The following is a 230,686-nucleotide window of genomic DNA, read 5'->3' on the forward strand; positions in this document are numbered from 1 at the left end:
CTTGCTTACGGTATTACGGGAGATCCCCAACTGGGAACTGATCCGGCGCTTACTGACCCCGGCACTGTATAACTTGAATATCTTTTTTACTTTTCGCATTTCTATTTGTTTGTTGGCCATAATCTTTTTAACAAAAAAAGACTATTGCGCACACTTCAAATAGAATCGATTTTTAGTGGTTCACTTTCATCCGTTTTAGGTGGTTCACTTTCACCCGCTGTGCTATGCTCACTTTCACCCGTTTTTAGTGGTATACTATATCCGTTTTTTGCAGAATATATACGGAATGATGAAAGTCAATTGCTTTGTTATTAAATGAAGTATGTTTCCTTTCCACCTCTTTTTGTTCGTGATTTAAGAAATAGTAATAATACTTATCTCCGATATTCTTATTCCATCTTATATAGCTAATATGAAATGTTTGACCATTTATAGTTTCTTTAAATTCTCTAAAATCTCCAATGATGCTCCAATAGTCAATTTCCTGACCATTAATCTTGATTTTATAATCGCTTTCTTTGTTTAAAAACAAAAACCATCCAAATTCACTCGCTAAAAAGTTTATAAACTCTTCACTTTCCAGTAAGTCTCCACTTAATGAATGGAATGATTCAAAATGTACTTTAGTACCAGTCTTTTTATTAATTGAAACTATTTTATCAGAAGTTTGAAAATCTTGTAATTTTCCTTTTTCGATTGTGATATTGTATTTTAAAAAGTCTGATTCTTTACTTTCAAAAGTTGTTTCCCAAACTGCTTTGTTACAAAAGGTTGTAAATGAAAAACGTCCCTTTCCAGCTTTTCCTTTAACAAATTTATTTTGGTCAAAAGTTTTTGTTTTGTGAGAATCCATAAACTGGCCAAATGTTTCATCTATTCTTCCAAGGTTTATTCCAAAGCCATTATCGGAAATAGAAAAAGAATTAATGTAGCCAACAGCATTAGCATCAAAGTCCAATTCTACAACTGAAGCATTTGCATCAAATCCATTCCAAATATATTCAGCAATCGCTTTTTTGAAATCAGATGGCAATCCACTTTGTTCAATACTCTTTGATGTTATTTTTGCTGTATGTTTTTTCATAAGCTGTTTGTTTGTTTGTTTAGCTTGTTGCCAACGTATTAGGCTATGAGTGGTTGCGTTTTTAGGTTCGTGATTTATCCGCTTGTGGTAAAGATTAAAAGTAAGAATAATTCTTCATGTTAACCATCACAAGCAATTACTTATAGCCATTGTTGTGCGACGTAAATTATTTATATTCATTTAATATGTACTTAAGAAAGTCAATAGTTTTTGTATCTAAAGTATTTAGCTTTTCAACATTATTAATTAATTCTTCAAAACTATTTAATCTATATCCATTCATTCTTATTGGGTGCGTATCTTCAACTTTTTTATTAATGTGAATGAATTTTTTTATGCTTTCTAAAACTTCTGGCTCAGATTCATTCAAACTTGTAAGTAGTTTAGAATACATAGAATCTGAAAGTCTAAATTCCATATTTTTATCAACGAATAGACCAACATAAAATCCTGTTTTTAGCTTCTGATTAAATCTAAAGTTAATGTTTAGCATTACATCTTTTGCTTCAAAACATCCATATTCAGCTGCTTTAGTGATTCTTCTACCGATGTCTATACATTTTATAGGGTTAAGTGATTCTTGAAATTCCTGTCCAAAATCACTTTTTAATACTCTGATTGCATCTTGTTGTCTATAAAAATCACCTGAATCGAATTCCTCTATTATTCGATTTGCGAGGACAGACTCATTTTTATAAAATTCGCTAGATTCGAGAATGTTTATTTCAGATATTAAACTTTCAAATTTTGCTTCGTTTTTCTTAGTAAAAAGGTTTTTCTTATAAATTCTACTTAGAATTCTTAAGGCGATAAATTGTTCTCTTGTAGTTTGGTCTTGAATAACGTACTCTAAAATTAAACTACGAACTCTAGTAGGTAATTTTTTCCAAACTCTAGAGTCACAAGTGCCTAAAACAAATTCGAATGTATGATTAAGAGCTAAGTCTTCCATTCTCCATTTATTGTCTGACAGTTTTTGGTTTGTATGCTTTAATAAATGAACAGTAAAAAACCTTAATCGTTTTAAAAATACTTTTTTGGTTTCTTCATCTTTTAATTCTCCAATTTTGGCAATAAGCACTTTGAAAAAATATGAATGTAAATTTTTTGAAATTCTTGGTAGTATTTTTTTTGCATAAGATTCAATAGCATTATTGTCATTAGGCAAGAAGTGAGATTTATTAATTAAATTATTAACCAATTCATCAATATAGTTCTTCTTGAATTCTAGCTTTCTGCTAAGTGTGATATCAACTGATTGCCTTATAATAAATATTAGTTCGTCTTCTGATGGTGCTTTTTCGTAAGGATGAGCAAATAAGCAACGTTGTCCCCAAAAGAATTGTAATTTTTTGTGGTCATCAATTTCAATTAGACTTACGTTTAAGGCTTCAGTGATAATTTGAATATCTGCTGACTTTTCATTTTTTTCAAGATTTTCAATCTTTTTGAGAGATTCTTGAGTTTGTTTATCTCCAGTGTTTGCGAGGTCAGTGATTTTTCTTTTAAGTGATTCTACAATTGATATCCAAGCAAGTATATATCCAGCTCTGTATGTTTTAGATTCAAGACATTTTACTGATTCATAGAATAAAATCTTATCAGTATCGTTCAGTATTTTGCTTTCTAATTCTTTAATTTCTATCATTCAGTTTTTATGACGCACAACGGTCTCGTATAACCGTCAGTTATGGTTTGGTTGGACGTATTGTCGGTTGGTTTGCAATGTTCCGTAATCGGACGCAGTCGAATCCGCCGTAATTGCGGTTATACATTGTGCCTGTTGCACAAGTTAGCAAAAAATTGACATAGAGTTGATATTTTCCTCTCATTAGATGCTTACCTTGTAGTTATGCAAGGCAAAAAACAATATCAGGAAAAGCTATTCAATCAGTTTCAGTTAAGTGATCGTGTACCCAAAGACAATTTCTACCGCCGTTTAAAAGAGGTGTTGGATTTAGATTACTTATACCCACTTACCAAACAATATTACGGTAGTAGCGGACAAAAGAGTATCGATCCGGTGGTGTTCTTTAAACTTTGTCTGGTTGGTTATTTAGAAAACATCACCAGCGACCGTCAGCTCATAACGCATTGCAGCATGCGATTGGATATCCTGTTCTTTTTGGGTTATGATATCGATGAAGAACTCCCCTGGCATTCTACCATTAGTCGTACACGTCAGTTGTTCCCTGAAGCCGTATTTGAAGAAGTCTTTACCAAGGTGTTTGAACTATGTGTATCGGCCGGGATGGTCAGCGGGCATACCCAGGCTATTGATAGTGCCCCGGTAAAGGCCAATGCCTCCATGGATAGTCTGGAGCTCAAAGTACCCGAGGAGGATTTAGAATCCCACCTTCGTAAGGTTCGTCATATGAGCAAGCGCGACAAAGACAAACCATTACGCCAAGCAAAAGAAAACAAAGCCGGGAAAAAACAACAAACCTTATCGGCCAGTAAAAAGGAGTTACAGGATATCACCAGCAGGAATATCAAGTGGGCAAAGGAACAAGATGGGCGTCCCGGAGCAGGCAATAAAGGCTCGAGATATACCAGCAACAAAACCCATTACAGTCCTACCGATCCCGATGCTCGTATTAGTGTAAAACCGGGCAAGGCCAGGAAACTCAATTACCTATCTCAATTAACAGTAGATACCTCCAATCATGTGATAACCGATATTAAAGCCTATCATGCCGATGGTAAAGACAACCAACAACTGCCAGACATAGTGAAAAGGGTACAACGACGGTTGTGGCACTCAGGATTGCTATGGGAGAACTGCGTTGCCGATACGGGATATAGCAGTGGCGAGAACTATGCTTTTTTAGAAGATAGAAGTTTAAAAAGTTTTATCCCTCCCCATGGTACTTACAAAGGAGGGCCAGCAGGATTTACATATATCGAAGCAGGCAACTATTGGTTATGCCCTCAGGGCAAGAAAGTAACCTTCCGCAAACAAAAGTTAGAGAAAGGGACTCTAAAAGATCAGTACTTTACCAAACGGAGTGATTGTAAAGGCTGCCCGATAAAACAACAATGTATTGGTAAAAGTTATGAGAAACGCATAAACATTACTGCTTATCGCAAAGAATACGAACGCAATATAGCAAGAGTGAACAGTCCGCAGGGTCGTTACATGAAAGCCAAGCGGCAAAGTACGGTAGAACCGGTGTTAGGAACATTAACACAGTTTATGGGACTTAGAAAAGTGAATACCCTAGGCATTAAACAGGCAAACAAATGTATGCAGCTCTCTGCCATTGCTTACAACCTTAAAAAATACCTGAAGTTTATAGAAAAACACACCATCCCGATAGCTATCGGGAGTGGGGTAGCAAGTATACAGGGTGATTTTAAAATTGCCTTGAAAAAATTCTATAATGTCAGTATGAAAGATAAAGAGATTGGATTTAGCTCTTTTGATTTTAAGAACTATTTAAAGGAACTTGAAAATAGCTTTATAAAAATTAATGTAACCGATAAGAAAAATCACTATGTTGATTTTTTAAATCCTTCAATAAAAGACTTTCTTCTTTCAATAGTAAAAAATGACAAAGAAATCATTTTATTATTAATAAATGCCAGTCATTTCTTCGACCAGTTTATTTATACTATAAGATACCTTTCAGAAAATTTTATTGAAGATTCAGACATTATTAAACTTATCGATACTAAAATTCTTTCTGACTTTAAAACTTTTTCAAACCCATTAAAAATAAACTATAAACAAAAAGAGCAAAAAGCAGGTATTAGTCCGATTCATAAAATACACAGCCTTAAATTCTATTTTAAAAAGTCAAAGAATACAAGATTATGTAACCTAATAATTAACGAATTCAAAAAAATAGAACTGAATAATTTATATTTTTTAGATGAGAGAAATTACATAGAGTTTTATATTGACTTTAAAGAGCAACTAGATATTGAATATATTTCAATAATAGAACAAATCGTTGATAATATCAGCTGGTATGATAGTGTAAAAAACCTAACCTTGTTGAGAGAAGCAGATTCAGATGTTTTTGACCACTACTTAACAGAAAATAAAAATTTAATAGGTAAAAAAATTAAAAATTCAATTTTAAAGGAGATTGAGTTTCACGAAGATGAAAGCTCATTGGATTACTTTAAAAACTCTTTAATTGTCGATAATGACTTATCAATATATAGTATTTCAACAGCAGAATTTGATTCTTATTTTGAAGACAAATTTCAACAAATTGAAGAAGAAAAGGAGGATGACGATAAAGAACCTGTAGAGGTTAATGTTGAAAATATAATTGAAACGGAAGATTTTAACGAAGATGAATTATTCAAAATTGAAATGTTTTAAATAAAGTGTATATATTTGTAAATCAATGTTTTGTGTAAAACCGTTAACTTAGTTAGTCTTAATAATTTTCATATCTTTATGACATTAAAGGAGTTCAAATGATATCTCCAAAGTTCTTTGTTTGGTTTTAGTGTGCAAATAGGTGTGCATAAATAAATGAAAATCATAGAATAGCAGTAATAATAGGGAATAAGACAGGTTCAATTTAAGCCTGTCACCCCGACTCATAAAAAAGCATCATTAATCTATGGATTTCTGATGCTTTTTTTAGTTTTAGTATTTAAAATATTCGTATTCATGATTAATAAAATCAGATAGTCAACTATTAAACTTACAATTAAATATATCCATTGATAATTGAAATCATATTTTTTCAGCCTTTTTTAAAATCCGTTTATTGAAAATAAGGAGTAGAAAAAATAAAATTCTACAACCATACGTCAATACTGTAGTCTTCCCTGAAAATGTATGCACGAGTTATTAAAAGAAAAGTGAGTGAGGATATATTAACTCTAAAAAATGTATTACACCTGTAGGGACTTAAGCTGTTTTTTATAGGTAATTACAAACGCTCTTAACCCGTTGTGCATGATGAATGAAAATCGTTGTTTACGTCATGTTGAGCGTAGTCGCAACATCTCCTTCTGTCAGTAAAGATCCTTCGAATACGCTCAGGATGACGCCTTTCAAACTATAATGCACACCGGGTTATAAAATATAATGTTTATCATCTTAATTAACCGGATAAACCCAATAACAATCTGGCCCATATTTTAGATTTTGTATAACGGTGTTAATTCAAATATAAATAAAAGCCCAAATGGGATCAGGTTAATTCTTATAAAGATTAGTTTTTAGAATATTCAGGAACAGCATGTTTTAGTTTTTCCACCCTAAACCGCCCAGGGTTTTTGCCCTTTTTTAAGGGGCATACAGGAGATATACCGTCCGGGGATCGGTTCGTAGGCCCTGGCTTCTGTCATTCCGATTTCGGAGCTGAAATAGCCATTGAGGGTAAGGCCTTTGAGAATATCAAAATAGTGCTTCTCCCCGGAGTTCAGGGCTTCTTCCTGCAATCCCCGTAATAGTTCGTTTTTTTGATCCGGATTTAGTTCTATGAAAGGGGTGTGGTATTGGGCCGCGCATTTCCGGTTCAGGTTGTTGAGCCCTTCAATACATAGTTTTTGCTGTTCTTCCCGGAAACAATCTTTGAGCATGGTTATCATATATGCTCCGATCCCGGTGGCTTTAGCCCCCGGTACACCGGGGGTAGCCGGAATAATGGTTTCTCCTATTTCATCGAGAAGCGCAGGGTCAATATCTTCGATGTTCTTCAGGGGTTCTGGTTTGTAGGTACACGAATTCAGCAGGCCCGAAGGGATAAGTACTATAGCTCCGCCGATCATTGCCAGGCGTTGTAAAAAAGTCTTTCGTAGCATCTTTATAGGTTTCTTTTGTTTAGTTCTTTTACGGCAAAATCCGCTGCACGGGCGGTCAGGGCCATGTATGTCAAAGACGGGTTCTGGCATCCGCTGGAGGTCATACAGGCCCCATCGGTAACAAATACGTTCTCAGCCCCCCAGACCTGGTTGTTTTTGTTCAGTACGGAAGTTTTGCTGTCCCTTCCCATCCGGGCAGTCCCCATTTCGTGAATGTTGAGGCCGAAATTTCTTTTCTCCTTCAGGTCCCGGATGTTCTTAAAGTTGGCCTTTTCCAGCATTTCCATAGCGGTCCGGACCATATCTTTTTCCATGGCTTTTTCATTTTCCTTGTATTCGGCATCCACCACGAGCTGTGGAATTCCCCAGGCATCCTTTTTGTCGGGGTGCAGGGTAACATGATTTTCATGATAGGGGAGGCATTCTCCCATTCCGAGCAGGGAAAACATCCATGGACCCACGGTGGTCATGTCTTTTTTCAATTCGATTCCTATCAACGACTCTTGTCCGCTGCCCGCGGAAGGACGAAAGCCCCCGCAGGAATAGGCATATCCCCGTTTAAACCCGGCTTGTTTATCTTCGTTAAAATTCCTGAATCGTGGCATATATGTACTGGTGGGCCTTCTGCCTGCGTAATACTTGTCTTTAAGTCCGTCGAATTCCCCCACTACCCGGGCATTATAATTATGGTCCATGAGGTTGTGCCCTAATTCCCCGCTTTCATTACCCATTCCGTCGGGGAAACGGTCGGACTTCGAATTCATGAGGATAAGTGTAGAGTTTAGTGTAGAAGCATTTACAAATATTACGTTGGCAAAGTATTCGGTAGCTTCTCCGGTGTTGGCATCTATGACTCTTACCCCGGTTGCTTTCCTTTTTTCCTTATCGTAAATTATGGAATCTACCACGGTGTGAGGTCTTATGGTGAGGTTCCCGGTTTTCTCTGCTGCCGGCAGGGTAGAGGAATTACTACTGAAATAACCGCCGAAAGGGCAACCTCTCCTGCACAGGTTACGGTATTGGCAGGGACCTCTTTCATTGTGGCGTGTGGTGAGGTTTGCGGTTCGCGAAACTACCAGGTGCCTGTCCTTATAATTGGCAGACAGCGCTTCTTTCATGTACGTTTCCATACAGTTCATTTCCATCGGGGGCAGAAATTCCCCGTCCGGGATTTGAGGCAGGCCATCCCTGTTGCCACTGATCCCGGCAAATTTTTCGACATAGCTGTACCAGGGAGCTATATCCCTGTATCGTATAGGCCAGTCCGTACCTATCCCTTCTTTGGCGTTGGCTTCGAAGTCCAGGTCGCTCCAGCGCTGGGTGTGGCGTGCCCATAACAGGGATTTTCCACCCACCTGGTATCCGCGTATCCAGTCGAAAGGTTTGGACTGTTCATAAGGATGTTCCTGGTCTTTGACAAAAAAGTGTTCGGTATCTTCCGAGAATGCATAGCACCGGCTTGCTATCGGGTTTTCTTCGATCACTTTCAGAGGTAGCCTGTTTCGATGCGGAAATTCCCATAAATGCATGTGGGCGGTCGGATAATCTTTGATGTGTTCTACCATTCTGCCGCGTTCGAGAACCAGGGTCTTCAATCCCTTTTCGCATAATTCCTTGGCTGCCCAGCCCCCGCTGATACCGGAGCCTATGACGATGGCGTCGTAAGTGTTCTTCTCTTTACCTTTTTTATTGATGTACATTGCTGTTGGTGGTTAATCTTTGTGTTTGTATGGTATTATAATATGTTCAGTCTTTTTTCTTTATCAGGTCTGCCAGAACTTTTCCGAACCGATGTCCCAGTTCAATCAGTCCTTCGGAGGAATAGTGCAGTTCATCCTGTTTTTTGTCGAGCCCTTCCGTAGGAACCATATACGTGTATGCTACGTCTTTTTCTGTTTTTTCCTGAGCCTTCCGTACCAGTTCGGCTCCCGGGTATCGTTCGGTTACCGGGTTAATCCTGCCGTATATGACCGGTAAGTCCTGTTGATCCGTATCCTTACGGATCTTGTCGATGAGCTTTCGGAAACTGGTATAATAATCTTTTCCGGCCACAGGGAATCTCGCGTCCGTTTCGCCCTGCATCCAGACCATGGCTATAGGTCTGACTCTTTTCGAGCTGTTGATTTGATGGGTGTACTCTACTAAAGAATCATAGAGTTTTCCAAATTTAGGGCTTCCCATTTCGGCAACCTTTTCGGGATCATAATCCACACCCCAGTCATAGAGGGAAGAGCCACCGATGGCATATTTGAGGATTATGAATTCCCTGTCCGGAAAATTGGCCGATAACTCGTCACAGATACCCAGTTCCGGTCCGAATGAACTGTCGGAAGCCGGTGTGAGCCTGGACGTTTTTCCGAAATTGTAATAGGTAATGTGTTTGCTTATTCCTTTGTAATTGATCTCTTTTTTTTGCCCGGAACCCACCATATTGGATTGCCCGGCAAGGATGATGAGGTCAACCGGTCTTTCTTTGTTTTTACCGGCGGCCTCCTGCTGGTTATTCTTCCTGTTCATCGTATGACAGCCCATCGCCAGAACGGTGAGTATTAAACATGTAAACAGGATTTTGGTTTTTAGGATCATCTTATAGTTTTTGCACTTAATTAGCAATCAGTTGTTGTAAAAAAGCAGGGTAGGTCTCTCCCCGGGAAGTCCCTTCTCCCTCTACGTGTAGCCCATAGGTGATGGAATCACCGAGACAAAGGATCTTGCTGTTGTTTTGTATAAGGTTATTCTCTTTGAGATATTCGTAGATCCGCTCTGCTATGAAATAATAGCCTTTGGCCGTAGGATGGACCCCGTCTTTTTCACCGCTGTTCGACTCATTCTTTATAAAGCTGTCCCGGTTATGTACGGGTATTTGCTTTCGGGTAAAAGCATGATACAGATCTATCATCCCGAAACCATAGCGGTCTTTCAGTTTGTTTAGCACCGAGGTCATACGGTACAGTTTGCTGTTGGGATCCTGATCGAATACTCCCGGATCGTGCCTTTGATATAGATAAACCGTGTCTACGGGCGGCGGGCTGATCAGGATACACCTTATTTTCTGTTCTTTGATCTTTGCCGATAGGGTTTTCAGGTTATTTTCATATTCTTCGAAGGAGATCATCTTGGACGTATTGAGCATATCATTGGTACCTATCATCATGAGAACCAGGTCCGGATGTTGTTCCAGAACATCGGTATCCAGGCGTGCCAGGAGATCCCCGGTGGTATTTCCGGGTACCCCGGCGTTGATCACGGAGCACTGTTGTCCGGAAACCCCGATATGGGACAGGATACTTACAATGGCCAGGAGGAATACCTGTCTTTTTCCGTTCAAAAGATTATACATAATTGATGTCGAATGTGGTTTTCTTTCTGCGTACATACATCCGGAACACGATGGTAATGCACAACGTGGTTATGGCACCACCTGCATAAGCAATGCTGTGATCCAGTTCAAAACCTTCGGGGGCTATGAGGATATACGTCGTACAAACCATGGTCATAAACACGGCAGGCACCAGGCTTATCCAATAGCATTTCCCGGCGTAATACAAGTACGCGGTTATAGTCCATAATACGACGACGGCAAGGGACTGGTTGCTCCAGGCAAAATATCTCCAGATGATGCCAAAATCTACTAAGGTAAGCAAAAACGCAATGATAAACAGCGGACTACTTATGTATAACCGTTTTCGGATGCTGTCCTGTTTCAGGGAAAAGGTATCTGCTATAACCAGGCGTGCCGACCGGAAAGCGGTATCTCCGGAGGTGATCGGTGCTGCGACAATTCCGATCAGGGCCAGGATTCCTCCTGTACTTCCGAGCATGGCAGTGACAATTTCATTGGCAGCCCATGCCGCATTGTTATGATTTGCTGCCATGGCTGTATTGAGTCCTTCTACGTTATCCATAAAGACCATGGCGGCGGCCGCCCAGATAAGAGCGACGATACCTTCGGTGATCATGGCCCCGAAAAAGATCGGTTTTCCCTGAGATTCGTTGGCAACACACCTGGAAATCATCGGGGACTGGGTGGCGTGAAATCCGGAAACGGCCCCGCATGCAATAGTGACAAACAGTATGGGAAACAACGGGGTTTTTTCGGGGTTTTCCGTCATATTATGAAGGTTGGAAAAAGTGACTTCCGGAATGGCATACTGTCCCGACAATAAGGCGATCAACAATCCCAGGGCCATAATCAGCATGGCCAGCCCGAAGATGGGATAGAGCTTTCCTATCAACCGGTCTATAGGGAGCAGGGTAGAAAGTACATAGTAGATGAGGATGATGGTTACCCACATCCATTGATCTGCGAAATTTCCCGTGAGTTCGTCTATAATTTTGGCGGGTCCCACCAGAAAAACGGTTCCTACAAAGACCAGGAGGACTACTGTAAACAACCGGATGGCCTGTTTGGTGTGATCCCCCAGGTAAATCCCTACAACTTCACTGATACTTAATCCGTTGTGCCTGACCGATAGCATTCCGGAAAAATAGTCGTGTACTGCTCCGCCGAAAATACATCCCAGGACAATCCATAAAAATGCGGAAGGGCCGAACATGGCCCCGGAAATAGCTCCGAAAATAGGGCCCAGCCCGGCAATATTCAAAAACTGTATCAAAAAGGCTTTCCAGGCCGGCAGGGGAACAAAATCGACATGATCCCTCAACCTGTAGGCAGGAGTGGAACGATCAGGGTCTGCTTTAAAAACCCTTTCGATAAAATTCCCATAGAGAAAATAACCGGCGATCAGTATACCTATGGATACTATAAATGAGATCATAACGGGGCTTAATGATTTTGAGATGATGCCGATTCCAGGACCTGTCCGTCCGCCTCGAGTTGCTTTCTCAGAGAGGCGTACTCCAGGTCCTGGACTACGGATTTATGTTGTTCAATTGCCATAACGGCTACGGTAGCGGCACTTTGTGCCAGTATCATAAAAACAGGTTCCATCCGTATCGATCCGAAAGCTATATGCGAACTCGACACGGCTACGGGGACAACAAGGTTATCGCATTCTTTCTGTTCAGGGAGAATGGAGCCGAGTGAAATCCGGTACGGGTTATCCGGATGTACACCGATATCTCCTTCGTTCTGCACATACCCTTCGCTGGTGATATACCTCTGTACATTGTGGGAGTCCAGGGTGTACGATCCCATGCCTACCGGGTCCGGTACTGTTTTCTCACCGAGGATTTCGTGTTCGGTCATTACGTATTTTCCGATCATTCTTCTCGCTTCCCTGACATAGATCTGATAAGGCCAGTGACCGTTGTCGGCAAATTCGTCTTTGGCAAGTCCCCACTGGTTATAGGCATTCCGGACTTTCTCCGGGATCCGCGGATCATTGGCCATAAAATAAAACAGTCCTTTCTGATATGTTTCGTGTGCTTTGACGATCTCTCTCCGCTTTTGATAATCAGCCTCGGGATATTCGTAATTCATTCCGATGTAATCCGTGCTGAAAGGGCCGTGATTATTGGTATCTGTTTTTAGGTTTGGGATAGGGTCGAATTTGTTAAAGGTTTCGTCCCAGCCTTTGCCGTACAGCCGGACCAGTAATTCGTACTGTTCCGGGTCATAGCCCTCGGGTTTCTCAAAAGGGATACGGTTCTCTTTGACCCGGGTCATACATACCCGGAAACAGTAGGCCTGTATCCTGTGATCTCCATCGCATTTTGCTCCCGGAGCTTCCGTAGAGATCCCTTTGAGCAGTCCGCTTTCCGGATCTCCCGGGGTGTTATACGGACTGATCCTTAGATTACCGAAATGATGGGAATGGTGAAAAACTTCGGGCTGAACACCGTTCCATTGTTCTTTGTAGGTATCACAGGACTCTCTTCCTATGGTATACGAGACCCCTGCAGAGGCCATGAGATCTCCCTCGTACGTAGCATCGATAAAAACCTTTGCTTTAAAGGAGAGGCCGGACTCCGTGGTTATAGAACTAATCCGGTTGCCGGTCTTTTTAACCCCGGTTTCCCTGTTGAGGTATTCGTCCCGGTAAACGGTGATTTGATTTTCGGAGACGAAGTCTTCGAACACCTTTTCTGCGATGTGTGGTTCGAATATCCACATGGTTCTTTGGGTCCCGTCAATGGCAGGGGTTCCCTGTCCTATATTGCCATAGGAATCCTGGTCCTGCCATTTCCAGGTGGAAGGTTCCTGGTAGTAATTATAGATCTTTTGATAAAACGTTCGGGCCAGGCCGCCTATTACACTTTTGTTTCCGGTATCGGTATAGCCCAGGCCCGAGGAGGAAAGCCCGCCAAGATGTTTGTCGGGAGACACTACAACAACCGATTTCCCCATTTTCTTCACCTGGACCGCAGCAATTACAGCTGCCGAAGTGCCGCCGTAGATCACTACATCCGCTTCTACTGCCGGAGCATTTTTATCGATTTGTCCCTGCGATACTATACAGAAAAAGAGGAACAGGAATGATGGTATAGCCTTTTTCGGATTCATTTTAAATGGTTTTAAGTTAAAAAATAAGCCTGAGATCGTGCGTTGTATGTTCTTAATATCCCGGATTCTGGTCATCCGGACTCAGGGCGGGGTTATTGTTGATCTCATTTATCGGAAGAGGCAGGAGCAGGCTTACGTCGTCCCATGCTTTTCCCGTGGCCTCTATAGCTTGTTGTGCCTTACCGGTTCTTAGAAGGTCATTCCATCTTTTCATTTCCAGAACAAACTCGAATGCTCTTTCATCCAAAACCTTGTCCTTAAAGTCCTGACCCGTCATCCCCGAAGGATAATCTATGGCGGAAGGACTGTTCAGGTCCAGCCCGTATGCTCTTCTGCGAACAATATTCAACCTTTCCAGTGCCACATCATCCGGCTGACCTTTTAGTTCACTGGCCGCTTCGGCATAGATAAGATAAGCTTCTGCCAGTCTGAAAACGGGGACATTGTTTCTGCTGTTATCCGTATTCGGGGCATCGGGATCCCTGAATTTCCGGAACAGAACGGGAGTTTCCCGGTTGACCCAGACCGTATCTCCGTCGATAATCCGGTAAGAGAAGAGGTTAAATTCTTTTCGCAAATCATTTTCGTCCCATCTTTCAAAAACAGAATTCATTACGGGGACCCATCCTCTGAAGCCTCCTACGGAATAGCCCATATTGGGATCTCCTATATAAGTAGGGATGCGCTGTCCGTTTGTTCCGCTGTGATGAATAGACCAGATGTCTTCTGTATATGTGTTGACCTCAGGACCGTATATCTGCAGGAAATCGTCTGCTTCGTCCACTTCAATCAGTGAAAAGGCTCCGCTGGTAATGACTTCATCGGCAAGGTCGCTGGCTTCCTGCCACTTTCTGGTATTCAGATAGGCATCGGCCATTAGCATTTTTGCAGCCCACTGGGTGGCGCGGCCACTTTCGGAATCCGAAAATGAAGTGGCCAGGTCCGGTAAGGCATCCATCAGATCCGTGATAATAAAGTCCCATGTTTCCTGAGCGGAAGCCCTGGGTGTGGCTATATCTTTAAGATCGACAAACTCATGATCCCGTAGAGGAACACCGCCCCAATACTTTACCAGGTTGCTGTAAAAATAAGCTCTCAGAAACCGGGCTTCGGCGAGATACCGCTTCTTCAGCGATTCGTCCATATCTATTCCGGGAACATTGTCAAGCACGGCATTGGCGCGGTTGATGCCCCTGTAAATATCGGCATAGGCGTCGAACATCCTGCTTTGGTTGCTGTTGTCGAGCGGAAGATCATAGACACTCATGGGAGACTGACTGCCCCTGCCGTTGGAATAATCGGCCCTGTTCTCCAGCATGGCCATATACCAGATTGTCGGAAACCCGCCATCCTGCCCGAGGGTGCTGTACACAGCCGTCAGCGCTGAAAAAGCATCGGACTCGTTTCTGTAGAAATTTTCTTTGACCAGAAAGTGTTTGGGGTCTTCGGTTAGCTCATCCCCGCAATTGACCAGTGTCAGGGACAGGATTAAAACTATGATGATTTGTAGTCTTTTCATTTTTTACAAGTTTATGGCGGTTAGTTACAGCTGTATGTTCATACCAAGGGTAAAGATCTTGGACGAGGGGTAACCGGTCTGATCGATGCCTATCCTCAGGTCTCCCTGGGCTGCCCGGGTATTTACTTCCGGGTCCAGTCCGGGATAGCTGGTTAGCGTAATAAGGTTTTGTCCGCTGACATATAGCTGAAGGGATTTGATGGGAAGCCCCGTATCCCGGACTGGCAGGTTGTATGCTAACCTGATGTTCTTTAGCCGCAGGTACGATCCGTCTTTGATAAACCGATCGGAAACCCGGAATTGAGAGCGGTTGGCGGTTGGTGCCGGGTAGCGGGCATCCGTGTTTTGCGGATTCCAGTAATTGTCGGAGAGATCGGAGAGCTGATTTCCTCCTTCACTCAGAGAGTTTGCCACTACGGCACCGGTAGCCCAGAAGAGATCATTTCCCTGGGACCCTTCTACAAAAATATTCAGCTCAAAATTTTTGTAGTTCAGCGTGTTGTTCAGGCCGTAGATAAAATCAGGGTACGGATTTCCGATGATCTGCTGATCTTCATTGGAAATTTTTCCGTCTCCGTTGAGATCCCTGTAACGGATTACACCCTGGTCGTCGTACCCGTCTTCGACAAATCCGTAAAACATGCCGAGGGGTTCCCCCTCCCTGGCAATGTTTATGGGAGCAGCAAAGGGAATATCCAGGGGGCCTCCCAATATATCTTCTCCAATAGTGATGACCTTATTCCTGTTAAAGGACAATTGCCCGAAAACGTCCCAGCTAAACTCGCCGTCAAAAACCAATGCCCCGAGACTGAACTCCATTCCGTAATTTCGTACCTCTCCGAGGTTGGTGATTAAAGAACTGTATCCGACAGATTCCGGCAGGGGGATGATCGCAAGGAGATCTGTGGTCTTTTTATGGTAGTAATCTATAGTAAACCTGAAACGATCATTGATAAATCCTGCATCCAGACCAATACCGAGCTGGGTGGTGGTTTCCCATTTCAGATCGGGATTAGGAGCGGAGAGGTTTGCAAATCCTATGACATCGGAATTACCGAACGTAGCCCGGGTCTGCCCCAGGGAATTCAGAGACCTGTACGGATCGATTGCTGTACTTCCCGTCTCTCCGTATCCGACTCTCAGTTTCAAATCGGATAAAGGGTCCCAGTCCTTCAGAAATTCTTCATTCTTTATTTTCCAGGCAAAAGCACCTGAAGAAAAGATCCCCCATTTGTTGTTTTTTCCAAACCGCGACGACCCATCTGCTCTGATACTTGCCGTAAACAGGTATTTATCGTTTAGGTGGTAGTTTGCTCTTCCCAGCCAGGACAACAAGGTCCATTCCGTAATAGAAGAACTGTTGGGGAGGGTATTGCTTCCGGAGCCCAACGCATTGTTCAGCAACTCATCTGTGGCAAAACCGGTGGCACTGGATCCGTTGTATTTGCTTTGAAAAGTCTGCACGGTAAAACCTCCGACCACATTCAGCCTGTCATCGTCCCCGATCTGCCTGTCATAGGTGAGGATATTCTCGTTCAGGTAAGAAATGCTCCGGGTGATGCCGGTGACTCCATATCCTGTAGGGGTACGATTTGTGATGAGGGAAGGGGAGTAATAATTACTCTCGGTAAATGCCTGTTGTGTGCCTCCAAGCACCTTTAATTTCAGATGATTGCTCAGTCTGAATTCGGCAGAGATATTGGCCAGTACCCTGGTAAAATACTGGCGGTCCAGGATTTTTGCATAAGCCAGGGGATTATTAATAACCACAGGACTAAAGGGGTATATTCCCACTTCGTTCAGATTTCCCTCGGCGTCATAAGGGGCGATGGTTGGCGGTGCGGCAAGTGCGGCAGCAAAAATATTGTTTCCCCCGCCGGAGCCGTTATTGACGTTGGCATCATTGTTTTCCCAGCGTGTTATAACCGCATCGGTACTCAGCCGGAGCCAGTTGTTGACATCCTGGTTGAGTGCCAGTCGCAGCGATCCTCTTTTGAGGCTGGAATTTAGAATGACCCCATCCTGGTCGAAGTAGTTGGCGGAAACGGAATAGGAAGATTTTTCATTACCTCCGGAGAATGTGAGCGTATGGCTCTGTATGGCTGCCGATCTGAAAATTTCATCCTGCCAGTCCGTATCGGCCGCAGGAAGGTTATCCGGGTCAAAGGGTGCTGCAACGCCTTCATTAACAGCACGCAGGTTGGCAAACCTGGTAAACTGGTCAGTGTTCATCATCCTGTATTTTTTGATGACTTCCTGTACCCCGTAATAACTCTGGTAGTCGATTCTGCCCTGTTGTCCCTTTGTCCCTTTTTTCGTGGTGATCATTACGACACCGTTTGCTCCCCGAGAGCCATAGATAGCAGTAGCCGAGGCATCTTTAAGAATGTCTATGGACTGTATGTCGGAGGGGTTCAGGAAGGATATACTTCCCACGATGGGAAAACCATCAACCACATACAGCGGGTTATTGTCGCCGAGATAGGAGTTCCCTCCCCGTATCTGGATCTGTACATTAGCCCCGGGCTGTCCGGAATTCTGAACGACCCTGACCCCGGAAGCCCTTCCCTTCAAGGCCTGTTGGACATCGGATGTAGGCAGGGCAGTGAGCTCTTCTGAGTTGACCGTAGAAACAGCTCCCGTGACATCTGTCCGCTTTACGGAACCATAGCCCACAACGACTACTTCTTCCAGTCCTTCTGCACTTTCTATCAGGGTAATGTTAACGGAGGTGCGATCGCCCACCTTGATCTCCCGTGACTGAAACCCGACATAACTGAAAACAAGTACGGATTCGGGTCCGGATACATTGATGGAATAATTACCGTCAAAATCGGTTTGTGTTCCGTTGGTAGTCCCTTTTTCAAGGATATTGGCCCCGGCCAGAACCGTACCCGTGCTATCGATAACCTTGCCGCTTATGGTAAATTGTACATTGTTGTTGTCTGTTTGGCCGGACCTCCTTACCAGTGAAATTTGCTTGTCTTCAATGGAATAGGTTGTGTCTGATCCGGAAAAGATCTTATCGAGAATAACATTGATCTTTTCATTTCTGACGGTAATGGTGACTTCTCTGTGCAGATTGATATCGTCGATCAGATACAGAAATCTGTATTCTGTCTTCTCTTCGATGTAATCGATGAATTTCTCTACAGTTACATTCTTCAGGTCAACGGATACTTTCGTATTCTGTGAATATGAAGTTCGGGCGTTTATGGCAAACATACCCGTAAACAATAAAAGTAAACTGATTTTCATTCTTAAATCAAATTTGACCAACGCAGGTTCTTTCCTGCCACGGTTCAGAGGAATTTTCATAATTTTGTAATGTTGATGTGGTTGTACTTCAAGTCCGGCCATTTTTTCTGAATCGGGAAATGCTCCAACATTTTCCGATTTTTTTATGGATCAAATGAACAGACTCCGTTTTTGAGATCGGTAGTTTTCTGGTGTATTTCTATTTGTGCATAATGGAAAAATTTTGGTTTATTTAACGGTTATATGTCGGTCATCAATTTTATAATCGATGTCATAGGTGTTTTTAAAATACTTTAATACTTCTTCTATAGGCTCATTGCCCAGGTTGGCATTAAACTTTTTATCCCTGTACTCGAGGTTTTCGTTGGTGATCGTTACGTTATAATGTCGCTCCAGTTTTTTTAAGATATTCCCGAATGTCATATTTCTAAAGATCAGTTCTCCTTTCAGCCAGGAAGTATAGGTTTCCGTAATGACTGCCTTGGTGGTTATGTGGTTCTCCCTTTTGTTAAAACTCCCTTTAAACCCCGGTTTCAGAAGTACGGGTGCATCTGCGGTAGGGTCGGCGTTCTCTATATGTAAAGAAACAGAGCCCTCGATCAGAACCACATCGGTCGTCTGATCTTCCGGGTAGGTCGAAATATTGAACTGTGTGCCCAAAACCTTTATGTTTAACGTGTTGGCATTAACGATAAAAGGTCTGCTGCTATCTTTGGCGACATCCAGATAGGCTTCCCCGGATAAGTAAACCAGTCTTTCCCGATCCTTCGGAAAGTTTACGGGATATTTCAGGGAAGATCCGGAATTCAGATAGACTATGGTCCCGTCCGAAAGTTCCAGCTCAAATCTTTTTCCGTAAGGTACGGTCAGTTGATTATATGAAAACAGCTCCGGATTATCTGTTTTTTTAGTGTAAGTGATCCTGTTTCCTTTTTGATTTCCGATAAAAGTTCCTTTTTCATTGACTAATCTGGAATCTCCGGATTCTGAAATAACTTCCACATTGCCGTTGCTCAATTCCAGAGTGATCTCCCCATCGGATGGCATTGAAATTTTATCCGCAGGTTTTTCCGTTGGACCCGGAGGGATGAAAAAATAGCCCAGGGAGAACAAAATCATCCCCACTGCCGCATACCGGAGATATTTGTTTCTGCGGAGTCTTTTAGCCCTTTCTCCGTCTTTTTTTATTTCCCTCCTTAGGGTATCCTTTATCTTGTCGGGGTCTGGTTTATTCATAGCAATTTGGGTGATGAACAGTACGTTGAGCAATGCTTTAAGTACTGATTTCTGTTCCGGATCACGGATTTGTTTATCCAGCATATCCAGTTCGGCCTCGGTAGCCGAACTATGCAGGTATTTTACTAAAAAGTGCTCTGATTTTTTGTTTTTCATGATTTCATGACTTCAATAGTATTATGCTTAAAATTTTCAATACCCTGATATTTTTAATAATTTTTTTTAATATTGACATATTTTATGTCTAAAAAAATAGTTTTATGTATTCCGGGGGTCAAGAAGATTTTGTTCAGCGTCTGAAGGACGGAGATGAAAGAGCGTTTATGTATCTGGTGGACAAGTACCATCAAAGATTGTATTCTTATTGTCTGGCCCTTGGAAATGACCACTCCACTTCCGAGGATATCGTACAGAATGTTTTTATTAAAACCTGGCACTTCAGAAAAAAGCTGAATCCTGAGTTTTCTTTCCAGGGATTCTTATACAAGACAGCATATAACGAGTTTCTGATGGAATACCGCAGGAACAAAAAAGTAATTCTGCTGGAACATACCCACTACAGCCTGTTGAACGAAGTCGCCGGATCACTGGATGAAGAAGCACTGGAACGGATGATTGAACAGGTTACTGCAGAGATCCAGAAACTACCGAAAAAATGTCGTGAAATTTTTACGCTCAGCAAAAGGGAAGGACTAACCAACATGGAAATTTCTGATTATCTGAATATTTCCATCAAAACCGTGGAAGCCCATATTACCCAGGCTTTTTCCATTCTGAGACAGAAGCTCGGGGACAAGTATGAGTCATTTTTGTTTATATTCTTCAGTCGTACGATGCCCGAATGAGCTTCTCCTGTAATAAATGTGCCATATACGGAGTGGTAAAACAATATGGGAACAGCGTTGTTTTATTTCAGGAATTTTACTTTTTGCCGAGGTTATTCCTGCCCGGCATAGCCTTCTTAGGGGCTGGCACAGGAGGTATTTGTCTTACTCTTGCTTTGCATATTCAACGGCTTTATCATCAACTCATAAGGCGGGTTGCGGCCCTGTTAAAAAGAGCTAATGTTTATATTGAAAATTAAACATTTTGTATCTTTACGAGAAACAAGGGGCATGGCAAAAAAGAAAAATATTACGGGGCAGCAGATCGTCTCATGGTTTATGGATTATACGCTGGAACACGATCGCGAACCGGCTTCGGTTTATAAATTCTGTAAGGAATACAACATGGAAGAAAGCAGCTTTTATGAACATTTTGGTTCGTTTGACGCTGTTAAATCTTCGATATTCTCCACGTTTTTCGACCATACGCTGGAATTACTCCATAAAGACGAAATGTATAATGACGCTAACGCCAGAAACCAGCTGCTGAGTTTCTATTATACTTTTTTTGAGGTTTTAACTGCAAACAGAAGTTACGTCATGCTGGTTCTGCAAAACAAAAAGCGGATACCCGACCATCTGAAAATGCTGCATAAACTCCGCGAAAGCTTTATCAGCTATGTGAACGGTCTGGATATAAAAACGCTGGACATCGACCAGGAACAGGTGCAGAAGTTACAGCGAAAGGCTATTTCCGAAGGGGCATGGGGACAATTGCTTTTTACACTGAAGTTTTGGCTCGATGACCGTTCTTCCGGCTTTGAAAAAACAGATATTCTGATAGAGAAATCCGTCAATAGTTCTTTTGACGTTCTGGAAGCTACCCCGTTACAAAGCTTAGTAGATCTGGGAAAGTTTATTTTCAAGGAAAAAATGGCCATGTCGTAAATGAAAACAATAGATAATATACCCACTTCCAAAATTCAGCGGGCTACAAAACTGGTACAGACCGGGGCCAAAGTCGGAGTCAATTACCTCAGGTATTACGGAAACAGGATGGCCACCTCGGAAGAAGAGGCCAAGGAAAAACTCAACCTGGATAATGCAGCGGATATTTACGGCAGTCTCAGGGAGTTAAAGGGCAGTGCACTTAAAGTTGCTCAAATGCTGAGTATGGAAAAGAATATACTGCCGAGAGCCTATGTCGAAAAGTTTTCCCTGTCCCAGTTTTCCGTACCGCCATTGTCCGCACCGCTGGTGAACAAGACTTTCAAAAAATATTTCGGAAAAGTGCCGTCCGAAGTGTATGATTCCTTTAATCCCGAGGCGGTTCATGGTGCCAGTATCGGACAGGTGCACCTGGCTGAAAAAGACGGAAAGAAACTGGCTGTAAAGATTCAGTATCCGGGGGTGTCGGACAGCATAAATACCGATCTGGCGCTCGTAAAACCCATCGCCCTGAAAATGTTCAATATCAAGGGGAAGGATGGCGATAAATATTTTAAGGAAGTCAGGGATAAACTGATAGAAGAGACCGATTATCTGCTGGAAGTTAAACAGAGCCAAAGCATAGCGAATGCCTGTCGACATCTGCCTAATCTCAGGTTTCCGGAATATTATGAGAATCTTTCTTCGGAAAAAATCATAACTATGGATTGGATGGATGGGGAACACCTTTCCGAATTCACGGCACACAATACGGATGCCGCGGCCTCCAATATCCTCGGGCAGGCACTATGGGACTTTTACATGTACCAGATCCATCAATTGAAGAAAGTACATGCAGATCCACATCCGGGAAATTTTCTGGTATCGCAGGATAATCAGTTGATCGTGTTGGATTTTGGTTGTATCAAAGCGATCCCCGATTCGTTTTACACACCCTATTTTGAACTGGCTGAAAAGGAAAATATTTCCAATCCCGAGTTTTTTCAGAAGAAACTCTTCGAACTGGAAATCCTCCGTCCCGATGATTCTCCCGAAGAAATCAGGTTCTTTACCAATATGTTTCAGGAAATGCTGAGCCTTTTTACACAGCCTTTCCACCAGGAGGTATTTGATTTTTCCGATAGTGTCTTTTTTGGTAAGATCGCCGAACTGGGCAAAAAATATGCGCAGAATACGGAATTGCGTAAGATGGATGGCAGCAGAGGGTCCAGGCATTTTATTTATATCAACAGAACATTTTTCGGGCTCTATAATCTGATGCATGACCTCAAAGCCGGTCGGGTCAGGGTGAATCATTTCAAACTTTTCGTTTGAGATGCTTTGCGTCATAGGACCTCAGTGTTTCAGACAGGTTGTGCAGGGTAAACCTGGTCCCGGATCAATCCGGATCGTTATCTGGCCGGGAGGCAACCTCTAAGGACCGTATTCCGGGATGAACACCAATACCTTATCGTATGCGGATATTAATTACAGGAACCACAGGATACATCGCTAAACGGCTGGTTATTAAATTACTGGATGGTGATCACCAGGTCATTTGTTGTGTTCGTGATCTGCAACGGATTCCGGATGAAATCGCTTCCAAAGGCGGAATTGAGTTTATTAAGGTAGATTTTCTGGATACGGAAGATGTTCTTTTTCCCGAAGACATCGATGTGGCTTATTATCTTATTCATTCTATGGCGGCTGCCGGGGATGACTTCGCGGACCTGGAGCAACGATGTGCACAAAACTTCAAGGCACTGATCGCTAAAACGACATGCCGGCAGGTCATTTATCTGGGGGGTATCGTAAATGACAAATCGCTTTCCAAACACCTTAAATCCCGTCTGGCAGTTGAAAAGGCCTTAAAATGCGACACCTATGCGTCGACTATATTCAGGGCCGGAATCATTGTGGGAAGCGGTAGTGCTTCTTTTGAGATTATCCGTGATATCGTGGAGAAACTACCTGTTATGATCGCTCCTAAATGGCTGAACACCCGTACACAACCTATTGCTATCCGCGATGTACTTCATATATTGGAACGGGCCGCGGGGAGAGAGGAGGTCATGGGCAGGTCTTTTGATATTTGCGGACCGGATATACTCACCTATAAACAAATGTTGTATCAGTTCGGGGAGGTAAGAGGCCTGAAACGATATATATTCACCGTACCCGTGCTTACGCCGAGGCTGTCTTCGTACTGGCTCTATTTTGTAACGTCCACATCTTTTAGTCTGGCAAGAGCCCTGGTAGACAGCATGAAAGTGGAGGTGATCGCCAGCCCCAGCCAGATCAATGAAATATTAGAGGTTCTGCCGATTTCCTATAAAGAGGCAGTCCGGCTTGCATTTCAGAAGATCGAGCAAAACGCTGTTATTTCCAGTTGGAAAGATGCTATCAGCAGCGGGGTTTTTCACGATCAGTTATCAGATCATATCCAGGTGCCCAGTCATGGTTGTTTTAAAGATGTACGGTCCAGCGCTGTAATCGATGAAACGTATACGCTCGAGAGAATCTGGTCTATCGGCGGGAAAAACGGCTGGTACAAGTTTAATCTCCTCTGGCGTATTCGGGGGTATCTGGACAAGGCATTCGGCGGAGTCGGATTGCGTCGGGGCCGCAGACATGACACGAAGCTGGAAGCAGGGGATCCCCTGGACTTCTGGCGGGTTTTACTGGCCGATAAAAAACAAAAACGATTGCTGTTGTTTGCGGAGATGAAATTGCCGGGAGAGGCCTGGCTGGAGTTCAGGATTGTGAAAAGCACATTGTTTCAACGTGCTGTTTTCAGGCCCAAAGGGCTTTGGGGACGCCTCTACTGGTATATGGTACTGCCTTTTCACGCTTTTGTCTTCCGGGGAATGATCAATGCTTTGGTACGCAAATGAAAAAGACAAGTATCCGTTTTCCGCATCAGCTTTTTAAAAATTTGGATTTACTCCCGAAAGACGCTCCTGTTTTTGTCGTAGAAGAAACTTTGTTTTTTAACCCATATAGTTTTCACAAACAGAAACTCCTGTTCCACCGGGCTTCCATGAAATACTATGCAGATTATCTTTCCGACCATGGTAAGGTAGAAACCGAAATAGGCCTTGTAGCTATGGCTCGCAATTTTAAAAGGGCAGGGTTCAGAGCATAATCTCAAATACCTATACTCATTAACTTGATAACCTATGAACTCTTGCCTAAACTAAGGGATCATTTGCTAAAGGACCTAAATACAAAAGAGGCTGTCTAAAAAGTCAAGGCAGCCTCTTTTTTATTCGGGTAGGTGTATCCGAGAAAAATCTCAAATACGCAAATCTCAGGGGTTGAAAAAACTTTTTAGACGCCCTCCGTCTTTTTTATCCGGATCGGCCTAAAAGTTGGAATTCACAATATTTCCGGCGAGTTCGGCGTTGACAAAATCTAAAGGAATCACGCCGTATATTCCTTGGTCTGCCGTGGAAAAATAGCTGTTTAGCATAGGGTTTATCTCATTTGAGACTCCCGGTATATTAGGAATGGCCCATAAGATTTGTTTGTAACCACTGGCAAAACTCACAAAAAGAGTATTACCGGTTCCTTCGGCTTCAAAAGCTTCTTCCATGACCTGTACCACCTTATCAAATTTGGCAGTGTTGCTGCTTACTACGTATTCGTCCTGTATACGCAGCGAATAGCTACCATTATCAATGGTGAATGTAGTCTTGTCCCCCCAGCTGTGACTCGCATTTATCCCTATGTTTTCACTGGTACCGAACCTTCGGAATAGTACTATTTTTCCCCGGGCTTCTCCCAGTTCGGGAATACCGGGGGCCAGGTACCAGAGTGTGGGGTCCTGCTGTACATAGGCATTAAACGCTTCCGGGAAAGACATCGTATTACCTTCGGCGTTGTACTCCTGCTTAACGCTCATGATAATCGTTTCGTCAGGATGCTGCTGCAAAAACTGTTTGCACGCATTCAGAACATCATCAAAATTCAGGTGTTGGTATATCGATCCGTGATGAATAACAAAGGCGTCCTGGTAATGCCGGCATCGGATATCCAGAAAGCGCACTCCTATTTCCAACTGTTGGGAAATAGATAGTTCCTGGGTTTTGGCGGTTCCGCTGACCGGTTCGTGCCGCGCTCCGCTGTCGTGTGTTCCGGGAATCGTGAGGTTGTTCAAAGAAACAGCGTCCGGTAAATAAGACATCCAGTTAGCCACATCTTCCGTATTGAACGTTACGAGCGAAACTTCCTCGGCATGCAGTACTCCGTTTACAGTACCCGGAAGTAGTTCTTCTTCCTGACTACAGGAAAAAAGTGTCATTGCGGCTGCGACAGCCATCCATAGATTTTGTTTTAAGTAGGTCATTTTTTGTTTTTTTTAATTGTAATACACTGTTTGTTAAATGATCATATTTTTCAACAAGATAATCGTTTACGGGAAAAGTTTTGTTATGTAGCTATTACTTAAGTATTAGGATACGGTATGGTATGGCCCGGCGTTTCGATATAAAAATCTCGGGAAACCGGGCCTTACGGTGTTCCGAATAGGACCTTTACATGATAATTTCATCCTTTTTAGCACTTCCGGGAAGGTGAGCTTATAGGGGTTGAATCTGAAAGTAAAGACTTCGGAGGCGGAAGACACATGAAATTGTCGTTGTTCTTATCATTTTTCATTGAATCCCAACAGGGTTATGATTTTATGAAATATTTCAGTGTTTTCGTATACGCCGGTAAAAGTTCCGGAATGCGGGCCATAGGCAAATACGGGAACCATAACCCCGGTATGGTCGTGCGTGGTAAAACTTCCCTCGATAAACGATGTGTGAATATTTCCCTGAGGGATACTAAAACCGGAGGTCTCATGGTCTGCGGTGATGATGACCAGGGTATTTTTATGGGTGTCTGCAAATCGTATGGCTTCGGTAACAGCTTTGTCAAAATCGATAGCTTCGGTAATGATCATCCCGGTATTGTTGGCATGTCCGCCCCAGTCTATCTGTGCGCCCTCTATCATGAGAAAAAAGGGTTTTTGCTTGTTATCCAGGTATTCCAGTCCGTATCCGGTAGCTTGTGCCAGGTCATTTTTTCTTCCTTTCAAAACAGAGGGAACCTCGTTGGGAGCCATAAACCAGCAAACCTTTTCCCCGGTAGAGGCTGTGATATCCTTTACCTGGTCCGCTACGGTAAATCCGGATTGTTTTACCACAGCTTCAAAATCGTTCTTACCGCCACCGATGAGCAGTGAAATTTTACTCCGGAGCAGGTCACGGGCTATACGCGCAGATTCCGAACGTTCTTTTTGATGCGCGTAGAATGCCGAAGGTGTGGCCCCTGTAATCCGGTCGGTCGTGATAATCCCCGAAACAAAACCGTGTTTATCCAGAAATTCGGTGATATTCTCCAGGGGCTGACCTTCCGTACCGGTTCCTATGGCGCGGTTATTGGTTTTTTCTCCGGTAGCAAGGGCTGTTCCGGCAGCAGCGGAATCCGTAGTAAAGTCATCTGCCGATTGGGTTTTCATCAAACCGATGCTCTTCAACTGGGTAATGGTAGCGGTGTTGTTGTTGGCAAATACGGCTGCGGAGAGTTGTGTTAGCCCAAAGCCATCACCGATGAGCAGTATTACATTCCGGATTTCTTGGTCCTTTCCGTCGTGTTCAAAATCAGGTATATAGGGTGTCGAATACCCGTTATTGGTAAAAGTGCGTTCTTTTAGGCTTCGGAGATACGCTGAGGAAGCCGCAGGCTGGTCGGTATTGATATAATCTACACCCAGTTCGGTAAAAGCTTTCCAGGCAGACTTGGTATCCGGGGCTCCCCAGAAACGAAAGGGCTTACCTGTGCTATGGGCTTTTTCTATGACCGATACGACACTTTTTTTATCTTCTGCAGTAAGCCTTCCGAGGCCGTTCCACACGGAATAATCTGCAAAATTGACACTGACCAGGGCTACTTTGTCCCAGTTGGAGCCCGGCCGATGGTCTGGGTCCTGCCAGTCGAACATAATATACTCGGGGTAATTATTGTAGTTTTCCGGGGCCGGGCGGTTTCCGGATATGACAAAACGAATATTGGGGCTGGAAGTGAGTTCCGGGTATTTCTTTAACACGTTTACGATCTCCTTTAAAGTACTTTCCGCCTCAGATTTAAGGTCGATGAGCAGTTGAATATCATCTGTGATCTTTCCTGCTTTTACTTCCCTTGACAGCGGATCAAGGTAAAGTGATCGTATGGTGTTGTTCGGTATGATCTCACTTTCTGCGTGAGTGGCATAAAGAGTCTTGTCTTTCAGGAAGACATCCACTTCGATAGATGTCAGGCCATTGGCATAGGCATTCCAGAAAGGAGATTTCTGTTCGTAGTCGTTATGTGAGTGAATTTTAAAGGAATCGTAATGCTGTGCGTCTATGGTTTGTACCGAAGACAAACAGATGGCCGCAATGGCCCATACATGTGTTAATTTGAACATATAAAGTGATTTAAATAAAGGGTGTAATATATAAAAACACCCTTTACCGGATTAAAATTTATTACCAGCCCTTATTTGGTGCAATTCCTGACGACCGGATTACGGTGTTGGGGATAGCCCACACGTTCATATAGGAAGGATCGAAATTTCGGGCAGGCCATACTTCTTCCAGTGTATAATCGGAAAAGGGATCGGAACGGTCTGTGTGAATTCGCCCGTACAGCGGTTGGCTGTAGACTTCCCTGGCATCTCCCCAGCGTACGAGATCGAAATGGCGATTGGCAAATTCTCCGGCCAGTTCCACGCGGCGTTCGTGCTTTAGATCTTCCATAGTCGCTCCGGAAACAGGGGGCAGCCCGGCCCGGTCTCTTACCTGGTTCAGGGGAGCATCTCCGTTGCTGCCCTGCATGATCAACGCTTCCGATTTCATCAGCAGGACCTCTGCATAACGCATCAGGGGAACGTTGTACATCGTAGAAGGAAAGTCGCCATTGGTATTGATGTAGGTGCCTACCGGGTTGGAATAACCGTATTCCACCATGTATTTGTTGAACTGGAATCCGGAAAGAGAGTTTTCGGATTGAAAATAGCGGGTTTCACCAAAGTACTCAAATTCATCACCGTACTTTAAGATGGTCACCTCACGCCTGGGGTCTCCTTCCTCGAATTCGCGGTACAGGTTTTCGGTGGGTTGGTAATATCCCCAGCCGTTATAACTGCCCCAGCCTTTGTTTTCCAGCATACAGCCCGGAAGTATACTTCCAGCATTGTTGGTCACACTGGAGTTTACCGACCAGATATATTCCGTGGCCCAGTTGCTTTCGGCACTGTGCAGGGTGCGGAAATCCCGGTCCGGATCGTTCGTATCGATAAGCGCTCTTCCGGAACCTGAATTGGTTACGGCATCGCAGGCGGTTACGACATCGGCGTATTTGGAATTGTCGTACTGTGCCCAATACAAATAGGTTTTTGCCATATAGGCATAGGCAGCATCTTTGTGGGGACGGCCGTAATTTTCGCTTTCCAGATCAGTAAACAGCGGAAGGAGGGAAGCAGCACTTTCCAGGTCGGCTATGATCTGCCGGTAATTTTCAATAACGCTTTCCGGTCTGGTAAAGGTGCCCGCTTCCTGGGTCATATTTTCTTCGGTAACGATGGGAATACCACCGTTGGGGCCGTTGTCGCCATACGTATGTGCCAGCCAGAAATAATAGAATGCCCTCATAAAGTGAGCTTCTCCCAATAAACGGTTTTTCAGGGTTTCGTCCATGTCAATGTCCGGTACATTAGTGAGTACTTCATTGGCACGCCGGATGGTGCTATATCCGTTGGGGTATAAGCTGTTCATGTAACTCTCGTCCCCGCTGAGATTAAAATTTTTGATATTGTCCGGTCCGGCATTCACACGTCCCGTAATCATATCGTCCGAAGCATTGATGTACCAGAAATATCCTCTTCCGAAGTCGTCGGGCAGGTATTGGTACATGCTGTTTACCGCTTCTGTAGCATCTTGTTCATTACTCCAGAAAGTTTCGTAAGAGGCACTTCCCTTGGGTGTCAGGTCCGTAAAGTCGTCGGAACAGCTGTAGGAAGCCAAACCGATAACCCCGGCAGTTAGTATATGTATGATTGATCTTTTCATTTTTTTTGTTTATTAGTTTGTAGTTTTTCGTTGTTTGTAAACTACCGGTGAAATCAGAATTGGAAGTTTAAACCTAAGGTGTAAACACCGGATAAGGGGTACCTGCCTATATCGAGTCCGTTATTACCTACCTCGGGGTCCAGCCCGGAATAATTGGTCATGGTAAAGACGTTGTCTGCCGAAAAGAAAACCCTCAGCGAGGCCTGGTCTCCCATAAATGCGAGCGCTTTTTCCGGTAGATTATAACCTAAGGTGATGTTTTTCATGCGCAGATAAGAGGCATCTTCCAGGTACCAGCTCGATGAATTGCCATAGGTATGGTTGTTGTCGCTGGTAGATAATCTCGGAATGCCGGTATGGGTGTTTTCCGGACTCCAGGCATTGAGTACACGGTTGTCCAGGTTGTACCCCTGAAGGGAGGCGTTGTAGGTAGACAGCTTATACCCGTTAAAGGCCTTGGCGCCGCCGACCCCCTGGAAGAACATGCTGAGATCGAAGTTCTTGTAATTGAGATTCAAGGTAAAGTTATACGTTACGTCAGGCTGGTAATTACCCATAAACACCCGGTCGTTATCATCGATCTTTCCGTCACCGTTGGTATCTGCAAATTTAAAGTCTCCCGGAACGGCATTGGGTTGTATTAATTGCCCGTCAGGGCCTGTATAGGCATTGATCTCTTCCTGGGTCTGGAAAATACCCTGTTGCGGAATAAGATGATAGGAATACAAGGGTTGTCCTACTTTAGAGCGAAAAGGCGTGAGGATGCTCCGTACATTATCGCTATGGGCGATATAGTCTATACCACCGTTACTGTATCCGTGGAGATTAACGAGTTTATTGTCGAGAAGGGAAGCTCCGGCGGTAATCCCGTATTGCAGATCCCCGATGGTATTGTTGTAATTCAATGCGAATTCCCATCCGGTATTTTTCACTTCACCGCCGTTTACATCCGGTGCCAGGGTTCCCTGGTGTGCATCTTCGAGTCCCGGAATGATCATTTGCTTGGTCCTCTTCTCAAAATAATCTACGGTGAGCCCGAGCGTATTGTTAAACAGGCTGGCATCGAGACCGATATCGATAGACTCGGAGGTTTCCCATTTCAGGTTCGGATTGGATTGGCGTCCGAGATAAGTGCCTTTGTCGTCCAGGCCGCTGCCTTCCCCGGTAGCTACCATAGTGTTGTACATGGGGACGTCGTAAGAATAGTACCCCACAGAATTGATATTCCCGATCTGTCCCCAGGAAGCCCGTAGTTTAAGATCGCTTACGGCATGTATATTCTCAAAGAAGGCCTCATTTCCTATTCTCCAGGCAGCAGAAGCCGAGGGGAAGTAGTCCGATTGGTTGCTTCTGGCCAGGCGGGAGGAAGCATCTCTCCGTAAACTGGCAGTGAGGTAATACCGGTTGTCATAGTTATACATTACCCTTCCGATGGCAGAGGTTAGCGCGTCTTCGTAAACATCGGTTTCCGGCATGAGTACCGAGGTGGCGTTGCCCATGTACTGGTTGTACGGTTCTTCACTGCTGAAACCCTGTCCTTCCTGGTAGTAATATTCGTAATCCGTATGCTGGGAAGAATAGATTGCTGTGGCGTTCAGATGGTGCTTCCCGAAAGTTTTGTCGTAACTGATCTGGTTGTCCCATATCCATTTATTGGTGGTCGCATTGCTCTGGTACAGGTAGTTGTTGAGATTGGTCCTGCCCAATTCCGGGATACGGGGCTGGAATTTCTTATACCGTTGTCCGGTGTAGTTATAGGAATATGTAGATTTGAATTTCAACCCGTCGAGGATATCGTATTTAAAATAAACATTGGCGTTTATAAAGTCAGTCGGGTTGGTGGTTGTGGGGCGGAGTAAGAGGGCAACGGGATTGTATACATCTCCGTAGGCGCCGGCAAACTGGGCAAGCTCTTCCGGAACCACGCCCTGGTAAGTACCGTCGTCATTGTAGACAGAAGCTGCGGCAGGCATATATATGGCATTGATAATAGACCCGCTGTATGCACTGGAGGTATTGGTGCCCACAGCATCGGTCCTGGAATAATACACATTTTCTCCTATGGTGATCTTCTCGGTAAGGTCAAAATCTGTCTTTACCCTGAAGTTGTAGCGCTCTCTTTGAGTGCCGATGAGTACACCTTCTTTTTTCTGATAGCCAAAAGAGGTCATATACCTCACGTTTTCAGCTCCTCCCGAAACATTGGCATTGACATTGTATAAGGTTGCCGTCCTGAAAATTTCGTCCATCCAGTTGGTACGCGTAGTCTGTCCCCATGGGTTTTGCTCCGCATTATGTGCTGATAACCTTGATGCCCCTGCATTATCTGCCGCGGTGTTATATGCCCAGGCCTGTTGTTCTGCATTCAGTGCCGTAGGAAGGTTGTTGGCTTTCTGGAACCCGGTGTACACATCAAGGGACACTTTGGGTTTTCCGCTTTTTCCGCTTTTGGTCTCAATCACGATGACCCCGGATGAAGCCTGGGCACCGTATATGGCTGCTGCCGCAGCATCTTTTAATACCGAAATGGAAGCGATGTCGTTAGGGTTTATGGGTGGACCGTAATAAGGAACACCGTCGACAACAGTTAAAGGAGATTCCGTGGCAAAAGATCCGTAACCGCGAATTACGATTTGCCCGTTCTGGGTAGGGTCACCCCCCTGTTGCAGTACGGTAACACCGGGAAGGTTGCCCTGTAAAAAATCGTTGACGTTACTTACGGGCCTGCTTGCTATCGACTCCACGTTTTCCACGGTAGCGACGGCAGCGGTAAGGTCCCCTTTTTTGGCCGAACCGTAACCGATAAGAACAACTTCGTCGAGCTGGTTGATTTCATCTTCGAGTTCTATATACAGTTTTTCACCGGCTTTGTAGCGAACTTCCCGGGGGGTATATCCCATAGAGGAGACTTTAAGTATTCCTTCCTCCTGGTTGACGGACAGGGTAAAATTACCGTCAAAATCGGTAGAAGTCCCTTTTCCGCTACCGTTGTCCGCAACGACCGTTGCGGCAGGAATAGGGGCATTGTCTTTTTTGGAAACTACTGTTCCTTCAAGGATCTGCTGTGCCATAAGTCCTGTAATACAGAACAGGTTCAGCAAGATCGATAATACAGTACTTTTTCTCATGTGAATTACAGTTTGATTTACCTCCGAAAGGTAATATGCCATCGCTTGTAGAGGGTGTAAAATGGGGTCATAAAGGTGCTTTCAGCGCTCGTTTATGGTGCTTCTGTGGTAGGGAAAGGAGTATATTTGTTGCATTAACAAAGGCGTAACAATGGCATAATCCGGCCTTAATTTGCCTGGCTTTCTTTTTGATTTCGGTATTGTCTCGGGTTGTGACCATACCTTTTTTTAAAGGCTTTGCTAAAGTATTTCGGATCGTTAAAGCCACATTCGAAACTGATTTCGGAAATGTTCAGACTCTTCTTCTGCAGGAGATAACTGCTTTTTTGCAACCGCAGTTCGTGTATCACTTCGGAAGGTGCCTGGTTAAAGACTTCCTTGAAGACCCGGTAACATTTGGCTCTCGATATTTCCAGGTCTGCGATGAGTTGTTCCACGTTAAAAGAAGGGTTGCCCAGCTGTTGCTGAATGAGATCAAGACCTTTTTGTGCAAGTTTTTCATGGGGTGTCATCATCTCCTCACCTTCGTGGCTTGCCAGCATAGGGAAACGGTTTTTTTCGCGCTGATAAGCTTCCCCCTTCCGGAGTAGGGAGTGTAAGGTTTTGATAATAAAGTGCTTTCGGGTAGGAAGGTTAATCACACTGTCGATGCCCAGCTCGATAAGGTGCTCCCGGAAATTTACATTCAGACGTTCCGAAATGTAAATACCGGGAAGGTATTTATCTTTTTGCCGTAAGCTTCGGATGAGGTCATGGGAAAAAGGAAGGTCGTAAATAACAAATCCGTGGATATCCAGTTGCTTCAGGGCAGTTTGAAGGTTTGCGGCATCGTCTTCAAAAATGAGGTTGATGTTTTTGTCATCCAGCAATTGCTGTGCGATAGCCATATCGTATGCCGCGCAATGTACCAGTACATTTTTTTTATCTTTCGGGAGATGCTTTTTGGTGTTGAGGTGCTTCCATAAAATACGGGTGTCTTCTCCCTGTTCCGCATCGGCATAGGTCACCGGTAATTGTATGGTAATCTGTAATGTGGTATTTTTTGGGTTGAGGTGTAGCTCTCCCTCCATGTCGCGGATCAAGGATTGAAAGGCCCGGTAATACGGACTAAACAGTGAAATGTTTTCCCAGTTCGTTGTAACCATATTGCTCTGTGTACTCAGGGAGACCAGGATTTGCCTGGTTTGCAATGAGACTTCAACAAAAAGGCGGTGTTCTTTTTCGATGTATTTCAGAAGGTCTGTGGTGATATACCGGATTAGGAGCTTAAACCGAAGACTGTCCATCAGTATCATTTTCTCTTTTTCTTGCCCTGAAAATCTGATCTCCAACCGGGTTTTCGAACCGGATAACTGCGGAGTGAGCCCTTCCGCAAAATCTTTGAGCTTTACCGGAACTTTCCGGATATCTCCCAGTTCTTCTACCTGGTCGAGATATTTCCATTCCTCCAATGCCCGAAGCAGGATATCGACCTGTTCCGAAAGTTGGTCTTTGACCGAAGGGGACAGCTTAATAGTTTCGAGCTGGTTCAGGATGTGGTGTATGGGAGGCTTAAATTCCGAGAGGATAAAGGTCTTGAATTTTTCGATCTCAAAATCCTTGTCTTTTAATTGTTGATAATAGCGGAGCAATTGATCTTTCTGGTCCGATACTTCCCTGTTTTTCCGGTCCAGATCTTCATTGATACGGATAAGTGTGTCTTTTTGATCTTCTATGGTTCTGGTCCGTTGCTGTATTTTTTCTTCGAGTTTTCTCTGGTTCCCGATAGAAATCCTGTGTTTACGATAGCTGTATATGAGCACTATGCTAAGCACAACAACGATTAACAGAATGAAAAACCATGGAGTTTTATAGAAAGGAGGAGCTATTGTTAAGGTGATTACCGAAGAAATTGATGCATTGGCATCGTCTCCTTTCCTGACGAGCAGCCGATACGATCCCGGTTGAAGATGATCGTAGTGAATCGCAGTATCATTCAGTGGAATCCAGTTTTTGTCATATCCTTCCAGTTGATAAAATACTGTAGTTTTTCTCTTGGAAAAAGAAACGGGAATCAATTCCGCATGTAAACTGTTATCGGAATATGTCTTGGTATACGACTCGGTATAATTCTCTTTATGGTCTATTTTTATCTTTAGTTTCGGCTCGGGTAGTTGCAGGGTCATAGCTTCGGGCTGGAAGTAGTTAAGTCCGTGGATTCCTCCGAAATACAGCATTCCCTTATTGTCCTGGTAATAGGAGCCTTCGGAAAACTCGGCGCCCTGCCATCCTTCTTCCGGAGGAAAGGTGTTGATACTAAAGTCTCTTTTATCTATGGAAGCAATGCCTTTGGTGGTACTTACCCACAGGGCATCCCTGTTGGGTAAAAGGCTGTATACCATGTGGCTGGGCAAGCCGTTTTCTTCGGTGATCCTGCGAATTACAATACGGTTACTGAGGTCGTAAACGGTAATTCCTCCGAGCGTTGCAATCCAGTAGTAACCGGTTTCGGGATCTGTGTAAATATAATATACGCTATTGCCCGTAAGTCCGGCATTGAGGTTTATTTCTTCTGTTTCGCCGGTACGGATATTCAATAGCACCATACCATGGTTTTCCGAAGCCAGAGCAATACTGTTTCCGTCTTTGACCAGCTGACGAAAGTGATATTTGTCCAGTTTTTCCCGGCCGGGAAAATATGCGAAAGAACTTTTGCTTTTGTTGTAAAGAGCAAGACCACCCCAACAGGCTATCCAGAGTGAATCTTCTGTTTCCAGGAAGGCGTAATTGCGGTTATTGGGGAAATCCTTATGATCTTCGGCACTTAAGAGTTCGTAGGTTTTTCCCGTGATGTGGATCAGGCCGGCATAGGTGCCCGCCCAAAGGGAACCGTCCGATGCGGTATGCAGGCTCCGGATGCGTCCCCAATCCGGTGTTGTCCGGGTTTCTTCGATGGGGTAATGCAGATAACAACCGGCTTCCTCACTGTAATAGTACAGCCCCCGGGTATAGTATCCCAGCCATATACTGCTGTTGTGGTCTTTGGTGATGGCACGGATGGTTTCATTGGGCAGGTGTGGAAAACGTTGTGGATGCGGAAATATGGTGTTTATATTTTGTGACTCTTTGTACACCATGCTGATGCCTCCGTCTTTATGGGCAAGCCAGATGTTGTTAAAACGGTCTTCATACAGTTTTTCTATATCGTTACTCTTAAAGCTGTACTCCGAATACGGATCGTAAGTGTAATTGACAAACTGGTTATTATAAATATTCTCACTGGTATTGGGGAGGATAAAAAGACCTTTTTCGCGTGTGGCATACCAGATATTCCCATTTTCGTCTTTAAGGATATCCTTGATGGTCACACCGGGAAATTGTGCCCACAGCATATTCTTCAGGTTAGTGGTCTGGTAGTCTTCACCGGGAGAATAAAACGGTATTTCTACAAATTTGCCGTCCTTTAATTTAAAACAGGAACTGTCGGAACATACCCGGATGGTATTGTTGTCGTCTGTGATAAGTTCCCGGATATTGTGGTCGAAATAATAATTTTGAAACCGGCCGTCGCCCAGATATCTGCTCACGGCCTTGTTGTCGGTAAGCATCCAGATGTTTTGGTGTTCATCTTTAACGAATGCGGAAATGACATTACCGGCAATGGAGGAATTGTCTTCCAGATCGTGTTTATAAACGGTAAATGTATGCCCGTCGAAGCTGTTGAGCCCATCCCAGGTACCGATCCACAACATACCGTCTTTGTCACTGATTATATCGTAGACCGAATTGTTGGACAATCCGTCCCGGGTTGTAAAAGTGTTGAACTTTAATTGCTGGGCATATCCCGGCATAGTCAGGAAAAAAAACAGGCAGGAACCAAGTAGATATCTCAAGTGTATTTTTGGGCGCAGTATAATACCGGAGTATTACTGCAAGAAGAATAAATGTTTATGTTTTTGTTATATTTATTTTTCAGGGTGTGTAGATCTATATAGATTCAGATCCGTAGTTTCGGATTGTGAGTGCCACCGATAGTTTTATTGATTTAAATCCGACTTTAGTTGTACCAGGTCGCCCAGTAATTTGGTCTGTTGTACCTGAGCATCCAATCCCATGTGTTTTGCTATTCGAAAGACTTCCAGGTTTAGGGTGTCTATTTCCGTTCTTCGTTTGTTCCTGATGTCCTGCAGGGTGGAAATAAACTGGCCGTCGGACATTTTACTGATGGAAATAACCTGTTCCTCGATCTCTTCGGCTTTTAAGTCAATTCCTTTTTTTGAGGATATTAAAACGCACTCGCCTATGATACTTTTTGCAAGTGAAAAGGCTCTGGTATTCCGGTGAAAGATCCCGTTATCCACGTCTAACAGCGGACATATAGAATTGAATACACAATTTGCAATAGCCTTTTTCCAGATAATTTTATCGATATGTTTTTCGGTGACAAACCTGAAATCAGGGGAGTCCAGTTCCCTGACAACAGTTTCCGTAAGGATGGTGCTTTGTCGGATTGTACCGATGGGGGAGGGAGCTACAGGTTTGTAACGTACTTCATTTTCTGAAATAATCTGGCTGGTCGCAAAAAGGACACCCCGGTATATGTGCTTAAAATCGCGATTTGTAAAAGGCTGTTCAATACCCAGACCGTTCTGCAAAAGGATTATGGGAGTATGGCCGGCCTTGTGCTTCAGTTTTTCGGCGAGTTCTTCGTTGCCGAAAGATTTGTTGGTAAGGACAACGATACCGTCCAGGCCGGAAAAGTTAGACAGTGTATTGAATGTGATAGCTGCGGTCAGTTCCTGTCCGGTCCCGGTCTTTACCGTTAATTTTTCGGTATATTGTTTTCCGTGATCCACACTGCCCCGGATCAACCGGACAGTCTTTCCGTTTCGGCTCAGACAAACTGCCAGGGCCTTACCGATAGCTCCGGCGCCGATGATATATATGTTCATAGAAGTGTCTTTAAATGTCAGCGGGCTGATGTTTTTATGAAATATAATGAAAAAACCATAACATATCCGATTAATGCAGGTAAAGTGTTTCCCCGTCTTCCGGGATATGGCATCGGTCATAAAAATTCCGGCCTGCGATCTTACGCCTTATACATTTCCGGTTTTCGGTACAGGTACTGATCGCTTCGAGGTGGGTGACCAAAACGTGTATTTCGGGAAAAGCAGTGCAAAGCATACCGATGTGTCCGGTGGTCATGGTAACGGGATCTCCTGTGTCAAAAGTTGCTGCTCCACCGGCTACGGCTATGTATTGCGGCCGATACTTTTCGATAGTGGCCCTGACGTCATCGCACCAGATCGTATCGCCTGCCACATAGATGCTTTCACTGCCGGATGACAAAACAAAACCGTTGACCATACCCATTTTTTCTCCTATTTCTCCGGTGCCATGTTTGCCGGGAGTAAGCGATAATTGCACTCCTTTGAAATTTAAGGAGCTATCTATGGCACGGACATTGGTAAAACCGTAAGCTGTAACTGTTGCTGCAATATGCGCAGGGCAAATTACGGGAAGGTTTTTATCAAGAAGAGCAATGGCGTCGGCATCCCAGTGATCCGGATGGAGGTGAGTGATGATCACGGCATCGGTTTCTTTAGATAGCGTATTACTTGCCGGGGGGAAAAGGGCAAATCGACCAGTGGGTTTAACCGGGTATCCGCTGTCCAGGGAAAAACCCCGAAGGATGCTTTTTTACCCAGCATCGGATCGATTAAAAACGTAGTCGTGTTCACGGTCAATAAAACGGTAGCATTCCGCCATAACTGAAATTCCATATTGCTTGTTCTTTTTATGTAAAACCTTCCGGAAAGCCTTGATCTGTGTTTTCCGCTGAAAAAAAGCTAAATTAGTAAGCCGGTAGTACTCCGCAAAGAAGTTCACTTCCGGGTAACCCGCTTAACCATTGATGATGAATTACACAGCGTTTGAAGATTGCGGTTTAAAACGTAGTCTGGACATACTTTCCGGCAAATGGAAACCCCTGATTTTGTATCACCTTTTTCATGAAAAGGAAATACGGTTTATCAGGTTATGGCGTAAAATGCCCAGGGTATCAAAAAAAGTGCTGCTGGAACAATTGCAGCAAATGCAGGAACACCGTGTTATAGAGCGCATAGAACGTAAAGGCTTTCCGCCGGAGGTGTACTACCGGTTACACCGGGACACCGAATGGTTGGGCCCGGCTTTGCAAATGCTGGAACACTGGGGGAAAGGCAGGTAACCGTATCGATACCGGTATCATGTTTTATATACGACAGGAATGGTTTTTCCGATGCTCCGTATCACCATCGATATGACATGTTACCGGCAAGCCGATAAATGTTTCATCATCAGGTTCCGTAATCAGGAAAAAAAGTTCCTAAGTTTTACTGCGATTCAGCGAACGTATCGCAAAATATATAACAACTCCCAGGCCTCCTAAAACGGCGAGGGACACTATGACAAACAAGCTAAATAATAGTACTGCGGGAAGACCGGATAAAGAACTTGTCTCGGATACCGAATAATTTTTAGGGATATAGAGCAGATACGCCATATTATTATCCAACTCTTTGAGGTTTTTTACATACTCAGGAAATTCATCGGAAGTAACATATTTTTTCTGGCTTTTAAAATAATGATGAATCTTTAAAAGATCTTCGGAAGGCAAATAATTTATGTTTGCGTTATAATAAAAGGCATCGCAACTGATGTTTTTTTCCATATCGGAGATTCCCCATTTGTTGGGGAGTTTAATCCTGATATCGTGTATTCTGGTAGCGGGGTAATACAGGCTATATTCGTTTTTTCTCTGGCTTTCGCCCGGCAGTGTCAGGATATCGAGAAGGCTCAAAGGCAGAAAACGGGTGCTCAGCGTATTTTCATTCCCTTCCATAGGAGACCATATACTGTCCAGCTTATAGGATTCGTGTACGGTGAACCGGTTTTTAATACTGTCGTCGACAAAGGTAGGATTGTCAAGCGCAGTAACATGGTCGAAATAATTTTTGTAATAGTTGGAGAATTGTTTTTTAATAGACGAAATACCATTGGTTTTGAACAGGCTCCGCATATTATCGGCCTCGCCTTCATGATATACCGTTGTAACCCGAAGCGTAGCACCCTTACCGATCTCTTCCAGTTCGTATTCGTCCCGGACTTTGATGAGGTTACTGGAAAAAGAATGTATGGAATCCAAAGTTTTATTCCCTTTTTTCAATACAAGTCCGTATTCATAATCCGGGAAATAAATACGGTCAAAAGTACCTCCCTGGTACGTCATGGTAGGATCGTACCACAAGTCGTTTCCGGCACCGTCGATGACCTTAACGACACAGTGATCAAAGGTTGTTGGTGTGGGAAGTACGGCATTGATATTGTGTTTTAAGGCCGTATTGACAAGTACGGGATAGGCTTCTATTCCCATTTTTCGAAGCATGGTGACCATGAGCAGGCTTTTGTCCTTACAGTCTCCGTAGCGTTGTTCGAAGACCTGGTTGGGGGCGAAAGGTTTGTAGCTTCCCAGCCCCGATTCGAACCCGAGATAACGCACTTCTTCCTGTACGAAGTTCAGGACTGCGGCTATTTTTTCACCTTGTGTGCTGTAACCGGTTTCGATAGCTTTTATCCTGGCCAGCATTTCCGTACTGACGGGTTCTTTGACCCTGAAGACCTCCTCGCCCCAGTCGACGACATCCTGCCAGTTTCTGTATTCGGATATGAAAAGGTTCTGAAACGTAAATTTCCAGAAAGGGGTATTGTCTTCAAATTCTATTTTATCCGTATTCAGCATGTTCCAGCTATACCTGCTGAAATGTCTTTCTTTAGTAATCTTCGGTTTTACATCGGTATTGGTGGTTTTATATACCAGATCCCTGTTACTGAAAATGTCTATAGCTATTTTCCCGATGGGCTCCGCGTTATTCAGGGGATAAGTACCCGAAAAAATACCCTTATGTATAGGGTTAAAGCCCGTTATGGTCAAGCTGTAATCTATAATATCACCGACTCTGATATCGGAGAGATTGATGGTCGCGGAAAGTGTGCCGTCGTACAGGTAATTCTCCGCATTGGTTTCTCTTCGGATAACCTGAAAATGGTCGGGATTCAGTTTGTTTATAACCTTTCCTTTCCTGATGACGGAGATCTCATGGAATTCGAGGGTCTGGTATGTAGGGTCGTAATTGGCTGTGATATCCGATGCCGATTGTACACCCGCATTCTCAAATATTTTATAGACCCTCCTGTAGTAATTTTTTTGTTCAGGAATATGTGTCTGCTGATTAAACATGAGAATAGCATACCCCTCGGAAACCTCTTCGAGATCGATGTCGGGATCTGTTTCATAAGACTGCTGTTTTACCCAATGTGGTTTTTCGGAAGTGTGTACCTGGGAAAACAAATGAAAAACAAAGAAAAATGTAAGGGAACAGGTTAGGAATAAAGATTTCACGTGTGTGGTTAAAAGTTATTTACAGTCGTGCAAGATAGAAAAAACTCTGATACATCTTCCGGTTTACCATACATAAAGAAGAACTGTTTCTGATCGGAGCATCAATGGTCTTGGCCGGTGGCAGGAAGTTAATACCATAGTTTTAGTGCAGGTTGTCCCGGAGTTTCCGATACCTGAAACAAGGGTTTCCTCGCCGGATTTTATGCTGTTTACCCTCAAATATTAGATTTTGATCATTTTTCAAAAAATAATGGTTAGCCCTCAGGAGAGCTGTGGCAGTACATTTGCCATGTAAAAATAACGTAATATAATTTTAAGATGATGAAATTTAATTGGAGTACAAGAAAGATTGGCCTTTTTGCCATGACAGGAATAGTCATCATTTTGGTAATCGTAGCATTTGCCCCTACACATGATGATCAGAGCAAAAACAACGGGCAGGAAGCATCGTCTGTGATGCAGGTGGAGACGGCCCTTCCGGTATTTGACAAAATTACCGAATGGGACGAATATACCGGCAGGTTCGAAGCCAGTAATAGGGTGGAAGTACGTGCCCGTGTCAGTGGTTTTCTGGAAAAGGTGAACTTTACCGATGGGCAGATCGTAGAAAAAGGTCAGGTATTGTTTATCATCGACCAAAGACCTTTTCAAATTGAACTGAACCAGGCCACGGCGAATTATAACCAAGCTATGGCCACGCTCAAAACCACGGAAGACAACTATAACCGGGTGGAATCTCTGAGAGAAACAGGGGCGGTGTCCACGGAAGAATACGATCGCAGAAAGCAGGCACTGGCCCATGCAAGAGCGAGTCTGGAACTGGCACAGGCCAAAGTAGACCACGCCAGACTCAACCTGGAATTTACGGAGGTCAAAGCTCCGATTTCCGGTTTGGTGAGCCGGGACAAAATCAACGAAGGCAACCTTATTGACGGTGGAAGTGCCAATTCTACGCTATTGACAACCATCGTGGCTACCAGCCCCATACACTTTTACTTTACGGGGAGTGAATCCGATCATCTCAAATACGCCAGGCTTGCCAAAAACGGGAAGCGGGGAGAGACACGTACCGAAGATTTCCCTGTGTATATCCGTCTGGCCGATGAAGATGGTTTTGTACACGAAGCTACACTCGATTTTGTAGATAACGAAATAGACAGTCGTTCCGGTACCATCGAAAGCCGCGCCGTGCTGCAGAACGAAGACCACCTGCTGGAACCCGGGATGTTCGGAAAAGCCAGGATTGCCGGTAGTGATGAGCACGAGGCCCTGATGATCCCCGACGAAATTATAGGAACCAACCAGTCCCTGCGTTATGTGTATGTCCTCAATACAGCTAATGAAGTAGCCATTAAAAATGTGACACTCGGGCCTCTGCATGCCAACGGACTCCGTATTGTCCGCGAAGGTCTCGCTCCCGAAGATCGGCTTATTATGAACAACCTGCAGAAAATAAGACCGGGGATCGTGGTAAATCCTCAGAAAACAACAATCACCATGAAGTCGTCCGATCTGGCTTCGGCACAATAGGACACCATAGATTTTTCAGACCGAATACAGTTGTCAGCTTCCTTTTGCCATACCCGGTATAAAGGAAGCGGGGGCTTCTGTTGTCCAAACTTAAAAACAGATTTTAATAATGAAATTTAGCCATCTATTTATCAAAAGACCGATTTTCGCGGCAGTATTGAGTGTGTTGATACTCATTGTCGGAGGATTGGCTTATGTTTCCCTTCCGACATCGCAGTTTCCCGATGTCGCTCCGCCTACCATAGAAGTTGTCGCTACTTATCCCGGCGCCAATGCCAAAACCTTGTCCGAAACAGTAGCCGCACCTATCGAAAAAGAAGTCAATGGTGTGGAAGATATGATCTATATGACGTCACAGTCATCGGCGGACGGCCGGGTTATCCTTCAGATCGCTTTTGAGCTCGGGACCGATCTGGACAAAGCCCAGGTGCAGGTACAGAACAGGGTGGCTATTGCAGAACCCCGGCTGCCCGAATCGGTACGCAGATTGGGGATCACTACCAAAAAAGTATCGCCAGATATCCTGATGGTCGTCAACCTGTATTCCCCTGATAATACCTATGATCAAACCTATATGGGGAATTATGCCGTACTTCAGTTGAAAGACGAGCTGGCCCGTATAAAGGGTATCGGAGACATACAGCTTTTCGGAGCGGCGGAATACGCCATGCGGATCTGGCTGGACCCGGATAAAATTGCGAACCTGGATATCACCGCAGCCGAAGTAGTGACCGCATTAAGGGCACAGAATGTGCAGATTGCCAGCGGTACCCTGAATACCCTGCCTTCCGGAAGTCAGACTGCTTTTGAAGTAAACATACAAACCCAGGGAAAACTGGTAACGACGGAGCAGTTTGAAAATGTCATCGTCAAGGCGGAAGACAATGGCCGTATCGTACGGTTAAAAGATGTCGGAAGAGCGGAACTCGGTGCGCAGAATTATACCACAAGGGGCTACCTGGGGAAGAAGCCGGCTGTAGCTATGCCTATTTTCCAGCAGCCCGGGGGAAATGCCCTGGAAACGGCGGGAGAAATTCAGGCCAGGATGAAAGAACTTTCCAAGAATTTTCCGGAGGACCTGAAATATGAGATCGCCTACAACCCGACCAGTTTTATTCAGAAATCCATAGATGAGGTCTATCATACTATTTTTGAAGCGGTCATCCTGGTGATCTTTGTTATCCTGTTGTTCCTGCAATCCTGGAGAGCGGCAATCATCCCTATCCTGGCTATTCCCGTATCCCTCATAGGTACGTTTGCGGTTATGCAGGCCATAGGGTTCTCCCTGAATAACCTGACCCTGTTCGGGCTGGTACTGGCTATCGGAATTGTTGTGGACGATGCCATTGTGGTTGTAGAGAACATGGAGCGATACCTTCGCCAGGGCTTTTCGCCCCGGGAAGCAGCTTTTAAAACCATGGATGAAGTAGGGGGAGCCCTGGTCGCGATAGGCCTGGTACTGATAGCGGTTTTTATCCCGACGGCATTTCTCGAAGGAATTTCCGGGCAGTTTTACAAACAATTCGGGATGACTATTGCAGTGGCTACCGCAATTTCCGTATTCGTGTCCCTGACCCTAAGTCCGGCTATGGCAGCCTTGTTGATGCGGCATGAAGAGCGTGCACACGATAAGAAAACATTCCTGTTGCTCAGGCCCTTTGTTTTTGTCGGTAATGCTTTTAATACCTTTATGGAACGCTTATCCGACAGGTACGGAAAAGCCGTTCAGAAACTGGTGAGGACGGCCGCAATGGTCATGGTAGTGTACCTGGGGCTGATCCTGTTTACCGGGATCGAGTTCAACAAGGTTCCCAAAGGGTTTATCCCGGCCATGGACCAGCAGTATTTTATTACGGTCGTGCAGCTACCGCCGGGATCTTCCTTGTCGCGGACCGATGATGTGGTCAAAGAGGTACTGGATATTTCCATGGATACCGATGGTATAGCCAATGCCATTTCCTTTACGGGCTTTGACCCTACGTCTTTCACTAACGCCTCCAATGCCGCGGTGATCTTCCAGGTACTCGACGATTTTGACGTCAGAAATGACAAGGGAATAGCGTATAACGACCTTATGGCCACGGTCCGCGGAAAAATGGCTGCGATAGATCATGCCATGGTGCTGGTAATACCTCCCCCGTCGGTAAGTGGGATCGGAAATGCAGGAGGGTTCAAAATGATGGTGCAGGACAGGGCCAACCTGGGTACGGAAAAACTGCTGGAGGCTACACATGCCCTGGCCATGGCAGCCAATGAAGATCCGGTGCTGAGTAATGTATTTACCTTTTTCAATAACCAGACCCCGCAATTGTTTCTGGATATAGATCGTGTTAAGGCTGAGAAACTCGGAATTGATGTACAGGATATTTTTCAGTCCCTGGAAATCTATATGGGATCCGCTTTTGTCAACGAATTCAATTACCTCGGGAGAACATTCCAGGTTACGGCACAGGCCGATTCTCCCAACCGCCTGACACCCGATGACCTGTCGAAGATCAGGGTACGGAACCAGGAAGGCGGAATGGTCCCTTTGGGAACAATTTCCCGTCAGGAAGATATTTCGGGCGCTTCCAGAATACCGAGGTTCAACCTGTATCCGTCCGCTTCGTTAAACGGTGATTTTGCCCCGGGATACAGTTCGGGGCAGGCCCTGGAAAGGATGGAAGAACTGGCAGCGGAAATTTTACCGCAGGGTGTTTCGTTTCAATGGACGGAAATTGCCTACCAGGAAAAACAAGCCGGGAACACAGCGGGTATAGCATTTTTGCTGGCTGTAGTCTTCGTCTTCCTGCTTCTGGCGGCCCAGTTTGAAAGTCTGATCTTACCGCTTGCAGTGATCTTTATCGTACCGATGGTGTTGCTGTTTGCGATTTTGGGGATCGATCTTGCCGGACTCGATAATAACATCATGGTACAGATCGGACTGGTGGTCCTGGTAGGACTGGCCAGTAAGAATGCTATCCTGATCGTCGAATTTGCCAAACAGCTGGAAGAACAGGGAATGCCATTGAAAAAAGCGGTTATCGAAGCATCAAAACTCAGGTTGCGGCCTATTCTTATGACAGCTATGGCATTTATCCTGGGGGTAGTGCCTCTTGCACTGGCTACAGGTGCAGGAGCAGAACTCAGGGTTTCTCTCGGGATAGCCGTATTCAGCGGAATGCTCGGTGTGACGATTTTCGGGATATTTCTTACTCCGGTATTCTATTACCTCGGAAGAAAATGGAGTTTACGAAAAAAAGAAACCCGCACAGCCGAAGCGAAACAGTAAAACGAACAAAAGACAGAGTGATGAAACAGATAAAAAATTGGATAGCAGTTGGCCTGGTGTTACTTGTGGTTTCCTGTACCGTACAAAAGAGAGACTTCAACACGAAAAGCAGGATTTCCGTGAAGGAGGATTTTCTGAAAAAGGAACTGGCGGATTCCGCGTTTAAAAATGCAGCGATAGTGACTGCGTGGTGGTCGGAGTTTAATGATCCCGTTATGGATACGCTGATCGAGAGGGCGAGACGGCATAACCTGGATATCAATTCGGCAGTAGCCAATTTCAGGGCGGCACGTGCCGTACTCCGGGAAACAAAATGGGACCGTCTTCCCACCATAACGTCGCGCGGAGAATTCTCCAGGACCCGTATGGGAGAGAATATCTTTGTGCCCGGTATGAACCCGACATACAGCACCTATAGTGCCGGGTTCGATGCTTTCTGGGAGGCCGATCTCTTCGGAAGGGTGTCTAACCGGATCAAAGGAGCTTATGCCGGTCAAAAACTGGCCCTGGCAGATATGCATGGTGTATATGTACGTATTTTTGCGGAAGTAGCCACATATTACCTCGAACTCCGGGGGACCCAGTACCTGCTCGATATCGCCCGCAGAAACCTGAAGGGACAACAGGAGACCTACGACCTTACCGTGAAATTATCGGAGGCCGGAACCAGTAACAGCCTGGACGAGTCGAGGGCCCTTGCCCAACTGGAAACTACTCGGGCGAGCATCCCCCCGTTACAAGCGAGAATCGAAGCCCTGAAGAACAGCCTGAGTGTCCTTACCGGTGAAGTGCCGGGTAACCTCGATGATGCTGTGGTCAACAAACAGCCTTTGCCGAGTTTACCCGCATCAGTAGCTCTGGGGGATATCAGCGATATGTTGCGGAGAAGACCCGACGTTCGACAAGCTGAGGCTGTATTACAGCAACATATTGCACAATATAATATTTCCGTGGCTGAGCTCTATCCCCAAATCCGTTTTGGAGGCTCCATAGGGTTCTCTGCTGTAGATTTTTCTAATTTCGGGAGCAAGGAATCCTTTACCTGGAATATTTTTCCGAGTATCAGCTGGGCAGCTTTCAATCTCGGGCGGGTAAGACAGCAGATCAAAAGGGATGACGCTAAAGCACTGGCCGCTTTAAGTCAATACGAAAAAGTGGTCCTGGAAGGGTTAGGGGAAATAAAAACCTCCCTGAGTAACTATACAAACGAACTCCGGAGACGGGAAATATTACGAACCTCTTCCCGGGCCAGCGCCGAAGCGGCACGATTTGCCCAGCAGCGGTTCAATGCCGGACTGGATAATTTTATCGATTACCTGAGTGCCGACAATGCCCTGTTGCAGGCAGAAAATTCCCTGGCCATAAGCGAAATATCCTCGGCAACTTCGCTGATTGCCATCTACAAAGCTTTAGGCGGGGGATGGGAAATTATTACCGAAGAAGAACTGAATACAAAATTTGAGACGATGAAACTTTCTGAAAATCATAAGAATGATTCCTCTTTAAATAAATAACTTTGTAAAGCAGCACCCGGAAACCGGTTTTTTCGGGCTGCAAGGCAGATTATTTTCCGAGGTTCGGTGGATTCGTCTTCAAAAGACAAATTAAAGCAGATATAGATAGTGTTAATGAATAAGGCTGATATTCCGGTTTTTGAAACGTTTGATGCTTTTTATGAAGCAATAGGCTCCCCGAGAAGGAGCCATATCCCCGGTTTTGATGTGTTTACGGCCGAAAGTCTGGAGCCCGCTGCAAGACGATGCATGGCTCCCTACCGGCAGGGATTCTATCAGATAGGGTTGTTGTGCGATTTCGGAAACACCGAGTTTAATCTGAATACCGATATGCTGGACCTGCGGGAAAATCCGCTGTTGTTCGTCGTTCCGGGACAGGTATTTTCCTGGGTCAGGGATAAGAATATGAAAGGATTTTTCATCGTGTTTAAAAAAGAATTTCTCGGAAGCTCTTTTTCGAACCTGGTGAATGACTTCCCGTTTTTAAAAATTTCCGAAAAAAGCACGCTCGCCCTGACAAAAGAGGAACATCAGTCCCTGTTGTTCGATATGCAACGGATCCATTCCGTAGCTGAAAACCCGCACCCGTACCAGGAAAAGATGCTGGAGGGGATGCTGGGAACCTTGCTGTATTTCTGCAAGGCCATTTTCGAAAGGAACAAAACGACGGAAAACCATTTGTCCCGCTCCCAGGTCATTGCCAATAAGTTTGAAGTGCTCGTCGATAAAATGTATGTAGATACCAAAAATGTGAGTGATTATGCCGACCAGCTTCATATTACGCCCAATTACCTGACCACTACGATAAAAAAGCTCACCGGGAAAAGTGCCAAAGATATTATCAACGAGCGATTGCTGGTAGAGAGCAAAACCCTCCTGAAATATTCCGGGCTGGATATTGCAGAAATTGCACACCGTCTCAATTTTCAGGAACCTACGCATTTTACCAGGTTTTTTAAAAAACTAAGCGGGACGACACCCAACCAATTCAGGAAATCATAGCACCGCAAAACTAAAACACAATATATGTTGAAGAACATTACACCAATTAATTCACAACAACCGGAATGTTTCTCTTTTTGGAAAGACATTTGGTAAATTTGTATCATTAAATAAGGAGTAGGTTATGGAAGAAAATAAAGTAGCATTGGTGACTGAAGCAGGAAATGGTTTGGGGAAAGCATTGGCTAATCTTCTGTTGAATTATAATTATAAAGTGGTTCTTGCCGCTTCGGGCAAAAGCTATGACCGGCTATCGGAAGAAGGGAGTAGTATACGCGGATACGAGCTCGTGGAGACCGATTTTACTTCCGGGGAGCGTTTGTCCGCATTGAAACATCAATTGAAGTCGTCTTTCGGAAAGCTCGACCTGCTCGTCAATAACGCCGAGATTGTCAATGGTTTCGGGCACAAGATAGATCATCTGAAGATAGAAGAGATCAAAGAACTGTACGAGGTGAATTTCTTTGCCGTGATAAAAATCATACAGTTGATGAAACCCCTGCTGGAGCAAAGCGAAGACCCGAGAATTATTAACGTCACCAGTGCATTGGGGGATATCAATAAGATGAAAGACAAAGAATTCTGCTACTACGATTATTCCCTTACTGCTTATGCCACTTCCAAGGCAGCGCTAAATATGTACACGCATTTACAATGCAAAGAATTTATTCCTTCCAAAATATCCATTCACAGTTTCGATCCCGTAGCGCTGAAAAACTGTACACATAATTCGGTTATGATCTGCGATGAAATCAAAGACGAATTCATTGCACTGATCAGGTAAAGATAGGTATTGCACTTGGGAGGATACTTTTGCCCGGGAGGTATCGGGGTGTTTCCCTGATGTCTGAAGGCAAGGATGCCTGCATCGTGACTCCTTGATGATCAATGTCATTAGGAAACATGGAGCGAATGCTTTCCGAAAAGCTATAATATAGCCGGTTTTTTCGGTCCCTGTTTTTTATAATCGGTAATGCTGAAACCGGTTTTGCTCTTGAAGAAACGGCTGAAATGCTCCGGGTTCGCAAATCCCAGTTCGAATGCTGCTTCCTTGGCACTTTTATCCGTGTATAAAAACAGGCGTTTGGCTTCCAGTATAATACGGTTATGTATTATTTCAGAAGGTGTCGGTTGTTTGTATAAAGCAAACAGGTTGGACAAAGTCTTCGGGGATTTATGCAACGCCTCCGCGTAGAATTTAACTTCGTGCTGTTGCCGGAAATGAATTTCTACGGATAGTGCAAACCGGCGAATCAGATCGAGTTTATGATCCGGAAAATGATGATAGGTATCGGTCTGGGTTTTTCCCAGTCTCGTAGTTTTTATAATAAGCCGTTTCAACAGACTGCGCAACATCTCCCCCTTAAAATTATCAGATTCTTCAAACTCGTCAATGAGAATGTTTTCCAGCGTATTGAAGTTTTCCTCTTCTTTAGCTGTAAGTGAAATAAAAAGAGGGCTGCGGACACCGTAAAATAAAAAACCGACACAGCCCACCTCCTGGTCGTGGTCGAGAATACAATAAAAATCCCGGTTAAAGGCCCAGCCAACAAGCGATTCCGGATGCTCAAACCGGAAATGCTGGTTGCCCATCAACGGCAACACGGTCTGCGCCGGGAAGTGATATGGGGTCTCGTCGAGCCACACGGTTTGTGCCTTGCCTTTGTTCCTGACAAAGGTGTTGTAGGTATGGATACTATCCCGGATACCGTTGCCTTTCAATTTTTCCGAATGACAATACATGACGAACCGTCCGTCCGTTTTTTGTTCTCTGTATTCCAATTGCATGCGTTCTGATGAGGATTTATGTGGTCGGATCAGTTTGTTTATGAATTTCACATGTCAAAACCGGTACCTGCTTCTGCTTGCACCGGTTTTGGTAAAAATATCTTATATATGCACATTACATTTGCGATGTTTGCCGTAGGGCCTGTGCAACAGAAATCAGCATATCGGAACTGATCCTTTGTTTGAAATCGGGATTGATGTGTTCAAACAGGATAATTCCGTTCCTGTCGAGGATAAAGACGGAGGGAACGGGCAGTAGCAGCGCGGTATTTTTTCCACCGGAACTCTGAGGTAGAAAATTATGATATCCTCCGGGGGCCTGAAAGGCGATTCCGAAAGCCCGTGTTACGTTGAGATCCGCATCGGACAATAGGGTGTAATCGAGAGTTTGTTTTCCCATGGTCTCCGACAGTTTCTCGGGGCTGTCCGTGCTGATAGCCAGTAGTTTATACCCCATTTTTTCCAGGCTTTCCCTGGCTTCCTGCAAACCGGATAATTGTTTGGTGCAATACGGACACCAGCCCCCCCGGTAAAAAACAAGTATGGTGGGTTTGGCCTTGATAAGCGCATTGACATTTTGCATCGTACCGTTGGCATCGGGCAATTGCATGGCAGGGACTTTTTCGCCTACCAGTAACGGACTGATGTCCTCCGGCATGGCAGGAGCCATGACCATTCGGGTTGAAGATCCATTCCCTTCGGAGGGTTTGTTTTGTGCCTGCAGGCTCAGTCCGCCCAGGCAAAGGGATAATCCCAGTAAGGTCATTTTGATAGTATTCATTTTTTATCGTTTGAATTAAGAGGCCTCCGGGGGATACCGGAACACTCAGGTGATTGTTTTTTCTGTTATTGAATAGTAGCCTTAATAATCAGCTCAGTTGCAGGCAGGGTCGTAAAAGGATTGGGGTTGGGGACTTCGGATATGGGTTTGTTTTCCGGACTGATCACTCCGCCCAGGTTTACCTGGTTATGGCCGGCCCCGGGGAACTGATCGACAGCAGTACCATTATCAAACAAGCCGAAACGAGAGGAAATATCTCCTGTTTGTGCAGCATCAATATCGCCTTTTATAGCAAAGAACCAATCGTTTGAAAATCCGTACATCGTTGCCATGGCAATTTTGTCTCTGTCGGATACGCGGAGTTGTTGAGACACTTTACCGCCCGGCTGTTCGTCATTACCAGGAAGGAGAATATCGGAACCTTCGGCGGACAGTATGTAAACCGATTTTACCCCCTGCAGCCCTTGGAGATAATCGGACAGGGTGCCGGCATCACCTGTCTGGGCCAGTTGGCTCAGACCGTGTTCTGCATCATACGCGCCGATCTCGTAAACCGGATTGGATATACCATTGTATATCACCACCAGTATAGGGGAAAGCGGGGTGAATATTCCGGTCCTGTTCCCGGTATAGCCGGATAGGGCAGAAGGATCTCCGTTTTCCGCCACATCGGTAATTCCGTTTGCCGCAGGAATACCGTTTTGATAAAGCGGTGCCGGATCCAGTAACTCCCCGCCGGCGATATAGGATACGGCCCAGACTCCCGGGCTGAACGGCGTAGGGTTTGCCGTGTCTCCGGAAGTATTGGTAACGGTTACCGTAAAAACAGAATTCCCTTCATAGTGCAGTTCCACGTTCATCAGTTCCGATGCGGAAACATAGGTGTTTCCCTGTGTATCCGTACCCGTGATTTCCGTAACGGGCTGTGGTGAGGACTCCGCAGTTCCCGGATGTATCACTTCGGCGCCCGGATGCTGATTGATCCGGGTGCCGTTATCCCAGAGTCTGATCTGTCCGGAAACATCACCTTCTATGGGCATTCCGTCGTTGTCGTACAGGGATATCCCCGGATTTTCAGGAGCAAAGAACAGGTCGTTGGACCAGCCGTACATGGTTACAAAACTCAAAGTTTGTCCTTTTCCGGCAGAAAACCGTAAACTGAAAGATTCTCCGGGAAGGTAGACCGGAAGGTCTCCGGTATTCGCAAATGTTCCGGATTGTACAAGGGGTTTTGCATCCAGTACGTTTTCTATGGTCAGCGTACGATCTGCCGTGAGAGGGGCTCCGTCATCATCGCTATCGCAGGCGGTAAGGAAGATCATACCAAAGGCGCACAGGGCGGGAAATAATGTCGCATGTTTTTTCATCTTTTTCAGGTATTGAGAATTAATAGGATCTTTATATAACATTTGTGTTCGGCAAAGATGCTGTAGTCCGCTCTTCGGGACAATGACAAAAGCACCCTGTTCCATGAACATATTTCCCGGATTGTGATTCTCCATCAAATCCTGACTGATTTGTAAAGCTGTATTTCAAAGAACAATTTCTACAAATATATCATAAAACATTCTTTTAGAAATGTTTTGTAATTTTACAGCGGTAATCACAGTATTTTGCAGGCTGTATATCCCACGACAAATTGCACCAACCTATACGATATGAAGCCATGAAACAGGATGAAAAATCGAAACTGACCCAAAAGACTATTGCAGAGCGTGCTTTCCGGGTGATTTACAGGCAGGGATATTACCGTACGACCCCTTCGGCTATTATGGAAGAGACCGGATTGTCCAAAGGAGCTTTTTATCATCATTTTGAGAATAAGCAGGTATTGACTGAAAAGATGATCTCAGAGGTATTGCACGAAAGGATCTATATGAATATGATCAGGCCTTTGTACGGTGAGGGAGAAGCGCTTGAACTTCTGGAAAATACCTTTTCCGCCAGATTACTTCATTTTTCGGCAGAAGAAAAACGATTGGGTTGCCCGCTGAATAACCTCATTAATGAAGTGGCGGGCGAAAACGAACCTTTGCAGAGCGCATTAAAGGAAATTATCACGGAGTGGCGTGCAGCTATTATTCATGTTTTGCAACGGGGGCTCCGCGAAGGCTCGGTAAGGCCCGATATTCATGCGGAATCTGTCGCGACTTTCCTGGTGAGTTCTTTTGAAGGGGTCCGCGGTCTCCGAAAGCTGGATACGGATGATCAGCTGTTTGGACAATACACGGACAGCCTACGTTTTTTTATTCGGTCATTAAGAAAACATTCTGATTATAATATTTTTTAAACATACTGTATTTAATGATTTCCGATCGCAGGACATTTATCGGAAATACAATACCGGCATGGGCATGTTCGGTAGCCCTTATCAAAACCGCTTCCGAAGCATCATCCAGATCTGTTCCGATGAACAAACGTCCTGAACTATTATTTTTTGATGTCAATAAGACTTTGCCGGAATATAGGTCAATACAGGTCGTGCCGTCCGAAAACCAAATGTTTCCCGCGAACATGAGTATGCCGGTCGTTACAGACGGATAGGGTATTACCGTTGTCCCGGGTTCGGGATGGTTGGCTGCTTTTCTGTAAAGACCCGGAAAATGGTACGTGCCGCCACCGTTCCCGGAACTCATCGAGCCCGAACTCCTCTCTGTTACGGCACAATTTATGGTTACGGAATGGCGATACATGTAGATCTCCCAAACACTTTTATGCATAACAAGCATGTTTTTCGGCTATATTTTTGTGCAAACAATGGCTGTAATAACCTTATCCTGTGTTCCGGTGGCAAAAGCTGTGTTTTCTCTTCATAAGCTTCGGCAGTGCTTACTTTTCAAATGCGTATTTTTATGTATCTTGTACGCAATACCACCTGTTGTGTTTAGGGCAGGGTAGCGAAACAGAATATTAAACACATTAAACTCAAACTAATAACTATCCGAAATGAAGATTAAACCGTACAAGGGCATGAAACAGCTTGCACTGCTGGCCGTTGCTGTCGTTGCTTTTTCCTGTAAAACCGATGCCAAAAAAGAAACGGCCAAAGAAGAAAAAATAACCGGGAGCAAATCCGTAGATTCCGAATGGATATACTTATTTGACGGCACCGGCACCGAAGGGTGGCGTGGTTATAATATGGACTCATTGCCGCCGGGATGGACGGTAAAAGACAGTACCCTGACCTTTGATACCGAACTCGGACTGGAGCAGAATTATACCGGTGGAAAAGATATTATTTACGGAGCGGAAGAATTTGATAATTTCGAATTATACCTGGAATGGAAGATCCCGGAAGGAGGTAACAGCGGTATTTTCTACCACGTAAAAGAAGGCTATGACGGCCCACCGGTAGTCGCTCCCGAATATCAGCTTATAGACGATGAAAACTATGCCCGTATCCACGACCTTACCGCATATAACACCAGTCTTGGTTATACGGATAAACCGGAGGAATTAAAACCTTTGCAACAGACCGGGGCCGATTATGCCATGCACCCTCCGAATCCCGATAAGATATTATATCCTGTAGGGGAGTGGAACAGCTCCAGGATCGTTTTTACGCCGGAGAAGGTAGAACACTGGCTGAACGGAAAACTGCTGTTGTCTTTTGTCCCCTGGGATGAAGCCTGGTATGAAAAGAAAAATTCCGACAAATGGAAAAACAGTCCGGATTACGGAAAGTATAAAACCGGATTTATCGCCCTGCAGGATCATTCCAGTCCTATCTGGTTCCGCAACATAAAGATCAAAAAATTATAACCCGCCACTACTGATGATGAACAAACGCGAATTTCTGAAAACAACCGGTGCCGGTGCCCTGGGTATCATGCTGGCACCTTCCTTATTACATGCTGTCCGGGACGGCAAACGTCTTAGAACTGCCCATATCGGGGTGGGAAATATGGGAAATGAAGATCTTAAAGCTATTGCTTCCCATCCGTCCGTAGATGTCGTGGCGTTATGCGATGTGGATGCCGTTTACCTGGCAGAAGCTCATAAGAGCCATCCTGCCGCACGTACATTCTCCGATTATCGCACCATGCTCGAAGAAATGGGTAATGAGATCGATGCCGTTATCGTATCCACACCCGATCATACCCACGCCCCGGCATCGATGCTGGCTATGGAGATGGACAAGCCTGTGTATTGCCAGAAGCCACTTACCCATTACGTTTCCGAGTCACGTGCCATGAAAAAGATGGCTGCCGACAAAGGACTGGTTACTCAAATGGGGATTCAGGTACATTCTTTTTACGATTACAAACTGGCTACATTGCTCATACAATCGGGAATTATAGGAAAAGTTCATACCGTACATGCCTGGTCCCCCAAAAATTGGGGATATGACGGACCTTTGCCCGAGGGTAAAGACCCGGTGCCGGAACGGCTCGACTGGAATTTATGGTTGGGAACCTCTCCGATGCGACCTTACAAAGAAGGAATGTACCATCCGGGTAACTGGAGAAAACTCATGGATTACGGGTGCGGAACACTCGGTGACATGGGCGTTCATATTTTCGATACACCTTATAATGCCCTGCAGTTGGGGGTGCCCCGTACTATCATGACGGAGTGCAGGCCTACCAACGGATTTGGTTATCCCGAGCGCAATAAGGTAACCTATGAGTTTCCCGGGACCGATTATACTGCAGAGTCATTGAAATGGATATGGTACGACGGAGAAGGAGCACCGGCCATGAATGAAGACCTGGTATTGCCGGGTATGGAAAGCGGGGACAGTGCCGAGAAAAAAGGTAAGGAAACGGGAAAGAAAGACAAGATATCTCTGGATGCCGGAGTAGCCGGGGAGAACGAATTACCCGAGCAGGGTGCCATGTTCATCGGGGAGAAGGGACGCTTGCTGTTGCCTCATTTTATGCAGTTGCCCAGAAAGATCGTCAACGGAAAATATGTAGATATTTCCGGAGAAATCGCAAAAGTATCCAAAAAGCACAAGCTCGGTGAGCCTGTCCGCAATTATGGTACCGAAGGCCCGAAGCACTACCACCAGTTTGTAGATGCCTGCCTGGGTAAGGGAGAATGCACAGCGCCGTTCGATTATGCCGCAAGGTTGACCGAAACCATACTGTTGGGAACTATAGCCGGGCGTTTTCCGGGGGAAACACTGCATTGGGATGCCGAAAAAGCAAGGTTCAGAGAAGATAAAGCCAATGTATATCTCGCCGGTGATTACAGGAGTTTTTAATAGTATTGATTAGAAGAAGTCATTATTGGAGTGGCTGAATAACCTTGTAAAAAAGGCTGAAAAATATACCTTCCGGGTATTAATATAGTGAACTCGTTTAAACTTTCCTTAATTGGCTGCAAAATGCCCTTTTTGCCCCACAGATTGTCTTTTTCTCGCAACGTAGCGCTGCTATGTTACTCAAAAAAGCCTGCCTGTGGGGCAAAAATTGCTATTTTTCGCTTCTGTTAAAAAAGTTTAAATGAGTTCAGTTTTATAAATAGAATGAAATTAAAAAAAGCACTAAAACTCACCTCTATTGCCGGGGTGATGTGTCTGGCAGGACTGCTGTTCATTTCCTGCAACGAAGATGTGAAACCTCCCGGGGCTTACGGCCCGGTACCGAATGAAAACCAGTTACGGTGGCAGGAAATGGAATATTATGCTTTTATCCATTTTTCCCTGAATACCTATACCGATCAATCGTGGGGATTTGGGGATGAAGATATCAACCTTTTCAATCCGGAGAAACTCGATTGCCGTCAGTGGGCGCGTATCTGTAAAGGAGCCGGAATGAAAGGGGTGATCCTTACGGCCAAGCACCATAGCGGATTTTGCCTCTGGCCTTCGGAATATACGGAATACTCGGTGAAAAACGCACCCTGGAAGAACGGAAAGGGCGATATAGTCAGGGAAATGGCTGATGCCTGTAAAGAATACGGACTGAAATTCGGGGTCTACCTTTCTCCCTGGGACCGCAATTATGCCGAATATGGAAGGCCGGAATATATCACTTATTTTCGTAACCAGTTGACCGAACTGCTCACCAATTACGGAGATATATTCGAAGTCTGGTTTGACGGGGCCAACGGAGGATCCGGATATTACGGGGGAGCAAACGAAACACGAAAGATCGATCGCAAAACCTATTACGACTGGCCAAACACTTATAAACTGGTTCGTGAACTGCAACCGGATATCGTGATCTGGAACGATAACGGAGATCGTGCCGATCTGCGCTGGGTAGGAACCGAGGGCGGATATGTAGGGAAAACGAACTGGAGCCTGCTCAATGCTACCGGCGATGTACCCGAAGATATGCTGATGCACGGGCTGGAGGACGGCGATTCATGGGTGCCGGGTGAAGTGAATACCTCCATCCGTCCCGAATGGTTCTATCATCCTGCAGAGGACAGTAAGGTAAAGACCCTGCCACAGCTCATGGATACCTATTATCATTCCATAGGACGTAATGCTACATTATTACTTAATTTCCCGATTATGCCCAATGGCCTGATCCACGAAAAAGACGAAAAAGCCGTACTGGATTTTGCAGCAGCCGTAAAAGAAGCTTTTGCCGTAAACCTGGCCGAAAATGTCCAAAGTGAAGCTACCAATATTCGTGGTAACAGCAAGGCTTACGGTCCGGAGAAGGCCCTTGATGATGATGGGGAAACGTATTGGGCTACGGATGATGGGGTCGATACGGCATCACTGACCATAGATTTCGGGAAACCGACAAGATTCAACCGCTTTATGGCACAGGAATACATCCGTCTGGGGCAGAGGGTTAAATCTTTTACTATCGAAGCCCTGATCGATGATCAATGGCAGCAACTGGCGGAAGAAACCACCATAGGCTATAAAAGGATACTTCGCTTCCCTACCGTAGAAGCTACTAAACTGCGTTTTAATATTACAGGGGCTAAGAGTAACCCGGTAATTTCCAACATTGCGGTCTATGACGCCCCGCAGCTATTGACACCTCCTTCGGTGATCCGCGGGAAATCGGGGAAGGTAACGATTATTCCGGGGGATAAGGAGTCCGAAATATATTATACCCTCGATGGCAGTACGCCGACACCGGATTCCGAAAAATATACCGGTCCCATTACTACCGGAGACGGAAAAATAGAAGTAAGGGCAATGGCCTATGCCCGGGCTTCCGGCAAAAGCAGTCCGGTAACAGAAGAAAAATTCGGAATCTCACGTAAGTCATGGAAGATAGTAGGGGTAGACGATGAAAAAGCACAGGTAGTTCTCGACGGAGATCCGCAAACGGCGTGGAACCATGGAAAAGACGGTAAATTACCCGTTGATCTCGTTGTCGATCTTGGCGAAGTACAGGAAATAAACGGTTTCCGTTACCTGCCCAACCAAAGTATCTGGAGCCCGGGAATCATTACCGATTACGTGTTTTACACTTCGGTAGATAACAAAAACTGGAGAAAAACGGATCAGGGAGAATTTTCCAATATCAGGAACAATCCCTTGTGGCAAACCAAAAACTTTCCGGTTGTCAAAGCGCGTTATATCAAGCTACGTGCAGAAAAAAATACGGAAGGAGACCGTAATATGGGGTATGCCGAGATCGATGTGATTACCCCTTAGAGGTTATGCTGAATACAAAAATAAAAAAAGAGGGCGTCTAAAAAGTTTTTTCAACCCCCTGAGATTTGCGTATTTGAGATTTTTCTCGGATACCTACCCGAATAAAAATGAGGCTGCCTTGACTTTTTAGACAGCCTCTTTTTTTGTTAAGGTTTTGTTGTTGTGTAGTTTACGATGGTTCAGGATTAAAGTAACGTTAAATGCATGTAATTTTATGTAAGTGCTTACGTTTTTTTATACATTTGCGTAAGTGCTTACGTAAATGGTCCGACCGGGTAATGAACCGGAAATAGTTGTTTATGAAACTTTAAAATATTGGAATGATGATCATGGAGCGACAAAAAATCTCAGGAATTACGATCAGGGAGCTTTGTGCACCCGATATAGAAACCGCTACCGCTTTGTTTTTTTCGGAATGCGATGAAAGAGAACAGCAAACAGGACGTGCTATGGCCGAAATGTTTTGTGATATGGATAGGCCTGTACTGCCGCATAAGGCGGTCAATGATATGGTTTATCAGTTGCTATGGCAGTATGATGACCGGTCTGTCGGCTTCATAAGGGTCACCGGTATCCGTGAAGGTTCGGAGGCCTGTGTATCGCTTCACTTGTCCGGGTCTTTAACCACAGAGCGAGAGGTTATTGCAGAAGGTTTCAGACATTCGGTGGCAAAAATATTTGAGAAATTTGACCTGAAGCGTATTATTTTGGTTGGCAAAGGCAGGGATCGGGGTATTCCGGAAGAACTCCTGATACGCGAATACGGCGCTTTTCGTATAGGTTTTGTACATCTCGATACCGAGCCCTTGATGTATGCCTTGTATCGCGCTCCTTACGGAGGAGAAAAGCATCCTTTCGCAGTATGGTGGAGAAAGCTGAAAGACATGTACAGAAAACGGAAAAAAAGCCCGTTGCACCGTGGCGATCGCGGAGAACGGTTGTATCAGTTTTAATACTCAAATATATAAAATATGGATGAAGATTTTTTGATAGCCATGGGCTATTCGGGGCTTACCGGCCGTTTGAAAAGGCTTAGTGACTCGTTCATCTACACCACCAAACAATATTATCGGGATCACGGCCTGGAGATAGAACCCAACTGGCATATGATTTTTTTGTTATTGAAAAAGCATGAAAAACTGACCGTGATGGAAATGGCCGATGCCTTGCGTTTATCACATCCTGCTATCGTACAACTGGTCAATAAAATGAAGAAGAAGGGGTATGTCGATTCCGTCAGGGATAAGGACGACCACCGGAAGTTTCAACTGACATTGTCGCGTAAAGCCTTGGAAAAGTTGCCGGAACTCGAATTGTACTGGGAGGCTGGAAACGATGCCCTGAAAGAAATTATGGAGCAGCAGACAATCATCCTCGATCAGTTGGAAATTCTGGAAAAAAATATCGGAGAAGCCGATTTCCGGGAGCGATCGGAGCGAAACCTAAAGAAATATATGCCGTAGAACTGTTCAAACGAAAAGAGAAAATGAACAGAAAATTTCAGGGACACCTGGCAATTATTGCTGCGGAGATTACTTTCGGATTGAGTATTCCGGTTACCAAGGCGCTGATACCGGAGTGGATTACGCCGTCCGGCTATACGCTGATGCGGATGTTGTTCGGAGCTATAGTCTTCTGGGCAGTGGGTTCTTTTATGCCAAAAGAAAAAGTAATACCCAAAGATTTGCTTATTCTTGTAGTAGGTGGCTTTTTCGGATTTATAGCCACACAGTTACTGTTTGCCCTGGCCCTGTAATATACCACTCCTGTATATTATTCGTTATTGATGTCCCTGACGCCTATAGCCGTACTTTTTTATCGCTTTTCTTTAACCTATCCGAATAAAAAGAGGCTGCCTCAATTAGAATTCAGCCTCTTATTATATAGCGAGAGGTTTTCGGGTGGCTACTTCATATCCAGGCTAAATGCTTTAGGCCGTATCATTTCTTCGGTATAGGTATTTCCGAAGCGGTCGGTAACCCTGATTTCCAGGGTGGTGTCCGGCGCCGATGCTTTTGCTTTGAACAGATGAGCAGTTTTTGTAGTTACAAAAGCCCCTGTAGGTGTGGCTCCTGCATTCAGGCGGAAAGCTTCATAAGAAACGATGTGCAGGGGATCGAGAGCCTCCACACGTTTGACTTCGAGATGTTTTCCGCTCTCCCGGATTTCCACCTTCCACTTGCTGTCATATCCCCAGACGTTGATCAATACCTCGTTGTTTATGTTGGGCTGTGCATAAGTCCCTGCATAAACAGCCATGGCATCTTCTGTAGCTTTTGGTGCAAACTCGGCGGCGGTGATCTGTACACTGTTCAGGTCATAAGCCCGGAACTGGTAATTTTCGGGATATCCGGCACTTTTATACGACCATTGTATATCGTTTCCGTTGATCTTCCAGATACCATATCCTCCAGGGCTGCCGTCTTTGCAGATATGGTTGCCTGCATATCCGTTTCTGCCGGTCCACCACCAGGTAGCACAAATTGCTGCCGTATTATGCTCCATAACCGATACCTGGTCTTCGACAGTATAGTTGATATGTGTATGTCCGGTAAGGACATGAACTGTGGAGAAACCGGAGAGACAGTTGATCAGTTCCTGTCCGTTTTCAAGTGCCAGCCGGTTGACCTGGTTTCCGCTTTCGTCAAGCGTAGGGTTCCGGTACACCGGTGTATGCGTGGCCAATACGATCGGCGTATTTTTGTCGGTAATCGTCGCGAGGTCCTTTTTTAGCCATTCGATCTGGTCGCGGATCACTTTTTCATTATAATTACGGCTTCCTACGGTTCCTTCGGTTCCTCCGCTGTTCAGGTATTCCACATCGTCGAGTACGATATAATGCACCTTTCCGAGGTTAAACGAATAGTAGGTCGGGCCTATGATATCGCGGTATTTGTTTTCGGCCTGCCAGTCGTCAGCATAGTAAGGGTCGTTGTCGTGGTTCCCCATCAGGTTAAAAACAGGGGCATTAAGCCTGTTCATATACGGGATATAATCGTTAAGACCGAAGTTGTTCTCATACCAGTACAGTTCCCAGGTGAGATCACCGAGGGTCAGCACATATACCCGGGTACCGTCGGCTGCATACTGGTCTATGGTGGCATTTACGTCCGGTAGTATGGTGCCGGTAAATTGTTCGAGATCGTTATTGCGGTTGGCCAGGTGCCAGTCGGCCATGGAGATCACTACATGTTTTTCATTGTCCGTCCGGATCAGGGAAAAGTCTTTTTGTTCTACCGTATTTACACGGCCTCCGAGGCGTTTAAAAAACTGAGGGGCATTTCCGGTAGTGGCTACTTCATAATTTCCCGGAACAGAAATAAAGACAAATCCTGTTTCTTTCTGTGAAGGCAGGTAGTAACGTCCCTTCTCGTCGGTAAGGGTAACTTCAAAGCCATCGGAAACAACCACACCAGGAATTCCTTTTCCATCACTGTAAACCAGGCCTTTGACGGTCATCCCTTCGATATCCGGCAGGTCGGTAACCGGGACGACGTTGAGAAGGACAGCACCAAGTAAAAGGCTTTTGGTACCCCGGATCACCGTCAAGCGGTATCCGCCGGAGTTTATGGTCTCCGGAACCGGAAAGGTAACGGACTGTTCTGTAATGGTCGCTACGGGTATTTGAAAGACGGTAGTATCGTCCGAAAGTGCCGCAAGTTCTATCTGGTCCCCTTCCTCAAATCCTTTTCCGCTGAGTGTAAAATCTCCTCCTGCCATGATATTGAGGCTGGAAGGAAGGGAGACTTTGGTAATTCGAAGTTCATTGATGATCTCCTGTGAATCATCGTCCTGACACCCGGTAAGCCCGAAACTTACACCGCTAAGGCCTGCAAGGGTGGTTAAACTTCCTATTCGTATAAAATTTCTTCTGGATTGTTTCATCTGTTTTTTTTCAGTTGTTTAATTATCGGGTTAACGGGTATTTGCTTATCTTATCTGTAATACCCTATTAACCCGATACCTTTTTTTAATATTATTTCTCCAAGCTGACTTCCGTTTATTTGCTGTCAGTCATCGAATCCGGTCATACACCAGGTAACCTATTAATCGCATATCCATGAACTCAGTAACTCAATAACCCATCACCAATAAACTACGAACGGATCAACTACCCGACTCGCTAACGATCAGTCTATAATTTTAACTTTAATATCATCCAGAAATATCCTGTTCTTGCCTTGTCCGACTCCCCGGAGATCGAAATCGCCTCCCAGAAAACGGATTTGTGTATCGGAGGTAGCTCCTGTGATAATAAAGGTATAAGCCCTGTCTTTTGCCCAGATATCGTTTTCTGTTCCGGCATCGTCTTCTGCTCTGGCATTGGGGATATTGTCGATTACCAGTTGTTCGGTATCGGTATCTCCGGCTCCCAGGACGGATATTTTCAGGATGCGGTCATCGACATTACCTCCTGCAGAAATATAGGCTGCTGCTTTGAAAGTAACCTCGAGATTAACGGTCCCTTCGATGTTGAGTTTCGGTGATATGAGGTCGCCACCATAGTTTGTTTTTCCGAGTTTGACAAACCCCTGGCGGGCATAGACGAGCTGTTGGTTTCCTGCGGCTTCGTTTGGTGTGCTGTACCATCCGCGTTCCCGCTCTTCTTGTGTCCATCCGCTGTCGTAACGGGATTCCCCCGAAGTTTCATAGGGAATAGCACTTCCGTAAGCGAGCCAGTTAAAGTTTTCTTCGAGTATAATGGCGTTGGACGATTGCGATATGACGATCTGTTGTCGGAGTTCGGGGTAGGCCTCCGAACTTACCGTAACTATGGCGGAACGGCTTTCGTCTTTGTTTTCGAGGGCCTGTAATCGAATTTCTCCCGCACTGCCCTCGATTTCCGTGAGCCAGCTATCATCATCAATGCTGTATGTCCATGCCACAGTAGATTTTATACGGAGACTTACTTCTCCGCCTGCAGCCGGTACGGAAATGCCCTCTTCGGCCCCTTCGATGGTTAAAAAGGGAACATTTTCTTCCTGCTCTACCCGGAAAAGTACCGGTTGCTCTTCTCCGTTGACCATAAATGCGAAGTTGGCTATTCGCATGGAAGTTGTCAGGTTTTCCGAAACGGTCATTTTAAAGATACCGTCGTCTTTTCCCTCGGTGGGAAAGACCTTTATCCAGTCAATTTCCTCCTGAGGTACAATCTGCCAGGGGCGGTTGGAACGGACCGTATAACTACCGGTATATGCTGTCGTTCCCGTGTTCAGTCCTGTCGGGTTCCCTTCGATAAGGAAATACGGATCTCCTGAAAGGCCATCATCATCGTTATGGCACGATATCAGGATAAGGGGGAAAAACAGGATAGCCGGGAGATGTTTTATCCCTGTTTTAACTATATTGAAAAGATGAAATGTATTCATGCTGTTTTGTTTTGTCTGCGTTATTTTCCTTCTTCGATAGCTTGTTTACTCCACCATACCGGGGTTCTCATATTGTTTTCTCCTCCCATGCGTTCCAGGGCTATTTTGGCATTTTCACCGTTGGTAGCCATGGTCGTGGTAGGATATGCAAACCGGGTGGGCAGGATATAATTGTTATAAACCGTACCTCTGCCTATGGTCAATACCGGATATCCGGTACGCCGGTATTCGTGATAAGCTTCCATACCTACCCAGAACAGGGCCAGGTATTTCTGGTTGGCAATGAGTTCTTCCTTATTCTCCGAAAGGTCCCATGAAGCTAATGGAGAATCGAGAAAAACGGTGATGTCGTTCGGGGAAATCTGTACGGGCGTTTCACTGTACTGGCCGAAAGGCGCCCATTTTTCGAGGGAAGCGGTCACAGCATTGGTATAATATGATCTTGCAGCAGTTTCTCCTCCTGAAATGTATCCTTTTAAAGCGGCCTCTGCCAGGATAAACTGTACCTCTGCATAGTCCATAAACCATCCGGGAGCATTTGCACGGCAGAATACCGCAGCATTCAGAAATGCGGCGCCGCGATCTACGGAACTTTGTTCTTCTTCGGTACATCCGGCCACGGTACCTTTCCACAGACCATCCGGATTGGCTTCTTTATTGAGGTTCTTCTTTCCTATCACAGCCAGGCGCGGATCTTCGTAAAGCTGTTGCCCGCTTGCAGCGGAGACCACCGTCATACCTATCAGTTGCCTGGTGAGTTTACGGCCGGAGGTCGTAAAATCCGATTCCGGTGTAATGGCAAACTGGTTCAGGTACGGATCACTTCCGGAAAATAGTACCGTAGCATTATCGTCATTGGAGGTGAATATGGGATAACGGGACGGTGAACTGAGTATCTCGCTCATTTTGGCACCACTACCCATTTCACTTCTACCGCTTACCCTGCACAGTAAACGGAGGTATACCGAATTGTTAAATTTCCGCCATTTTTCCATGGACCCGTTATACATACCATCGAGTTCCGGTTTCAGGAACTGCGGATCGGTGGCATAGATATCGTTGGCAGCCTCCAGGTCGGCAAACATTTGTTCATAGACTTCTTTCTGGGAGTCGAATTTCGGTTTGGTGGTTCCGCCGGCTTCTCTTGCCGTAAATGCCTCCGAATAGGGGATATCTCCGTACATATCCGTAAGATTGGACAGGTAGAGTACCTTGAGGGTAAGGGCAATAGCGTGGAGCGCATGGTCTTCCTGGGAAATACTCAGGTCTTTCATGTGCACGGCGTTATTGGCATAACGGGCGTACATGTTCCAGACGCTTTGCCAGTTTCCGTCACTGATAAAATAACGGTGTTCCTGTCGGGTAGTTCCCCCGGTAAAGGCGGTAAACTGGATGAGCTCGTCATTCCAGAACCATGTATAATTCAACCACGCATTGGCACCGTTGTACAACAGCGGTTCGAACATCCCACTGGCTTTGATATCGCCTACGGAGGTATTGTTCGGGTTGGTATTGGTTTCTTCGAAATCGGAAGTACAGCCCAGGGTGAGCATGGCCGTGAGTCCGAAAATCCATATTTTGTTTATACTGTTCATATCCCTAATGATTAGAAAGAAAGTTTTACATTAAGCCCGTATGACCTGGTGAGCGGAAAGGACATGGATTCTATTCCCATGTGAATATTAGATCCGTTGAGCATTCCCGTTTCGGGGTCATACTGTGGAAATTTGCTGAGCACAAAGAGGTTGGTAGCATACATTCCTACACTGGCCCTTTGCAGAAAGCCCAGTTTTCGACAGACGGACTGCGGAATATCGTAATCCAGGCGTATTTCCCGAAGTTTCAGGAAAGAGGTGTCGAATGTATTCATTTCGGTATTATTACGGTTCCAGATATAGGTGTTGTAATATGTTTGTATACTGCTGGTTACTGTTTTGTTTTCCTGGTAGCTCACGGTACCGTCCGTGTTCTGTACAATATTGACACCCTGGTGTACAAGTCCGTCGTACCGTCCCTCGAGAGAATTTTTGAGTTTTCCCTGGTAGGAAAGGGCAAAGTTGGTCACAGAAAATGCATTACCTCCCCATTGTCCGGCAAATGTGGCGGCCAGTGAAAAGTTTTTGTAACGGAAACGCTGGGTCATACCCGCGCGCCAGTCGGGATTGACATTTCCTATTTTTCTGTCCGGGGATTCATCCAACAACGGATATCCGTCGGCATTGACAATATGCATGCCGGAAGCATCTACCTGGTTTCCATTATCATCGATATAGAAAGCTCCTTCCGGAGCCCGCTGAAACCCTCTTCCGTAGATTACATTCATTTCTTCTCCTACATAAGAGTAGATATACGTACGGTTTCCGATAGTCGTACCGAGGTCGGCCTGGTAAGGCTCATCCGGGTCCCAGCCATCCTGCAGGCTTACCAGTTTGTTTATATTTTTGGACCAGGCGAGGTCAAAAGACCATTCGAAATTCGGACTGCGTACCGGAACGAATGTAGCTGCTATCTCGATACCTTTATTGGATATTTCTCCGGCGTTTATTTTTCTTCCCGTCGCCCCGGTAATCTGGTCTACATTGACCGATACGATCTGGTTGGTGGTAGCGGAACGGTAGACGGCGAGGTCGAGTGACACACGGTTCTTAAAGAGTTTGGCGACCAGACCGGCCTCCCAGCTTTCGGTATTTTCGGGCTTTATCAACGGATCGGGAATGGTACCGGGCAGGGTATATCCTCCCGGGAACGAGCTGTTTCCATAGGTGGCATCAAGGGCATACGGGGACGTATCGTTACCGACATTGGCCCAGGATAGCCGGAGCTTCAGCATATCTACCCAGGTCGCAGCAGAATGTATGTCCAGTACGTTGTCCAGCAGTACACTTCCTGCGACCGAAGGGTAAAAGTAAGACCAGTTGCCTCGGGATAATGTACTCGACCAGTCATTCCGTCCTGTAATGTCGAGGAAATAGCTGTCGTCCCAGCTCAGGGAAAGCAGACCGTATAAGCTGTTAACTTCCTTTTTGCTGTGATAGTTATACGGGTCCGGATTGATCCCCGACGGGAGGTTGTTGGTGTGGTATATCCCTTCTTCGCCGAGCTGACTCAGGGTGATCTTACTGTTACGGTATTTGTCTACCCTGTTATTACCCCCGGCCATGGCGGAGAATCCCAGTCGTCCGTCTGCCCAGGTGGTATTGTTATAGCGGAGCATAAAATCACTGTTGATCTCGTATTGGTTAACCGTTTGCTCCCGGTAAAAACCATTCTGGTAGCCAGCGGTGTAAAACGGTTTTCGCTGTGTACGGAAATCACCGGACCAGTCGAGTCCCGATCTGAGATCGAGTGTCAGGTTCTTTAACAGGTCGATGGACATGGTAATATTTCCGAAAACGCGGTTTTTGTCCTGAGTGTTGGTCGCTTCGTACAGGGTACGGTATGGGTTGTAGGTTCCGGCGGAGGGAAATACCAGCCCTTGTCCGTTCTGTCCCTGTGCCGCCCAGTTGGCATAATTGAAGCGTTTTTGAAAATATTCGTTTTTCCAGTCGTTAATACTGTTCACATTAAATCCCCATACCAGGGCATACATGGGGTTGGTCTCGTCATAGCCACCACCGGGCATGTTATCGCTCTGTTTGTTGTAGTAATTGATTTTGGAACTCAGTCGTATTTTATCGTGAACTTTCGTATTGAAAGTTAGCGATACCGTTTGCTTGTCAAAACCGGTATTGGGCAGGATCCATTCGTTGCGGTAATCCGTAAAAGAGAAACGTGTGGAGGTCCCTTCGCCGTTACTACCGTCGATCGTTACCGTGTTATTGGTGGTTATACCGGTCTGGAAAAGTCCGGTATACCAGTCGTTCTGGTAGGTCCAGGGGAGTCTGGTGAAATCGCCTGTATCCCAGTTTTTGGAGGCATAGCGATAGCGCATTTTACTGGCGTCGAACTTTTCCCCGAAAGTATACCGGGAATAGTTGCGGGGTACGGCAATACCGTCGGGAGCCATATCTGAGGTGATTTCCCAGAGCGAATATTCGGATTGTCCCATATCCGATCCGTTTCCGTATTGTGTCTGGAAGTCGGGGAAATATCCTGCCCGGTCGAATGTGATGGAAGAGTTTACCGTGACTCCGAGGCCCTTGGTTTTTCTTCCGGATTTGGTGGTGATAATAATGGCTCCTCCTGCTGCTCTCGAACCGTAGAGTGCGGCAGCGGCAGGGCCTTTCAGGACAGATACCGATTCGATATCTTCGGGGTTGAGGTCACTGGCTCCGTCACCATAATCTACCGGCGCATCTTCCTGGGCATAATTACTTACACTCCGGGTAGCGGTCATTCCGGAAGATATCGGGATACCATCGACTACGAAAAGTGCGGTGTTTTGCCCGTAATTGAGGGATTGATCGCCTCTCAGGGTAGCCCGGATGGAAGCGCTGGGTCCGGTACCGGCCTGAGCGAAGAAGAGCCCGGGTACTTTCCCGGACATATTGTTGAGCCAGTTCCCGGTAACCGATTTGGTGAGTTCTTCACCTTCTACCTTACCCACCGCATAACCCAGGGATTTTTCCTCCCGGGTGATATTGAGCGCGGTGACGACAACTTCATCCATGGCTACATTCTCTTCCTCGAGGGTAACCTGCATATCGGTTTGTCCGGCAACGGGAACTTCGAGAGTCTTCATTCCCATAAAGGAAAAGAGGAGTGTTCCGTTGGAGGGGATAGCGTTGAGCCGGAAATTTCCGTCAAAATCTACCGTAGTACCTGTGGAAGTCCCTTGAAGAATAACAGTGGCTCCTATAAGCGGTACCCCGTCTTTGTCGGTGACGGTTCCGCGGATGTTTTTCCGCTCTACCGTTTTCAGGGTTATCGAGGTATTGCCGGCCACATAAGTAAGTCCGGCATCTTTACTGATCCGGTCGAGAATATCGGTAAGTCCCGTGTCTGTAAATTCATAGGAAAACGATCTCCTGTCTTTCAGGATATCATCCGAGTACCGGAACTGGTAGCCTGATTTTTGTTCCAGTTGTTTAAAAAGCTGGTCCAGGGTTACATGCTGTACCTTGATGGTTAACTTTTTGTCCATGCCGCCCTGGGCGTAAACACGGCTTGCAGAGAAGCTCAGAAAAAGCATCCCCAGCAAAAGTATGTGGGAAAACCTGAGGAGATAAGATTTCTCTTTCTCGCGTAAACTTAATTTCATAATTTAGTTGTTTAATTATTTTTAGTAAACTGAATTTTCGAAAATTCAAACTTCTCAAAACCGGAACTGTCGTCACCAGTTCCGGTTTTTTCAGTCTTTATTTTTAGCTTCTGATTTTTACATACACAATTTATTTGATGGTTATGGTATCGTTGTTCTGCCGGTATTCGAAACCTGTCATGAACTGCAAACTCTGCAGGACATTTTCCAGGGATTCGTTGTGATAGGATGCTCTTATTTTTTGAGTCAGAATAGCTTCGGATGTACAGTTTATTTTTATGCCGTACCATTTTTCTATCAGGGCAAAAGCTTGTTTCACCGTAATCTCGTCAAAGTGTAAAATGTTCCGGTGCCAGTCGGTCAGATGTTCCGCATGGACTTCCGAAGTGGTGAATTTTTGCTTTGCGGCGTCAAATGCGGCATGGTCGTTCCGGGTAAGGATCACACGTTCGCCGGTAGTGCGGTGTGCTACCCGGACTTTTCCGGTGGCCACAGTGACATTGATATGGGTAGTATCTTTGTAACACACCTCAAAGGTGGTACCGAGCACCGTAGTTTCGAAATCCCCGCTATACACGACAAAAGGTTGTTCCGGATTTCTCCGGACCTCGAAAAATGCTTTCCCGTGAAGTTCCACCCGGCGTTTATCACGGTCAAATGTTTCCGGATAGCGTAGCGTGGCCTGTGCATTGAGATAGGCTACGGAGCCATCTGGCAGCGTGATCTGTTTTCTTTCGCCGGCAGTACTGCTTATGGCCAGATATTCGGATGGCGGAATATTTTTGTTTTGTCCGGTATGGTAAATTGCGTAGCTTATTCCGAGAAAAAGGATCACGGCAGCGGCGATACGCAGCAGGGTTATATGATGGAGGCGCGGGGCTTTTCGGATTGTCTGTTCTGATGTCTTTATCTTTTTCCGGAGTAGATAAAGACCCCGGTCCAGACTGAATTCATCAGAGTGTTGCCGGAATTCTTTCTGCCACTCCTGTTGCAGCCATTGATAGGTTTTGCGATATTCGGTATGTTCGAGGTATTTTTGAAGCCTCCTGTTTTCGGTTTCCGATGCCTCCCCGGTAAGCACCTTGGCAGCGAGTTCATAAAAAATATGGTTGTCCATAGATACGGCCTTTATTTCTAAGACCATAAAAAAGGACCGGACCTGCCATCCGGGTTCGTTAACAAATGGTTAAGGGATTATTAAGTGTAGTCGGGTCAGAACAGAGGAGAGCGTAAAAGCACCGAAAACAAGAGATACAAAGAATTGCGATTCGTATTGCGAGATATACCGGATCGCTTCGATCATCTGTTTTTGAACGGTATTGACGGAAATCTGAAGAATATCGGCAATTTCTTTGTATTTGAAGCCTTCGAGACGGTTGAGTTTAAAGATGATCCTGCGTTGCGGGGGAAGTTCTTCGATAATGGTCTCTATACGTTTTTCCACTTCGGCATAGTCGAGAGCGGATTCTGCAGTTAAACCCGAAACCTTTTGTTGGGATTCGGATATTTCCATGTCGAAGAACGAGATCCTGTTTTTCTTCAGTACATTGAGCGATTGATTCTTGATTGCAATGAAGAGGTAAGACTTCAGGTTGTTACGGATATCGAGTACATTCCGGTTCTGCCATATATTAAAAAACACGTCAGAGACAACTTCTTCGGCGATATCCGGACTTTTTACAAACGACCCGGCAAACTGGCAAAGCGGATAATAGTATTTCCGGAACAGTTGTTCAAGAGCATGCTGATCGTTGTTCCGTATACGCTCTACTAACAATTTATCTTGCTCCATCCTCGTAGTTTGAACTTCAGTGAGACTGAAAAGCTTTGGTTCTTAGAAGGGAGCAAGTTACTTTTTAGGAAATATCCCGTTGTTACCGGACGGTTAAATTACCGTAATAGAAATGTTGTTTATACAGGTTTACAGGAATGTTCTTACCGGATACAGCTAAATGAAGATTACCGGAGCGGATGAAACTCAGGAGACCGGGTACGGGGGGCAAAACGCATGGTCCGGCACAAGGGGTAACCCGGAGGCAGATTTCAGGGCATATCATATAGTTTGGCAACTTTCTGCACAATACGCAACCTTACTTCCGAAGTGTTTCTTCGTCCGTAGGCCGCTTTTGTCTTAAAGGCGAGAACGGTTTCTATGGCAGGGTAAACGGTGATGTTCTGCCCCATAGCCCCTTTGGCGGAATAAGCACCTTCATATCTTTTGTCTCTTACATCCTGCCACAACCACCACATATAGCCGTAACCGAAATTGATGCCCGAATTGCGGAAATTGGGTACGTTATGGTTGAGTTCCGTATAAGCGGTCCGTTCGGCGAGCATTTCATCCACCCAGGATTCGCTGATGACCCTGGTGTCTTTCCATGTTCCTTTATTCAGCATGAGCAGTCCGAGGCGGGCCATGTCTCGTGTAGAAAACCACATAGGATAGGCGAGGTACCTGGAAATCGCCGTATTCCCTTCTTTGTGTTGCAGGGAACGGTCCCAGTCCTGCATGTGTAAGGGATCGGCGAGCTGCCGCTCTACTTCGTCATAAATGTTTGTGCCGGTTTCTTTTTCGAAGATATAGCCGGCTACATTAAAATCCCAGTTACTGTAGAGCCAGTAGGTACCCGGTTTTACACTACCTCGTTCCGGGGCGTATTCCTGCATGCCTCCCGGGTAGCCTTCGGGATGGAATATACCGGATCTTGCCGAGATGATATCCTTTACGGTGGCTGTCTGCTCTATGGGGAGAATGCCTTCGACATCGTCGATCTCCAGTTCCTTTACTGTTTTATCGAGCCGGATGGTGCCGTTCTCCACATAGCGGCCATAGAGCATGGATAGCACGCTTTTCCGGCACGAGGCAATGTAACTTACTTCTTCCACATCGCCGAATTCGAAAACGACTTTCCCCCGGTGTACGATCATCAGTCCGGTTATTTTGGTACTGTCCGTCAGATATTCCCGGAAGGCATCTGTTTTTTTACGTTCCCATCTTTTGCTTTCTTCTTCAGATGCCCGGTGCCATATCCTGTCCGGGAATACCTGGGCCCGGAGACGTGTTATGGGACATCCGGTCAGGAGCAAAAGAAATATACCTAACATATATGGTGTCAGCACATCAGTCCGTTTTTTCAAACCAGACGTTTCTCGCCCTGCCATTACTGGCATATAGTCCTGTAATTTCATTGTTTTGGTTTCGTTTGAATTTAATATTCCGCATCGGGTAATCTCCCTGTAGTCTGTCTTCCTTTACCGGGGTCAATACTATTTTTCCGTGCCGGATATGGTAGGCAAAGAGTTTCCCGTCTTTGTAATGCAGGGTATAGAGCGTTTCCAGTTCGGGACTGTAATAGGTCCCCGTATAACTGTTCAGGAGGGCCGGAGTAGGCGGGGTTTTTACAAATTTTTCAAATTGTACGGGGGGGCTCCCGGCAGTGGGGTAGAGGGTCAAGGTATGGCCCTTAAAAGACAGTTTTTCTGCTGTAGCCGGTTGGACAGGGACAAAAGAATCTTTGGCTGCCGGAAGATATCCGGATATTTTTCTGCCGTTATGGAGCAGCAGGGTATCGCCCCGCGCACTTACCCGGCGTTGCTCGTAGGTTTTGTCATCCCAGTAATCCCCGATAAGGTTCTGTATATAGCGTTCCGGTAGTTTGATGGTACGGACAGGAGGTTCCTGGTCGTTTTTTCCGAATATAACCGTTGCGATCTCATCCGATAGGGAGGCGGGAGAAGATGAGGAGAAATTGGTCAGTACGACGATCGATGTTTTTTTTAGGGGAAAGACGGCGGCGTGAGAACGAAACCCACCGATAGAACCTCCGTGCGAAATACGCTGCTGTCCGTAGAGCGTATCGATATTAACACCAAAGGCATAGCGGTTAAAACTGCCGTCTGTCAACGGGTCCAGAGTCCGCATCATATCAAAGGCTTTTTCCCACCCGGGCCGAGGATCATAATAGTTTTTCAGGTATTTCAGCATGTCAGCCGTTGTGGTATGGATATTCCCCGAACCCACATAGCCCCAGTATTCCACAGCCCTGACAAAACCGTTGTCCGTAGCATCATAGGAGGTGGCGTTATCCGGGACCACGCGGTTGTACCGAGCTTCTACATAAGTTGCTGTCATCCCCAATGGTTCAAAGATTTCATTTTGCATAAAAGTGGTAAAATCCTGTCCGGTGACGTTCTCAATAATATTGGCCAGGAACATATAACCGGTATTACAATACAGGTATTCCGATCCGGGCTGGAAATTGAGATCCTGTTGTGCGGTCATGATCCGGTCCAGGTCGGCATTGGTACGAAGGTCATCATCCCGCCATCCGGCCAGAGCAAAAAGGGCATGCAGGCTCCGGAGTCCGCTGGTATGATGAAGCATCTGCCGGATGGTAATCCTGTTACCAAACCCGGGCAAATCGTCGATATAACGGGATATGGGGGCATCCAAGGATAATTTGTGCTGCAGGTGAAGCACTACGATACCCAGACCACTGAACTGTTTGGAAACGGAAGCTATATTATAGCGCATCTCCGGGTTGTTGGGCACAGGATATTCGAGGCTGGCCAGGCCATAGGCCCCGGAGAATACCGTTTTGTCTCCCTGCATCACGGCTATACTGCCACCGGGATGCCCGGGAGCATTCCAGGAGCGGAAAAGGCTGTCTATTTTCGCGTATTGTGTTTCGCTGAGTTGTGCCTGTACTGCTGAGGTGAAAAGCAGTAAAAAAATCATATACAGCAGGGCTCGAAAGTTGTACATCCTATTATTTTTTGAGACCGGCCTGGGCCAGGGTGATCAGTAAGGCGAGTTTTATGGCTTCCGGACCGTTCTCGTTAAGGTACCATTCGTCGAGGGAATGGGCCCCACCGCCTTTTCCGCCACGACCGATGCAAACGGCCGGAATACCGAGAGCGACAGGGATATTGATATTGGTAGATCCCCGTCCGGGTTGTGGTGTTTTACCAAAAAAGGAAGTAGCTGCAAGGGCACGTTGTATCAATGGCAATTCGGGGGAGAGTTCTCCCGAAGGTCTGTCCCCGATGCGGATAAGCTCATACGTAACCTGGTCTCGAATGCCACTCCGGTTATATGCGGTGATCGCCTTTTCTACCGATGTTTTGAATATGTCTTCGATTTCCTGAAGGTTACGGGGGTCCAGTGCACGCATGTCTACTTCCATCCAGGATTCGAAAGGGATGGAGTTTATCGATGTTCCGCCGCCTATGCGGCCTATGTTAAAGCTGGTTTTGGAAATATCCCCCGAAGTATAGGATTGGGCATCGGTAGCAAAAACATCAATAACTTTTCCGAGGGCATGGTGCGGATTGGCCAGCCCGAAACTCCCCCACGAATGCCCTCCTTTACCGGATATAACAAGTTTGTAGCGTCTGGAGCCGAGTCCGGCATAGCTAATTCGCCCGAGATCCCCGCCATCGATAGCAATCCAGGAGTCAACGTTCAGTCCGGATTCGTTGAAGATATATTTCATGCCCCGCAGATCTCCGAGTCCTTCTTCACCCACAGAACCTACGAAAAGGACGTCTTTTTCTGTTCTGATACCGGTTTTGTTCATGGCTTTCAGGACGCTGATCACCATGGAGAGCCCACGGGTATCATCACCTATGCCCGGTGCTTTGAGTGTATCTCCCGATTTTTTCACGGTGACATCGGTACCTTCGGGGAAGACCACGTCGAGATGAGCTTCAAGTCCGACATACCCCGGGATTCCCGCCGTGCCTTTACGAAGTCCGAGAACATTCCCCGCTTTATCGGTCCAGATACTGTCTATACCTGCCTCTTCGAGCATGGAAGCAAAGCGTTTTCCTCTTTCGGTTTCTTTAAAGGGAGGTGCGAGTATCTCCGTGAGTTCCACCAGATCTTCCATGGTTTCGTCATCCTGTTCATCGATGACGGTAAAAGCCTTTTTCAAAGCCTTGTCCTTACCGAGTTTGGTAATCTCCCGGGTATATTTTTTTTGTATGTCCGGGGTATGCTGGGCATGGATATTTAAAGAAAAAGCGATAAAAAAAGCACCCAGATACAGTGTCATAGTCTTCATGTTTAAAATTTTAGTGTTAGTGTAAGCGGATCGGACCATTTAAATATAGCCATAATTTAAGGAAAGGGAAGATTTTACTTCCCTCATCCTATAGTGTTCATTAGTAGTAATCCGGATTCTGATCTATGTTGTCATTCGCGTTGGTTTCTCCGTCGGGTATAGGCAGGATAAACCGGTCGTTGGGATAGGTGACTTCACATATGGTGGAGGTACAATCTTCGCGTACCATATCCTGTTTGTTCCTGGTAATGTCAAAGATACGGTGCCCTTCGAAACAGAGTTCTCTTCGTCTTTCCTTCAGGATCTCTTCGGTAAGAGCATCTCCGGTAAGGGTGAGGGGTACTGCATCGGGATTGGCACGTTGTCTGATGAGCTGCAGATCGGATCGTGCACCGATAAAATCGTTCATTCTGGCCCGCGCCTCGGCACGGTTGAGGTACACTTCGGAAAGGCGGATAACAGGAATGTTATCCGTACCTATCTGTGAACCCGAACTCGGATATTTGTTAACCCGCAAACAGCAATATACCCCGCTAAGTTTGGGATCGGACATAAACATGGTTTTGCGGACATCATTGTCATCCATCATATCCAGCAGATCTTTTGCAGGCAGGTAATCTCCGTACCCGGTGGCTTTATACATACCTCCGAGATGATCGGAGCCGGGATTGTCCGTAATGCTGTACACCATTTCTACGATGGCTTCCGAAGAATTTCCTTCGAGAAACATGGAGGGATAAGCTGCTGCGGTAGCCAGTTCGTATTTCTGGCTGTCGATGACATCCGTGGCTTTGGCTTCTGCATTTTCATAGTCTTCCATATAGAGATAAACCCTGGATAACATGGCCTGTGCTGCTTCTTTGGAGAAATAGCCGGCATTGGAAGGATCTATGGTCATGAGGTCTTCCGCAGTAATGAGATCGGACAATACCTGGGTATAGACTTCCGCTACCGTATTTCTCGAGGGCAGGGCCATAGGATCGTAGGCAGTAACTACAGGCACCCCGAGATGGGAAGCATCGGCAGTATATGTATAGTGTTGTGCATACAGGCGTACGAGATCGAAATGCCCTACGGCGCGTAACATGTACGCCTGTCCGAGGATATTGTTAAATTCGGTTTTGTTGCTTTCCAGGGGTTCGTATTCCGCATTGATCATAGTATTGGCAATATTGATGCCCTCGTAAATGGTTTTCCAGACGTCTTCCGGAATAAAATTGGTGAATGTACCGTTGTATTCGGCCCATTCCTTGGCCCGGTTGGCGCTGGCATTCTGCTTTACGTCCTCACCCATGACATCGGGTACCAGCAGAAAATATCTTCCATACCAGTTGGAGCTCTGCATCTGGTCGTACCCACCGAAAATAGCTGACTGAAAGTCCTTAAGGGATTTCAGGTATTCCGTATCCGTAATGTTTTGCTGAGGTTCGCGATCTAAAAAATCACTGCCGCATGACAGGGACAACATCAATCCCGCACCTATCAATATTTGTTTAGTTAGCTTCATAATATTTTTTTAGAATCGTTAGTTGTTTAAAATCCTATGTTTAGTCCCACACTGACGGTTTTGTTGATGGGTGTAATGGTGTTGTACACGCCGTTAATGGTCTGTTCCGGATCGAAGTAAAGGGACTTGTCTTTTACCCAGGTCCAGAAATTGGCCATGTCGATATAGACCCTAAGGCTGCTCAACTGCATCTTTTCGAGTATTTCGGAAGTAAAGTCATAGTTCAGGGTCAGCGATTTCAGCCGGATATAATCTCCTTCAAAGAGGTAGCGATCGGAATATTGGGTGTTGGACGACTGATTGCCACCCCATCGGAACTGCGGGAATAATGCTTCCTGCCCGGGAGTGGTCCACCTGTTCTCGAAGGCATAGGCAGAAGTACTTCTCGGGTTATACCTGCCATCGCTGTGGATAACCCAGCCGGGAGCGTCATAGAGATAATTCCCGAATTGGTAATTGAACATGGCGTTCAGGGAGATGTTCTTATAGTGCGCACTGAGGTTAAACCCTCCGTAGAAATCAGGGGTGGCCGATTTTCCATCGTAATACCGTATGGCATCGTTTACATTGTTGGTCGTGGTAGTTTTTGTACCATCGGTGTACCATAGCGGATCTCCGTTGGCAGGATCTACTCCTGCCCAGCCATAGAGGAAATATTCCTGAATGTCACGGCCTTCTTCGAGCCTTTTGGTGCCATCGGTAATCGGGGAAGGGAGGTATGTGATCTCATTGTTCAAGAAGGTAATATTTCCTCCGAGGGAAAGTCCGAAATTTTCTGTGTTTACGATATTGGCATGCAGTGCAATTTCCCATCCGCTGTTTTTCATGTCGCCTATATTTTCCGTAACCGATTCGAAACCTGTGGTCAGCGAAAGTGGTCTGTCGAGCAGAAGGTCAGATGATACCTTATTGAAGTACTCTACGGAACCGGAGAGGACATAATCAAACAAAGTGAAGTCTATACCTGCATTGAAAGTGTTCTGGGATTCCCAGGTCAGTAATGCATTTGCCACCTGCGAAGGGGCTGCTGCGGCCTGACCGTCATAAGCTCTGTTAAAGCCCCATAGCCCGGCCCAGTTGTAATTTCCTATTCCGGCATTCCCGGAAGTACCGTAACTGGTCCTCAATTTCAGGTTGTTGACAAATTTAGCGTCACTCATGAAGTTTTCCTTGGATATGGTGTACCCGCCTCCTACAGACCAGAAGGTACCCCATCTGCGGTCCGGTCCGAACCGGGAAGAGCCATCCCGGCGTATGGAGCCGGAGAGAAAATATTTTTTGTCATAATCATAGTTGATCCGTCCGAAATAGGAGTTAAAAGAGTATTCTATCCTGCTGCTGCCTACCGAAGTCGGATTGGCTGCATTGTCCAGGTATTTGAGTTCCGGATGCGAAAAGCCTTCGCCCTCGGCACTTACGATCGAGGTTTCCACGGCCTGTGCTTCGTAAGCAGCAAACACGTTGAGGCTATGTACCTCGTTGAAGGTAGTGTGATAGTTAAGCGATTGTGTTCCGAGCCAGTTGTACTCGGTTGTCCGTGCTTCTTCGGCAATACCACCTACATTTCTTCCGTCCCCGTACCTTGCATTTGAAAAGATATATTCGCTGATATTCAGGATATCAAAACTCCATGCGGATTTAAAGGTGAGGTTATCCAGGATCTTATAGCTGATGGTGAGGTTGTCGAGAATACGTGACTGATCCAGTTCCCTGCGATCTTCCCTGAGGTGTCCCATAGGGTTGTTTCCTGCCATAATATCGGTATGTTCGCCATAGAAATCACCGTTCTCGTCATACACAGGTATGGTAGGAGGTAATAACAGGGCAAGATAAAAAGGGGCCTGCCAACGGGTACCGTCCGTAATGCCGCGCTGGTGGAATTTGGATAACGACATATTGTTGGTGAGCTGTAGTCTTTCCGTGAGTTTTACGTCTATATTCGCACGGAGTGAGTACCTCCGGAACATATTCTCTTCTACGATACCATCCTGGTTAAAATAATTCCCGGAAACAAAGTATGTAATGTTTTCACTACCGCCGTTTGCACTCAGATCGTATTCCTGGGTAATGCCCGTGCGGGTGATCTCGTCATACCAGTTGACATCATAATAATCGCCGGTATCAGGGTTTACGGGAAAAAGCGTGGCAAACTGTGCTGCGGCCTCATCGGTAGTCAGGGTTCCGGCATTGGCATATCCTTCCATAAAAAGTTGCCTGTATTGTGTGGTATTCAGGGGTTTCAGGAGGTTGTTATAGGCTTCGGAAGAAAAGCCGAGTTTGGATTTTAAGCTGATCTTTGCTTTTCCGGCCTTACCGCTTTTAGTGGTGATCAGCACAACCCCGTTAGCTCCCCTGGAACCGTAAATGGCAGTGGAAGCCGCATCTTTAAGAACGACAAGACTTTCGATATCATTCGGGTTTATGGAAGCCAGAACATTGGAGCTGCTTCCGTCATTGCCGAAATCGGTTTGTGAAACACTTCCGGAAGTTACCGGAATACCGTCTATGACATACAGCGGATCGTTGGAGGCATTGATAGATCCGATACCTCTGACCCTTACCGATATCGCTGCTCCGGGTGCCCCGTCGCTGGTAACGACCTGCAGACCGGGAGAAGCTCCCTGCATGGCATTCTGAAAGCTGGAGGAGGGCAGCATTTCAAGAGCTTCACTTTTTATCGTGGCGACAGACCCCGTGAGTTCTTCTTCACTCTGCGAACCGTATCCGACTACGATGACTTCACTGAGCTGGGAAGCATCTGCCTCGAGTTCGACATGCAGTGTGGTACGGTTACCTACCGTTACTTCCGAAGATTTCATACCCATATAGGAAAAAACGAGAATATCATCGGGAGAGGCGATGATGGTGTATTTTCCGTCAAAATCAGTGGTTGTACCTTTTGAAGAACCCTTTACCTGTACAGAGACTCCGAGTAATGGCCCGGAATCGTCCGATACCGTCCCGGTAATGGAGTTTTGCGAGTACATAATTCCGCAAAGGAAAAATGTCATCACCTGTAATAGTTTGTTTTGAATCATAATGTTAGAGAGTTTAGGAAGCTTTTATTTTCATCAGGTTAAGGATGTATAAATCCGGCCCGGGGAAGTCACACCTGTATCAGGAGTTTCCTTTTCCGGAAGGAAAATCATCATTAATCTGTCATAAATCAGTTTGTGTCGCGTGTACTTTCGGGTTCTGTCCGAACTTTATTTTACGCGAATCACAGGAATGTATATGGAGAGCCCTTTCATAAACATATGGGGAAGATAGAAAAAATGACAGGAGACGTGGCATACCAATTTCCTGTCCTTTGGCAGTCCAATATAAAATGAGAAGACTTTGTCAGTAAAACTTTAAAAAATAAAGATAAACGTTTTAATTTTGTTGTAGTTTATTGTTTAACAGTTTTTTACGTGTTTTTAGGAGGTTTTTGATTTCATAATTATAAAGGGGTAAATTTGATTTGTTTTGAATTTTGGATATTTCAAATTAAGAATTTGGTAATGTCTATGCGCAGACCAATTATTGGTCATTTCCGAGAAGCTTCAAAAAAAAATACCTCCAAAAAAATGAAGGTATTGTGAGCAGGAGTAAAAACGGTTACTAATTCAGCTTCTTTTCAAGACAACTCCTGCCTTTTTATGATTAAATATTCCGTTATCTACGGTTATGGTACCATTAACCAGGACGTATATCACCCCTTCCGGGTATTGGTGAGGATTGGCAAAGGTTCCTTTGTCTGAAATAGTTTCGGGATGGAAAACAACGATATCCGGTTTCATCCCTTCTTTGAGTGTACCCCTGTCCTTCAGTTGCATGGTCTGGGCGGGTAGTTGTGTCATTTTCCGGATGGCTTCCTGTAGTGAGAGTGTTTTTTCTTCTCTTACATAGTGGCCCAGAACACGGGGGAAGGTACCATACCATCTGGGGTGGGGATGCCCCATTCCCGGACGGACCAATCTTCCGTCGGAAGCAATCATGGTTTGCGGATGCCGCATGATACGTTTCACGTCTTTTTCATCCATTGCATGAAAAACACAGGAAGCTCCCCCGTTTTTCTGAGCCTGGATCACCAGCTCCGCACCATTTTCCGGGGTGGGAGGGAGATCGCTTTCAACACACCAGTATTTTAATGTTTTTCCTTCCAGTTCGGGACGCCAGGCGACTTTGGCAAACTGTATCCGGTCCAGGTCATCGCCTCCGCGATCGTTTTGTATATTGAATACGATCTCTTTTTTGATACGGTCTCTCCATACGGGATCTTCAATTCTTTTTTCAAAGGCCTGCTGTCCCCCTGCCCGTGCCCATCCCGGGATAAGCACGGATATACCTGTGTAGCTGGCCGTGTAGGGGTACTGGTCGATCTTGATATCCAGTCCGGCTGCCCTGGCAGAATCCACCATGGCAAGGGTACGTTCGCTTTTGCCCCACATGGGTTTACCTATGACCTTGTGATGGGTAAGAATAACCGGAATATCAGCCTGCTCCGAAATTTCAATGGCTTCCCGGACAGCCCCGAAGAGTCCGAGACCTTCCTCGCGCAGGTGAGAGGTGTAGATACCTCCGTAAGCAGAAGCTACTTCGGATAGCGCGATGACTTCATCGATTTCCGAGAACGTTCCGGGCAGGTATTTGAGTCCTGTGGATATTCCGAAGGCCCCGTCTTTCATCGCAGCGTCTACCTGGATCTTCATGGCTTCGAGTTCTTCGGGAGTGGGGCTCCTATTATCGAGTTGCATAATGTTTTTCCTGATGGTATTGTGGCCTACGAGGTAACCCACATTCATTCCGATTCCGATGGTTTGAAGACTGTCCATGTAAGCAGCAAGAGGATAAGGAGAGTTGCCGTCCGGACCTCCGAGGGCGGTGGTTACTCCCTGTCTGACATGGCTTTCGCATTCCGATAGTTCCATAATAGGCTCAATATGAGCATGAAGGTCGATAAATCCCGGTGCAACGGCAAGCCCGCGGGCATCGATAACCCTGCCGGCCTTGGCATGCTTCAGATCGCCTATTTTTACGATGAGGTTCCCTTTTACAGCAATGTCCGCTGCCATCGGATCGGAACCCGTACCGTCATATACCATACCGTTGAGGATGAGGATATCATAGGCCTCGGAAGTACTGCATGATGTTATGCATATCAGGACTACTATTGCAGTAAGTTTTTGTAAACTGGTTTTCATCGTAGCTGTATTTAAAGTTTTTGTTGTGTAGTGTCGGTCTTTTTGAGGTCGGCAAAGGCTTGCTGCAGGGTCCGGGTCACCGGGCCGCAGTTGTCGCCTTCGTAGTAGGTGTGTTCCCCGAGCCGGGCGATAGATGCGATCTGTACCGTAGTTCCGCTCAGGAAAGCTTCGTCCGCCTGTTCCAGTGCTATGGCTTCCCATGCCGTTTCCTTTACGGGGATCCGGTGTTGCCGGCAGAGGGCGATCACGATTTTTCGGGTGATACCATTGAGAATATGAGTGTCGGCAGGGTGGGTGTAGACCATACCGTCCCTTACAAAAAATATATTGCAGTGTGATCCTTCCGTAATCCGTCCGTCCCTTACAAAAACAGCTTCATCCGCATTCCGGAGATGCGCGGCTTCATTGGCCATAGTGTTCCCCATGAGAGATGTGGTCTTGATATCGCAACGCTGCCATCGGTAATCGGGGACTACCACAGCAGTTATATTGCTTGTATTTACCGGTGTAATAGTATATGGTACGGCATACATAAAAAGGGTGGGGGAAGGATTGTCCGGATAGGCGTGTTTTCGTGGTGCCACACCTCGGGTCACCTGAATGTAGATCAGTGCGGTTTCCGATTGAAGGTCGTTCCGGAGCAGCAGTTCGGGAATTTGTTTCTCTATTTTAGAGATGTTATATTGCAAACCAATTTTGTGTAGGTTTTCCTGTAACCGATCCAGGTGAGCAGACTGAAAAAACACACCGTGCTTTTCTCTGACCATAACTTCGTAAATGCCGTCTCCAAAAAGGAACCCCCTGTCAAAAACAGGGATGTATGCCGATTCGTATGGTATGATGTGGTCATTTAATAGTATATTTTTGGGGTAGTGTATTTTTTTTGTAGACATATCCTGTTGGTGTTGCTTTTTGTGAGAAAAGGTTTCGTATTCGAAAAAATTCTCGATATGGATCCAAATTCCCGATGAAAGTAAATGTTATTTTTCTACTTTTAGCATACCAATTTTCCATTTCTCAACAGATCAATTATGAGTAATAAGCTCAACGGTATTCTCATGGCTCATGGTTTTGGTTCGGGTCAGGCTGGCGAAAGTCTGTACCTGGAGCTGTATAACGCCATCAAAAAAGCTATCATTAAAAAAAAGCTGGAATACAATACCCGGTTGCCACCCACCCGGTTGCTGTCCCAAGACCTCGGGGTGTCCAGAAGCACGGTGGTCAAGGCTTATGACATTCTGTGCCTGGAAAATTATATAACATCGGTCCAGGGATCGGGATATTTTGTCAATGACTTCCAGCAGAAAAAGATCAAATACAGCCTGAAGACTTACGATAAGCCTACGGAATACCCGTCGGTTTCGGAAAAGGCCCGTCGTTTCCGGAAGCATCTGAACCTGATGAATCGTATGCATCAGCCTGGCCTTGCATTTCGTCCGGGATTACCTCCGCTCGATATCTTCCCGGTGGGGCAGTGGCAGCAGCTTACCAATAATTACTGGAAAGGGGTGAAATATTCGGACCTCTCCTATAAGTCGAGTCTCGGACTGGATTCGTTACGAAAGAGTATTGTCAATTACCTCAAGATATACCGCAATATACAGTGCCATTACGAACAGGTGGTTATTGTTACGGGCTCGTTACATTCCCTATCCATACTCGGGGAACTCCTCATTGATCCCGGGGATGAAGTTATCGTAGAAAACCCTACCTATGCCAATGCCATAGCAATTTTCAGGAGCCTGAAATCGCGAATGACCGCTCTGGAAATCGACGAGCAGGGACTGGATATTTCGGATGCCCGGAAAAAGGTCAAAAATCCGAAACTGATCTATACGACCCCGTCCAACCAATACCCTTCGGGAGTGCAGATGAGCCTGCAGCGCCGGCTCGAACTCCTGGAGTATGCCAATGCCCGGAACTGCCTGATTATCGAAGACGACTACGATCATGAATTCAGTAACTGGGACAACCCCATTACGTCTATCTTCGGCCTGGATAAAAACGAAAGGGTAATTTACCAGGGAACTTTCAACAAGCTCCTGCATCCTTCTATACGTCTCGGGTATATTATTGTGCCTTCTTATCTCATCGAAGATATCAAGGCGTTATACGAACAGTCTCTTCGTTTTGTTTCACCGGAGGTACAGAAAGTGATGTCCGATTTCATAGAACGCAATTACTTCAGCAGGCATCTTCGGAGTGTTTTGCAGATCTCCAGGGAACGGAGGGAGTTTTTTACGACCGCTTTTGATAAGCTCTTCGGTGGTGTTCTTAAAATTCTTCCGGTCAGTGGTGGCTTGCACCTGATTGTACAATTACCGGAAACGATCGATGATGTATTATTTTCCGATTACCTCGCAGATAACGGGATCATTACTTTTCCGTATAGCAAGTATTTTTCCAGGGAACCTAAAAAAAACGGACTGATCATGGGGTTTTCCTCGGTGAGTACTCCGGTTATCAAACAAAAGCTGGAATTGATGTACCAGTTATATACTGCATATCCTGCCGTTGTAAAAGCGGAATGACTGCTATGTAGTACCGGGTGTTCCGGCAGATATACGTATCTTTGCAGTATTGATAACATCAACCGGATCTTATGGTACGACTTTATGCTCTTCCGGAATTTTTGCCGTAAAGGAGTACGCGGGGGAGGTGTAATCGTTACCCATTCCGGAATTTTGACCAACCTTTTCTTTGCAAACAGAAAAATGCATGTCTTCTCGTTTTCGGAGTACTACATTCAGGGCTTTCCGCAATCGTAATTATGCGCTGTTCTTTACCGGGCAGTCGATTTCCCGGATGGGAATGTGGATGCAACGGACCGCTGTGATCTGGGTGGTTTACAGTATAACACATTCTCCGTTTATGTTGGGGCTGACCTTATTTGCAGAGCAGTTTCCTTCTTTTCTCTTTTCGGCACTGGGCGGGATCGTGTCGGACCGTTATGACCGTTACCAACTGATATTACTTACCCAGTTGCTTTCCATGATACAGGCCGTAGTACTTACTGTCGTTACCTATACGGGGCATGATACGGTATGGGCATTGCTTGTATTGAGTGCCGTACTGGGTACGATCAATGCTTTTGATGTACCTGCGCGGCAACCGTTGGTACACGAAATGGTCAACGAACCCGAAGATCTGCCGAATGCGCTTTCCCTGAATTCGTCATTGACCAACCTGGCCAAAATGCTGGGCCCCGCCCTGGCGGGTATCGTTCTTTCCGAATGGGGAGCAGGAACCTGTTTTCTGATCAACGCGGTGAGTTTTATCGCAATCATTATCTGCCTCCTGCTGATGAAGCTTCCCCCGAGACCGACACCTCCTCCCCGGCAGAAAGTAGGTAAAGAACTCAGAGACGGATTCCGTTACCTTTATGAAACCCCCGAAATAGGGCTACCCTTGCTGATGCTCACCCTGGTTAGTCTTTTCGTGTTGCCTTACCGCACGCTTCTCCCGGTATTTGCCAAGGTTATTTTTCAGGGTGATGCCACGACGTACGGATATATTATGGGGTTTATAGGTCTGGGAGCCATTTCCGGAGCTATTTTTCTCGCTTCCCTGAAAGAAGGAAGCCGGCTGAAGAGGATTCTGGCCATAAATACCATCATTCTGGGGAGCTCTCTGTTGTTGTTCTCCCAGGTGAAAAACCTGTATGCATTGCTGTTTTTCGGGGTGCTTATCGGCTTTGGAGCTATGGCACAAACGACGGTCTGCAACATCCTGGTGCAAACCAAATCCAAAACCGAAATGCGTGGTCGGGCAATGAGTTACCAGGCGATGGCCGCTTTTGGCATGATGCCGCTGGGGGGACTGCTTATCGGTACCGTATCCGAACATATCGGTGCCCCGATGAGCCTGTTGCTACAAGGAGTAGTCGCATTGGTGATCGCATTGGCCTTTTCACGCTTTTTATGGAAAGGCAGGGATGAGCCCGAACCCGGTTCCGGACGATAGCTTTTCTGCCGATCTTTACCCGTAATAGTTATCTTTGTAACCGTATCCCCGGCTTTCCGGAGGAAAATTCAATTATAAAAACCGATAGATGAAACCATCCTTACTTACCGTATTATTTTTTAGCCTTTGCTCAGGCCTGTTTTTCAGAGCGTATGCCCGCGATTTCTACCAGCTAACGGTCTATGAGTACACGTCGGATGAGCAGGAAAAGCAATTGGACAGCTACCTGGAGAATGCTTATCTGCCTGCATTGCACCGGGCAGGAATAGCCGATGTTGGCGTATTTAAGCCCTTTCCGAAACAGGAGGAAAAAATATTGCGGAGCATATATGTGTTTATTCCTTTTAAAAACCGTAAATCTTTTTTTAATCTGGAACACCGTCTGTCGAAAGACAAGGAGTACCAGGAAACAGGTGCAGCCTATATCAATGCCGCATACGACAGTCCGCCTTTCGACCGTAAAGAGGTGATCCTGATGGATGCTTTTACAGGGCACGGACACTACCGGTTGCCCGCACTGAAATCTTCTATGCAGGACCGTGTCTATGAGCTGAGAAGCTATGAAAGCGCTACGGAAAAACTATACCGGAACAAAGTGAGAATGTTTAATAAGGGGGATGAAATAGGTCTGTTCCGCAAACTGGGTTTTAATGCCGTTTTTTATGCGGAGGTAGTTTCCGGGAGCCAAATGCCCAATCTTATGTATCTCACCACTTTCGAAAATATGCAATCGCGGGAGGAACACTGGAAAACTTTTGGTGATGATCCGTACTGGAAGTCGCTCTCCGGTAAGGCCGAGTACCGGAACAATGTTTCCCGGGCCGAGATCATGCTGCTTTATCCCGTGGCGTATTCGGATATTTGATGTAAACGCAAAGCTGATATAACCGGCCTGGTAATACTCCCCGGAAAGCGCTATTCGGATAAAAGACGAACTTTAAAAATCAAATCAATATTCAATGAGAATTATCCCCGGAATTACTTTTGCGGTATGTAGTATACTGATGCTGGGAGGGTGTAATATGCCCGACCGGCCGGAAACTGAAATATTACCTTCCGATACACCTGTAGATCACGTCAACCCTTATATGGGAAATATCAGCCACCTGTTGGTCCCTACCTTTCCTACAATCCATTTGCCCAACAGCATGCTGCGGGTATATCCGGAAAGAAATGACTATACGGGCGATTTGCTTCATGGTCTTCCGCTTGTGGTGACCAGCCACCGCGGGAGTTCGGCATTTAACCTGAGCCCTGTAAACCGTTTGGACAGCGGGAAAATAAGAACCGTAACAGACTACAGCTACGACAGGGAGAAGATCAATCCGTACTCCTATAGTGTTTACCTGGACGATGAAGCCATAGAAGTGCATTATGGCCTTTCACACCAGGCCGGGATGTACGAGCTGGATTTTGAAAAAGAAGGAACGGAACGCCACCTTGTGCTGGCTTCCCGAAACGGACTGATGGAGTGGGACGGAACGGCTTTTTCCGGCTATCAGCAGTTGGCCAATACTACCAGGGTATATATCTACGCTGTTCCGGGGGAACAACCCTCGGGAGTACAAATAATCACCTCAGGGACTGCGGAAGAAGGAAACAAGGCAGAAGGAGAACATGCGGCACTGGCAGCTACCTTTCCGGCAAAGCAAGAAAAACTTGTCTTACGGTACGGGATCTCGTTTATAGACGCTGCACAGGCCCAAGCCAATATGGAGCGCGAAGTAGCCGGGAAAGCCCTTGGCGAGCTCTGGCAATCGGGTAAGGAAGCCTGGAACAAAGCATTGGGTAAGATCGAAGTACAGGGAGATTCCGATGAGGACAAAACAGTGTTTTATACCTCGCTTTACCGTACCTATGAACGTCCCGTCTGTATTTCCGAAGACGGCCGTTATTTCAGTGCTTTTGACGGGAAGGTCCACGAAGACGGGGGGCGTCCTTTTTATACGGACGACTGGATCTGGGATTCCTACAGGGCGCATCATCCGTTACGCATTCTGGTAGACCCGAAAACAGAAGAAGATATTCTGCATTCCTTCCTGCTTATGGCAGAACAAATGGATGATTTCTGGATGCCTACCTTCCCGGAAATAACAGGTGACAGCCGAAGGATGAATTCCAATCATGCCGTGGCTTCTTTTATCGATGCTTACAGGAAAGGCCTTCGTCGCTTCAACCTGGAGGAGGCATACCGGGCGGCCAAAGGTGCCATTACCGAAAAAACACTTGCTCCGTGGTCCGGTAAACCCGCAGGATGGCTCGACGCATTCTATAAAGAACACGGATATATCCCCGCACTTTACCCGGATGAGAAAGAAACCGTTCCGGAAGTCAACACTTTCGAGAAGCGACAGCCTGTAGCAGTGTCCCTGGGGACAGCATACGATCAGTGGTGTCTGGCGGAAATAGCGAAGGAACTCGACCTGAAAGAGGATTACCGCCATTTTCTGGGACAATCCTATAATTACAGGAAACTCTTTAACCCGGAGACCTCGTTTTTTCACCCCAAAGATAAAAACGGGAAGTTTATCGAACCTTTCGATTATGTTTTTTCCGGCGGACTCGGGGCACGGAATTATTATGGCGAAAACAATGCATGGACCTATCGCTGGGATGTACAACACAATATTGCCGATCTTATCGCATTGATGGGCGGAAGAGAGCAGTTTGTACAGAATCTCGACTCCATGTTCGCACAACCGCTGGGTACGGGAAAGTTCCGGTTTTATGCACAACTTCCCGATCAGACCGGGAATGTAGGGCAGTTTACCATGGCTAATGAGCCCTCCCTGCATATTCCTTACCTCTACAATTATGCGGGTCAACCGTGGAAAACGCAGAAGCGTATCCGTAAACTGGTCAAAACCTGGTTCAGGAATGACCTCATGGGAGTTCCGGGAGACGAAGACGGTGGCGGGATGTCGTCTTTTGTTGTTTTTTCGCAGCTTGGGTTTTATCCTGTTACTCCGGGCATGCCGGTATATGCTATAGGCAGCCCCTTCTTTAAAAGTGCCGTGATCCACCTGGACAACGGAAAGAAGTTTGAAGTCATTACCGAAAATTATGCGGAAGAAAACAACTATATACAATCTGCCGAACTCCATGGAAAACCGTTGGATAAACCGTGGTTTTCTCACGAAGATATCCGCAATGGAGGAATACTGAAACTGGTGATGGGCAACCGTCCCCGGAAAACATGGGGAAGCGATGAGGCCGCTACACCCCCTTCCGGGGAAAAGTTACCGTAAAAACTAAAAAACGGTCGATAACCGGTTTTGACACAGGTAAAATAGGAGTCCCGGAAAGGGCTGTACATGATTGCGATATGGCGGTAGTTATAACGTAAAAGGCTTATGGTATTCGAATAACCATAAGCCCTTTTTTTGTTGGTGGTGACTGAGACTTAATAATAGGTACTGTAGTAGTCAAAATATTTACAGTTAGACTTTACCTCCTTGTAAAACGAAGTATGGTCAAGGGCCTTGAGCGCTTTGAAATATTTCCGGTACCTGGAGGTCTTGATCGCGAGAAGTTGATTTTTACGCTCCCTGTAGTCAAGATTTTCTACATTATTGAGTTCTTCATCATCCTGGATGCTGTAAAAAATCCCCTGTTCGCATTTGGAAGCCGCGAAAAGTATCCTGGCTTTCAGCTCATCTTCACGGGTCTGGTCGAGCGCCTTATCCAGGAAATCCAGCGGACGGTGGAAATTGTCCTGATACCAGGGTTTCCAGGTATAGTCCTTGAAATAGAGGATATGGTGCGGGGGCGTGGGGATAAAGTGGCTGCCCCAGTAGAAATAATTGTGAAATTTAGAATTTTTACCGTTACCACTACTAAATGTCAGCATTTGTCTGTAGTATCCTATGAGAGAGGTGTTGAAATAAAAGTTCCCTAAAAGATAATTGGCTTTGGCTGCTTTTTCACCGTTTCCTTCTCCTGTTTTTTGTAATCGTATAATAGCATCGGAGAGTTCTTTTTTGTTCATGGATGATTTTACAAACGGAAATTCGTCGAGATAGTCGGTCTGTATGACACCGGCTTCGGGACATTCGAAGCATTCGATACGGTTAAAGCCGAATATCTCAGAAGTAATGCCCTCAAAATTAAGTAAAGAAGCGGAGATTTTACGAACATTTTCAAAGGCAGCCGATGCTTTTTTCGGTTCTCCGTTCCAAAGATAGATGTTCCCCTTCATATTGGCCACATAGCTTTCAAAGTCGAATTCGGGATTTTGCTGATATTTTCTGACCTGGTAATCGTAGGTCACGGTCGGAATATTTTCTGCCAGCATTTTTTCCCAATCATTTTTACCTTTTTTGTTATGAAGTTCTACAATAGCATCGAGTATTTCCATATCGGGATTATATTCGAGAGCATCAATATGATTCTGCAGGAGAAAAGCCTTGGCATAATCTTTTTGCAACAGGTAGCGATTGGCAAGAACATCGGTAATAAATCCGCGTGTACTGCCGCTACGACCGGAATACGGATCATAATCCGAAGGAGAAACAAGGAGGACATCCTTATATTTTGTCATCAAGACGTCTTCAAAGTCTTTGGTAATCTCTTGTTGCTGTGTTATGGTGATCAACATGTCGAGCCTGTCTTTCTGGGCAGATAATCCGGCACTTTCGGAGCTGAACTGTTTGAGGTAATCCTGTGCGGTTTCATAATCGCCCCGGATAAAATACAACCAGGCAGTCGTGAGTTGCCAGAATTCTTTTTCCCTTACGTTATCGTCGCGTACCTGTTGCAGGGCGGTTTCGAGGGTCAGTTCCAGGAAAGGTACCGCACTTCGATCGAGGCTTAGCGGAAGGTGGTGTTCGGTAATTTTTTCCATACAGTCCGGATCCTTGTATGGACAGCTGTAATAGACCGGAAAGAAATTCCTTTCGAGCTGATTTACGGCCCGGGCCATAAGTACTTTGGCCTGTGGGGCATTGGGGTCGTTTTTTATAATTTGATGTAATGCAGACAGCGGATTGTTGAAATCCCGGTATCCCAGCAGGAGGTAGAGATCATTTTTTTCATTCGGGGTTTTTGCTTCGGAAAGTAATTTTTCGAAGTCCAGGTCCCTGGTGACGCGCATAGAGGTATAGGCTTCTTCTTTCCGGTTCCTGGTGTGTGTGAAAAAACGGAAAAAATCGTCATTGGCCTGCATAAAATTCCCCAATCCGCGTTCCGCACCTCCCTTCTGGTCCAGGGCGTAATAATACATGATGGGCTTATGATCCAGGGATTCTACATGCGTATTGAAATAAGCTACGGCTTCCCGGTAATTTCTGTTGTAATGCGCAAACCGGACCAACTGATACCCGTAACGGAGTTTGAGCTCTTTGTCGGTTTCGGCCTGCCAGCTTTTTTCGAGGACTCCGATTACTTTATCGTAATCCAGTTCGTCTACGGTATGTCGGGGCTTGTCTCCCCAGTAATACCTCTGATCTCCTTTAACGGCCATGTAGGGAGCCAGGTACTTGGCATAAGCCAGGTACAGCAAAGCCTGTTTGTGTTTGCTTACAAAGCCTTTGTCTGCAAAACCGAGCTTGCTGTCCGCTGTCGGCTTACCCTGAGCCAGGGCCCTGAGATCTTCCCGTTTTGACCCAAAGACGAGGTACTGTGCCTGATCGTAGGTAGTACCGAGGTATTGCTGCCATTCTTCGATATTTTCGTTTTTCAGCGTAGGATCCGGTTGGTCCGGGGTATAGAAGATGTTCTCATACGTAAGCAGGAATGCCTGGTATTGTGGCTCTTCGATATTTTCCTGGGCAAAGAGGTTGTAATACGAATAATCTTCGCCCCAACCGCCTGCGCAAAAATAGGGCGAATGGTCTGCCGGAGTATGGGCGTAACCCACCCCGATGAATAAAAGCGCAGGGAAGAAAAGCAGGTATAGAAACTTATTTTTCATCGTGTTATCAGTAATTAATATGTTTTGCCATCCGGATTGTACCGGATAGTTAAAGGTAATACATCAGGAGTAAAACAGGAAATCATGGGATTCCGGTATTTTTTCTTCACCGCGAAAAAAGTTTTATATGGTTTGATCGACCCGGCTATTTCAGCATGTCGGGAGAAAACCTGGAAATAAAAAGACTGTCCAGGTGGTAATAGACATAGCCGAAAGGCTTGTTGATCTTTGTTTCGAGAAATGTTCTGGTCTCGCTTAGCAATTCGGGTGAAACCGATTCTATGCGCAAGTGAAACCCTTTATTCAGGTAGATACCTCTCAGAAAAGTGTCTTCCAGTATTTCATATCGCCGTTCCCCTGTTTTTTGATATACTGCGGAGGGCAGTTCTTCTTCGGTAACCCCGTTGATCAGTTTGGATTTTCCGAGATGATTGGTTGCGATAGCCCAGGAATAGAGGGGGAGAGCGACATCGGTGTCGAGGGGATAGTCTCCGATGTTTTTGAGATAATCTTTCAGAAGCGGAATATCGAGGATAGAATTTTTTCCGTCATCTTTTATGGGGTCCGAAGTGGCATAGGCCATGAGATATACTTTATCTGCCGGAGGAATACCGGTACGATCCCGGTATTTTACCTGGTGCATACGAAGGGTACAACTTATCTTACGTCCCGATATGTTCCGGAGTTCTCCCAGAAAGCTGAAAAAGCGTTCTCTGGTGGTAGCAGTCCAGTCACAGTCGATCTGGATCTCTGCCGGTACGCCCATCCGTTGATCTGCCATGATTTTCAGGATAAGCTCATGAACATGTTCCGCCAGTGTGGCCACCCCGGAACCGGAAGTATGTGCCATGGTCCGGTTGGTGATAAAAACAACGGGGATATAATCGGCGGCAAGAGACTCGGGGTCAAATGCGTGAATGGCAGCCTGGGGCTGGGGAATATTACCCTGTATATCCACGTCGAACAGGCGGACATATAATTTATCGGCTCCGGTACGTTCAAAAAAATGTTTTTCGGTATCGCCGATACCGGCATTACTTTTCCAGTAGTAAAAAGCTACGGGATGTGTGTTATGCTGTCTGCACGATTGCAGGATCGGCATACTGACCAGGATAAAGAGAAATGCAAAACGCATCATATAATAGCTGTACGATAGGTTGAACGGTATGGCTACTCTATACAATGCATACCTGCATACAAAGGTAAGGCGATATCTCCGTGTCGGGACTCCTTGTAAACAGGTATTTTACAGGTAGCCGAAAATAGTATTGAGGATAATACCACAGATATAGGCGCCATAAGTGCCTACTGCATATCCGAGTACGGCGAGCAGCACACCTACGGGAGCGAGGTAGGGGCTGAAAGCTGCCGCTACAATGGGAGCGGAAGCTGCTCCGCCGATATTGGCCTGGCTGCCTACGGCAATAAAAAAGAAGGGAGCGCGGATAAGACGCGCCACGATAAGCATTACTGTTATATGGACCAATATCCAGACGATTCCTATGAGAAAAAACTTGGGGTTGTCCAGTACTGCGCCGAGATCCATGTGCATACCTATGGTGGCTACCAGGATGTAAAGAAATACGCTTCCTGTTTTGGAGGCCCCGTATGTTTCTATCTTTCTCGCCCTGGTAAAAGAAAGGATCAGTCCAAAAGATGTGGCGAGAATAATAAGCCAGAAAAAACTGCTGGTCAGGGAATACTTTTCGAGTTGCGGGTAATTTTTACTGAAAAACGGGGCAATGTTATCGGCAAGGAGATGGGAAAGCCCGGTAATCCCGAACCCGGTAGCCATCAGGATCATCAGCCTGTCCGCCGTAACGGGAAGCCATTGTCCGGCCTGTTGTTTCTCCAGCCTGCTTTCCAGCTCATAAATAGGAGTGCTGTCGGCTTTTAACCATTTGTCGATAACCCCGGGGCGTTGCGACCAGTACAGTAGAAAGCCCATCCACAGATTGGCTACGAGGACGTCTACGGCAATCATTTGTGCAAACAGGTCCGAGCTGGCCCCGAATACTTCATACATGGCGGTTTGGTTTGCGCCACCGCCGATCCAGCTACCGGCAATGGTAGTCAGTCCTCTCCATACTTCTTCTCCTCCGGGATGCAGTACGTCGGTGAAAACAGAACCTACGAGATACAAGGCTATGGGAGCACCGAGGATAATACCGGCAGTTCCGGCAAGGAACATGATAATAGCTTTGCTTCCCAGCTTTCTGAGTTCCCTGAAATTAATGCTTATAGTCAGTAGCACGAGACTTGCGGGGAGCAGGTACCGGGAAGCTACGAAATAAAGCTGTGATGCCCCGCCATTGATAATGTGAAAGGTATTGAGGAGCGCCGGAATAAAGTAACAGAGCAACACGGAGGGCACGATCCTGTAAAAACGTTTCAGGAAGGTATTGTTGCTGGAAGCTGTGGTAAAAATAATACCGAGGGTTACGGTGAGTATCCCTAATACTACGGCATCGTTGGTTATCCACGGAGTGGGTGATTCTGACATGGGTGATAGCTGCTTGTTTGTTATTAATGATGGAACGTGAACCTGCCGGTCATGACAGAAAAATTATATACCTGTTCTGCCGGGCCGGGCGAGAAGCTCTGTGATGAGCCCCGCTTTTGCTGTGTCCCCGTTTTCCCGGTAAAAAGCCCTTAACTTTTCCAGTTTTTTCCTGTCCCATAGCACATCACGGTGATTGTTTTCCCATTTACGGATGTCTTGTGTATGGAGATCACAACTCTCTTTTCGAAAAAGGTCACTGGCCTCCGGTTGGGGCAGTATGAGTGGTTTTCCCAGAAGGTAAGCATCCACAGCAGCCCTGATGGCTTTCATGTATGCCGATTCGAAAGTATTGTTCAGGATAATCACAAGGCTCTTATCTTTCGTAAATCTTTTGATGTAGGAGAGGTTTCCGGCCCAGCTCCCGGTATGATATACGATTTTTCCGGTACTGTCGCTCTCCTGTATATGCCATCCGTAACCGTAATCGGAATCGTCTCCGGAAGGAGGATGTGGCCGGAAGACAACAGCTTTACTTCGGGCATTCAGGATCGTATTGGTATACAGTATACTATCCCACCGGATGAGGTCATCTACGCTCGAAGAGAGCCTCCCCGGACCGAATCGTCCACTGAGAAAACGGTAATAGTTTTTTCCGGGAAGTGTTTCCGGTCGCACATACGTACAGGTGGCCGGGTTGAGCCGGTATCCGGGAGCATAATTATCGAGGTCCCAGATACTGTCGCGCTCGTAGAATCCGCTGTTTGTCATCCCGGCTTTATCGAAAATATTTTGCTTAAGAAAACGATCCAGCGATTTACCGCTTACTACCCGGACCATTTCCGCCAGTACTACAAAGCCCGAATTGGAATAATGATATTTAACCCCGGGTGTGCTTAGGAGTTCCGGTTTTTCCGTTTCGAAATAAGCGAGGATATCCCGGTTGTAAGCTATACGTGTGGTATCCCAGTGCTTCCGGAAATAATCTTCGTAATCCGGGAGACCGGAGGTATGGGTAAGCAGGTGTTTAACCGTGATATCTGCGTAGGGGAAATCTTTACCGAGATAATGCTGTGCCGGCAGATCTACGTCGATTTTATCCTGTTGCCGGAGTATCTGTATGGCAGCTGCCGTAAACTGCTTGGAAACAGAAGCGATCTCCATAGCGGTGTGTGTGGTAAACGGGGTGTGCTTTTCCATATTGGCCGTACCATAACCTTTTTTGAAAATCAGCTCCCCGTTTTTTTTAACGGCGACGGCACCGTTAAACATTTTCCGGGCATACAACGTATCGAAAAATGCTTCAAGTACCGGATCGTTAACTTTATTTATTTCCGGATTTACTTCTTTTTTTCCGGAAGTACATGAGCTCAACAGGAAAAGGGAGATGAGGTATAGTCCGAATGCTATATATAGTTTGATTTTCATAAGTTTTTGATATGGTTCCAGTCCGGTGTGCTCAACCCGATTCCGGGGAGCCCGTTCGGTTTAATAATTCCTTTTTCCACGACGTGCCCGGTAAAAGGATCGTTGGTAACAGCGAGGTTTCCGTCGAGGTCTGTCCAGTCGGCCAATGCCCCCAGTTGTGATGCGGCGGCTATGGCACATGAGGTTTCTGACATACATCCGAGCATGACTTTCAGTCCGGTTTTACGGGCGACAACAGCCATTTCGAATGCTTCTCTGAGACCTGTAGATTTCATCAGCTTGATGTTTATGGCATGGTAAAAACGCCCTGCCGTAAGTACATCTGAAAGTCTTTGTATGCCTTCGTCTCCTACAATGGGTAAAGGGGAGCGGGCTGCGAGCCACTCCATATCGTCATAGGCGGTTTTGGGCATGGGCTGTTCTATGAATACCACGTTCTTTTCTTGCAGCCATGCTATCTTTTCGAGTGCTTCTTCTTTGTGTTTCCACCCCTGGTTGGCATCGATATACAAAGGCTTTGCAGTTTCTTCACGGACCGTATCGATAATTTCGCGGTCATTACTGCCGCCCAGTTTTATTTTCAGATAGCTGAAATCTGTAGCTTCCCGTACCCGTTGCCGTATAATTTCGGCAGTATCGATACCTATGGTCTTACTGGTAGCGAGTTCTTTTCGGGCTAATCCGAAACAGGAATGAACCGGGATACCGAGCAACTTGCCGACAAGATCGTGCAGGGCGATATCCACGGCAGCCTTTACTGCAGGATTTCCCGGAGCAACACGATCTGTATACTCCAGGATATCTTCGGTGTTAAACGGGTCCTGAAAAGGGGAGAGATCTAACCGTGACAGGAAATCGGTAGCGGTTGCGATGCTCTCCCCATACAACGGAGGCATAGAGGCTTCCCCGAAGCCTTCCACACCTTCATAGCGGAGGCGGACCAGGACGAGGGGGGTATTGGTCCTGGCGCCCCCTGCAATTCTGAAAATGTGCTTTTTATGTAAGGTATAGGGGATATACGATAAGGAAATCATATTAATAACCGGGGTTTTGAGGTAAAATATCCGGATTGGCATTAATCTCGTTCAACGGAATTGGGAGAATAAACCTGTCGTTGGGATATGAAGCTTCGATACTATTTTCGCTTTGTATGATCCTGACATCTCTTTTATTCCGATTGAGATCGAACAGCCGATGCCCTTCGAAAGCGAGTTCTTTTCTCCGTTCTTCTATAATACGGTCGGTGAGTTCCGTACCGCTTTCGTCAATTTCCGATATTCCGGGAGTTGCCCTGTTGACGACTTTCAGCAGATCGGCGCGGGCTTCGGCATCTTTCCCTGTTTTTGCATAGGCTTCCGCGCGGATCAGGAACTGTTCCGCAAGACGAAGGATACGGACATTGTCATCGCGGGAGGTCCCCTTCGGAAATTTATAAACGAACAATGCCTCTTCTTCGGCTCCTGTTTTTGCGCCCAGTCGGATAGCTTCGAGCCGGACATCATTACCGGAATAACTGTTGTAAAGATCGGTTGTGACCAGTGCATCAGCATAACCATCCGGATCAAAATAGTGCCCGAGTCCGTTGGTACCTGCATTGTCGGCAATGGTATTTACGATCTCAAAAATAGATTCCGTATTGAATTCTTGTGCCCACAACTCCGGATAATCGGTATTTGAGATCAGGCTGAACCCGCCGTCGTCTATAACTTCAGTACTCCATACAATGGCGTTATCATAGTCTTCCTGATACAGGTATGCCCTTGCTGCAAGGGCCTTGACGGCATAGGACGTAAACCTGCCGTCTTTTCTGTCAGCAGCTATTTTCTCCATAGCTACAGACAGGTCGCTGTTGATCTGGTCATAAACCTCTTTTACCGTATTTCTTGCCGGTGATATTTCATTGTCTTCCGAACGGTTGATTACGGGAACGCCGAGATGGCTTGCATCGGCCGTAAAATTGTAGGGTTGCGCAAAAAGACGGACGAGATCAAAATGGGCCAGGGCCCGGATCGCATAAGCTTCACCCGTAAGCTGGTCGATCTGTTCCTGTTGTTCCGGAGAAATAGCCTCGAGTTTCTCGGCACCGTCAATAGCCTTGGAAGCATTGACAATCACCTCGTATAGGATATTCCAGAGCCCGTCGGCAAAGGTGTCTTCTTCACTGACCACAAAGCCGTCATAATCGAGGTATCTCCCCGTATTGCGTGTACTCAAGGCGAGATTGTCGGCCATAAGCTCAGGAATGACATACATGCTACGTCCGTAATAGTCCGGGCTTTGCAGCTTACTGTAAACCCCGTTTATGGCAGTTTGCAGGGTGTTGACGTCGGTAATGGCTTTTTCTGACGAAACGTTTTGTTCCGGATCGATATCAAGAAAATCACTGCTGCATGAAAACATACAGGAAAGCAGGAGCAGTGAGGCTATGGTATGTGTTATATTTCGAATCATAGATGTAAAGTTTTAGAATGAAAGATCAACGCCGAATAAAAACTGTTTGGAAATAGGGATCCTGAGATCGGATTGTCCGTCTATACCCACTTCGGGATCGATTTCTATTTTATCATCTTTTACCCAGGTGAGGATATTGGTGGTTTTTACGTAAAAACGAAGGTTATTGATGGCCAGTGTTTCCGTTACGCTTTTGGGCAGGGAATATGCGAGTGTAACATCGCGTAATCTCAGGTAAGTCCCGTCATAAAGAAAGCGTGAGGAGTGCTGGGTGGAACGGCCCGATTGGGTATTTCCCCATACGACTTTCGGTACATCGGTGATATCACCCGGTTGCTGCCACCTGTTATCGTATATGTTTTGTGTCATATTGCCGCGATCGTTAAGTCCGGCACTTCCGTCACTGTTGGTGTACCTGCCCCAGTAATCGTATACTTTATTCCCGTAATTGAGATAGAAAAGGAAAGACAGGTTAAAGTTCTTATAGCTCAGGTTATTGGTGAGCCCTGCATAGAACTTAGGTAATGCACTTCCCTGTTTAAAGGGCTGAGCTTCGGAATACTGATTGGTAGTTTCGACCTTGCTGCCATCGGTATACCAAAGGGCATCGCCATTGGCAGGATCTACCCCGGCATATCCGGGCATGTAGAAGGTATAAAAATCATCCCCGATCTCACGGATATACTGCCCGTCTACTATGGGTGCATCGTCCTGTAGTTTGGTGATTTCATTGGTGTTGGAAGTGAAATTAAGCCCGGTGGTCCATCCGAAACCTTCCGGATTTTCGATATTGACGGAATTCAGTGAGACCTCCCATCCGGAATTTTTCATTTCCCCGATATTGGCCAGGTAACTCGTGAGTCCGTTTGTTGCGGATATAGGCACCTGAAAAAGAAGGTCGGTCGTGGTACGGGTGTAATATTCGACAGTACCGTCTATCCTGTTGAACAGGCTGAAATCGATCCCGACGTTAAAGGGTTTGTTCTTTTCCCAGGTAAGCAGCGGATTGGATTGCTGGCTGTATGCGTAACCGGGCTGTCCGTCATAGTCTTCTCCGGTTGCGTAAAGCCCTCTGGAAGCAAAATCTCCTATTTCCTGGTTTCCGTTTATACCGTAGCTGCTGCGCAGTTTCAGGCGGTCGACAAATGTTGCTTTTTCCATGAAATCTTCCGAGCTGATATTCCACGCAAAGCCTACCGAACCGAAATTGGCATAGCGGACATCGGAGCCAAACCTGGACGAGCCGTCCCTTCGTGCCGTAACGTTAAAAATATATGTGTTCCGGTAGGTATAATTGACGTTGAAAAAATATGAAGCTATGGAAGAGGCGGTTTTACTACTGGATGCTTCCCTGTATACCGAGGCATTTTCGAGGGTCTTCAGACCGGGAGCTCCGTAGTTGCTGGCAAAAGCATAGACCGAACTCCGGGTAATCTTTTGTGCTTCCTGTCCCAGGATAAAATTGAGGTTGTGATCCTCATTGATATTCCAGCGGTATTTGAGCAGGTTGGTAATATTGTAATTGAGTATTTTATTGTCATAGGCGCGTCCGAGCCCCCCGTCATTTCTTCCTTCACCGAAATAAGGATTGTCATAACGGAATTCGTCGGCAAGGTTGAAATCCACATTTCCCTTGGTTTCGAAGCTCAGGTTATCGGTGAAATCATACGTAAGCCCCAGATTTCCAAGGATACCGTATAGTTTGGTCTCCCGGATATTTTCCTTTACGAGTCCTACGGGGTTATAGGTGAGCAGAATATCGGTGTTGTACGAACCATCCTGGTTGTACACGGGTTCCCAGGGGACTACCCGGAACAGTGCCCTTACCGGGTTGGCGGCATTTCCCGCATCGCTGTTGGTATGCAGTTTCTGGTTGCTGGCCGAAACCCCGAAATCTATGGTTAGTTTATCTGTTGCCTTATGGCTGACGTTGAGTTTCGCGTTTAATTTTTTATAATCGATCCCTATAATAACTCCCTGCTGATCGAACATACCTAATGAGGCATAAAAATTTGTTTTTTCACTGCCGCCACTCGCACTCAGGTTGTATTGCTGGTATTGTCCGTTGCGGGTGATGACATCTACCCAGTCGGTATTGACATTGCTGTCGATACGACTGAATATATAATCTTCGGCCTGCTCGCGGGTTTCCCCGTTATTCATACGTCCTTCCACGAGGAGCTCGGAAAGCTGGCTGGTATTAAGAGGCTTGAGCCGGTCGGGGAGTATCATGCTGCTTACACCGTACTGGGTACTGAAATCGAATTTGGTCTTTCCGGATTTTCCCTTTTTGGTGGTGATAAGGATCACCCCGTTGGCTCCCCTGGAACCGTAGATAGCGGTAGCCGATGCATCCTTGAGTACGGTAACCGAGGCGATATCTTTCGGATTGATGCCTGCAATCGTATTGGTACTTGTTGCGATCTGGCCGATGTTCCCGGAAACTACAGGTATTCCGTCTACCACATAGAGCGGATCGGAACCTGCGTTTATAGAACCGATACCCCGGATACGGATATTGGGTGCGGCACCCGGTTGCCCGCTTTGCGTGGACATCTGTACTCCGGCAACATTTCCCTGAAGGCTTTCCTGGAAGGAGGCCAGCGGTGTTTCTTCGATCTTCTTGATGTCGACATTCACGGCAGCACCGGTATATGAAGCCTTACTCTGTTTGTCATACGCTACGACGATAACTTCATTGAGCTGATCGGCTTCCGATTGAAGGGTAATGTTGAATGATGTTTTACTTCCGTCAATTTTTATACTCTCTTTCTTAAAGCCTATATAAGTCAGTTCGAGAATATCTCCCTTACCTGCGCGGATCGTAAACTTACCATCGAAATCCGTTTGTGTACCGGAAGTTGTCCCCATCACAACAATATTGACTCCGGGAAGCGGAACCCCGGTATCGTCCAGAACAGTTCCTGTAATATCCGTTTGGTCCTGGAGGATACTGCTTTCGGAAGTGTCTCCGACAAATGCAGGGATCTCCGATTCGTGTTCAGGAGGTTCGGTAACGGTTGGTGTATCTTCGCGATACAGTACGATACTTTCGCTGAGTATACGGAATTTTATGCCGGTATCTGCCAGTACCGCCTGTAATACTTCGGCGATATTGTCACTGTTTAGCCGAATATCGATTTTCAGTTTTTCATTGATGATACTGGTGTTATAGAAAAAAATATAGTCGGTCTGTTTTTCTATATTCCGGAGGATCTCCCGGAGTTCTGTATTCCGGTAATTGAGTTCTACGTGCTGCCCGTAGGAAGCGGTGCTCCAGGCAGATATTTTAAAGATGGTCAGACAAAGGAGTAACGAGTAGATCTTCATAATGCGGAAGAGTTTACCAGGGCCAAGACATCGTAATGATGCCTGCCCGGTAACTTGTGGCTTTTTTTTCATAACTTTAAACGGTTTTGATTGTTAAGATGTCCTTTTAGCAATATCGAATCCGAAACAGAAGGGAGGTGCTGCAACACTTCCCTTTTTTACAGGATCAGCGGCGCTTTTTTAGGGATACCTGGTTTTTGTTTTTATCATAATCATAATGTATTGGTGATGAGGTCTGTAATATGTCCATAACCTGTATAATGTCGTATTGCTTCCTGAATTTCCCGGAAAAAGTATAGTCTTCGAGGTCCGGATCTTCTATATGTACCGTAATCCCGTACCACCTTTCAATATCCTTGATCACACTGTTCAACGGGGTGTTGTCGAAAGTGAGAATACCTTCTTTCCATGAGGTAATGACATCCGTGACTACTTTTTCGACCCGGATATCTTTTTGTTTTTTCCGGAAAACGGCTTTTTGTTTGGGAGCGAGGATGGCGGCAGGGTCGGGATTGTCGTAATCGTATATTTCTACTTTACCACTGACGAGTGTGGTTTCTATGGTTTCGGTTTCCGGATAGGAGCGGACATTAAAGCTGGTTCCGAGAACGCGGACCTGTACTCCGTTCGCGGTTTCCACGATAAAGGGTACGGCTTCGTTACGGGCCACGTCAAAGAATGCTTCTCCGTGTAATTTTACAGTTCTCGTGTCTTTATTGAATTGCGGGGATATTTCCAGGCTGCTCTCGGAGTTCAGAAAAATGGTGCTTCCGTCCGCGAGCTTAAACTCTTTTTGTTCGGACGATTTGGCCACATAAAGCATTGGTTTTTCCGTGCCGGGCCATACTATAAAAAGGGCGGAGACCAGGACTGCGATGATTGCAATAGCCGCAGCAGGTACCATTTTCGTATAAAATTGCCTGCTTCGACGTGTTCTCGATAAGAATTTCCGGAATTCTCCGGCAACATCCGTTTCATGTTCATGTCTGAAAGAAGCAACCTGCTCCGCTTTGATCCGGTTAAAAACAGCCCGGTTTTCCGGTGATGCTCCGATCCAGTCCATGACCTCTTTACGGAAGTCTGCATCGCCCTGCTTAGCTATAAATTGTAAAAGTTCTTTTCTGTTCATATATATTAAGAACGATTTACATTAAAGTTACCCCTATGTTAAAAGTGTAATTTTTTTTCAGGAAAAGTGTTAAAGGAACAGTGTGAGGTATTCGCCCAGTTCATTTCGGAGGTGACGAAGTGCTTTTGATATCTGGTTTTCAACGGTTTTGACAGAGATATTCAGTTCATCGGCTATTTCCTTGTACTTGAGCCCTTCGAACCTGCTTTTTATGAAGATTTCTTTACATCCCGGAGGAAGTTCGTCAATAAGACGATTTACTTTAAGGAGTAATTCGTTTTCTATAAGTTGCAGACTGGGATCGTCCTGAAGAGAAGCTTCGAGAATTCCCGAACGGTTTTTCTCCAGGTCTTCACGGTACCTGTACCGTATTTTCTGGTGCTTGAAGTAATCCAGACAATCATTTTTAACCGTAGCGAAGAGGTATGCATTGAGATTCAGATCTGCAGGGAGGGTACCCCGTTTTTTCCAGATCTTATAAAAGGTGTTCTGTACGATCTCTTTGGCATCTTCTGAATTTTCGATATAGGCGTTGGCAAAGTGATACAGCTTTTCGAAGTAAAGGTGAAAAAGAGCTTCGAAGGCTGTTTCCTCTCCTTTTTTCAGCCGATGAATAAAAAAAGAATTATTTACGCCGTTTGTATTCAAATTCAAAGGGATTATCGCACGACAAGGTAAACATTTTTGACAAATAATTATAAATGAGAAACCACTGGCAAATCAGTATGGGAGAGGACTGATGCTACAACAATAAGATGAGGATATGGATGCAGGATAAAAGTTACATCAATAAAAAACCCCCTTACGGGGGTCGTGCTAAATAAAACCAAAACTAACCTTGTAACACTACACAAATATATAAATAAATTCTTACAATGAGTGTAAATTATGTTTTAAAATTTATAATTTATTATCACCTTAATGTTAATAAAGCAGTTTAGGGTGTTCTTTAAGCATTCAGATCGGTTTTCAAAGCCTTTTTGTACTGTAAAGGATTTTTGATTTTCTGAGAGCTATCATTTACATGCAGAAGCAAAAAGCCCGGCCTGTTTGGATGATGACATCATAGGTGTAGTATGACGCTAAGGTTTTTTGATCACGTCTTTGTGAATTTCAGGACTACAAACACGAAAATTATTTCGGATAAATATCACTCAAAAAGCATTTTTATCCTAAAAAGTATAACCAAATCTGTTTTTATAATTTAACATACTTTTTATCTTTGTGTTATCGTAAACATTGTTGTATATATGATTTGTGTAATGTGTTTATGAATATTCGTTAAATAATTTAGATTTTTATTTTTAAATATTAATTTGCATATTAGTGTTTTATTAACACTTATGTCCCAAGAATTACTGTATGTGCAAGTTTAACCCTTATTTTTTCTGTCTTAATTTCTCTTGATTTGTAGGTTTTTACTACAGTATTAGAAGGAATGATTTAACAACCAATCAAAAATTTTAATTTTATGAAAAAAACCGGATTTAGTGCCTTCACGGCACTATGGCAGAATACGATTTGTATTTTGCTGCTCAGTAGTGTGACCGGATTATTGTATGCCGGCAATGTAACCTCTTCGGAAGGTGGGGAAGTAGGTGATGTTCTGTTTTTTCTTTCGGTAACCGGACAGGTTACGGCAGATACCGATGGAATGCCTCTTGCGGGAGCCAGTATTATGGAAAAGGGAACGTCCAATGGTGTTGTTGCCGATTTTGACGGGAACTATAGTATAGAAGTTTCCGGGCCCGATGCCGTACTGGTAGTGTCTTATGTAGGGTTCAAAAAGAAAGAAGTACCGGTTAACGGTCAGGATGTGGTAAATATCCAGTTACAGGAAGATCTTGCACAACTCGATGAAGTTGTGGTGGTAGGATATGGAGAACAGAAGCGGGAAACGATAACAGGATCTGTCGCGACCGTTCAGAGTAAAGACCTGGCAAAATCACCTACGGTAAACGTATCGAATGCCATTGCAGGAAGAATGCCCGGTGTTATCGCCACACAGAACAGTGGAGAGCCCGGGAATGACGACTCCAATATTCGGATCAGGGGGGCAAATTCTTTCGGAGATACCAGTCCCTTGGTGGTTGTAGATGGTATTCCTGCGAGGCAAGGGGGATTTTCCCGTATTAATCCGGCAGATATCGAAAGCATATCCGTATTGAAGGATGCTTCTGCGGCTATATACGGAGCCCGCGCAGCCAACGGGGTAATTCTGGTAACGACCAAAAGGGGAAGTGACGGAAAGCCGAAACTCAGTTACAACTATAATCTCGGATTTTCACAGCCCACGGTAATTCCCGATCTGGCCAATGCTTCGCAATATGCCGAAATGCGAAACGACCTGGAGATTTATAAACTTCCGGCATCGGAGTGGGGTGCTGCAACCACAGCTTTTCAACAAACCGGAAGTTATACCCGCGCCAACGGAAATACCGTTACCGCACCCTTTTTACCGGATGATTTCCAGAAGTTCAGGGATGGTTCCGATCCCTGGGGACATCCCGATACCGATTGGTTCGGTGCTACTTTCAAGGACTGGTCCAAACAGGAGCGGCACAATGTACAGCTTACGGGAGGGAATGAGAATATGAGATTCCTGACATCCCTGGGATATCAGAAACAGGATGCCTATTACAAAAACTCGGCAACGAATTACGAGCAGTTTGATATCCGTATCAATCTCGATGCTAAGATCAACGATTATATTTCTACACAGATCGGGGTCTTGGGAAGGCAGGAAGACCGGAACTATCCGACCAAATCTGCAAGTGCCATCTTTCGTATGCTTATGCGGGGTAACCCGACCCAGCCGGCTTACTGGCCCAACGGTATGCCCGGACCTGATATAGAATACGGAGAAAACCCCGTAGTGATTACGACCGATCAGACCGGTTACGACCGCGACCGGAGGTATTACTTCCAGACCAACGGAAAACTTGAGATCAAGATCCCGGGAGTGGAAGGACTGAAACTCACCGGAACCGCAGCCGTAGATAAATATATCCAGCAAAAGAAACGATGGGAAACTCCCTGGTATCTTTATACCTGGCAGGGCGACTATGAAGCAGACGGAGAAACCCCGCTGCTGGTAGCCGGGAAACGAGGTCCGGCAGAACCCAATCTTCGCCAGGAAAACCAGGACCAGTTGAACATATTGCTGGGTGGTATAATTACATACGATCGTAAGTTCGGAGATCACCAGCTTAACCTCCTCGCCGGGGTGAACCGTGAAACGATACGAAACGATAACTTTTTTGCATTCCGCCGGTATTTTATTTCTACCGTGATCGACCAGATGTTTGCCGGGGGCGATGCCGAAAAAGATAATGGTGGTGATGCCTGGGAACGTGCGCGACTCAACTATTTCGGGAGAGTAGGTTATAATTATAAAGAAAAATACCTGGCCGAATTCCTGTGGCGTTATGACGGTTCCTATATGTTTCCTGATGATAGTCGCTATGGCTTCTTTCCTGGAGTTATGCTGGGTTGGCGCATATCCGAAGAGGAATTCTGGAAGAACAATGTAGAAGTGGTCAATTATCTGAAACTCCGTGCTTCGTGGGGACAGATGGGGAACGACAATATTTATTTCGATGCGAACGGAGACGGGACTAAAACACTACAGGAATACCAGTACTATTCCACGTACGGTTTCGGTTCTTACATCGTAGACGGAAATGTGATGAAAAGCCTGTTCGAAAGCCGGGTGCCCAATACCATGATTACCTGGGAAGAAGCCAATAATTACAACATAGGTCTGGACGGGCAATTGTTTAACGGAAAACTGAACTTCGAACTGGACATGTTCCTCAATAAGCGAAACAGTATTCTCTGGAGAAGAAATGCTTCCGTACCACAAACGACAGGGATGACCCTGCCTGCGGAAAACATAGGTAAAGTAGAAAACCGGGGATGGGAATTTAATGTCGGATATAACGGTACGGCCGGGGAGGTACAGTATAATGTGAGTGTGAACGGAGGGTACGCCAAAAACAAGATCAAGTTCTGGGACGAAGCTCCGGGAGCGCCGGCCTGGCAGCGATCTACCGGAAGTGCCATAGATGCCGGGCTTTATTACCTCTACGATGGTGTCTTTAAGGATGAACAGGATATCGCTAATAATACGCTCGATTACAGTGATATAACCAATACGCTTAGACCTGGCGATATGAAATACAAGGATTATGACGGGGATGGGAAAATTACGCCGGACGATCGCGTTCGAAGAGACCGTAATAATCAACCTACTTTCCAGGGAGGTCTTAACCTCGGTGCCCAATACAAAGATTTTGATATTTCCATTCTGTTCCAGGGTGCCGCCGGCGGAGAACTTCGTGTAGGTACCGATGAGTCCGGAGCTATCGGGAACTACCTTCTCGATTTCTACAAGGACCGCTGGACCGTGGATAACCCCAGCAGTGTTCACCCGAGGATAACCGACAGAAGCGATCAGTATTATTCTTTCGATAATACCTATTGGCTGAGAAGTACAAACTACATCCGTTTGAAGAACGTAGAACTCGGTTATAATCTTCCTGCTGAGGTCGGAGACAAAATAGGCGTAAGCAGTCTCCGCGTGTACCTCAGCGGAATGAACCTGGTTACCTGGAGCAAGATTAAAGTATTGGATCCGGAATCCGTAAATTCTATCGGACATTATTATCCGCAGTCCCGTATCGTAAACATGGGAGTATCCGTAACCTTTTAAAAATCTTTTGCAATGAACACTCTAAAAATAAAACATATATATATGTACATGTTTGTCGCTCTTTTTGCGGCAGCATCGTGTAGCGATGATTTTGTGGACACCAAACCACTTAACGAGGTGCCTGATTCGGACGTATGGGCCGATCCTGCTTTGTCCGAAGCATTTGTAGTAGGCATCTATAACGGGTTCGGACAAGGAGGTTTTGATGAACAGATGCAGGCCTCCCTGACTGATGAAGCCCTGTTTACCCACCCGGGAAGAGGGATAAATACCATTAATGAATCCCGCTCTAATCCTTCGGACCAGGGTTGGATCAACGGAAGTTACAGTTGGTCCGAAATGTATAAGCGTATCCGTGCAACAAACTTAGTGCTTAAAAATCTCGAAGAGCCGATGTTTGACGAACCGGAACTGGTAGACCGGCTTAAAGGGGAAGCTTATTTTCTCCGGGCATTCTTCTATCAGCAATTACTGCGTTATTACGGTGCCGTTCCCCTGGTGGACAGAGTGTATGAGCTTGGAGAAGAAGATTATACTGTTTCGCGTAACACTTATGAAGAATGCGTCAATTTTATCGTAAGCGATTGTGATACGGCAGCAGGATTACTGGAAGGCCAGCCTACTTCGCTCGGAAGAGCAACCGATATTTCGGCTATGGCGCTCAAAGCAAGGATATTGTTATATGCGGCAAGTGATTTGCACGATATTTCCACAGCGTCCTCCAATGCTTCGGTTATTGCGGGCTATGATCATCCGGAATATCTCGGATATACTTCCGGAAGCAGGACTGAACGATGGGAAAAAGCCAAAGTAGCTGCCAAAGCGGTTGTGGATATGAATATGGGCTATAAACTGGACCTTTCGGAACCCGTTACCCCGCAAGAAGGTAAGGAAAATTACATCGCCTTATCGCTCGGCGGAGGAAGTGCCGTAGCGGATGCAGCAGCAGGAACAGAACTTATTCTCGGAAGGTTTTTTGTAGACGAAAAAGATGAAGGAGGGGCTTATGTCGGAAGAAATAACGGGCCCAACGGGTATCATAACTGGTCGGGGAACACCCCTACGCAGAATCTCGTGGATGATTATGAAATGATCGACGGAACCCGTTTCGACTGGGATAATCCTGTGCATGCTGCAGCTCCTTACAAAGACCGCGACCCGAGACTATATGCCAGTATATTGCATGACGGAGCGGACTGGAAACCGCGAACATCAGATGTGGAAGACGGAGAGCCTTTTAACCAGATACAAACCGGGCGCTATGAGGTTATCAATGACTCGGGGCAGAAAGAAATATTCTACGGATACGATACCCGAAACAGTTCCATAGAGGACTGGAACGGTAGCTATACCGGGTATACTATGCGGAAATTTATAGATCCCGATCCGGCTATTGTAGACCAGAACACAAGGCAGCAGATCCCTTGGCCGGTATTCAAGTACACCGAAGCTGTACTCAACTACGCAGAGGCCTGTATCGCACTCGGGGAAGATGAGGAGGCCAGGAGCTGGCTCAATAAAATCCGTTACCGTGTGGGGATGCCTGCTATTCCCGATACGGAATCGGGTGATGTCCTTATGGACCGGTATCGTAACGAACGCCGGGTGGAACTCGCTTATGAAGAACACCGTTTTCACGATGCACGTCGTTGGATGATCGCCCCGGAAACACTGGGGCAACAAGTGCGTACCATCAATATATTCGGGGCTCTTAAAGCAGGAGCGGATATAGAAGTGTACAGGTACGATCCGGAGAGTTATGACTACACGTATACTCCCCAGGAACTCGATCCGGGAATTGAAAACCGGAACTGGCTGGATAAAATGTACTTTATATCCATACACCGGGACGAAATAAACCGGAATGATAAACTGGTACAGAATCCCGGGTATTAATCCGGTATAACCATTGAAATTTACGGGCCCTTTTCCTGTTATGTTACAAAAGGGCCCGTATTTTTTTGTTAAAAACATGGAGATGTCATTGTTTTTTCGGAGGTAGAAGTTCCGTAAAGAAACGGATGGCCGGGGTGTTTTATCTATTTGATTATCTTTGAAGGTACAGCAAAACAAAATTTTAACCTAAAAAATGAAATTATGAAAAAATGGACTACGGGAATCGTGGTACTGGGAGTGTTGGCCGGTTGCGGAAAATCCTCTCCTGTGCTCGAATTCTCCGTGACAAACCCGTTGGATACCGATCGTTTTTCGGAAACAGTCAGTATTAGCCCCGATGAATTTTCCACACTGCCGGGAGCATCAGATCCGGAGCGGTTGTTTATTACAGATAAGGCTTCCGGCGATACATTGGTTACACAACTTATAGATAACGATGCAAACGGAACTCAGGATATGCTCCTGTTCCAGGTTGATCTGAAAGGCGGAGAGCATAAGAAACTGGTAGCTGCGGTTGCGGAAAAGGATTTTGAGATGCCGGAAACCGAACAATCGGTGTTTTCCCGTTTTGTTCCGGAGCGTACGGACGATTATGCCTGGGAAAACGATCGTGTGGCGTTTCGTACTTTTGGTCCCGATGCCCAGCGCCGAATTGAGGAAAATCTGCCGGATGGTACCTTATCCAGCGGCATCGATGCCTGGCTGAAAAGGGTATCCTATCCCATCATCAACAAATGGTACAAGAATAACGATGAGAAAAAAGGAGCCTATCATATCGACTCGGGAGAAGGATACGATCCGTATCATGTAGGGTCCAGTCGGGGTGTCGGAGGCATCGGAATATGGATAAAGGACTCACTCTATGCATCGAAAAATTTTACGACATATAAAACTATTGCTACCGGTCCGCTGCGTACCGTATTCGAATTGGAGTATGCGGCATGGAATGCGGATAGTATACGGGTAAAAGAAACAAAACGGATAAGTCTTGACCTGGGGTCGAACCTGAGCAGGTTTGAGTCATCTTTCGAAAGTAGTGAATCCCTGCCTAATATCACCATAGGATTGATGCTCCATGAAAAGGAAGGAAAGGTTACTGCAAACAAAGAAGAAGGCTGGTTCGGTTACTGGGAACCTATGGACGGATCGGAACTCGGCGTAGGTGTAGTGATAGCCCCGGATGATATCCTCGAGTTTAAAGATCACCGTGTGGATTATAAAGACGGGAGTCAGTTGTTGATCATGGCAGATGCCGAAGCCGGAAAAATAGTGTATTACGCAGGTTTCGGATGGAAGAAGAGCAAGCAGTTTACCGATGCGGAAGCATGGAACACTTACCTGAAAGATTTTGCGGCCAGACTTGCTCATCCCGTTGAAGTAAAATTTACAGAAGCTAAAAAATAAGCGTGGTATGAAGCTGCTGTAATGTCCGAAGGCATTTTTTTTACGTATGTATTACAATCGATTGTATTTCTGAAAATATATTCGATACCTTATTATAAAGTACACCCGATGATGTATCATAAACTCCGCATTTTTTTTCTGTTGTTGTTACTTTCCCCCCTACGGAGTACAGCGCAGGACGGTATTCAAAGCCGTGAATATTTTGTAAACAGTCTGGTGAAAATTTCCGGGCCCGTTTTAGAGGCACTGGCCCGGAACGAACTGAAAAAGACGATGCCCGTAGAAGTTACTTCTCATCCCTGGGGCGATCGCAAACAGGTAGCTTATCTCGAAGCCTTCGGGCGTACCTTGTCCGGTATAGCGCCCTGGCTGGAACTGGGTCCGGACGAAACGGAAGAAGGCAAACTCCGGGAAATGTATATCAGGCTGGCACTCCTGGGAATACAAAATGCCACCGACCCGGAATCTCCGGATTATATGAACTTTACGGAAGGGGGGCAGCCCCTGGTGGATGCTGCTTTTTTTGCCCAGGGATTACTTCGTGCTCCTACGCAGCTTTGGGAGAGGCTCGACGATCAAACCCGGCAAAATGTACTGCATGCATTGAAGTCGACCCGGGAAATTTCACCGGCTTACAGTAACTGGTTGTTATTTACCGCTATGGTAGAAGCAGCGTTGCTGAAGTTTGGCGATAAAGCCGACCTGGTCCGTATCGAATACGGTTGGAACAAACATAAAGAATGGTACCTGGGCGATGGCGTATACGGTGACGGTCCGGACTTCCACTGGGACTATTACAACAGCTACGTCATACAACCCATGCTGCTCGATATAGGGGCTGTGCTCCGGGAGCAATACAATAATACAGGTGCCGAAAAATACAAACGTTTTTTGCGCGATTACGGAGACTTCAGGGAACGGGCAAAACGTTATGCCGCCATACAGGAACGACTGATATCTCCGGAGGGGACATATCCGCCGATAGGACGTTCTATCCCATACAGGTTCGGCGCATTCCAGGTATTGTCTCAGATGGCTCTTCTGGGAAATCTGCCGGATGAGGTAAGTCCCGGACAGGTGCGGTCTGCATTGCACGCCATTATAAGCAGGCATCAGCAGGCCCCGGATATGTTTGATGAAAACGGTTGGCTGACCCTCGGTTTTTACGGTCGAGACCCGGAGATTGCAGAGGGCTACCTCTCCACAGGTAGCCTATACCTGTGTACCGAAGTGTTCCTGGCTCTCGGATTGCCTCCTGAAGCTGCATTCTGGACAGATAACCCTGCCGACTGGACCCAGAGAAAGTTATGGAACGGCAAGCCGGTTAAGAGGGATCATGCCTATTATCCGCAACGGAATAAAGAACCTGATTGGGAAACGGTGATCGATGGCAGGTCTTTTGACAATTATGCGGTTTTCGAACAGTATTGGGAATATAATTATCCATGGGGAACCGATCATAACGGTTCTGCACGGATGTATGCGGATAACCAAGATCACGAACAACTTTCGCTGGAAGGTGGTATGTTGCATATAAAAGCCATACCGGTTGTAAAAGACGAAGGAAAAAGCAGTAGTCCGCCACACGCAAAAATACGATACCGGTCGGCAGCCATACATGCAAAGCACCAGATAAACGTAACCCGGGAATACCCGGTGTATAAAATATCAGGAGAATTTCGTGCGCCCACAACACCCGGAACCTGGCCGGCATTCTGGCTGACTGCGGTAAACGGCTGGCCTCCTGAAAGTGATATTCTCGAATTCAAGGGAGATGCCTACAACTGGCAGAATACGTTTATTACACCCGAAGAAGTCTCTACGGTAAAGAAAAATATACCGTCGGCCGCAGACCGGTGGCATACCTATACAGTAATACTCAAACGAACAGACGACACGAATCTCTCTGTCGAATATTTTGTTGATGGTGAACGGACAGGTAGTCATATCGCAAATTTCACCGGGAAACCGATGTGGCTGATTATCAACCTGCAGATGGAAGGTTCGTCCGGAAGTCCTGGGCCGGATACTCCAACATCATACTTCGCAAGAAACGTAAGTGTACAACGATCCGTTTCTCTTTAAGCCTATAAAAATACAGGAAGTAAATGAAAAGAACCTCACATGTGAATTCCGGAACGAGCTATGGAAAAAATATCCCGGTCACAGTTTTGGCTTTATGGTGTGCCATGATCTCTTTTTCCCAGGAGGTTGTCCGGGAAACTATGGTAGGAAAGGGGTGGGCGGGTAATTCGGTCAATGCTGTAATATTCAGAAAAAATTCGGTGGTTAGCTATAAAAACATGCAATTTACCGGTTATTACGATGAAGGCGGAGTACTAACCCTCGCTATGCGGAAGCTTAAGGATACGGTCTGGACCGTGAGAAAAACGGTTTATAAAGGTAAAGTGTCGGATGCGCACAATACCATCAGCATGGCAATCGATGGAGATGGTTATTTGCATGTGTCCTGGGATCACCACAATACTCCTTTGCGATATGCCAGAAGTCTGCGACCGCTCGACCTGGAACTGGGAGCCGAACAGCCGATGACGGGTGCCGAAGAAGCAAAAGTAACCTACCCGGAGTTTTATAACCTGCCTGGCGGCGACCTGTTGTTTTTCTACAGGTCAGGTAGTTCCGGCAGAGGCAATATGGTAGTAAACAGGTACGATACGAAACATAAAGTGTGGAAACCGCTTCATCGTAACCTCATAGACGGGGAAGAAGAGCGGAGTGCATACTGGCAGGCCTGCGTGGACGATGAGGGAGTCATACACCTCTCCTGGGTATGGCGGGAAACCTGGGATGTAGCGTCCAATCACGATCTCTGCTATGCCCGGTCGTACGACGGAGGGAAGAGCTGGGAAAAATCCACCGGAGAAAAATACGGTCTGCCTATCCGTGAAGCGACAGCCGAATATGCCTGGAGGGTACCGGAGAACAGCGGGTTGATCAATCAGACTTCCATGACTTCGGATAGCCGGGGTAATCCCTATATCGCTACGTACTGGAATTCCGGAGCTGTGACGCAGTACCAGGTGGTATATCTCCAAAACGGGACCTGGAAAAAACAAGCCACCGGCTTCCGGAAGGTCCCGTTTCGGCTCGGAGGTGGAGGGACCAAAAAAATCCCCTTATCACGTCCGCAATTATTGCTTGCCGAGAAAAAGGGAGATACGGATCTTTACCTGATTTTCCGGGATGAGGAACGAGGAAATAAGGTGTCCCTCGCAGGCATAAAAGCTGGAAGCAGGGAAACCTGGAGTGTTTCCGACCTGTCTTCGTCGTCTGTCGGGCAATGGGAGCCCTCCTATGATACCCAATTGTGGAGAGACCGGGGAGAACTCCATCTCTTTGTACAGGACGTATCGCAGGAAGACGGGGAAGGACTCACCGAAAAGGCCGCCACCGATATCCGGGTTCTTGAAATCTCCGGTTTTTGAGAGAGCCATATTACATGGGGAATTAAAAATAAATCTTTCGGAGCGGGGTTCGGTACTGTTTTAAGTCGCAATTAGTAAAATCAATACACAAAATAATAATAAGCATGAAAAAAATACTTTTACTCCTGATGTTTATATCGGCTTTACCGACCATGGCCCAGGAAAAAAACGAAGAATTGTATATAACGGCAGACCAGGTGCTTCAAAGGGCATCTCAACAATACAAATATATGATGACATTGCTATCCGATGACCGCTTTCCGAAAACATATCACTCCGAAAACGATACGTTCGAAACCAGTGATTCCGGATGGTGGTGCAGTGGATTTTATCCCGGAGTATTACTTTACCTGAATGAGGACCACCCGGATGATGAACTAAAAAAAGAGGCCGACCGTGTGATGACATTACTTTCGAAGGAGCAGTTCAATAAAGGAACACATGATCTCGGGTTTATGATGTATTGCAGTTTCGGGAATGCCGAACGGCTGAACCCTTCGGAAGAGTACGAGGAGATATTGATGAACAGTGCCAGGTCTCTTGCCTCCCGGTTTAATGAAACTGTGGGATGCATACGGTCCTGGGATTCCCGTAATGATGACTTTCTTGTTATTATAGACAATATGATGAATCTCGAATCGCTCTTCTGGGCCACCGAACACAGCGGGGATTCGACATATTATGACATAGCCGTACGACATGCTGATGTGACTATGGAAAATCATTTCCGCGCAGATAACAGTTCGTATCACGTACTTAATTATGACGTCAACACGGGAAAGGTTCGGGAGAAAAAAACAGCTCAGGGATTCGCCGATGCTTCGGCCTGGGCCAGAGGGCAGGCCTGGGGATTATACGGTTATACGGTGATGTACCGGGCTACAGGGCAGCAAAAGTACCTGGATCAGGCTGTGAAAATAGCGGATTTTATACTCAATCATCCTGATTTACCGGCCGATAAAGTTCCGTATTGGGATTTTGATGCTCCGGATATCCCGGATGCATTGCGCGATTCTTCGGCAGGGGCCATCATGGCATCGGCATTGCTCGAACTCAAAGACTATGTAAAAAAGCGCAAGGCAAAAAAGTATGCGGCAACGGCAGCTGAAATACTGGTTACACTGACGACCGGCGAATATATCGCTTCCCCGCGAACCAACGGGGGGTTCCTGTTGAAACACGGGGTAGGGCATATCCCTCAGAATTCTGAAGTTGATGTGCCGTTGACGTACGGAGACTACTACCTGGTAGAAGCATTGTTGCGTTATAAGAGCGATCGTGCAAAAACACAAAGCGATAGGTAAAGGAAAAAGCTTTCAGGGTTCGCATAACAATCCGGATCCTGTAGCTTTTACGATCGGGATTGTCTTAGATCATTCTTATTTGTTGTGGACTACGCAAAAAATCTGGATAGTCTGTATAGAAAGCTTTCGCTGAAGTATTGGTGCTTCTGTTTGCAAAGTAGTTTAGGTTGGATCGATAATTAAAGCTGATGTATTTTGCTATTGTTTGGAAACCTTTAAATCCGGGCTCTTCCACTTGCTTATGCTAATTTGGTATAGGCTATTTTTATATCTGTATTCTGGTTAAATATATTTCTTAATCCTTGAACCAGCTTATACGCTTTCTTTACTAATGGATATTCCTTAAATAGAACCTTTCCACGTTCCTTTTGGCCGGGAGTTCATTTTTTTTCCGGAGATTTATATAGCAGATACCGGCTTCCAGTCAGGAGTTGTTTTGCTGCATCTCCACGGAGAAGGATAACCGGCTTATATTCCTTTGCACTGTTTAATAGCTTCATTTTCCTGGTCCATCGCTTCCTGTCGGTATCTGATCCGGAACTCTTCAAGTATCTCCATGGCCGGTTTTTGAATGTGGAACCGGTCAGTGACCCGTGTTGCTTTAGAAATCAGGTTTTTACAATATACTTGATGGAGTGTGTTATGTTCAATGTAATTTCCTGCGCTTTATTACGTACAGAAAAAGTAAGTTTTGGCAGGTGTTTGATGATGGGATCGCCCTGAGAAAGTGCAGTTTCATCTATAGAGAGATAAAGCTCCATATTCTCAGGGTACAAAAGGTATGTTCGGGCATGTGATTTCTGATTCCAGGACTTAAAATCACTCATATAATCCTTATACTGACGTTGGAGTTTTTTTCCATTTACGGCATAGTCCTGGTGCTTTGGAAACGCTTCTCATTAGGGAAGCTATTAGGATTTTTATTCCGGGATAAGCCCGGGTAATGCCATTTAAGGGATTGTGTTGACACCGAACCGGGATAGGTTAGCGGCTAAAGCAACCCGGTTAGCGGCGAACTTCATCGAGTCCGCCGCTTTTGTGTTTGCGTATGCATTCATAAGCAACCGGGTTAACCGCTAACCCAATTGCTTACGCATTCTTTCCCTTTCCCTTTTACGGCTAAAGGGGTTTATGGCACCGTCAACCCATTCCCTTAGGCGGTTAACGTAACCCGGTTTGCCGTCAAAGCAGTTGGGGATGACATCAGAAGTAAACCCGTTAGCGGTTGACGTAACCCGGTTTACCGTTAAAGCAGTTGGGTATGACGTCAGAAGTAAACCCGTTAGCGGTTAACGTAACCCGGTTTACCGTCAAAGTAGTTGGGTATGACATCGGAAGCAACCCGGTTAGCGGTTGACGCAACCCGGTTTGTCGTCAACGTAGTTGGGTATGATATCATAAGTAAACGGGTTAGCGGTTAACGTAACCCGGTTTACCGTTAAAGTATTTGTGTATAACATCGCAAGCAACCCGGTTAGCGGCTAACCCATTCCCTTTAGCCGCTAACCGGGCCCCTTCCGGCGTCAAAGCGATTGCTTTAATGGTCGTTTTAGTAGTTTGTGGTTAGGTTATTAAGTTATTGGGTTATTGAGTTGGTAGCATGCAGCTTGGCTATTGATATATTATGCCGATAGCCAGGTTTTTTGGTTGTATCAGTATCTGAATAACTTAATAACTCCATTTTTTAGTTCGTAATTAAAGAGTCTCAGGTTTGCGTAGGACTAACCCGCTTTAACATCCAAAAAAAGTTAGGATCCGAATGGGGTGGGGGTATAGGGTTCATACGTTAGTATCTGAATAACCTAATACCGAGTAACCAAAGAAGGATAAAGGATATCAGAGACTTAGTTAAGTGCAAAAGGAGCGCACAACTTGAACGTTGGAATATACACCCGGAATTTTCGGGTAGATGTAAAATTTACCATATTGTAGTGCCCTCGCATGGCGCCTATGGGAGAAGTAAGAAGACAGCCCGAACTGTAGGAATGCGACTCGCCGGGTTTCAGTACCGGTTTCTTACCGATAACCCCTTCACCGTCTACGAATTCCGGATGATTCAGGGAATCGTATACCTGCCAGTGCCGTGACGTGAGCTGGACGGAATCTTTACTCTGGTTTTCTATGGTGATCTTGTAGCCGAAGGCAAAATGCATTCTGTAGTTCTTGAAGAAAGTACCTTCAAAACTGGTGATTACCGATATTTTTATGCCTTTGGTAACTTGTGTGATCATATGAAAAGCTTAAAATGGTATAACCACAATTTCTGTGTTTTTCAAGAACGAACTTAGCATCCCTCCAAACAAAAATACAAAATTTAGTTGTATCTGATCCAAATTGCGAATAAAATTTTCGGTCACCTGTCCTGCTGTCCCGAAAAGCCGTGGGATAACGGTAATATTTTGTAAATCTATCAGTTGGATATATTCACCGAAGTTCCGCTTCCGATACCGATAAGGCTGTCATACATATCCCCGAAATTTCGGTAATACACCAGCACGAGGTAGTTGTTTTCCGTTTCGAAATGATTTCCGCTAATCGTAGTATGATCTATACCCTCGGGACCGGCCATGACAAATTTATAATTGTAAAAACCTTGTTTGAGCCTTATTTTGGCTTTGAGTTTATTTCCGCTGTTGTCCAGTGTCATTTTGTTGCGGGAGTCGAGCTGGTAGTTGTTGAATTTCCCGTAAACATAAACCTCATTCAGCCCCAGCTCCGGACTGTATTCCAGACTGAAGTGGACATCTGCATAATCGGCTTCCGTATCGTTGTCGCGGTCGTTGCCGTCGAGGGTCCTGATTTCGAAATCCCCGTTGATATCCGGATAGTAGGTGTAAGGTTTGTCTGTGTCTACCGTGTTGGTAAACAAGTAGGTATTGTACAGGTCCAGTAATTCGGTGCCGGCAATGGTATTGGTCAGGGCCCTGATCTCTTTGTTGTCGAAATAGAGGTACTCGTTGCCACCGTCAAAGGCTGTTTCTTCGTCATATTTGTAGATCAGCTGGTTTCCCGAAAAAAACTGAGGTTTGATTCCGGTTATGGCCGTATTCCAGTTGTGGTTCTGAAGGATGACCACTTTGACCTCCTGTTGCGGGTTTACAAGCGTTTGCCCGTTGGTATTGATCGTAAAATGGACCACCTGCTTCTGATCGATAACATCCAGCTTCCTGGCTCTTTTGAGAACCACACCTACGGATACCATGTCCTTGTATATGACAAATCGACGTGAGAAGACCAGCTCATCATTACTATTGAATATCTTGAGCATATAGTTCCCTGAAAGTTTAAACCTGGTCCTCGAATTGGGGAGCGTGAGATCGTAATGTGAATAGGGCTGTAGCGTGGTTACCGAATTCCGGTAATCCATAATTCTCTGATTATCCACACCTTCCAGGAATTGTGATTTGAGCAGATCGGAAGGAGTCCAGTCGGCATTACAATGAATGATTCGGTAATAATAATCCGATTCCCTGGCCCGAAGATCGTCGAAGGAAAGTGTAAATGCTTCGCCCGGTTTCAGGATGGGGAACTGGTCGTCCCGGTTTTCGCCATCGGTCTTAAAGACGATGGAACGGATGTATTCGGGTGGTTCCGTTTCGTATTCGGCCTGTCCGCTAAGTCCCGAAGACAGCAATAGCAACAGAAGGAAAAGGAGGTATGGCAAATGTCTTTTGAGGTGCATCATGTGGTAAATATACGCAAAAAATGAAATGGCAAAGCGTGTGTCGTATAAGGTGTTTTTTCTTACCTGCTACGGTAGGTAATCCGCAAATGATGGTTTTTTGGACTATATACCTATTTATGCGGTTGTTTTTTTATAACATTACTTCCGGCAATGCTTTTGGGGCTTTTCTGACGGGGAGATTTAGAGGTTTATAATCAAAAACAAAGCAATTGTTTAGAATGGATATAAATAATGAAAACTGTGCTCAGCCTTGGATAATAAATACCCCATAAATTTATAAATTTGCGTGAATTTTTGAATAACCTATTTTTCAAAACAATCCAATTGTAACATGTCCAATGACATTCGTATCAGAAAAGGTTTGAACATCAATTTGAAAGGGGCGGCGGAAAAAGTAGTTTCAGAGGCCCCTCGAGTTAAGACCTTCGCATTAAAACCCACAGATTTTCACAGCGTTACTCCTAAGATGGTTGTGAAAGAGGGAGAAAAAGTAAAAGCAGGTGATGTTATTTTCTATTCCAAGTACAGCGAAAAGATAAAATTCGTGACTCCGGTCAGCGGTACACTCTCGGAAGTGAGGAGAGGTGCAAAGCGTAAAATACTGGAGGTGGTTATAGAAGCTGATAGCCAGGATGTTTACCGGGAGTTCGGAGTTAAGAACCCGGCGCAGATGTCTGCCGAAGAGGTAAAAGCATTTTTGCTGGAAAGCGGGTGCTGGCCTTTTATCCGTCAACGTCCTTATGATATCATTGCCGATCCGGAAGATACTCCTAAGTCCATTTTTATCTCGGCTTATGCCAGCGCACCGTTGGCTGCCGATATAGAGTTTACACTTCAGGGCAGAGAAGAGGATTTTCAGGCGGGTATAGATGCTATCAGTAAACTTACTACAGGAAAGACGCACTTGTCCGTAGCCAAGGGGTCGTCTTCTTTTCTTACGGGTGTAAAAGGAGTAGAGCTGCACAAGGTTTCCGGACCGCATCCGGCAGGGAACGTGGGCGTACAGATTCATCACATCGACCCGGTTAATGCCGGAGAACATGTGTGGGTAATCAGTCCGGAAGATGTAGCTATTATCGGTACGTTATTACGAACCGGTAAATTCGATGCCACACGTACCGTAGCTCTTGCGGGTACGGAAGTGGATAAACCGCAGTACTACAGGGTGAAGATAGGTTCTTCCGTCAGGGCTTTGGTGGACAGAAGCGACAGCATCGATATACGTATTATCAGTGGAGATGTGCTTACGGGAGATAAAATTACCGTAGATGGCTTTATCGGATTCTACGATAATACGGTTACCGTCATCCCGGAAGGAAATGATTACAGAATGTTCGGATGGCTGCCTTTTAAGGACAACAACATTCCGAGTATGCACCATACTTCTTTATCGTGGTTATTCCCGAATAAGAAATACACGGTAAATACCAATTTGAACGGCGAAGAGCGGGCTTTGGTAGTTACCGGGGAAATGGAGAAAGTGATGCCTATGGATATTTATCCGATGCAGCTTTTAAAAGCCTGTATGGCAAGCAATATTGAAAAAATGGAAAATCTGGGGATCTATGAAGTAGCCCCCGAAGACTTTGCGCTGGTAGACTATGCCTGTACTTCAAAGATAGAAGCTCAGGATATCATCAGACAGGGACTGGATTTAATGATTAAAGAAGTTGGCTAATCTCTAAGATATGAAGTTTTTAAGAAATAAAATAGATCAACTGAAAAAGCCCTTTGGAAAAGGGGAGAAGTGGGAGAAACTGGCACCCGCGATCAATGCTTTGGATACGTTTCTTTACGTACCCAACCACACCACCAAAAAAGGTGCGCATATCCGTGATGCCGTGGATCTGAAACGAACTATGATCACCGTAGTGATTGCACTTATACCGGCTTTGATCTTCGGTATATATAATACGGGATACCAGTACCTGCATCAGCTCAACGGCGGAGATGTGGCTTTTATGGATGCTTTCATGCACGGGCTGTGGAAAGTACTTCCTATTATCGTTGTTTCTTACGGCGTAGGTCTGGCTATCGAATTTATCTTTGCCATATACAGGGGGCACGAGGTTAACGAAGGGTTCCTCGTGACGGGGCTGCTCGTTCCTATGATCATGCCTGTCGATATTCCGTTGTGGATGGTGGGACTTTCCGTAGCTTTTGCTGTATTGATAGGGAAAGAGGCTTTTGGAGGAACGGGGATGAACATTCTGAATCCGGCGTTGGTTGCCAGGGCTTTTGCCTTTTTTGCCTATCCGACGTATATGTCCGGAAACAAGGTCTGGGTTTCGGAAGCTTCTAAAGTAGATGCAATTTCCGGGGAAACTATTCTCGGAAGCCTTGCTGCGGGACATGATGTACATTTCAGTATGTTTGACATGTTCAGCGGGGCAATTCCCGGTTCTATAGGAGAGACCTCCACACTGCTTATCCTTGTCGGAGCAGCTATTCTTATCCTTACCGGGGTGGGAAGCTGGAGAATTATGTTCGGTGCCGTAATCGGAGGAGCTGTTATGGGGCTGTTGTTTAACCTTTGGGGAGCCAATGCCCTGATGAGTTTTCCGTGGTATGAGCACCTGATTGTCGGTGGATTTGCTTTCGGTGTGGTATTTATGGCCACAGACCCGGTTTCTGCCGCGCAGACAACGAAAGGGAAGTGGATTTACGGTATTCTCGTCGGGTTCTTCTGTATTATGATCCGGGTATTCAACCCTGCATATCCCGAAGGTGTAATGCTCGGAATATTGCTTATGAATGTTTTTGCGCCTACTATCGATCACTATGTTATAGAGGCAAACATAAAAAGAAGAAAGAAAAGACTGGCTGCATCTAAACAACTTAAAACTGCTTAGTAATGAACCGAGAGAGTAATACATATACATTTATCTTTGCCATAGGGATGGTAGTTGTCGTAGCATTTCTGCTTGCATTTGCCGCGACGTCCCTGAAACCTAAGCAGGATGAGAATGTGCGAAAAGAAAAAATGCAGAATATCCTCAAGACCATTGGTGTCGAAGTCGAAAGAGAGGCTGCAGAAGGAAAATATAAGGATTATATTAAGGAAGAATTGTCGCTGGAGTCAGACGGGTCGGTTGATGAGGGTACGGATGCTTTTGACGTAGATCTGAACAAAGAACTGAAATTGCCCGTAGAAGAGCAGCACTTCCCGATCTATATTGCCGATGTAGACGGAACCAAATATTATATAGTTCCTCTTCGCGGTGCCGGATTATGGGATGCGATCTGGGGATATGTGGCCCTTAAAGATGACCTGAATACCATAGAAGGAGTAACGTTTGACCATAAAGGGGAGACTCCCGGACTTGGAGCGGAGATTACACAACCCTGGTTCCAGGCACAGTTTGAAGGTAAAAAGATCTTTGATGACAATGATGAGCTTGTTGGTGTGAAAGTGTCAAAAGGCAGCGGCACCAAAGGAGATAATGAGGTAGATGCGATTTCCGGAGCGACGATTACCGGGAATGGTGTTACAGCGATGATCAAGGAGCGTCTGTCGCATTACCTGCCTTACTTTAAGAAACAGAAAACTCAATTAGCACTAAATTAATTGCCATGAGTAAAAAAGAGAAAAAGTCACCTATAGTCCTGTTCGTATCGGAAGAGAAAGAACCTCTTTTTTCCAAGAAAAACAGGAAGCTGATGTCAGACCCGTTAGGCGATGACAACCCGATTACCGTACAGGTACTGGGAATATGTTCTGCACTTGCGATCACAGTGCAGTTAAAGCCTGCACTTGTAATGAGTCTTGCGGTACTGGCCGTACTCGCATGTAGTAACGTCATCGTGTCGCTTCTCCGAAACCTGATCCCGAGCCGTATCCGTATTATCGTACAGCTTGTTATCGTAGCTTCGTTGGTTATCCTGGTAGACCAGGTCTTAAAAGCTTATGCTTATGATGTTAGTAAACAGCTTTCCGTATTTGTGGGGCTCATTATTACTAACTGTATTCTTATGGGACGTCTCGAGGCATTTGCTCTTGGTAACGGTCCGTGGAAGTCTTTCCTGGATGGTATCGGTAACGCTGCAGGGTACGGACTTATCCTTATTATGGTAGCCTTCTTCCGTGAATTGCTCGGGTCCGGTAAACTTTTCGGGTATGAAGTTCTCGGTCACAAAGGAGTAACTCTGGCAGAATCTACCGGATTGTATGCGATGGGATATGAAAATAACGGTTTTATGTTATTCCCCCCTATGGCTCTGGTTACTGTTGGTATCATCATTTGGGTACAGCGTTCCAAAAACAGAAAATTAATCGAAAAAGAATAGAGGTAACAACAGCCTTGTAAAAATCAGAAATATGGATTACGTAAATCTTTTTGTAAAGAGTATCTTCATAGAGAACATGATTTTTGCCTACTTTCTGGGCATGTGTTCTTACCTTGCGGTATCTAAAACCGTAAAAACTGCTGTTGGTCTTGGAGCTGCCGTTATTTTCGTACTGGCAATCACCGTTCCGATCAACTACCTGATGGATAATTACCTGCTGAAGCCCGGCGCTTTGTCATGGCTTGGTGCAGAATATAAGAATGTAGACCTGAGCTTCCTCAGCTTTATCATGTTTATCGCGGTTATTGCCTCCATGGTACAGCTCGTGGAAATGGTTGTAGAGAAATTTGCTCCGGCACTATACGGAGCATTGGGAATCTTCCTTCCGCTGATTGCGGTAAACTGTGCCATCCTCGGGGGGTCACTGTTTATGCAACAGAAAGATTTCGGAAGTGTAGGAGAGTCCGCTATTTACGGTGTAGGTTCCGGTATCGGCTGGTTCCTTGCAATCCTCGCGATCGCAGCTATCCGTGAAAAGATCACATATTCCAATGTACCTGCTCCCCTTCGTGGTCTCGGGATTACATTCATCATTACCGGACTCATGGCCATCGGCTTTATGAGTTTTATGGGAATTTCATTATAAATCGTTTTATATATAAGATATGGATTATTCAGTAATCTTAGCGAGTATAGTTGTTTTTTTGTTGTTGATCCTGGTGCTTGTCGCTATCCTTTTGGGTGCTAAATCCAAGCTGGTACCTTCAGGGCCCGTTTCACTGCATATCAACGGAGAAAAGGATGTGGAAGTTTCTTCGGGAGGGACATTGTTGTCCACTCTGGGAAACAATAAAATATTTTTGCCTTCTGCCTGTGGTGGAGGAGGTACCTGTATCCAGTGTAAATGTCGTGTACTCGAAGGTGGTGGGAATATCCTGCCTACCGAAGAGCCGCATTTCACCAGAAAAGAGATCGCCGAAGGATGGCGTCTCGGTTGCCAGGTTAAGGTAAAACAGGATATGACCATTGAGGTGCCCGAAGAAGTATTCGGTGTGAAAAAATGGGAAGCTGTTGTAGTACGTAATTATAACGTAGCATCTTTTATCAAGGAATTCGTTGTGGAAATCCCGGAAGATATGGATTATCAGCCCGGAGGTTACATACAGATTGAGATTCCGAAATGTGTAGTGGAGTATAAAGATATCGATATTACCGCACACCCTAAAGAGCATCCCGGAGATCCCGAGAAGTTCAAGATGGAGTGGGATAAATTCAACCTGTGGCCACTTACGATGAAGAATGATGAGACCGTAGAACGGGCTTATTCCATGGCTTCCTATCCTGCAGAAGGGCGGGAGATCATGCTTAACGTAAGGATTGCCACTCCGCCCTGGGACCGTGCAAAGAATGGATGGATGGATGTGAATCCCGGTATAGCCTCTTCTTATATCTTCTCCAGGAAAGAAGGTGATAAAGTAACTATTTCCGGACCTTACGGAGAATTCTTTATCAATCCTTCCGAGTCCGAAATGCTGTATGTCGGTGGTGGAGCCGGAATGGCGCCTATGCGCTCTCACCTGTACCACCTCTTCAAAACATTGAAGACAGGACGGAAAGTGAGTTACTGGTACGGTGGACGGTCCAAGAGAGAACTTTTCTACCTGGATCATTTTAAAGAACTCGAACAGGAATTCCCTAACTTCAAGTTCTACATCGTATTGTCCGAGCCGCTGCCGGAAGATAACTGGACCGAAAAGAAAAATGTTGACGATGCGGAAGGCGACGGGTTCTTAGGCTTTGTACACCAGGCTGTGATCGATCAATACCTTAATCATCACGAAGCACCTGAGGATATAGAATTCTATTTCTGCGGACCTCCGTTGATGAACAAAGCGGTGGAGAAAATGTGCGATGACTTCGGAGTACCACCGGAGAACGTCAGATTTGACGATTTCGGAGGATAGTAATCCCGATAATAACATACCAAAAAGCCGGTGCAGTTTCTGTATCGGCTTTTTCTTTTTATCAATCTCCGTAGTTGCTACGCCCGTTTTAGTGTCGTGTAAAAAACAGCAGGCGTATATCTTTATAACATACCACCCGGTTATAGTTAGATATTCGTTATTTTTGTGCTGATCTATTAAAAAATACACAAAAATATGAATCTAAAAACGTGGATTAGCTTTTCATTGGCTTGCGGACTATTCTTCTCCTGTGCCGATGAGAAAAAAGAGAGCCAGGAAAAAAAACCGGAAGTAGCTGAAAAAAAAACCGACCATGTCGTAGAACAGTTCGCCGACCTTCGTGTGCTCCGTTATCAGATACCCGGTTGGGAAAACCTGACACTCAAAGAACAGAAACTGGTATACTACCTCACCCAGGCCGGGCTCTCCGGAAGGGATATGATGTGGGATCAGAACTACAGGCATAATCTCGCCATACGGGAAGCGCTGGAACATATATATACTACGTACCAGGGAGATAAGAGTTCCAAAGACTGGAAAGCATTCGAAGTGTACCTCAAGAGAGTATGGTTTTCCAACGGTATTCACCATCACTATTCGAACGATAAGATCATGCCTGGTTTTGAAAAAGCGTATTTCGACAAACTTCTGGACGAAACCGGAACCGTACTCGACCGCACTATCGCCGAAGTACTGTTTAACGATGCCGACGCTAAAAAAGTGAATCTCGATGCGTCTAAAGGATTGATAAAGGGATCGGCTGTTAATTTCTACGGACCGGGTATCAGTGATGATGAGGTGGATGCTTTCTATGCTAAAATGAAATCTCCGGATCCCGCCAAACCGCTTTCTTTCGGACTGAATTCAAAACTGGTCAGGGAGGATGGCAAACTGGTTGAAAAAGTATGGAAGAGCGGTGGCATGTATGGTGCAGCTATAGACGAGATCATTGGCTGGCTTGAAAAGGCGCAGGAGGTAGCTGAAAACGAAAAGCAGGGAAAAGCACTCGGATTGCTTATCGATTATTACAGAAGTGGTGACCTGCAGAAGTGGGATGATTATAATGTAGCCTGGACCGAGGCTACAGAAGGCAATATAGATTATATCAACAGCTTTATTGAGGTGTATAACGATCCCAAGGGATACCGGGGATCTTATGAGTCTATAGTGCAGATCAAAGATTTTGAGATGTCTGCAAAAATGGAAGTACTGGCACATCACGCACAATGGTTTGAAGATCATGCCCCGCTGATGCCGGAGCACAAAAAAGAGAATGTAGTCGGAGTGTCATATAAAACTGTGATCGTGGCCGGAGAAGCCGGAGATGCTTCGCCGAGTACACCGATCGGGGTAAATCTTCCCAATGCAAACTGGATCCGGACCGCTCATGGCTCCAAATCTGTTTCGCTGGGTAATATTATAGAGGCCTATAACAATGCGGGAAGCGGAGACCGCCTGAAGGAATTTGTAAATGACAAAGAAGAACTGGAACTGGCCCGTGCATACGGACAACTGGGCGGGAAGCTCCATACCGCACTTCACGAAGTTATAGGCCATGCTTCGGGTAAACTGAACCCGGGCGTCGGTGAAACCAAAGAGACGTTGAAAAATTATGCTTCGACACTCGAAGAAGGAAGAGCGGACCTCGTGGGGCTATACTTCATTATGGACCCGAAAATTCAGGAACTGGGACTTGTGGATGACTATCGTAAAGTGGCTATGGCCGAATACGATGGCTATATCCGTAACGGACTGCTTACCCAGTTGATACGTCTCGAACCGGGTAAAGATGTGGAAGAAGCTCATATGCGTAACCGTCAATGGGTATCTGCATGGGTGTATGAAAAAGGAAAGAAGGACAATGTTATTGAGCAGGTAAAAAGAAACGGTAAGACCTATTACAATATAAACGATTACGATAAACTGCGGGAGTTGTTCGGGCAGTTGCTGCGTGAAACACAACGAATAAAATCGGAAGGTGATTACGAAGCAGCCAAGGCACTTGTAGAAGGATATGGTGTAAAAGTGGATCAGGACATTCACAGAGAAGTCCTGGAGCGAAATAAGGCATTTAAATCAGCCTCCTACAGCGGGTTTGTAAACCCGGTACTCGTACCGGAAACCGATGAAGCAGGGGAGATCACAGCCATCAGAGTAACGCAACCGGAAAGCTTCGAACAGCAGATGCTTTGGTATTCCGATAAATATGGTTTTCTGCCGGTCGAAAACTAATGTCTGCCCACTACAGATAAAAAAAGGCACTCCGGAAGATTCGGGAGTGCCTTTTTTTAATTTTTTCTCCTAATGCGGTAGTCTTTTCTGTAGAAGACCATAGACAAAAGTACCGGCCAATGCGCCGAGAATAACGAGTCCCATGCTCCAGAACCCTGCTCCGAAGAGGATGTACATAGGTCCGGGACATGCACCGGCAAGCGCCCATCCGAGTCCGAACAGAATTCCGCCTGCAAGATAGCGGGTAATCCCCTTTTCCTTATCCGGGATACTGATGGTTTCCCCATCGGTATTTTTTATTTTTCTGCGTTTAAAAAACTGTATACCTATAATTCCCGTACCGATCGCTACCATAATGATTCCGTACATGTGGAAAGACTGGAAGAAGAACATCTCGTATATCCTGTACCAGGATACAGCCTCGGATTTGGTGAGTACAATACCAAAGAAAATGCCGACCAGTAAAAACTTTATATATTTCATAACTGTTGATTTTTAAACAAAACCTCTCTTTAAAAGATCAGAGGAAGAATATAATGAGACATGATCAAACCCCCGATAAAGAAACCGATAACTGCGATCAGAGAGGGGAGCTGGAGGTTACTGATACCGCTTATGGCATGTCCCGAAGTACACCCGCCCGCATATCGTGCTCCGAACCCTACGAGAAATCCACCCCCGAGAAGAATGAGAAGGCCTTTTGGAGTCCATGCATTCTCCATCCCGAAGATGGCATCCGGAAGCAGTTTGCCTTCCGGGGCGTCAATATTCAAACGGGCGAGTTGTTCGATCGTATCCGGATTGATATTTACCCCACTGCCGTCCGAAAGAAAGTGGACTGTAATATAACCGCCTATCATAGCTCCGGCTACGACCATCAGGTTCCATCGTTGCGTTTTCCAGTCGAAACGGAAAAAACCGGCATACTTTCCGCCACCCATCACGGAACACAGCGTTCGCAGGTTGGAAGACATGCCAAAATTTTTCCCCATATAAATGAGCAGGAGCATAACGGCTCCGATAAGTACCCCGGATACATACCAGGGAAAAGGCTTGAAAATAAAATCCATAATAAATTGCTCTGTGTAATTGTCGTGCAAAAATACATACAACTTTCCGGAATTGTGTAACTGTAGTTACAGAGACAGCGGGAAAATGCAGCATTGGTTTTGCATTCCGAATCCTTTTAAAATAAGTATCTTTGCCTTATGGAAGTTTTGAGTGAACAGGAGTTGCACAATCTCGCCATGAATGTGGTGGGAAAAGATCTCGAAAGTCAGGGTTTTGAGTTTGTAGCGGTAAACAGCAAGCTTAAAAAAGATCCGCAGTTTGTCTGTCTGAAAGACAGGAAATTACATTTTGTAGTCGTCAAAGCGATATTGTACCCCGATAATCCCAAAAATTTTGATGTTATTTATATGGAGATCGTAAGGGAGCATGCGCTGAAGTTCAAGGCACGTACTTTTTTTGCAGGTGTAGGAATTGCCAATGCGGAAGATTATGAAAAACCGGTTGTCAAAGGCCATAATTATATAGTGAATTATGATGGTATTCAGGAAATTGTTTAGTGTATTAACTATTGTTTTATTGCTGAGTTCGTGCTTTACGGGCTGTCAGCCTGTAAAGAAGGCGGAAGCTGTAGTAATACACGGGGAAGCACAGGGGAGTACCTACACGATTCGTTATATAACGGACCATCCCGAAGAAGACCTGAAACTGGCCATAGACTCGATACTGCTTTCCATTGACATGTCGATGTCGGCATATCGTCCCGACTCCGATATATCCAGGATCAATGAAGGGGATAGTACGATAGTAGTCGACGAGAATTTCAGGAATGTGTTCCTGGCTTCGCAGCGTATCTGGGAGGAATCTTCCGGGAGTTTTGACCCGACGGTAGGAAAACTGGTCAGAGCTTGGGGATTTGGTCCGGATCATCATCGCATACCGTTGGACAGCACTAAAGTAGACAGTTTATTACAATACAGTGGTTTTGATAAAGTGGCTCTGGCACCGGACCATACCATACGCAAAAAGAACAGGAATATCTATTTCGATTTTAACGCTATTGCGCAGGGCTATACGGTAGATGTTATTGTCGATTTTTTTCTCGACCGGGGGATAGAGAATTTCATAGCCGAAGTCGGTGGTGAACTGGCAGCTCACGGAAGAAATACGGAAAAGGACCGGGACTGGATCGTCGGGATCGACGATCCGTTACAGGGAGATGAAGAGCGCTCGTTCGTAGCCAAGATAAAACTCAACGACATGGGGATGGCGACTTCGGGTAACTATCGCAAAACAGTAACCGATTCGGTTACCGGCGAAAAATACGTTCATACCATAGATCCCATAAGTGGATATACCAGGAGAGGAAATGTGCTTAGCACGACTATTCTTGCGAAAGATTGTATGGATGCCGACGCCTACGCAACTACCTTTATGGTTATGGGACTGGAAAGGGCAAAGGAATTCCTGAAAGGAAAACCGGATGTCCACGCTTTTATTCTCTACCTGGATGATAATAATGAAATGCAAAAGTATATGACAGCGGGCTTCAGGTCACTGATCGTAGACTGAATAACCGGAGTACTACAGGCCGGGAACGGTGAGGGATCCTTATCAGGATTTGAAACACACGGGGATAATCTCTCCTTTGGCCAGGGCATATCGTGCTACCAGTTCCGGGGATAGTTGCTGCGTATAATGGATCTCTTTTACCGTAAAACCTATACTGCGGAGCTTATCGAAATAATCTCTTCCGTAGACTCTGACATGGTCGTACTGTCCGAATATCGCTGCACGTTCCCTCGGGTCTGTGATGGTGTCGTCTTCAAAAGTATGCTCACGATCCAGTTCCTGCGGAATCTGGAAAATTCCCATACCGCCCGGTTTGAGGACGCGGTAAAGTTCCTGCATGGCCCTGGTATCGTCCGGAATATGTTCGAGGACGTGATTGCAAAGGATCACATCAAAGCTATCCGTTTCAAAAGGAAGGTTACAGATGTCGGCCTTTACATCGGCCAGGGGCGATTCGAGGTCGGTGGTGGTGTAATCGAGGTTTTTCTGCCTGCGAAACCGCTTGTAAAAAGCCTGTTCCGGAGCAAAGTGCAATACTTTTTTGGGTGTGGTAAAAAAATCTGTTTCCTGTTTCAGGTAAAGCCATAGCAAACGGTGTCGTTCCAGGGAGAGGGTTCCCGGAGCGAGGACATTTTCCCGCTGATTTTCATACCCATAAGGGAGAAAAGCCCTGTAATGCTTACCGTCGATAGGATCGGTAAAGCGGTTTCCCCGCATGAAAAATACAAGTACGGGCCGTACCCAGTAACTCATCCTGATCAGCAGGGGCCTGGGTATAAAACGCAATATGGCCTTGAATAACCTTTTCATCGGAAATAGCGGCTAAATACAAAAGTCAGAGGTATGGGCATGCTGAAACGGGCTGTTAAAGACTAAGAGCCTCTTTTCTGAATTCATCCTCTTCATTACTCTGTATCCCCAATGCTTCGTAGATATAGGCAAAAGTAGACAGTAGTTCGGGCTTACCGTCTACGATGGCGACGTCATGCTCGAAATGAGCGCTTGGCTTACCATCGGCAGTAAGGATTGTCCAGCCGTCACGCAATTGTTTGATACGCTGGGTCCCCATGTTTATCATGGGTTCGATAGCCACAACCATACCTTCCGTAAATTTTTTACCGCGTCCCCTTTTGCCGTAATTCGGCATTTCGGGATCTTCGTGCATCTTGGTTCCCAATCCGTGTCCGACCAGTTCGCGGACCACGCCATAACCCCGGTCTTCACAATATTGCTGTATGGCAAAACCAACATCTCCCACCCGGTTTCCGGCGCGGAAATGCCTGATACCTTCATAAAGAGACTCTTTGGTGACCTGGAGCAGTTTTTTAACCTCCTGGCTTACCTCGCCCACTTCGAAGGTGTAGGCGTGATCTCCGTAGAACCCGTTTTTTTTAGCTCCGCAATCAATAGAGATAATATCGCCTTCGGCAAGGGGAGTATCATTGGGAATACCGTGAACCACTTGGGCATTGGGACTCATACAAAGAGTATTCGGGAAATCGTATAAACCGAGAAAGCCCGGTTCCGCACCGTGGTCCCTGATGAATTCTTCGGCAAGTTTATCCAGTTGCAGTGTAGTAACACCGGGTTTTACTTCCTTGGCCAGCACTCCGAGTGTCCTGGAAACAATCAAGGCACTTTCCCGCATCAGTTCTATTTGTTCCGGTGTTTTTATCTGTATCATTCGTTTCTGTTTTTTTTAGTATTCTTCCCCATTTAAGGCGGAGAATGGTATTGTGGCGCAAAAATAGGAATTAATATGCAAAAGTTCCCGTTTCGGGCGATACATTACCGACGTAGCTCCATAAGGTATCATTTTTGTCGTGCGCTGCCGGGGGCTTCCGTAAACTTGTCCGGCAAAGATCTTTCGGGAGGAATTTAATGAAAATCTTACTATATTTAACCTAAACGATAATTTATGGAAAAAATAAAATCCTCGGATTACAGGGTGGACGCTCCTGTGCTTCTGAAAGAAATATCGACGGAGAATACACTCGGTGCGGAGAAAAAGGAGTTGAAAAAGGCCTTGTCTCAGGAGCGTAAAAAACTGTCGGAATTTCAGAACCGGATGTATGCTCATGGCAAATACGGTGTATTGATCTGTATTCAGGGCATGGATACAGCAGGCAAAGACAGTCTGATCCGGGAAGTTTTTAAAGATCTCAATGCCCGGGGAGTCGTGGTGTACAGTTTCAAGACCCCTTCGGCACTCGAATTGCGACACGATTATTTGTGGCGACATTACATTGCTCTACCCGAAAGAGGGAAATTCAGTGTCTTTAACCGTACACATTACGAGAACGTACTGGTCACACGCGTTCATCCGGAGTATGTGCTGAACGAAAATATTCCGGGAATAAATACCGTAGAAGATATCGGTCCGGAATTCTGGGATAAACGCTTTGAGCAAATAAATAATTTCGAGAAAAATGCTTCGGAAAACGGAACTCTTGTTTTTAAGTTTTTTCTCCATCTCTCCAGGGAAGAACAACGGCAACGCCTGCTACGTCGTCTGAACAAGAAAAACAAGAACTGGAAATTCTCTCCCGGTGACCTCAAAGAGCGCAAACTCTGGGATCAGTACCAGGAATATTATGAAGAGGCCATCAACAGAACGTCTACACGGCATGCGCCTTGGTATGTACTGCCTGCGGACGACAAAGCAGCATGCCGCCTGATCCTGGCCGGTATCCTTTATGATGAGCTGAACGCATATAAAAATGTCAGGGAACCGGAACTCGATGAAGAAATGCTCGCCAACCTTGAAGATTACAAAAAACAGTTGGAAGAGGAATAGGATAGTGGGGTAATAGTTCTTATTTTTGGGTCGGCGGGATATATGGCACAGTGAATGACACCGTATTTGCTGCGATGTTCATATCCCGCTGTGAATATTACTAAACGACCTGTCATCTATGAGAAGATCAGTGCTTTTTGTCCTTTTAATAACTTCTGTCCTGTCTTTTGCCCAGCAAGAAGACGAAAAACAACTCAGGGCTATTTATGATATGGCTTTACTGAATGGTAAAGGATATCATTGGCTGGATTACCTTTCCAACCAGATCGGGGGGCGCCTTTCCGGCTCATTGAATGCCGAAAGGGCCGTAAAATATACCAGGGAGCAACTCGATTCCCTTGGGCTGGATAAAGTCTGGCTACAACCGGTCATGGTACCGAAATGGGTACGGGGAACCCCTGAAATAGCTTATATAGAAACGTCCCCGGGTTTGACGACAAATGTTCCCGTATGTGCTCTTGGCGGTTCCGTACCTACGGTAGCCAGTGGTATAAAGGCACAGGTTGTAGAAGTACAGGGACTTGAAGAGCTCAGTAAACTCGGAAGGGAAAAAATAGAAGGGAAGATCGTGTTTTACAATCGCCCTATGCAGGCCGACCTGATACAGACTTTTGAGGCTTACGGAGGATGTGTGGACCAGCGCTACGCCGGTGCCATGGAAGCCGGGAAGTACGGTGCCGTAGGAGTTATTGTCCGCTCTATGAACCTGCGTCTGGATGATTATCCGCATGCCGGAGCCATGAGTTACGGCGATATTCCCGTAACACAGCGTATTCCTGCCGCAGCGATCAGTACAAACGGAGCCGAACTCCTGAGTGGTATGCTCACCCTGAACCCGGATCTTCGGTTCTACCTCAGGCAAACCTGCAGACAGTTTGACGATGTGAAATCGTATAATGTTATCGGTGAAATTACCGGTAGCGAACGCCCCGAAGAAGTTATTGTGGTCGGCGGACACCTCGACTCCTGGGACCTCGGCGACGGGGCACATGATGACGGAGCGGGTTGTGTACAGAGTATGGAAGTCCTGAGACTGCTGAAAGAAACCGGTTACAAGCCGAAAAGAACCCTTCGTGTGGTCTTGTTTATGAATGAAGAGAATGGTTTGCGTGGAGGAAATAAATACGCCGAAGAAGCCAAAGCCAGAAAAGAGAAGCACATTTTTGCGCTCGAAAGCGATGCCGGAGGTTTTACCCCGAGAGGTTTCAGTCTCGACGGGACCGATCAGCAGCTGGAACTGGTCAGAAGCTGGAAGCCTCTGTTTGAGCCATACCTGATCCACCTTTTTCAGAAAGGGTACAGCGGAGCCGATATCAGTCCGCTTGCCGGAGACGAGATCTTGCTGGCCGGATTGCTCCCGGATTCGCAGCGGTATTTTGACCATCACCATGCGGCCAATGATACTTTCGAACATGTCAATAAACGCGAGCTGCAACTCGGAGCCGCAACTATGGCCTCCCTGGTGTACCTGATCGACAAATACATGAAGTAATAGTTGTTGAATACCAACTTTTCCAATCGTAAAAAAGTGCAAGCCGGGAATTTTTCCCGGCTTGTTTATTTTAGAACCGGAAAATTTCTCTACGGAGGTTTGGGGTAGCTTGTTTTTCACGAAAACCTACATATTTATCAATAATAACCGCGTATTGCTGATTGATTTCACAAACTTTACCAAATCTTTTAGAAAACCCCTATTGGCAGGACCAAAATATTTGATAGATTTGTGAATTAACGGTACAGCTTGTGATTTTTACTAAAAAAAGGTTTATTTTTTTGAAAAAAACAGAAAAAAATTAGCACAGGCAATTTTTTGTTTTATATTTTTGTAATCGATTGCATTAACCAAAACACATTTGTCAATGACTACATCAGAATTCAGGTATGCAGCTAACCCTGCAGACGCAAAGACGTATGACACGCAAAAGCTGCGTGATGAATTTCTAATAGAACCGGTATTCAGGGAGGATGAAATCAAACTCACTTACTCCATGTACGACAGGTATATTGTCGGGGGAGCTATGCCCGTAAAGAAAGATCTTGTTCTGGAAACCATACCCTACCTGAAATCGGAGCATTTTCTGGACCGCCGGGAAATGGGAGTTATTAACGTAGGTGCTACGGGAACTGTAACAGTAGATGGAGTGGCGTATACCCTGGATAAAAAAGAGGCGCTGTATATCAGTAAGGAGAGTAAGGAAGTGATTTTTTCCGCATCCGGTGAAGGACAACCGCTTTTTTACATCAACTCCGCTCCGGCACACCAAAAATTTCAGACCAAAAAAATAGGCAAGAACGAGGCCGAGGTCATTCATCTCGGAGACAATAAATCTGCCAATAAAAGAATACTCAACAAGCTGATTGTTAACAGTATCGTAGAAACCTGCCAGTTACAAATGGGACTGACAGAACTTGTGGAAGGTAATATATGGAATACGATGCCGGCACATACCCATGAGCGCAGGATGGAAGCTTATTTCTATTTCGACCTCGACGAAGGCCATTCCGTATGTCATTTTATGGGACAACCGCAGGAAACGAGGCATATATTCATGCAAAACCATCAGGCGGTTTTATCACCGGAATGGTCTATACATTCCGGGGCGGGGACTTCCAATTATTCCTTTATATGGGGCATGGCCGGTGAAAACCTGGATTATGGAGATATGGACGTATGTCCTCCGAATGAAATGAGATAAAAATACTAAATAAGTCGTCAGGCATGTGCTTTACCTGTTGAAGCATTTTGTGACGATTGTAATATTCCAAATGAAATACCTTATGGATTTATTCAGTTTAAAAAATAAGAGAGCTGTGATCACCGGAGGTACTCATGGCCTCGGAATGGCCATGGCCGAAGGGCTTGGCCGGGCAGGCGCGGAGCTTGTGATAACGAGTACTACCCCGTCCAAATTAGAAGAGGCGCTGAAGCATTACCGGTCCGAAGGTTACCAGGCTTCCGGGTATATTTTTGACGTTACGGATGAAAAGGCTGCCGTGCTGAATGTAAATAAGATAGAAAAGGAGGTCGGCCCCATAGATATCCTGGTGAATAATGCGGGGATTATAAAGCGTGAACTTGCCCTTGATATGGAAGTAGACGATTTTCGCCGGGTGATAGACGTGGATCTCGTGGGACCTTTTATCATGAGTAAACTCGTGGCAAAAGGAATGGTAGAACGCAAAGGTGGAAAGATCATCAACATCTGTTCGATGATGAGCGAGCTGGGCCGTAATAATGTCAGTGCCTATGCTGCTGCCAAAGGTGGCTTGAAAATGCTTACCCGCAACCTGGCCACCGAATGGGCCAGATACAATATCCAGGTCAATGGTATAGGTCCCGGGTATTTTGCGACTTCGCAGACGGCGCCGATACGGGTGGATGGTAACCCGTTCAACGAATTTATCATCAACCGCACACCTACGGGACGTTGGGGAAACCCCGAAGACCTTGCCGGTACGGTAGTATTCCTGGCTTCCGGGGCCAGTGATTTTGTCAATGGCCAGATTGTATATGTAGATGGCGGAATCCTGGCTACGATAGGTAAGCCTGCCAATGAAAAATAAAGATCAGGGCATTTTCATGTGCCCTGAAAGTGATAAAAAATTCAGATAATAACAGATTATGAGTTTTATTAAGGATGAAAGCTTTTTGCTGAACAATGATTACGCAAGAGCACTGTATTTTGATTATGCCGAAAAACAGCCTATCATAGATTATCATTGCCATTTGTCGCCGGGTGACATTGCTTCGGATCGGATTTTTGATAACCTTACGCAATTGTGGATCGACGGAGATCATTACAAATGGCGGGGGATGCGGGCTTTGGGGATCGATGAAAAATATATAACGGGGAATGCACCGGACCGGGAAAAATTCCGGGCCTGGGCCAAAACGGTACCTTACACCCTGCGTAATCCGTTATACCATTGGACACATCTCGAATTGAAAAGGTATTTCGGGATCGGAGAGTTGCTCCATGAGAAGAATGCCGATGCGATCTATGACCAGGTAAACGAAAAACTGAAAACCAGGGAATACAGCTGCCGTAATCTGCTGGCACAGATGAATGTCGAAGTGGTATGTACTACCGAAGATCCCACGGATACGCTCGAACATCACCGGAAACTTGCCGGGGAAGGACAACATCTGAAAATGACGACTTCTTTTCGCCCGGACAAGGCCATCATGATCTCCAATGCGGGATTTAACGATTATATGGATAAACTCGGTGACGCAGCCGGTATATCCATCACTACATACAATGACCTTTTGGATGCCCTGAAAAAAAGGATACAGTATTTTCACGATAACGGGAGCAGGGTCTCCGACCACGGACTGGAGCATATATACAGTGAGGAGTATACCGAAGCAGAAGTCAGGACCATTTTTGATAGGAAAAGAAAGGGAGAACCAGTAAGTGATAAGGAAGCCCTGAAGTTTCAGAGTGCCGTACTGTTTTTCCTTTCCGAAACCTATGCAGAACTCGGGTGGGTGCAACAGTTTCACCTCGGGGCATTGCGAAATAACAACAGCCGGATGAACGACCTTCTCGGTCCCGATACCGGGTGGGATTCTATCGGTGATTTTACGCAATCGGTAGCGTTGTCCAGATTTCTCAACAGACTCGATAGTCAGGACAAGCTGGCCAGGACAATTTTGTATAACCTGAATCCTGCTTTTAACGAGGTTATGGCCAGTATGATCGGTAATTTCAACGATGGAAGTGTCAAAGGTAAAATACAGTTCGGTTCGGCCTGGTGGTTCCTGGATCAGAAAGACGGGATGACCAAGCAGATGAATGCACTCTCCAATATGGGACTTATCAGTTGTTTCGTGGGCATGCTGACCGATTCGAGAAGTTTTCTTTCTTTTCCGAGACACGAGTATTTCCGGAGATTGCTTTGCAACCTTTTCGGTGAAGAAATACAGCGGGGAGAATTACCTGAGGACATGGAATGGATAGGAAAGATTATTTCGGATATCTGCTATAATAATGCCAAAGAATATTTCGAGTTTTAACAAACCGTAAAAGATTTGTTTTCAGGAAGGAAAATCAGGGGAAACGGACGGTAAAAATCGTTACATTGCCAATCAAACACGGTATTTTATGAGTAAGACAATTACTTTCGGAGAGGTACTCATGCGCCTTTCCCCCGAAGGGTATAAAAAAATAAGCCAGAGCAGTACGCTGGAGTTTTATTTCGGTGGGACCGAAATGAACGTAGGGGCTTCACTGGCCAACTTCGGAAACGAGGTAAAGCATGTGACCTGTGTGTCTGACGACATCGTCGGACAGGCAGCGACCAGTACGATGAAACGCTATGGTATAGATACTTCGGCGGTGATCAGGCACCAGGCACCACTGGGGCTTTATTTCCTGGAGGTAGGGGCCGTTATGAGGTCAAGCACCATTGCTTACAACAGGGCACACTCCGCTTTTGCGGGAATAGAACCCGGAATGGTAAATTGGGAAGAGGTTCTCGAAGATGCGGATTGGTTCCACTGGACGGGAATCACCCCGGCAATTTCCGAAGGTGCCTGGAAAACCCTTGAAGAAGGCCTGAAAAAAGCTTTTGAGAAAGGTGTGCACATTACGGCCGATCCTACGTATCGGAAAGACCTGTGGAATTACGGACAGGATGCCCGCAGCATATTGTCGGGATTATTAAGGTATTCTACGGTATTCATCGGAGGAGTTAACGAGATCAACGAAATACTCGGTACCTCTTATACCGGAGACCGGGAAGGCTTTATCGAAGCTGCGAAAACACTTTTAAAGGAATATCCTAATCTGGCCAAGGTTTTCGATAAGGTTCGTAACGGGGGCAATGCTTCGGCCCAGAAAATCAGTGCCCGTGCCTGGAACGGTAAAGACTATCTTGAGACCGAAGCGCTTGAAGTGGCTCACGTTGTAGATCGTATAGGCACAGGAGACGCGTATGCAGCGGGGCTTATCTACGGGCTTCAGCATTATGACGATCAGAAAACCATTGCCTTTGCCAATGCCGCATGTGCATTGAAACACACTATAGAAGGGGATGTAAACCTGGTTTCCGTAGCCGAAGTTATCGACGTGGTAGAGGGGAATATCTCCGGACGTATTAAGCGATAGTTCTCCGGCAGGAGCAAGATGAACAACAAACATAAGAAAAGATAACACCTAAACGAATTAACTGATGTCCCGATTTACAAGAATATCCGTAGCGTTAAAGATGAAGGAAACCGGTATGGTACCGGTATTCTATCACCGGGATACGGAAGTATGCAAAGCCATTTTAAAGTCCTGTTATGATGGTGGCGCCAGAGTTTTCGAATTTACAAACAGGGGAGATTATGCCCATGAGGTTTTTGCCGAGCTCAACAGGTATGCCGAAAAAGAACTTCCGGAGATGATACTCGGGGTAGGCTCCGTAGTGGATCCCGGAACTACATCGCTGTACCTGCAATTGGGAGCGGCATTTATAGTTTCTCCGGTACTTCACCCGGAAATGGCCAAAGTGTGCAACCGGAGAAAAGTATTATGGTCGCCCGGATGCGGTTCGCTTACCGAGATCTCCTATGCGGAGGAGCTAGGTGCGGAAGTCGTAAAGATATTTCCCGGAACCCAGGTCGGAGGGCCTGAATTTGTAAAGGCCGTCAAAGGACCATTTCCCTGGACGAGCATTATGCCTACGGGCGGAGTGGAACCTACCGAAGACAACCTCTCTTCCTGGTTCAAAGCCGGTGTACATTGCGTAGGTATAGGATCGAAACTGTTTGTTAAAAAAGCAGATGGCAGTTTCGATTACGAAGGCGTAACCCATACTGTTAAAAAGGTTCTGGATACGATAAGTAATCTCCGAAAGTAACCGGAACAGCAATAAAATCAATCAATCTCACCCAAACCAATGACACAAAAAACGAAGTTCTTCACATATACGGTCCTGCTTCTTGTTTTTACCGTATTTGTTTCCTGCGGAGAAGCGAGTAAGGTAAAAGTAATAAAGCTCGGGCACGGGCTTGATGCCTCCCATCCCGTACATGAGGCTATGACTTTTATGGCCGAACGACTCGCCGAAAAATCCGGCGGAAGCATGCAGATAAAAATATACCCCAGTCAGCAACTCGGTACCGAGCGGGAATGTCTGGAGTTATTACAAATAGGGAGTCTCGGGATGACCAAAGTTTCGGTAGGCGTACTCGAAAATTTTGTACCGGATCTGAGACTTTTCGGTTTACCCTTCTTGTTCCGTGATAAGGCCCATGCCAATAAAGTACTGGATGGAGAGATCGGGCAAGAGTTGTTGGATGCAAGCCTTGGTGTACGGTTGAAAGGAATGGCATTTTACGATGCCGGGAGCCGAAGCTTTTATACCAAAAAGCCCGTGCATAAACCGGAAGACCTGGCAGGACAGAAACTTCGTGTTATGGAAAGCCAGACAGCTATAGATATGGTCCGGGAACTCGGCGGATCACCAACCCCGATTTCCTGGGGAGAACTTTATACGGCACTACAGCAGGGCATCGTAGACGGGGCAGAAAATAACCTTCCCAGCTTTTACCTGTCTCACCACTACGAGGTCTGTAAATTCTATATCGTAGATGAGCATACCAACCTTCCGGACATGCTGCTTATCAGTACCACGATCTGGGACGGGCTCAACGACCAGGAAAAGACATGGTTGGAAGAAGCTGCCAGAGAGTCGGTGGTCTACGAAAGAAAGATATGGGAAGAAGCCGAAAACCATGCCCTCGAAGAGATTAAAAAAGCCGGTGTGGAAGTTATATACCCTGATAAGGAACCCTTCAGGGAAAAGGTGTCCGGGATGTATGAAGACTTTAAAAAAGATAAACACCTTAAGGAACTCATAGAAGCTATCCAGGCCGAATAACCCTGTAAAATCATCAGTTCTTAAAAAACCAACGAAACAGATTATGAAGAAAAAAATAGATAAGCTATTGGGAGGCTTTCTTGTATTGCTCCTGGTTATTCTGGTTCTGGCTGTCCTTTGGCAGGTCTTCTCCAGGTATATATTAAATGCACCGAGCTCCGTAACGGAAGAAATAGCCCGTTTTTTACTGATATGGGTAGGGATACTCGGGGCGGCGTACTGCTCCGGACAGCAGGATCACCTGGCTATAGAAATTCTGCCCCCGCGGCTGAATGAAACCAACCGCGTTAAACTCCGCATATTTATCAACGGGCTCATCATGCTCTTTAGTGTACTTGTATTTATTATCGGAGGGTCAAGGCTGGTATACCTCAATCATATTCTCGGGCAGAGTTCCGCAGCCCTTCACTTGCCGTTGTCATACGTATATACCGTTATCCCGGTAAGCGGAGTAGTCATCCTTATTTACAAATGGATTGAAATCAGAAATCCCAAAAACTACCTGACATGATTACCGAGATACTTATATTATTGATATCGTTTATAATACTTTTGGGTATTGGTGTACCTGTAGCGTGGAGCATCGGTATTTCGAGTCTGCTTACCATGCTTGTCACCATAGAATCGCTTCCGGCATTTACTACCGTAGCCCAGCGGATGGCTACCGGACTGGATAGTTTTGCATTGCTGGCCATTCCGTTTTTTGTACTTGCCGGTCAGATCATGAACCAGGGAGGAATTGCCGAAAGGCTGATCACATTTGCCAAATCCCTTATCGGGGCCTTGCCCGGCGGATTGTCTTATGTGAATGTAATTTCCGCCATGTTGTTCGGGGCTATTTCGGGCTCTGCCCTTGCTGCTACTTCCGCTATCGGAGGAATTCTCGGCCCGCATATGGAGAAGGAAGGGTATTCCAAAGAGTTCGGGGCTGCGCTGAATGTAACTTCATCGACAACCGGGCTGGTTATTCCGCCGTCCAATATTCTTATCGTATATTCCCTGGCCAGCGGAGGGGTGTCCATTGCGGCATTGTTCCTGGCCGGTTATGTACCGGGAATCCTCATGGGGCTCGCATTGATGGGAGTGGCTGCCGTATGGATAAAACGCAAGAAATATCCTGCCGGGGAAAGATCGTCGGTAAAACAGATATTTACGTCCTTTCTGCATGCATTTCCGAGCCTCTTTCTCCTGGTCGTTGTCATAGGAGGTATTGTCGCGGGTATATTTACGGCTACCGAAGCTTCCGGAATTGCCGTTTTGTACAGCCTTATCCTGTCTTTTGTATACAGGGAAATGGATATGAAAAAGCTGTACAGCGTATTTTTGGGCTCAGTACGCACCAATTCCATTGTCATGCTGCTCATTGCAACATCAATGGCGATGTCGTGGGTGATGTCTTATGAAGATATACCCCAATCGGTGAGTTCGGCCCTTCTGGGACTGAGTGATAATAAGTATGTGATATTACTCATGATCAACCTTATTCTGCTGTTTGTAGGGATGTTTATGGACATGACCCCTGCAGTACTCATTTTTACCCCGATATTTCTCCCAGTAGTAAAGGACCTCGGTGTAGACCCGGTACATTTCGGTATTATGATGGTGATGAATCTCTGTGTAGGGCTATGTACTCCTCCGGTAGGATCGGTACTTTTTGTCGGTGTGGGGATCGCAAAGACCACGATACAAAAAGTTATAAAACCACTGATCCCCCTGTTTATAGCCATGCTCATCGTATTGTTACTCGTTACCTATATTCCGGAGATTTCGACCTGGTTGCCCGGGCTTATGGATGATTGATCGGAAAGGGTGAAATATGAAGAGGGAAAATCGAAGAATATTATATAAAACAATGCTGAAAAAGAATACAAACGAACCAAATAAATGAAAAAACTGGACAGGAAAAGCCAGGGACTGGAATCCCAGTTACCGGTAAAGGTGGTACAATTCGGGGAAGGCAATTTTCTGAGGGCCTTCGTAGATTATGTGATTGATAAACTCAATGAAGAGGCTGGTTTTGAGGCCGGAGTAGTTGTAGTACAACCGCTGCAGGGTGGGTTGATCGATATGATTAATGCGCAGGATGGTTTATACACCCTTTTTATGAAAGGGGTACAAAAAGGAAAAGAAATACAGGAAGACCGGCTGATATCCTGTATCCAGAAAGGAATAAATCCGTATACGGATTATACACAATACCTCGACCTGGCGACAGAAGAGCACCTGGAGTTTGTAATCTCCAACACCACCGAAGCCGGAATAGCTTTTGATGAAAAAGATACTCCCGGTATGCAGCCACCTGCTTCGTTCCCTGCAAAACTGACGGTATTATTGTATGAAAGGTTCCGCTATTTCGATGGTGACCCGGCCAAAGGATTAACCATTATTCCGTGCGAGCTCATCAATGACAATGCCGGTGCCCTGAAAGCGGTGATCCTGCAATACGTCGCTTTATGGAAGCTCGGAGATGCTTTTAAAAACTGGATCGAGAAGCATAACAGTTTTCACAACACACTGGTGGACCGTATTGTCCCGGGATATCCAAAAGATCAGCTCCCGGAATACGAAAGCGGTTTGTCTTACAAAGATAATCTCATCGTATCCGCTGAGACCTTTTTGCTTTGGGTTATCGAAGGAGATGAAAGTCTGACAAGGAAAATACCGTTGCACAAAGCCGGTCTCGATATAAAGATCGTAGACAGTATCCAGCCTTACCGTACCCGGAAGGTTCGTATACTCAACGGGGCTCACACCGCTATGGTACCGTTCTCGCTGCTTTACGGAAACGATACGGTCAAGGAAACGGTAGACGGGGAATTTACGGGGGATTTTGTGAAGAAGATCGTATTTAACGAGATTATCCCCACACTTGATATGAACGAGGAAGAACTGAAAGAATTTGCCGAACAGGTGATGGACCGTTTCCGGAACCCGTTTATAAAACACCGGCTGGCGAGTATTGCGCTCAATTCCATATCCAAGTTCAAAGTAAGGGTATTACCAAGCCTTACCGGGTATTACAACATTAAAGGAAAGCTTCCTTCGCATCTCGTATTTGCCATGGCTTGTCTGATTCGTTTTTATAAAAAGACATGGCAGGGCGAGGAGCTTCCGGTGCAGGATAGTAAAGATATCGTGGCGTTTTTTGAGGCAGCCTGGGCATCCGGAGATTACAGGGAAACCGCCCGTAAAATACTGGGTAATGCCGGTTTCTGGGATGAAGATCTTACCAAAACCATTCCCGGGCTCGAAGAGGCCATAGCCTTAGCCCTGGAGACCATAGATAAATATGGCGTAGAAGCGGGACTTAAGCATTTTGAACAGGCCCCTGTGTAGTACTTTGCGCCGGGGACCAGAATTTAAGGGCACATCAACAGGTCTTTCTGCAAAAAAGTAAAAGGTGAAAAAGAATAAAAATCGAAGATGAAGACGAAATTAATCAAGGTACATCCCGAGGATAACGTAGCTGTGGCCCTGTCCGATCTTAAAGCCGGGGAAACAGTCACTTTTGAAGGGAACGATATACGTATCGTATCGGATACCAAAGCAAAACATAAAATAGCGCTGACCGGGCTCAAAACCGGCGATCAGATCCTGATGTACGGCGTCCTCGTAGGAAAAGCCAATGAAACCATTCCCGAAGGAGGTTTGCTGACGACGGAAAATGTAAAGCACCAGAGTGGAAAAGTGTCCGGAAAAACGGAGACCACGTCCTGGAAAGCTCCGGATGTAAGTAAGTGGAAAGACCGGACATTTATGGGCTATCAGCGCGAAGACGGACAGGTGGGGACAGCCAACGTTTGGCTCTTTTTTCCGCTGGTCTTCTGCGAGAACCGTAATATCGAATTACTGAAAGACGTTTTCGACAAAGAACTGTCTTATTATAAAACCAATAATCAGCGACGGCTTTTGCGAAGTCTCATCAGCGGTCAAACCGAATCTCCGGTAACAGAGGAAGAAGACCATAGACCGGGAATTTTTGAGAATATAGACGTTCGCTTTATTACACATCAGGGCGGATGCGGAGGTATCCGGCAGGATTCCGTGACGCTGGCCAGGCTACTCGCCGGATATGTAAACAATCCTAATGTAGCCGGGGCTACGGTACTCAGCCTTGGATGTCAGAACCTGCAGATCGATATTTTCCGTGACGCGGTAAACACTATTAATCCCGATCTCAAAAAACCGATCCTGATCTACGAGCAGCAGAAAATGGGAACCGTAGAGGAAATGCTCAATACCATTATCCGCGAATCCTTTGAGGCGATCAGGGAAGCTGATAAGATAAAAAGAGTACCTGCACCATTGTCCAAACTGAAAGTGGGACTCGAATGCGGTGGTTCTGACGGTTTTTCGGGAATTTCCGCAAATCCGGCACTGGGCTATGCTTCCGATTTGCTTGCTGCACTTGGAGGATCCCCGATACTTTCGGAGTTTCCCGAATTGTGCGGGGTAGAGCAGGAGCTTGTAAATCGCTGTACGGACCCTTCAGATGCCGATAAATTCCTTAGCCTGATGAAGGCCTATGAAAAATCTGCAATAGATGCCGGTTCCGGATTTGATATGAATCCCTCACCGGGGAATATCCGTGATGGACTTATTACGGATGCGATGAAATCGGCAGGAGCGGCAAAGAAAGGAGGAACCTCTCCCGTTAATGCAGTACTGGATTATACCGAGTATGTGACCAAACCGGGGTTGAACCTCTTGTGTACGCCCGGGAACGACGTGGAAAGCACGACAGGACTTGCAGGTTCCGGAGCAAATGTTATCGTGTTTACTACCGGACTGGGTACACCTACCGGAAATCCTGTAACTCCTGTGGTTAAAGTATCTTCCAACACCGAACTGGTACAAAAGATGCCCGATATTATCGATGTGGATACCGGCGCCGTAATCCGTGGAGAAAAATCGATCGAAGAAATGGGAGAAGAAATACTGGAATATATTATTCGTGTGGCCGGGGGAGAAGAAAAGACCAAAGCCATGCAACTGGATCAGAACGATTTTATTCCGTGGAAAAGGGGAGTTTCTCTCTGAAACGTAGTGAAATCAGTAAAAGATAAAAATGTCGGAGAAAACTTCCGGCATTTTTTGTTTTATACGATCAATAACAGGAGCGAAGGCTTTATTTTTTTGAACGATCGGAGGAGTCACGAACGATCAGTTGCGGTGATAATACTACTTTTTTCTCAATAGTTACCGAAACTTCTCCTTCCATTTGCTCCAGGAATACCCTCGCGGACATTTTTCCCATTTTTATAGGGGTCTGATCTACCGTGGTCATCGTAGGTTCCGTATATTGGGTAAACGATTCGTTACTAAATCCGGAAACACACATATCTTCCGGAATACTGACCCCGATTTTCTTTAATTCCTGTATGGCGCCCAATGCCGTAAAATCACTCGAGGAAAATATGGCATCCGGCGGTTCTGCAAGTTTCATCAGCTTTTTTACGGCGGCTGTTCCCGATTCTACTTTACTGTTTGTCTGTATGATATACTCCTTGTTGTAAGGAAGGTTGTAATCGGTCAGGGCCTTCAGGTACCCATTATAACGATCTTTGTAAATTTCCAGATTTATATTACCCATAAAGTGGGCTATACGCTTGCATCCCTGCCGGATGAGGTGCTCTACGGACATGTATGCACCGTTAAAATCATCTATGGTAACGGAACTTACACCTGGGAGATTTTTCTTCCGGTCGAAAAATACCAGGGGAATACCTTTTCTCAGTACACGGTCGATATGTAGGGTATCTTTGGTTGTTTTGGACACCGACATAAAAATACCATCGACCTGAGCGTTGAGGAGTGTATTGATATTCTGTACCTCGCTCTTGGCATCATCCCGGGTCTGGCATATAATAACGTGATATCCGTGCGGATACAGTTCTTCTTCGATTCCACGGATTACAGAAGAAAAAAAACTTCGGTCCATATAAGGAACAAGAATACCCACGGTATTGCTCTTTCCGCTCTTCAGGGCAAGGGCAAGGGTGTTTTGTTCGTAATTCATTTCCGCAGCGGTCTTCAGAACCAGCTCCCGTGTTTTGATACTGATCTTGGGATTGTTGTTCAGTGCCCTGGACACCGTGGCCGCACTGATATTCAATTTTTTGGAAATATCGTATATGGTAACCTTACTCATAGGTTTAGTTCTCTTTGTGGATATGTATGTTCCGGCCCGTCAGGAAATTGGCGGGCAGACAGCAAAGCACTCAAAATAAAATTAATATGCCCGTGAAGGCTTCTCCGAATGAAGCATGTATATCTTCCGGATGTCGTACATGGTAATTTTTTGGAATAGCAACAAAAAAAGTTTGCGTATCTTGCGCAAAGATATAATTAAGCGTAATCGATTACAAAAATTTCATAAATATAATGAATTCTTTCCATATGAAGTACAGGGTAACTGCTATTTTATTATTGTTAGGTTTTTACTGCGCATTGGGTACGCCGGACGAAAAAAAATATGATTTTGTAGTGGATAAAAACGGTGGCGGGGATTTCAAAACGGTCCAGGAGGCCATTAATGCCGTACCGGATTATCGGAAAAAAGAAACGAGAATATTTATAAAGAACGGTAAGTATAAAGAAAAGCTTATTCTTCCCCAGTCCAAAAATAACGTGACCATGATCGGAGAGAGTATGACGTACACTATTATCACTTATGACGACTACGATACCAAGAAGAATGTTTTCGGCGAGGAAATGGGAACTACCGGATCGTCCTCTTTCTTTATTTTCGGCGAAGATTTTAAAGCCCGTAATATCACCTTCCAGAATAGTGCCGGGCATGTGGGGAAAGCGGTGGCGGTGCGTGTAGAGAGTGACCGGGTGATTTTTGAGAACTGTAAATTTCTCGGCAATCAGAATACCTTATACCTGCATGGCAAGCAGAGCCGGCAATATTACAAAAACTGTTACATAGAAGGTACGGTCGACTTTATATTCGGGTGGTCTACGGCCGTTTTCGAGAGCTGTGTGATCAATTGTAAGGGGAAGGGTTTTGTAACGGCAGCTTCAACCCCGGAAGAATCTCCGTATGGTTTTGTATTTACCAATAGCAGAATAACAGGAAGAGGAAGTAGTACGTTTTTCCTCGGAAGACCGTGGCGCCCCTATGCCAAAACGGTTTATATCAATTGTTATATGAGTAAACATGTGGAGCCAAAAGGCTGGGATGACTGGGGCAAACCCGAGGTGGAACTGACTGCGTTTTATGCGGAGTACAATTCTTCGGGGCCGGGTGCGGATACGGAAGAACGGGTATCGTGGTCGTGTCAGTTGTCCGACGGGGATGCGGAAAAATACACGACGGAGCATATCCTGAAGGGAGAAGACGATTGGAACCCCGAAAAAATACGATTCTAAACAGATCGGAACACTGGAGGAAACATACTGTTATATATAACAAAAATCCTTTTTTTTATACCCGGTGACTTCGCTCCATATTTACTAAATTTGCACTTTTGAAATTACGCAGTAATGTCCGATATAAAGATTAAGATCAAAGACAGGGAAGGCGTTGTTCACGAACTGGACGCTCCTACCGATATGGCCATGAATATCATGGAATTGTGTAAAGCCTATGAATTGCCGGTAGAAGGTACCTGCGGAGGAATGGCCATGTGTGCTTCCTGCCAGTGTTATGTGCTTTCGGAACATCAACTTCCGGAGATGGGACCCGATGAGGAAGCTATGCTTTTTGAGGCGTTTCACGTTAAGGATAACAGTCGTCTGGGATGCCAGCTTCCTATTACGGAAGATTTGGACGGACTGGAACTCGAACTTGCACCGGAATCATAGATATCACAATAAATTCATTAACAAAAAACCGGATGTGTTACTTTATACATCCGGTTTTTTGTTGGTATCGGTAAAGATCAGGCGATGGAGCTTTCGCGGGCCTTGATGATTTCTTCCTCAATGGTGTCCCACAAAGCCATACGCATCTGCAGTGCTACGGTGGCAGCCTCTCCGGCCTCTTTCCATTTCTGTTCATGATCTCCGCACAGTTCTTCGACCATTTGCAGGGCCATGGGGCCATGCTCGTCCTGGTCGAGCTCGATGTGACGCTCAAAATAATATACGAGTTTATCGATCTGGAATTCCGGGAAATTGCGTTGCATTTCCCTCAATATGGCAGTAAACATGTCCGGAATCAGGTCTTCTCTTCCAAAGGTGAACGCAGCAGCTATTTTGTGAGGTTTTCCTTCTTCGATAAGAAAAAAAGTAAAATTCAGGAAATCTTTGACTGCCTGTGGAAGTGCACTTAGTTTTATATCTACGAGGATGTTTTTCAGCGATAAGAGATCGGCGATAAAGTTTTCGATCTTGGAGGTATCCGCATGGCATTCCTCCATAGCTTCCAGGTACATTTCATAGTGGCTCTGGTGTTTTCCCTCCTTGTTGATATCAGTCTCCTCCGCCAGTACGATCTCATTGATGAGATAACGGAGTTCCGGCGATCCCGTAGGTATCCAGGGAGTTTTGGTACAGGTTAGTTTTTGTTGCAATGCTTTCAGCAGGGACATAAAATCCCAAACGGCAAATACGTGATATTCCAGAAAAAGCCGGAGGTCATCCGGTTGATTTATATTGTTATAAAGCGAGTGCCGGAGCAGTTGATCGCGTAGAGGGGCTATCTCGGCTTTTATAGTGTCTGTCATAATATTTTTTTACAAAGTTAATAAACTCTTTGGCATACCTGTTTGTCGTGTAAGGATTTAACTAAATAATTTAACATGCCGTTAGCCCGTTGGCAGAAAGCGGTGAAAAATATAATAATACCCTGGTAATGAATAATGTTGGTGAAATCAGAGAAATGTCATTGTTGTTGCGATCTGTCCGTCGAAATAATAAATTTAGTAAATTTGCGTTATGAAGTGCTTAGATAAAGATTCGCCGTTTTCCGTCATGATAAGTTTCCATCGTTTGCTGGAATTTTATGAGGAACAGGCTCGTAGTGATGATGAGTTTATTGCTATGAAAGCAAGGAGGGTACTGGAGGTACAACGACCTTATCCGGAATTACGCGAAGGATTTACGGATGAACAACTCCTGGACACACATGCGGATGTCATAGAGGTTATACTTCGCGATACGTTCTCCCCGGCGCTTACCCATAACGAGATCAAGATTGCCTCCATCCCTTTTGAGGATGTGATTATATATGCCACCGAACGTTTCAAGAACATCGTCAGTCAGGCAGGAGAAGGGTTCGACCTGAAAATGCGGAAGCTGGGTGAGGATAACAAATACATTATGGCTTGTGCCGTTATCCTCAAGGCTTATTATAATGTAAATGTAAATTTTCAGCGTCCCGTATTCTATGATATCCCGGATGCCAGTACGATATTAAGACACTATCGGGTGCTTTATAATGCGGACTATCTGGATATTTATCCGACAGACCGAGCTGTAGAGCTCTCTGCGGAAGATATCGAAGAGTTGCTCAACAATTTTGATAATCCCGATCTCTGGAAAGAGAAATTTCCACCACAGAGCTGGGTCCTGAAGGGGTTTGGTATATGTAATATGTACGATGCTACCATGGATAACGTTATTTCCGACCTGAAAACGACACTTATCGGGATCAATTCGGATAGCGAAATCAACTTTGTGGAGAATTTTAGGAAAATTTTCAGTTCGTTATATGCCATTCCTGATCTTACGGTAGGTTTTTGTACCTATAATCCGGACGAAGAGAAATTCGAACGTCGTCCGGGTAAGGAACTTCCGAGTTTTATCATGGGGGAAGAAACCGAATTGCCGGGAGATGTGGCTTTGTGTAAACACTCATGTAAAAAACTGCTCAGTGAAAGGAAGTACTTTGCTATTGCTGATGTCGACAAGTTTTTCGAGAAAAACGAAAAGGATACGTCCTACATCAACCTGAAGAAACAGGGTGTACGAAGTGTAATATTTGCCCCGATAGTTGCCGACGATATGTCGCTTTACGGTATTATGGAACTGGGATCGCCCCGGCCCCTGGAGCTCAACAGCGTAAATGCCCAAAAGCTGGAAGATATCATGCCTTACATGATTACGGCGATTTCGCGTGCAAAAATAGAAGAAGCTAACCAGGTAGAGGCTCTGATACAACAGGAATACACCTCTATTCATCCCAGCGTTAAATGGAAATTCGAAAGAGAAGTTCACACTTACCTCAAAAGGCAGTTCCAGGGAATTACGGCTTCTTTACGTGAAATAGTCTTTAATCATGTATATCCTCTCTACGGACAAATTGATATTAAGGATTCTTCAAAAGCAAGAAATGAAGCTATCCGGAAAGACCTTATCATTCAGTTGTCCCATGTGAGTAAGATTCTCGAAAAGGCCAAAGCGGCCGAGCCTCTTCCTATTTATGAAGAGATTATTTTTCGGTTGAACCACCACATGAAGGATATCATAAATATTCTGAGTGCGGGAAGTGAACAGACGATACTGGATTTTCTCAAGGAAGAGATTCACCCGTTTTTTGATCATTTTAAAAGTCTTAACTCAGATATAGCCCATAGTATAGACGAATACATTAACAGTCTGGACCCACTGCACGAAGCTATATACGATCACCGGAAGAATTATGATGAGTCGGTGAATCTCATCAATAAAAAACTGGCATCCGTCCTGGACCGCAAACAGGAAAAGGCACAGAAGATGTTTCCGCACTACTTCGAAAGGTATAAGACCGATGGCGTGGAACACAATATGTATATAGGGGCATCTATAGCCTATAAAAAGACCTACAACGATATCTACCTCTATAATCTCCGGTTGTGGCAATTGCAGATTATGTGGGAGATGGAAAACGAATACTATGCCCTGAAAAAGGAATTGCCTGTAAAACTCGATGTAGCTTCTTTGGTACTGGTCTACAATTCACCGCTCTCCATCCGTTTCCGGATGGATGAAAAACAATTTGATGTAGACGGTACGTACAACGCCCGTTACGAGATTATAAAGAAAAGGCTGGATAAAGCGCTGGTTAAAGGTTCCGAAGACCGGGTGACACAAAAGGGGAAGATTGCGATTGTGTATTCCGGTAGCAAAGACGAAGAGGAGTATCTCCGTTACATCCGTTTTCTGCAGGAGAAAAAGTATTTCGGGAAAAAAATAGAGCTTCTTGAGCTGGAAGAACTTCAGGGAGTAACCGGGTTAAAAGCCCTTCGTGTGGAAGTACTCTATAAAAAGGGAGAAGATACCCGGGTGTACACCTATGAAGACCTGATGAAGGAGATCAATTCATAATATCTTACCGGTTACTAAGCCGGTAACATATCCTGCTTAGTAACCGTAATTCACATAATAGGTCGCGATACCGAAAGCCATTACGGATATGATGATCCCTACCAGGAAAATCGTATAGGTAATACGGAGCAGACGGTATTTTTTATCCAGCACTTTACCGAGATAGTAAAGGTCTTTAGTCAGTGAATCGTACAGGTATTCCTTGTCTTCCCGGATATCCTTCATCGCTTCTTCATATTGCTCCAGGCTCATTTTGTGGAAATTCCCGAAAAAGAGGAGATTTACCTTTTTATTTCTGACATCTTCCCTGGAAAATTTCCCGCTGGTAATATTGGGCCTTGTTGCCAATACGGAAAAAACGATAGAAGCGACACTGAATCCTACGAAAAGGACTGTAGGGATCAACAGATAGGAATTACTGGCTTTATCCAGTTTGGGGATCAATGTGGACAATGCCAGGGATATGATAATCGCGTTTACGGACAGCAGGATATTAGCTTTGCTGTCTGCAATATTACTCAGGTTGGTATGGTTTCTCAGGGTAACTCTAAACAGCGTTTCGACACCTCTTTCCGGGGTTTCGGCTTTTTTCTTTTTTCTTTTGTAGTCTGCTTTTTTCAGTTTATCCCGATCCTTTTTCTCCAGTATTTTGGTCAGGTTCTTTTTGAGCTTCAACAGGTTTTTACTCTTCTGTGGCTGCCATGTAGCTATGGCATGGGAGGTATAGAATTTATGGTGTTCTTCGAACATACGGATATTGGTCTCTACCCATTCGGCATCCGTAAATGTAATACCCTGCACCAATCGCAGTTCTTCCCGTAACAGATCGGAGATTTCCGTATAATTTTTAGAGGCAAAATGGGAGAAGTCGGCATCACAGATAATTTTTTGCAGGATACCGGATGGTTTGCTGTATTTTTTGGTAACGAGGATACATGCTTTGACTTTGAGGATACGGTCTTCCGGGTAATTTTTATTTTTGAGGAATTCTTCTGCAAGCCCGGCACTCTCCACTTCGTGGTTTTCCGGGCTTACCATATATCCGGCATCGTGGAACCAGCCTGCGATCTGTAGGACCTCACTGTCTGTTTCGTCCAGTCTTTCGGCAGTTACAAGCTCTTTGATATGTTTTACAACTCTTTGCGTATGAGTATAGTTATGATAAAAATAATGGTTCGGGAGTTGTTCGCCCATTATTTTAAGTATGTAATCCTCTACCTGCAGGAGAATTGTATCCATAATTTACTTAAATTAGTTTAAAATTAAAATTAGTGTTTTTATTCTTATGATAAAAATTAAAAAGTTGAGTTTATTACTGATGGCCGGGGTTTGGCTGAATTCCTGTACATCCTACAAGGCTCAATATAGCATAAAACCAGAAGCTGACCTGAAACCTGAACCCCGGGATATTTCTCATACCTTTTACTTTATAGGCGATGCAGGAAATTCTCCGATAGGAGAAAAATCCAAAGCTTTACAGGCTTTGGAAAAAGAAATAGGTCATGCTTCGAAGCACAGTACGATCGTCTTTCTCGGTGATAACATTTATCCTTCGGGCATGCCTGCAAAAGATGATGAGGGCAGGAAACTGGCCGAATACCGTATGGATATACAGGCTGATATAGGAAAGAAATTCAAAGGGAAAACCATATTTATCCCAGGGAATCACGATTGGTATTCCGGTGGTCTGGAGGGATTAAAGCGACAGGAAAAAAGAGTGGAAGATATCCTGGGAAAAAATTCATTCCTTCCCGAAGACGGCTGCCCCCTGAAACGGGAAAAGATCAACGATGATGTCGATCTTTTACTGGTAGACAGCCAGTGGTATCTCGAAGATTGGGATAAACACCCGAAGATCAATACGGAGTGTGACATCCGCACCCGTGCACAGTTTTTTGAAGAAATTGAGGGATATATCAATAAATCTCAGGGAAAAGTACTGCTTATAGCCATACATCACCCTTTACTCAGCAACGGAGGGCACGGCGGTATGTTTTCGCTGCGCGGCCAGTTGTACCCGGTAGGTCATGGCGTGCCGTTGCCTGTGTTAGGGTCTTTGGTAAATTTTGTGCGCAAAACCAGCGGGATATCCCCGCAGGATATACAGAGTAAGCCTTATCGCGAGTTAAAGGACCGGTTGTTTACCCTGGCGCAGCAGGCGGATAATGTCATTTTTGTCTCTGGTCATGAACATAATCTGCAATACGCCATAAGCAGGAAAGTCCCGGTGATTATTAGTGGTTCCGGGTCCAAGACCGCTCCGGCCGGATTGGGAAGAGACGGTCTTTTTTCATACGGCAAACAGGGATATGTAAAGCTTGTTACAGGTAAGGACGGCAGTGCCATAGCCAGTTTTTTCGGAGAAGAAAATGATTTCCCTGCCCCTTTGTTCCGTACGGAGGTATTGCATATTCCTACGGATACGGTACACAGGGAACTTCCGCAAAATTTCCCTGCATCCATGAAAGCCCGGGTGTATGAAGAGGATGAAGTACACAAAGGAAAGTTGTATTCGGCGATCTGGGGAAAACACTATAGGAAGGAATACGGAAAACTTATAGAAGCCAGGACGGTTTCTTTAGACACGCTGTATGGAGGTCTTAAACCTTTGCGTGCAGGAGGGGGACACCAGACCAACTCCCTTCGTCTCGAAGATAAGGATGGCCGGCAGTTTATGATGCGTGAAGTACGCAAGGGAGCCATACGTTTTTTGCAGGCGGTAGCTTTTAAGGATCAGTATATCCAGGATGATCTCGAAGATTCCTATACCGAATCGCTGGTGATGGATTTTTATACCACAGCTTTTCCCTTTGCAGCATTGGCAGTCGGAAAACTCTCCGATGCTATCGGGGTGCTACATGCCAATCCGGAACTTTTTTATGTGCCCCGGCAACCGGCGCTCGGACGTTATAACGACACCTACGGAGATGCGCTTTATCTCATAGAAGAACGCGTTACGGACGATCATGGAAAAGTGGCCAGTTTCGATTATTCCGATAACATTATAAGTACTACGGATGTGTTGAAAAAGTTACGGCGTAAGGACAAAAATACTATAGACGAACGGCTCTATATCCGTTCCCGCTTGTTCGATATGTTGCTGGGCGACTGGGACAGGCACGGGGATCAATGGCGATGGGCCAAATCCGGAGAATCGGAAGGGAAAGACCTGTACAAGCCTGTTCCCCGTGACAGGGATCAGGTTTTCTCCGATTTTGACGGTCCTTTTCTCGGACTGGTGACACGGATGATCCCGGGAGTACGTATGATGCAGAACTATACTCCGGAAATACGTAGTCTTAAGTGGTTTAATGTAGAGCCCTTTCCGCTTGATATGGCAGTACTCAACAGTCATACGCTCGAAGACTGGAAGGAGGAAGCGGAGTATATACGTACCCGGATCAGCCCTGAGATTGTAGACGAGGCCTTCTCTTATCTCCCGGAAGAACTGGACCCCGGGATAATACGGCGTGTGCGTTCTGTATTGTTGCAGCGTAAGGAAAATTTGCCCGGGATCGCAGCGACCTATTATCGTATGCTCAAAAAGAACCCGGTGATATACGGTACGGACAAAGACGACTATTTTGATATTACCAGGGAAGCGGACGGAAAGACCAGAATAGAAGCTTATCGCATCATTAAAGGAGAAAAAGAGCAAAAATTCATAGACCTGACATTCCGCCGGGAAGAAACCCGGGAAATATGGTTGTACGGCCTGGATGACAAAGATGTTTTTGACATCAACGGGGAAGGAGATAACCTCATCCCGATAAAGATTATCGGCGGACAGCGCAATGATAGTTACAAGGTAAACAATCGTAAAAAGATTACGGTATATGATTACAAGTCAAAAAAAATCACGCTGAAGAGCCCGGTGGCTACAAGACTTTCGGATAATTATGACTTGAATACCTACGATCCGAAAAAGGTGAGGACCAGTACCGGGCAATTATTTCCGGATGTCGGATTCAATCCGGACGACGGCGTCAAGCTGGGATTGAATTATACTTTTATCGGGAAAGGTTTGCGACAGGATCCGTATACACAAAAACACAATATAAGGGGAGGATATTATTTCGCCACCAAAGGATTCGACCTGCGTTATTCCGGGGAAATAATTAACCTTACCAACAACTGGCGTTTTGCGGGCGATGCCTTTTTTACCAGCCCGCTGTTTTCCGTGAACTATTTCGGTTACGGTAATGAAAGCAAAAACCTGCAGAGCGATCGCAGCATGGACTATAACCGCGTCCGAATTAGTAGTTTCGGAATTTCTCCGAAAATGGCCTGGAAAGGATATCTCGGAGGGTATTTTAAGATAGGGCCGGTGTTCGAAGCTATGGAGATCGAGGAAACCTCGGACCGTTTTATCAATGAGACTGCGGTTAATCCCGATATTTTCGAGTGGCAGAAATTTCTCGGTGCGGAAATGACTTACGGGTATTCTAATTTCGACAGTAACTCCCTGCCAACCCTGGGGATGCAGTTTGAGCTGACCGCGGGGTATAAATCCAATATAGACAATAACCGGGATTTCCTTTATTTCATTCCGCAGCTACGGTTTACAACCCATGTAGACCACCGTGGCAGGATTGTGTACGCGACAAAATTCAAAGCTCATTTCAATACGGGAGATGAGTTCGAATTCTACCAGGGAGCAAGTATAGGAGGCATAGACGGTTTGCGTGGTTTCAGAAATCAGCGTTTTATCGGACGTACCTCTTTTTACAATAACAATGACCTGAGGTTTACCCTGGCACAGTTCCGTACCGGGCTGTTCCCGATGACGCTCGGAACATACGGAGGGTTCGATTACGGAAGGGTATGGACGGCAGATGATGATTCCGGCAAATGGCACAATTCGGTCGGAGGCGGTGTCTACCTGAATGCCATCAATATGTTTACGGCCAATTTTTCATATTTCAATTCCAAAGACAGCAATCGTTTCGCATTTGGTTTGGGCTTTAATTTTTAACCGTATCAAGCCGTAGTTCGTAGAGGTTTCTTCCGGAGCTGCCTTTGCCTTCATCGCTGAGGAGAAGTGTATTATTATCCGTAAAACACAGCCCTTCTTTTTGTGAATGGTGCCCGAGGCTCAGGATTTCTGTGGTATCGGCTCCGAAGAAACGGTCGTCCCGGAAACCGGAAAACAACCAGACCCTGTCATGGCCCAGCAAGGCTACCGTTTTCTCGTCCGGTGAAATTGCGGCAGCGGTGATCCTGCAACTATCTTCATCGGTACAGAAGGCATATTGGCCGATACGCTCTGCTTTGTGATGCCCTTTCCGTGCAGGGATCTTGTAGAGAAAAGAAATGCCGTCGAAGGGTTTGGAGCGGTTTTTCGTAAAAATATAGAGAGATCCCCGGTAGTAGAAAAAAGCTTCGGCATCGTAATACCGCTCTTTTTTTTTCGGGGGGAATTTTTTCTGTTCCGGGTATTCGAAAGTCATTTTTTCGGCTTTTATATCTTCTCCTTTTATGGTTTCCGGGTTAGGGACCTTATATATGGTAAGGTCTTTCCGTGTGTTGTCATTGTTTCCGAAATCTCCGATATAAAGATTGTTGTCCTGGTCTTTGGTCAGTTCTTCCCAATCTTTATTTCCGGCCTGTTTTACGCGGAGCTCCCGTCGCATTTTTCCGTCAAAACCCACCTGGTAGAGATGTGCTTTATTGCCGGAGTCGTTAATTACCCAGACCGTACTGTCTTTTTGTATGGTTTCTATTCCCGAGTTTTCTTTGAGTACTTTCGGTAGTCTGCTCAGGTGTTTCAGTTGTCCGTAATTGGGCGTACAACCGATAATGAAAATATATAACAGGATAATACTAAATGTTCTCATAGCCATAAAAATACAAAATAAACAGACTGTTTTCTGATGTGCCACATCCCCTTATGATGCGATTGTTTCTTAATAATGCTCCCTGATGTACCTCAGAAGGGTATCCATGTGTTGTTTCACCGCTGTTGTCTCATGCATGTAATGATTATTCATATAGCTGAAGATCAATATTTTTCCCGATTTAGTCCGAATGTATCCGCTGAGATTATAGTTGTTGCTCAACGATCCCGATTTGGCAAAAATGTAGGGAACATCCCCGTCTCCTTTGTAATAATGCTTTAGCGTACCCGATACCCCACCGGCGGGAAAAAGCTGAAACAACCTTTCCTGAGGATATTCGTGGTACATTCTGTTGAGCACATACACCATAGATTCCGGGGTAAAGAGATTGTATCTGGAAAGCCCGGAACCATCGACCCATCTTGGCTTTTGCGGGATATCGGGCAAAAACCGCTGTAGTGTATGGTCGATAATTTTCCGGGTGTTGAGGCTGTCCGAAAGCGTACCAGCAGCCATCAGCAGGATCTGCTCTGCGAGGAAGTTGTCACTCTCCAGCATCATTCTTCGGAAAAGCGAATCTACGGGTGTATGACTGTATAAGGTCTTTTTGTTCAAAGGTAATTTCCGGGTAGTATGGAAAACTTTCTTTCCAAGGGTATCGGACAGCAGCCTCGTTGTTAGTTCGGTTGTCTGTATAAAAGGAATTTCAAGGGTATCCCCCGTTTTTATATATTCCGGTATATAAAAAGTATTATGGCGCAGGTCGCGGGGATAGGGTGCTTTACTATCGTGGTTAACAACATCCCGGAAATATCCCGGGGAGCATTCGGTTTTCTCCCGGTTACCTGTTATGGTCAGTACATTTCCGTACATCGGCAAAGCACTCCGCTCCGCAGCGTAGTAATAGGCATAATCGTCCCAGGCCCATCCCGGACCGGATCGTTCCTCGGTGAAATTGTCCGGATACCAGGCAATAGGCAGCTCTTGGTTTTTTAGAAATCCGAGGGCATTGCGATCTTTAAAATAGGGGTGTAGGAAAACAGGATTCCCCGTACCTTCTATGTATAACGTATCTCTTTCGGAAGCATAGTGTAATGCAGGAATGGAATCTCCCAGTACATGAAGGCCCGTATACAACGTAAAGATCTTGGTGTTGGATGCCGGCGTAAAATATTTGTCCGACTGGTAGCTATACAGCAAAGCTTCCTCTTCCGGATCGTAGAGTGCAAATCCTGTAAACTGTGTTCTGAAGAAATCGGAATCGAAGTGTTTTTTAACACGGATTTTTCCGGAAGTACCACAGGCGGTACATACGAACAACGAGAGTAACAGGTACGGATATAGCTTTCGGAGCATAGCGGGCAGAAGATTTTTTAAGGTTAGCGAAGGAAAGTTAGGGATTTTTTCTTTTTCCCGGAGTACTTTACGGAATTCCGGCATAAAAATGTCTCCGGACATATCATTAATAAGCAATTTTACAAACAGGTGGTACATGTTGTTATGGTCTGTCATCGGTGTCTTTTTGTTCCGAAACCAGGGATTCTCCTCCCATTTTGGTAGCGATGATACTGACCAGCAGGATCTGGAGTCCGTGATACAGCATCAGGGGAAGAAGAATAATACCTCCCGAACTCATACCGGAAAACAATACTTTGGACATTACAGTACCGTGGACAAGTGATTTTTTGGATCCGCAGAAAAGCGCGGTAATCCGGTCTTCCCTGTTGAAGCGCAATAGTGCGGAGATCAAATAAATGATGCCGTAAGCAACAAAAAACAGGCTGAGTGCAATAATGATCAGCAGGAGAATGTCTGTCCATCGGATGCTGGAGAATACTCCGGAATGAAAAGATTCCGAGAAGCTTTTATACACAATAAATAGTATAATACTCTTGTCGAAAAAACTGAGCTGCTTGCTGTATCGCCCGGCAAATTTTCCTCCGAGAGGCTGAAGTATGATCCCCAGGATTACGGGGGCAATCACCTCGATGACCAGTTGCAGATAAATGCTTCCGAAATCCATATCCGTTTGTGCCTGTTCCAGAAAGGGAGTAATCCACAATGGGGTGATAAGTATGCCGATCATCCCGGAAAGACTGGCATTGAATATGGCCGCGGGAATATTTCCCCTGGCTATGGATACCATAACCACCGAGGAGGATACGGTGGAGGGAAGGGAAGCCAGGAAAAAAACAGCCAGCCACAGCGTATGTTGTTCCGTGGTTTTCAGCAGCGGATAGAAAGGTAGGACCAGTAAAGGGAAAAGTACAAAAGTAGCAAGCTGGACGACCAGGTGTAATTTCCAGTTGTTCAGTCCTTTTTTTATCTTGTCCGGACTGAGTTTAAGGCCATAAAAAAAGAATAGGAGTGCGATGCCTGCGCTGCTGATGGTTTTTGTCGGAAAAGGACTGCCTTCTACTCCCCATTGCGGGAAGAGATAGGCCGTAATAACGCTGAGCAAAAGCGCGAGAACAAAGGGATCGGATCGGAATCGCATAATATCTGTTTGAAGGTGTAAATATAGATAAATACGGATGTCGGTGACAAGTGTAGCTCACAGTTTTACACCTAAAAACAAAAGTCTTATCTTCGCGGAAGATTAAAAAAACGCTATGGATATTGTATTTATAATTATAGGTCTGGTGCTGCTTGTAGCTGGAGGTGACTGGCTCCTCCGCGCTGCCGTAGGAATGTCGTTGCGGTTACATATTCCGCGAATGGTCATCGGAATGACCGTGGTGTCTTTTGCAACTTCAGCTCCCGAACTCATAGTAAGTATTAAATCGGCCCTGGACGGATTTCCGGATATAGCACTCGGTAATGTCGTCGGGTCTAACATAGCCAACCTGGGGCTGGTCCTCGGACTCACGGTAATCCTCTCATCCATAACCGTACAGAAAAATTTTTATAAACTGGACTGGCCTTCCATGATGCTTGCATCGCTGGTGCTTTTCGGTTTTATTTATTTCGACGGAACCATACAACGCTGGGAAGGGGGCGTGCTGTTTGGCCTGTTGGTCCTTTTTATCATTATTATGTTCCGGAATAAAGGTAATGCCGAAGTTCCGGATGAGGTGTCCGATATGGAGGGGCATGTACCCGGAGGATGGAAGATATTCTTTTTTTTACTGATAGGAGGAGGGGCCTTATGGGGAGGTTCCGAATTACTCATCCGTGGTGCTGTGGGGATGGCGCAGTTATATGGGGTCAGCGAACGCGTTATTGCTGTAACAGTGGTCTCGGTGGGCACAAGTATACCGGAACTGGCAGCATCCGTTATGGCGGTTCTTCGCAAAGAAAAAGCGATCTCGCTTGGAAACCTCATAGGCTCCAATGTATTTAACGTACTGGCTGTTCTCGGTATTACGGGGATGATAACCCCTATACAGGCTAAAGACGAACGCCTTATAAGTAATGATATCTACTGGATGCTCGGCTATGCCGTGCTGGTGTTTCTTCTCGTTCTGGTCCCGAAAAGGATGAGGCTGGGGTGGCCGGAAGGGATCGTATTGCTCGGTTTGTACATCGCTTTTGTCTATGTCACATTATAGAGATCGAAAAAACGTATAGTTGTATCCCGGAGTACCGTAAAGAGAAAAAATGCTATCCGATACGGAGGTGTGTGGGGAGGATACGGGTTAAAGAAAAATAGAGGTATAAAAAACGCCGGCGAGGAAAGAAAACTGCCGGCGTTTTAATTATACACAAAAAACAGAATTGTTCACACTATTGCATGTTTATACTGCAACGGCGGTATCTACTTCAACGGATTTTACCGTTTTGATAATTCTTGCTGCGATTTTATAAGGGTCTCCGTTAGATGCAGGCCTGCGGTCTTCCAACCATCCTTTCCATCCGCGTTCTACAGTTCCTATCGGAATACGGATAGAAGCACCACGGTCGGATACGCCATAACTGAAATCGGTAATAGAAGCTGTTTCGTGCTTTCCTGTCAGACGCTGATCGTTGTGCGCACCATATACTTCGATATGTTCGGTAACTACAGGTCGGAAAGCTTCGCATATACTTTCGTAAGTTCCTTTGTCTCCGCAGGATCTCAATATGGAGTTGGAGAAGTTTGCGTGCATACCGCTTCCGTTCCAGTCCAGTTGTCCGAGAGGTTTCGGGTGCCAGTTTACGGAGATACCGTATTTTTCACAAATTCTTTCAAGGAAATAACGGGCTACCCAGATCTGATCGCCGGCCTCTGCGGCACCTTTGGCAAAAATCTGGAATTCCCACTGTCCGGCAGCAACTTCAGCATTGATCCCTTCTACATTAAGGCCTGCTTCGAGACATACATCGAGGTGTTCTTCTACGATTTCTCTCCCGTAGGCATTATTGGCACCTACAGAACAATAGTATTGCCCTTGTGGTGCAGGGTAACCATTTGCAGGGAATCCAAGAGGCTTGTTTGTTTCGGGGTTCCACAGGAAATACTCCTGCTCAAAACCAAACCAGAAGTCATTGTCATCATCATCGATAATCGCTCTTCCGTTAGAGACATGGGGAGTTCCGTCAGGATTCATTACTTCACACATAACCAGGTAGGCGTTCTTTCGCTGCGGATCGGGACAAATAAACACAGGCTTCAATAGACAGTCGGAAGAATTTCCTTCTGCCTGTTGTGTAGAAGAACCGTCAAAAGACCATATTTCACAATCTTCCAGCTTACCGGAAAAATCGGTTACGATTTTAGTCTTACTCCTCAAGCTCTGCGTCGGTACATATCCATCTAACCAAATGTACTCAAGTTTAGCTCTGCTCATATCATTTCATAATTTAAATTGAACACTAATAAATGTCGGTATTGTGGTGTAAAAGTAATATTTTTTTTGAAATGTCATACAAAATAAGGGGGTATGTAGTTTTTTATATATGTATTTTTAGTTATGCCCTATTTTTTAAAGGGGGTATTTGTGTATTATGTATTTTATGTGTGGTCTTTTTGATTATTGTGTAATGGTTTGTGATTTTAAAACAAAAAACCTATTGAATGTTTAATCTGGGGGGTGAAATATAACGGATTGTATTTTTTTTGTTCAAACGGGTAAAAACAATAGGGGGTGTGTAAAAAAAGCATCTGTTTCTTGTGGTATTTTTATATATTTGAATGCAGCTATGCCAATAGCCCATAATGTATACCGGGGTTTTAAAATGATGAAACAGGAGTTGTATGCTGTAGTATATATTATGGTGTAGGTCGAAGTTGAGGAAGAAGTTGCGCAGCCATGATAAGTAAGATTTAAGAACAGAAGCAAATAACAGATATAGAAATAATAACCAACAAAGTAATATGGCAACAATAAGATTTAGAGCTATACAGGAAACTTTCGGAAGAACACCAGTCCCGGTACAGGAAACGGTAAGACGTTCGGAATTGTTCGGAGAAAACGTTTTCAACGAATCGGCAATGCGGCAATTTATGACGAAAGAAGCTTTTGTCAGTGTAATGAACGCCATTGAATTTGGAGAAAAGATCAACCGGAAGATAGCCAACCAGGTCGCTGCAGGAATGAGAGACTGGGCTATTTCTAAAGGAGCTTCGCACTATACACACTGGTTTCAGCCGCTAACCGGTGCCACAGCAGAAAAGCATGATGCTTTCTTCGAAACCATAGGTAACGGAATGGCTATGGAAAAATTCGATGGCAGCCAGCTGGTACAGCAGGAGCCGGATGCATCCAGTTTCCCCAACGGAGGTATTCGTAATACTTTCGAAGCACGCGGATATACTGCATGGGACCCGACATCTCCCGCATTTATATACGGAGGTACGTTATGTATCCCTACGGTATTTGTTTCATATACCGGGGAAGCTCTTGACAATAAAGCGCCGTTACTGAGAGCATTGCAGGCGGTTGATAATGCCGCGACCGATGTTGCAAAATATTTCGATAAGAACGTCACCAAGGTAACTGCTACGCTCGGGTGGGAACAGGAGTATTTCCTTGTAGACAAGGCCCTGGCTTACAGCAGACCCGATCTTATTCTTGCGGGAAGAATGCTTTTGGGACATTCCGCGGCAAAAGGACAGCAGTTGGATGACCATTATTTCGGTTCTATTCCGGATCGTGTCGTAAACTTTATGAGAGATCTGGAGATCGAATGTATGAAACTGGGAATTCCGGTAAAAACCCGTCATAACGAGGTAGCACCAAACCAGTTTGAGCTGGCACCGATCTTTGAAGAAGCCAGTATGGCCGTAGACCACAATTCGCTGTTGATGGACGTTATGGATAAAACCGCGGACCGTCATAATTATAAGGTACTGTTTCACGAAAAACCGTTTTCGGGAATCAACGGTTCCGGAAAACACAATAACTGGTCTTTGGCGACCAACACAGGAGTTAACCTGTTGAGCCCGGGATCTACCCCGATGAAAAACCTTCAGTTCCTTACCTTCTTTATCAATACGATCAAAGCGGTAAACGAATACGAAGAGCTTATCCGGGCTTCCATTGCTTCTGCAACCAACGACCACAGGCTCGGGGCCAACGAGGCGCCGCCTGCGATCATTTCCGTATTTATCGGAGAGCAACTTACCCGTGTGCTCGACGAACTCGAGGATGTATCCACAGGAAAACTCTCTCCACAGGAGAAAACCGACCTCAAACTTAACGTTGTGGGTAAGATACCGGAGATACTGCTCGATAATACCGATAGAAACCGTACATCTCCCTTTGCTTTTACAGGAAACAAATTCGAGCTTCGCGCCGTAGGTTCCAAGGCCAACTGCGGAAAGCCGATGACTGTACTCAATACGATCGTGGCCAAGCAACTGGTAGAGTTTAAAAAAGAGGTGGATGCACTGGTGTCCAAGAAAAAACTCAAAAAAGACGAAGCGATCTTCAATGTATTGCGGGAGTATATCAAGTCGTCCAGAAGAATACGTTTCGAAGGAGACGGATATAGTGCAGCCTGGGAAAAAGAAGCGGCACGAAGAGGACTCAGTAATAACAAGACCACGCCTTCCGCATTGAAGTCGATGGTGTCCAAGAAAGCCATCTCCCTTTATGAAGAAATGAAGGTGATGAGCAAGATCGAAGTAAAAGCCCGTCACGAAATAGAGCTGGAAGAATACACCATGAAAGTACAGATCGAAGGACGTGTACTGGGAGATATCGCGAGAAACCACGTGATTCCGACAGCAATCCGTTACCAGAATATTCTTATTGATAACGTAAAGGGACTTAAAGATGTTTTTGGTACGGACTTTAAAAAAGTAGCTTCGGAGCAATTGGATCTTATCGAGGAAATCTCCGAACATATCGCAGAGATCAATTCGAAAGTAACAGCGATGACCGAAGAGCGCAAAAAAGCCAACGTCATTACAAGTGCCGAGCTGAAAGCAGAAGCTTATTGTGAGAAGGTGAAGCCGTATTTCGATGATATCAGGTATCATTGCGATAAACTGGAGCTGCTCGTGGATGATGAGCTCTGGACGCTGACCAAATACAGGGAGCTGTTGTTCCTCAAGTAAGAAGAACTAAACTTTGCCCAACGGGGAGATCTTGCGAAAGCGGGGTCTCCCCGTTTTTTTTGCGGGGATGCACCGGTGAAATACGTAATAAATCCGTTCTGTTCAGCCCGAAATTATGTATTTTTGCGCCAAACGATATTATTTATGAGTTCTTCGGTAAGTAAGAGATATTCTCAAAGAGGTGTTTCCGCCTCCAAGGAAGATGTGCACAATGCAATAAAAAATATTGACAAGGGCCTTTTTCCAAAGGCCTTTTGTAAAATAGTTCCGGATTATCTCACCAATGATCAGGACAGTTGTCTCATCATGCATGCGGACGGAGCAGGGACCAAGTCATCACTGGCTTACCTCTACTGGAAAGAGACCGGAGATCTTTCGGTCTGGAAAGGAATTGCACAGGATGCCCTGATTATGAATATCGATGACCTGCTCTGTGTGGGAGCTACGGATAATATCATGCTTTCCTCTACGATAGGAAGAAATAAAAACCTCGTTCCCGGCGAAGTCATTTCAGCCATCATCAACGGTACGGAAGAACTTATAGCCGAACTCAAAGAATTCGGGGTGAAGATACATGCTACGGGTGGCGAAACCGCCGATGTAGGAGATCTTGTACGGACTATCATAGTAGACTCGACTGTCACGGCTCGTATGCCGCGAAACAAGGTGATAGATAATGCAAATATAAAAGCAGGACATGTTATCGTAGGGCTGGCATCGTACGGACAGGCGAGTTATGAAAAATCGTATAATGGCGGTATGGGAAGCAACGGGCTTACTTCTGCAAGGCATGACGTTTTTGCACGTTATCTCGCCGAGAAATACCCGGAGAGTTTCGATCCTTCCGTTCCGAAAGATCTGGTGTATTCCGGTCGTGTAAAACTGACGGATGCCGTAGAAGGGGCTCCGCTGGATGCAGGTAAACTCGTATTATCACCGACAAGGACCTATGCTCCTGTGATCAAAAAAATACTCGAAAAGTACGGTCCGGAAGATATTCACGGTATGGTACATTGCAGTGGTGGCGCCCAGACCAAAATCCTCCATTTTGTGGAAAACCTTCATGTTATTAAGGATAACCTGTTTGAAGTTCCGCCGTTATTCCGCCTTATACAGGAACAATCCGGGACAGACTGGAAAGAAATGTACCAGGTATTCAACTGCGGACACCGGATGGAGCTTTATGTGGATGAGTCCCTGGCCGAAGATATTATTGCAATATCCGAAGGTTTCGGCATAGAAGCCAGGATCGTAGGAAGGGTAGAAGCGTCCGATCATAAAAAACTTACCATAAAAAGCGAATTCGGAACGTTCGAATATTAGTCTGATAAAAATATCGTAATTTCGCAAACCGAACAGCCACAGACTCATGGAAGACAGGAATTTTGCAGGCTGATGCTTTCGGGGAATACCCGCAAGCGCGTACGGATTATCAGTTTTTAAATCGTAAATCTAAATGTTAGACAGATTAAATATAGTAAAACAGCGTTTCGATGAGATTTCGGACCTTATCATACAGCCCGATATCATTGCCGATCAGAAGCGTTATGTACAGCTGAACAAAGAGTATAAAGATCTGAAGCAGATCGTGGACAAACGTGAAGAGTACAAGACGGTTGTCGATAATATAGCGGAAGCAGAAGAGATTATAGCCGACGGAAGTGATGCGGAGATGGTAGAAATGGCCAAGATGCAGCTGGAAGAGGCTAAAGAACAATTACCCGGACTTGAAGAGGAGATCAAGTACATGCTCATACCCAAGGACCCGGAAGACGTCAAGAATGCTATGGTGGAGATCCGTGCCGGTACCGGCGGTGATGAAGCCTCTATTTTTGCCGGAGACCTTTACCGGATGTACACCAAGTACTGTGAGAGCCGGGGCTGGAGAGTCAATGTGGTAGATTTTAACGAAGGTACTTCTGGTGGTTTCAAGGAAGTTATTTTTGAAGTCAACGGCGAAGATGTTTACGGAAACCTGAAGTTCGAGGCCGGAGTGCACCGGGTGCAACGGGTACCGCAGACCGAAACCCAGGGACGTGTACATACCTCGGCGGCTACCGTGATGGTACTTCCGGAGGCCGAAGAGTTTGACGTGGAGCTCGATATGGGAGATGTGAAAATTATCCGGACGACATCTACAGGCCCCGGAGGGCAGTCGGTAAACACCACGTATTCGGCTATTCAGTTACAACACATTCCTACGGGGATCGAGGTACGGTGCCAGGATGAGAAATCACAGCACAAAAACCTCGAAAAAGCCCTAAAGGTATTACGGTCACGACTCTATGAGCGCGAACTTGCCAAGAAACAGGAAGCCGATGCCGCCAAGCGTAAGAGTATGGTGTCCAGCGGAGACCGGAGCGCGAAGATCCGTACCTACAACTATCCCCAGGGAAGGGTAACCGATCACAGGATAGGACTGACACTGTACGATCTGCAAAACATTATTAACGGGGATATCGGGAAGATCATGGAAGAATTAAAGCTTGCCGAAAATACCGAAAAGCTGAAAGAAGGAGACGTATTTTAACTCTTGAGCATCCGTTGAGATACCCAAAAGACATATAAAACTGTAATGCCGCACCAGGTCATCCTGAGTGCGGCATTTTAATAACAATACACTACGGCATGACAACACAAGAACTGATAGCACAAATACACAAGAAGAAATCTTTTCTGTGCGTAGGACTGGATGTGGATACGGACAAGATCCCGGCGCATCTCCTTAAAGAAGAAGATCCTGTTTTTGCCTTTAACAAGGCCATTATCGATGCGACTGCGGAGGTGACGGTTGCTTACAAGCCCAATATCGCTTTTTATGAAGCTTATGGTATTCCGGGTTGGAAAGCATTGCGCAAAACTATAGATTATATCAACGAAAATTACCCGGAAATCTTTACGATAGCCGATGCCAAAAGAGGAGATATCGGGAATACCGCGGCTATGTATGCCAGGGCATTCTTTGAGGACCTCGGGTTCGATTCCGTTACCGTGGCGCCTTATATGGGCAGAGATTCCGTAGAACCGTTCCTGGATTTTGAAAACAAACATACGATACTGCTGGCCCTGACTTCCAATCCGGGTGCTTTTGATTTTCAGACCCGGGATCTCGATGGAAAAGCACTGTACAAGCGGGTACTGGAAACCTCGGCTACCTGGAAAAACAGCAGTAACCTGATGTATGTGGTCGGGGCGACCAAAGCCGAATACCTCCGGGAAATCCGCCGAATCGTACCGGATAGCTTTTTACTGGTTCCGGGTATAGGAGCACAGGGCGGAAGCCTGGAAGAAGTATGCCGCTATGGTATGAATGAAAATATAGGCCTGCTGGTCAATTCGGCACGGGGTATTATATATGCTTCCGGAGGGACCGATTTTGCAGAAGCGGCCAGAACGGAGGCCCTGAAATTGCAGGCGGCTATGACTGCGTTTATAACCGAATAATTTAAAGTTTTTTCATTGATCTTCAAAGACCAGTTACAGCGCGAAATAACACTGGGTAAAACCCCTGAACGTATCGTGTCGCTTGTGCCTTCCCAAACCGAATTACTATTCGATCTGGGATTGGAAAATGCGGTGGTCGGCATTACGAAATTCTGTGTACATCCTTATCATTTCAAATCTCTCAAGACTGTCGTTGGCGGAACCAAAAAAGTGAAGTTTGACCGTATCCGTGAGTTACAGCCCGATATTATTTTATGTAATAAAGAGGAGAATACCCGCGAAATGGTGGAAGAACTGGAAAAAATAGCCCCGGTACATATCTCCGATATATACACCATAACCGATGCGCTGGAACTGATAGCGCAGTACGGGAAGATTTTCTCCTGCCGGACGGAAGCTTCGCGCATATCGGACAAGATCAAATACAGGCTCCGGGATTTTGAACATTATATTGCGGACCAACCGCTATTGAAAGTAGCCTATTTTATCTGGAGAGCCCCCTGGATGGTAGCCGGGAGGGATACGTTTATCAATCACTTGCTGGAGCTCAACCGGTTTGAAAATATTTACCGGGACAAGGCGCGCTATCCCGAGATCGAACTGAAAAAAATACGCCTCGAAGGCGATCCGGACCTGGTTTTTCTCTCTTCCGAGCCCTATCCTTTCAAAGAAGAACATGCCTTTGAGGTTGGACGCTTTACCCATCATGCCAAGACAGTTTTTGTCGACGGGGAAATGTTCAGCTGGTACGGTTCCCGCCTGGTCAAAGCATTTGCTTACTTCAGGGCGCTCCGAGAAAGGCTTTAGATCATGATCTTATCCGTTCATACGGAAACAAAAAAAGAGGCCTCTCCAAGCCTCTTTTTCTCTAAACTAACTAACTCAAATAATCATTAATAAAGTTCACACGAACACTACAAAATTCAGGATTTAAATTTCCGTTCGCGTTAATTTTATATTAGCAATTTATTAAATAATAATGACAGAAAGTGGGTAATTAGTATTTAATTAACGTTTTATCTTGTGTTAAATTAAAAATTGTTATGTTTTTAAAGGTTTTGATGCTATTAAAGTGTTTTTTATAACACCTGTTTATCAATTAATCATTTTCAGGCCTTTTTGAGTGAGGCTTTGTCAAAAACAAGGGGTATCTTTGTCCGTATTGCTGTTGAATACATAAAAGCACCCCTTTTTTTAGCAGGTTCTGGTAGCATTATCTATCCTGTAAGGCAAAAACTCGACGAAGTAATTCGGTACTTCTTGACGTTACACTATTTCGTATTTCTTTCTCCTCCACCGATATCATCGTAAAAACGCCTTGAAGAGCTTCTTCGGTGACGTAATCCGTAAGGTCCGGATTGACCTTTCCGGTGAGTGGGAGTGTATTGTATTTGTTAATGATGTTGCCCCATACTTCAGTGGCGCCCACCCGGGAAAGCGAATTGTTGATGACCGGGGAAAACTTGTCGTAAAGTTGTTTTTCCGTATGGGTCCGAAGGTAGGTTGTAGCGGCATTATCCGCCCCGAGAAGAATATTCTTCGCGTCGTTGAAGGTGATGTTTTTTACGGCATTGACAAAGATGGGGGTGGCTTCTTTAACGGCATCTTCCGCAGCCCGGTTGAGTACTTTCAGGCCTTCATCGGCCAGGTTTCCCAGTCCTATATCTCTTAAAGTCTTGTCTACTTTCTGTAATTCTGCCGGGAGCAATATTTTTACCATATCGTTCTTGAAGAACCCGTCGGTTTGTGTGAGTTTGCTTACTTGTTTTTCAATACCCATATTCAGGGCTTCACGAAGCCCGGAGGCAATCTCCGAATTGCCGGGAACGGAAGATGAAGGTAGTTGATTGACGACCTGTTGCAATTCTGCACAGGAAAAAAGTAAAAATACACTCAGTAAATAAACTGTTTTTTTCATTTCATCATTGTTTTTGCAAAGAATAATACGGACAAAAGTACTATGAAAAAACAATAGTCTTATTGTTGTGGGCCATTACTTTTCGCGAAATATGGAGCTTGACGGCACGGGCCAGTACTATTTTTTCCAGGTCCCTTCCTTTCATGACGAGATCTTCAATGGCGTGGGCGTGTGTTACCCGGGTAATATCCTGTTCTATGATGGGCCCGGCATCGAGTTCTTCCGTGACGTAGTGGCTGGTAGCTCCTATGATCTTTACGCCGCGTTTAAAAGCGGAATGATAAGGTTTTGCTCCCGGAAAAGCAGGAAGGAAAGAATGATGAATATTAATGATCTTATGCGGATACTGACTGATAAGCTCTCCGGAGACAATCTGCATATAGCGGGCCAGTACGATAAAATCTATTTTGGCTTCCCGCAACAGGCGAAGCTGTTCCTGCTCCGCTTCTGCCTTATTGCTCGCAGTAACGGGAATATGGTAAAACGGGATACCAAAACTTGCTGCAACGGGTTCCAGGTCTTTGTGATTGCTTATGATAAACGGAATGGTAACCTTGAGCTCACCGGAGTTGTATCTGCCCAGCAGGTCGTAAAGACAGTGGTCGTATCTGGATACGAAGATGGCCATTTTTGGTTTGGGATCTTCCGTATGGATCTCCCAGGACATACCGTATTCCTGAGCGATCTGTCTCCCGAATTCGTTCTTAAAATCTTTGAAAGAACCTGCGGTGCCGGAAAACTGACTTTCGAGGCGCATAAAAAATACGCCGTGTTCCATATCCACATGCTGGTCGATATATATGATGTTACCGCTCTTTTTATAGATAAAGCGGGTCACCGAAGCGATTATGCCTTCGGTGTCCTTACAGGAAATCAGCAATGTTATTTTGTTCATTATTCAGGAGGTATCTATTATCTGTAGTCTAAAATAAGTCAAAAAGAGAAAGAATTTTTAACGAACGTTTTTAATTACAAATTTTCTTTAAAATCGTATTTTTTTTAATAAATCCGTAAATTGCATCGCAATATGCGTGCTTTTGTTGCAAATGAAACATTCTGGTGGTTTGTTTTTGCCGTGATGACGGATTGTGGATATAACAACCTGTTGAAATCGTAACAAGAGCTTTAAAAAAACCGTAGTAAAGTGAACACAGAGACATACAAACCTAAGCACAAAGTAAGAATAGTAACTGCTGCCTCCCTGTTTGACGGGCATGATGCGGCGATAAATATTATGCGGCGTATTATACAGGCCACGGGGGTGGAGGTTATACATCTCGGGCACGACCGCAGTGTGGAAGAGGTCGTCAACACGGCCATACAGGAAGATGCCAATGCCATAGCCATGACATCCTATCAGGGAGGTCACAACGAATATTTTAAATATATGTACGATCTGCTTCAGGAAAAAGGGGCCGGGCATATACGGATTTTCGGGGGCGGCGGCGGCGTGATTCTTCCCGAAGAGATACGCGAACTTCACGAGTATGGTATAACGCGGATTTATGCCCCCGATGATGGCCGGGAAATGGGGTTGCAGGGAATGATCAATGATCTGGTAGAACGGTCGGACTTTCGCCTTCCGGCCTTTAAGGAGGACCGGGATATCGATACGGACCTCGCAGAAAAGAATGTGAATACCATAGCAAGGCTCATTACGCTGGCAGAAAATGACCACGAAGCTTTTAAAGCCAGTTTTAGTATTAAAAAATCGAAAAGAGCGGTACCGGTTCTCGGAATAACCGGTACCGGCGGATCGGGTAAATCGAGTCTTGTAGATGAGCTGGTCCGTCGTTTTCTTGCCGATTTTCCCGATAAGACCATCGGCATACTGTCTGTTGATCCGTCCAAGAGAAAGACCGGCGGAGCGTTGCTCGGAGACCGGATCCGGATGAATGCCATAAATAACAGCAGGGTTTATATGCGTTCCCTGGCCACCAGGCAGTCCAATCTGGCTTTGTCCCGTCATATTGCAGAAGCGGTGGATGTGCTGCGGGCGGCGGCTTATGACCTGGTTGTTCTGGAAACTTCGGGTATCGGGCAGTCCGACACGGAGATACTCGATCATTCCGATGTTTCGCTTTATGTGATGACTCCGGAATTCGGTGCCGCAACGCAGCTCGAAAAAATAGACATGCTCGATTTTGCCGATCTTGTCGCTATCAATAAATTCGACAAACGAGGTGCGCCGGATGCCTTACGTGATGTAAAGAAGCAATATCAGCGCAATTACCAGCTATGGGATGCTGACCCGGAACGTTTGCCGGTGTATGGTACCATAGCCTCCCAGTTTAACGATCCGGGAATGAATATGCTCTATAAAAATGTCATGGATAAAGTGGCGGAAAAGACCGGGGCCGACCTGAAATCTTCTTTTGAGCGGCATGATGAAATGAGCGAAAAGATCTTTGTCATTCCCCCCAAACGGGTGCGGTATCTCTCGGAAATAGCGGATAACAACAGGAGTTACGACCAGACTGCCAGAAAGCAGGTCGGTGTAGCCCAGCAATTATACGGCATTTGTCTGACGATGTGTGGCATTTCCGGGATCAAAGAACCTTTCGGATTGATCGGTAAATCCGGGGTGAGAAACGAGGAACTCATGGCGCAGACCGAAGAGGCGAAACGTCCCTTTATGAAACTTTTGCTGGCGGAATTCGACCGGGTGAAAATGGAACTTGACCCGCATCATTGGGAAACAATATGCGCGTGGGAGCAGAAGAAGGACCGCTATAAAAAGCCGGAATACATTTTTAAAGTGCGCGACCGGGAGATCCGGATCAAAACCCATACACCATCACTGTCGCATACGGAGATCCCCAAAGTAGTCCTGCCGGGGTACAAGGCATGGGGAGATATACTGCGTTGGACCTTACAGGAAAATGTGCCGGGGGAATTTCCCTATACCTCCGGGTTGTATCCTTTTAAGAGGGAAGGAGAAGACCCTACGAGGATGTTTGCCGGTGAAGGCGGACCGGAGCGTACGAACCGCCGGTTTCATTATGTGAGTCTCGGAATGGATGCCAAAAGGCTTTCTACGGCCTTTGATTCGGTGACCCTTTATGGTAACGATCCCGGACAGCGACCGGATATCTACGGAAAGATAGGTAATGCAGGCGTTTCGGTCTGTTGCCTGGATGATGCCAAGAAACTCTATTCCGGATTTAACCTGGCCGATCCGAAAACATCGGTGAGTATGACCATTAACGGTCCGGCCCCGATGTTGCTCGGGTTTTTTATGAATGCGGCTATAGATCAGCAATGCGAAATATATATCCGGGAAAACGGGCTGGAGGACGATGTGGAAAAGAAACTGAAAGCATGGTATGACGACCGGGGATTACCCCGACCGGAGTACCGTTCTGCCGGGGGGACGAATAAATTGCCCGAAGGTAATGACGGTCTGGGATTGCTGCTTCTGGGGTTGACGGGTGACCAGGTGTTGCCGGCGGAGATATACGAAGCGATAAAAAAACGTACGCTTTCGCAGGTGAGGGGTACCGTACAGGCCGATATCCTTAAAGAAGATCAGGCACAGAATACCTGTATTTTTTCTACCGAGTTTGCATTGCGGCTTATGGGAGATGTCCAGGAATATTTTATCAATCATAATGTTCGTAATTTCTATTCCGTTTCCATCTCAGGCTATCATATTGCCGAAGCCGGGGCCAATCCCGTAACGCAACTGGCCTTTACGCTGGCCAATGGCTTTACCTATGTGGAGTATTACCTGAGCCGGGGGATGGACATCAATAAATTCGGGCCCAACCTGTCGTTTTTCTTTTCCAATGGCATTGATCCCGAATATGCCGTGATAGGTCGTGTGGCACGAAGGATATGGTCCAAGGCCCTTAAGTATAAATACGAGGCCAACGAAAGAGCACAGATGCTCAAATACCACATTCAGACATCCGGGCGTTCCCTTCATGCCCAGGAAATTGATTTTAATGATATCCGGACTACATTACAGGCGTTATACGCTATTTATGACAACTGTAATTCCCTGCATACGAATGCGTATGATGAAGCGATTACCACACCTACCGAAGAGAGCGTACGCCGGGCTATGGCCATACAGCTTATTATCAATAAGGAGCTCGGGCTCGCTAAAAACGAAAACCCGGTACAGGGCGCTTTTATTATCGAGGAGCTTACCGATCTCGTCGAAGAAGCGGTACTTATGGAATTCGATCGTATAACGGAACGGGGCGGGGTACTCGGAGCCATGGAAACGATGTACCAACGCAGCAAAATTCAGGAAGAGAGCCTCTATTACGAAAACCTGAAACATACCGGGGAATTCCCGATTATAGGGGTGAATACCTTTTTGAGCTCCAAAGGATCACCTACCGTAACCCCGGGAGAAGTAATCAGGGCTACCGAAGAAGAAAAGCAATTCCAGATACATACCGTGGAAAACCTCAGGAAAGCAGGAGAGAAAAGGGTGTATACCGAATTGAAAAAGGTACAGCAAAAAGCGGTGGAAAACGAAAATATTTTCGAACAGCTCATGGAAGCAACCAAAGTATGCTCCCTCGGACAGATCACCGAAGCCCTTTTTGAAGTAGGGGGGCAGTACCGCAGGAATATGTAGCCTTTGAGCCCGTCATTCGTCCCGCAGTACCCGTATAAACGGTAAATGCTGCGGGGCAAAAAACTGGAATAGAAACAGTTTCCGACCGGATTAAAAAAAAGTAATAAATGTTTTGAAAATAGTCTTTGCAGATTCCCGAAGTTTATGTAGTTTTGCCTACCTTTTTAAAGGATGACATATTGAATGCGCTCGTGGTGAAATTGGTAGACACGCTGTCTTCAGGCGGCAGTGCCGTAAGGTGTGGAGGTTCGAATCCTCTCGAGCGCACTAAAAAACGGAACAAAAAAGAAACATTCTTTTTTGTTCCGTTTTTTATTGGGGTTATCTCCTTTTTAAAGAAATAATTATTTTGTCGCGGATCTATTGGTATATTACAACTTAAGTTATAAAGGTTAGTGTCTTTTTGAACCGCCATATACCTGACCCGCTTGGTTTATCCTGAGCGACAGCCGAGGCGTATGTGCTTTCTGTCGGTCATTCTTTGATTTTTATTGTTCCTTTCCTGTATAAGTCTAACGCTTTTTGTAAAATGCTCTCCATTGTCCTTATGGGGATATCTTTGTTTGGATTAACCCTGAAAATCTTCATTCGGGAACGGTCGCCTTCTTCCAATTCGGGGTGGTCAAGGTATTTTCCTTCCACCATAAGAATATAAGGTTCGTTCGTTTTTTTATCTGTCCACAAATAGCAAAATATTTTTTTCTTATAACAAAAGCAAGGCATTCCCCACTTCTGTGTTTCAATAATGTTTGTGTCTTGGTCAAGGATAATACTCCGCAACGCAAGCAGACAGCTCTTGTTTGGCTCTTCTTTATTCAGATAATAGTTATGAAGTTCTTCTAACATTCGTTTGCTATTTTATGGCAATTAAGAAGTCAATCTCTGCATCTGCCGGATTTTGAGCTTTTACTCCAAAAACTTCAAAGTCTGTCGTAAATGCTCTGTCTAAATCCATTTCCCAAATTTCTGTCCATTTGTTTACTATCAATCCTTTCATCAAATCCCCTTTGGCAGATAGTTTTACATAGTTTCCACCGTCAAACGACTTGCCAATCATTCCGTTGGGAATGTCGTTCAGGTTTTCTACCTTGCAACCCAAAATTGCCGTGTAGGGTTTTGTATGGTCACTTTCATAGTCAGTGTATATGGAATATACCGTGTTGTCGGTTTTGTTTGGGATTGCGTCTAAAACTTTTTTATTCATAAACGTACCCCACAAGTCCGAAATTTCTTTTGCAGCTTGTCCATTTTCGTTTGTGGTTCTTACCGAAATGCCGATTACCCTAAAAGGTTCAATTTTTACTTTGTCCATTTTGATTTATTTTTTGTTGAGCCACAAAGCTAAAATTGGGTTGCGACAACGGTATGTCAGGGGTTTGGAAAATATTTTTCTCGACACATTTCAAAATATTCTTCCAATGTAATTTTGTACGGATTGAAAGTGTCGTTGAGTATTCTCAACTGTTTTATTCTATCCAGTCTAAAGGCACGATATTCCTTTCGTAATTGGCAAAATGCAATAAGCAACCAATTTTCCTGCGTGCTATACAAAGCAAAAGGCTCAATCGTTCTGCTTGTGTTTTCTTGGGCTTCGTTTGTGTATTTTATTTCTGTCAGGCGGAAGTTGGTCAGAGCAAACTGTAAATCAGATAAATAATTACTTGTTTTTTCATTATTGTTATTTTGTCTGAACTGAAGCCGTTCGGAAAGTAAGTTAGCTTTATCCTTTACATTGTATTTTAAAACAGCTTTGATTTTATCAATGGCTTCTTTGTAGTCTTTAATGAATGAAGTGTCTTTGTTTTTAAGCACCAACTGTTCTGCGGTAATCAAAGCGTTGGCTTGTGCTTCGGTAAACATTACAGGCGGAACTCTGTATCCTTCCATTAATGTATAACCCTTTCCGTCTTCTGCCACAATCGGAACTCCTGCTTGCTCCAATGCTCTGATGTCCCTGTAAATTGTCCTGATACTAACCGAAAATTTGTCCGCAAGTTCCGTAGCTGTCAAAAGTCTTTTCGTTTGTAGTTGTATCAGAATTGCAGTCAGTCTTGAAAGTCGTTTTGTATCATTTTCGTTCATTTGTTGTCTGTCTACTGATGTTTGGAACGGTCACTGGTAGTATTACGCCTAACACACAAATATACATAATTAACATCCATTGCGCATTGTGAATAAAAATCGTTGTTTACGTCATGTTGCGCGTCGTCGAAACATCTCCTGCCGTCAGTAAAGATCCTTCGACAGGGCTATTAGGATCTATTTGGCCGAATTCGGACATGTACTCAAATTGATCGGTGAATATCCTGTGGATAGTCTTTTACCTCAACGCCTCAGGGATTATTTTCTCTATTGTGTGCAAAATGAAAAAATGAGTGAACTTAAGATCAATGGAAAAATCAATGCTGTAAAATACTACTTTGAACAGGTTTTGCACCGCTCCAAAATGTTTTTTGATATCCCTCGTCCCAAAAAACTACAGCTTTACCCAAAAGGCTTAACAAAATGAAATAAAACGACTTTTTGAGCAGGTAAAAAAAGCGAAACACCTGCCTGTTTTAAAACTGTGTTACGGTATGGGGCTTCGGGTAAGTGAGGTGGTTAAGCTCAAGGTAGGAGATATAGACAGCCATGACCGATATATCCTCATTGCCTCGGCCAAGGGCAAAAAAGACCGATACATCCCTCTTCCTGAATCGGTATTGGGACTACTTAGACAATATTATCGCATTTATAAACCAAAGGGGTTTTTGTTTGAAGGGGCCTGTGGAGGCGCATTTTCCAAAAGCAGTGTACAGGCTGTTTTCCGAAACGCTATGAAGCCAGCAAGTATTCGCAAAAAGGCAGGGGTGCATGGCCTACGCCATTCTTATGCTACACCTTTGCTGGAATCGGGGGGCGATATTCGGTTTATTCAGGAACTTTTAGAGCATAACTCTATAAAACCACCCAAATTTACACACAGGACAGGTATCAAATAGTGCTAAAATAAAACTCCAAAGCCCTTTAGATAACGTACAGAGCATAGAGCCGTCCTGCAATTTCGTTTAAGAACCTTTTAGAGACACGGGCTATCCGTTTTTATTTGTTACCTCGATGTAATGTGAAGAATAACGGGAATGTCTTCGTTTATTTTTTGGGTTCTCTTCTGAACAGCGTAGATCAGTTTTTTACTAAAAAACCTCCAAGAATATATCCCTTTTTCCCCTCTTCCAACTGAATATACACCCAATCTCCCGGAACAACAGCAGATAATAGTGTAACCAGGGTTCCGCTGGAAATAGTTTCTACAATACGGGAAGTACCGCTGGGAAATACCCGCATATTGATATTTTCAGGGGCAGCAATGATGCCATCCGGTAATGATAAATCGCCCAATGCCCTTCGGATGATCTTTAGGATACGGTCTGCATTGGCTACGTCGGATTCGTTATAATTGACCCTGCTCACCCCATCTTCGTCTGGTATTAAATCCCTGTAATAGCTTTCTCTTATTGCTGCTATTTTTCCGAAATGTCTTTTGTTTACCGGATATCCCTTTTCTATGAGAAACTGTATTATGGTCGGTTCTATATAAAAGGAATCCAGCGCTATTTCCATAAGGTCTTTTTTTTCCGGTTCTTCTATAGGCAAAGGGTACGCTATAATATCAGATACACTTATTTTACTCTGCTCCCAAAAGTAACGTACTTCTTCCCCGATAAATCTGGCATCTTCAGCATGGTCTGCCGAAAGTATTTTTATTATAAACCGTTTGTGAATAACAATGTCATAGCGATCAAGGGCATCCAGCATATCCTTGCATTTTTGAATAATCGCAGCCTGTTTTTCATAATTCCTGAAAGCACGCTGTTTATCAGTTTCCAATTGTTTGAGGTGATTTTTCCCGAAATCGCTCCGGTATGCTTCCGTTGCCTGTGGGGTATCGAAATATGAAATGGCTTCCCTACCGTAATGTCCCCCTCCGTTCTGGTTGGCTTCGTACCACTTTTCGCAGATCATATCTATGTATCCCTGCCTTATCTCCACACCATTGTCGGCCAGTTCCTTTACTTTGTCTGAATTTCCACTGTTTATGGCAAAACGCCAGAGATGTTCCCTGCTATCCGGCTTTTCCCCTTTGACCGGGCCGTCCTTTCCTTCCAGGAGCACAATACGTTCCATAAGCTTACCGAGAGTAGGCATGGGTATCTCCTGGCCATCGGAAGAAAACATTTTACCTTCAGCCAGCTGACTTTTGGCAAAACGGGCTTCCCCATACAGCTTACCATCCGGGTAATACCCTTTCCACAGGCCTTCTTTAAAGCCATTTTTATAGGTGCGTTCAAATCGTTTCCAGCCTTTTTCGTCATACCAAACCCATGATCCATCAGGTAAATTGAACCGGAACTGTCCTTCTACAAGGAGCCTTTTTTCCGTATCATACATTTTCCATATACCTTCTTTTTTCCCGTCCTGGTATATACCTTCCGCCCTTAATTTCCCATTCTTGTAAAAAGCATGCCAAAGGCCGTGACGTGTACCGTCTTCCCAGGCATAACCGGTTTCCATAACGATGTTGGAATTCGGGAAGTATATAGTATCCTCCAGGGAGGCATTTTCGTAATCCATATATCTCCTTATTTCAATAACCCTTGAAAGGGTGATTTTTATTTGAGACCCTTAAAGATATCTGTAATTTCCGGATTGTCGGATGCTATACCCAGGTCATAGGCGCTTTGGCCAACCGCAAAAAAATCCGGGTCGAAAATCCCGTCTTTATTACAAGGTAAAAAGGCTTCTTTCTTCCGGACTTCCAGTTCGCCCTGGATATGATCTATGTCTTTTTCGGAACCACCAAAAAATTGCCGTTCCTGTAATATCCACCAGAGGAGAGTGACATTGCATTCCTTGTAAAGATCAAAATGTAACCGTTCTACCAGGACCTTCAATGTTTGATAAGAGGGATAATAATCTGGGGAAGTCCCCTGTATGACCTCAGTAATTTTTTCCGGATCCGGATTTGCTCCTTTATCTATTAATAGTTCTATAATCTCCGAATCCACATTCAGGATAGATTCCAGTAACAAATTATCCAATAATTCCTGCTTAGCATTTCCTTTATAATTTTCAAGCAAAAATTCCAATATTGGTTTTGAGGTTATATAGCCATCGCCACTCCCATCTCTTTGTACCAGCATTAAAATGTCTTCCCCATTGATCTCTGCCCCGTCACGAAATACATTTTTTATTTGTTGTAAAAGCTTTTTTTCTTTAACCGGATCAATGGCAAACTGATCGCCTTGATATTCTCCCAAATGCAACGAAGCCTGAATTAAACCGGATAAGGAGTCCTGTTCTATAATATTCCCGGATTTTACAGGTTCCATTGTCTGAATTTCCCTGCTATTTGTCCTCCCGGGTTTTCCGTGGCAGCCTGTGGCCCATAAAAACAATACAAACAACAATCCTATATTATATATCCTCATATCCGCTAATTTTGTTCTTCTGTTACTGCTTCTTCAGCCACTTCTCCTTCGGTTTCCGAAGAAATCCCGAGTATATGGTCCACATCGGGCAGGGGGTCAAGTTTTATCCAGGCTTTGTATTCCACTTCGATATCTGTGGGCTCTTCCATTTTTATTTTGGCATCCGAGCTGTCCGTATTATCACTAAACCCTCTCCTTTCATATATTCCCTTTAACTCAGGAATCTTTTCTTCTACCCAGGTATTTACCGCGTGATATTTGTTCTTATAAACGGAATATCCCGTAGCATTATTGACATAGCCTCCACTTTCTGTTTTTACACCGTGGCAGCCTCTCATATCCTTGGATTTCCAGGGATCAAACGAGGAAGCATCACGTTTGTTTGTAGTAATGGTGTTTTCCCCTACTTCTATATCCCTCTGCGTTAAGAATATCATATCACCATTCTTGTGTTCATTTGCTTCGGAAATATCCTGGGCATTATCCCCGCTTCCGGTTGTCCTGGGAAGATTGGAGCTGTAATCTGCTTCGGGAAGAACAATACGATATCGGTAGGATAGCCTGTTCCCGGAACCACCTGTCTTAAACATTAACTGGTAGTAATCCGGTTGTCCGTGCTTTCCTGTTGGGGGCAGGCAGGAACCGGTCCTGAAATATGTCCTGTTTGCATGGGTAGCCCCACCGGAATGACGGGCAAAATAGAGGTACTCGCTCTCCGCCTGGCTTTTATTGTTATTAGCCAGATCTTCTTCCAGTTTTTCTTTGGCCTTACCTATACCGTCCCCTTTATATATATAGGCTTTATAGATCGGAAAAGTAGTTTTGTCTTTATTGGCTCCTGAACTGTTTTTCTTAGCGTAAAAGGTACCGTCTTCATCATACCCTTCAATATCATTATAATACCCCACATCCGGCTGCATTTTAGCTGTTCCTTTGTGAGTGGCACCTTCCGTTGCACTTTCATAACGGGGTTCGTCCAATTTTTTATGGGTTGCCCCTTCTGTAGCAGGAACATAGCTATCTCCCTGCAACTTATATGTAGCTTCTTCAGAAGAAGCAAGTTCATATTCAATTTTGATATGGGTAGCATCCTGGGAAGTTGCCTGCCAGTCGATCTCAATATCAGTGGCAATTTCATCGGTGATCCAGATAACCACTTCCTTAACAACAACTTCTTCCGTAGCTACCTCTTCCTGATCGTCATAGACAAAAGAGTTGTAATTAATACTATTTGCCGGCGCATCGATAAAATCCGATGCTGATTCCTGGCCGCGCATGGCGTTAGACATTTCTTCTTCTTCCATCGGCTTACAGGTTTACAAATAATACATTGAACAACACTATTGTCCTGTTAAAACTTGAAACACGACACATATATTACTGATTATAAATACAATATACATATTTTAAAAATAAACGGACTTAAATTTTTCTTTGATGATTATTTGCCAAAATTCAAAATTCCTATTTTGTAAACCACTTAAAATCAAATACATTTATAAGTCCAATCGACCTGAATATTAATTATCTGATTTTTATGGGACACTAGTGATTGAACAAAATGAATAAAAGAAAAACAGCGGTGTATACAATAAAATACTTATCTTGAATTCTCTTCCGCAGGGAATTTATCCCAAACCATAGCCCCACTACAATCCATAAACACATAATGCTCACACTCATAATATATAATTCCTGGGTTCTATAATAAACAGGCATGGCTTCGCTTCCAAAATGGTACTTTTCCGGGGTATTTAATGCTTCTATAATATCTAATATCACGATCAATAAAAACAAGATCAATATACTGCTTGTCATAATATAGATTATTTTCCTTACCATGTTCATATATTAATTCCGTTAATTTGGACAGTCAATTTCTACGGGATATTCTTTCCACTCATCTGGGTTATTGTGTGTTTTTATTTTAAATTCCCAGTAATATTCTTCACTATTCCCTGTTTTTTGAAAGACAGCAATAATATCATCCAAGTGGTCGGCTACTACATAATCACCAAAATAGCTATGATTCTCTTTATAATTTTTTGACATATTCCAAGACTCTTTGTAGAAAATTCTCATTAACCAAACAGAGTCTTTTTTAATTTGGCAAAGATTAATGGTAGTATCATTATATTGTGATATTAAATTGGCCAATGAATCTATATTTTTGGGAGGGTTTGATATTACAATATATTCATTAATACTTTTATTATGACTATATTCTTTTCCTATTTCAGTCAATGGAAAAAATTCAGCCTTTTTATTGCAACTAGCACAGATTAAAAATAAAATTAAATAAAGATGATTTTTGTTCATGTCTAATAAAATCCGTTAAACGTTTTTTCAAATTCCATTTTAGTGATAAAGGGTTTGTAATTCCTCAAATGTTGTAATACAAACCAAGCTCTAAAACCTACCATATAATAATATTTCTTTTCTAAATCAGGCTCATCCAAACCAAAATGATCGTATAAGGTAACTTTATAAGTTGCCTTAAAGTTTTTTCCTTTCTCTTCAAATTTGGTTAAGGAAACCTCATAAGCCCAGGTATCATTGACTAAAATGGTCAATCCTTTTTTACCACTCCAACCATCCTCATTATATTTAAAACGAGGGTGTCCATAATTCATGTCGTATGTTCTGGGTCTATCTCCATCGTTGCCATTATAAAACTTATGTTGAATTTGTCCTATTACTCCATTATCTTTTTTTAGCCTTTCTACAATCAGTTTTTCCATCTCTTTACAAAAACGTTTAGTAGAAGGGTGTTCCTCGGCGTATTTGGTTAAAATGGGATTGCTAAACTCCGTTCCTGTATTTCCTTCAAAATGTGCTATCATTTTTAAAGCTACACCCTTTAATTCTCCCCAGGCAAAGATGTCTTTTATCATGTTTTCAAAAGCAATCCAAAGCCTTTCATCACTAAAATTCATAGTGTTTCTCATCATCCACCCATAATTCTCAATTCGTTCTTTAGAGTAGATAGAATGACCGGTATTGAGATTTATACCGTCGCCATAACACATATCATCCGCTATTATAAATGTGTCATTTTTATATTGTCTTCCCTTGAGTTTGTATTTATCTATAAAAATGGGAAAATCAATGATTTTGGTACGTACGCTTACCGACCCATCAGGGTTTTCAATATAAGGAATCACATCAACTTCCTTACCTATGTGATTCTCTACATTAAATTTTAGTCGCAGGTTATCTCCCGTGCTTTTCAGATGCCATATTTTTCCGTCAACGCGAAACGCCCATTTAATACTTGTTTTATCTACTTCTCCTTCATCTACATTATATCCCGTCACTTTATATTCACCCGAAGAATTAAAGGGCACTTGGGAAGGACCTCCTACGGAAACAACCTTATGCTCATCATTTTCTTCAATTTCACTTTCGGTTGCCGTTTGCCCGCTATCTGTTATTTCTATTTTTTGATTGCTATGGGGCACACAATAATTCCGGGACTCCATCACTATTGCGGGAGCATCCTGTACGGTGATAGATGCTGGTTTGTCCCATCCTTTCAGCTGGATGACACTTTTACAGGGGGGCTTTTTATCTCCGTATTTACTGTGATTACAGACCCCGTCAAAGACCAGGTTTTGGGCCCCGTTAGTATCGTTGATATTAGCCCAAAGCATGTCCTGCAATTTCAGGTTATTGGAAGTGACCCTGAGCTTGCCTTCCGGTTTGCTGCATAAATCGCATTTTATACGGGCGCCGTTCATAACGAACTTTTTACCTTCGGGCGGGGTCTTCTTATTTTTCTTTTCTTCACCAGCCATAGTATTCATTTTACTGTGCTTGGATAAATTTCCGGTGACGTATCCCTATCCTTTGCTTACTTTGACATCACTGCCTCCCTGGAAGGTGGCCAACCCTGCACCTTTGATGTTCATGTCACCACTCAGGGTGACCATAGTGGCTTCGGATGAGCTTTGCTCAAAGGTCTCGGACACCTGAACCGTTTTATTCCCGGAAATGATCTCCAGGGTATTGGTCGTGGTAACCGAATAGTCTTTTGAAATGCTCTCCGTCTTGTTGTTTCCAACCTGAACATTCATGTCTTCCTGAATATTGAGGAGCAGGTTCCTGGCATTCAGGGTCATGGTCTCATTGGCCGTAATATCTATGTTATTACCAGCCGTATCTATAAAAATAGTATTTTTATTCTTATCGGTTATTGTGATACTTTCCGCCCCATTAGTATCATCCAGCTTAATGACATGCCCGCTACGGGTATGGATGACTTTCAGGTCATTGTCTGCCGTGGCATAGCCGCTTATTTGATTGCCATTGTACATCGTCCCAGTCACATAGGGTTTTTCGGCATTGCCGCCTTCAAAGGCCACTAGAACTTCTTCTCCTACTTCCGGAATAAAATAGAAGCCTTTACTACTTCCTCCATAGGACTGTACCATCCGTATCCAGGTGCTTTCATAATCCCAGTGGAATTTCACCTTTACCCGCCCCAAACCTTTAGGGTCGTTGTTGTCAGTGACCACGGCAGGTTGGGTTTCTGCAGTTCTTACTGTATGGAAAGGATCGGTATAGTGAGGCACGGCCATATCTGCCGGGATGGCATCAAAATGGCAACGGTAATCCCCTACGGCTTGGGAGTTGTGGGTGGCCCTGATGACCAAAAATTCGCTTTGGACACCATTCTTTATAATGGTCACAGTCCCTCCGATCTGTAATGGAGTGTCACTTGCCCCGGAATAGATCACCGTATTGGCTTCACTGGATTTCTGAAGGAGTTTTTGCATTTCCTGTAATTCCCGGTCATTATTGATATGGGCTGCATATTGATAATTCCGGTTTTGACGGTTATGTACATTTTTGGAAGACTTGTCCAGGGCATTTTGGGCAAACAAGCTGCGGCTGTTTTGTTCGGGGCTGTATTTTTGTTCGGTCAGTGCTTGTGCGTTTTCATAATCATACCCTTTTAAACTCACCTTATGGGACAGGATATTACTACCTGGGATAAAATGATGTAGGTTTACCTTGTCTACCAATTTGGTAGTATAGGATTGCAGCTTTCCGAATTGCAGCCGCTCTCCGTTATAGTAGAACCATTCGCCATAACGCCGGGCCATACGCCGCATAAATGCAAAATCCGTTTCGTTGTATTGCACTACATACGCCGGGGTATCCGGGTATTTGGAGCTGATATTTTCCGGTTGTAGTTCCTGTGGAACATCTCGTATGGCATCATAGATAATATCTGATAGCGGCTTTTCTATAAAGGTCTGGCTTTGGGGAATATCATCCAGCATCACGGTAAGGCTTTTGCCCTGGATGATATACCCGGTAGATTCAGAAGGGTGCATTTGGGTGATGACCCCCAGGAATTTAATCTCCTCACCTTTCAGGTTTTTTAGTTTTATAATAACCCTGCTCCCGTGATATTCCTGGATAACTCCGGCCTGTTCCCGGAAATCCTCGATTGGCGCTTCACTATACCGCCAGAAAAAGCTGAAATCATGGTGAGCAGCCAGGCTTTGGGATAGGGAAAGGTTTTTGTATTCTGCACGGCGCTCAAAGCCTTCGATCTGTATGGTTACCTTTTCGATAAGGCTTTTGGTCATTTGGTTGAGTGTTGAGTTCATCATTGCCGTTGTTTTTAGTTTTTACATCTTTTGCGGGTCGTTAAGCATTTTCTTAAGTTCTTTTCGCAAATCTGCAAGTTTATCTTCGATCTCTTCTGGTGTCAACTTGCTTTTTACTTCTTCACAGGCTGCCAGGAAATCCATAACATTCTTTTTATTCTTGCCCCAATCCAAAAACTGGCTTCCGGCACATTCACTTTTAATGGTTGCTGTTCCATCGTTGATCTCCAGGTTTACTTCTTCAATCCACGAGCGCCAGGAAAATTTGGTACGGGCGATAAATCCTGTTTCATCAATGAAAAGCACTTTCCAACCGAGGTCAAATACTGTTTCGATGGCTACGATCAAAAAGTATTCGTCTTTCATGTCGCCGATTTGAATCTCCTGAATGTGTTTTGGAGGGAATCCGAATGCCATGTGTTATTGTTTTTGTCGTTTATACGTAATTAGGGTTGCTAATCGTTACAAACCAAACGCCCAAAGCAAATAACCCTATACTTCCTAAAAAATACACTAATAAATACAGAAACCCTCTTTTACCTTGTTTTTTGCTTTCCCCTTCAAATTCGGCAACAATCCGTTTCCATTTCTTTTTATAGATAAAAAGCAGGTATGTTATGATCATAAAGAGTATTGCAAATAGACCTACCTCTATTTTACTGCTTCCGGTTATATATTCTCCCCATATATCTATTCCTGAAACTATACTTGTTAACCCTATAAGGAAGCCAAATTGAAACAGCACCGTAATAAACATTATATATTCCGCTGCTAAATGAGGGATGTCACTTACCTTTGAAAAAAGGTTGTATGACTTAAAGTACATATACCTGTAAAACCAGGGGGGGTGTATCCTTTCTAACCAGTTCATAATTAATGACGTATTATATCTTTTATAGGGGTTGGCATACGGAGTTGGGTATTGTCCTGTACCTGTTGCAATGCGTTTTCCAATAGTTCCTGCCGGGAGGTTTTTTCTAATTCAATCATAAATTCCCGGTCATGTGACATTTCTATCAAATATTGATTGTACCGCTGCTGTTGTCTCAGAGTTTCCATTTCGGCCTGTTGCTGGGTGGCTGACTTACCCCAGTCGCCCCACCAGCCAAGTGCATCTCCTAAAAAGTAGGTTCCGGAAATAATCAAGCCCGGCACGCCCAGGAAACCGACAATCCCCATAGTGATATCTAAAGTTGCCTTCCCGGTAACTCCCCATTTGTTGGCATCCATGTTTCTATGAGCATCAAATATTTCATATGCTGAAAACCCTACACTCACGTAAAAAAACTTTGTACTTGCAACCCTGTATATTTTAGCCCTTTGAGAAGCCTTCAGTGCCCCCATCTGGTGGCCCCCGGCACCTCTTCCAAAACCCCGTTGGTGGCTTAATGGATTGCGCTTGCCTTCCAGGGTCCTGTACCAGCCTGATTTATCCTTTAGGGCCGTCCGCCACGGCGTAAGGTCCCCAACCTCTCGAAATTCCAATGCTCCTGCAACTATCCCAGCAGTCCCTATTCCCGTTTTTGCTGTCCGGTAATACGGGTCCTCCCAATACGCGAACCGGTTTTCCGGTTCCATGGAGTTAAAATCATTCCTATAGGGAGCACCCCCCAAACCTCCCATTTCGTCGGGGAACATCCCATAAGTGCTTTCGGCCAGTTCTATACCGGGAGTAGAAGGATCGTCAAAAATGCGTAATCGGTAGCCCGTGGTGGGGTCCTGAACATAGACCTGTATTTCCTGGCTAAAGGAATCATCCATTTGTATCGTGGAAAATTCAGAAATTTCTACCCATTGTGCGCCGTCAAAAACCCTATATCCCTCTTTTCCGAAATCAGCCGAACGTACATAACTTTTAAAAGGATTACCCGGATCATGGGTGTTTAAATCCATAATTAGTGTATCCAGTTCATCCAGGGTCATTCCCGTGCTCTGGCAATCTATTGACTCTACGATGTTAGATAGCTCATATTTACGCAATTCCACCTGTTCCTGGAAAATGGCACTTAATGCCGGGAAAGGGTCAAACGTACCGGGAGTACAAGACCTGAACATAGGGCCTGCCTGGCATTTGGCCTGTTCCAGGCTGGGTTGGATCACCTGGTAATGTAGTTTTTCCAGTTCGTCTCTGATCATAGGAAGGGCTATTTTTCCGGGCTAATCCCAGCTATTCTCAAAATCTACATCTTCGATCTTCATCTTTTTTACCGACAGTATCATATGAGTCTGTAGAGGAGCCGTGTTATGGGCATTAAAATGTTCCTTAAACTGAATACAATAAGCCTTTTTAAAATCGATCTTATACAATCGGCTCATCGCATCCCTTTTATAAAAAGTGATGCTCCCGTCCTTGGTCTGGGTGGGTGAGATCATCCAATGCAGAAAATTTGTCTTACCATCGGCTTCCAGCAAAAGATGGATCAATCCTCCTCGTGCGGTCCCTACAGGTTTCCGGTTGTGGTCGGTCTCCTGGTGGAAGGAGTAGGAACAATCTAAAATATTGTATTCCTTCCCGTCCACTGTCATTCGTGCCAAAAAACTCATAACCTAAATGTATTAATTTATAAATAAAAATGCTTAAATACAGTGCTATACTTTATTCTTTACGACCCGTTTTATTCAAAAAAGTCGTACATCCTTGTCTAAAAATAAAAAAGGATGGCATTCAAAATTGGTTTAGCTTGGGGGGGGAAATAAAGGGGAGGTTTTACGCTCCCCTTGTAATATTTGATTTGATCACTTATTATTACAATAGTGAAACAATGGGAAGGTTTATACCCATTCGTTAATATGTTCTCCGCCACCGCTGGAAAGCATACGGCAGGAAATAGTGAAAGTCTCTGTTAAAGGATTGTCTCCTCTATGGTCGAAGTTCTCTTTATACTTCACCAGGTAACCTTCGGTGAAGTTTACTTCCCGAAGTTTAGCATCGGTGTCACGCTTAATATAGGTGATGGTTCCGTTCTTACGTTCGAAGTTGTTAGTCATCCACTCAAAAAAGAAAGAGTCTCCGGTAGATTCTACGGTAAGGTAAATTCGTCCTCCACGTGTAACTGAAGAGGGACGTCCTGTGGCATCTACTTCCTGTGCCAGGTCGTAGTTAGCGCTCAAGATATTTACTTTCTTGCCGCCAACAGATAATGTTGCTTTAAATGACATAATACTAAAATTTAAGAATTAAGGTTAACAAATAAAAAATACCAAAGCAAATATTGAATATATATGTCTACAAGATATTAAATGTGAATGTATTATACAAGTACAAAAATTTAAAAAAAGAAGATTTCCCTTCAGGGTCGTAGGAATTTACCTTTTAAAAATTTAATTTATATCGTACCATTCGACTATATACCGGGAGGGCATTAATTCTTTAAGCCCTTCTTTAGCACTAAGATTTTCCATTCCCATAAAGGCACTTATTTCGGTTGTGGTCTGTCCATCTTCGCGATAATCTTTGGAGCTTTCGGAAAAGGAAACACATCGGGCTTTTTTAGCTGTGATTTCAGTGTCTTTTGGAGGATATGCAGTAAAACGTATTTCTTTCCGCTCCTGGGTATCCGACCATTGCCACAATACAGGAGTGTCTTCAATGGGTAAGTCAACAACAAGATGGAGAAATACATCCATATTGGTGACATGAGTCCGGAAACAGTGTTCCCGGTTCATAGCGATATTATATTTTACGATGCTATAAAATTGGTTATTTACTTCCAGTATTCCCTCGATTTTCATAAATGATGTAGAAAATATGGTTATTTTCAGGAGGGTAGGTAGTATGAGTATAAAAATAATTTCTGTCAAAAACAGGATGGCGATTAACAAACTATCCTGTTTTACCAAAAGCTAACTTCTTCAAATCCTGCATAAAATGGTTCGAAAATTGTTCTGTGAAGCGCACTAATGGATATTCCTTCGATACTGACCCCGTACCGGTGATGTTGACCCCTTAGCAGATTTTGGCCATTACAGATACGCTACTGACAAAACTACAGTTTTTTTCTCATACTTTCTCCTTTGAGTTCAATGCGGTGTGAAGTATGCACCAGGCGGTCCAAAATGGCATCTGCAATGGTGGCTTCCCCGATGATCTCATACCAACTTCTCACCGGTAATTGACTAGCGATAATGGTAGCGACCCTTTCGTGGTGGTCCTCTATAATTTTCAAGAGGTCTATCTGTGCGTTTTTCTCCAAGTCGGTCAGGCCGAAGTCGTCGAGGATCAGCAGCTGTGTTTTGGCCATTTTCTCGAAGCACTTGAGATAGCTGCCGTCAAGCCTGGAAGTTACTACAACCATTTTAAATGGGATTCTGTCTTTAAGCCGGTTTATAAGTTGGTTAGCTTAGAAAATAAGAATGAACAAGTCGTTGCCACTGTCTCTGTCAGTTCTTTAAGATTTGAATTCTTCGAGAACAACCCTTTGACTTGCAGACATAAATTTCATTTTGAATCAGGAAAAATAACCCGAATTGAAAACATGGATTGTGATGCAAATTGGGAAATATGGCAAAATGAAAAGGACACTCTGGTTAATTGGGTGAAATTAAACCATCCTGAACTGGACGGATTTATTAATGATTTGAGTATGGAAGTGTAAGCTTCCCCTAATTAGAACTGTTAGTTAGTATAATATTATCATCTTTTGACCTCCTCCCAAATTTACACACAGGACAGGTATCAAATAGTGCTAAAATAAAACTCAAAAGCTCTTTAGATAACTTACAGAGCATAGAGCCGTCCTGCAATTTCGTTTAAGAACCTTTTAGAGACACGGACTATCCGTTTTTATTTGTTACCTCGATGTAATGTGAAGAATAACGGGAATGGCTTCGTTTATTCTTTGGGTTCTCTTCTGAACAGCGTAGATCAGATTTTTACTAAAAAATCTCCAAGAATATATCCCTTTTTCCAACCGAACAGACACCCAATCCCGGAGATGCCAGGAGACAGTAGCCTTACCAAGGTGCTACAGGAAACGTTTTCATACTACGAAGTGTACCACTGGGAATATTAGTTTGAGACTATCGTGTATACGACCTGTGGTTGATCGTTACGTATAACCGTTTCGGAACCGTTGTATTGTATACGTATATTTTTAGCAACAGCACCTGTTTTACTGGAAATAATTACCTGATCGGAACCGCTAAGCGATTGCCGGTTATAGACGGTTGCCGGGGTTAGGGGGGCGGAGCCTTCGGAAGGAGATATAAGCAGGGTTGCCGTATCCTCTTCGGTGCCCTGTACCTGTACTTCGAAGCCGTTGGTACTGTCTACGATGAGATGATCGTTTGGTTGGTTAAAATGTACCCTTTCTACATTATCGATCACCAGGGTCTGTATGGGAATAAGTGTAACATGAAGTGATATCTGGTCTCCGTTTTGTCCCAGAAAATATAACGGAGAGAGTAAAAATAACAGAAGTAGTGATTTGGAGCACATGATCTTCCCGTTTTTGTTGAACATAAAGGTTTTTCGATCCTTATAAAGATACGAAATATAGCTTTAGGGGCTTCAAAAAAACGGGAGATTTTTCAGGTCGACAGGAAAAAATAAAGATTATATTTTGAGGGTTTTGGAACGGTCTTCCGCTTTACCCCGGATTTTTTTTGGAGTTTTCCCGGTGTGTTTCTTTATGAAGTTGCTAAAGTACCCCTCATCGTTAAAGCCGAGCTCATAAGTGATCTCGGAAATATTCATTTCCGAATTTTCAAGAAGGTTGATTGCCTCTTTGACGACTTTTTCCGTGATAATTTTTTTAGCATTTTTACCCAGAACGTGTTCACAGATTTCCGTGAGTTTCCTCGGATAGGTTTCCAGAAGACCGGAATAGAATTCTACCCTCCGGTCTTTTTTGTAATGTCGTTCCAGTAATACTTTGAAATTATTGATGATGTTGAGTTCCGACAGGTTCTTTTTCTTATCACCGGAGATGTCCATATTCAATAAGCCATCAAGGAGGAGGGCTTCAATACAGTTATGTCCGACAGTAGTGTAAAAATCCTTGTTTTTAGATTCGTAGATGGCAAGGCGATTTACAAAGAGTTTTTTAAAATCGCTTTCCGAGCTAAAGGAAGGTACGATATGCAGGGTTTCCGAGAAGAAAAGGTCCGAATGAAGTATATAGATATCTATGGCGGATCTTTCGTAGAAAGCGGACGTGAATGTTATAGCATAGATATCCTGTTTATGAGGCTCTACAAACCGGAGACTTTGTCCGGGGGGAATGTAGACCAGGTAGTCTTTTTGTACCTGGTAGAATTTGGAATTTACGAACATCTGGAAATCCCCGGATGCCCTGAGTATTACAAAATATTCGGATGTGTTACCGGGAAGCACGCCGCCGGATTTTTTTAACACGGCTTTTACGGTACGGATACTGAACCCCGTTTCTTTTAATTCTTGTGAGATTGTTACTAATGTCATACAATGAAATTTTCAAGCCAGGCCAAGATCTGAAAAGGGAGGTGATATACAAACATAATATGTTTTAGTTGCAAAAGGAGATTTTTTTTGCATAAAAAAGGTGACAACAGGAAATATAATTCGAAATCAATGACTTTGGTCATATATATTCTTACCGAATGTTGGTTTATTTGTACCCAGTTTGAGAATAAAAGTATAAGAAGAGAAATAATTAAATACCGGAAAAATCTCAGCCCCCGATCGTGCCACTCTATGAGTTTTATACTATTGAAAATTTAAGACCCGTCATTTAGTCTGCTGATAAACAATGTTTTTGTGATTGTTTTATTGATGTGGTAATCTTTCCCCCTAAGTCTGTTTATATTGTGTTGTTGAGTAAAAAACTACAAGGAATTTGTAGAAAATAGCAATTTTTCCAGAGCAGAAATCCTGAAATTTGTCACGTTTTCGCAACGTTAAAATGACAATTTACGAATTTAGATATTTATGTTCGGAAAACCAAAAAAAATATTAAAAAAATATTAATAATGGAGAATTAGGGTTCTCCGCGTGTAATGTAATCAGATTAAAATCAGAAAAATGAGAAAATTAGTTTTGGCCTTTTCGGCAATGTTAGTGACAATCGCTTTAAAAGCTCAGGAAAATTATGATGAGGTAACGCTCAATGTAAAATTGAGTCCCATTCAAACTTTGGTTGTGAACCAGAACCAGAAAACCGTAAACCTCGAATACGACAGTAAAGAAGATTATGAAAACGGGGTATCAGAGACCAAACAGGATCACCTTACCGTTTACAGCACAGGAGGGTATCAGGTAAAAGTAAAGAGCAGCGGGTCTCAACTTATAGGGACTTCTAAAAATCTGGATGCAAGTACCGTTAAGATTGTAGCCTCTGCAGGTTCCAATCCGGCAAATGAAGCACAATATGCGTCTTCTCAATCCCTGTCGGCAGATGATAAGGTTATCGTATCATCAAGTACAGGTGGTGTGGACAAGAACTTTAATGTAACCTATGTAGGAGCCGGAGCAGATGCCTATCTTAATTATTATGTGGCAGGACAAACACCTACGGTGTACACGACTTCCGTTACATATACTATTGTAGCCCAGTAACAAAAATCAGGACTAAAAACAGAGTTTCAGGGACGCAGTGAGGCGCTGAGCGCCTTATCTGTGGCCTGTAAGAAGAGGTAGTTTCTATGAAAATGAAAATAGGCATACGATGTGTATTGCTGCTTTTAGCCGTATCGCTCCGGGCGCAGACCGGTATTTCTGTTTCTCCTCCCAGAATATACTTTCAAGGTAGCCCGGGAGAAAGCAAGACCGAAACTGTCGTTATCACGAATGCGAGTACCAAAAACAGACTCGATCTGTCCGTAGGTCTCGGGGACTGGGGGTACAGTTTCACCGGAGAAAATATGATGTATCCGGCCGATAGTCTTTCGACATCATGTGCGGGGTGGGTAAGTATAGGTAAGGATGATGCTTATTTTTCTCTGAATCCCGGGGAGAAACGGGAAATCGATATCAGTATTAATCCTCCGGAAACGGCATCCGATAGTATTCCTGTTCGTACGGCTATGCTTTATGTAACCCAGATGAATCCTGTAGATGATGTCGACGATAAAGGAGGGCGGATCAAAGTCAGTGTGCGTTCCGGTATAAAACTGTATTACAGAAACGAGGGACCAAAACAAAAAAGGCTGGAGATCTACGATATGAAATATGTAAAAGAGGAGAAAATGATCCACCTGTTTTTTGAGAATACCGGGAACATCTGGACTGATGGTATTGCATACACCGATCTCGTCAATACTTCAAACGGGCAGAAGAGAACACTTGATCATCTGGTGTTTTACACCCTTCCCGGTAACAGGCGCGAATTGTTGATTTCCCTTCCGGACATGCTGGAAAACGGAAAATATGTAGCCTCCGTGATTGTAGATTACGGGGATGATAATGCACTTGAAATGGCAGAACTTACTTTTACTTATGAATAGATGGATATGGATTACTGCTATAGGAATGCTGTTGATAAACAGCCGGGCCGGTTATGCCCAGAATTTACGGTTTTCCTCCTGGAGTAATAATTATCTGCAACTCACTTCATATAGTGGAAATACTGCGGCTGATGCATTTACGCTGCGTTTCGAAGCCAATGGCGATATTGATGTGCCGCTCTGGAAGATATCGGTGAGGCTCAAGCAGGCCATCGTAAGTGATTCTTATGTTTTTCCCGAAACCAAAATAGGTTTTCAGCCTTCCGCAACCACAGGGCAAATGGAACCCGGACCTGTGCCGACGGTAACTCAGATAGGAATTCCGGGCGATAGCAGGCTCAGCCAAGGGCAGGAAGTTTTTATAGTACCGCAATCGGCCGTATCCCTACACCATAGTCCCTCTGCTCCAAACGGCTATTATGATCTGCAAATCAGGTATAACCTTGTTGTAGAAGGAGGACGCTATCTCTCGCAGTTCAGGAGCTGGATGAATTTTTATATTCCTTTGGAATTCAAAGCTTATGATGAGCATAATAATGTTATAGGTATTACCGAACATACATATCAATTGCAGATCGGACAGCTTTCCGGAAACTTCCCTTCTGAAGAGCAATTTGCTATAAAAGTATCTGCCAATGCCGTAAACGGAACACTCAACCTGTCTTCCCTGTCCGATTATGTAAACGGCACCCGGGTGGAATACGAGAACGGGCTGTCCGTCAAAGCCAATACCGGTTACCAGGTTGTGGTCAGGTCACTTCAGCCTTCGTTCTCGTCGGCTTCAGGTAATACCCTGCCACTACAGACCGTTAGTTTGCTTTTACAGCCCGTAACCGGGCATGCGGTATCCGTGTTCAGGATCTATCTCAACGCGGTTAGCCAGATGGTGGTGCGGGGAGAGGATACCCAGGGAAATTATGAGTATTTCAATATTATTTATGCAACCGAACCCAACGATGAGACGCTGGTCAAAGCAACTCCCGATCTCTATATAACCACGCTTCAATACGAAATAATCCCGTTATAATCCAAAAAAGAACCACCAGCAAGCACCACATGTCTTTAGCTGTTCCCGGAAATATCATACTTTTTTTTGGGGTACTTTGTTTTGCATGGCATAGCCAGGCACAAAATACTCCTGTTCCCACGGTATCTATGCAGGTAAAAAGCATGCCTAATGCCGGAAAGAATACTATTTCGGATATTCTTGTAGCCGTGGAGAATATGCAGACATCGGATTTTTCAGGTTCATTAAAAGTAAGGGTGCCCGCAGGATTTCGCAATATTTCCGGTGACCTGCCCGATATTACTGTTCCGGCAGGAGAGAAGCGCTTTTTTCCGTTGAAAATACTCTCGGGAGGAGGAGCACGTGCAGGAGATGCGAAAATAGAGTTTTTGCTCCTGGATCAGGAAAGCAAGATTGTGAGTGTCGAAAACCTGTATCAGACCGTTCCTGAAAATAATGTACTGAGGTTGTCTTCACACCTCCCGATATTGTATTATAACACTCCCGGAGACTCCATCGCAGTTGAGGTTATGGTGAGTAATCTCGGAAACACCAGGCAGCAGGTACATGTCGTTTTCGGGATTCCCGCCGCGGTAGGAGGAAATAATTTTTTTGAACGCCAGGGGATGGTTGCGCCACAGCAGGATTCTGTTTTTGTTTTTCGTTTTCTTCCGGGAAAGGCTTTGTTGTCCGATCCCGAATTTACCGTTAATATATCCGGAATGCGCGGGCAGGAAAAGGAATTGTTCGGACACACTGCCGTGATCGTCAGGAATACATCGTCAAGCCAGCAGTACAATGCTGCCGAAACAGGGTACTTCGAGTCCTTTTCGGGATATAATCACCTCGCTGTAAGTTACAGGAATTCAGGAATGAATACCGATCTGTACCAGGTCGTTGGTTCGGGAACCGTAGATCTTCCTGCCGGATTTCTTTCCCTGAGGGGAAATATTTACAAGACTACAGGACAGTCTTCTCCTGTAGTAAGCGGAACTTATGCCGGTTATCGCCTCAACGGTACGGAGCTGAGAGTAGGCAATATAAGCCAGCCCCTGGAACTATCGCTTTTCGGGAGGGGTGCAACCTTATCAATGACCGATGCGGAACGCAACAAAAGTCTTGAGGTGGGGTTTATAGACCAGAATTTTAACCTGATCGAACCCAATGCTTTTTTGCGTGAAGGCTATGGTGTGTACGCCAGGGGAATACTGGGTCGTTCCACACCCGGTAAACAATGGACTACTACATACATTTTTAAAGAAGACCGGCTGGAACAGGCCAGACATCATGTATTGGGTACCGAAGCCGTAAAGATGTTCGGGAAAGGATGGTATGCTATGGCAAAACTGTTCGGAGCTACCAGTCAGTATTATGAAACCGATACCGACCAATCTTCCTTTGCGATGGAAGGAAATTATACGGGGGCGCTTTCCGGGCTGAAACTTTCGGGAAATTACTTTTACAGTACGCCCTATTTCCCGGGAAATCGCCGGGGAATGTTACAGCTGAGACAGAGCTTTTCGACCCGACTAAACAAAGAGCGGGAGCTTTCTGGAAACGTATTTGTGTCCAATTATTTTCCGAAATCCCACACCTATAATATGAATGTCTTTTCGCGGAATACCAGGGCGGATATAGGGATTCGTTTCCCGCTTTCCCGGTCGGGGACCAATTTTGGTGTAGGCTATCAATACCAGGCAGAATCCAGCAACAGTTATAATATCCTGTTTGGGGTGAACGATGCCGATCAGGCACTCCGTATGGATGTACACCGACTGGTGGAAAGCCTGATGTGGGTAAGTCCCGATCAAAAACACTCCATGATTATGGGCGTAGAAAATGGTTTGGTACATTATCCGGACAGGAAAAAGCCCGAACTGCAGTTTAAAATTTCAAATATATACAATTACAAATGGATGAGCCTGAGCGCTACCTACCAGTACGGCGGATATTTTCTTTCTGAGCACGCTTCTACGATCCGGTATGAAAATGAACGTGATTTTCGTCGCTTCGTGCTTTCCTGGAGTATGGGTCACCGGTTTTTTTCGGAGAAGCTCGCAGTGAATTCCGGATTGGGATATATAGATGATTTTCGCACGGGAAAAACGCCTTCGGCATTTTTAAACCTGAAATATACCCCGGCCCAGTCTTATAGCCTTTATCTCAATGCTTCCTGGTTTCATTACGATACCGATATGATGCCTTCACTGATGTACAACAATACTATGATGATCGTTGAGGGTGGGATTGTTTTTAACCTGGAAGGACGTAAACCTTCTCCCAAAAAGAAAAGCAAGGTTACCGTAATGGTGTATTACGACAAAAACGCCAATAATATTTTTGACGGAGAAGATGAGGTAGCCCAGGATTATCTTATCGTTATGGGAAATGCTTCGTTTATGACCGACAGGGAAGGTAAAATATATTATAACAAAGTACCTTTCGGTGACATCAAAATAGCCCCGGTGATCCAGCAGGGATGGTTCGCGTCCGAGCAGAATGTCATTGTCGGGGGGTATCATACGTACGCGGAAGTACCGTTACATCGTAACGGAACAGTTTCGGGAAAGATCAGGTATGATTTTGATGCCCATAAATCTGTAGATATAAAGTGGAAAGGAGCAGGGATTACTTTCGATATATATCAGGACGGGCAATGGATACAACGGGTAACAACGGACGATTCCGGAAGTTTCATGGCTTTTTTACCTACCGGGAAGTACAGTGTGCGCCTCCGTACCGATTCATTGCCCGAAGACTCGTCCTGTGCCGATCCGACGCAGGAAATCGAGGTAATATCCGGAAAAATCACGGCGTTGCCGGCCTATATCATACAGGTTAGAAAAAAGAAAGTACAGGTAAAGCGTTTCGGAGAGTAAATAAACAGCTGCGTAACGGACTACCGGAAGTAAGCCAAAAAGGGTACCTCCGGTGTTTTCCGTTTCGTCGTAAAAAATTAACGTTCCCAGAATGGCGGAGGTGTAATCCCCAGGGCTCTTAAATATACATATCCCTGTCCGCGATGATGGATTTCATTATCTACAAAATACAGGAGGGAGCCATAGATGTAGTTCTCATATAAACCGAAAGCCACATCCTTTTCCAAAAAGCGGGAAGACGTTATTTGAGGCCATAAAGTGTCGATACTTTCAGTGATTTCGTCCCAAAGTGCAAGGATCTCTTCCTTAGTATCGGGAGTAGGCATATGGTCTATTTCTTTCCATGTACCCGAAACCACTCCCGCTATACCGGGTTTGGCAATTTTGATGAGCTCCATGACCATTTCAGAAAAAGTACGCATACCTCCTATGGTAAAGGAATAGAGATCTTTTTCCGGAAAAGCTTCGATGACTCTCCTGGTTAATCTGCGGTGGCCCTGCCAGTGTTCCAGAAAACTTTTCGAATCGATAACAAGAGCTTTAAGTGTGTCATTTTCCATGGTATTTTGTTTTTTGAATTTCTATATGACAAAGTAAGCGGGAGGAAGTGACAGCCCTGTGTCAGCAGTGAAATATTTTTTTATCATATAGTCATTGTAGAACAACGTGTGATATCTTTTTGTCATTGAACGATTTGTGCAAAGTGCTCCCGGGTTTAATGTCGTGTTGAGACCGGGAGGTCTACATGGCTTTCCTGCAAAAGCGATATCTTGACTTCAAAATAAGATCTTTATGATAACACCTGATCCGGACACGATTATAGATTGCAGCGAGATTTCGCTGGTTCGAAAAGATTTTACCGTATTACAAAATATCAGTTTTTCTCTGGAGCGCGGAAAACATCTGGCAGTTACCGGTGTTTCGGGTGCGGGAAAAACAACACTCGGCAGGTTGCTCGCCGGTAAGATAAAGCCGACGTCGGGCCACTGTACGATAAGGGTAAGCGGTGTGGAAATGGTAGAACAACAAGACCAGTTCCTGTCACTTTCGGGCAGGGGGAATACCCATTACAGCCAGCGTTATGAAGCCCAGGATATATCCGGGTTACCCGATGTAAACGAGTATTTGCTTCGCGTACAGAAGGAGACGGACACTACCGGTGAAGCTTTGCATCATGCCATCAGACAAACGGAAATAACACATATTCTCGACAGGAAGTTATTGCAACTCAGTAATGGCGAACGCAAACGCACCCAGTTGGCTGCCGTATTGCTTCGTCGTCCGGAGATCCTTATCCTCGATCAGCCTTATGTGGGACTGGATGTGAATTCGAGGGAAAGGCTCAATACTTTACTTGAAGAACTCGCCGGGACAACAACCCTGATCCTGATATGCGGAGCAAACCATGTTCCGGGTTTTGTGGATAAAGTGCTGGAGTTAAATTCAGGGAAAGTCCGGACATATACCCCCCGAAAACATTACGAAGCACCTCCGGTAGAAAGCCTGTCCCTTCCGGATGATACGGTTTTTGATGCACTACGGATACCGGAAGAAAAAAAGGATTTCCAGCTTATTGTAGGAATGAAAGATGTCAATGTAAAAATGGGAGGTAAACATATTCTCAAAGATATCAACTGGGAGGTTAGGCAAGGTGAACAATGGGCGTTGCTCGGTCACAACGGTGCGGGGAAAACAACTCTTCTCAGTCTTGTTACTGCCGATAATCCGCAGGGGTATAACAATAAGCTCACGCTTTTCGATCGCAGAAGAGGAAGCGGGGAGAGTATATGGGATATTAAAAAGAAGATCGGGTTTGTGTCTTCGGAACTGCATCTCTACTTCCTTCGCGGCCGGGGAATTTTTAATACTATTCCGGGGATCGATGACGGAGGACGGGAGGTGTACAGTACCCTGAGTTGTCTGGATGTGATCGTATCAGGGTTTAACGACGAAGTGGGAATGGTGACGCAGCCTTCGGAATTTCAGTTACAGGTTGCCATGCAATGGCTCAGGGTATTGGGGTTGGAACGCCTGGAGAAAAGTCTTTTTGCTCATGCCTCGCTGGGCGAACAACGCTGTATATTGCTCGCCAGGGCATTGGTGAAGTTCCCGGCCCTGCTCATTCTCGACGAACCGTTACAGGGACTCGACGAACAACAGATCACTTATTTTAAGGCATTGCTGGACCAGATCTGTGAGAAACTGGATACCACGATGATCTTTGTATCTCATTACAGTGATGAAATACCCGAAAGTGTCGGTCATATCCTGGAAATAAAACAGGGAACAGTGATCAGGAACGAACGGCTCACCGGATTTTAACATGACAGGATGTTTTTTTTTAGTATTTTTATGAAAATCAAATAAATATCCTGTTATGTTAAGAAGAATAATCACTGTGCTGATTGCCGTAATTTCGCTGTCCGGTTTCGCACAGAAGCAGGTTGCCTGTGTAAACGATGTGTTTGATAAAGGCGCTCATGCGTTCACGATTATAAATTTTGAAAAGGAGAAAACCGAAAAAAAATCAGGGGATGTTATCCGGACCATTCCGTATGCCGGACACCGGAGTACTGTCCGGGACGCTTATAATTCCAAAAAATTGAGTGCAGCTTTCGGTAAAGGAAGGGAAGAGCAAATACTGTCCGTGCAAAGTACCGATGAGCATTATATCGTAGAATATACCGGTTCGTTGATCACCTTCAGGCCGGAAAATGAAGACCGGGCCACATTTGTGATCAATTGCAGAACGGAAGAACTCATGTTTGGAGATAACAAGGTACGGATGCAAAAAGAAGATGTCACAGTCTCTTCTTCCGAAAATATTTTTAGCAGCGCCTGGAGCGGCTATCTCTGGAAACCTGTGGCAGGGAAAGGTTCCGGCTATCATGTGAAAGTAGCAAAACTAAAAAGTTCCGGAAGAGTATATATAGAGATACGGACGCCCGCTACCGGACGTTATCGGCTACTTTCGGTGTAATGATCGTATTCGAACAAAAAACCCCGGTGCATTTTTACACCGGGGATTTTTTATAAAGTATTTTGCAAAGTGGCTTATTCCGAAACTCCGACGATCTCAACATCAAAAACAAGATCGGCATTCGGGGGTATTACCCCGCCGGCTCCGGCTTCGCCATACCCGAGGTGGGAAGGGATGAAAAGGCGTACTTTATCTCCGATATTCATCTGTAACAGTCCTTCCCTGAAACCGGGGATAAGCGGAGAGTCTGGCCCGTATAACATAGGCAGGGGCTCGTACCCACCACGTTGTTTACGTATTTCATTGACTGTTCCGAATTTTTCGGTAACACTTAATTCATTGGAATCAAACAGTTTTCCATTGTCCAGGAAGCCCGCATAATTAACTTTAACATAGGAGCCTTCCTGTGGTTTTTCACCGTGCTCTGATTTATTCAGGTAGAATATCCTGAGGCCGCTGGGCAGTTCCTCAGCCTCACCCTTTTGGGTGTCGAATTCCTTTACGAGCGCTTCGGCAGCTTTTTTAGCTTCCTCTTCCCGCTTATTGATTTCGTCGAAATAGGCGGTGAGTACTTTTACAGCATCGAAATTTTTAGCTTCTTTACCATTGCGGATAATGGTTACCTTACTCATAACCACATCGTCTACCGGCCTGTTCTCTCCGGGTGAAGTTTTTGTGTTGGCTATGGAATCCACAATCTCCAGCCCTTCGACAACCTTACCGAATACGGTATGTCTGCCATTGAGGTGCGGAGTAGGAGCATGAGTGATAAAAAACTGGCTGCCATTGGTTCCGGGGCCGGCATTGGCCATAGACAGTATACCTTTGTCATCGTGTTTGAGGGAATCTACGAATTCATCTTCAAATTTATAACCTGGACCACCTTTTCCTGTACCTGTAGGGTCTCCTCCCTGGATCATAAAGTCTTTGATAACGCGGTGAAAAGTGACCCCGTCATAATATTTTTTCTTCTTGAGACTGTCAGAAACAAAAGGATTGGTGCCTTCGGCCAGTGTAATGAAGTTGGCCACCGTTACCGGGGTCTGGTTATAATACAACCGCAGAACCATTTCTCCTTTGTTGGTTTCTATGTCGGCAAAGATACCATCGCCGAGATCAGCATGTTTGCCGCTTTTACATCCCAGGGTTACCAGGGCAATAAGTAGAAAAGCTACATTGATTTTTTTCATGGATATTACTGTTTGTTTATAATTTTAGTTGCTCAATCGCGAAAAATATATGTACAGAACCGAGGCACAAAAATAGTTTTTTAAACGGATTATCACGATTACGGATCAGAATCGTTTGTTTCGGCCCCGGCTTCTTCATTGCCGATGTGCCCGGGAGCTGTTTCCAGGATATCGATGAGGCTTATCGTACTTTTTACCGGTATATTGACACCGATCCTGTTTTCATCTCCGTGATAACCGAAGGCCAGGGAAGAAGGGAACATAAAAGTGGCCGTCTCTCCTTTTTTGAGTAGTTTGACGGCAGTTCGCAGTCCGGGGAAAAGATCTTCCTTGTCTACTTTATAACGGATATTACCTATTTCTTCACTACTGTATATGATACTGTCATTGAGATAACGGATATCGTAGTTGATCAGGATAAGGTCGTCTGCTTTCGGACGATACGAAGTTTCCGTATTTTTTTTAATGTAATGGTACCAGTAGCCATTGGGAGAGGCTATATAGGTGTGGATACTGTCCTTTTTTATCAGTTCTTCGATGAATTTCTGTTCTTTTTCCAGTAATTCCCTGTTTCGTTCCACGGATTTTTTAAAAAACTCCCCGGTTTTCACGGTAACAGGCCTTCGTGCCTGGGGTTCGTTACAGGCGCAAAAGAGAAATAAAAAGAGTAAAACAGGGCATATAGGCGATGTTTGCCGCCTTATCAGTGAAATTATGCTGTTTTTGTCGCCGTATTTCATGTAGTAAGCTGTTCTTTGTAATTGTCCAGGAGTTCGCGGAATTTTGCAATGGTTTCCTCCATGGAGAGATCGCTTCTTCCCCCCGCGGCATTGATATGTCCTCCGCCGTTAAAGTGTTCGCGGGCTACCTCGTTTACCGAGAAATCACCTACCGAACGCAGGGAGATCTTGATAAAATCTTCTTGTGTATCCGCTATGAAAATAACCGAGAAACGTACATCTTTGAGCGATAGCCCATAGTTTACAAAACCTTCCGTATCTCCTTTTTTAAAGCCGAATTGTTCCAGTTCGCTTCTGCTCAGGGTAATGTAAACCGTATTGTATTCTTCCAGTAAAACCAGGTTTTTCAGGGCACATCCGAGCAAATGCAGACGACTCAGTCCATTGGTGTCGTATACGGCACTGTGAATATCCGAATTTTCTGCTCCGCGGTCCATGAGGTCCGCAACTACCCGGTGTGTGATACTGGTTGTAGAAGGGAAACGAAAAGAACCTGAGTCGGTCATGATCCCGGTGTATAAACAGGTGGCAATATTCTTGTCGATCTTATTCCGGTGCCCGAGGGTGTCGATAAAATGATAAATCATTTCACAGGTCGACCCCATCTTCGGATCGGAGTACACATAGGTGGCATAGTCATCCGGTTGCTCGTGGTGATCGATCATGACAAAAGCAGCTTCGCTTTTTTTCAGGGTGGGTTTCATGTCTTCTACCCGGTCCAGGGCGTTGAAATCGAGCGTAAAAATAAGATCGGCATTTTCGATCAGGCTTTTGGCTGCTTTTCTTTTGGAATCGAACTTAAGCACACTTTCACTTCCGGGCATCCACTTCAGGAAATCCGGATATTCGTTGGGCGAAATAACCACGGCGTTATGACCGAGGATATTGAGGTAGTGATATACGGCCAATGCCGCACCGATAGCATCGCCATCCGGGTTTTTGTGCGGTACGATTACGATGTTCTTGGGCGAGGCAAGCACCTCGCCGAGCTCTTGTATGTTTGTATTCATAAGGGGCTAAGATACGATTTATACTGATTTGGTTCTTTTTAATTCTGTAATGAAATTTTCACATTCTTCTGTCTTTACAGCTGCAAAGATACGTTATACGATACACCGGGATGTTTTTACCGGAAAATCCGGGTTTGGGATTGTCCGGAGGAGAACGGAAGTCATATTTTTAATATATATCCGGAGTGCCGGCCCTGAGCGATGTTACTATTTTGACACATTCTACCGCTTCTTTGACATCGTGTACCCGGAGTATATGCGTGCCTTTAAGCAGTGCCACCGTGTTCAGGGAGGAGGTGCCGTTCAGCGCTTCCGGAGGCGTAATGCCCAGAAGTTTGTACACCATGGATTTTCGGCTTATTCCCGTAAGTACCGGAAGTCCGAGGCGATGTAACAGTTCCAGTTTATTCATGAGTTCGTAGTTGTGCTCCAGGGTCTTTGCAAAACCAAACCCGGGATCGATAATAATATCGTTGATCCCTGAATTTCGGGCCTCTGCGATTTTTTCGGAGAAATAATAAATAACCTCCCTGGTAATATCCGTGTATTGCGGGGCTTGTTGCATATTCTGGGGAGTGCCTTTCATGTGCATCATAATATAAGGAACCTGTAAACCGGCTACAGCAGGGATCATTTGGTCGTCAAGGTTTCCGGCCGAGATGTCGTTGATCATAGCTGCTCCTTCTTCTACACAGGCCCGGGCAACGTTGGCCCGAAAGGTATCTGTCGATATCAGGATTTCCGGAAATTCCCGGACCAGCATGGCAACTACGGGGACAATGCGCCGAAGCTCTTGATCCTCACTGATATGTGCCGCCCCGGGACGGGAACTGTAGGCCCCGATATCTATAAAATCCGCACCTGCGTTCAACATTTTTTCCGTACGGCGAAGTATATCATCCCGGTCTTTATACTGCCCGCCGTCATAAAAGGAATCCGGGGTAATGTTCAGGATGCCCATGACCCTGGGCGTAGAAAGATCGATCAGTTTCCCTCTGCAATTTATGGTTATCGGTTTTCCGGTGTTCATTCGTGTTGTATTTTTAGCGGGCACTAACCCGCAGGTGGAGTACTATGCGTTTGTTTTACGGCTGCCTTCGGTTTATATCCATACGTTACTTTATTCCTGAAAGGAAGAAGCAAATATCAAAAAAATATCCCGTCTCCTTTGCCGGGAATAAGACGAAATTTCCGGCCGGGAGTTGAGCAATTCAAAAAATTAAGCGAAATTTACCCAAAATACAATCAAAAGCATGCACGATACCTCAAAACAATACGACGAAGTTATAGCGACGTGTCGGGAGTTGTTCGTTAATAAAATGAAAGATTACGGAAGTGCGTGGCGTATATTACGCCTGCCTTCGCTTACCGATCAGATATTTATCAAAGCCCAGAGAATACGAAGTTTACAGGAAAAGAAGACCCGGAAAGTAGAAGAAGGAGAAGCCTCTGAGTTTATCGGGATCATCAACTATTCGGTCATGGCCCTTATCCAGATCGACAGGGGGATTGCCGACCAGCCGGATCTCGGTACGGAGGATGCTGCTGCACTTTACGACGAGAAGATAGCAGAGACCAAAAATCTTATGGAAGCCAAAAATCACGACTATGGCGAAGCGTGGCGCGATATGCGCGTAAGTTCCCTGACCGACCTGATCCTGCAGAAACTTCTCAGGGTCAAGCAGATCGAGGATAATAAGGGGAAAACCCTGGTGAGTGAAGGGATAGGTGCCAATTATCAGGATATGATAAACTATGCGGTATTTGCATTGATCCTGTTAAGGGAATAGCCCTGATGTACGTAGCAGTGCTGTGAAAAGAATGACATCAACACGTGTTTTATTCCGGAAAAATGCGTGCTACTATTTGCACACGACTTAATATGAATTTGTCAGCATGAAATACATAGTAAATTTTTCCAGGACCGTAGTCGGTATCCTGTTTATCATCAGCGGAGCAATAAAGTTGAACGATCCGGTAGGATTTTCCTTTAAGCTTGAGGAATATTTTGGCGCAGATGTGCTCAATCTGCCCTTTTTAACCCCGTATGCACTCGGTATAGCACTTTTTCTTGTTGTTTTTGAAGTGCTGCTCGGTGTGATGCTGTTATTGGGGTACAAAAGGAAGTTTACGGTATGGAGCCTGTTTCTTATGATCGTCTTTTTTACATTTCTGACGTTCTATTCGGCTTACTTCAATAAGGTGACGGATTGCGGATGTTTCGGGGATGCGGTGAAGCTTACACCATGGGAATCTTTTACCAAAGACGTTATTCTGTTGTTTTTGATACTGCTACTCTTTGCCGGGCAAAGGTATATCCGTCCTTTTCCATCGGGTAAAGTCGGCCTGGCAGGTACTGTAATAGCCCTTTTGGCCTGCGTACTATATGCCAATCATGTCCTCAATCATCTACCGGTAGTGGATTTCCGGCCGTATAAAATAGGTGCGAATATTGAGGAAGGGATGATTGTGCCGGAAGGAGCTCCGAAGCCTGTTTATGAATATTCCTGGAAGTTTCGTGTAGACGGTGAGGAAAAAATAATTAAGACAACAGGCGAATACCCTTCGGTAGACGGGGAATTTATAGATGTGGAAACTGAAGAAATACAAAAGGGTTACGAACCTCCGATACACGATTTTACCATAGAGCAGGAGGGAGAGGATTTTACGGAAGAGATGCTGTCTGAAGATAAATTGGTTATGGTTATAGCCTACGATCTCAGGAAATCCAGTGCAGAAGGGTTGCAAAAAATAAAGGAAGCTACGGATCGGGCTGTTGCAGACGGGTATAAAGTTATAGGAATGTCTGCCTCGGATAGCAGGGTAACACAGCCTGTCATTGACCAATACAAGCTGGACTTCCCGTTTTACTTTACGGATGCTACCACACTCAAGACCATAGTAAGGTCTAATCCGGGGATACTGAAACTCCACAGCGGAACTATCGTTCAAAAATTGCATTTTAACGATGCTGAAGACCTCGAAACCAGGTAAAATATGAACGGGTCTGAAATATTATATTAACTTTGTAAGGTTGCCTTAAGGTCACAGGATATAAACGCTCCGCCGTGAAGAAAAGGCAGCTTATTTTACGGGATGCGGCTGGAGATACCGCATGCCGGACGACAAACAAAAACTGCTATGAAAAAGAAGATTATGGTCGTACTCTTTACGGCCTTTACTGTGGTGCTCTCTGCCCAGACCCGTGAATTTTCCGGGGAAGCCCTGACCGATGTGTTTCTTACGACGGCAGGCAAGGACATAACGCTTTCCGAGATCCTTGAAGCCAACAAGGGGAAGACCCTTTTTATCGACATATGGGCCTCCTGGTGTAAGGATTGTATAGAAAGTGTCCCGAAATTAAAAACACTACACGAAAAGTACGAAGATGTAACCTTTGTTTTTTTGTCCCTGGATCGCAGTGTGGAAGGCTGGGAAAAAGGCCTTGCAAAATACGAACTCAACTACGGGCAGCACTATTATATCAAAGCGGGATGGAAAGGAAGTCCGTTTTGCAAATCGATAAAACTCGATTGGATACCCCGCTACCTCGTAGTAAACCCGGAAGGGAAAATAGAACTCTTCAAAGCTATTGAAACTGACGATACACAATTAATAAATACCTTAAACCAAACCATACAATGAGAAAAAAAATTGTTGCCGGAAACTGGAAAATGAATAACGATTTAGGACAAACCGAAGAATTATTGTCCAAACTTCTCAAAAAAATGCCCGATACCGAAGCTGAGGTGATGGTGGCACCTGCCTTTACCAATCTCAGGGTGGCTTTCGATACGTTGAGCCAAAGCCCTGTGGAAGTTATTGCGCAGAATATGCACTTTGCGGAAAACGGAGCATATACCGGTGAGGTATCTGCAGAGATGTTAAAAAGTGTGGGAATTCAGACCGTTATTCTCGGACACTCCGAAAGAAGAGCATACTTCAATGAGACCGATGAGACCCTGGCCAAAAAGGTAGATACGGCATTGCAGCACGATATGACCATAGTGTTCTGTTTTGGTGAAGAACTCGAAGACCGTAAGGCAGGTAAACACTTTGACCTGGTAGAAAGTCAGCTGAAAAAAGCCCTGTTTCATCTCAAAGCTTCTGCGTGGAAGAGTATCGTGTTGGCTTACGAACCGGTATGGGCTATCGGAACCGGGGAAACTGCTTCTCCCGAACAGGCACAGGAAATGCATAAGTTCATCCGGGAGACTATTGCTTCCAATTACAGCGAGAAAGTAGCGGACGGAGTATCTATCCTTTACGGAGGAAGTGTAAAACCGGATAATGCCAAGGAAATTTTCTCTCAGCCCGATGTAGATGGAGGACTTATCGGAGGGGCATCTCTGAAAGCCAAGGATTTTATCTCGATTATAGAAGCTGTACAGGCTTAACCTCCCTGGAGAAATCAGTACTAATATACCATGCTGCCTAAAAACTTTAGGTGGCTTTTTTTATAATATGAAGTGTTGCCCCTGCGGAGTATATGGAACCGCCGGGTGGCATAACGTTTACGGAACCGGAATTCTTAAATCTGCGGATAGATTTGTACTGTGTTTGAAGAAGCCGTTGTATTTTTGCGGTCAAATGAAAAAAAACGGATGGATATACTGTATATAGCTTGTGACTTTAAGGTAAAGCCGGTACAACCCGGAACGGAGATCCTTATTGCGGAATTGGGAGAAGCCGGATTTGAGAGTTTTGTGGAAAACGAAGAGGGGGTGATCGCCTACATTCCCAAGAGTGAATGGAAAGCTTCCTGTCTCGATGATATATATATCCTTCAAAGCGGAGAATTTGAAGTTACCTGCAAAACAGAAGAAATAGCCCAGGTCAACTGGAATGAAGAATGGGAAAAGAATTTTCAGCCCATAGCGGTGGATGGTGTTTGTACGGTCCGTGCTCCTTTTCACGAAGTGCCTTCCACCAGGTATGATATTATTATCGAACCCAAAATGAGTTTTGGTACCGGGCATCATGAAACGACGCACATGATGATCCAGCATCTGCTGAAGCTTGATCTGAAAGGGAAAAAGGTACTCGATATGGGGAGTGGTACCGGGGTGTTGGCGATACTTGCCGAAAAACGGGGTGCTGAGGCTGTTGATGCCGTAGATATCGATAATTGGTGCTATCTCAATGCACTCGAAAATGTGGAACGCAATCAATGTCGTGCTGTTTCCGTATTCGAAGGGGATGCCACTGTCCTTGAGGGTAGAACCTACGAAGTCATCATTGCAAATATCAACCGTAACATCCTGCTCGAAGATATACCGGTGTATGTGTCCTGTCTGCAACCTGGAGGAACACTGTTGTTGAGCGGTTTCTACAAAGAAGATATGCCTGTTATCGAAGAACTCTGTGTGAAGTTTTCATTAAGTTTTGTAGAAAACCTCGAAAGAAATCGTTGGGTAGCCGTACAGTATAAATACGAAAACGTGTAAGTTTTTTATATAGAAAACCGGTGAAAGGTATCGAAAGCAAGGTCAAAGACATGGCTTGTAAAAGTTACGAAAGCGATGAGATGGCGGAAAGATTACAGGCTATGCGGACCAGACATGAACTTTGCAAATAATTTTGTTTAATTTTGTATAAGAGTGGTTTACATCTTATCTTTATAGCAATGCATACGAAAGAGAAAATATACGTGAAAGAGGATTTTTGTGCGGCTTTGAAAAAAACAGGACTTTTTATGACTTCCGGTCACGGAGAAACAGAGACTCTGGAAGAAGTTCTGGTCGAAGAGGACGTGCTGAAGCAAAATGAGATTGTACTGTATAACGATGATGTCAATACATTCGATTATGTTATAGAAACGCTGATCGATGTTTGTGATCATTCGCCGGAACAGGCAGAACAGTGCTCTATCATTGTGCACTACAAAGGAAAATGTACGGTTAAAACAGGTCCTTACGAAGATCTGAGACCCCGTTGCTCCATGTTGCTCGATGCGGGCCTGAGTGCGGAAATCGTATAAAGACGTCTCCCGGGCTTTATTTTGTGTCCGGAGTTTGTAGTGCTTTAAACAATCCGAATGCCTTGAACAGGTGAAACAGCCCTGGCAGAATGAGTACGGATCCGGCCAGAAGGGCATAAGCTATGGAGTTTATCACTGCTTCTCCTGCCATATTCTCATAAATACTTACCGGCCCTTCCGTTGTGATGATCAACTCCGGAAAATTGGACTGAGCCCAGGCACCGAGCATCAGGAATACCTGTATGGCTACAATAATCCTGATCAGTACTTTCTTCCCTTTGGAAAGATAGATCCAGATAGGAACAAGAAGTGAAGCAGCCAGTAGCACCAGGAATATGCTCAGTATATTGTCGAAAAAGTGATCGATAAAAACCTCCTCGGCATAAAAGCCATAACCGAAGATCAGCAGACTGCTTAGCGCTACGGATATATTGGCTTTTCTGGCCTTTCTGATAAACAAACGCTGTTCTTCTCCCGAAGTTTCCCCGACCAGGAAGATCGCAGACAGGAAAGCGACAAGCGATGTGATAAAGATACCCATAAGCAGTGATGTGATATTAAACCAGGGCATGATATACGCTTCGGTGAAACTGTGATTTTCGATTTCCGATACCGGGATCAGTTTTCCTGCAATAAGAGCTCCTGCACTGATGCCCAGCAGAAACGGAGCGATGATACTGGAATATTGGAAAAGCTTGTTATATATGTTTTGCGACCCGTCTGTTACCGCATCGTAATGCCGGAAAACAAAAGCAGTCCCGCGAACCACAATACCGAAGAGCAGCAGTGTAAGCGGAATGTGAAGCTGGGTAGTAATAATGTAATAGTAGTTCGGAAAAGCGATCCACATGATAACGATGACAATAATAAGCCATACGTGATTGGCTTCCCAGACGGGACCGATGATCTGATATGCTATTTTTTTGGTCACTTTTTTGTGTTCCCTTGACGATAAAAGCTCCAGTATACCCACGCCAAAATCAGCTCCGCCGAAAATGAGGTAGAAGTATATGGCAACGAACAGAAATAGAAATACTACGACAGTCATTACAGATCATTTTGGCGGTTAAACACAGTAATTTGTCTTCCCATCAGCCAGCTGACGGCCAGTGCAAGTGCTATATAGAGGGCGATAAAAATGAAGAGGCTGTATTCGATACCATCCATAGGGGTTACCGAGTCTTTAGTGCGCATGATATTATATATCACCCAGGGTTGGCGGCCTACTTCCGTAACGATCCAACCGGCTTCCACGGCGATGAATCCCAACGGGGCGGCGATGGCAAATACCAGCCAGAACCAGCGTTTCCGTAACAGGGATTTCTTTCGGGTACTGATAAAAAATACGATGGCCAGCAGCGCGAGAATGGTGCCCAATCCCACCATCAGTTGAAAGGCATAATGTGTAATAGCCACCGGTGGAAGATCTTCCTCCGGAAAGTCGTTCAGTCCCTTGACTTCCGCATCAAAATCGCCGAAAGCGAGGAAAGAGAGCATTTTAGGGAGTTCGATTTTGTGTGTTACTTCTTTGCGTTCTTCATCGACAATTCCCCCGATGTATAGCGGAGCTCCCTTTTGCGTCTCGTAATGAGCCTCCAGGGCAGCCAGTTTTATCGGTTGCCTTACCGCGATATCCTTGGCCGAGATATCACCGCTTATGGGTTGTAAAAGTGCAGCTACGGCTCCGAAAGTGATGGCTATGGTAAAAGCTTTCCGGTGTGTGGCAATATTCCTCCTGAGGTATATCTGCCAGGCATGTATCCCGGCAACGGCAAAACCCGTTGCGGTAAAGGCGGCCAGGACCATGTGCAGGGCCTGTGAGAACCAGGCTTCGTTAAAGAAAGCTTTTACGGGATCTATATGGAGGAATTTCCCGTTGATATATTCGAACCCGGAAGGAGCATTCATCCAGCCATTTGCAGACACCACCAGAATACCTGAAGTTACCCCGGAAATACCGATGATAAGTCCTGTAAACCAGTGAAACCACTGGTTTTTTATTTTTTTCCATCCGTAGAGGTAGAAACCGAGTGCGATGGCTTCTACAAAGAAAGCCGCTCCTTCGAGAGAAAACGGCATTCCTATTATCGGTCCGGCATGAAGCATAAATTTCGGCCAGAGCAGCCCGAGTTCAAAAGACAATATGGTTCCCGATACGGCCCCGGTAACAAAGAAAATAGCCACGCCTTTCTGCCAGGCCTTGGTGAGCGACAGATAGGCCTTGTCTTTTGTCTTTAACCATTTGTAGTGCGATACTACCATAAAGAACGGCATGACCATGCCTATACAGGCAAAAACAATGTGAAAGATCATTGAAACGGCCATTTGCAAACGGGCTGCATCGAGTGTTTCCATAGGAGGGAATTTACCATACAAATTTACGGTTTTGCATGTATAATTCCCCCGGAAATGTGTTAAAGATCCCCGTTTTAGTAAGATAATCCAGGTGTTTTTTTCAGATATTGATCCGTGTGGAGTTGCATGAGTAAAAACATGGCCACATCCGCTTTGGAGATTTTGAGGGTAACCGTTCTGTCATCAGGAGAAAATCCGTGCCTGAAATTCCCCGTAGCCTGTCCGTCCGTAAAAGCGCCGGGCCTTACCAGCGTCCATTTCAGGTTACTTTCCATAACGTATTTTTCTTGCAGTTCATGGTCTTTATACGCACCTTGAAGGTACCAGCCGAACATAATATGTTTCCAGAAAAAATTGAGATTGCCCCTGCTGTCCCCGGCACCTAATGTGCTTTGGCATATCAGTCGTTTTACACCTTGGCTTTGCATTCCTTCGATAATATTCTTGGTGCCTTGTGATCTTACGGTGCCCTTTCTGCCTGATCCGATAACGCAGATAACGGCATCCTGGTTTTTTACGGCCTCTTTTATGGCTTCTTTATCCAGAATGTCTCCTTCAACGGCTCTCAGGTTACGGTGTTGGATTCCCTTCAGGTTCTTTTTGTTACGGGTAAAAGCAGTGACGATGTATCCCAGTGCAAGGGACTCAAGTACCAGAGGCTTACCAATATTCCCTGTAGATCCAAAAATAATGATTCTCATACTTCTTGTTTTTTATTCAAAGTTAAGACGGGAAGTGCCGTACATATAGAATGAACCCGACAGGCTGAAGTTATTTCTTGTGGAAAACGGTGAGAAAACCGGAGGGTGTATACCCGGTGAATTCCTGGAAGGTACGGATAAAATGAGACTGGTCCGAATACCCGTTATCATAGGCAATATCGGTAAGCTTGGTATAATTACGGGCTTGCAACTGTACCATTGCAGACCGGAATCTGCATATCCGGGCATACAGGCGGGGAGAAATGCCTATGTATTCCTTGAACTTCCGCTCAAAGGTCCGCTCGGATATCTGCATGTCGTTTTGCAGTTCCTTTAAAGGTATTTCTCCGTTACTTTGTAACAGACGGGCGGTGGCATAAGAAAACCTGTTGTCTGTTGAGATTGGTTGTTGTCCGGCCAGGTTAAGAAGAAAAATTGTCATGATCTCCAGGCGTTCCTGGATAGATACTGTGGCAGAAAGCTGTTCCCGGGTATATTTGGTATTTACAAACGGGAGCAGTTCAAAATCGATACAGCTGTCCGTAATTTCATTGGCATGGATGCCAAATACAGAACGTATAATGTGCGGGTACAGGATAAAAATAAATGCACTGACCTCACCATACGTAGTGATGTGTATGGGTTTTACGGTCTGTCCGTAAAGAAAAAGAGAGGAGATTTTTTTATCGTTAAGCATAATATCCGTCCCGGAATCAATATACATGATCCCCGGGTAGCCATCCGCAAAAAACGACATGTTATGACGGAGATGCCCGGAGACGTACTCACGGAAAGACAACACCGATTTCACGTAGGGGCGGAGAGCTTCCGGTATCGTATATGTACAATTTATTTCCATGATATTCGGGCAGACGGAATTCAGGATAAAGATATATAACCCAAGTTATAAAAATTGAATCAAACCGACACCGGCCGAAAATAATATTGTTGCCGGTCCGGGAATTCCTGTGCCAGGAGTGCTGTTGTCTATATGTTTTCTGTTCTGTAGGCTCTGCATATATTTTTGTCTGGCCGGCAGGAATAAAGGATAAGAAAAACAGCCTGTATCAAATTAGCACATTGGTATAAGCAAGTTGAAGAATCCGGGTTTAAAAGCTTCCAAACCGTAGCAAACAGCATCAGCTTGAATTATCGATCTATCCTAAACTACTTTGTAAACAGAAGTACCAATGCCTCTGCCGAATCTTTTAATGCCAAAATAAAAGCCTTTAGCGCACAATTTAGAGGTGTGAAGAATATCGAGTTTTTCTATGATCCCCATGATTCATGGCTGCTGCAGTCGCTTTTACGCAAAAAAAAATAGCCTCTCATTTCTGATAGGCTACTTGTTTTCCCGGAGCGGGAGACGAGGTTCGAACTCGCGACATTCAGCTTGGAAGGCTGACGCTCTACCAACTGAGCTACTCCCGCATTAACACCACATTTCTAAACGATGTTGTGGCTTTTTCAATAAGAGCATTTGTGTTAAATGCGGTGCAAATATAAATAATCAGATTCCATTCTTCCAAAGAAAAAATGAGATTTTTTTCGGATTTTTTTAGTGTTTGCGGGCGGTTGCGGTAAATGTTAAAGTATCTTTTTTGTATTCAGATATTTAGAGGAGCTTTACGACCAAGAATAATTTATACAAAAAGATTAACTTTATCTTTGACAAAATTACAATAGTAAAGATTATGGATAAAATCGCTTCGTACACGATACGTCATATCACCGGAGAAGAGACATACCCCGTTCGGCATCCTGTGTTACGTGCCGGTCTCCCGCTTTCCACATGCCGGTTCGAAGGAGATGATGCGACGTCTACCTTTCATGTCGGACTTTATATCGATCAGACACTTGCCGGGGTTGTCACCATGCTCGAAAGCAGACATACACTTTTCGGAGCGGAGCGGCAATTCCAGTTGAGAGGAATGGCCGTATTACCGGAGTTTCAAAAAAAGGGTCTGGGGCAGGTATTGGTCAGAGAGGCGGAAGAGGAAGTGAAAAAACGCGGTGGAAATTTTATATGGATGAATGCCCGGAAAGTTGCTCTTCCTTTCTACGAGAGGCTCGGATATGTTATAACCGGAACGGAGTTTGTCATTAAAACGGCAGGACCGCATTATGTGATGTACAAAATGTGGTGATCTGCAGATGGGCAGTAGTAAAAAAAGTTACTGAACGCGGAAGCAGCTAAAGTTTCCCTTTTTTGGGAACGTGTAAAAAATAAGCCGATGAAAAGAAGAATTTTTATAAAATCCGGAATAATAACCACAACGGCGCTGGGCCTGATTCCTTCGTCCGTATTTGCGGTTCCCGAATACTCTTATGAAGAATTGATAGGTAAAGGAAACCCGAAGCTCTTCGGAGATGCAATCAACCTCAGAAAAGAAGCGTATGAAGCATTTATTGCGATGAAGAAAGCCGCTGCTGCGGAGAATCTGAATATAAAGATAGTGTCGAGTTACCGTGATTTTTTCCGCCAGAAAAGTATATGGGAGCGAAAATACAAGCAATATACGGGAAACGGTATGACACAGGAACAGGCGATCAGCAAAATTATCGAGTATTCCACGATTCCGGGAACTTCGAGACATCATTGGGGAACGGATATCGATATTATCGACAGTAATGCGAAGTACCCGGGGAACGATGTACTCGATCCGGTAAAATTTGAAGGTAAAGGGCCCTTTCGTCCGCTGAAGGTCTGGCTGGATAAAAATGCGGTGACCTATGGTTTTTACCTGGTCTACACCGACCGGCCCGGGCGGAAGGGGTTTAAATACGAACCCTGGCACTACAGTTACCGCCCGTTGTCCTTACCTATGCTCGAAGCCTATAAAGCACTTGATGTAAAACATATAATAACGACGGAGAAAGTTGCGGGAGCTGCACACTTTTCCGATAGTTTTGTACAACGGTATCGCCGGGAAAATATCCTCGATATCAACCCGGATCTTTTGCCCTGAACCAGGGAATAAAAAAGACCCCGCCGGACGGGGCGGGGTCTTAATACTAATTCAATAATCAAAAAAGAAACAAAATTCCTATGCTTTCAGCGCATTTTTAATCAAAGTGGCTGCTTCGGTTGCATTAGACAGTTCGGCATGCTTAAGGGCAGTAAAACCTTTGTCATCTTTAACCCTTAGTTTGGCGCCATTGGCAATCAGCATTTTTATGATCTCCGTTTTGTTGTAGCGTGCAGCGTACATCAAAGGTGTCATTCCACCTGATTTTTCGTTGATATCGCTTCCGAGTTCGATGAATTTCCTCACGGTTTCGGTGTCGCCCTTGGAAATGGCCAGGCACAACGGGCTGACATTCGGTGTTTTGGAAACTTCGACCTTGTAGTTCTTAAATGGTTTTTCCGGAGATGCAAAAGAAGAAGTTCCGAAAGTTACCATAACGATTCCTGCTAAAATGAGAGCTGTTTTTTTCATGATGATGTGATATTAAAAAGTTGAAAACGGTTTGTTATAATTTATTTGTTTTTGATGTAAAGCGCTTTTGATTAATAGACGACGTCAGATCCTTTTTGTTACACTAAAAATGCTTTAATAACAAAAAATTAACAAAATCAGGTGTTATAACTGTCTTAATGTTAAAAAACAGGCTGTTTGATGTCCTTTTTTTAGTGATTTTTGATGTTTGACGGTAGTTTTCATTGTGGAAGATAAATTTTCAAATTGTAAGTAAAAACGGAGAAAATACTTCAAAAAAAAAGCCCCGTCATTCCGACAGGGCTTTACAGCTAATCAAATAATAAAATATGAGACCACAATCTCATGATTCTAAAGCCTTTTTAAGTACGGCTATAGCATCCGTCGCATTGGACAACTCGGCATGCTTGAGTGCTGTGAAGCCTTTGTCGTCCTTGATTTTTAATTTTGCACCGTTGGCAATAAGGAGTTTAATGATCTCTGCTTTGTTGTAACGTGCGGCATACATAAGTGGGGTCATCCCCCTGGATTTTTCGTTGACGTTGCTGCCGAGCTCGATAAATTTTTTAACCGTGGCAATGTCTCCTTTGGAAATAGCAAGACAAAGCGGACTTACCTTGGTGATTTCCGTGACTTCGATTTTATAATTTCCAAGAGGTTTTTCCGGAGATGCAAAAGAAGATTTTCCGAAAGTTAGCATAACGATTCCTGTTAATATAAGAGCTGTTTTTTTCATGATGTATATGTTTTATACGATGACGTATGTATTGTAAAAAATGAATGAATTGATGTTGTAAAAGCGCTTTGTTTAAGAGACGACAAGAAATCGGCTTTGTTACAAATGATTATTTTTATAACATAATATTAACAAATATCAGGGAGGATCACTTATGAAGATTTAAAAACCGGAATTGTTTTTATTTTGTTGAAAATTAGTTTTTTAATTTTTGTTTTTGCCCCGTTGGGCTTCTGTGAGTACGATTTTTAAAGCCCGGAAAATTTCATAAAATTTATGAACTATGCTTCTTATCTTAACAACAATACACCTTTTGTTTATCGATAGTATTCGTACCTTTGTATCTCTGGCCCCGGAGGCCTGTTTACTTCGTACGCTATAATTGTTTAAACAGAAATACAGAACATGAATAAAAAAGTTTTATTGATGATCCTGGACGGATGGGGAAAATCTCCCGACCCCAAGATCTCCGCAATAGATAATGCGAATACTCCTTTTATAGATGCTCTCTATAAGAAATACCCTAATGCAAATCTCCTTACGGACGGAATGAATGTGGGGCTTCCGGAGGGACAGATGGGAAACAGTGAAGTAGGGCATATGAACCTCGGTGCGGGGCGGATTGTCTATCAGGACCTCGCACGCATCAATATGGCAGTGGAAGAAGGTACATTGGCAGAAGAGCAGGTGCTGTTAGATGCGTTTGACTATGCGAGGAAGAAGGAAAAAAATGTACATTTTCTCGGGTTACTCAGTGACGGCGGGGTGCATTCGCATATCAACCACCTGAAAGGATTACTGGATGCTTCCGATGCTTTCGGGCTGGAGAAAGTATATGTTCATGCCTTTACCGACGGGAGAGACGTGGATCCCCGAAGCGGAAAAGGATTCGTATCGGACATACAGCAGTACTGCCGTAAAAAAAATGCTACTCTGGCAACGGTAACAGGACGTTATTATGCCATGGACAGGGACAAAAGATGGGAGCGGGTGAAGTTTGCATACGATGCGCTGGTTAACGGTATCGGGTATGTCACTGACGACCTGGTGGAAGGAATACAGGAGAGTTATGACAACGGTGTGACCGACGAATTTATCAAACCGCTTATTGCCGATGACGGTAATGGCGAACCGGTGACTAATATTCAGCAGGGAGACGTGGTAATATTTTTCAATTTCCGTACGGATCGCGGGCGACAGCTTACTCAGGCCCTGACCCAACAGGATTTTCACGAACAGAATATGCATAAACTCAACCTGTATTTCGTAACGATGACCAACTACGATGATACTTTTGAGAATATCCATGTGATATATGATAAGGATAATATCAGGAAGACGCTCGGAGAGGTACTTTCCGAAGCCGGTAAAAAGCAGATCCGGATTGCCGAGACCGAAAAATATCCGCATGTTACCTTTTTCTTTAACGGAGGAAGAGAAGCTCCTTTCGATGGAGAAAAGCGTATTTTATGTCCGTCCCCCAAAGTGGCGACATACGACCTGCAACCGGAGATGAGTGCCTATGATATTCGCGATGCCATTGTGCCGGAACTGAAAAAAGGAGAAGTAGATTTCGTATGTCTCAATTTTGCAAATCCGGATATGGTAGGGCATACCGGGGTCATGGAGGCTGCGATAAAAGCTTGCGAAACTGTAGACGAATGTGCACAGGCAGTAGTGACAGCCGCTTCCGAAAACGGGTATACATCGATAATCATAGCAGATCACGGAAACTGTGATACCATGGTCAACCCGGATGGCAGCCCCAATACGGCACATACCACCAATCCGGTTCCGGTGATCCTGGTGGATGAAAATATCAAAGAAATACACAACGGAATACTCGGAGATATAGCACCTACCATCCTGAAACTGATGGGAGTGTCTCAACCGGAAGAAATGACCCGGAAGCCACTGGTTTAAGGCCGGGACAATACTTAAAAGGTATCGGACGAAGGTTCGGTACCTTTTTCCTTTTTAAGGAGGGGACGTAACTTTTAACATCAATACACCAAAAGGAATATAAACTTCATTATATTTGTATCTATATATCAATAAGCTTATGTTTTTATTTATCAGCGGTCCGGAAATACTTTTTATTCTCTTTATCGTAGTGATGGTATTCGGAGCCGATAAGATTCCCGAAATAGCCAAAGGACTCGGTAAGGGCATGCAGCAGCTTAAAAATGCCACAAACGACATCAAAGCTGAAATACAGAAGAGTGCTGAAAAACAGGGTATAGACAGTAACCTTACCAAAGATTTGAATGACGAAATAAATAAAGTAAAAGATGATATAGACGATATTTCGGGGTCTATAAAAAGACAACTCTGATGATTATTTCCTGGCCGGAATGGGATAAGGGCCTCGTGATATATATCAATCAACTGGGAAATGCCGATTGGGATATCTTCTGGGGTTTTTCAACCAGTATCATGGCATGGACGCCTTTGTACCTCGCCTTTCTTTTCGTAGCCCTTAAAAGCTTTACCCGCAGAAGGGCTTTTGCCGTTATCACTACCATATTATTTGCACTTGCATTGACGCTGCTTTGTACGGAAATCGTAAAGGAGATCGTACAGCGCCCCCGTCCTGTAAACGATCCGGAAGTTGCCGGCAATCTGCGCTTGATCATTAAAGGCTACGGTTATAGTTTTTTCTCCGGGCATGCCTCCAATTCCATGGCTATTACCACCTTGTTCATCTGTTTTATGCGAAAAAGGCAACGCTGGGTATATGCTATATGCCTCTGGCCGCTCTTATTCGGAGTGAGCAGGCTGTACTTCGCCGTACATTACCCTATAGATGTTTTGGTGGGCTGGACAGCAGGTTTTCTTATCGGTATGGGCATATACCTCTACATGGGACGAACACTTCTACATTACGCGGCATATCGTGAGACCGTCCCGCACAGGCAGTAAAATGGTCTCCACTCTGGGGTCATTTTTCAGTTTTTCATTGTATTCCAGCAACGCCATCGTGCTTTTGTCATTGGGTTTTACCGGTTCGACGACCTTGCCGCTCCACAGTACATTGTCTGAGAGTATAAGTCCGCCCGGATTCATCTTCGTAATGACCAGGTCAAAATACTCCTGGTAATTCTCTTTGTCCGCATCGATAAACACAAGATCGAACCCCGTATCGAATGTTGGTATGATATCGAGGGCATTTCCCGTATGTTGTATGATGCGGTCGCCAAACCCACTGCGGTCAAAATACCTGCGTTGCAGATCGTGGAGTTCTTCGTTGATATCTATCGTATGCAATTCCCCGTCCTCTTGTAGCCCTTCAGCCATACAGATAGCCGAATATCCGGTATAGGTGCCGATTTCGAGAATGTACCGGGGTGATTTGAGCTTGGAGATCAGGCTTAGTAACCTGCCCTGGAAATGCCCGCTGAGCATCCGGGGCCTGAGCACTTTGAGATGTGTTTCCCGGTCGAGTTCTTTCAACAGTTCGGGTTCGTCCTGGGTGTGGTTTTCGACGTAGTTTTCGAGGATTTCGGATATAAAATGCATACGTGGTCTTTTTTACAAATATAAGAGATAACAGAAGGTTCCGCACCATATACCCTACACTTAAGAGAAAGAATACTTTCCGGTTACAGGGATGTCCATATTGCTTAGAAATGTTTACTTTTACCGAAACTAAAAATAATGCAATTTCAGAATACAAGGGCATTTGCGCAGGAAATGGATGCCCGTGATCCTCTCAAAACCTACAAAAGGGAGTTTATCTTTCCCGAAGTAAACGGCAGGCCGGTGATTTACTTTACCGGAAACTCACTGGGATTACAACCCAAAAGAACCCGGAAATACGTTGATGAGGTGATGACAGACTGGGCAGAACTGGCCGTAGAAGGTCATTTTCAGGCCGGAAAACCCTGGTGGGATTATCAGGAACGTTTTGCAGTGCCCCTGAGTGCTGTTGTAGGCGCACAGCCTTCGGAAGTTACCGTAATGAATACCCTCACGGTAAACCTGCACCTGTTGATGGTATCGTTTTACCGGCCTGCTGCGGGCCGCTATAAGATCCTTTGCGAAGCCAAAGCGTTCCCGAGCGATCAGTATATGCTACAGAGCCAGGTAAAATTTCACGGTTTTTCTCCGGAAGATGCTATAGTGGAGATCGGGAAAAGAGAAGGAGAGCACCATATACGCACCGAGGATATTCTGGATAAAATTGCTGAGATCGGCGATGAACTCGCCCTGGTCCTTATAGGAGGCGTCAATTATTATACCGGGCAGGTTTTTGATATGGAAGCCATAACCCGTGCCGGACATCGTGCCGGGGCCATGGTAGGCTGGGATCTTGCCCATGCTGCCGGAAATGTAAAACTGAAACTGCACGATTGGGATGTGGATTTTGCCGCATGGTGCAGCTATAAATATATGAACAGCGGGCCCGGAAACGCTTCCGGGGCATTTATACACGAAAAGCATCATCAAAACAAGGAGCTTCCCAGATTTGCCGGTTGGTGGGGACATAACAAAGAACGTCGTTTTCTGATGGAACCCTCGTTCGATCCCGTTCATGGAGCAGACGGATGGCAGGTGAGTAATCTCCCTGTCCTTTCGCTGGCGCCCTACCTGGCTTCGGTAGAAATGTTTGCCGAGGTCGGAATGGATGCGCTGATAGCCAAAAGAGATGTACTGACCGCTTATCTCGAATACATATTGCGCGAAGTAGATGCGCAGACATTTGGCGAATTTGAGATCATCACACCCGATAAACCCGGGGAACGAGGATGTCAGCTTTCGGTCTTACTGCATGGTCAGGGCAGACCTTTATTCGATTATCTGATGAAGAACGGGGTTGTGACAGACTGGAGGGAACCAAACGTCATAAGACTGGCTCCGGCACCTTTTTACTGCTCCTTTGAAGATATGTACGAATTCGGAAAAATTCTCAAAAAAGGTATCGATACCTTACAAACCACATAATGACACGAATTCCGGTTACTGCAGTGCATACGAAACACGACCGGGATTAACCCTAAACAGAACGCATGCAGGAGTCAAAAAATATAGCTGTCGTAGGCAGTGGACTGGTCGGATCTTTACTGGCCATATACCTGAGAAACAGAGGACATGAAGTAGATGTGTACGACAGGAGGCCGGATATACGCACCATAGAATTTTCCGGACGCTCCATAAATCTGGCCATGTCCCTGCGTGGATGGCTGGCCCTGGAAGAAGTAGGGGTAGCAGAGGAAGTGAAAAAGCTGGCTATACGTATGGATAAGAGGGCTATTCACCTACCGGGAAAACCTTTGTATTTTCAACCCTACGGAAAAGAGGGCGAAGCCATTTATTCCATTTCAAGAGGAGTACTCAACAAAAAAATGATAACACTTGCGGAAAAAGCCGGTGCACGTTTTATATTCGAGTCCAAGGTGTGGGACGTGGATCTCGATGAAGCCGCAATTCATACCGGTAAATCCGAAAACGAATCGAGGATGTCTGCCCGTTATGACCATATTTTCGGAGCAGACGGGGCTTTCTCCAGGGTACGTCATAAAATGCAGCGCCAAAGCCGGTTCAACTACGCTCAGGAATTCCTGAATACAGGGTATAAGGAGCTGACCATACCAGCTAATGCCGATGGTTCGCATAAACTGGAAAAACATTCCCTGCATATCTGGCCGCGTGGAGCATTCATGCTCATAGCACTTCCCAATCTGGACGGTAGTTTTACCTGTACGCTCTTCATGCCATTTGAAGGAGCGCATTCTTTTGAAAGTCTGGACAGTGATATCAAGGTGCAGCAGTTTTTTGAAAAACATTTTCCGGATGTAGTGGAAGATATCCCCAGCCTGTTAAAAGAATTTTTCCGGAATCCGACCAGTGCCCTGGTAACGATCAAATGTTTTCCATGGGCATATTCCGATAAGGTAGCCCTGGTAGGGGATTCGGCCCATGCCATCGTACCTTTTTACGGTCAGGGCATGAATGCGGGGTTTGAAGACATCCGCGTTTTGAATAACCTGATGAATGTGCATGAAAATGACTGGCACAGTATCTTCAGACAGTACGAGAGCGAACGTAAACCCAATACGGATGCTATTGCCGAACTCAGTTTCCGGAATTTTATGGAAATGAGTACCAAAACTGCCGATCCGCAGTTCATACTACGAAAAAAGATAGAGGGCCGGTTTGCGGCAAAACACCCGGATAAATGGGCGCCGCTGTACAGCCGTGTGACATTTTCCGAACGTCCTTATGCCGAGGCCCTTGCCGAAGGGGACAGGCAACGGGCTATTATGGATCGCATTATGGAAATAAAAAATATAGCCGATATCTGGGATAGCGAAGAAGTAGAACAGCGGATACTCGGGCTTCTGGAGACTACGGTACCTGCGGAGATGTGGAAGTAAAGTCGCTTTAAGTATTTTTCTTCAGGATAAAGAGACAGACCCAGGCTATAAAGAACAACTGCAACGGAATACGGAACCAGAGATACGGAAGTCCTGCGCCGTCGTACGTAGCAGTGTGCAGGTCTGCGTTATGAATGGCTGCATATATATTGCAGGGCAGGGCAAGTACAAAAAAGACGATGAGCACCCATCCGGTGACTACCCGATATTTTGGTATGAGGAGCATTAGCGCGGCAGCAAATTCAAATATTCCGGTGAACAGGACTATAGCTTTTCGGGCAGGTATATATTCGGGTAACATCAGCATCATGCCTTCGGTAAAAAGAAAATGTCCGGTTCCGGTAAGAACCAGCATACAGGCCATGGCCAGCCTTCCGGAATAAGGGATGGGCATACGTACTTTTTTTATACGGCAGAGAAGAATGGAGATCACAAAAGTCAATATTAGTACGGCCAGGGCTTCCATAAATTTTGGTGTTAAGTTGTACAGGAGACAAAATTAGCAGCCAGCCCCGTTCGGGTCAATGAACCCGGGTTAAGAAATACGCCTTCGGATCCGGCTCAGGGCCTGGGGGGTAATCCCGAGGTAAGACGCGATATATTTCAGTGGAATTTTCCGGAAGAGTTCCGGATTTTTACTGAGTAACATTTCATAACGTTCCCGCGCGCTGTACAGCAGTAAAGACTTTTCCCTTTCGCTTTTCAGGATAAAAAGCTCTTCCGAGGCTTTCCGGCCGATAAGCTGACCTACCGAAGTCCGGGTATAGACCTCCTGTAAATCATCATAACTTATACTCCACAAAACCGTATCTTCAAGAGCCTGTATATGGTAATGAGACGGAGTTTGCTTCAGAAAGGAATCATAAGCGCTTTCAAAAGAACCGGCCAGAGCAAAACCGAAAGTGATCTCTTTATCTTCACGTTCCGTGAAATAACGTATGGTGCCTTTTTCGATAAAAGACAGGTAATTCTCAATTTTACCGCTCTGTAGTACGAATGTGTTCCTTTTGAAATTCCTCATGGTCAGTTTTGAGGAAAAGAAGAGTGCTTCCTCATCGGTGATCGGAACCAGTGTCTTAAAATATTCGTGGATTTTTTCCATAAGAAGACCAATTTTGAAACAGGTATGCCCCGGAATCAAATATACGGCAAACAGAAGGATATCATCCGATAATAAAAAAGCGTTAAAAAATACAGGAGAGCATATAAAAAGTATATCTTTGTACTGTATAAATTTTGATTACAGAATGAATAATGTACGGTTTGCCACATCATTGCACATACTTACTTTACTGGCTTTAAACGAAGGAGTGTATTTGTCTTCCGATTTTATAGCGGGTAGTGTCAATGTCAATGCCGCTGCAATTCGTAAGGAAATAAGTAACCTGAAGTTGTGTATGCTGGTAGAAAGCAAGGAAGGTAAGGGAGGGGGCAGTATCCTGGCCAGGCCGGCATCACAGATAAAGTTATCCGATGTTTATGATGCCGTAAAACAGGTACATGTACTGGGGCGTTCCAATACACCCAATCCGGACTGTCCGGTGGGAAAGGAGGTTAACAGGCACCTCGAAGCACTTTATGAAGATACGGATGACTACGTCAGGCAAAAACTAACCACGGTAACCCTGAAAGATTTTGTACAAAAATTCGGCTGATATTTTTTTGTCTTAAACTGTAAGGTAAAGTGATACAGAATAATTTAATCTAAATATTTAAAAAATGAAAGTAGCATTAATCGGGGCCACAGGTTTTGTAGGCTCCAATATCCTGAAAGAACTGTCAGCCCGTGGGCATAAGATCACGGCCATAGCCAGAAACCCTGAAAAATCCGAAGTCAGCGGAGCACACATTACCCCGGTATCGGTTGATGTTATGGATACGCCGGCACTGGCGAAGGTCCTGGAAGGGCATGATGCCGTGGTCAGTGCTTTCAATCCGGGCTGGACAAACCCGAATATTCACGACGATTTTCTGAAAGGGGCAAGGGCTATTCAGGAAGCGGTGAAAAGATCGGGAGTGAGTCGTTTTATCGTCATTGGCGGAGGAGGAAGCCTTTATATCAAACCGGGATTGCAGGTTGTGGATACTCCCGAATTTCCGGAAGAGATAAAACCCGGAGCGGATGCCGCCCGTAAATACCTGGAAGACATACGTGAAGAAAAAACCCTCGATTGGGCATTTTTCAGTCCCGCGCTCGAAATGCATCAAGGCATAAAGACCGGGCGTACCGGCACATATCGTCAGGGGCTGGAGAGCCCCGTATTCGACAAGGACGGCAGGAGTGTATTGTCAGGAGAAGATGTGGGAGTGGTTATAGCGGATGAACTGGAAAAGCCAAAACACCATCGCGAACGGTTTACAGCTGCGTATTGATTTGGGATACCGGTCTGCAGGAATAAAATAATATCAAAGGGAGGACGTTTCCGGAACAGGGCCTCCCCTTGTTGTATAGATTCGTTCGCGTATTGCAAACTTTTACTGTTAATTTTGTACTTTTACTCTATAAATATACGTACGGTTATGAGAAAAATCTGGTTATCACTTTTTGCATTATCATTTGTGCTTTCCTGTAAGACAAACCCTTTTACGGGCAAGAGTACGCTTAACTTCCATTCTAACAGTTCGATCTTTCCGATGGCTTTTCAGCAGTATGATGAGTTTTTGAAAGAACATAAGGTTGTTACAGGGACTTCGGACGCCCAGATGGTAAAGAAAGTAGGGCAGCGTATTGCCAAGGCTGCCGAGCGCTGGCTCAATGCCAATGGCTATGAAGGTTATCTGAAGGATTATAAGTGGGAATATAACCTGGTGCAGGACGACCAGGTCAATGCATGGTGTATGCCGGGAGGGAAAATTGTGGTGTATACCGGAATACTGCCGATTACCAAAAACGAAACCGGACTTGCTGTGGTTATGGGGCACGAAGTGGCACATGCCCTGGCCGATCACGGAGCACAGCGTATGAGTGCGGGAACTTTACAGCAACTCGGCGCTGTGGGTGTAGCTGTGGCTACCAGTGGAAAAACGGCCCAGGCACAGGAAATGTGGGCTCAGGCTTACGGTGTGGGAACACAGGTAGGTGCTATGCTGCCCTTTAGCAGAAAGCACGAAAGCGAGGCCGATGCCATCGGTATTGAGATTATGGCCATAGCGGGATATGACCCTGCAGAAGCGCCGCGGTTGTGGGAGCGTATGAAAGCGAACAGCGGAGGAGAAGCGCCGCCGGAGTTACTGAGTACTCACCCTTCCAGTGATACCCGTATCCGTGCGTTGACTCAGCTGGTGCCGACAGCAAGAGCTGAAGCAAAAAAGTTCGGGGTAACCAGTTTTCAATAGTCCCGGAAAAATAATTCCGGTATAGATTAGGTTCTTTATACGGAGATAACAATGCGTTTAAAATTAATGTTTATATTAGGAGCTGTTCTGCAAAAGAACAGCTTTTTTATTGTCAGCATATATTGCGCAACCAACCTCAGAAATGACGAAAAAATTAGAAAAAGGCAGTAAAAAACTGCTTGGAGCCTGGGCATTCTACGACTGGGCCAATTCGGTGTACAGCCTGGTGATCGCTTCGGCGGTCTTTCCTATCTTTTACGGTGCTTTATTCCGGGAAGCCCAACTTGAAAAAATTCATGTTTTTGGCGGGGATATAGCAAGAGCACCGCTGATCAGCTATGTGACGGCACTGGCTTTCCTGGTTGTATCCGTAATATCGCCGCTACTCTCGGGAGTTGCCGATTATACGGGGAATAAGAAGATTTTTCTCAAGTTTTTCTGTTATCTCGGGGCATTTTCCTGCATAGGACTTTACTGGTTTTCCCTTGAGCATATTTATTTCGGGCTTACCTGTTATTTTCTTGCTTTAATAGGCTTTTGGGCCAGCCTGGTGTTTTACAACTCTTACCTGCCCGATATTGCCTATCCCGAACAGCAGGACAGTATCAGTGCCAAAGGTTATTCCATGGGGTATATAGGAAGTGTGGTATTGCTGCTACTCTGCCTGCTGATGATCCTCAAACACGAATGGTTTGGTTTTTCGGGAGCCGGAGCACCTACCAAAATATCTTTTATTCTTACCGGGATATGGTGGATAGGATTTAGCCAGTACACTTTTTATTATCTTCCCAAAGGAAACACTTCCCATGGGAAATACCACCGGAACGTACTTTTCAATGGGTTTAAAGAACTTAAAAAAGTATGGATAAGGCTCGGAGAGTCGCCCAGACTAAAACGATACCTGGGAGCTTTTTTCGTTTACAGCATGGCTGTGCAGACCGTAATGCTCGCCGCAACGTATTTCGGGGAAGAAGAGCTGGAATGGGGCGGTGCGGACGAACGTACAACCGGACTTATTCTGAGCATTCTGCTCATACAGATCGTCGCTGCATTCGGAGCGTGGATAACGTCTTTGATATCCCGGAGAATGGGAAATATCAAAACCCTTACCGGGATCAATATACTATGGGCACTGATCTGCGTGTATGCATATTTTGTAAAGACCCCTGAACAATTTTATATTGCTGCCGCTTTCGTGGGGCTGGTTATGGGAGGCATTCAGAGTTTGTCCAGGTCTACATACTCCAAGTTTCTTCCGGAAACGGAAGATACGGCTTCTTTTTTCAGCTTTTATGACGTGGCAGAGAAAATAGGAATTGTCATAGGGATGTTCCTGTATGGTTTTATAGCACAGATTACGGGAAGTATGCGAAATTCGGTACTCTTCCTCGGGGCCTTGTTTTTTGTGGGGATATTTCTGCTGCTCCGGGTAGAAACAGTGAAGAAACCACAGCAATAAGACATAACGTTAAGATGACCTTATACCAAGGATAAACGTAAGGGTTTTGTTATCTTAGCCCTTAATTTATCCCGTACATTAAAAAAATAAACCTAATAATGAAAAAAGGATTTTTAATAGATATGGATGGTGTTATCTATAGTGGAGACACCATGATAGAAGGTGCAGATACTTTTATAGCTTCATTGCAGGAAAACGATATCCCCTTTCTTTTTATGACCAATAACAGCCAGCGTTCCCCCCTGGATACGGTCAATAAAGTAGCTAAGATGGGAATACATATCAAAGAAGAAAATGTATATACCAGTGCTATGGCCACGGCCTGGTTCCTGTCTTTTATGAAACCCAACGGTACGGCTTATGTATTGGGTGAAGGCGGACTCATAACCAGTCTGCATCAGCAGGGGTATGTAATGGTAAATCAGAATCCGGATTATGTGGTGGTGGGCGAAGGTCGTAATTTTACCCTCGAAATGGTGAACAATGCCGTAGATATGATCCTGGAAGGTGCTAAATTTATAGCTACGAACCTTGATCCTTCTCCCAAGAAGGAAGGTTGGAATAACCTCGGAATCAAAGCTATCGTAGCGATGATCGAGGAAGCCACCGGGAAAAAGGCCTTTTCAGTAGGGAAGCCCAGCCCGGTAATGATGCGGGCGGCAAGAAAAACCCTCGGTCTTACGGCTCAGGAAACCATTATCATAGGTGACACTATGGATACCGATATTCTGGGTGGTATACAATTGGGATATCACACTATACTCACCTTATCAGGAGTGTCCAAAAAAGAAGATCTGCAACATTATGCCTTTCAGCCAAACCAGATCATTAATTCGGTGAAGGAACTCTCCGTAGAAGAACTGACCAGGATTTAAGCTTAAAACAGAAATTTAAGAACAGAATGAATAATATGCGTAACTGGTCCGTGACAGTAGCCCTGTCCGGATTTTTGTTTGGTTTCGATACCGTAGTCATTTCCGGAGCAAACCTGCCGATCCGGGAGCTATGGGATACTTCGGCCTGGTTTCACGGTATGTTTATCATGTCCATGGCCTTATGGGGAACAGTTGTAGGAGCACTTTGTGGTGGGATTCCTTGTAATAGGTTCGGAAGAAAGAAAACACTTTTCTGGATAGGGGTCTTGTACCTGATTTCTGCTTTGGGATCCGGGCTGGCTCCCGATCCGTATTCATTCTCCTTTTTCCGTTTTATAGGCGGATTGGGTGTGGGAGCATCCTCAGTTGCTGCCCCGACCTATATTTCGGAGATATCCAGTGCAAAAAACCGGGGTAAGCTGGTAGCGCTATACCAGTTCAATCTCGTATTCGGTATTCTGCTGGCTTATATTTCCAATTATTTGCTGCAGGGAGTAGGAGGAGTGAACGACTGGAGGTTTATGCTCGGCGTAGAAGCTATTCCTGCCGTGATATACAGCATTATGGTTCTCGGTGTGCCGAATAGCCCGCGGTGGCTCTTGCTTCACAAACAGGACGAAGCCGGAGCACGTGAAGTATTGCACAAAATGTACGATGGCGAAACGGCAGAAAAAGCCCTGGAACAGATACGCCTGGACAATAGCCCGGAGAAGGGAGGCCATGTGTTTTCCAGAAAATTTGGCCTGCCGCTTTTACTGGCCTTTCTTATTGCTTTTTTCAACCAGTTGTCCGGTATCAACTTTATCCTGTATTATGCCCCTGAAATTTTGGAAATGGCCGGTCTGGCCTCTAAAGATTCCCTGATGAATGCCATATCCATAGGAGTGATTAACCTTATATTTACCCTACTCGGGTTACGGCTCATAGATAACCTCGGGAGAAAACAGCTTATGCTTATCGGTTCCGCAGGATATATCATAAGTCTCGCTATGGTAGCATGGTCTTTCTATGCTTCGGCCAATCCTGTAATCCTTTTGATATTTATATTGTTGTTTATAGCTTCACATGCTATCGGGCAGGGCGCGGTGATCTGGGTTTTTATTTCAGAAATATTTCCCAACCGGGTACGTGCTTACGGACAGGCCTTCGGAAGTGGTGTC

At 45.1% G+C, this 230,686-nt stretch carries 183 protein-coding genes, 2 tRNA genes and 1 pseudogene (1 of these 186 cut by a window edge); 90 read left to right on the plus strand and 96 right to left on the minus strand.

From position 1 onward, the window contains the following. The 3 genes from BT112_RS21565 to BT112_RS03090 all read right to left on the minus strand — a co-directional run. Positions 1–120: helix-turn-helix domain-containing protein (locus BT112_RS21565; protein ID WP_217652327.1), on the minus strand; the 120-nt coding region annotated here is incomplete at its 3' end. 124 nt (positions 121–244) lie between these two features. Beyond that, on the minus strand, positions 245–1,084 hold the full coding sequence (locus BT112_RS03085) for an ATP-binding protein (protein ID WP_072315916.1): 840 nt from the start codon (positions 1,082–1,084) through the stop codon (positions 245–247). A gap of 166 nt (positions 1,085–1,250) precedes the next feature. Continuing rightward, positions 1,251–2,732 (minus strand): hypothetical protein, encoded by a 1,482-nt coding sequence (locus BT112_RS03090; RefSeq protein ID WP_072315917.1) that lies wholly within the window; start codon positions 2,730–2,732, stop codon positions 1,251–1,253. Positions 2,733–2,936: 204 nt separating this feature from the next. Here BT112_RS03090 and BT112_RS22265 point away from each other — a divergent pair. Beyond that, positions 2,937–4,460: pseudogene (locus BT112_RS22265) on the plus strand (IS1182 family transposase); the annotation flags it as partial. Positions 4,461–6,313: 1,853 nt separating this feature from the next. Here the strand turns inward: BT112_RS22265 and BT112_RS03100 are convergent. The 9 genes from BT112_RS03100 to BT112_RS03140 all read right to left on the minus strand — a co-directional run bounded on the left by BT112_RS03100 (position 6,314) and on the right by BT112_RS03140 (position 19,494). Further along, positions 6,314–6,859 carry a gluconate 2-dehydrogenase subunit 3 family protein gene (locus tag BT112_RS03100; RefSeq protein ID WP_072315918.1) on the minus strand — a complete coding sequence of 182 codons (546 nt, stop codon included), beginning with the start codon at positions 6,857–6,859 and terminating at the stop codon, positions 6,314–6,316. A gap of 2 nt (positions 6,860–6,861) precedes the next feature. Then, on the minus strand, positions 6,862–8,559 hold the full coding sequence (locus tag BT112_RS03105; RefSeq protein WP_072315919.1) for a GMC oxidoreductase: 1,698 nt from the start codon (positions 8,557–8,559) through the stop codon (positions 6,862–6,864). A gap of 46 nt (positions 8,560–8,605) precedes the next feature. Further along, positions 8,606–9,445, minus strand: a complete 840-nt coding sequence (locus BT112_RS03110; RefSeq protein WP_072315920.1) for a sialate O-acetylesterase — start codon at positions 9,443–9,445, stop codon at positions 8,606–8,608. A 16-nt stretch (positions 9,446–9,461) separates the two neighbouring features. After that, a complete protein-coding gene (locus BT112_RS03115; RefSeq protein ID WP_072315921.1) occupies positions 9,462–10,199 on the minus strand; it encodes an SGNH/GDSL hydrolase family protein in 738 nt (245 codons plus the stop codon). After that, a complete protein-coding gene (locus tag BT112_RS03120) occupies positions 10,192–11,637 on the minus strand; it encodes a carbon starvation CstA family protein (RefSeq protein WP_072315922.1) in 1,446 nt (481 codons plus the stop codon). The genes BT112_RS03115 and BT112_RS03120 overlap by 8 nt, the downstream gene beginning before the upstream one ends. Positions 11,638–11,645: 8 nt before the next feature. Next, entirely contained in the window at positions 11,646–13,325 is a 1,680-nt protein-coding gene (locus BT112_RS03125; RefSeq protein WP_072315923.1) for an FAD-dependent oxidoreductase, read from the minus strand. Between the two features lie 52 nt (positions 13,326–13,377). After that, positions 13,378–14,844: a RagB/SusD family nutrient uptake outer membrane protein gene (locus BT112_RS03130; RefSeq protein WP_072315924.1), complete on the minus strand. Its 1,467-nt coding sequence runs from the start codon at positions 14,842–14,844 to the stop codon at positions 13,378–13,380. Positions 14,845–14,868: 24 nt separating this feature from the next. Next, positions 14,869–18,102, minus strand: coding sequence for a TonB-dependent receptor (locus tag BT112_RS03135; RefSeq protein ID WP_175545738.1), 3,234 nt, complete (start codon positions 18,100–18,102; stop codon positions 14,869–14,871). 228 nt (positions 18,103–18,330) lie between these two features. Then, positions 18,331–19,494: a FecR family protein gene (locus BT112_RS03140; RefSeq protein WP_072315925.1), complete on the minus strand. Its 1,164-nt coding sequence runs from the start codon at positions 19,492–19,494 to the stop codon at positions 18,331–18,333. Between the two features lie 104 nt (positions 19,495–19,598). On the opposite strand from BT112_RS03140, the gene BT112_RS03145 reads away from it, so the two are divergent. From BT112_RS03145 to BT112_RS03165, 5 genes are all read left to right on the plus strand, one after another. After that, positions 19,599–20,183, plus strand: a complete 585-nt coding sequence (locus BT112_RS03145) for an RNA polymerase sigma factor (protein ID WP_072315926.1) — start codon at positions 19,599–19,601, stop codon at positions 20,181–20,183. Between the two features lie 270 nt (positions 20,184–20,453). Further along, the gene (locus tag BT112_RS03150; protein ID WP_072316136.1) at positions 20,454–21,110 is read left to right on the plus strand and encodes a TetR/AcrR family transcriptional regulator; all 657 of its coding nucleotides are present in this window, start codon (positions 20,454–20,456) and stop codon (positions 21,108–21,110) included. Further along, complete coding sequence (locus BT112_RS03155) at positions 21,111–22,424, plus strand: ABC1 kinase family protein (protein WP_072315927.1); 1,314 nt, start codon at positions 21,111–21,113, stop codon at positions 22,422–22,424. 140 nt (positions 22,425–22,564) lie between these two features. Further along, positions 22,565–23,983, plus strand: coding sequence for an SDR family oxidoreductase (locus tag BT112_RS03160; protein WP_072315928.1), 1,419 nt, complete (start codon positions 22,565–22,567; stop codon positions 23,981–23,983). Beyond that, positions 23,980–24,234: a cryptochrome/photolyase family protein gene (locus tag BT112_RS03165; RefSeq protein ID WP_072315929.1), complete on the plus strand. Its 255-nt coding sequence runs from the start codon at positions 23,980–23,982 to the stop codon at positions 24,232–24,234. The genes BT112_RS03160 and BT112_RS03165 overlap by 4 nt, the downstream gene beginning before the upstream one ends. Before the next feature lie 219 nt (positions 24,235–24,453). Here the strand turns inward: BT112_RS03165 and BT112_RS03170 are convergent, their stop codons facing one another. The 7 genes from BT112_RS03170 to BT112_RS03200 form a co-directional block, all read right to left on the minus strand. Further along, a complete protein-coding gene (locus tag BT112_RS03170) occupies positions 24,454–25,437 on the minus strand; it encodes a phosphatidylinositol-specific phospholipase C (RefSeq protein ID WP_072315930.1) in 984 nt (327 codons plus the stop codon). Positions 25,438–25,737: 300 nt separating this feature from the next. Continuing rightward, on the minus strand, positions 25,738–27,543 hold the full coding sequence (locus BT112_RS03175; protein ID WP_083564766.1) for an alkaline phosphatase: 1,806 nt from the start codon (positions 27,541–27,543) through the stop codon (positions 25,738–25,740). Between the two features lie 61 nt (positions 27,544–27,604). Continuing rightward, entirely contained in the window at positions 27,605–29,185 is a 1,581-nt protein-coding gene (locus tag BT112_RS03180; protein ID WP_072315931.1) for a RagB/SusD family nutrient uptake outer membrane protein, read from the minus strand. 53 nt (positions 29,186–29,238) lie between these two features. Further along, positions 29,239–32,313, minus strand: a complete 3,075-nt coding sequence (locus BT112_RS03185; protein WP_072315932.1) for a SusC/RagA family TonB-linked outer membrane protein — start codon at positions 32,311–32,313, stop codon at positions 29,239–29,241. Between the two features lie 167 nt (positions 32,314–32,480). After that, complete coding sequence (locus tag BT112_RS03190) at positions 32,481–36,185, minus strand: two-component regulator propeller domain-containing protein (RefSeq protein WP_072315933.1); 3,705 nt, start codon at positions 36,183–36,185, stop codon at positions 32,481–32,483. 144 nt (positions 36,186–36,329) lie between these two features. Continuing rightward, positions 36,330–37,244, minus strand: coding sequence for a ketopantoate reductase family protein (locus tag BT112_RS03195; protein WP_072316138.1), 915 nt, complete (start codon positions 37,242–37,244; stop codon positions 36,330–36,332). Positions 37,245–37,314: 70 nt separating this feature from the next. Beyond that, complete coding sequence (locus BT112_RS03200) at positions 37,315–37,884, minus strand: MBL fold metallo-hydrolase (RefSeq protein WP_175545739.1); 570 nt, start codon at positions 37,882–37,884, stop codon at positions 37,315–37,317. 325 nt (positions 37,885–38,209) lie between these two features. Between BT112_RS03200 and BT112_RS03205 the strand changes: the two genes are divergently transcribed. Next, complete coding sequence (locus BT112_RS03205; RefSeq protein WP_245776974.1) at positions 38,210–38,524, plus strand: winged helix-turn-helix transcriptional regulator; 315 nt, start codon at positions 38,210–38,212, stop codon at positions 38,522–38,524. Between the two features lie 138 nt (positions 38,525–38,662). Here BT112_RS03205 and BT112_RS03210 read toward each other — a convergent pair whose 3' ends face one another. Next, positions 38,663–40,735, minus strand: a complete 2,073-nt coding sequence (locus tag BT112_RS03210; protein WP_072315934.1) for a DUF3857 domain-containing transglutaminase family protein — start codon at positions 40,733–40,735, stop codon at positions 38,663–38,665. 318 nt (positions 40,736–41,053) lie between these two features. On the opposite strand from BT112_RS03210, the gene BT112_RS03215 reads away from it, so the two are divergent. From BT112_RS03215 to BT112_RS03235, 5 genes are all read left to right on the plus strand, one after another. Next, entirely contained in the window at positions 41,054–42,265 is a 1,212-nt protein-coding gene (locus tag BT112_RS03215) for an efflux RND transporter periplasmic adaptor subunit (protein ID WP_083564767.1), read from the plus strand. A 109-nt stretch (positions 42,266–42,374) separates the two neighbouring features. Then, complete coding sequence (locus BT112_RS03220) at positions 42,375–45,536, plus strand: efflux RND transporter permease subunit (protein WP_072315935.1); 3,162 nt, start codon at positions 42,375–42,377, stop codon at positions 45,534–45,536. Positions 45,537–45,556: 20 nt separating this feature from the next. Further along, the gene (locus BT112_RS03225; protein ID WP_072315936.1) at positions 45,557–47,050 is read left to right on the plus strand and encodes a TolC family protein; all 1,494 of its coding nucleotides are present in this window, start codon (positions 45,557–45,559) and stop codon (positions 47,048–47,050) included. Between the two features lie 114 nt (positions 47,051–47,164). Further along, a complete protein-coding gene (locus BT112_RS03230; protein ID WP_072315937.1) occupies positions 47,165–48,052 on the plus strand; it encodes a helix-turn-helix domain-containing protein in 888 nt (295 codons plus the stop codon). 124 nt (positions 48,053–48,176) lie between these two features. Then, the gene (locus tag BT112_RS03235; protein WP_072315938.1) at positions 48,177–48,836 is read left to right on the plus strand and encodes an SDR family NAD(P)-dependent oxidoreductase; all 660 of its coding nucleotides are present in this window, start codon (positions 48,177–48,179) and stop codon (positions 48,834–48,836) included. Positions 48,837–48,979: 143 nt separating this feature from the next. On the opposite strand, the gene BT112_RS03240 is transcribed toward BT112_RS03235, so the two are convergent. From BT112_RS03240 to BT112_RS03250, 3 genes are all read right to left on the minus strand, one after another. Continuing rightward, positions 48,980–49,840 carry an AraC family transcriptional regulator gene (locus tag BT112_RS03240; protein WP_072315939.1) on the minus strand — a complete coding sequence of 287 codons (861 nt, stop codon included), beginning with the start codon at positions 49,838–49,840 and terminating at the stop codon, positions 48,980–48,982. 115 nt (positions 49,841–49,955) lie between these two features. Further along, positions 49,956–50,621 carry a peroxiredoxin family protein gene (locus tag BT112_RS03245; protein WP_072315940.1) on the minus strand — a complete coding sequence of 222 codons (666 nt, stop codon included), beginning with the start codon at positions 50,619–50,621 and terminating at the stop codon, positions 49,956–49,958. 65 nt (positions 50,622–50,686) lie between these two features. Then, entirely contained in the window at positions 50,687–52,123 is a 1,437-nt protein-coding gene (locus BT112_RS03250) for a spondin domain-containing protein (protein ID WP_245776975.1), read from the minus strand. A 164-nt stretch (positions 52,124–52,287) separates the two neighbouring features. Here BT112_RS03250 and BT112_RS03255 point away from each other — a divergent pair, with 164 nt between their 5' ends. Then, complete coding sequence (locus tag BT112_RS03255; RefSeq protein WP_072315941.1) at positions 52,288–52,911, plus strand: TetR/AcrR family transcriptional regulator; 624 nt, start codon at positions 52,288–52,290, stop codon at positions 52,909–52,911. Here the strand turns inward: BT112_RS03255 and BT112_RS03260 are convergent. After that, entirely contained in the window at positions 52,868–53,341 is a 474-nt protein-coding gene (locus BT112_RS03260; RefSeq protein WP_072315942.1) for a hypothetical protein, read from the minus strand. The two genes, BT112_RS03255 and BT112_RS03260, sit on opposite strands and share 44 nt — an antisense overlap. Positions 53,342–53,567: 226 nt before the next feature. Between BT112_RS03260 and BT112_RS03265 the strand changes: the two genes are divergently transcribed. The 6 genes from BT112_RS03265 (at position 53,568) to BT112_RS03290 (ending at position 59,956) form a co-directional block, all read left to right on the plus strand. Next, positions 53,568–54,383, plus strand: a complete 816-nt coding sequence (locus BT112_RS03265) for a 3-keto-disaccharide hydrolase (protein ID WP_245776976.1) — start codon at positions 53,568–53,570, stop codon at positions 54,381–54,383. A 16-nt stretch (positions 54,384–54,399) separates the two neighbouring features. Continuing rightward, entirely contained in the window at positions 54,400–55,830 is a 1,431-nt protein-coding gene (locus BT112_RS03270; RefSeq protein ID WP_083564768.1) for a Gfo/Idh/MocA family protein, read from the plus strand. A gap of 264 nt (positions 55,831–56,094) precedes the next feature. After that, positions 56,095–58,200: an alpha-L-fucosidase gene (locus tag BT112_RS03275; RefSeq protein ID WP_083564769.1), complete on the plus strand. Its 2,106-nt coding sequence runs from the start codon at positions 56,095–56,097 to the stop codon at positions 58,198–58,200. A 329-nt stretch (positions 58,201–58,529) separates the two neighbouring features. Beyond that, a complete protein-coding gene (locus BT112_RS03280) occupies positions 58,530–59,153 on the plus strand; it encodes a hypothetical protein (protein ID WP_139275985.1) in 624 nt (207 codons plus the stop codon). Positions 59,154–59,171: 18 nt separating this feature from the next. Next, on the plus strand, positions 59,172–59,663 hold the full coding sequence (locus BT112_RS03285) for a MarR family winged helix-turn-helix transcriptional regulator (protein WP_072315945.1): 492 nt from the start codon (positions 59,172–59,174) through the stop codon (positions 59,661–59,663). A 23-nt stretch (positions 59,664–59,686) separates the two neighbouring features. Further along, positions 59,687–59,956, plus strand: coding sequence for an EamA family transporter (locus tag BT112_RS03290; RefSeq protein ID WP_072315946.1), 270 nt, complete (start codon positions 59,687–59,689; stop codon positions 59,954–59,956). A gap of 149 nt (positions 59,957–60,105) precedes the next feature. Here the strand turns inward: BT112_RS03290 and BT112_RS03295 are convergent, their stop codons facing one another. The 13 genes from BT112_RS03295 to BT112_RS03355 all read right to left on the minus strand — a co-directional run bounded on the left by BT112_RS03295 (position 60,106) and on the right by BT112_RS03355 (position 82,420). Then, on the minus strand, positions 60,106–62,085 hold the full coding sequence (locus BT112_RS03295) for a calcineurin-like phosphoesterase C-terminal domain-containing protein (RefSeq protein ID WP_072315947.1): 1,980 nt from the start codon (positions 62,083–62,085) through the stop codon (positions 60,106–60,108). A 245-nt stretch (positions 62,086–62,330) separates the two neighbouring features. Next, positions 62,331–63,569 carry a BACON domain-containing protein gene (locus BT112_RS03300; protein WP_072315948.1) on the minus strand — a complete coding sequence of 413 codons (1,239 nt, stop codon included), beginning with the start codon at positions 63,567–63,569 and terminating at the stop codon, positions 62,331–62,333. 20 nt (positions 63,570–63,589) lie between these two features. Then, positions 63,590–65,164: a SusD/RagB family nutrient-binding outer membrane lipoprotein gene (locus tag BT112_RS03305; protein WP_072315949.1), complete on the minus strand. Its 1,575-nt coding sequence runs from the start codon at positions 65,162–65,164 to the stop codon at positions 63,590–63,592. A gap of 11 nt (positions 65,165–65,175) precedes the next feature. After that, positions 65,176–68,769, minus strand: a complete 3,594-nt coding sequence (locus tag BT112_RS03310; RefSeq protein WP_083564770.1) for a SusC/RagA family TonB-linked outer membrane protein — start codon at positions 68,767–68,769, stop codon at positions 65,176–65,178. 130 nt (positions 68,770–68,899) lie between these two features. Beyond that, positions 68,900–69,886 carry a FecR family protein gene (locus BT112_RS03315; RefSeq protein WP_072315950.1) on the minus strand — a complete coding sequence of 329 codons (987 nt, stop codon included), beginning with the start codon at positions 69,884–69,886 and terminating at the stop codon, positions 68,900–68,902. Positions 69,887–69,955: 69 nt separating this feature from the next. Continuing rightward, positions 69,956–70,561: an RNA polymerase sigma-70 factor gene (locus BT112_RS03320; protein WP_072315951.1), complete on the minus strand. Its 606-nt coding sequence runs from the start codon at positions 70,559–70,561 to the stop codon at positions 69,956–69,958. Positions 70,562–70,812: 251 nt separating this feature from the next. Then, on the minus strand, positions 70,813–71,907 hold the full coding sequence (locus BT112_RS03325) for a serine hydrolase domain-containing protein (protein ID WP_175545740.1): 1,095 nt from the start codon (positions 71,905–71,907) through the stop codon (positions 70,813–70,815). After that, entirely contained in the window at positions 71,891–73,534 is a 1,644-nt protein-coding gene (locus BT112_RS03330) for a serine hydrolase domain-containing protein (RefSeq protein ID WP_072315953.1), read from the minus strand. The genes BT112_RS03325 and BT112_RS03330 overlap by 17 nt, the downstream gene beginning before the upstream one ends. A gap of 4 nt (positions 73,535–73,538) precedes the next feature. Next, entirely contained in the window at positions 73,539–74,834 is a 1,296-nt protein-coding gene (locus tag BT112_RS03335; protein ID WP_072315954.1) for a M20/M25/M40 family metallo-hydrolase, read from the minus strand. Between the two features lie 100 nt (positions 74,835–74,934). Then, the gene (locus BT112_RS03340; protein ID WP_083564773.1) at positions 74,935–76,341 is read right to left on the minus strand and encodes a RagB/SusD family nutrient uptake outer membrane protein; all 1,407 of its coding nucleotides are present in this window, start codon (positions 76,339–76,341) and stop codon (positions 74,935–74,937) included. 26 nt (positions 76,342–76,367) lie between these two features. After that, on the minus strand, positions 76,368–79,379 hold the full coding sequence (locus BT112_RS03345) for a SusC/RagA family TonB-linked outer membrane protein (RefSeq protein ID WP_083564774.1): 3,012 nt from the start codon (positions 79,377–79,379) through the stop codon (positions 76,368–76,370). A gap of 570 nt (positions 79,380–79,949) precedes the next feature. Further along, positions 79,950–81,527, minus strand: a complete 1,578-nt coding sequence (locus BT112_RS03350) for an N-acyl-D-amino-acid deacylase family protein (protein WP_072315957.1) — start codon at positions 81,525–81,527, stop codon at positions 79,950–79,952. 11 nt (positions 81,528–81,538) lie between these two features. Further along, on the minus strand, positions 81,539–82,420 hold the full coding sequence (locus tag BT112_RS03355; RefSeq protein WP_072315958.1) for an aminotransferase class IV: 882 nt from the start codon (positions 82,418–82,420) through the stop codon (positions 81,539–81,541). Between the two features lie 138 nt (positions 82,421–82,558). Between BT112_RS03355 and pdxR the strand changes: the two genes are divergently transcribed. From pdxR to BT112_RS03375, 4 genes are all read left to right on the plus strand, one after another. Beyond that, on the plus strand, positions 82,559–84,058 hold the full coding sequence (gene pdxR / locus BT112_RS03360; protein ID WP_072315959.1) for a MocR-like pyridoxine biosynthesis transcription factor PdxR: 1,500 nt from the start codon (positions 82,559–82,561) through the stop codon (positions 84,056–84,058). Between the two features lie 187 nt (positions 84,059–84,245). Beyond that, a complete protein-coding gene (locus BT112_RS03365) occupies positions 84,246–85,490 on the plus strand; it encodes an MFS transporter (protein ID WP_072315960.1) in 1,245 nt (414 codons plus the stop codon). 88 nt (positions 85,491–85,578) lie between these two features. After that, positions 85,579–86,355 carry an NIPSNAP family protein gene (locus BT112_RS03370; protein WP_072315961.1) on the plus strand — a complete coding sequence of 259 codons (777 nt, stop codon included), beginning with the start codon at positions 85,579–85,581 and terminating at the stop codon, positions 86,353–86,355. Between the two features lie 94 nt (positions 86,356–86,449). Continuing rightward, positions 86,450–88,738, plus strand: a complete 2,289-nt coding sequence (locus tag BT112_RS03375; protein ID WP_072315962.1) for a GH92 family glycosyl hydrolase — start codon at positions 86,450–86,452, stop codon at positions 88,736–88,738. A 155-nt stretch (positions 88,739–88,893) separates the two neighbouring features. Here BT112_RS03375 and BT112_RS03380 read toward each other — a convergent pair whose 3' ends face one another. From BT112_RS03380 to BT112_RS03420, 9 genes are all read right to left on the minus strand, one after another. Further along, on the minus strand, positions 88,894–91,401 hold the full coding sequence (locus tag BT112_RS03380) for a hypothetical protein (RefSeq protein WP_072315963.1): 2,508 nt from the start codon (positions 91,399–91,401) through the stop codon (positions 88,894–88,896). Between the two features lie 145 nt (positions 91,402–91,546). Next, positions 91,547–92,539 (minus strand): hypothetical protein, encoded by a 993-nt coding sequence (locus tag BT112_RS03385; protein ID WP_083564775.1) that lies wholly within the window; start codon positions 92,537–92,539, stop codon positions 91,547–91,549. Positions 92,540–92,647: 108 nt separating this feature from the next. Further along, the gene (locus tag BT112_RS03390; RefSeq protein WP_072315964.1) at positions 92,648–93,904 is read right to left on the minus strand and encodes a DUF819 family protein; all 1,257 of its coding nucleotides are present in this window, start codon (positions 93,902–93,904) and stop codon (positions 92,648–92,650) included. Positions 93,905–93,967: 63 nt separating this feature from the next. Then, complete coding sequence (locus tag BT112_RS03395; protein WP_072315965.1) at positions 93,968–95,329, minus strand: serine hydrolase domain-containing protein; 1,362 nt, start codon at positions 95,327–95,329, stop codon at positions 93,968–93,970. Next, positions 95,326–96,363, minus strand: a complete 1,038-nt coding sequence (locus tag BT112_RS03400) for a dipeptide epimerase (RefSeq protein ID WP_072315966.1) — start codon at positions 96,361–96,363, stop codon at positions 95,326–95,328. The genes BT112_RS03395 and BT112_RS03400 overlap by 4 nt, the downstream gene beginning before the upstream one ends. Before the next feature lies 1 nt (position 96,364). After that, a complete protein-coding gene (locus BT112_RS03405) occupies positions 96,365–97,780 on the minus strand; it encodes a RagB/SusD family nutrient uptake outer membrane protein (protein WP_072315967.1) in 1,416 nt (471 codons plus the stop codon). Positions 97,781–97,792: 12 nt separating this feature from the next. Continuing rightward, a complete protein-coding gene (locus tag BT112_RS03410) occupies positions 97,793–101,182 on the minus strand; it encodes a TonB-dependent receptor (protein WP_072315968.1) in 3,390 nt (1,129 codons plus the stop codon). Positions 101,183–101,276: 94 nt separating this feature from the next. After that, on the minus strand, positions 101,277–102,239 hold the full coding sequence (locus BT112_RS03415; protein WP_072315969.1) for a FecR family protein: 963 nt from the start codon (positions 102,237–102,239) through the stop codon (positions 101,277–101,279). A 69-nt stretch (positions 102,240–102,308) separates the two neighbouring features. Beyond that, positions 102,309–102,887, minus strand: a complete 579-nt coding sequence (locus tag BT112_RS03420) for an RNA polymerase sigma-70 factor (RefSeq protein ID WP_175545741.1) — start codon at positions 102,885–102,887, stop codon at positions 102,309–102,311. Positions 102,888–103,710: 823 nt separating this feature from the next. On the opposite strand from BT112_RS03420, the gene BT112_RS03425 reads away from it, so the two are divergent. The 6 genes from BT112_RS03425 to BT112_RS03450 all read left to right on the plus strand — a co-directional run bounded on the left by BT112_RS03425 (position 103,711) and on the right by BT112_RS03450 (position 115,003). Further along, positions 103,711–106,953 (plus strand): SusC/RagA family TonB-linked outer membrane protein, encoded by a 3,243-nt coding sequence (locus tag BT112_RS03425; protein ID WP_083564777.1) that lies wholly within the window; start codon positions 103,711–103,713, stop codon positions 106,951–106,953. A 12-nt stretch (positions 106,954–106,965) separates the two neighbouring features. Beyond that, the gene (locus tag BT112_RS03430) at positions 106,966–108,849 is read left to right on the plus strand and encodes a RagB/SusD family nutrient uptake outer membrane protein (RefSeq protein WP_072315970.1); all 1,884 of its coding nucleotides are present in this window, start codon (positions 106,966–106,968) and stop codon (positions 108,847–108,849) included. Positions 108,850–109,050: 201 nt separating this feature from the next. After that, a complete protein-coding gene (locus BT112_RS03435; RefSeq protein WP_072315971.1) occupies positions 109,051–110,253 on the plus strand; it encodes a DUF4861 family protein in 1,203 nt (400 codons plus the stop codon). A gap of 108 nt (positions 110,254–110,361) precedes the next feature. Next, positions 110,362–112,338, plus strand: coding sequence for a DUF2264 domain-containing protein (locus BT112_RS03440; RefSeq protein ID WP_175545742.1), 1,977 nt, complete (start codon positions 110,362–110,364; stop codon positions 112,336–112,338). 23 nt (positions 112,339–112,361) lie between these two features. Beyond that, the gene (locus tag BT112_RS03445; protein ID WP_083564778.1) at positions 112,362–113,699 is read left to right on the plus strand and encodes a BNR repeat-containing protein; all 1,338 of its coding nucleotides are present in this window, start codon (positions 112,362–112,364) and stop codon (positions 113,697–113,699) included. Positions 113,700–113,803: 104 nt separating this feature from the next. Next, complete coding sequence (locus BT112_RS03450) at positions 113,804–115,003, plus strand: glycoside hydrolase family 88 protein (protein WP_072315973.1); 1,200 nt, start codon at positions 113,804–113,806, stop codon at positions 115,001–115,003. 468 nt (positions 115,004–115,471) lie between these two features. Here BT112_RS03450 and BT112_RS22180 read toward each other — a convergent pair whose 3' ends face one another. The 4 genes from BT112_RS22180 to BT112_RS03470 all read right to left on the minus strand — a co-directional run bounded on the left by BT112_RS22180 (position 115,472) and on the right by BT112_RS03470 (position 118,688). Then, positions 115,472–115,561: a hypothetical protein gene (locus tag BT112_RS22180; protein WP_394333346.1), complete on the minus strand. Its 90-nt coding sequence runs from the start codon at positions 115,559–115,561 to the stop codon at positions 115,472–115,474. Positions 115,562–115,611: 50 nt separating this feature from the next. After that, positions 115,612–115,830 (minus strand): hypothetical protein, encoded by a 219-nt coding sequence (locus tag BT112_RS03460; RefSeq protein ID WP_072315974.1) that lies wholly within the window; start codon positions 115,828–115,830, stop codon positions 115,612–115,614. Positions 115,831–116,847: 1,017 nt separating this feature from the next. Further along, positions 116,848–117,234, minus strand: a complete 387-nt coding sequence (gene apaG / locus BT112_RS03465) for a Co2+/Mg2+ efflux protein ApaG (RefSeq protein ID WP_072315975.1) — start codon at positions 117,232–117,234, stop codon at positions 116,848–116,850. 179 nt (positions 117,235–117,413) lie between these two features. Next, the gene (locus BT112_RS03470) at positions 117,414–118,688 is read right to left on the minus strand and encodes a type IX secretion system plug protein (protein WP_245776977.1); all 1,275 of its coding nucleotides are present in this window, start codon (positions 118,686–118,688) and stop codon (positions 117,414–117,416) included. Positions 118,689–119,019: 331 nt separating this feature from the next. Here BT112_RS03470 and BT112_RS03475 point away from each other — a divergent pair, with 331 nt between their 5' ends. From BT112_RS03475 to BT112_RS03505, 7 genes are all read left to right on the plus strand, one after another. Continuing rightward, complete coding sequence (locus BT112_RS03475; protein WP_072315976.1) at positions 119,020–120,366, plus strand: Na(+)-translocating NADH-quinone reductase subunit A; 1,347 nt, start codon at positions 119,020–119,022, stop codon at positions 120,364–120,366. A gap of 10 nt (positions 120,367–120,376) precedes the next feature. Next, positions 120,377–121,540: an NADH:ubiquinone reductase (Na(+)-transporting) subunit B gene (locus tag BT112_RS03480; RefSeq protein WP_072315977.1), complete on the plus strand. Its 1,164-nt coding sequence runs from the start codon at positions 120,377–120,379 to the stop codon at positions 121,538–121,540. Positions 121,541–121,542: 2 nt separating this feature from the next. Next, complete coding sequence (gene nqrC / locus BT112_RS03485) at positions 121,543–122,256, plus strand: NADH:ubiquinone reductase (Na(+)-transporting) subunit C (RefSeq protein ID WP_072315978.1); 714 nt, start codon at positions 121,543–121,545, stop codon at positions 122,254–122,256. 5 nt (positions 122,257–122,261) lie between these two features. Further along, a complete protein-coding gene (locus BT112_RS03490) occupies positions 122,262–122,975 on the plus strand; it encodes an NADH:ubiquinone reductase (Na(+)-transporting) subunit D (RefSeq protein ID WP_139275987.1) in 714 nt (237 codons plus the stop codon). 31 nt (positions 122,976–123,006) lie between these two features. After that, entirely contained in the window at positions 123,007–123,621 is a 615-nt protein-coding gene (nqrE, locus tag BT112_RS03495; RefSeq protein WP_072315980.1) for an NADH:ubiquinone reductase (Na(+)-transporting) subunit E, read from the plus strand. 19 nt (positions 123,622–123,640) lie between these two features. Next, positions 123,641–124,939, plus strand: a complete 1,299-nt coding sequence (nqrF, locus tag BT112_RS03500; protein WP_072315981.1) for an NADH:ubiquinone reductase (Na(+)-transporting) subunit F — start codon at positions 123,641–123,643, stop codon at positions 124,937–124,939. 195 nt (positions 124,940–125,134) lie between these two features. Beyond that, the gene (locus BT112_RS03505; protein ID WP_072315982.1) at positions 125,135–127,171 is read left to right on the plus strand and encodes a dipeptidyl-peptidase 3 family protein; all 2,037 of its coding nucleotides are present in this window, start codon (positions 125,135–125,137) and stop codon (positions 127,169–127,171) included. 69 nt (positions 127,172–127,240) lie between these two features. Here BT112_RS03505 and BT112_RS03510 read toward each other — a convergent pair whose 3' ends face one another. Beyond that, a complete protein-coding gene (locus BT112_RS03510; protein ID WP_072315983.1) occupies positions 127,241–127,654 on the minus strand; it encodes a DUF6691 family protein in 414 nt (137 codons plus the stop codon). A gap of 29 nt (positions 127,655–127,683) precedes the next feature. Then, positions 127,684–128,241 carry a YeeE/YedE family protein gene (locus BT112_RS03515; protein WP_072316150.1) on the minus strand — a complete coding sequence of 186 codons (558 nt, stop codon included), beginning with the start codon at positions 128,239–128,241 and terminating at the stop codon, positions 127,684–127,686. Positions 128,242–128,379: 138 nt separating this feature from the next. Between BT112_RS03515 and BT112_RS03520 the strand changes: the two genes are divergently transcribed. Then, positions 128,380–128,739 carry a Na(+)-translocating NADH-quinone reductase subunit F gene (locus BT112_RS03520; RefSeq protein ID WP_072315984.1) on the plus strand — a complete coding sequence of 120 codons (360 nt, stop codon included), beginning with the start codon at positions 128,380–128,382 and terminating at the stop codon, positions 128,737–128,739. Continuing rightward, positions 128,714–129,751: an FAD:protein FMN transferase gene (locus tag BT112_RS03525; RefSeq protein ID WP_245776978.1), complete on the plus strand. Its 1,038-nt coding sequence runs from the start codon at positions 128,714–128,716 to the stop codon at positions 129,749–129,751. The genes BT112_RS03520 and BT112_RS03525 overlap by 26 nt, the downstream gene beginning before the upstream one ends. A gap of 42 nt (positions 129,752–129,793) precedes the next feature. Here the strand turns inward: BT112_RS03525 and BT112_RS03530 are convergent, their stop codons facing one another. Together BT112_RS03530 and map are read right to left on the minus strand one after the other, a co-directional pair. Next, complete coding sequence (locus BT112_RS03530; RefSeq protein ID WP_072315985.1) at positions 129,794–130,561, minus strand: class I SAM-dependent methyltransferase; 768 nt, start codon at positions 130,559–130,561, stop codon at positions 129,794–129,796. Between the two features lie 55 nt (positions 130,562–130,616). Next, positions 130,617–131,435: a type I methionyl aminopeptidase gene (map, locus tag BT112_RS03535; RefSeq protein ID WP_072315986.1), complete on the minus strand. Its 819-nt coding sequence runs from the start codon at positions 131,433–131,435 to the stop codon at positions 130,617–130,619. A 234-nt stretch (positions 131,436–131,669) separates the two neighbouring features. Between map and BT112_RS03540 the strand changes: the two genes are divergently transcribed. The 12 genes from BT112_RS03540 to BT112_RS03595 all read left to right on the plus strand — a co-directional run bounded on the left by BT112_RS03540 (position 131,670) and on the right by BT112_RS03595 (position 145,460). Then, positions 131,670–132,548, plus strand: coding sequence for a PPK2 family polyphosphate kinase (locus BT112_RS03540; protein ID WP_072315987.1), 879 nt, complete (start codon positions 131,670–131,672; stop codon positions 132,546–132,548). A 118-nt stretch (positions 132,549–132,666) separates the two neighbouring features. Further along, the gene (locus tag BT112_RS03545) at positions 132,667–134,040 is read left to right on the plus strand and encodes a M20/M25/M40 family metallo-hydrolase (RefSeq protein ID WP_072315988.1); all 1,374 of its coding nucleotides are present in this window, start codon (positions 132,667–132,669) and stop codon (positions 134,038–134,040) included. A 367-nt stretch (positions 134,041–134,407) separates the two neighbouring features. Further along, a complete protein-coding gene (kduI, locus tag BT112_RS03550; RefSeq protein WP_072315989.1) occupies positions 134,408–135,244 on the plus strand; it encodes a 5-dehydro-4-deoxy-D-glucuronate isomerase in 837 nt (278 codons plus the stop codon). A gap of 82 nt (positions 135,245–135,326) precedes the next feature. Then, positions 135,327–136,112: a gluconate 5-dehydrogenase gene (locus BT112_RS03555; protein WP_083564790.1), complete on the plus strand. Its 786-nt coding sequence runs from the start codon at positions 135,327–135,329 to the stop codon at positions 136,110–136,112. Between the two features lie 58 nt (positions 136,113–136,170). Continuing rightward, positions 136,171–137,568 carry a glucuronate isomerase gene (uxaC, locus tag BT112_RS03560; RefSeq protein ID WP_072315990.1) on the plus strand — a complete coding sequence of 466 codons (1,398 nt, stop codon included), beginning with the start codon at positions 136,171–136,173 and terminating at the stop codon, positions 137,566–137,568. Between the two features lie 88 nt (positions 137,569–137,656). Continuing rightward, the gene (locus tag BT112_RS03565) at positions 137,657–138,661 is read left to right on the plus strand and encodes a sugar kinase (RefSeq protein WP_072315991.1); all 1,005 of its coding nucleotides are present in this window, start codon (positions 137,657–137,659) and stop codon (positions 138,659–138,661) included. A gap of 64 nt (positions 138,662–138,725) precedes the next feature. Then, complete coding sequence (locus BT112_RS03570; protein WP_072315992.1) at positions 138,726–139,397, plus strand: bifunctional 4-hydroxy-2-oxoglutarate aldolase/2-dehydro-3-deoxy-phosphogluconate aldolase; 672 nt, start codon at positions 138,726–138,728, stop codon at positions 139,395–139,397. A gap of 39 nt (positions 139,398–139,436) precedes the next feature. Next, entirely contained in the window at positions 139,437–140,420 is a 984-nt protein-coding gene (locus BT112_RS03575) for a TRAP transporter substrate-binding protein (protein WP_072315993.1), read from the plus strand. A gap of 43 nt (positions 140,421–140,463) precedes the next feature. Continuing rightward, complete coding sequence (locus tag BT112_RS03580) at positions 140,464–140,931, plus strand: TRAP transporter small permease (protein WP_072315994.1); 468 nt, start codon at positions 140,464–140,466, stop codon at positions 140,929–140,931. Next, on the plus strand, positions 140,928–142,220 hold the full coding sequence (locus BT112_RS03585) for a TRAP transporter large permease (protein ID WP_072315995.1): 1,293 nt from the start codon (positions 140,928–140,930) through the stop codon (positions 142,218–142,220). Before BT112_RS03580 ends, BT112_RS03585 begins: the two co-directional genes overlap by 4 nt. Positions 142,221–142,304: 84 nt before the next feature. Beyond that, positions 142,305–143,756: a tagaturonate reductase gene (locus tag BT112_RS03590; protein ID WP_072315996.1), complete on the plus strand. Its 1,452-nt coding sequence runs from the start codon at positions 142,305–142,307 to the stop codon at positions 143,754–143,756. A gap of 87 nt (positions 143,757–143,843) precedes the next feature. Further along, positions 143,844–145,460, plus strand: coding sequence for a UxaA family hydrolase (locus tag BT112_RS03595; protein ID WP_072315997.1), 1,617 nt, complete (start codon positions 143,844–143,846; stop codon positions 145,458–145,460). Positions 145,461–145,548: 88 nt separating this feature from the next. Here BT112_RS03595 and BT112_RS03600 read toward each other — a convergent pair whose 3' ends face one another. Then, positions 145,549–146,571: a LacI family DNA-binding transcriptional regulator gene (locus BT112_RS03600; RefSeq protein WP_072315998.1), complete on the minus strand. Its 1,023-nt coding sequence runs from the start codon at positions 146,569–146,571 to the stop codon at positions 145,549–145,551. Positions 146,572–146,804: 233 nt separating this feature from the next. Between BT112_RS03600 and BT112_RS03605 the strand changes: the two genes are divergently transcribed. Further along, positions 146,805–147,797 carry a pectinesterase family protein gene (locus tag BT112_RS03605; protein ID WP_217652325.1) on the plus strand — a complete coding sequence of 331 codons (993 nt, stop codon included), beginning with the start codon at positions 146,805–146,807 and terminating at the stop codon, positions 147,795–147,797. A 114-nt stretch (positions 147,798–147,911) separates the two neighbouring features. Then, positions 147,912–148,232 carry a 2Fe-2S iron-sulfur cluster-binding family protein gene (locus tag BT112_RS03610; protein ID WP_072315999.1) on the plus strand — a complete coding sequence of 107 codons (321 nt, stop codon included), beginning with the start codon at positions 147,912–147,914 and terminating at the stop codon, positions 148,230–148,232. Positions 148,233–148,309: 77 nt separating this feature from the next. On the opposite strand, the gene BT112_RS03615 is transcribed toward BT112_RS03610, so the two are convergent. Next, positions 148,310–149,095 carry a DUF3050 domain-containing protein gene (locus BT112_RS03615; RefSeq protein WP_072316000.1) on the minus strand — a complete coding sequence of 262 codons (786 nt, stop codon included), beginning with the start codon at positions 149,093–149,095 and terminating at the stop codon, positions 148,310–148,312. A 211-nt stretch (positions 149,096–149,306) separates the two neighbouring features. Here BT112_RS03615 and BT112_RS03620 point away from each other — a divergent pair, with 211 nt between their 5' ends. Next, entirely contained in the window at positions 149,307–151,676 is a 2,370-nt protein-coding gene (locus BT112_RS03620) for a GAF domain-containing protein (protein ID WP_072316001.1), read from the plus strand. A 36-nt stretch (positions 151,677–151,712) separates the two neighbouring features. Here BT112_RS03620 and BT112_RS03625 read toward each other — a convergent pair whose 3' ends face one another. Continuing rightward, positions 151,713–152,915 carry a Pycsar system effector family protein gene (locus tag BT112_RS03625; protein ID WP_072316002.1) on the minus strand — a complete coding sequence of 401 codons (1,203 nt, stop codon included), beginning with the start codon at positions 152,913–152,915 and terminating at the stop codon, positions 151,713–151,715. A 64-nt stretch (positions 152,916–152,979) separates the two neighbouring features. Here BT112_RS03625 and BT112_RS03630 point away from each other — a divergent pair, with 64 nt between their 5' ends. Beyond that, the gene (locus BT112_RS03630) at positions 152,980–156,651 is read left to right on the plus strand and encodes a ShlB/FhaC/HecB family hemolysin secretion/activation protein (RefSeq protein WP_175545743.1); all 3,672 of its coding nucleotides are present in this window, start codon (positions 152,980–152,982) and stop codon (positions 156,649–156,651) included. On the opposite strand, the gene BT112_RS03635 is transcribed toward BT112_RS03630, so the two are convergent. From BT112_RS03635 to BT112_RS03645, 3 genes are all read right to left on the minus strand, one after another. Continuing rightward, positions 156,641–157,513: a hypothetical protein gene (locus BT112_RS03635; RefSeq protein ID WP_072316154.1), complete on the minus strand. Its 873-nt coding sequence runs from the start codon at positions 157,511–157,513 to the stop codon at positions 156,641–156,643. The genes BT112_RS03630 and BT112_RS03635 overlap by 11 nt on opposite strands. Positions 157,514–157,582: 69 nt before the next feature. Further along, positions 157,583–159,025, minus strand: a complete 1,443-nt coding sequence (locus BT112_RS03640; protein ID WP_245776979.1) for a D-alanyl-D-alanine carboxypeptidase/D-alanyl-D-alanine-endopeptidase — start codon at positions 159,023–159,025, stop codon at positions 157,583–157,585. Further along, positions 159,012–160,010: a bile acid:sodium symporter family protein gene (locus BT112_RS03645; protein ID WP_072316004.1), complete on the minus strand. Its 999-nt coding sequence runs from the start codon at positions 160,008–160,010 to the stop codon at positions 159,012–159,014. Before BT112_RS03645 ends, BT112_RS03640 begins: the two co-directional genes overlap by 14 nt. A gap of 115 nt (positions 160,011–160,125) precedes the next feature. On the opposite strand from BT112_RS03645, the gene BT112_RS03650 reads away from it, so the two are divergent. After that, complete coding sequence (locus BT112_RS03650; protein WP_072316005.1) at positions 160,126–161,064, plus strand: calcium/sodium antiporter; 939 nt, start codon at positions 160,126–160,128, stop codon at positions 161,062–161,064. A gap of 186 nt (positions 161,065–161,250) precedes the next feature. Here the strand turns inward: BT112_RS03650 and BT112_RS03655 are convergent, their stop codons facing one another. After that, positions 161,251–162,282 (minus strand): glutamine synthetase beta-grasp domain-containing protein, encoded by a 1,032-nt coding sequence (locus tag BT112_RS03655; RefSeq protein WP_072316006.1) that lies wholly within the window; start codon positions 162,280–162,282, stop codon positions 161,251–161,253. Positions 162,283–162,809: 527 nt separating this feature from the next. On the opposite strand from BT112_RS03655, the gene BT112_RS03660 reads away from it, so the two are divergent. The 5 genes from BT112_RS03660 to BT112_RS03680 all read left to right on the plus strand — a co-directional run bounded on the left by BT112_RS03660 (position 162,810) and on the right by BT112_RS03680 (position 169,247). Further along, on the plus strand, positions 162,810–164,996 hold the full coding sequence (locus BT112_RS03660; protein WP_072316007.1) for a glutamine synthetase III family protein: 2,187 nt from the start codon (positions 162,810–162,812) through the stop codon (positions 164,994–164,996). 144 nt (positions 164,997–165,140) lie between these two features. Beyond that, the gene (locus BT112_RS03665) at positions 165,141–166,319 is read left to right on the plus strand and encodes an AIR synthase related protein (RefSeq protein ID WP_072316008.1); all 1,179 of its coding nucleotides are present in this window, start codon (positions 165,141–165,143) and stop codon (positions 166,317–166,319) included. Between the two features lie 133 nt (positions 166,320–166,452). Further along, positions 166,453–167,526 (plus strand): peptide chain release factor 1, encoded by a 1,074-nt coding sequence (gene prfA / locus BT112_RS03670; protein WP_072316009.1) that lies wholly within the window; start codon positions 166,453–166,455, stop codon positions 167,524–167,526. 98 nt (positions 167,527–167,624) lie between these two features. Further along, on the plus strand, positions 167,625–168,440 hold the full coding sequence (pyrF, locus tag BT112_RS03675) for an orotidine-5'-phosphate decarboxylase (RefSeq protein WP_072316010.1): 816 nt from the start codon (positions 167,625–167,627) through the stop codon (positions 168,438–168,440). Positions 168,441–168,455: 15 nt separating this feature from the next. Next, complete coding sequence (locus tag BT112_RS03680; RefSeq protein WP_072316011.1) at positions 168,456–169,247, plus strand: ABC transporter substrate-binding protein; 792 nt, start codon at positions 168,456–168,458, stop codon at positions 169,245–169,247. A gap of 406 nt (positions 169,248–169,653) precedes the next feature. Here the strand turns inward: BT112_RS03680 and BT112_RS03685 are convergent, their stop codons facing one another. Continuing rightward, complete coding sequence (locus tag BT112_RS03685) at positions 169,654–170,358, minus strand: DUF4197 domain-containing protein (RefSeq protein ID WP_072316012.1); 705 nt, start codon at positions 170,356–170,358, stop codon at positions 169,654–169,656. Between the two features lie 40 nt (positions 170,359–170,398). Further along, positions 170,399–171,253 (minus strand): formyltetrahydrofolate deformylase, encoded by an 855-nt coding sequence (purU, locus tag BT112_RS03690; RefSeq protein WP_072316013.1) that lies wholly within the window; start codon positions 171,251–171,253, stop codon positions 170,399–170,401. Between the two features lie 249 nt (positions 171,254–171,502). On the opposite strand from purU, the gene BT112_RS03695 reads away from it, so the two are divergent. Beyond that, positions 171,503–174,952 (plus strand): methylmalonyl-CoA mutase family protein, encoded by a 3,450-nt coding sequence (locus BT112_RS03695; protein ID WP_072316014.1) that lies wholly within the window; start codon positions 171,503–171,505, stop codon positions 174,950–174,952. A gap of 185 nt (positions 174,953–175,137) precedes the next feature. Continuing rightward, a tRNA-Leu gene (locus BT112_RS03700) sits at positions 175,138–175,219 on the plus strand. A 207-nt stretch (positions 175,220–175,426) separates the two neighbouring features. Here the strand turns inward: BT112_RS03700 and BT112_RS03705 are convergent. From BT112_RS03705 to BT112_RS03715, 3 genes are read right to left on the minus strand one after another with little or no spacing between them, the layout of a single operon-like run. Beyond that, on the minus strand, positions 175,427–175,798 hold the full coding sequence (locus BT112_RS03705; RefSeq protein WP_072316015.1) for a DUF1801 domain-containing protein: 372 nt from the start codon (positions 175,796–175,798) through the stop codon (positions 175,427–175,429). Between the two features lie 7 nt (positions 175,799–175,805). Continuing rightward, entirely contained in the window at positions 175,806–176,264 is a 459-nt protein-coding gene (locus tag BT112_RS03710) for a GyrI-like domain-containing protein (RefSeq protein ID WP_072316016.1), read from the minus strand. A gap of 56 nt (positions 176,265–176,320) precedes the next feature. Beyond that, positions 176,321–177,034 (minus strand): helix-turn-helix transcriptional regulator, encoded by a 714-nt coding sequence (locus tag BT112_RS03715; RefSeq protein ID WP_072316017.1) that lies wholly within the window; start codon positions 177,032–177,034, stop codon positions 176,321–176,323. 181 nt (positions 177,035–177,215) lie between these two features. On the opposite strand from BT112_RS03715, the gene BT112_RS03720 reads away from it, so the two are divergent. Together BT112_RS03720 and BT112_RS03725 are read left to right on the plus strand one after the other, a co-directional pair. Next, the gene (locus BT112_RS03720) at positions 177,216–177,461 is read left to right on the plus strand and encodes a hypothetical protein (RefSeq protein WP_072316018.1); all 246 of its coding nucleotides are present in this window, start codon (positions 177,216–177,218) and stop codon (positions 177,459–177,461) included. 55 nt (positions 177,462–177,516) lie between these two features. Next, the gene (locus tag BT112_RS03725; RefSeq protein WP_245776981.1) at positions 177,517–177,933 is read left to right on the plus strand and encodes a tyrosine-type recombinase/integrase; all 417 of its coding nucleotides are present in this window, start codon (positions 177,517–177,519) and stop codon (positions 177,931–177,933) included. A gap of 181 nt (positions 177,934–178,114) precedes the next feature. On the opposite strand, the gene BT112_RS03730 is transcribed toward BT112_RS03725, so the two are convergent. The 15 genes from BT112_RS03730 to BT112_RS03810 all read right to left on the minus strand — a co-directional run bounded on the left by BT112_RS03730 (position 178,115) and on the right by BT112_RS03810 (position 192,462). Next, a complete protein-coding gene (locus BT112_RS03730; RefSeq protein ID WP_072316020.1) occupies positions 178,115–179,563 on the minus strand; it encodes an SH3 domain-containing protein in 1,449 nt (482 codons plus the stop codon). A 38-nt stretch (positions 179,564–179,601) separates the two neighbouring features. Then, positions 179,602–180,420, minus strand: coding sequence for a hypothetical protein (locus BT112_RS03735; RefSeq protein WP_072316021.1), 819 nt, complete (start codon positions 180,418–180,420; stop codon positions 179,602–179,604). Between the two features lie 5 nt (positions 180,421–180,425). After that, complete coding sequence (locus BT112_RS03740; protein ID WP_072316022.1) at positions 180,426–181,724, minus strand: hypothetical protein; 1,299 nt, start codon at positions 181,722–181,724, stop codon at positions 180,426–180,428. 556 nt (positions 181,725–182,280) lie between these two features. Next, on the minus strand, positions 182,281–182,739 hold the full coding sequence (locus BT112_RS03750) for a hypothetical protein (RefSeq protein ID WP_072316024.1): 459 nt from the start codon (positions 182,737–182,739) through the stop codon (positions 182,281–182,283). Between the two features lie 2 nt (positions 182,740–182,741). Beyond that, positions 182,742–184,217: a DUF3289 family protein gene (locus tag BT112_RS03755; RefSeq protein WP_072316025.1), complete on the minus strand. Its 1,476-nt coding sequence runs from the start codon at positions 184,215–184,217 to the stop codon at positions 182,742–182,744. Between the two features lie 45 nt (positions 184,218–184,262). Beyond that, a complete protein-coding gene (locus tag BT112_RS03760; RefSeq protein WP_083564782.1) occupies positions 184,263–186,044 on the minus strand; it encodes a type VI secretion system Vgr family protein in 1,782 nt (593 codons plus the stop codon). A gap of 18 nt (positions 186,045–186,062) precedes the next feature. Next, positions 186,063–186,458 (minus strand): hypothetical protein, encoded by a 396-nt coding sequence (locus tag BT112_RS03765; RefSeq protein ID WP_072316027.1) that lies wholly within the window; start codon positions 186,456–186,458, stop codon positions 186,063–186,065. Between the two features lie 19 nt (positions 186,459–186,477). Then, positions 186,478–186,912 (minus strand): hypothetical protein, encoded by a 435-nt coding sequence (locus BT112_RS03770; RefSeq protein ID WP_072316028.1) that lies wholly within the window; start codon positions 186,910–186,912, stop codon positions 186,478–186,480. Positions 186,913–186,914: 2 nt separating this feature from the next. Then, positions 186,915–188,177, minus strand: coding sequence for a hypothetical protein (locus tag BT112_RS03775; RefSeq protein WP_072316029.1), 1,263 nt, complete (start codon positions 188,175–188,177; stop codon positions 186,915–186,917). A gap of 21 nt (positions 188,178–188,198) precedes the next feature. Beyond that, complete coding sequence (tssD, locus tag BT112_RS03780; protein WP_072316030.1) at positions 188,199–188,585, minus strand: type VI secretion system tube protein TssD; 387 nt, start codon at positions 188,583–188,585, stop codon at positions 188,199–188,201. Between the two features lie 228 nt (positions 188,586–188,813). Then, on the minus strand, positions 188,814–189,200 hold the full coding sequence (gene tssD, locus BT112_RS03790) for a type VI secretion system tube protein TssD (RefSeq protein WP_072316032.1): 387 nt from the start codon (positions 189,198–189,200) through the stop codon (positions 188,814–188,816). A gap of 162 nt (positions 189,201–189,362) precedes the next feature. Next, entirely contained in the window at positions 189,363–189,863 is a 501-nt protein-coding gene (locus BT112_RS03795; RefSeq protein WP_072316033.1) for a hypothetical protein, read from the minus strand. A gap of 164 nt (positions 189,864–190,027) precedes the next feature. After that, complete coding sequence (locus BT112_RS03800; RefSeq protein ID WP_072316034.1) at positions 190,028–190,336, minus strand: ATP-binding protein; 309 nt, start codon at positions 190,334–190,336, stop codon at positions 190,028–190,030. Positions 190,337–191,049: 713 nt separating this feature from the next. After that, a complete protein-coding gene (locus BT112_RS03805; protein ID WP_072316035.1) occupies positions 191,050–191,502 on the minus strand; it encodes a hypothetical protein in 453 nt (150 codons plus the stop codon). A gap of 93 nt (positions 191,503–191,595) precedes the next feature. Further along, positions 191,596–192,462: a helix-turn-helix domain-containing protein gene (locus BT112_RS03810; protein ID WP_072316036.1), complete on the minus strand. Its 867-nt coding sequence runs from the start codon at positions 192,460–192,462 to the stop codon at positions 191,596–191,598. 579 nt (positions 192,463–193,041) lie between these two features. Here BT112_RS03810 and BT112_RS03815 point away from each other — a divergent pair. The 4 genes from BT112_RS03815 (at position 193,042) to BT112_RS03830 (ending at position 198,347) form a co-directional block, all read left to right on the plus strand. Continuing rightward, positions 193,042–193,575 (plus strand): hypothetical protein, encoded by a 534-nt coding sequence (locus BT112_RS03815; RefSeq protein WP_072316037.1) that lies wholly within the window; start codon positions 193,042–193,044, stop codon positions 193,573–193,575. Between the two features lie 86 nt (positions 193,576–193,661). Then, on the plus strand, positions 193,662–194,462 hold the full coding sequence (locus BT112_RS03820) for a fimbrial biogenesis chaperone (protein WP_072316038.1): 801 nt from the start codon (positions 193,662–193,664) through the stop codon (positions 194,460–194,462). Continuing rightward, positions 194,455–195,489 carry a hypothetical protein gene (locus BT112_RS03825; protein WP_072316039.1) on the plus strand — a complete coding sequence of 345 codons (1,035 nt, stop codon included), beginning with the start codon at positions 194,455–194,457 and terminating at the stop codon, positions 195,487–195,489. The genes BT112_RS03820 and BT112_RS03825 overlap by 8 nt, the downstream gene beginning before the upstream one ends. A gap of 29 nt (positions 195,490–195,518) precedes the next feature. Continuing rightward, a complete protein-coding gene (locus tag BT112_RS03830; protein ID WP_072316040.1) occupies positions 195,519–198,347 on the plus strand; it encodes a COG1470 family protein in 2,829 nt (942 codons plus the stop codon). A gap of 77 nt (positions 198,348–198,424) precedes the next feature. On the opposite strand, the gene BT112_RS03835 is transcribed toward BT112_RS03830, so the two are convergent. Then, the gene (locus tag BT112_RS03835; RefSeq protein ID WP_072316041.1) at positions 198,425–198,907 is read right to left on the minus strand and encodes a DinB family protein; all 483 of its coding nucleotides are present in this window, start codon (positions 198,905–198,907) and stop codon (positions 198,425–198,427) included. A 232-nt stretch (positions 198,908–199,139) separates the two neighbouring features. Here BT112_RS03835 and BT112_RS03840 point away from each other — a divergent pair, with 232 nt between their 5' ends. Both BT112_RS03840 and BT112_RS03845 read left to right on the plus strand, forming a co-directional pair. Next, entirely contained in the window at positions 199,140–200,669 is a 1,530-nt protein-coding gene (locus BT112_RS03840) for an ATP-binding cassette domain-containing protein (RefSeq protein WP_072316042.1), read from the plus strand. Positions 200,670–200,724: 55 nt separating this feature from the next. After that, on the plus strand, positions 200,725–201,327 hold the full coding sequence (locus tag BT112_RS03845; RefSeq protein WP_072316043.1) for a hypothetical protein: 603 nt from the start codon (positions 200,725–200,727) through the stop codon (positions 201,325–201,327). A gap of 74 nt (positions 201,328–201,401) precedes the next feature. Here the strand turns inward: BT112_RS03845 and BT112_RS03850 are convergent, their stop codons facing one another. From BT112_RS03850 to folP, 4 genes are all read right to left on the minus strand, one after another. Continuing rightward, positions 201,402–202,517, minus strand: coding sequence for a peptidylprolyl isomerase (locus BT112_RS03850; protein WP_072316044.1), 1,116 nt, complete (start codon positions 202,515–202,517; stop codon positions 201,402–201,404). Positions 202,518–202,615: 98 nt separating this feature from the next. Beyond that, the gene (gene gldI, locus BT112_RS03855; protein ID WP_083564783.1) at positions 202,616–203,257 is read right to left on the minus strand and encodes a gliding motility-associated peptidyl-prolyl isomerase GldI; all 642 of its coding nucleotides are present in this window, start codon (positions 203,255–203,257) and stop codon (positions 202,616–202,618) included. After that, positions 203,254–204,267 carry a DHH family phosphoesterase gene (locus tag BT112_RS03860; RefSeq protein WP_072316045.1) on the minus strand — a complete coding sequence of 338 codons (1,014 nt, stop codon included), beginning with the start codon at positions 204,265–204,267 and terminating at the stop codon, positions 203,254–203,256. The genes gldI and BT112_RS03860 overlap by 4 nt, the downstream gene beginning before the upstream one ends. Positions 204,268–204,436: 169 nt before the next feature. Continuing rightward, a complete protein-coding gene (gene folP, locus BT112_RS03865; RefSeq protein ID WP_072316157.1) occupies positions 204,437–205,279 on the minus strand; it encodes a dihydropteroate synthase in 843 nt (280 codons plus the stop codon). 241 nt (positions 205,280–205,520) lie between these two features. On the opposite strand from folP, the gene BT112_RS03870 reads away from it, so the two are divergent. The 6 genes from BT112_RS03870 to BT112_RS03895 all read left to right on the plus strand — a co-directional run bounded on the left by BT112_RS03870 (position 205,521) and on the right by BT112_RS03895 (position 210,247). Continuing rightward, positions 205,521–206,057, plus strand: coding sequence for a DUF1599 domain-containing protein (locus BT112_RS03870; RefSeq protein ID WP_072316046.1), 537 nt, complete (start codon positions 205,521–205,523; stop codon positions 206,055–206,057). Between the two features lie 106 nt (positions 206,058–206,163). After that, positions 206,164–207,261: a BT_3928 family protein gene (locus tag BT112_RS03875; RefSeq protein WP_072316047.1), complete on the plus strand. Its 1,098-nt coding sequence runs from the start codon at positions 206,164–206,166 to the stop codon at positions 207,259–207,261. A 147-nt stretch (positions 207,262–207,408) separates the two neighbouring features. After that, a complete protein-coding gene (locus tag BT112_RS03880; protein WP_072316158.1) occupies positions 207,409–207,912 on the plus strand; it encodes a TlpA family protein disulfide reductase in 504 nt (167 codons plus the stop codon). After that, positions 207,909–208,664, plus strand: coding sequence for a triose-phosphate isomerase (gene tpiA / locus BT112_RS03885; protein ID WP_072316048.1), 756 nt, complete (start codon positions 207,909–207,911; stop codon positions 208,662–208,664). Before BT112_RS03880 ends, tpiA begins: the two co-directional genes overlap by 4 nt. Positions 208,665–208,871: 207 nt before the next feature. Continuing rightward, entirely contained in the window at positions 208,872–209,714 is an 843-nt protein-coding gene (gene prmA, locus BT112_RS03890; RefSeq protein ID WP_072316049.1) for a 50S ribosomal protein L11 methyltransferase, read from the plus strand. Positions 209,715–209,962: 248 nt separating this feature from the next. Beyond that, on the plus strand, positions 209,963–210,247 hold the full coding sequence (locus BT112_RS03895) for an ATP-dependent Clp protease adaptor ClpS (protein WP_072316159.1): 285 nt from the start codon (positions 209,963–209,965) through the stop codon (positions 210,245–210,247). Between the two features lie 16 nt (positions 210,248–210,263). Here the strand turns inward: BT112_RS03895 and BT112_RS03900 are convergent, their stop codons facing one another. The 4 genes from BT112_RS03900 to BT112_RS03915 form a co-directional block, all read right to left on the minus strand. After that, positions 210,264–211,295 carry a cytochrome d ubiquinol oxidase subunit II gene (locus tag BT112_RS03900; protein WP_072316050.1) on the minus strand — a complete coding sequence of 344 codons (1,032 nt, stop codon included), beginning with the start codon at positions 211,293–211,295 and terminating at the stop codon, positions 210,264–210,266. Then, positions 211,295–212,602, minus strand: a complete 1,308-nt coding sequence (locus BT112_RS03905; protein WP_072316051.1) for a cytochrome ubiquinol oxidase subunit I — start codon at positions 212,600–212,602, stop codon at positions 211,295–211,297. The genes BT112_RS03900 and BT112_RS03905 overlap by 1 nt, the downstream gene beginning before the upstream one ends. A 74-nt stretch (positions 212,603–212,676) precedes the next feature. Continuing rightward, on the minus strand, positions 212,677–213,303 hold the full coding sequence (locus BT112_RS03910) for an NAD(P)-dependent oxidoreductase (protein WP_072316052.1): 627 nt from the start codon (positions 213,301–213,303) through the stop codon (positions 212,677–212,679). Between the two features lie 70 nt (positions 213,304–213,373). Then, a complete protein-coding gene (locus tag BT112_RS03915) occupies positions 213,374–214,162 on the minus strand; it encodes a helix-turn-helix domain-containing protein (protein ID WP_083564784.1) in 789 nt (262 codons plus the stop codon). A 207-nt stretch (positions 214,163–214,369) separates the two neighbouring features. On the opposite strand from BT112_RS03915, the gene BT112_RS03920 reads away from it, so the two are divergent. Beyond that, positions 214,370–214,627: a transposase gene (locus BT112_RS03920; protein ID WP_245776982.1), complete on the plus strand. Its 258-nt coding sequence runs from the start codon at positions 214,370–214,372 to the stop codon at positions 214,625–214,627. Positions 214,628–214,661: 34 nt separating this feature from the next. Here BT112_RS03920 and BT112_RS03925 read toward each other — a convergent pair. Then, a tRNA-Gly gene (locus BT112_RS03925) sits at positions 214,662–214,734 on the minus strand. 263 nt (positions 214,735–214,997) lie between these two features. Between BT112_RS03925 and BT112_RS03930 the strand changes: the two genes are divergently transcribed. Together BT112_RS03930 and BT112_RS03935 are read left to right on the plus strand one after the other, a co-directional pair. Continuing rightward, complete coding sequence (locus tag BT112_RS03930; protein ID WP_072316055.1) at positions 214,998–215,450, plus strand: GNAT family N-acetyltransferase; 453 nt, start codon at positions 214,998–215,000, stop codon at positions 215,448–215,450. A gap of 87 nt (positions 215,451–215,537) precedes the next feature. Beyond that, positions 215,538–216,272, plus strand: coding sequence for a M15 family metallopeptidase (locus tag BT112_RS03935; RefSeq protein WP_072316056.1), 735 nt, complete (start codon positions 215,538–215,540; stop codon positions 216,270–216,272). Between the two features lie 78 nt (positions 216,273–216,350). Here BT112_RS03935 and BT112_RS03940 read toward each other — a convergent pair whose 3' ends face one another. Together BT112_RS03940 and BT112_RS03945 are read right to left on the minus strand one after the other, a co-directional pair. Then, positions 216,351–216,743 (minus strand): ankyrin repeat domain-containing protein, encoded by a 393-nt coding sequence (locus BT112_RS03940; protein WP_072316057.1) that lies wholly within the window; start codon positions 216,741–216,743, stop codon positions 216,351–216,353. Between the two features lie 343 nt (positions 216,744–217,086). Further along, complete coding sequence (locus BT112_RS03945) at positions 217,087–217,479, minus strand: ankyrin repeat domain-containing protein (protein WP_072316058.1); 393 nt, start codon at positions 217,477–217,479, stop codon at positions 217,087–217,089. A 405-nt stretch (positions 217,480–217,884) separates the two neighbouring features. Between BT112_RS03945 and gpmI the strand changes: the two genes are divergently transcribed. The 3 genes from gpmI (at position 217,885) to BT112_RS03960 (ending at position 220,401) form a co-directional block, all read left to right on the plus strand. Further along, positions 217,885–219,402: a 2,3-bisphosphoglycerate-independent phosphoglycerate mutase gene (gene gpmI / locus BT112_RS03950; RefSeq protein ID WP_072316059.1), complete on the plus strand. Its 1,518-nt coding sequence runs from the start codon at positions 217,885–217,887 to the stop codon at positions 219,400–219,402. A 139-nt stretch (positions 219,403–219,541) separates the two neighbouring features. Next, on the plus strand, positions 219,542–219,814 hold the full coding sequence (locus BT112_RS03955) for a Sec-independent protein translocase subunit TatA/TatB (protein WP_072316060.1): 273 nt from the start codon (positions 219,542–219,544) through the stop codon (positions 219,812–219,814). Next, the gene (locus BT112_RS03960; RefSeq protein ID WP_072316061.1) at positions 219,814–220,401 is read left to right on the plus strand and encodes a phosphatase PAP2 family protein; all 588 of its coding nucleotides are present in this window, start codon (positions 219,814–219,816) and stop codon (positions 220,399–220,401) included. The genes BT112_RS03955 and BT112_RS03960 overlap by 1 nt, the downstream gene beginning before the upstream one ends. On the opposite strand, the gene BT112_RS03965 is transcribed toward BT112_RS03960, so the two are convergent. After that, on the minus strand, positions 220,357–220,998 hold the full coding sequence (locus BT112_RS03965) for an O-methyltransferase (protein WP_072316062.1): 642 nt from the start codon (positions 220,996–220,998) through the stop codon (positions 220,357–220,359). The two genes, BT112_RS03960 and BT112_RS03965, sit on opposite strands and share 45 nt — an antisense overlap. 138 nt (positions 220,999–221,136) lie before the next feature. Here BT112_RS03965 and kynU point away from each other — a divergent pair, with 138 nt between their 5' ends. After that, positions 221,137–222,423, plus strand: a complete 1,287-nt coding sequence (gene kynU, locus BT112_RS03970; RefSeq protein ID WP_072316063.1) for a kynureninase — start codon at positions 221,137–221,139, stop codon at positions 222,421–222,423. 65 nt (positions 222,424–222,488) lie between these two features. After that, a complete protein-coding gene (locus BT112_RS03975; RefSeq protein WP_072316064.1) occupies positions 222,489–223,856 on the plus strand; it encodes an FAD-dependent oxidoreductase in 1,368 nt (455 codons plus the stop codon). 7 nt (positions 223,857–223,863) lie between these two features. Here BT112_RS03975 and BT112_RS03980 read toward each other — a convergent pair whose 3' ends face one another. Continuing rightward, a complete protein-coding gene (locus BT112_RS03980; RefSeq protein ID WP_245776980.1) occupies positions 223,864–224,250 on the minus strand; it encodes a DoxX family protein in 387 nt (128 codons plus the stop codon). 141 nt (positions 224,251–224,391) lie between these two features. Then, positions 224,392–224,958, minus strand: coding sequence for a Crp/Fnr family transcriptional regulator (locus tag BT112_RS03985; protein ID WP_072316066.1), 567 nt, complete (start codon positions 224,956–224,958; stop codon positions 224,392–224,394). Positions 224,959–225,103: 145 nt separating this feature from the next. Between BT112_RS03985 and BT112_RS03990 the strand changes: the two genes are divergently transcribed. From BT112_RS03990 to BT112_RS04015, 6 genes are all read left to right on the plus strand, one after another. Next, complete coding sequence (locus tag BT112_RS03990; protein ID WP_072316160.1) at positions 225,104–225,511, plus strand: RrF2 family transcriptional regulator; 408 nt, start codon at positions 225,104–225,106, stop codon at positions 225,509–225,511. Positions 225,512–225,575: 64 nt separating this feature from the next. Further along, positions 225,576–226,229 (plus strand): NAD(P)-dependent oxidoreductase, encoded by a 654-nt coding sequence (locus BT112_RS03995; RefSeq protein ID WP_072316067.1) that lies wholly within the window; start codon positions 225,576–225,578, stop codon positions 226,227–226,229. Positions 226,230–226,376: 147 nt separating this feature from the next. After that, a complete protein-coding gene (locus BT112_RS04000) occupies positions 226,377–227,192 on the plus strand; it encodes a M48 family metallopeptidase (RefSeq protein WP_072316068.1) in 816 nt (271 codons plus the stop codon). A 142-nt stretch (positions 227,193–227,334) separates the two neighbouring features. Then, positions 227,335–228,651: an MFS transporter gene (locus tag BT112_RS04005; RefSeq protein ID WP_072316069.1), complete on the plus strand. Its 1,317-nt coding sequence runs from the start codon at positions 227,335–227,337 to the stop codon at positions 228,649–228,651. Positions 228,652–228,749: 98 nt separating this feature from the next. Continuing rightward, positions 228,750–229,526 (plus strand): HAD-IIA family hydrolase, encoded by a 777-nt coding sequence (locus BT112_RS04010; protein WP_072316070.1) that lies wholly within the window; start codon positions 228,750–228,752, stop codon positions 229,524–229,526. Between the two features lie 26 nt (positions 229,527–229,552). Continuing rightward, positions 229,553–230,686 carry the 5' portion of a sugar porter family MFS transporter gene (locus tag BT112_RS04015; protein ID WP_072316071.1) on the plus strand. Its footprint extends 195 nt past the window's final position, so the window shows 1,134 of its 1,329 coding nt (coding positions 1–1,134); the start codon lies at positions 229,553–229,555; its stop codon lies off the right edge, out of view.

It is taken from the genome of Sinomicrobium oceani (assembly GCF_900119185.1).
In the GTDB taxonomy this organism is placed as follows: Bacteria; Bacteroidota; Bacteroidia; order Flavobacteriales; family Flavobacteriaceae; genus Sinomicrobium; species Sinomicrobium oceani.

Excerpts from the sequence above, each read along its gene's own strand:
- BT112_RS03085 (WP_072315916.1), bottom strand. The coding sequence starts at position 1,084 with ATGAAAAAACATACAGCAAAAATAACATCAAAGAGTATTGAACAAAGT.
- BT112_RS03090 (WP_072315917.1), bottom strand. The coding sequence starts at position 2,732 with ATGATAGAAATTAAAGAATTAGAAAGCAAAATACTGAACGATACTGAT.
- BT112_RS03100 (WP_072315918.1), bottom strand. The coding sequence starts at position 6,859 with ATGCTACGAAAGACTTTTTTACAACGCCTGGCAATGATCGGCGGAGCT.
- BT112_RS03105 (WP_072315919.1), bottom strand. The coding sequence starts at position 8,559 with ATGTACATCAATAAAAAAGGTAAAGAGAAGAACACTTACGACGCCATC.
- BT112_RS03110 (WP_072315920.1), bottom strand. The coding sequence starts at position 9,445 with ATGATCCTAAAAACCAAAATCCTGTTTACATGTTTAATACTCACCGTT.
- BT112_RS03115 (WP_072315921.1), bottom strand. The coding sequence starts at position 10,199 with ATGTATAATCTTTTGAACGGAAAAAGACAGGTATTCCTCCTGGCCATT.
- BT112_RS03120 (WP_072315922.1), bottom strand. The coding sequence starts at position 11,637 with ATGATCTCATTTATAGTATCCATAGGTATACTGATCGCCGGTTATTTT.
- BT112_RS03125 (WP_072315923.1), bottom strand. The coding sequence starts at position 13,325 with ATGAATCCGAAAAAGGCTATACCATCATTCCTGTTCCTCTTTTTCTGT.
- BT112_RS03130 (WP_072315924.1), bottom strand. The coding sequence starts at position 14,844 with ATGAAAAGACTACAAATCATCATAGTTTTAATCCTGTCCCTGACACTG.
- BT112_RS03135 (WP_175545738.1), bottom strand. The coding sequence starts at position 18,102 with ATGAAAATCAGTTTACTTTTATTGTTTACGGGTATGTTTGCCATAAAC.
- BT112_RS03140 (WP_072315925.1), bottom strand. The coding sequence starts at position 19,494 with ATGAAAAACAAAAAATCAGAGCACTTTTTAGTAAAATACCTGCATAGT.
- BT112_RS03145 (WP_072315926.1), top strand. The coding sequence starts at position 19,599 with ATGTATTCCGGGGGTCAAGAAGATTTTGTTCAGCGTCTGAAGGACGGA.
- BT112_RS03150 (WP_072316136.1), top strand. The coding sequence starts at position 20,454 with ATGGCAAAAAAGAAAAATATTACGGGGCAGCAGATCGTCTCATGGTTT.
- BT112_RS03155 (WP_072315927.1), top strand. The coding sequence starts at position 21,111 with ATGAAAACAATAGATAATATACCCACTTCCAAAATTCAGCGGGCTACA.
- BT112_RS03160 (WP_072315928.1), top strand. The coding sequence starts at position 22,565 with ATGCGGATATTAATTACAGGAACCACAGGATACATCGCTAAACGGCTG.
- BT112_RS03165 (WP_072315929.1), top strand. The coding sequence starts at position 23,980 with ATGAAAAAGACAAGTATCCGTTTTCCGCATCAGCTTTTTAAAAATTTG.
- BT112_RS03170 (WP_072315930.1), bottom strand. The coding sequence starts at position 25,437 with ATGACCTACTTAAAACAAAATCTATGGATGGCTGTCGCAGCCGCAATG.
- BT112_RS03175 (WP_083564766.1), bottom strand. The coding sequence starts at position 27,543 with ATGTTCAAATTAACACATGTATGGGCCATTGCGGCCATCTGTTTGTCT.
- BT112_RS03180 (WP_072315931.1), bottom strand. The coding sequence starts at position 29,185 with ATGAAAAGATCAATCATACATATACTAACTGCCGGGGTTATCGGTTTG.
- BT112_RS03185 (WP_072315932.1), bottom strand. The coding sequence starts at position 32,313 with ATGAGAAAAAGTACTGTATTATCGATCTTGCTGAACCTGTTCTGTATT.
- BT112_RS03195 (WP_072316138.1), bottom strand. The coding sequence starts at position 37,244 with ATGAACATATATATCATCGGCGCCGGAGCTATCGGTAAGGCCCTGGCA.
- BT112_RS03205 (WP_245776974.1), top strand. The coding sequence starts at position 38,210 with ATGATGAATTACACAGCGTTTGAAGATTGCGGTTTAAAACGTAGTCTG.
- BT112_RS03215 (WP_083564767.1), top strand. The coding sequence starts at position 41,054 with ATGATGAAATTTAATTGGAGTACAAGAAAGATTGGCCTTTTTGCCATG.
- BT112_RS03220 (WP_072315935.1), top strand. The coding sequence starts at position 42,375 with ATGAAATTTAGCCATCTATTTATCAAAAGACCGATTTTCGCGGCAGTA.
- BT112_RS03225 (WP_072315936.1), top strand. The coding sequence starts at position 45,557 with ATGAAACAGATAAAAAATTGGATAGCAGTTGGCCTGGTGTTACTTGTG.
- BT112_RS03230 (WP_072315937.1), top strand. The coding sequence starts at position 47,165 with ATGAATAAGGCTGATATTCCGGTTTTTGAAACGTTTGATGCTTTTTAT.
- BT112_RS03235 (WP_072315938.1), top strand. The coding sequence starts at position 48,177 with ATGGAAGAAAATAAAGTAGCATTGGTGACTGAAGCAGGAAATGGTTTG.
- BT112_RS03240 (WP_072315939.1), bottom strand. The coding sequence starts at position 49,840 with ATGCAATTGGAATACAGAGAACAAAAAACGGACGGACGGTTCGTCATG.
- BT112_RS03245 (WP_072315940.1), bottom strand. The coding sequence starts at position 50,621 with ATGAATACTATCAAAATGACCTTACTGGGATTATCCCTTTGCCTGGGC.
- BT112_RS03250 (WP_245776975.1), bottom strand. The coding sequence starts at position 52,123 with ATGGAGAATCACAATCCGGGAAATATGTTCATGGAACAGGGTGCTTTT.
- BT112_RS03255 (WP_072315941.1), top strand. The coding sequence starts at position 52,288 with ATGAAACAGGATGAAAAATCGAAACTGACCCAAAAGACTATTGCAGAG.
- BT112_RS03260 (WP_072315942.1), bottom strand. The coding sequence starts at position 53,341 with ATGCATAAAAGTGTTTGGGAGATCTACATGTATCGCCATTCCGTAACC.
- BT112_RS03265 (WP_245776976.1), top strand. The coding sequence starts at position 53,568 with ATGAAGATTAAACCGTACAAGGGCATGAAACAGCTTGCACTGCTGGCC.
- BT112_RS03270 (WP_083564768.1), top strand. The coding sequence starts at position 54,400 with ATGAACAAACGCGAATTTCTGAAAACAACCGGTGCCGGTGCCCTGGGT.
- BT112_RS03275 (WP_083564769.1), top strand. The coding sequence starts at position 56,095 with ATGAAATTAAAAAAAGCACTAAAACTCACCTCTATTGCCGGGGTGATG.
- BT112_RS03280 (WP_139275985.1), top strand. The coding sequence starts at position 58,530 with ATGGAGCGACAAAAAATCTCAGGAATTACGATCAGGGAGCTTTGTGCA.
- BT112_RS03285 (WP_072315945.1), top strand. The coding sequence starts at position 59,172 with ATGGATGAAGATTTTTTGATAGCCATGGGCTATTCGGGGCTTACCGGC.
- BT112_RS03290 (WP_072315946.1), top strand. The coding sequence starts at position 59,687 with ATGAACAGAAAATTTCAGGGACACCTGGCAATTATTGCTGCGGAGATT.
- BT112_RS03295 (WP_072315947.1), bottom strand. The coding sequence starts at position 62,085 with ATGAAACAATCCAGAAGAAATTTTATACGAATAGGAAGTTTAACCACC.
- BT112_RS03300 (WP_072315948.1), bottom strand. The coding sequence starts at position 63,569 with ATGAATACATTTCATCTTTTCAATATAGTTAAAACAGGGATAAAACAT.
- BT112_RS03305 (WP_072315949.1), bottom strand. The coding sequence starts at position 65,164 with ATGAACAGTATAAACAAAATATGGATTTTCGGACTCACGGCCATGCTC.
- BT112_RS03310 (WP_083564770.1), bottom strand. The coding sequence starts at position 68,769 with ATGAAATTAAGTTTACGCGAGAAAGAGAAATCTTATCTCCTCAGGTTT.
- BT112_RS03315 (WP_072315950.1), bottom strand. The coding sequence starts at position 69,886 with ATGGACAACCATATTTTTTATGAACTCGCTGCCAAGGTGCTTACCGGG.
- BT112_RS03320 (WP_072315951.1), bottom strand. The coding sequence starts at position 70,561 with ATGGAGCAAGATAAATTGTTAGTAGAGCGTATACGGAACAACGATCAG.
- BT112_RS03330 (WP_072315953.1), bottom strand. The coding sequence starts at position 73,534 with ATGTACAACTTTCGAGCCCTGCTGTATATGATTTTTTTACTGCTTTTC.
- BT112_RS03335 (WP_072315954.1), bottom strand. The coding sequence starts at position 74,834 with ATGAAGACTATGACACTGTATCTGGGTGCTTTTTTTATCGCTTTTTCT.
- BT112_RS03340 (WP_083564773.1), bottom strand. The coding sequence starts at position 76,341 with ATGAAGCTAACTAAACAAATATTGATAGGTGCGGGATTGATGTTGTCC.
- BT112_RS03345 (WP_083564774.1), bottom strand. The coding sequence starts at position 79,379 with ATGATTCAAAACAAACTATTACAGGTGATGACATTTTTCCTTTGCGGA.
- BT112_RS03350 (WP_072315957.1), bottom strand. The coding sequence starts at position 81,527 with ATGAAAACCAGTTTACAAAAACTTACTGCAATAGTAGTCCTGATATGC.
- BT112_RS03355 (WP_072315958.1), bottom strand. The coding sequence starts at position 82,420 with ATGTCTACAAAAAAAATACACTACCCCAAAAATATACTATTAAATGAC.
- pdxR (WP_072315959.1), top strand. The coding sequence starts at position 82,559 with ATGAGTAATAAGCTCAACGGTATTCTCATGGCTCATGGTTTTGGTTCG.
- BT112_RS03365 (WP_072315960.1), top strand. The coding sequence starts at position 84,246 with ATGTCTTCTCGTTTTCGGAGTACTACATTCAGGGCTTTCCGCAATCGT.
- BT112_RS03370 (WP_072315961.1), top strand. The coding sequence starts at position 85,579 with ATGAAACCATCCTTACTTACCGTATTATTTTTTAGCCTTTGCTCAGGC.
- BT112_RS03375 (WP_072315962.1), top strand. The coding sequence starts at position 86,450 with ATGAGAATTATCCCCGGAATTACTTTTGCGGTATGTAGTATACTGATG.
- BT112_RS03380 (WP_072315963.1), bottom strand. The coding sequence starts at position 91,401 with ATGAAAAATAAGTTTCTATACCTGCTTTTCTTCCCTGCGCTTTTATTC.
- BT112_RS03385 (WP_083564775.1), bottom strand. The coding sequence starts at position 92,539 with ATGATGCGTTTTGCATTTCTCTTTATCCTGGTCAGTATGCCGATCCTG.
- BT112_RS03390 (WP_072315964.1), bottom strand. The coding sequence starts at position 93,904 with ATGTCAGAATCACCCACTCCGTGGATAACCAACGATGCCGTAGTATTA.
- BT112_RS03395 (WP_072315965.1), bottom strand. The coding sequence starts at position 95,329 with ATGAAAATCAAACTATATATAGCATTCGGACTATACCTCATCTCCCTT.
- BT112_RS03400 (WP_072315966.1), bottom strand. The coding sequence starts at position 96,363 with ATGATTTCCTTATCGTATATCCCCTATACCTTACATAAAAAGCACATT.
- BT112_RS03405 (WP_072315967.1), bottom strand. The coding sequence starts at position 97,780 with ATGATTCGAAATATAACACATACCATAGCCTCACTGCTCCTGCTTTCC.
- BT112_RS03410 (WP_072315968.1), bottom strand. The coding sequence starts at position 101,182 with ATGAAAAAAAAGCCACAAGTTACCGGGCAGGCATCATTACGATGTCTT.
- BT112_RS03415 (WP_072315969.1), bottom strand. The coding sequence starts at position 102,239 with ATGAACAGAAAAGAACTTTTACAATTTATAGCTAAGCAGGGCGATGCA.
- BT112_RS03425 (WP_083564777.1), top strand. The coding sequence starts at position 103,711 with ATGAAAAAAACCGGATTTAGTGCCTTCACGGCACTATGGCAGAATACG.
- BT112_RS03430 (WP_072315970.1), top strand. The coding sequence starts at position 106,966 with ATGAACACTCTAAAAATAAAACATATATATATGTACATGTTTGTCGCT.
- BT112_RS03435 (WP_072315971.1), top strand. The coding sequence starts at position 109,051 with ATGAAAAAATGGACTACGGGAATCGTGGTACTGGGAGTGTTGGCCGGT.
- BT112_RS03440 (WP_175545742.1), top strand. The coding sequence starts at position 110,362 with ATGATGTATCATAAACTCCGCATTTTTTTTCTGTTGTTGTTACTTTCC.
- BT112_RS03445 (WP_083564778.1), top strand. The coding sequence starts at position 112,362 with ATGAAAAGAACCTCACATGTGAATTCCGGAACGAGCTATGGAAAAAAT.
- BT112_RS03450 (WP_072315973.1), top strand. The coding sequence starts at position 113,804 with ATGAAAAAAATACTTTTACTCCTGATGTTTATATCGGCTTTACCGACC.
- BT112_RS22180 (WP_394333346.1), bottom strand. The coding sequence starts at position 115,561 with ATGGAGATACTTGAAGAGTTCCGGATCAGATACCGACAGGAAGCGATG.
- BT112_RS03460 (WP_072315974.1), bottom strand. The coding sequence starts at position 115,830 with ATGAGTGATTTTAAGTCCTGGAATCAGAAATCACATGCCCGAACATAC.
- apaG (WP_072315975.1), bottom strand. The coding sequence starts at position 117,234 with ATGATCACACAAGTTACCAAAGGCATAAAAATATCGGTAATCACCAGT.
- BT112_RS03470 (WP_245776977.1), bottom strand. The coding sequence starts at position 118,688 with ATGATGCACCTCAAAAGACATTTGCCATACCTCCTTTTCCTTCTGTTG.
- BT112_RS03475 (WP_072315976.1), top strand. The coding sequence starts at position 119,020 with ATGTCCAATGACATTCGTATCAGAAAAGGTTTGAACATCAATTTGAAA.
- BT112_RS03480 (WP_072315977.1), top strand. The coding sequence starts at position 120,377 with ATGAAGTTTTTAAGAAATAAAATAGATCAACTGAAAAAGCCCTTTGGA.
- nqrC (WP_072315978.1), top strand. The coding sequence starts at position 121,543 with ATGAACCGAGAGAGTAATACATATACATTTATCTTTGCCATAGGGATG.
- BT112_RS03490 (WP_139275987.1), top strand. The coding sequence starts at position 122,262 with ATGAGTAAAAAAGAGAAAAAGTCACCTATAGTCCTGTTCGTATCGGAA.
- nqrE (WP_072315980.1), top strand. The coding sequence starts at position 123,007 with ATGGATTACGTAAATCTTTTTGTAAAGAGTATCTTCATAGAGAACATG.
- nqrF (WP_072315981.1), top strand. The coding sequence starts at position 123,641 with ATGGATTATTCAGTAATCTTAGCGAGTATAGTTGTTTTTTTGTTGTTG.
- BT112_RS03505 (WP_072315982.1), top strand. The coding sequence starts at position 125,135 with ATGAATCTAAAAACGTGGATTAGCTTTTCATTGGCTTGCGGACTATTC.
- BT112_RS03510 (WP_072315983.1), bottom strand. The coding sequence starts at position 127,654 with ATGAAATATATAAAGTTTTTACTGGTCGGCATTTTCTTTGGTATTGTA.
- BT112_RS03515 (WP_072316150.1), bottom strand. The coding sequence starts at position 128,241 with ATGGATTTTATTTTCAAGCCTTTTCCCTGGTATGTATCCGGGGTACTT.
- BT112_RS03520 (WP_072315984.1), top strand. The coding sequence starts at position 128,380 with ATGGAAGTTTTGAGTGAACAGGAGTTGCACAATCTCGCCATGAATGTG.
- BT112_RS03525 (WP_245776978.1), top strand. The coding sequence starts at position 128,714 with ATGATGGTATTCAGGAAATTGTTTAGTGTATTAACTATTGTTTTATTG.
- BT112_RS03530 (WP_072315985.1), bottom strand. The coding sequence starts at position 130,561 with ATGAAAAGGTTATTCAAGGCCATATTGCGTTTTATACCCAGGCCCCTG.
- map (WP_072315986.1), bottom strand. The coding sequence starts at position 131,435 with ATGATACAGATAAAAACACCGGAACAAATAGAACTGATGCGGGAAAGT.
- BT112_RS03540 (WP_072315987.1), top strand. The coding sequence starts at position 131,670 with ATGGAAAAAATAAAATCCTCGGATTACAGGGTGGACGCTCCTGTGCTT.
- BT112_RS03545 (WP_072315988.1), top strand. The coding sequence starts at position 132,667 with ATGAGAAGATCAGTGCTTTTTGTCCTTTTAATAACTTCTGTCCTGTCT.
- kduI (WP_072315989.1), top strand. The coding sequence starts at position 134,408 with ATGACTACATCAGAATTCAGGTATGCAGCTAACCCTGCAGACGCAAAG.
- BT112_RS03555 (WP_083564790.1), top strand. The coding sequence starts at position 135,327 with ATGGATTTATTCAGTTTAAAAAATAAGAGAGCTGTGATCACCGGAGGT.
- uxaC (WP_072315990.1), top strand. The coding sequence starts at position 136,171 with ATGAGTTTTATTAAGGATGAAAGCTTTTTGCTGAACAATGATTACGCA.
- BT112_RS03565 (WP_072315991.1), top strand. The coding sequence starts at position 137,657 with ATGAGTAAGACAATTACTTTCGGAGAGGTACTCATGCGCCTTTCCCCC.
- BT112_RS03570 (WP_072315992.1), top strand. The coding sequence starts at position 138,726 with ATGTCCCGATTTACAAGAATATCCGTAGCGTTAAAGATGAAGGAAACC.
- BT112_RS03575 (WP_072315993.1), top strand. The coding sequence starts at position 139,437 with ATGACACAAAAAACGAAGTTCTTCACATATACGGTCCTGCTTCTTGTT.
- BT112_RS03580 (WP_072315994.1), top strand. The coding sequence starts at position 140,464 with ATGAAGAAAAAAATAGATAAGCTATTGGGAGGCTTTCTTGTATTGCTC.
- BT112_RS03585 (WP_072315995.1), top strand. The coding sequence starts at position 140,928 with ATGATTACCGAGATACTTATATTATTGATATCGTTTATAATACTTTTG.
- BT112_RS03590 (WP_072315996.1), top strand. The coding sequence starts at position 142,305 with ATGAAAAAACTGGACAGGAAAAGCCAGGGACTGGAATCCCAGTTACCG.
- BT112_RS03595 (WP_072315997.1), top strand. The coding sequence starts at position 143,844 with ATGAAGACGAAATTAATCAAGGTACATCCCGAGGATAACGTAGCTGTG.
- BT112_RS03600 (WP_072315998.1), bottom strand. The coding sequence starts at position 146,571 with ATGAGTAAGGTTACCATATACGATATTTCCAAAAAATTGAATATCAGT.
- BT112_RS03605 (WP_217652325.1), top strand. The coding sequence starts at position 146,805 with ATGAATTCTTTCCATATGAAGTACAGGGTAACTGCTATTTTATTATTG.
- BT112_RS03610 (WP_072315999.1), top strand. The coding sequence starts at position 147,912 with ATGTCCGATATAAAGATTAAGATCAAAGACAGGGAAGGCGTTGTTCAC.
- BT112_RS03615 (WP_072316000.1), bottom strand. The coding sequence starts at position 149,095 with ATGACAGACACTATAAAAGCCGAGATAGCCCCTCTACGCGATCAACTG.
- BT112_RS03620 (WP_072316001.1), top strand. The coding sequence starts at position 149,307 with ATGAAGTGCTTAGATAAAGATTCGCCGTTTTCCGTCATGATAAGTTTC.
- BT112_RS03625 (WP_072316002.1), bottom strand. The coding sequence starts at position 152,915 with ATGGATACAATTCTCCTGCAGGTAGAGGATTACATACTTAAAATAATG.
- BT112_RS03635 (WP_072316154.1), bottom strand. The coding sequence starts at position 157,513 with ATGAGAACATTTAGTATTATCCTGTTATATATTTTCATTATCGGTTGT.
- BT112_RS03640 (WP_245776979.1), bottom strand. The coding sequence starts at position 159,025 with ATGACAGACCATAACAACATGTACCACCTGTTTGTAAAATTGCTTATT.
- BT112_RS03645 (WP_072316004.1), bottom strand. The coding sequence starts at position 160,010 with ATGCGATTCCGATCCGATCCCTTTGTTCTCGCGCTTTTGCTCAGCGTT.
- BT112_RS03650 (WP_072316005.1), top strand. The coding sequence starts at position 160,126 with ATGGATATTGTATTTATAATTATAGGTCTGGTGCTGCTTGTAGCTGGA.
- BT112_RS03655 (WP_072316006.1), bottom strand. The coding sequence starts at position 162,282 with ATGAGCAGAGCTAAACTTGAGTACATTTGGTTAGATGGATATGTACCG.
- BT112_RS03660 (WP_072316007.1), top strand. The coding sequence starts at position 162,810 with ATGGCAACAATAAGATTTAGAGCTATACAGGAAACTTTCGGAAGAACA.
- BT112_RS03665 (WP_072316008.1), top strand. The coding sequence starts at position 165,141 with ATGAGTTCTTCGGTAAGTAAGAGATATTCTCAAAGAGGTGTTTCCGCC.
- prfA (WP_072316009.1), top strand. The coding sequence starts at position 166,453 with ATGTTAGACAGATTAAATATAGTAAAACAGCGTTTCGATGAGATTTCG.
- pyrF (WP_072316010.1), top strand. The coding sequence starts at position 167,625 with ATGACAACACAAGAACTGATAGCACAAATACACAAGAAGAAATCTTTT.
- BT112_RS03685 (WP_072316012.1), bottom strand. The coding sequence starts at position 170,358 with ATGAAAAAAACAGTTTATTTACTGAGTGTATTTTTACTTTTTTCCTGT.
- purU (WP_072316013.1), bottom strand. The coding sequence starts at position 171,253 with ATGAACAAAATAACATTGCTGATTTCCTGTAAGGACACCGAAGGCATA.
- BT112_RS03705 (WP_072316015.1), bottom strand. The coding sequence starts at position 175,798 with ATGTTAGAAGAACTTCATAACTATTATCTGAATAAAGAAGAGCCAAAC.
- BT112_RS03710 (WP_072316016.1), bottom strand. The coding sequence starts at position 176,264 with ATGGACAAAGTAAAAATTGAACCTTTTAGGGTAATCGGCATTTCGGTA.
- BT112_RS03715 (WP_072316017.1), bottom strand. The coding sequence starts at position 177,034 with ATGAACGAAAATGATACAAAACGACTTTCAAGACTGACTGCAATTCTG.
- BT112_RS03730 (WP_072316020.1), bottom strand. The coding sequence starts at position 179,563 with ATGGATTACGAAAATGCCTCCCTGGAGGATACTATATACTTCCCGAAT.
- BT112_RS03735 (WP_072316021.1), bottom strand. The coding sequence starts at position 180,420 with ATGAGGATATATAATATAGGATTGTTGTTTGTATTGTTTTTATGGGCC.
- BT112_RS03740 (WP_072316022.1), bottom strand. The coding sequence starts at position 181,724 with ATGGAAGAAGAAGAAATGTCTAACGCCATGCGCGGCCAGGAATCAGCA.
- BT112_RS03750 (WP_072316024.1), bottom strand. The coding sequence starts at position 182,739 with ATGAACAAAAATCATCTTTATTTAATTTTATTTTTAATCTGTGCTAGT.
- BT112_RS03755 (WP_072316025.1), bottom strand. The coding sequence starts at position 184,217 with ATGGCTGGTGAAGAAAAGAAAAATAAGAAGACCCCGCCCGAAGGTAAA.
- BT112_RS03760 (WP_083564782.1), bottom strand. The coding sequence starts at position 186,044 with ATGATGAACTCAACACTCAACCAAATGACCAAAAGCCTTATCGAAAAG.
- BT112_RS03765 (WP_072316027.1), bottom strand. The coding sequence starts at position 186,458 with ATGGCATTCGGATTCCCTCCAAAACACATTCAGGAGATTCAAATCGGC.
- BT112_RS03770 (WP_072316028.1), bottom strand. The coding sequence starts at position 186,912 with ATGAACTGGTTAGAAAGGATACACCCCCCCTGGTTTTACAGGTATATG.
- BT112_RS03775 (WP_072316029.1), bottom strand. The coding sequence starts at position 188,177 with ATGATCAGAGACGAACTGGAAAAACTACATTACCAGGTGATCCAACCC.
- tssD (WP_072316030.1), bottom strand. The coding sequence starts at position 188,585 with ATGAGTTTTTTGGCACGAATGACAGTGGACGGGAAGGAATACAATATT.
- tssD (WP_072316032.1), bottom strand. The coding sequence starts at position 189,200 with ATGTCATTTAAAGCAACATTATCTGTTGGCGGCAAGAAAGTAAATATC.
- BT112_RS03800 (WP_072316034.1), bottom strand. The coding sequence starts at position 190,336 with ATGGTTGTAGTAACTTCCAGGCTTGACGGCAGCTATCTCAAGTGCTTC.
- BT112_RS03805 (WP_072316035.1), bottom strand. The coding sequence starts at position 191,502 with ATGTTCAACAAAAACGGGAAGATCATGTGCTCCAAATCACTACTTCTG.
- BT112_RS03810 (WP_072316036.1), bottom strand. The coding sequence starts at position 192,462 with ATGACATTAGTAACAATCTCACAAGAATTAAAAGAAACGGGGTTCAGT.
- BT112_RS03815 (WP_072316037.1), top strand. The coding sequence starts at position 193,042 with ATGAGAAAATTAGTTTTGGCCTTTTCGGCAATGTTAGTGACAATCGCT.
- BT112_RS03820 (WP_072316038.1), top strand. The coding sequence starts at position 193,662 with ATGAAAATGAAAATAGGCATACGATGTGTATTGCTGCTTTTAGCCGTA.
- BT112_RS03825 (WP_072316039.1), top strand. The coding sequence starts at position 194,455 with ATGAATAGATGGATATGGATTACTGCTATAGGAATGCTGTTGATAAAC.
- BT112_RS03830 (WP_072316040.1), top strand. The coding sequence starts at position 195,519 with ATGTCTTTAGCTGTTCCCGGAAATATCATACTTTTTTTTGGGGTACTT.
- BT112_RS03835 (WP_072316041.1), bottom strand. The coding sequence starts at position 198,907 with ATGGAAAATGACACACTTAAAGCTCTTGTTATCGATTCGAAAAGTTTT.
- BT112_RS03840 (WP_072316042.1), top strand. The coding sequence starts at position 199,140 with ATGATAACACCTGATCCGGACACGATTATAGATTGCAGCGAGATTTCG.
- BT112_RS03845 (WP_072316043.1), top strand. The coding sequence starts at position 200,725 with ATGTTAAGAAGAATAATCACTGTGCTGATTGCCGTAATTTCGCTGTCC.
- BT112_RS03850 (WP_072316044.1), bottom strand. The coding sequence starts at position 202,517 with ATGAAAAAAATCAATGTAGCTTTTCTACTTATTGCCCTGGTAACCCTG.
- gldI (WP_083564783.1), bottom strand. The coding sequence starts at position 203,257 with ATGAAATACGGCGACAAAAACAGCATAATTTCACTGATAAGGCGGCAA.
- BT112_RS03860 (WP_072316045.1), bottom strand. The coding sequence starts at position 204,267 with ATGAATACAAACATACAAGAGCTCGGCGAGGTGCTTGCCTCGCCCAAG.
- BT112_RS03870 (WP_072316046.1), top strand. The coding sequence starts at position 205,521 with ATGCACGATACCTCAAAACAATACGACGAAGTTATAGCGACGTGTCGG.
- BT112_RS03875 (WP_072316047.1), top strand. The coding sequence starts at position 206,164 with ATGAAATACATAGTAAATTTTTCCAGGACCGTAGTCGGTATCCTGTTT.
- BT112_RS03880 (WP_072316158.1), top strand. The coding sequence starts at position 207,409 with ATGAAAAAGAAGATTATGGTCGTACTCTTTACGGCCTTTACTGTGGTG.
- tpiA (WP_072316048.1), top strand. The coding sequence starts at position 207,909 with ATGAGAAAAAAAATTGTTGCCGGAAACTGGAAAATGAATAACGATTTA.
- prmA (WP_072316049.1), top strand. The coding sequence starts at position 208,872 with ATGGATATACTGTATATAGCTTGTGACTTTAAGGTAAAGCCGGTACAA.
- BT112_RS03895 (WP_072316159.1), top strand. The coding sequence starts at position 209,963 with ATGACTTCCGGTCACGGAGAAACAGAGACTCTGGAAGAAGTTCTGGTC.
- BT112_RS03900 (WP_072316050.1), bottom strand. The coding sequence starts at position 211,295 with ATGACTGTCGTAGTATTTCTATTTCTGTTCGTTGCCATATACTTCTAC.
- BT112_RS03905 (WP_072316051.1), bottom strand. The coding sequence starts at position 212,602 with ATGGAAACACTCGATGCAGCCCGTTTGCAAATGGCCGTTTCAATGATC.
- BT112_RS03910 (WP_072316052.1), bottom strand. The coding sequence starts at position 213,303 with ATGAGAATCATTATTTTTGGATCTACAGGGAATATTGGTAAGCCTCTG.
- BT112_RS03915 (WP_083564784.1), bottom strand. The coding sequence starts at position 214,162 with ATGGAAATAAATTGTACATATACGATACCGGAAGCTCTCCGCCCCTAC.
- BT112_RS03930 (WP_072316055.1), top strand. The coding sequence starts at position 214,998 with ATGGATAAAATCGCTTCGTACACGATACGTCATATCACCGGAGAAGAG.
- BT112_RS03935 (WP_072316056.1), top strand. The coding sequence starts at position 215,538 with ATGAAAAGAAGAATTTTTATAAAATCCGGAATAATAACCACAACGGCG.
- BT112_RS03940 (WP_072316057.1), bottom strand. The coding sequence starts at position 216,743 with ATGAAAAAAACAGCTCTCATTTTAGCAGGAATCGTTATGGTAACTTTC.
- BT112_RS03945 (WP_072316058.1), bottom strand. The coding sequence starts at position 217,479 with ATGAAAAAAACAGCTCTTATATTAACAGGAATCGTTATGCTAACTTTC.
- gpmI (WP_072316059.1), top strand. The coding sequence starts at position 217,885 with ATGAATAAAAAAGTTTTATTGATGATCCTGGACGGATGGGGAAAATCT.
- BT112_RS03955 (WP_072316060.1), top strand. The coding sequence starts at position 219,542 with ATGTTTTTATTTATCAGCGGTCCGGAAATACTTTTTATTCTCTTTATC.
- BT112_RS03960 (WP_072316061.1), top strand. The coding sequence starts at position 219,814 with ATGATTATTTCCTGGCCGGAATGGGATAAGGGCCTCGTGATATATATC.
- BT112_RS03965 (WP_072316062.1), bottom strand. The coding sequence starts at position 220,998 with ATGCATTTTATATCCGAAATCCTCGAAAACTACGTCGAAAACCACACC.
- kynU (WP_072316063.1), top strand. The coding sequence starts at position 221,137 with ATGCAATTTCAGAATACAAGGGCATTTGCGCAGGAAATGGATGCCCGT.
- BT112_RS03975 (WP_072316064.1), top strand. The coding sequence starts at position 222,489 with ATGCAGGAGTCAAAAAATATAGCTGTCGTAGGCAGTGGACTGGTCGGA.
- BT112_RS03980 (WP_245776980.1), bottom strand. The coding sequence starts at position 224,250 with ATGCCCATCCCTTATTCCGGAAGGCTGGCCATGGCCTGTATGCTGGTT.
- BT112_RS03985 (WP_072316066.1), bottom strand. The coding sequence starts at position 224,958 with ATGGAAAAAATCCACGAATATTTTAAGACACTGGTTCCGATCACCGAT.
- BT112_RS03990 (WP_072316160.1), top strand. The coding sequence starts at position 225,104 with ATGAATAATGTACGGTTTGCCACATCATTGCACATACTTACTTTACTG.
- BT112_RS03995 (WP_072316067.1), top strand. The coding sequence starts at position 225,576 with ATGAAAGTAGCATTAATCGGGGCCACAGGTTTTGTAGGCTCCAATATC.
- BT112_RS04000 (WP_072316068.1), top strand. The coding sequence starts at position 226,377 with ATGAGAAAAATCTGGTTATCACTTTTTGCATTATCATTTGTGCTTTCC.
- BT112_RS04005 (WP_072316069.1), top strand. The coding sequence starts at position 227,335 with ATGACGAAAAAATTAGAAAAAGGCAGTAAAAAACTGCTTGGAGCCTGG.
- BT112_RS04010 (WP_072316070.1), top strand. The coding sequence starts at position 228,750 with ATGAAAAAAGGATTTTTAATAGATATGGATGGTGTTATCTATAGTGGA.